This is a genomic window from Kluyvera chengduensis, assembly GCF_044197065.1.
In the GTDB taxonomy this organism is placed as follows: Bacteria; Pseudomonadota; Gammaproteobacteria; order Enterobacterales; family Enterobacteriaceae; genus Kluyvera; species Kluyvera ascorbata_C.
Map to the genome: position 1 here is coordinate 800,971 of NZ_JBIQOI010000001.1, position 230,686 is coordinate 1,031,656.

Sequence of the window (230,686 nt, forward strand, 5' to 3'; positions counted from 1 at the left end):
CACCAGACGCTGTGACTGGCTATCAACGTAGACGCGAAGCCCATCACCCAGCGCGATACCATATTGTTCAGCCTGGCTGCGGGTGATATCGAGGCTCAGTTCGACTTCCATCGCGTGCGCCTGCTCCTCTACCATCAGGGTGCGATTGTGCAGTTCACTGACCGGCCAGACATGAAGCTCGCCGCGTAATGATTCCAGCTCTTTCACCGGGTTCATGCGCAGCCGTTGTTCCGCGTCGAGCGTCACTTCCCGGGGCAGGGTAAGCATGCCCGCCCAGCCGTCGGCCTGTTCTGGCATCGGCGACTCCCACATTGATAGCCAACCGATCACCACGCGGCGACCATCCGGGGTGGTAAATGACTGGGGAGCGTAAAAATCATGCCCGTGATCCATCTCCTGGAAGGGGTGGGTAATGTGGAATTGGTGGTCATCTTGCCATTCGCCGACCATATAGCCGCTCTGGAATAGGTTACGGTAGTTGTATCCGTCGGCGGCAATGCCCTGCGGCGAGAACATAAAGACCAGCTTATCGTCCAGCGGGAAGAGATCCGGACACTCCCACATGTAGCCCATGCCCTCGTTGGCTTGGGCGAGCGTGCTGGCAAACTGCCAGTGCTGTAGATCCTGTGAACGATAGAGTTGTACTTCGCCCACATCATCGACCCGAGCACCCACCACCATGTACCAGCGCTCTCCCTCTTGCCAGACTTTCGGATCGCGAAAATGGTGAACCCCCTGCGGGGTATCCAGAACCATGCCCTGGCGTTCGAAGTGAACCCCGTCGGTGCTGGTGGCCAGACACTGCACCTGATACAGGTTTTCCTCTTTCGCTTCGCCGTCAAATTTGTGCCCGGTGTAGAGAAGGGCCAGCTTATTGCCGTCAACCACCGCTGAACCTGAAAAACAGCCGTCTTTATCTGCTGGCCCTTCTGGTGCCAGTGCTATTGGTAAATGCTCCCAGTTGACCATATCGCGGCTGCGCGCATGGCCCCAATGCATTGGCCCCCAGACCGGTTGCCATGGATAGTGCTGATAGAACGCATGGTAATAACCATCGAACCAGCACAGGCCGTTGGGATCGTTCATCCAGCCCGCAGGAGGGGCGAGGTGATAGCGTGGATACCAGCGCGGGTTTACACGGTCTTTTTGCTGGCTTAAGGCCTCGTTGGCTTTGGAAAGTAGTGACGTCATTTGCTTGTCCCTGTAAGTAAGTTGGTAAAAAGATAACGTTAACATTCTCAGTTTTCTCGCAGAATTGATGGTAATATCGATGTTAATCACAAAAGTTAACGTTAACATTTTGCGGGTGTTATCGAGATCGCATTTTCAGGGCCCGGCAAGGTGAACGCCGTCAAAGGAGAGGGTATGGCATCTTTAAAGGATGTGGCGCAACGGGCAAACGTCTCGTTAATGACCGTATCGAGAGCGATTAACGAGCCGGAACGGTTGCGGCCAGAAACCTATAAAAAGGTGATGGAAGCGGTCGATGCGCTGGGGTACGTCTCCGATCTCTCGGCTAAAAAAATTCGTGGTGCGAAAACTACGGCTAACACTATTGGGGTGCTGGCGCTGGATACCATGACCACGCCATTTTCCGTGGAGATCACGCTCTCTATCGAAGAGACCGCGCGGGCGCACGGCTGGAATAGCTTTGTGGTCAATATGTTCAGCAATGACCAGCCGGAGAAAATGGTCGATCTGCTGCTGGCGCATCGCCCGGACGGCATTATCTACACCGCGATGGGGCTGCGTCAGGTCCCGGTGCCGGAAAAGCTGCATAAGTATCGCTGCGTGCTGGCGAACTGCGAGAGCATCAGCGGCCCATTTCCCACCTATATTCCCGATGACGAACAAGGGCAATATCTCGGTGTGAAAGCGCTGTTAGCCGCAGGCTATCGTCGGTTGCTGTGCATCCACCTGCCAAAAGGCATTGTGGCGACCGATCGCCGTCGGGCGGGAATGGAGAGAGCCTGCCGTGAAGCGGGCGTCGACCCTGATGCCATGTTCCACCACTATCTTCCGCCGGGCGAGCGCCACCATATTGATGCGGCGGAGATTGCCGGGCATTACCTGAGCGGCGCGCGTCCGATGTTTGATGCGGTGGTGTGCGGTAACGACCGCGTGGCTTTTGTTATCTATCAGGTGTTGCTGGGGCGAGGGCTGCGCATTCCGCAGGATGTCGCCGTGCTGGGCTATGACAATATGGTCGGCACCGGCGAACTGTTTTTGCCGCCGCTATCAACGGTACAGCTTCCGCACTATGAAATCGGTCGTCTTAGCGCGCTGCATCTTATCCAGGAGCTCGATCACCGCGATACCGTGCGGGTAGACAGCCCCTGGCTTGCCCGTGAATCAATATAATTAATTAGCGGTTGAGCGCACGGCTTATTTCTTCTCGCTCTCCGGCATCGTTAATCAGCCGAAAGCTGATGCTATTTTCCATCTCAGGTGACGCTTGCGGCAGCGCTTTTAACCCAAAGCGCTGAGTGGCGAAGGGGGGGAGCATCAGGTCAAGCTCGGCGGTGGCCTGGTAGCGGTGGCCGCGAAAGCTGACACTGATGTCGTTATAGGAGAGAAAATAGCCGCTCGGATTACGACAGACTAAGGCGAGTGTCGCGTTATCTTCTACCGTACACGAGACGGATTTACCTGCCGCAGTAACGTTATTGCTTAAGCTTTTAGGGCGGTAAATCAGCTTTAGCTGCGTCTTCATTGACATCAACAGATACTGTTGCTGGGTAAGCCCCGTTTTGACCGCCGGTACCTCGTAGAGGTTTATCCAGAACAAACTTTCCCTGTCGGCCGCTAACTTTTTACCGTCATAAATGATTTTCACCGATTTCACTTCGTCTGCCCGGAGATTAAATATCGGGGGGATAAGGACAAATGGTGCATCGGGACTTTGGGTGAAATTATTAATGTCGCCGGTATCGACCCACACCTGCACAAAAACAGGGTAGGCGTTAATGTTCATGATGTTGATGCCCTGCGTGTCTTCACCTTCATGAAAGATGACCCGCGTTTTGTCGACCAACATCCCCGCATGCGCGTTGAACGTCAGCACCGCGAAAAATAGCGTAGCGAGTTTACGCATCATTGCACTCTCACCCAGACGTACGCTTTAGCGCTGACTTTGCCTGCGGTGACCGTCTGTCCCGGTATTTTTTGCAACGTTGCGGTCAGCACCGACTGGTAGTTGGTATATCCGGAGGCCGAGCTGCCGCTCGCGGATGCGCCGTTGAGCACGGAATACCAGCCCACATCGTTACCGCTCGGGCAACCGGTAGAGGTACAGGCTCCCCAGCCGAGGAAATTCATCGCCGTACCGGTTGCGGCGTTGCTTAACGCGATGCCGACGCCGGTGGCGATAGTAGCATCGGTGCCATAGCCATCGGATAAGAGATAGCTGACGCCGCCTGAGCTATTCACCAGTCCCAGCTTTTGCGCGGCCAAATAGCTTTCATACGGCACCTGTAGCCCTAACGCCGTGCCTCCTGATGAGACGCCGGACACGGCGGTGTTATCGCACTCAATGGAGACGGTAAAGTTGGACTGCGATGTTCCTCCGCCCTCCAGCGATTGGATGCTGATGGTGGGTAACAGCACTAATGGCGTGACGTTACGCGCCACGCAGGTCGCCGTGTGGGTTAAGGTCGAGATGGGGGACGTGCCCATGCCCATCGCTATCCAGCGTCCAGTGCCCCAGGTTGAAAAGTTATACGCTGAATCCGAACCGATGGTATCGGTGGCGATGCCGGGCCCTTTGAAGGTGACGTAACCATTCGGTTGAGTACAAGAATAGCTTGAGGTTCCCGTGGCCGACGCCATTCCCGAATAGGGGTTGCTGGAGCTGGTCGCGCCGCAATAACGGCTCGCACCGTTACCAGGAAGCCCGCTGATACGTATCAGGTCGGCGCGAATGGCGCTGAAATCCTTCACCCGGATCTGTATTTTGTTGCCGACAGTGGCGTAGCTGGTAATCGGGTATTGCTGCCAATTGCGCGTGAAGGGCATACCGGAATTGAGGTGCGTGAGCTTAATGCCGACATAGGGGAAATAGGTCGCATAATAGTCTGAATTCCCGTCATCGGCACCCAGGTCGTAGAAGCCGCCAACGCGGTCGTCACCGTTAGTGGCAAACACTTCATAGATGCTGCCCACATCGCTGGCGTCGCATTCGTATAAAACAAGATCGCCTGCGCCGCTGCTGCTGTAGCGTGAAGCGGTGGTGATGCTGAATACGGTGCTGCCGAGCGGCGTGCCCGTTGGCTGGAGATAGGCGCTGGTGATATTGACATTACCAAGGCCAATCCCCACGCCACAGCTATCGCAACCGGCATCGATCGATGATTTGCGGGTACAGGTGGCCTGTGCGGTTGCGGCAGATAACAGCAGGAGGGCTGCGCTCCATAATAATGTGCGTAACGTGGAATAGTGTATCACCGGCATTCTCCAGGCGTTTTAATGATGGTGTCGTGGCTCTGCTCATCAGTAATGTGATAATGCAAGCGGCAGGATTGCCGATTCCCCCACTGAATAGTCAGGGTGTCTTCCAGCTTGTCATTGCGAACCCAGGCCTGATTGTTCTGCCCAACCGTGCCAACGGGGCGACCATCGTTGTCATAAATGCTGGCGCCAATTGGCAGGCTGCCGCGATAGCGAATAGTAATGAGCATCGGATAGCCGTGGATGACGCTAAATTTGACCCGAACCATCGCGCCAGCCAGGGGGGCAATGCGCTGACTGCTCGATGTCAGTTCGGCATTTTTGTTTATCCCGGACGAGTCGAGGACGACATTGTTATATTGATAGGGTGCGATGGAAGGACTCAGAGCAAAGCCGAATCTGTCGATAGCCACGTTTTGACTTCCGGCAACCGTCGCACCCTGAGCGCCTTTAGCCTCCACCAATGCGAAGGTTTCGCCCAGATAAGGACCCGCGGTGACGCCATCTTTATGAATCACCACCGCGCCCTGAAGGCCTGCGGAACCCTGAGAGTAGTTTTTGCCATGCGAGAGGGTGCCCTGCAGGGACCCTACTGCCGTAGAAGTTTGCAGGGTGCCGCCGACGGAATGCGTGTTGTCGTAGTCGCGCGCGTAGGTGACGCCATAGCTTAACGGGCGTTCGCTGTCCGTAACGCCGGATAGCGTGGACTGCAAGGTTGAGCCGATGCCGTTTTGCTGTGTATAGGTTGAGCTGAGCGTCGTCTGTCGATTCTGGCCAAAGGGAATGGAAATCGAGACCGAGCTGAGGGTCTGCTGATTGGCGGAATAATAGTTATTGATATAGTTGTCGTAGCCAATTCCTCCATCAATGGTTGAGCGATAAACCTCGCTGTAGCGGGTTCGCGCAATCGACGCATTGATCGACATGCCGTTGGCAAACTGCTTGCTGTAGCCAAACTGGTATTGCTTGTCCGGGCTTCGACCGTCGCGGTAGGCCTGCGTTGAGCCGGAAAGCCAGACGCTGCCAAGAGCATCCATATCCTGAGTGACGGAGACCTCAAAGCGGGAAGACTGGTTTAAGGTTGTCGAGGTCCAGTTCTGCTTATTCTCTTCCCATGCCTGGCGTAAGCCAAAAACGTCTGAAAGATCGCGGTAGCCCGCCGTTGAGTAGCGGTAGCCGGCGATGGCGATGGTGGTATTGGTGGGTTCAATACGTTTGCTATAGCTGGCATGGAACATCCAGCCGGTTTGTGAACCGCTGGGTAAATCGGCCTGGGAGAACGTGGTGTCCAGGCCGAATGCGCCTAGCTCGGAAGAGTGCACTGCGCCCATGACGGCGGAGAAGTAGCCCTGTGCCAGGCGGCTGCCAAGGTTGGTGGTGATGTTATTACTCACGCCATATTGCAGCGTGAATTCGGTGAAGGGGTCCTTGTCCCCCACATAGCGGGAACGACCCGCGATGGCGGCGTATTTGAACATTCCTTGTCTGACGGATTCGGGACCCGCGGCGTAGGGCACGGTAAAGGTGCTGACGCTGCCATCGGCTTCGGTAACCGTAACGGCGAGATCCCCGGAATAGGAGACAGGGTACAGGTCGCTAATCTCAAAACTGCCGGGAGGAACGGTGGTTTCGTAGATAACGGCTTTGCCCTGGCTCACGGTAACGCGGGCGTTGCTCCTGGCAACGCCGCGTACGACAGGGGCATAGCCCTGCTGGGACTGAGGCAGCATTCGATCGTCAGAGGCGAGCGAAACGCCGCGAAAGGCCATACCGGAGAAGAAATTACCGGCGGTATAGCTATCGCCCACCGTCAGGCTGCTTCTGATGGGCAAAATAGGGCGCTGGAGATAGGCGCGGTTGCTTGACCATAGGGTTTTCCCCGGAGAGCTATGTGACCAGGAACCTTGCTGACGTAACTGCCATTGCCCAAAGTTTATCGCGTTATTTAAGCCAACCCAGGTCGATTGATAATCACCGCTAGCGCCGCCGCTAAATCGCGAGTAGTACTGATTCACGCTGTAATTCGACAGAAACATGGTTTCCCCGGCATTCAGATCGTCCGGCGGAACATATCCTCGAGGGGTTTTGATAAGCTCGGTTTGAGGAATAATAATATTAACCAGCATTTTGGTCATGTCGGTATCGACGGATGACTGGGCAACCACCGCGGATAAAAAATAGCAACCGTCTGGTTTTACGGCGGCTTTATCTTTTAGCGGCAGTTGCGCGATAAGTGCAGGCGAGAAGCATGGCTGTGTACTGTCTTTCGTGACGCGAAAATCGACATTCTCATGGGATAAAAATACGCCATTAAGCTGTATATCAACCGAATAGACGCCAGGTTTGATTTTATCATCAGAGATATAGTTGATGATATCATCAACCGGTAAACCACTCCCTTTTAATAGTGTTGTGTCAAAAACATAGTCGCTATCGCTATCATGTTTATCCGTGCTGCCCGAACTAGCATATACGGATAACGATAACGGGGTAACGAACAGTGTTAACACTATTATCCTTAACATTATTACCACATTTCCCGGTTATCGTGCTTTCAGCGCTTTTTCTTGCAATACGCCATAGTCATTGAGGTAACCAATGCGAATTTCTTTTGCATTCTGTACGGCATCACAGTTGGCCCCGAGTTGGACCGTTGACTCAGGTGCCAGCATGGTCATGGGGATCGTGCTCTTTGTCGCGCCTGACTGCATAGAGACACGAATACTATTGAGATAATAGGGTGACTGATTGCTGACCTCGAGATGGCAACCGCGGCTATTTTTCTCAATGTTATAATGAACGAAATCGAGCATCTGCTCGTAGGCAATGGGTAAATCAGAGGGGCGTAAAAATACCTTCACCGTACTATTAACGATAAGCACCAGCTTATTTTTGTCCTGCTGGTCTGCGGGCATCGAAGGGACTTGGGTGAAGTGAAGATAGGATACCTGCTCCTTGGTTATCTTCTGCCCCGCTTCAGGGTTAAGTAGGCTAATTACCTGATCCTGCTTCGGCTGAATTTTGAAAATAGCAGGCGACACCGCGAGCCTATTTTGCTGGCTGTCAGCTTCTTTGCCATCAGGCGTAACGGATAACCAGACCTGAACGATATAGGGGAAATTATCGTTGTTGGTAAATTTAACGGTCTTCTGCGCCTGGCTGGCATCCAGAATAACCCGATTACCTTCCATTACCACGCTGGCGCTGGCCGGTAAGCTGGCGAGATACAGTAATGGCAGAATACAGACTGTTTTTTTTAACATGGGGAATCCTGGCAGGCACATATTGCTATGCGCCTGACGGTTTAATTATAGGCAATGGAGTACTGTGCTGAGGCGATGACGGTTCCGGGCGTCACGCCTGCCGTTTCTGCGTAGTAACGTGCGGTCAGGTCTTGTGACGCGGTTGCTGAGCTAGCGGTTTTATTAAATGAGGTCGTTTTTACCGTTGAACCATTTACAAAGGTTAACGCCGTAGAGCCGTCGCTATCCAGGATCTGAATAGAAACATTGGTTGCGGTCCCTCCCACGTTGCCAAGGTTGCTATTTGTGGTGATGCTATTTCCAGCCAATACGGTGGAAATCGTTGCCGCGTCGGTGGTGTTACATCCGGTGACATTCACGGTAAATTTTGTATCGCCCGCGGTGGCTTTTGCCGTGTTAAGGGAGCCTGTTGATACCGTTGGCAGTAACACAATCGGTGCCGTCGAGTTGCCATTAATATTGACGGTACAGGTTTGCGCGTTCACTTCACCTTTAAATTGCACGGTATTTGCCGATGCCGCGAATGCGGAGGACGACATCATGGCAAGAGAGATGAAAAAGAGTTGAGCTTTCATTAAGCATCCTTGTTTTGATGATGAATCATTGTGTGTGGAAAGCGTGCAAAACCGCCCACCGTGTTTAATTCAGGTCGAAGTTAGTGTGAGGGTTATTATTTTATAGTAGGGTGGCGAGTGAATGGTTGGCACGCCAATCAGGAACGTAAAAAGTATTCTTGGTTGGGGGGTATCCCACTCGCCAATTCAGTTCTGATGATTAGACATGTATTTACCCTCACCTAACACAAACCACGAGATTTATCTTAAGGCTAATCTTATCTAACTTTAATTGTTTTCATTTTTTTTACATGATTTCAGATTTGTCCCGCTAAATTTTGATGTGAATAGGCGTTTTGGGAAAAATCCTAAAACATATGAATGGACCTATAAAGTTTGTTATTTTTTCTATGTTGCTCATAATGATTGCAAGTTAATTATTTGAATACAAAGGCTTAAGTGTGTTGCGTTGTTGTTTTATTGCACATTTTACGTGTCAAGATATTGAGTCGGATGGGGAAAAGTCGTAGTGATAAGATCGTAGGCATCATTATGTCGCGTAATACTTCTTAAGTGGGTGAGTAGGACAACTGTTGTGGTATCGCGTCACGAATGCCACGGTGGTTTAAGTATTGTTTTATTCAGTGAGTGCAGTATAAATTAATATAAATTTTTTTTTAGTAGTTTAAAAAATGAGGAAAGATAGATGTTAGCGTATTAAGATTACCGATGGTGTTTATCTGTTCCTGGAGGTTTTGCATTCTAAGTCTGTATTCAAACATGAGTTTTAAAAGCATATTTAAACATATGACCACTTAAAAACATGATAGCCAGAAAAGAGGCTGTCTCGTTGAATTTGATGCCATAGTATAAATTCTTAAACCTCGTTTTGTGTATGACAACGTCGAATCAAGGTGATTTTCAGACAAATGAGGCAAGGATGTTTGATAAAGACATAGATAGTGTCCACTGTAGACATGTTGATTATATTTTATCACCCTGCGGTATGGCTACCCATGGTCTTCTCGCGATGCTGCATGACAATAATGATGTGGCTGTTTTAGATGTTGAAAGTGAGGAAAGTATCGATAATGTGCAAGTACTTCAGAACGAAAGAATGGTTGTCTATGTCCCTAATGAACCCTATTGGATGCTTTCAACGCTTAGGTCATTAATTTCGATATTAAACCGGTCGGGACATATCTTTTGGGTGCTCATTATCAGCAAGCTGCCGGCTTCATGGCTGTGGAATGTGATTAAATCCCAGGTGGCAAAAACTAAAATTGATAATGCAGTGATCTATATTGCGCCATCCGATCTGCCCTGTGATAAATTATCTGAGCTTTTATTACCTGAGAGGAATGTTTGTCCATATTTAAAAAATGTGGTAGTAGCAGAGAATTTCTATTTAGGGAAGCATGATGATCTGCATGGAAATGATAGGAAAGATGGGCTATCAAAAAAAGAAATGCAGGTCATGGCAGGCCTGTTTCAGGGAGTTAATATTGCCGAACAGGCTGACTATCTAGGTGTGAGCAAAAAAACGCTATATAATCAGCGTCTGTCTGGGATAAAGAAAGTATCAGGAGTGATCCCCTATTTATTTTCTAATGTCCAGCAAAAGGCAGATATGGCTAACGGAGATATCACTATGCTAAGTCGTCTTTCTTCATTTGAGAGGGAGTTCGCACATGCTTTATACAGTAATGAGCTGTTTGTTGTCTTCCAGCCGGTGACGCAAGGTCCAAAAAATCTTGAAGGTTTTGAAATTCTGATTAGATGGTATAACAAAGGTCATGTCTTAACACCGAATGAGTTTTTACCTAAGCTGCATTCTACTTATGTGTGGATTATCCTGACGGCTTTTCTTATCCAGAAAACGGTCAGCTATATTAATTTTTATCAAGGCAAGTACTTCTTCTCAATAAATATTGAGTCCAGTACGATCGAAAATGATGGCCTGGTCAGGATGCTGGAAACAGCCAAAAAACAGCTGAATTCTGCAGACTGGGCGAAAAAATTTGTTCTGGAGATTAATGAACGTAACGATCTTAGCCAAAATGAACAATCGCTAGACAACCTTGCCTATCTGCAAAAGTTGGGTTTTAGCATCGTCCTCGATGATTGTTTTTCACGCAATAGCGTGAATTTCCCGGTACGAAAGTTCCAGTTCGATGGCTACAAGCTGGATATGAATGTGGTGGATGCCCTGAGTCGGGATGGTGAAGCGTTAGCGCTGGTCAAAAGCCTCTCTTATTACTGCAAGCTGACGAATCGCTATTGTATTGCCGAAGGCGTAGACAGGCCGGAGAAAATGGCTATTTTACAAGAGTCTGGCATTTCGTACTATCAGGGTAACTATATATCGGAGCCTATTACCGGCGACGAGTTGCCGCAGTTTATCAGCGAATTTGCTATTTGAAGAAAGGGCGTTGTTATCAGAATCTAACTAAATGGTGATTTTGTTGCGAGCTAACACCAGAGACTTCACCGGGGTCGTGTAGAATGCGAACCACCAGTTTAGTGTGTTACCAGATAATCACAATAGGCTGGTGGTAGCATATGCCCGATAACCTCTCACTCATCACACCTTAAGTCCTGGCAATGGTCGCGCGCCGAGTGATAGATACGCTTCGCTACTCTGAATCACGGCACTTTTTATATTGGCTGTATATCGGTCCACATAAAGTTTGAGAGGCGTTCGGCAATCAGCCATTTTCCATCCTGGAAAACATAACGGTCGTGATAGCGCACTCCGCTGGTTTGCTTGATGCGTTGCCCATTCATTTCTTTGATTAATGTCACCTGACAATAGGCAATACCGTTAGCTGTATTTTCATTAATGGAGACGGTTTGCTGACCGTTGATATGGTAAACCACCGAGAATTGAGACAGATAACCGCTGAACGCCTCAAGAATTTGCTGCTGCCCGTTTAAATCAAAAACTTCCTTACCATCCATTACCACGTTAATGTGCGCATCTGCAGTAAACAGAGGAATTTGTGCTGCAACATCTTTCTCATCCGCGAGGTTTGAAAATGTATCAACCAGTTCCCGAAGTGCCAGACGTTGGGCTATTTCAATGTTAGTCATTGCGTATACCTTAATCAGCATTGTGTTTAACTACGGTTAGTTTAATTGTTTTAAAACTCGTGCCGGATTACCGCCGACAACGACATTGGAAGCATTATCCAGCCATCATTATCTCCAGTATATGGACAGTTTTTGCTTTCAGAATTCCAGATTCAGTGATAATGAAAATGTCTTGAGGCGGGGAATGGTATCTGTTAGGAATGGCGGCGGGGGAGCAGAGGCGATAATCGCTGACGCGTAATGAAAAAAATCCACGCCATGGCGTGGATTTTATCGGCTCTTATCATCTGTATAAGATTTAGCGAAACCTCATGAGAGGATAAAGCTTATTTAGACGTTGAACAGGAAGTTCATCACATCGCCATCTTTAACGATGTAATCTTTCCCTTCAGCACGCATCTTGCCGGCTTCTTTCGCACCTTGCTCACCTTTGTAGGTGATGAAGTCTTCAAACGCGATGGTCTGTGCGCGGATAAAGCCTTTTTCGAAATCGGTGTGGATTTTACCCGCAGCCTGCGGTGCAGTTGCGCCAACAGGGATGGTCCATGCACGGACTTCTTTCACGCCAGCGGTGAAGTAGGTCTGCAGGTTCAGCAGTTCATAACCGGCGCGGATAACGCGGTTCAGACCTGGCTCTTCGAGACCCATTTCAGCCATGAATTCTTCACGGTCGGCATCGTCAAGTTCAGCGATGTCGGCTTCAACGGCGGCACATACGGCGACCACAACAGAACCTTCAGCCGCTGCAATTTCGCGCACTTTATCGAGGTACGGGTTATTTTCAAAACCGTCTTCGTTGACGTTGGCGATATACATGGTTGGCTTCAGGGTCAGGAAGCTCAGGTATTTGATGGCCGCTTTGTCTTCTTCGGTCAGCGTTTTCAGCGCGCGCAGCATGCCCGCGTTTTCCAGCTGTGGCAGACATTTTTCCAGCGCGGCCTGTTCAGCTTTGGCGTCTTTGTCGCCGCCTTTGGCTTTTTTCTGCACGCGGTGCAGGGCACGTTCACAGGTGTCGAGGTCAGACAGCGCCAGTTCGGTGTTGATAACGTCGATGTCGTCAGCCGGGTCCACTTTGTTGTTCACGTGGATAATGTTGTCGTTCTCGAAGCAGCGAACAACGTGACCGATAGCTTCGGTTTCACGGATGTTGGTCAGGAACTGGTTACCCAGACCTTCACCTTTGGAAGCCCCTTTAACCAGGCCCGCGATATCAACGAATTCCATGGTGGTTGGTAGGATGCGCTGAGGTTTAACGATTTCCGCCAGCTGGTCCAGACGCGGATCGGGCATCGGAACAACGCCTGTGTTCGGCTCGATAGTACAGAACGGGAAGTTTGCCGCTTCAATACCCGCTTTGGTGAGCGCGTTGAACAGGGTGGATTTGCCTACGTTTGGCAAACCAACGATACCGCATTTGAATCCCATGTTTAAATCACCTTAATCTTTTGATATTCAACCTGTTGTCGAAAACAGATTGTAGAAAAGTAAATAACTCCGCCTATTATACACGTCATACAGGAAAAAAACCGTACTTCATCCTGATGCGGTGGCGGCACCTGAAGACTTTTTCGTACTGCTGAAGATTTATTGCGCTTTGAAGGCGTGCAGGCGATTCGTCGCTTTTGTCAGCCCGTCTTTCAGCCAGATCTCGGTACAGCGCGCCGCTTCGTCTACGGCATCGTCAATCAGCTTCTGTTCAGCAGACTGAGGCTTGCCTAATACAAAGCCAACAACTTTGCTTTTATCGCCCGGATGACCAATTCCGATGCGTAAGCGGTGAAAATTAGGGTTATTACCCAATTTGCTGATGATGTCCTTCAGGCCATTGTGGCCACCGTGGCCGCCACCGAGCTTGAACTTTGCCACGCCGGGAGGGAGATCCAACTCGTCGTGAGCCACCAGAATTTCATCTGGATTAATACGATAGAAGGTCGCCAGCGCCGCAACGGCTTTGCCGCTGAGGTTCATAAAGGTGGTTGGCACCAGCAGACGAACATCTTCTCCCGCCATATTAATGCGCGAGGTGTAGCCAAAAAACTTACTTTCTTCACGCAGCGGCGCGCGAAAACGCTCTGCCAGCAAATCGACGTACCAGGCACCCGCGTTATGACGCGTTCCCGCGTACTCTGCGCCAGGGTTTGCCAGGCCGACAATCAGTTTAATCGTCACGTTGTTATTCCTGAGTGGGCAATCTTTCCGGCGGCTAGTTTACGTCGAGAGGGCGCGCTTGACAAAAATATGCGCCCAGAGCGGTAAAACTTGAATAATTCACTGCCGGAATAATATTGATTGAAAAGTATTTCAGTCACTTAAATGTAAAGTTTTGTTGATGAGATGTTCTTATTTGTGATCGCTAGCGCACTTATCCACAGCGGTGTTGTCTATACTTTACACACTAGGAATAGGGATATATCCCTAAACCCAAAGCCAATCTACGGAGGTGACATTATGAAACGCAAAAACGCTTCGTTACTCGGTAATGTGCTCATGGGGTTAGGTCTGGTCGTTATGATCGGCGGTGTTGGTTATTCTATTTTAAACCAGATGCCACAACTTAACCTACCTCAGTTTTTTGCGCATGGTGCGATTCTAAGCATCTTCGTGGGCGCAGTGCTTTGGCTGGCTGGGGCGCGTGTCGGTGGGCACGAGCAGGTGAGCGATAGATATTGGTGGGTGCGTCACTATGATAAACGCTGCCGCCGCAACTCTCATCGTCACAGCTAAAATACAAAATGGCTCCCGCAGGAGCCATGGATGACGCTTTCAAAGTCCTGGCCAAAAGCCGGGACTTTGTGCTTGCCGGACGGTCGAATTTATTCGAACAGTCGATGGTGCAACGCTTTGACCGCGCTGTCGGCCGCATCGCCTGGCAGCAGGAAGCAAAGGTTGTTATGAGACGCACCGTGACAAATCATCCGCACCGCATGTTCTTCCAGACGGGAGAAGACATCGTTACAAACGCCCAGCTCTTTCGTTAGCTGATTACCCACCAGCGTCACCAGCGCCAGCCCGGTTTCCACTTCAACACGACAGTGGGAGGCGAGGGCGGTAAATAATGCCGTGGTCAGCGTATGATCTTCGCCGGAGGTGGCGTTTGAAGAGTCCAGCGCCAGCGCAATGGTGGATTCTGATGTGGTTACCAGATCCGTTGCGACGTTGTGCTCAGCCAGCAGCGTGAAAATCTGCGCTAAGAAACGGTTAGATGGTTGCTCGTCCAGACGGTGAAGGCGCAGCAGCGTCTGCTTGCGGCGTACCGCCACCGCACGGTAGCGCGGCGGGTTGTCCGTTGTGCAGCAAACTAACGTACCCCCAGCGGCGGTATCTTTACTGGATCCCACAAACACCGGAATGTTCTTACGCATCGCTGGCAGCAGCGTCGCCGGGTGCAGCACTTTCGCGCCGTAGCCTGCCATATCGCTCGCTTCAGAGAACGAAATGCTGTCGATGCGTTTCGCATTTGGCGCGATACGAGGATCGGTGGTGTAGATGCCAGCAACATCGGTCCAGATATCAACGCGGCCTGCGTGCAGCGCTTCACCTAGCAGGGAGGCCGTATAGTCGCTGCCGCCACGACCAAGCGTGGTGGTACGACCGTTAGCATCACGGCCGATAAAACCCTGGGTAATCATGATTTCTTGTTCAATACGCGGGCGCAGGTGCGTTTCAGCAAGCTCAGCCACGGCGCTAACCTGAGGTTCAGCACAGCCGTGATTGGAGTCGGTGCGAATCACGCTGCGCGCGTCAAACCAACTGCTTTCTACGCCGCGCTCACGCATAACTTCCGTGAACAGCAGGCTGGACATCAATTCGCCATGACTTACCAGCTCATCGCTCAGCGCCGCCGACGGAGAAACCGTCGCCGTTTGCGCCAGGCGGCTAATATTGTCGAGGAGATTATCGATCTCTTTGCTGATAACGGTAGGCTGCTTCAGACGGGAAATAATGTTGTACTGAATCGTCCGGAGGGTATCCAGTTTGTCCAATTGCTGATGACTTTCCAGACCTTCAGAAAGCTCAACCAGTAAGTTGGTGACACCTGCGGAGGCAGACAGAACGACTAAACGAACATTTTGATCGGCAAGCACAATGCTGGCACTGCGGTTCATCGCATCAAAATCAGCAACGCTGGTGCCGCCAAACTTGGCAACGATGAATTGTGGGTAAATGCGGGTCATAACACTCTCATATCAGGGCGCCATATGGTGATGGCTAGAAAATTTTCATTCTCGGCATAAGGGAAGGTTCCTTCTCCTTACGAAATGTCCGCCCGCGAACATTTCTGGATGACAACCCAGGAGTAATCCTGTTGTCGATAACGTGTTCTGCCCGTCACACGCTACCGGGTGCTGCGCATTAGTCTATATTTACTGGGGTGTAAATAAGCGCGCCATAGTAAGTGATTTATCCCTATGGATCGACTTTTTTATTTATATCTCAGTAAATAAATGAAAAATCCCGTTTTATTCAAAATCCTCAACGGTATTAACGGTAAAGACACGTAAAAAAATAATAAATCCTTAACAATCGGGTGGCTATCATTACATCATCAGCTTTGTATTTATCTGAAGCTTTTAAAAATAAATGGTAACAATTTGGTGTTGGTGTGTTGTGGTTTTTCGTTGTTACCTTTTGATTTTAAAGTAAAAAATTGAAACCTGAAACCGCGAAAAATAAATGATTGAGTCCTTCGCTAAAACAACATATATTAGCCGCGATTTTTTACAGGTAATCCTTATAACCATTTATTCAATCAGGCGTTAATCTACACCTGGTTGTAGGAGTGATATGATGACGGATAAAGTCCGTATTGATACTTTACGTGCTAATTCATTACCACAGAGCAATGATACCTTTTTAGCAAGACAAGCTGAGTTTGAATCTAACGTCAGAAGCTATCCACGTAAGCTGCCATTAGCTATTGCGAAGGCACAGGGCGTCTGGATCACTGACGTTGAAAATAATCAATACCTTGACTGTCTGGCGGGTGCCGGCACCCTGGCACTTGGTCATAATCATCCTGATGTACTTCAAAGCATTCAAAGTGTTATCACGAGTGGCTTACCGTTACATACGCTTGATCTCACGACCCCATTAAAAGATGAATTTTCATCTTATTTACTCTCCCTGTTACCAGGTGAGGGTAAAGAGTATTGCCTGCAGTTTACCGGCCCATCTGGCGCGGATGCTGTAGAAGCGGCTATCAAACTGGCGAAAAAAGCGACCGGTCGTTCTGGTGTAATCAGCTTCTCCGGCGGTTACCACGGTATGACTCACGGCGCGCTGTCCGTGACCGGTAACCTGTCACCGAAAGAAGCCGTTAGCAACATGATGCCGGAAGTGCAGTTCATGCCATATCCGCACGAGTACCGCTGCCCGCTGGGTATCGGTGGCGAAGCGGGCGTGAAAGCGCTGACCTACTACTTCGAAAACCTGATTAACGACGTTGAAAGCGGCGTGCGTAAACCTGCGGCGGTGATCCTTGAAGCCGTTCAGGGTGAAGGCGGCGTTAACCCGGCTCCGGTCGAGTGGCTGCAACGCATCCGTAAAGTGACTCAGGAACACGGCATCATGCTGATCCTCGACGAGGTTCAGGCTGGCTTCGCGCGTACTGGTAAGCTGTTCGCCTTCGAACACGCCGGTATCGAGCCAGATATCATCGTGATGTCCAAAGCCGTTGGCGGCGGTCTGCCACTGGCTGTTCTGGGCATTAAAAAGCAGTTTGACGCATGGGCACCAGGCCACCACACCGGTACCTTCCGCGGCAACCAGCTGGCCATGGCGACCGGCCTGACCACGCTGAAGATCCTCAAAGACGACAAGATTGCCGATAAAGTTGCCGCCCAGGGCGAGTGGCTGAAAGGCAAACTGGCTGAGCTGCAGAAACGCTACCCGGTTATCGGTCACGTTCGCGGTCTGGGTCTGATGATCGGTCTGGAAATCGTTAAGCCTAACGAAGCGCCGGATCACATGGGCTGCTTCCCGGCTGACGGCGAGCTGTCTGCGCTGCTGCAGAAGAAATGCTTCCAGGCGGGTCTGATCCTGGAACGCGGTGGTCGTAACGGTTGCGTACTGCGCCTGCTGCCATCCCTGCTGATCACTAACGATGAGCTGGAAATTTTCCTCGATAAATTTGAAAACGCCCTGAATGCCGCTGGCGTGAAGCCGGTTTAAACGGAGTAGGATCGAATGTCTGACGTAAACCCGATTCTGTCCGGCTCGGCGCAGAGTATTGCTGCCTATCAGGACGCTATCGAGCAGAGTACTAAAGCAGTCGTTGAATGGTTAAAACAGCCTGAGATGTACCAGGGCAAAACCGTTGAACAGCTGCGTGAACGTATCAACCTGAACTTTACGTCTCAAGGCCTGGGCAACCAGGCCGCCATTGAGCGTGCGGTTGAATACTTTCTGAAAGACAGTCTGTCCGTTCACCATGCCCAGTGTGTGGCGCACCTGCACTGCCCAAGCCTGGTGATTAGCCAGGCGGCGGAAGTGCTGATCAACGCCACCAACCAGAGCATGGACTCCTGGGATCAGAGCCCGTCCGCGACCATTATTGAGATCAAACTGATCGAATGGCTGCGCGACCAGGTTGGCTTCCCGGCAGGCGATGCAGGCGTGTTCACCAGCGGCGGTACTCAGAGCAATCTGATGGGCCTGATGCTGGCGCGTGATGCGTTTTATGCGCGTCAGGGGCACTCTGTACAGCAAGACGGTATTACCGGCGACCTGCGAAAGATGAAAGTGTTCTGTTCTGAGAACGCGCACTTCTCCGTGCAGAAAAACATGGCGCTGATGGGCCATGGCTATCAGTCCGTCATGCTGGTGAAAACCGACGCCTTCTCTCGCATGGACATCAATGACCTGAAAGAGAAGCTGGCGCAGGCGAAAGCCAACGGCGAACAGGTGATGGCGATTGTTGCCACGGCAGGTACCACCGATGCGGGCGCAATCGACCCGTTAACGGAAATTACCGCGCTGGCAGCGGCAGAGCAGATCTGGGTTCACGTCGATGCGGCGTGGGGCGGGGCGTTACTGCTGTCTGAGAAGTATCGTCATTTCCTTAATGGGCTTGAGCAGGCTGACTCCGTCACCCTGGACTTCCATAAGCAGTTCTTCCAGACCATTAGCTGCGGGGCGTTCCTGCTGAAAGATGCGCGTCATTATGAACTGATGCGTTATCAGGCGGCGTACCTGAACTCTGATTTCGATGAAGAGCACGGCGTGCCGAACCTGGTATCTAAGTCTCTGCAGACCACGCGTCGTTTCGATGCGCTGAAGCTGTGGATGGGCCTCGAAGCGCTGGGCAAAAAGCAGTATGCCGAAATCATTGATAACGGCGTAACGCTGGCGCAGCAGGTTGCTGAGTTTGTGGCTTCCGAGCCGCACCTGGAGCTGGTCATGCAGCCTCAGTTGGCAAGCGTGCTGTTCCGTTTCCGTCCGGAAAATAACGACAGCGCGTTTGTGGCTCTGCTGAACCAACGTATTGGTGACGTTCTGCTGGCTTCCGGTAGCGCGAACGTGGGTGTGACTGAAGCCGATGGCGTAACCTGCCTGAAGCTGACGCTGCTGAACCCAACGGTATGCCTGGAGGACGTTAAAGTCCTGCTGGCGAGCGTGAAAGACACCGCTGAGAAGCTGCTGAACGCGTAAGTAATCTCGTTGCGATAAAAATGGCTCCCACGGGAGCCATTTTTTTTGCTTGTCATCTGTAACGGATAGCCCGGCCAAGCGAAGCGCCGCCGGGGAGGCTACGGTGCTATTCTCGGCGGCGCTTCGCTTGGCCGGGCTACGGTTAGAGGATGTCGGCTAGCGCGGCATCTTTGTTAGGGAAGAACGTCAGGCGTCCTGGGATTGGCTGAATACCGGCGCGCGCCATGGTGCGCAGCGGCTGGAACTCCAGGTTGGAGACGCGCAGTTCGCAGCCTTCAGGCAGTTTCTTCACGAAACGCTGGAAGGCATCCAGACCACCGGCATCCAGCACCGGTACGGCATCCCACTTCAGCACCACGATACGTTTGCCTTCAATACGCGTTTCAAGGTCGCTGAACAGACCTTCGGCGGCGGCAAAGAACAGCGGACCAATCACGCGCAGCACCAGTACATCGTCCGGCACGGTCACGTTCACGGCGGAAAGACGGGTCATGCGTGCAATGCGGCGCATAAACAGCAGAGAGGCTAGCACGATGCCGACGCTGATGGCGATAACCATATCAAACAGCACGGTCAGCGACATGCAGATGAGCATTACGATGATGTCGTCTTTCGGCGCTTTGCGCAGCAGGTAAACCACTTTGTGCGCCTCGCTCATGTTCCATGCCACCATCAGCAGCAGAGCGGCCATGGCAGAAAGCGGCAGCCAGGAGAGTACCGGGGCCAGAATCAGCAGCGCCAGAATCACCAGAATCGCGTGGATCACCGCCGATACCGGAGAGGTGGCGCCAGCACGAACGTTTGCCGCCGAGCGCGCGATCGCTGCGGTGGCGGTAATGCCGCCAAAGAACGGTGCCACGATGTTGCCGAGGCCCTGACCGACCAGCTCGCTGTTCGCTTTATGTTTGGTACCGGTCATGCCGTCGAGCACCACCGCGCACAGCAGGGATTCAATCGCTCCCAGCATCGCCATGGAAAACGCCGCCGGCAAGAGGGCGTGAATGGAGGCCCAGCTCAAGGTGAAGGTTGACCCCGGCATATCCCACGGCAGCACAAACTGCGGTAGCAGCTGCGGGATACCGTTGCCCTGTGAGCCATCCGCCAGGATGTAATGGAACTGGGAGCCGATGGTCGCGACGTGACCGCCGAGCAGGTTCACAATCAGCATCACCACGCAGCCAGCAATCAGCGCGGGCAGGTGGCCCGGCAGACGCAGGCCGAGACGCGGCCAGAGGATTAGGGTGCCGAGGGTGACGACACCAATGGCCGCATCGCCGACGTTGATGGTCGGCAGCGCCATCACCAGCGCACCCACCTTCTGTAAATAGTGTTCCGGAACGTGCGTCATCTGCAGACCGAGGAAGTCTTTAATCTGCATGGTCCCGATGGTAATACCAATCCCCGAGGTGAAGCCAAGCGTGACCGACAGTGGAATATATTCGATCAGGCGACCAAAGCGGGCCAGGCCAAAGAGGATCAGGAATATACCGGACATCAGGGTCGCCACCAGCAGGCCCGCCAGGCCAAACTGCTGCGAAACAGGGTAGAGAATAACCACGAAGGCCGCCGTCGGCCCGGAGACGCTGAAGCGTGAGCCGCCGGTCAGGGCGATAACAATCCCCGCGACGGCGGAGGTGTAAAGGCCGTACTGCGGAGCCACACCGCTGCCAATCGCCAGCGCCATCGCCAGTGGAATCGCGATGATCCCGACGGTGATCCCGGCAATCAGGTCGCGCATAAACCGCGCGGAGGTGTATTTCTCTTTCCAGCAGGCGTCAATCAGCGCGCGGAAAGGCATAACGTGAGGGGAGAGTAATTTATTCACAGTCGTGTTTCATCCATGAGCGCATCATCTACCATATGAATGATAGTTGAAGTTGGCATAAATCATACAAATTAACTACACAGACAAAAAAACCCGCCGCAGCGGGTTTTTTAACCAGATTCGATTAATGCTCGAACATGGCAGAGATGGATTCTTCGTTGCTGATACGACGAATCGCTTCGGCCAGCATCCCGGACAGAGTCAGGGTACGAACATTTGGCAGTGCTTTGATCTCATCACTTAACGGGATGGTATCGCAGACGACCACTTCATCGATAACGGAGTTACGCAGGTTGTTCACCGCATTGCCGGAGAAGATCGGGTGGGTTGCGTAGGCGAATACGCGTTTAGCACCACGTTCTTTCAGCGCTTCAGCAGCTTTGCACAGCGTGCCACCGGTATCGATCATGTCATCAACCAGTACGCAGTCACGACCGGCAACGTCACCGATGATGTGCATAACCTGGGAAACGTTCGCGCGAGGACGACGTTTGTCGATGATAGCCATGTCGGTATCGTTGAGCAGTTTAGCAATAGCACGAGCGCGGACTACGCCGCCAATGTCTGGAGAAACCACGATTGGGTTATCCAGGTTCAGCTGCAGCATATCTTCGAGCAGGATTGGGCTACCAAATACGTTATCAACCGGAACATCGAAGAAGCCCTGGATCTGTTCAGCGTGCAGGTCTACGGTCAGTACGCGGTCAACGCCAACGCTTGACAGGAAGTCAGCAACAACTTTAGCGGTGATAGGTACACGAGCAGAACGAACGCGACGGTCCTGGCGAGCATAACCGAAGTAAGGGATAACGGCGGTGATACGGCCTGCGGAAGCACGGCGCAGGGCATCTACCATAACGACTAATTCCATCAGGTTGTCGTTAGTCGGGGCACAAGTGGACTGGATGATGAAAATATCACCACCGCGTACGTTTTCGTTAATTTGTACGCTGACTTCGCCGTCGCTAAAGCGACCTACAGCGGCGTCGCCGAGAGAAGTGTACAGGCGGTTGGCAATACGTTGTGCTAGTTCCGGGGTGGCGTTACCAGCAAAAAGCTTCATATCAGGCACGAGAAGAACCTCAGGCATGCGTCCAGTGGTGGATGAAACGAGCCAAAAACTGTGCGGGCCAGGCGCGGTTTCATCCAGGCGGTGTATTAAAGAGCGCGATGCAACGTCTGGAACAGGGTGACGTTGTCACCAGAGCTCAGTTTGCCCGGCTTGGTTACTCATCACTATTCCTCTTTCGTCAGCATGACTGACGGAAAACGAATGATTCAGAGCAGAGCTTGCTTCAATGGTGAAAGGTTTACGCCTTTCGCCACAAAGCCTTGCATCCATTCCGGGGCTTGCTCAAGCACCTGGCGGGCAGCGAGTTCCGTGTCGAATTCAGCAAAGACACAGGCTCCTGTTCCAGTCAGGCGCGACGGCGCGTATTCTAACAGCCAGGAAAGCACATCATCAACCTCGCGAAAACGTTTTCTTGCGATAACCTCGCAATCATTGCCGAATTCACAATTTAATAACGTTTCTATTGACCTGATCGGGGTGTTTCGTGGCAGCTCCGGATCGCGGAATATCACCGGGGTCGGAATACTGACGCCGGGGTGGGCCACCAGATACCATTTTTCCGCGACTTCTACCGGCGTTAGCACCTCGCCAACGCCTTCAGCGAAGGCCGCATGACCGCGAACGAACACCGGCACATCGGCACCAAGCGTCAAGCCAATGGTCGCCAACTCATCTTCCGAGAGCCCGCATTGCCATAAATGGTTAAGCGCAACCAGCACGGTAGCCGCGTTAGATGAACCACCACCCAGACCGCCACCCATTGGCAGGCGTTTATCAATGCTGATGTCCGCGCCGCTACCTTCCGGCAGACGCTGGGTATCGGCGGCAGTTTTCATCAACAGGCGCGCGGCGCGAATAATCAGGTTCTCTTCATTCGGCACACCGTCCACGGGGGTGAGCAACCGCAGTTGCCCATCCTGACGCGGCTCAATGGTCAATGTGTCGCCGTAATCGAGAAACTGAAACAGCGTCTGCAACGTGTGATAACCATCCGCACGCTGCCCGGTGATGTATAAGAACAGGTTCAGCTTTGCCGGAGAGGGCCAACAGGTCATCATTTAACGATCCAGTTGTCCATTTTCAGCTTGATGCGCTGTGAACCTTCGGTCAGTTCCATGTTAGACGGCAGGGCCGGTTTAGTTTTGCTGTCATAGCCGCCATACACCACTTTCCAGGTTTTTCCGTTCTGGGTGTAGTTAAGCTCGCTCAGGCGGTACTGGTCATCGAGCTTATAGTCGGTAGCGTCGCCCGGCAGGCCGAGGATCCACTGGCGCAGGCTGTTGAGCGGAATGGGCATCCCGGTGAGTTTACCAATCATCTCTTCGCCGTCGGCGGCGGTATAGTGCTGGCCCTTATTATCGGTGAGCTGTGCGGAACCCGGCTTGCCAATCAGTTCAAGCTCAGTGCTGCCAAGTGGGTTGGTCAACAGCAGACGATAGTTGTCCTGGCCGGTTTGCTGCCAGAAGAAGCGAGCATAAACCTTTTGCTGGTCGGACAGATACGCAAACGCGCCGCGGGTCTGATACTGGCTTAATTGACGGACCTCTTGCTGGTGCTGCTTCCACTCAGGGGCGGTTGGGCTTTTGCCCGGGCCCGTTGGCGCAGTGGTGGTACAGGCGGTAAGGACCAGGGCTGCCAGCGGCAGCAGGCGAATCAGGCGGAAATCAGACATGACAATCCTTGAAGTGCGTTGCAGTGATAACGCTTAATGCTAGCGTTGCCTGCGGGCAGCGTCTACGCTCAAGTTGTCTTAAATCATAAAATTAACCAAGCTCGCCTATTACTCCAAAAGGGGGGCGTCCCTTTTATTGATCTCGCGCATCCTGTATGATGCGCTCAGACTAACCCTATCAACGCTGGTACTACTCCCGCACAATGACCCTTTTAGCTCTTGGCATCAATCATAAAACAGCCCCGGTCGCGCTGCGAGAACGTGTAACGTTTTCGCCAGATACGCTTGACCAGGCGCTGGAGAGCCTGCTGGCTCAGCCAATGGTGCAAGGAGGCGTGGTACTGTCGACCTGTAACCGCACCGAGCTCTACCTCAGCGTAGAAGAGCAGGATAATCAGCATGACGCGATCATCCGCTGGCTATGCGATTACCACGGCCTAAACGAAGAAGAACTGCGCCAGAGCCTTTATTGGCACCAGGATAACGACGCCGTCAGCCATCTGATGCGCGTTGCCAGCGGGCTGGACTCGCTGGTGCTGGGCGAGCCGCAAATCTTAGGGCAGGTTAAAAAAGCGTTTGCTGATTCCAGCCGCGGACACCTGCACGTCAGCGAGCTGGAACGCATGTTCCAGAAATCCTTCTCTGTTGCCAAGCGCGTGCGCACGGAAACGGATATCGGCGCCAGCGCGGTGTCGGTGGCGTTTGCGGCCTGTACCCTGGCGCGACAGATCTTCGAATCGCTCTCGTCGGTAACGGTGCTGTTGGTCGGTGCGGGTGAAACCATTGAGCTGGTGGCGCGCCATCTGCGTGAGCATCACGTGAAAAAAATGGTGATTGCTAACCGTACCCGCGAACGCGCACAGGTGCTGGCCGATGAGGTCGGCGCTGAAGTGATCGCGCTGAGCGACGTCGATGAACGCCTGAAAGAAGCCGACATCATTATCAGTTCTACCGCCAGCCCGCTGCCGATTATCGGTAAAGGGATGGTGGAGCGCGCGCTGAAAGCGCGTCGTAACCAGCCAATGCTGCTGGTGGATATTGCCGTACCACGCGACGTCGAGCCGGAGGTGGGGAAACTCGCCAACGCCTATCTCTACAGCGTGGATGACCTGCAAAACATCATTCAGAATAACCTTGCGCAGCGTAAAGCCGCCGCGGTACAGGCTGAAACCATCGTTGAGCAGGAAACCAGTGAGTTTATGGCCTGGCTACGCGCGCAAAGCGCCAGCGAAATCATCCGTGATTATCGCTCCCAGGCCGAAACGGCGCGTGAAGAACTCACCGCTAAAGCGATCGCTGCGCTCGAGCAGGGCGGCGACCCGCAGGTCATCATGCAGGATCTGGCGCGTAAGTTAACCAACCGCCTGATCCACGCGCCAACCAAATCTCTTCAGCAGGCCGCCCGTGACGGGGATGACGAACGCCTGCATATTCTGCGCAACAGCCTCGGGCTGGAGTAGCACAACTCTATTTATAACAAGGTGCATTTACGCCAATGAAGCCTTCTATTGTTGCTAAACTGGAAGCTCTCTACGAGCGCCATGAAGAAGTTCAGGCGCTGCTCGGAGACGCAGCAACTATTGCCGATCAGGACCGTTTCCGCGCGCTGTCCCGCGAATACGCACAGCTGGGCGACGTGGCTCGCTGTTATACCGACTGGCGTCAGGTTCAGGACGATATTGAAACCGCCCAGATGATGCTCGACGACCCGGAAATGCGCGAAATGGCGCAGGAAGAGTTGCAGGAAGCCAAAGCCAAAGAAGAAGAACTGGAGCAACAGCTTCAGGTACTCCTGCTGCCTCGCGATCCGGACGACGAACGCAATGCTTTCCTTGAAGTGCGCGCCGGTACCGGCGGTGATGAAGCGGCGCTGTTTGCCGGCGACCTGTTCCGCATGTACAGCCGCTACGCCGAATCGCGCCGCTGGCGCGTCGAGATCATGAGCGCCAACGAAGGTGAGCATGGTGGCTACAAAGAAGTGATCGCTAAAATCAGCGGCGAAGGCGTTTATGGTCGTCTGAAGTTTGAGTCCGGCGGCCATCGCGTGCAGCGCGTTCCGGCCACCGAATCTCAGGGGCGTATTCACACCTCCGCCTGTACCGTGGCCGTGTTGCCAGAGGTACCGGAAGCGGAATTACCGGATATCAACCCGGCGGACCTGCGTATCGATACCTTCCGCTCCTCGGGCGCGGGCGGTCAGCACGTTAACACCACCGACTCCGCTATCCGTATTACCCACTTGCCAACCGGCATCGTGGTGGAGTGTCAGGACGAACGTTCCCAGCATAAAAACAAAGCTAAAGCGATGTCGGTGCTGGGTTCGCGTATTCGCGCGGCGGAAATCGCCCGTCGTCAGCAGGCGGAAGCCTCCGAGCGCCGTAACCTGCTGGGCAGCGGTGACCGCAGCGACCGTAACCGTACCTATAACTTCCCGCAGGGCCGCGTGACCGACCACCGTATTAACCTGACGCTTTACCGCCTGGATGAAACCATGGAAGGTAAGCTGGATATGCTGATTGAGCCTATCGTGCAGGAATACCAGGCCGACCAGCTGGCGGCGCTTTCCGAGCAGGAATGATGACCTGGCGACAATGGCTGCAGCAGGCCATCGCTGCGCTGCAGGGCGGTGAGAGTCCTCGTCGCGATGCGGAGATCCTGCTGGGGCACGTGACGGGAAAAGCGCGCACCACTATTCTGGCGTTTGACGAAACCGAACTGACTGCGCCACAGGCTGAAACGCTGGCGCAGCTGCTGGCCCGTCGCGTGAACGGCGAACCGGTGGCCCATCTCGTGGGCACACGCGAATTTTGGTCGTTGCCGCTGTTTGTCTCTCCCGCTACGCTTATCCCGCGCCCGGATACCGAATGTCTGGTTGAACAGGCGTTGGCGCGTTTACCGTCCACGCCGTGCCGTATTCTTGACCTTGGCACCGGCACCGGTGCAGTGGCGCTGGCGCTGGCGAGCGAGCGTCCTGATTGTTCGCTCACCGCCGTGGACTATGTTGCCGATGCCGTCGCGCTGGCGCAGCGTAATGCCGATAATCTCGGTATCACTAACGTCATTATCCTGCAAAGCGACTGGTTCAGCGCGCTGGGTGAGCAGCGTTTTGCGATGATTGTCAGCAACCCGCCGTATATCGACGAGCAGGACGAGCATCTCGCGCAGGGGGACGTACGTTTTGAGCCGAAAACCGCCCTGGTGGCGGGGGATAACGGTCTGGCTGACCTGGCGCACATCATCACCCAGGGCCGGGAATGGCTCGAGCCCGGCGGCGTTATGCTGCTGGAGCACGGCTGGAAGCAGGGTGACGCGGTGCGCGAGCTGTTTCAGTCCGCGGGCTATCTTGATGCTGAAACCTGCCGCGACTACGGTGATAATGACCGCCTGACGCTGGCGAAGTGGCCGGGTAATGGGGAGGCACACGGATGAATCTGTTTCTATGGGTACTCTATTTGCACATTGGGGCGGCTATCGTCTCGGTGAGCTTTTTCGCACTGCGCTTTTGGTGGAAACACCATAATAGCGCGCTGTTTGATGCACGTTGGGTGCGCGTGTTGCCGCATGGCGTCGATAGCCTTCTCCTGCTCAGCGGCGTGGCGCTGATGGTGATGACCCGCTATTTCCCTTTCACCGAAGAAGGGACGTGGCTGACGGAGAAGCTGTTTGGCGTTATCATCTACATCGTTTTAGGGTTTGTTGCGTTGGGCCGTCGTCGGCCGCGCAGTCAGCAGAGCCGGTTTGTTGCCTTTCTGCTGGCGTTGGTGGTGTTGTGCATCATCGTTAAACTCGCCATCACTAAAGTTCCGCTGTTAGGGTAGGGTATGAAGTCACTGGCTGATTTTGAATTTAATAAAGCGCCGCTATGCGACGGCATGATCCTGATTTCCGAATTCATTCGTGATGATTTTCCATCGCAAGTGGTGCGCGAACAGCTCGAATGCCTGGTGGCGCTCGCGCGTGAAGAGATCAGCCCATTCTGGCCGTTACCGCGCCAGATGGAGCGTCTGATTGAACTCTTCTATCATGAGTGGAATTTCAGCGATTCCTCCGGAAAATATCGCCTGTCCGACGCACTGTGGTTGGATCAGGTGTTGAAGAATCGTCGCGGTAGCGCGGTGACGCTGGGCGCAATCATGCTGTGGATCGCCGGCAATCTTGATATTCCGGTGGTGCCCGTTATCTTCCCAACGCAATTACTGCTGCGCGCCGATGTCGATGATGCCGAGATGTGGCTGATTAACCCGTTTAACGGCGACACGCTTGACGAGCACACGCTGGAAGTGTGGCTGAAAGGCAATATTGGCCCGATGGCCGAGCTGTTTAATGAAGACCTTGATGAAGCAGACAACGCCGAGGTTGTGCGTAAACTGCTGGATACGCTGAAATCGGCGCTGATGGAAGAGCGGCAGATGGAGCTTGCGCTGGGCGCCAGCCAGACGCTGCTGCAGTTTAATCCGGAAGACCCGTACGAAATTCGCGACCGTGGGCTAATCTATGCACAGCTTGAATGTGAACATATCGCGCTGAATGATTTGAATTATTTCGTTGAGCAATGTCCGGAAGACCCGATTAGCGAAATGATCCGCGCGCAGATTAATACCATCTCACATAAACAAATTACGCTTCACTAATTAGCGACAAACGCGGTTATAATCGCGGAAAATTCCCTAACAAGGCGATCTTATGAAAGAAAAAGTGGTTAGCATTGGTGATATCAAAGTAGCAAACGACCTGCCGTTTGTTCTCTTCGGCGGCATGAACGTGCTGGAGTCTCGTGACCTGGCGATGCGTATCTGCGAACACTACGTGACCGTGACCCAGAAACTGGGCATCCCTTACGTATTTAAAGCCTCTTTTGATAAAGCCAACCGTTCATCCATTCACTCTTACCGTGGTCCTGGCCTGGAAGAAGGGATGAAGATTTTCCAGGAGCTGAAGCAGACCTTCGGTGTGAAAATCATCACCGACGTTCACGAGGCAAGCCAGGCGCAGCCGGTTGCTGACGTGGTTGACGTTATCCAGCTGCCAGCGTTCCTCGCGCGTCAGACTGACCTGGTTGAAGCGATGGCGAAAACCGGCGCGGTTATTAACGTGAAAAAACCACAGTTCGTGAGCCCTGGCCAGATGGGTAATATCGTCGATAAATTTATCGAAGGCGGTAACGACAAGATTATCCTGTGCGACCGTGGTGCTAACTTCGGTTATGACAACCTGGTTGTGGATATGCTGGGCTTTGGTGTGATGAAAAAAGCGTCCAACAATTCTCCGGTTATCTTTGACGTAACCCACTCTCTGCAGTGCCGCGACCCGTTTGGCGCAGCAAGCGGCGGCCGTCGTGCTCAGGTTACCGAGCTGGCGCGTGCGGGTATGGCGGTGGGTATCGCTGGCCTGTTCATTGAAGCGCATCCGGATCCGGAAAACGCACGCTGCGACGGTCCGTCCGCGCTGCCGCTGGATAAGCTGGAACCCTTCCTGAAGCAAATGAAAGCTATCGATGATCTGGTAAAAAGCTTCGACGAGCTGGATACCAGCAAATAAGTTTTGCTGATGAATAAAAAAAGCCGACCCTGGGGTCGGCTTTTTTATTGCGGTTGCCGGATGGCGACACGATGTGTCTTATCCGGCCTACAAACGGCGGGTAGCCCGGCCAAGCGAAGCACCGCCGGGAGCAGCACTCAGGCAAAAATCGTCATCAAATACGCCGCAAACAGCGCCAGATGCGCCGCACCGTTCAGCACGTTGGTTCGCCCAGTCGAGAATGAAATGTGGCACAGCACCAGGGAGGCAACCATCACAATCATCTCCGGCATGCCAAGACCAAACATCAAATCGTTCCCGGTCAGATAGGCAATCAGCGTCACCACCGGTACGGTCAGTGAGATGGTCGCCAGCACCGAACCAAAGAACAGATTCATTGCGCGCTGTACCTGATTGTTCAGCACCGCCTTCAGTGCCCCCAGACCTTCCGGCGAGAGGATAAGCAGCGCCACCAGGAAGCCGGTAAAGGCGACCGGTGCGTTCATGCTGGTCAGCAGCGTCTCCAGCGGGTTGGCGTTCATTTTGGTGACCGCGATAACCGCCACCAGATGCACAATCAACCATACCGCATGCCACAGGCTGCTGTGCGCCGATGGTTTACCGTGGTGCGGGTCATCATCGTCGCTGTCGTCTTCATGCTCGTAGACAAACAGGCTCTGGTGCGTTTTGGTCTGAATAAGTAAAAATACGCCGTACATCGCGGCAGAAATTAAGGCAACCAGCAGCGACTGACCAATCGTAAAATTGGCACCCGGCAGCGAGGTCGGGAATACCAGCACAATAATGGCGAGCGGGAACAGGGCAATTAAATACTGCTTGATGCCAAACAGGTTCATATATTGCGTGGCAAATTTACGTCCGCCGAGCAATAACGAGAAGCCGACTAAGCCGCCGGTCACAATCATGATGATGGAATAGAGCGTATCGCGCATCAGCGTTGGCGCGGCATCGCCGGTTGCCATAAGCGCTGAAATCAGGCTCACTTCAAGGATAACAACGGAAAGACTTAAAATCAGAGAACCGTACGGCTCACCCAAACGGTGCGCAAGCACGTCCGCGTGACGAACAACGCTAAAGGCGCTGCTCAGAATACCGACTAACGCCAACGCATTGATAGCAATAACCACTGGCAATGACTGACTGCTTCCCCAGAAGAACAGAATTGCCAGCGCCACCACCGGGAAAATAAGCGACGTCTCCTTATGGCGAGTTTTCACCGCCTCTTGTGCGTGGGTCATGTTTGTCTCCATATCTGCAGGTATTTATAATTATAGAAAAAATCAGCAGCATAAATTAACAAATTTTTCCGCCAGGAATGTAATCTTTTACTAAAATTTACCCATAACGCCATTTTTTCTCATAGATGGCTATAATATAAAGTACTGACTAAATATTTTTTAAATAACAGTATATTAATACGCTGATTTTCCTATTTTACCAATCGGTAGAACCCGCTTGAACAGAGGGGCGTAATGGGAGACAAATTGCATCCTGAACCATAAAGCTGGATAATATTTCATCAAAGACAGCTCCGGAGGTCGCCATCCGTTCCCGTAAGAACGCATGTGAAGCAGGGAAGAGAAGTGGCGGTGGAGGTTTAAAGTGTTAACGCGTGATTTCTTAATGAAGGCGGATTGTACAACGGCGTTTGGCGCCATTGAGGAATCTCTGCTTTGGTCTGCTGAACAGCGCGCGGCGTCGCTGGCGGCGACGTTGGCCTGTCGGCCCGATAACGGACCGGTATGGATTTTTGGCTACGGCTCCCTGATGTGGAACCCGGCGCTGAATTTTAGCGAGTCGGTAACCGGTACGCTGGTGGGCTGGCATCGGGCTTTCTGTCTGCGTTTGACGGCGGGACGCGGTAGCGCCTGTCAGCCTGGTCGTATGCTGGCGCTGAAAGAGGGCGGTCGCACTACGGGTGTGGCCTACCGCCTGCCGGATGACGAAATTGAAAACGAGCTGTCGCTGCTGTGGAAGCGCGAGATGATCACCGGCTGCTATCTGCCGACCTGGTGCAAACTGGCGCTAGACGATGGGCGGACGGTCAACGCGCTGGTGTTTATTATGGACCCGCGTCATCCGCTGTATGAGTCTGATACCAGCGTACAGTTGATTGCCCCGCTGATTGCCCGCGCCAGCGGCCCATTAGGTACCAATGCGCAGTATCTCTTCTCGCTGGAGCAGGAGCTACAAAAGCTGGGGATGCCGGACGATGGCCTGAATGAGCTGATTAACAACGTGCGGCATCTGGTGGCTGGGAAATAAGTCAATAAAAACCCCGGAAGTGCGTGCTTCCGGGGCTGGGTAGGCCGGATGTCGCTTCGCTTGTCCGGCCTACATGTCTCTATCAGGCGGCAACGTAGCTGATGGAGTGCTCAAGAGACTGACTGTGGCTATCGATAAGCACATTCCACGTCCCACTGTAAGGCACGGTCAGATACGCTTTCTCTTCGTTCTGCACGCTTAAAATATCCGAACCGCAGCTACTGGTGTTTTTCTGCGTGCTCATCAAATGAATATGGCAACGCTCTGAACAACGCACCACGACTGTATCCCCACCAAATAACGTCAAACTTGCCTTTACCATCGCCAAAATACCCCGCTGCAAATGAGTCTACGCACTCCCTACGCGTTAATCCTGCCTGTGATGTTGTTCACAAATCACTCATCGCATAACACCAAACCCTGACTGCACCGATGCTGATTTTGATCAAAAAATGCCGTAACACTTCAACAAAAATGACAATATCCCTGAATGCATTCAGCTATCGTGACAAAGCGGTGAGGAACGTCACAAAGGTGAAATAATATCCTTTAAATGGTCATGGTTTTAGCGGGCTGCGCTGATTGGGGCATTGGCGACGTCAAATCAGAAGGTCAGCACTTTGTCGGCGGCGAGCGTCCACTGAGCCAGTTCGACCAGCGTACCAATCTCAACGCCGTCAATCAGCGGCAGGGCGGTGATGCCGCGCCCGTCGGTGCAGGTCTTACACAATTTCACGGGAATACCCTGAGCGGTGAGGATTTCCAGCATCTGCTGGATGTTGTAGCCCTCGGCGGGTTTCTGTCCACGCAGACCTGCCGTCACGGCGTCAGACATCAGAAAAAGCTGTAGCTGCAGGTCGTCCTGCTGCTCGCGCAGGGCAATGGCTAAACGCAGGCTATTGAACAGCGACTCGCTGCCGTAGGCAGCCCCGTTGGCGATAATGACGATACGTTGCATCTGAACTCCTTTAAGGCATGGTTATTGCTAGACATCAGGATGGTAAGTAAAACCTCTAACGGGAGGGCGCATGATAAACCGTGAAGATGATACACCCGGCGCTATCGAGTGGTTTCGTTACGCGCGCCAGGTGCAGAAAGCACAGCTCCAGCAGCTGGCGCAGCAGGGGCAACTGGTCAGCCAGTTAAGCCACGTGGTGCACATGTTACAGTGTGAACGCGGAGCGTCCAACATCTGGTTATGTACGCAGGGGCGATTATACGCCGCCGAGCGTCGCGCCAGCGCGGCGCTGGTGGATGAACAAATTCGCCAACTGCTGGCTCATCTCCAGCCGCAGCATTTACCTTCAGCCAGCGGGCTATGCCAGCGCATCGCCCGCGCGGTCTGGTCGCTGGAGCAACTGCCTTCGTTGAGAGAGAGCGTTACCGGCCAGCAGGTCTCTGCCGAAACGGCCACCAGCCAGTTCAATCGCACGATCCGCCATTTGCTGAATATCATCCCACAGCTTAACGACAGTATTGATGACCCGACGCTCGCGGGGCGGCTGGTGGCGCTGTACAGCTTTATGCAGGGTAAAGAGCTGGTGGGACAGGAGCGCGCGCTGGGGGCGCAGGGGTTTGCCCTGGGCTGCTTTAGCAGCGAGCTGCGCCAGCGATTGGTGGATCGTATCGACGGTCAACAGCCCTGCTTTGACAGCTTTTTATCGTTGGCGACCAGCCCGCTCAAGATGCTGTTTTATACCGAATGTCAGGCGAGCATCGCCATTGAACAACTGCGGCGCATTGCCTGCACTCGCCAGCCACCGGCGGACGATGGTGCCAGCGCACTGCGCTGGTTCCAGCTACAGACTCAACGTCTGGAGCAGATGCGCGGGCTCGAAGAAGCCTTGATTAACGAACTGATGACGGCGGTGGATGACCTGCTGCTGGATGATGAAGAGCGACAGGCACTGGAACCGGCGGGTGACGATCCGGCCAGCGATAACCTGCTGCTGCATCTCGACCGTCAGCTCCTGCCGCTGGTACGCCAGCAGGCGCGAGAGCTGGAGCAGCTCTCCAGCCAGTTAGCCTCGCTCAAGGATACGCTGGAGGAGCGCCGACTGATTGATAAAGCCAAAAGTGTGCTGATGACCCATCGTCATATGAATGAAGAACAGGCATGGCATTGTCTGCGCAAAATGGCGATGGATAAGAATCAGCGCATGGTGGAAATTGCCCGGGCGCTGCTGGCGGTAAAGGCGCTGTGGCAGAACGAACCAGCATCGCCGTTGCACAATGAACGGGCATGAATGCCTTTCTCCGGTGCAAAAACCGCGATCGAGCGCACGTTTTCCCCCGATTTGGGACTGTAAAAGCTGGCATCTGAATTGCATTAGTTAAGTCAGAAAGTAAATAGTCGGTGGCGGGCCAATGGCGGCCTGTACACCACGAGGATAAAGGCGTCCTGCAATGCGTAAGCATTGCTGGGCGCTTTTTTTTTGCATTCGGGAGCGAGCATGGGCGAAACGGTTTCACTATCACGGCGACGTTTGTTGCAGGCGGGTGCAGTACTCGGCGGCGCAATGCTGCTGCCTGGCATGAGTCAGGCGGTCTGGGCGGCGGGCTCCGATAAGCCGGAGCTACAGACGGTTAAGGTGGGCTTTATTCCACTGACCGACTGCGCGCCGCTGGCGATTGCCTCACTGAAAGGGTTCGATAAAAAGTACGGCATTACGCTGGTACCGAGCAAAGAAGCAAGTTGGGCGGCGGTACGCGACAAGTTGGTTAACGGCGAGCTTGACGCGGCGCATGTGCTTTACGGCCTGCTGTACGGGCTGGAGCTGGGCGTAGCGGCGAAACCACAGCCGATGGCTAACCTGATGACCCTCAACCGTAACGGCCAGGGGATCACGCTGTCGAGCGATCTGCAGGAAAAGGGCGTCACCAACCTCGCTGCCCTGAAAACGCTGGTCGGCCAAAGCGCGCCGGGCACCTATACCTTCGCCCACACCTTCCCGACCGGCACTCATGCCATGTGGCTCTATTACTGGCTGGCGAGCGGCGGAATCAACCCGTTTGACGATGTGCGCACGGTAGTGGTGCCGCCGCCGCAGATGGTGATGAACATGCGCATCGGCAATATGGTGGGCTTCTGCGTCGGCGAGCCGTGGAATGCCCGCGCCATTAACGACCGCATCGGCTTTACCGCTGCTACTAGTCAGGACATCTGGCCGGAGCATCCGGAAAAAGTGCTCGGCGCGCGCCGTGACTGGGTGGAGCAAAACCCAAATACCGCGCGTGCGCTGGTCGCCGCGCTGATGGATGCCGCCCGCTGGATTGACGCCTCTGACGATAACAAACGCGAAACCGCGCAGATCCTCTCCCACCGCGGTTGGCTCAACACCAAAGAACAGTACCTCACCGGGCGGATGCTCGGTGCTTATGACAACGGCATCGGTCGCCGCTGGCAGGATGCGCACCCGATGCGCTTCTTCGAGCAGGGTGAGGTGAGCTATCCGTGGCTTTCCGATGGCATGTGGTTCTTAACCCAGTTCCGCCGCTGGGGTCTGCTGAAAAGTGACCCGGACTATCTGGCGGTCGCCCAGCGTATTAACCGCATTGATGTCTGGAAAGAGGCGGCGCAGGCGGTCGGCGGTATTGCCGTCCCAACGCAAACCCTGCGCAGCAGTAAGTTAATCGACGGCTCTGTCTGGAACGGGTCTGACCCCGCTGGATACGCCCGCAGTTTCGCCATTCAACGTATAGGGGCATGAGATGAATACCAAAACTAAACCCATCGACGCACCAACTCCGGCGGGAGAAGTCATTGCCATGCCGCCAGTGCAGGTTCGTCGCAGACCGCCTGCGCTGCGCCGCCATCTTCGTGAACTTGCAGAACGTACGATTCCGGCGGTGCTGGGGCTAGGCCTGCTGGTGCTGCTTTGGCAACTGGCGGCGGTGAACAGCAAAGGTTTTCCGACGCCGCTCAGTACCCTGGACTCGGCGATAACCCTCTTTTCTGACCCGTTCTACAACAACGGCCCTAACGACGTTGGCGTGGGCTGGAACGTGCTGGCCTCTTTACAGCGCGTGGCGGTGGGCTTTGGTCTGGCGGCGCTGGCGGGCATTCCACTGGGCTTCTTGATTGGCCGCTTTACCTTTGCCTCGCGCATGTTTACGCCGCTGATTGCGCTGCTGCGTCCGGTCAGCCCGTTGGCCTGGCTGCCGATTGGCCTGCTGCTGTTCCAGAAAGCGGAACCGGCGTCGAGCTGGACGATTTTCATCTGCTCTATCTGGCCGATGGTAATTAACACCGCCGAAGGGGTGCGCCGCATTCCACAGGACTACCTCAACGTGGCGCGGGTGCTGAACCTTTCGGAGTGGACGGTGATGCGCAAAATCCTCTTCCCGGCGGTGCTGCCGTCGGTACTCACCGGGGTGCGGCTGTCTATTGGTATCGCCTGGCTGGTCATTGTGGCGGCAGAGATGCTCACTGGCGGGCTGGGTATCGGTTTTTGGATCTGGAACGAATGGAACAACCTCAACGTCGAAAACATCCTTATCGCCATCGTCATTATCGGCGTGGTCGGGCTGCTGCTGGAGCAGGGGCTGATGCTGATTGCGCGTCGTTTTAGCTGGCAAGAAAAATAGGAGTACATCATGAAACCATTAATTCAGGTCCAGGCCGTGAGCCAGCGTTTTCATACCGCCAGCGGTGAGTTTCTGGCCTTACAGAACGTCTCTTTTGATATTCACGAAGGGGAGACCGTCAGCCTGATTGGTCACTCGGGCTGCGGTAAGTCGACGCTGCTCAACCTGATTGCCGGCATTACCTTGCCGACCGAAGGCGGGCTGCTGTGCGATAACCGCGAAATTGCCGGGCCGGGACCGGAGCGGGCGGTGGTGTTCCAGAACCACTCGCTGCTGCCGTGGCTCACCTGCTTTGACAACGTGGCGCTGGCGGTGGACCAGGTGTTTCGCCACACCATGAATAAAGCGGAGCGCCGGGAGTGGATTGCGCACAACCTCGAGCGTGTGCAGATGGGCCATGCCATGCAAAAACGCCCGGGTGAAATCTCCGGCGGCATGAAGCAGCGGGTAGGCATTGCCCGAGCGCTGGCAATGAAACCCAAGGTGCTGCTGATGGATGAACCTTTTGGCGCGCTGGATGCGTTGACCCGCGCCCATCTTCAGGACTCGGTGATGCAAATCCAGCAATCGCTGAACACCACCATCGTGCTGATTACCCACGACGTTGACGAAGCGGTGCTGCTCTCTGACCGGGTGATGATGATGACCAACGGCCCGGCAGCCACGGTGGGTGAAGTGCTGGAAGTTAACCTGCCGCGTCCGCGTAACCGCGTGCAGCTGGCGGATGACGGTCGTTATCACCACCTGCGTCAGCAGATCCTCCACTTCCTTTACGAAAAACAGCCGAAAGCGGCGTAAGGGGTTTCTATGCGGCGACTGGTGATGATTGGTAACGGGATGGCGGCGACCCGGCTGGCGGAAATGCTGGTCACGAGCGCGCCGGGTGCGTTTGCCATCACCCTTATCGGTGATGAGCCGCATCCGGCCTATAGCCGCATTCAGCTCTCTCCAGTACTGGGCGGAGAAAAGGATTTTAACCAGACGCTGCTGCAACCGGCGCAGTGGTACCACGACCATCAGATCACGCTGTGCCTTGGTGAAACGGTGCTGGCGGTTGATGTACAGGCGCGCCGGGTGACCACCACCCAGCGCGAGCTGGAGTGGGATGAACTGGTGTTTACCTGCGGTTCGCGGCCCTTCCTGCCGCCGCTGCCGGGCATCGACCTGCCGCACGTTTTTGCCTTCCGCACCCTCGCCGACGTGGAGGCGATTCTGGCGACACCGGGCGATGCGGTGGTGATTGGCGGCGGAGTGCTGGGTGTAGAAGCCGCCGCCGCGCTGCGCTTAAGAGGTGACAATGTCACTTTAGTGCATCGCAGCGAACGACTGATGGAACAGCAGTTAGACGAGATGGCGGGTGAACTGTTGGCCCAGCGATTAGCGGAACGTGGCATCGGCTGTGAACTGGCCGCGGGTATCGCGCAGATTACGCCCGACGCGGTGGTGCTAAACAACGGGTGTGCCATTCCGGCAACCCGTGTGGTGATGGCAACTGGCGTTCGCCCCAACATTGCGCTGGCGCAGCGGGCTGGTATTCCTTGCCAGCGCGGGATCGTCGTCAACCGCCAGCTCGAGACGGGCATTCCCGGCGTCAGCGCCATTGGGGAATGCTGTGAGATTGACGGACAAACTTTCGGCCTGGTGGCGCCCTGCATGCAGCAGGCGGACGTGCTGGCAGCAAGGCTTTGCGGCAGCCCGCGCGCCGATTTCCACTGGCAGGACCGCGGTACCCGTCTGAAGGTAACGGGAATTGACTTGTTCAGCGCCGGGCGGGTTCAGGCCATCGACGGAGATAGCCAGTGGTCCTCCTATGACCCACTGACCGGGCACTATCGGCGGCTGCTGGTGGCAAACGATCAGCTGGCCGGCGTATTGCTGCTTGGCGACTGCACCAGCGCCGCCGCCTTTACCGATTTATTGCATACCGTCCAGCCTGCGCAGGCGAGCTGGATATTCGACCCCTTTACCACGCAGCCATCGGCTGCAGGAACGCAAACCATGACAAAACCAACATTAGCGGTCGTCGGGCACGGGATGGTCGGCCACCATTTTCTTGAGCAGTGTGTCAGCCACCAATTGCATGAACAGTATCAGATTGTGGTGCTGGGCGAAGAGCGTTACGCCGCCTACGACCGGGTGCATTTATCCGAGTATTTTGCCGGCCGCAGCGCCGAATCACTTTCGATGGTGGCGGGGGATTTCTTTGCTGATAACGGCATTGAGCTGCGCTTGTCGCAGCCGGTAGCGGAAATTGACCGCGAAGCCCGGATTATCCGCGACGCTGAGGGACATGAGCTGCACTGGGATAAGCTGGTACTCGCCACTGGCTCATACCCGTTCGTGCCGCCAATCCCCGGCAACACGCTGCCCGGCTGCTTTGTCTACCGTACGCTGGACGATCTCGATGCGATTGCCGCCTGTGCCAAAACGGCGAGCCGTGGCGTAGTGATTGGCGGCGGCCTGCTGGGACTAGAGGCGGCAAACGCGCTGCGCCAGCTGGGTCTGGAGACCCACGTGGTAGAGTTCGCGCCGAATCTGATGGCCGTGCAACTGGATAACGGCGGTGCCGCCATGCTGCGGGAGAAAATTACTGAGCTTGGCGTAAGCGTACACACCAGTAAAGCCACCACGGAAATTCGCCAGACGGAAGAAGGGCTCACGCTGCAGTTTGCCGACGGTGAATGTCTGACTACTGATATGGTGGTGTTCTCGGCGGGTATTCGCCCGCAGGACGCACTGGCGCGCAACAGCGGCATCCGCCTGGGTGAGCGCGGCGGCATCGCGATTGATAACCAGTGTCGCACTTCCGATAGCGATATCTTTGCCATTGGTGAATGCGCGCTGTGGGATAACAAAATCTATGGTCTGGTGGCCCCTGGCTATCAGATGGCGCGGGTGGCCGCCGGAGCGCTGGCGGGGGAAGCGAGCGAATTTACCGGGGCGGATATGAGCACCAAGCTCAAGCTACTCGGCGTTGATGTTGCCTCGTTTGGCGATGCCCATGGGCGCACGCCGGGCAGCCAGAGCTATCAGTGGATCCACGGCCCGGAGCAAATCTATAAGAAGATTGTGGTCAGCGCCGACGGCAAAACGCTGCTCGGCGGCGTGCTGGTTGGGGACGCTAGCGACTACGCTACGCTGCTGCAAATGATGCTCAACGATATAGCGCTGCCGTCGCGCCCGGAATCCCTGATTTTACCGGCGCTAGAAGGCAGCGCGCCGAAAGCGCTTGGCGTGGCGGCACTGCCGGACAGCGCGCAAATCTGCTCCTGTCACAACGTCAGCAAAGGCGACATCTGCCAGGCGGTGAGCAACGGTGCTACCGAGATGGGGGCAATAAAAAGCTGCACCAAAGCGGCGAGCGGCTGTGGCGGCTGTAGCGCGCTGGTCAAACAGGTAATGGAATATCAGCTGGCGCAGCAGGGCGTGGAGGTGAAAAAAGATATCTGCGAACACTTCCCGTACTCGCGCCAGGAAATTTATCACCTGGTGCGGGTCAACCGCATTCACACCTTTGAGCAGTTGATTGCCCGCTACGGTCACGGCGACGGCTGCGAAATTTGCAAACCGCTGGTGGGCTCGGTGCTGGCGTCCTGCTGGAATGAATACCTGCTCAAACCGGCGCATCTGCCGTTGCAGGACACTAACGACCGTTATTTCGCCAATATCCAGAAAGACGGTACTTACTCCGTCGTACCACGAATGCCGGCTGGTGAGGTGACGCCGGACGGGCTGATTGCCATCGGGCAGATAGCCAAACGCTACGCGCTATATAGCAAAATAACCGGCGGCCAACGTATCGACCTGTTTGGCGCGCGCCTGGAGCAACTTCCCGCTATCTGGCACGAGCTGGTGGAGGCCGGGTTTGAGACCGGCCACGCCTACGGCAAGTCGCTGCGCACGGTGAAATCCTGCGTAGGTTCGACATGGTGTCGCTACGGGGTGCAGGATTCTACCGGGCTGGCGGTGACGCTGGAGCATCGCTACAAAGGGCTGCGCGCGCCGCATAAAATCAAAATGGCGGTCTCCGGCTGTACCCGCGAGTGCGCCGAGGCGCAGGGCAAAGATGTAGGGGTGATTGCCACCGACAAGGGCTGGAACCTCTATTTATGCGGCAACGGCGGCATGAAACCACGCCATGCGGATCTGTTTGCCAGCGACCTTGATGACGCGACGCTGCTGCGCACCATCGACCGATTCCTGATGTTTTACATCCGCACCGCTGACCGACTGCAACGTACCAGCACCTGGATGGATAACCTGGAGGGCGGGCTGGAATATCTACGCCGCGTGATCCTCGACGATTCGCTGGGCATTGGCGAAGAGCTGGAGCAGGAGATGGCCCGCGTTATCGACAGCTATCAGTGCGAATGGCAAACCACCCTGAACGACCCGCAGCGGCTGATGCAGTTCCGCTCATTCGTCAACAGCGATACGCCAGACGAAGCGGTGCAGCGTGAAACCGTGCGCGGCCAGCCGCAGCTTGTTCCGGTCACAACGCTGCCGGGGCAGGCGGGTCATCCTAAGCCGTGGCAGGCAGTTTGCTTACTGGAGGATATTCCCGCGCAGGCCGGGATTGGCGCTCGCCTGGGTGAAATGCAGATAGCGCTGTTCCGCCTCAACGGCCACGTTTACGCGCTGGATAATCTGGAGCCCGGCAGTCAGGCCAACGTGCTGTCGCGGGGGCTGCTGGGGGATGCCAGCGGTGAGCCTATCGTTATCTCACCGCTTTATAAGCAGCGCATTCGTCTGCGTGACGGTCGCCATTCCGAGAGCGGTGAGCCGGTGGTACGCGCCTGGCCGGTGAAAATTGAAGGAGGCACCGTGTGGGTCAGCAACCAGGAGCTGGTGATGCGCGCGGAGGCCTCATGACAGAAACCCGAACAACCTGTCCCTACTGCGGCGTTGGCTGCGGGGTGGTGGCAAGCGTAGTTGACGGTGCGGTGAGCGTGCGGGGCGATGAGGCCCATCCGGCAAACTTTGGTCGCCTGTGCGTGAAGGGCTCTGCGCTCGGCGAAACCACCGGTCTGGAGGGGCGTTTGTTGCAACCCTTGGTGGACGGCCATGATGTCAGTTGGGAGCAGGCGCTGGATGTGGCCGGTGAGCGGCTAAAGGCGATTATCGCCGAGCACGGCCCGCAGGCAGTGGCGTTTTATGCCTCCGGCCAGCTATTGACCGAGGACTATTACGCTGCCAATAAGCTGATGAAAGGCTTTATCGGCGCGGCGAATATTGATACCAACTCGCGGCTGTGCATGTCGTCGGCGGTCACCGGCTATAAGCGCGCGTGGGGCGCCGACGTGGTGCCGTGCCGCTATGAGGACGTAGAGCGCAGCGATCTGGTGGTGCTGGTGGGCTCCAACGCGGCGTGGGCGCACCCGGTGCTCTATCAGCGACTGGTGCAGGCGAAGCAGCAAAACCCGCAGATGAAGGTGGTGGTTATTGATCCCCGGCGCACGGCGACCTGCGATATTGCCGACCGTCATCTGGCCATTGCGCCCGGCACCGATGCCGGGCTGTTTGTCGGGCTGCTGCACGCCATCGCCGAGCGCGGCGCAAACGTGGACGATTTTGCCGATGCGCCCGCCGCGCTGGAGGCGGCACAATGCTGGAACCTTGAGCGGGTGGCGGCGTTTTGCGGGCTGCCGTTAGCGGAGGTTGCCGCATTTTATCAGGACTTTATTGCCGCCCCCAGGGCCATCACGCTCTACACCATGGGCATTAACCAATCCTCCAGCGGCAGCGATAAATGCAATGCCATCATTAACGTCCACCTTGCCAGCGGTAAGTTTGGTCGTGAAGGTTGTGGTCCGTTTTCGCTGACCGGGCAGCCAAATGCCATGGGCGGCCGCGAAGTGGGCGGGTTGGCAACCATGCTGGCAGCGCATATGAATTTTGAACCGGACGACCTCGCCCGGGTGGCGCGTTTCTGGGGCACCGAGCGGCTGGCACAAACGCCGGGGCTGATGGCGGTGGATATTTTCGCTGCCATCGGGCGCGGTGAGGTGAAAGCGGTGTGGATCATGGGCACCAATCCGGCGGTTTCACTGCCGGACAGCCACGCGGTAAGCCAGGCGCTGAAGCGGTGCGAATTGGTGATCGTCTCTGAGATTTCGGCGCAGACCGAAACTTCGCGCTATGCGCACATTCGTTTCCCGGCGCTGGGCTGGGGGGAGAAAAACGGCACCGTGACCAATTCAGAGCGGCGGATCTCACGCCAGCGGGCGTTTTTGCCCGCCCCCGGCGAGGCCCGCGCGGACTGGTGGATTATTGCCCGTGTCGCCCAGCGTCTGGGCTTTGGTGAGGCGTTTGCCTGGCAGCATCCACACGAGGTCTTTAGTGAACATGCCGCGCTCTCCGGCTATGAAAATGAAGGTCAGCGGGCGTTTGATATCAGCGGGCTTGCCGAATTAAGCCGCGACGCGTGGGATGCTCTTGCACCCGTGCGTTGGCCGGTTAGCGGACAGGTCCAGACGTTGGATCTTAAGCATGGCTGGCGTGCCGACGCTCGTGTACGCATGGTTCCCGTCTCTCCACGCGGGATGCAGGCCCAGACTCAGGCGCTTTACCCACTCATTCTTAACAGCGGGCGTATCCGCGACCAGTGGCACACCATGACGCGCACCGGTAGCGTGCCAAAACTGATGCAGCATATTTCCCAACCTATTGTTGAAGTGGCTCCGCAGGATGCCCAGCATTTCGGTCTACAGCACGGCGGCCTCTCACGGATAAGCTCGTTGCACGGCGTGATGGTGGCCAAAGTCGTGGTAACCGATAGCCAGCGTCGCGGTTCGCTGTTTACGCCGATGCACTGGAACGACTGCTTTGCCCGCCAGGGGAAAGTCAACGGTCTGGTGGCACCAGTGGTGGACCCGCACTCCGGGCAGCCGGAAAGCAAACAGACGGCGGTACGTATCGCCCCCTGGCAACCGGTATGGCAGGGCGAACTTTATTCCCGTGATGAAGTCCCGTTAGCGGGGCATGTGACCTGGTGGCGTAAAGCCGCAACCGGGCTGCACCATCTCACGCTTTGCAGTGACCGTCATATTGAGCAGGATATTCTGGCCTGGTGTCAGCAGCACGGCTGGCAGATACAGGTGGCGAACGCCGGGGATATCTGGCATTTGCTGGCGTGGCAGGGCGACCAGTTGATGCTGGGGTTCTGGAGTAGCCATAGGCTGCCAGAAGTGGACGATTCGCTGGTGTGTCGGGCATTTAGTGAGTCGCCGCAGACGCTTACGGGCCGTCATGCGCTGCTGAGCGGCCAGGATCTGGCGCGGCCGGCGGTAGGGAAAATTGTTTGCAGCTGTTTCAGCGTTGGCGAAAAAACCATCCTTGACGCGATTGAAAAACAGGGCTGCCGCACGGCGGGCGAGCTGGGTGAACGGCTGAAATGCGGCACCAACTGCGGCTCCTGCGTGCCAGAGCTCAAAGCATTGCTGGCAAGTACGACGATAAAAGTGACGGTTTTATCACCTTCAGGCTATTCCTGAAATGAGGGGCAAAGGCTGAACCCTCTCCATAAAGGGGTTAAACTGATTAGCCTGGGGCTGGTTTTTTCCAGTCTGCTTTGAAGCTGGCTATGGGGTTGCGGTTTTGTCTTTGCGTTTTTACTCGTCATTTTTGGTGTTACTGGTACTGACTGGCGGCAGCGCGCGTGCGCGAACGTCGTTTGTCGAAGAGGCAGAACATCCCTTCGATAACTCGGCTGATAGCCTGCCCGATCTCGCTATCACCCCGGAAAATCACGACGCAGAGAAGCATTTTGCCGAGATGGTCAAAGCCTTTGGCGAAGCCAGCATGACCGATAACGGGTTGGATACCGGCGAGCAGGCGCGCGTGTTTGCGCTGACGCAATTGCAGGATAAGGTCAACGGCCAGATGAACCAGCAGTTAGAAAGCTGGTTATCTCCCTGGGGAAATACCAATATTCAACTGCTGGTGGACAGCCAGGGCAAGATGACCGGCAGCCATGGCGGTTGGTTTGTGCCGCTGCAGGATAATACGCATTATCTCACCTGGAGCCAGTTTGGCCTGACACAGCAGGACGATGGGCTGGTGGGGAATCTGGGGTTGGGGCAACGCTGGGTCGCCGGACAGTGGCTGCTGGGCTACAACACCTTTTATGACAGCCTGCTGGATGCCAATCTTGATCGCGGCGGTCTGGGCGCGGAAGCCTGGGGCGAGAACCTGCGCTTTTCTGCCAACTACTATTATCCACTGCACGATTGGCAGAACACGGGCACGACACTGCAACAGCGTATGGCGCGCGGTTACGATCTCACGGCGCAGGCCTGGATACCCGCTTATAACCATATCAACACCAGCTTGAGCGTCGAGCAATACTTTGGCGACAGCGTAGACCTGTTCCGCAGCGGCACCGGCTACCGTAACCCGGTCGCGGTCTCCCTTGGCCTTAACTATACCCCGGTGCCGTTATTCACCTTCAGTGCCCAGCACAAGCAGGGAGAGAGTGGGGTAAACCAGAACAATCTCGGCATGAAGGTGAACTATCGTTTTGGCGTACCGCTGAAGAAGCAGCTTGCTGCCGACGAAGTGGCGCAAACCCGTACGCTGCGTGGCAGCCGCTACGATGCGCCGGAACGCAACAATTTACCGGTGATGGAATTCCGTCAGCGTAAAAGCCTGAGCGTCTATCTGGCAACGCCGCCGTGGGATCTCACCAGCTATGAAACGGTGGCGCTGAAAATTCAGCTCCGCAATGAGTATGGGATCAAATCCATAAGCTGGCAGGGCGATACCGAAGCGTTAAGCCTGACGCCGCCAGCCGCGGGCAACAACACCGATGGCTGGAGCATTATCATGCCGGCCTGGGATCCAACGCAGGGTGCCAGCAATACCTGGCATCTGTCGGTGGTGGTGGAAGATAACAAGGGGCAGCGCGTCACCTCGAATGAGATAACGCTGAAGCTGACTGAACCTGTCGTCAGCTTTGCCCCGCAGGGCAATAGCTGGTTGGACATGGCGCCATAGCGGCAACGGTCAGAAAATACGTTCCTGGTGCACCCACACGGCGGCTTCGACGCGGGATTTTAGCTTCATTTTCTTCAGCATGTGCTTCACGTGAACCTTCACGGTGCTTTCCGTGATGTCCAGACGGCGGGCAATCATCTTGTTTGGCAGGCCCTGAGCGATGAGCTTAAGAATATCGCGCTCGCGCGGAGTCAACTGGTTGATGTCGCGGTCGGAGGTCGCGCGGTTGGCGCGCAGGCTGGCGGCCAATACCGGCGTTAAGGCTTCGCTCAATACCATTTCACCGGCGGCGGCCTGTTGCAGGGCTTTCAGCAGATCTTCCGGTTCCATATCTTTCAGCAGATAGCCATCAGCGCCGCGTTTGAGCGCGGTGACCACGTCTTCTTCATGGTTGGAGACGCTGAACACCACAACACGGCCAGACAGTGATTTCTCACGCAGCTTGTCGAGGGTTTCCAGACCGTTCATGCCGGGCATGTTGAGATCGAGCAGAATCAGATCGGGATCGAGGGTTTCTGCCAGTTCAATTCCTTGTTCACCATTGCTGGCTTCGCCTACAACCTGAATATCTGATGCCATACTGACCAGCTGTTTCACGCCGGTACGCAGCATAGGATGATCGTCAATTAACAGGATAGTAGCCCGTTCCTGATTACTCATGAGTATCTCCTTGGGGAGTAGAAAGCGATTGTTCGGGGACAAACGTAACCACGACTTCGGTGCCGCCGCTTTCACGACGACGAACCTGGCAATCGCCACGCAGGCTTTGTGCGCGGTCACGCATAATAATAAGGCCATAATGGTTGCTGCGTTCAGCATGCAGCGGGACGCCGCAGCCGTTGTCGGCCACCACCAGTTTGACCTGGTTGTTTTGTTGGGTAACGCTGACTTTCACTTCTGTTGCCTGTGAGTGCTTAAGCGCATTGCTTAAGGCCTCGCGGGCAATTTGCAGCAGGTGAATCGCCTGGTGCGACGGCACGTAGCGCGGCGGTAGCTGATAGTCGAGCTGCACCGGGAAGCCGAAATGGCTGCTGTATTCCTGGCAACTGTCCTCCAGCGCTGGGCGCAGGCCGGACTCGGTCAGCTTCAGGCGGAAGGTGGTCAGCAGTTCACGCAGTTGCGCCCACGAGGTGTTCAGTTCATTACGCACCTGGCTTAGCAGCTCTCGGCTTTCCTCAGACGACTGCTCTTTTTGCATCATCTGCAAACAGCTGACCTGCATCTTCATACAGGAGAGCGACTGGGCGATGGAGTCGTGAAGCTCGCGGGCAATCGTTGAGCGCTCTTCCATCACGATAAGCTGCTGCTGACGTTCAAGCTGTTTATCCAGCGCCAGCGTTGAGGTGATTTGCTCGAGTAAAGTATCAACCAACTGCTGCTGATCGTGGCTCAGCTCGCGGCCGTGCGGCAATGTCGCCAGCAGGATGCCGTACTGGTTGCGCGGGTCGGTCAGCCGCCATTTCAGCGTGATGCCGTCGTGCGCTGCGGTATCGACGTCACGCGGGCAGAGATAACAGCCCCGGTCGTCGCACTCCCAGCCGGAGTGACAGCTGAATTCCTGATGGTTATCTTCGTCTTCGGTATCGTAAACCCGGACTTCAATTTCCCGCAGCGGGGTCAGTTCCTGAAGGCCGTTCAGCACCGGAGAGATGCGTTCGCATAGCGGCACGCTGGAATGCAGGCGTCGGTTAGCCTGCCACAGGAAAGAGAGAATCGCATTTTTCTGTTCGAGCCCGGCGGTTTTCTCCTGGACCCGACGCTCCAGCGAGGCGTAGCTCTCCGCGAGTTCGGCGGACATATTGTTCAGCGCCATGCCGAGAGTAGCCATTTCGTTGCGGCCGCTGATTTGCGTGCGATGGGTAAAATCGCGATGGCTGATGGCTTCGGCCATGCGCAGGAGCTGTCGCCACGGGTGCAGCAGCCGGGTGCGCAGCCAGAAGACGGTAAAGATAAGTAATACCGCCATGAAAAAGGCCAGCAGCCGGTGCATCCACACCACATGGGAGATGCGCTGTTCGGTAGTGTGATCGAAGACGGTGACCAGCTGGTCTATGCGATTTACAAAACCGGCAAGATCGCTGGCGACTTCGTCCGGATTTTTCGCCTGACTAATATCCGGTGCCAGATGGTTCAGCCAGTATTGCTGGAGTTCGTGAAGCTGCTTCACCTGGCCATCGCGTTCGGCGGCCAGCTGTAATTCCGGGCTGAAGACCGTTTTTTGCATCTCTTCAAACAGTGGCTTGTCGTTCTTATCCACCGGAATAGCGGCCAGCAGGCGATAGCTCTGCATGCGCAGCGAACCGGCCTGGTTAATGGCGTGCGCGCTGCCCTGCACGCCGTTCACCAGGCGTGCGGAAATCATCATACTTGCCACGCCGATAAGGGTAGACAGCAGTACGATGAGGGCCAGTTGATTCACCAGCGTGAGTGGTGTAAAAAAACGTCTGAACATGGTGCGATAAGGCTCCTGACGGAAACTCTCCGGCGAGTGGCGTTATTTTCGACTATCGCCTGGAGTATACCCATACCCCTAAAGAGTTACTCCTTTATTTCCATAATAGTTGAGATGGCGGGGGTAGAGGGGTATGAGCGTAACAGCCACGTGAAAAAGCAGGTTTTTTTAACCATAAAAGCCTACCCATAAAGGGTGATGATTTATTTTTAAGCAATATAATGCCGACTTTTCCTTTGATTTATATCAACTTACCGCGCGGTGTAAACCCTAATGTGGCAGGGGTTGATATTAATAATCAGAGGTGTCTATGAGTCACTCCACTGCCCCGGAAAGGGCAACCGGCGCTGTCATTACCGACTGGCGTCCGGAAGATCCGGCATTCTGGCAGGAACGCGGTCATCGCGTCGCTAGCCGGAACCTGTGGATTTCAGTTCCATGCTTGCTGCTCGCATTCTGCGTCTGGATGCTGTTCAGTGCGGTTGCGGTCAATTTACCAAAAGTGGGCTTCCAGTTTACAACCGATCAGCTGTTCATGCTGACCGCGTTACCTTCCGTTTCCGGCGCACTGTTGCGCGTACCGTATTCCTTTATGGTACCGCTGGTGGGTGGTCGTCGCTGGACCGCGTTCAGCACCGGGATCCTTATCATTCCTTGCGTATGGCTGGGCTTTGCCGTTCAGGACACCTCCACGCCGTTTAGCACCTTCATCATTATCTCTCTGCTGTGCGGCTTCGCGGGTGCAAACTTTGCGTCCAGCATGGCGAACATTAGTTTCTTCTTCCCGAAAGCGAAGCAGGGCGGTGCGCTAGGCCTTAACGGCGGCCTCGGCAATATGGGCGTGAGCGTGATGCAGCTGGTGGCTCCACTGGCGGTTTCTCTCTCTATCTTTGCGGTATTTGGTAGCCATGGCGTGACGCAGCCTGACGGCAGCGAGCTGTTCCTGGCGAACGCGGCGTGGATCTGGGTACCTTTCCTGGCCATCTTCACCATCGCGGCCTGGTTCGGCATGAACGAGCTGGCCACGTCTAAGGCGTCGCTTAAAGAGCAGTTGCCGGTGTTGAAACGTGGTCACCTGTGGATCATGAGCCTGCTGTATCTGGCGACCTTCGGTTCGTTTATCGGCTTCTCCGCCGGTTTTGCGATGCTGTCAAAAACCCAGTTCCCGGAAATTCAGATCCTGCATTATGCCTTCTTCGGTCCGTTTATCGGCGCCCTGGCGCGCTCTGCCGGTGGGGCGATTTCCGACCGTCTGGGCGGGACTCGCGTGACGCTGATTAACTTCATCCTGATGGCGGTGTTCAGTGCGCTGTTGTTCATGACTCTGCCAACCAACGGCATGGGCGGTAACTTCGTTGCTTTCTATGTGGTCTTCCTGGCGCTGTTCCTGACGGCTGGGCTGGGCAGCGGTTCCACCTTCCAGATGATTTCCGTTATCTTCCGTAAGCTGACGATGGATCGCGTGAAAGCCGAAGGCGGTACTGACGAGAAAGCGATGCGTGAAGCGGCCACCGATACGGCGGCAGCACTGGGCTTTATCTCAGCGATTGGCGCAATCGGCGGTTTCTTTATCCCGAAAGCGTTCGGTACTTCCCTGGATTTAACCGGCTCACCGGCTGGCGCGATGAAAGTGTTCCTCGTGTTCTATATCGTCTGCGTTGTGGTGACCTGGGCGGTATACGGTCGTAAAGCGAAAAAATAACGGGTTTCGTTATTTCTGAATAAAGGCGCGAGGTTTCGCGCCTTTATTTTTTTCTCTTCTTAGTTACAACATACTATTGGCGTTTTTCACTGCTCTGGCACCGAGCCCGTCCTGGATTAGGTCTCGCAAGAAAGGCTCTACCCCTTAATACCGATAGGGCTTATTTTTACATCTTGAAATATGTGCTTTTCGTGAAAAAACCTTAATTTACAGTGTGTTAAAAAATAAGAATATATACCACCTTGGTGGTATGTGCCATTTCTACGGCATTTGTTAAGCAAAGCCACCTTGATCGTTATCAATTCCCTTCACCTTTCAGCGCGTTAACTTCGCTGCAAATTCAGCAATGTCGATTTATCAGAGAGCCGACAGGCTCCAAACAGGAGAGACCCGATGAGTAAATTCCTGGACCGGTTTCGCTACTTTAAACAGAAGGGCGAAACATTTGCCGATGGGCACGGACAGATTCTAGATACCAACCGGGATTGGGAAGATGGATACCGCCAGCGCTGGCAGCATGATAAGGTTGTGCGTTCCACGCACGGCGTAAACTGCACCGGTTCCTGTAGCTGGAAAATTTATGTCAAAAACGGTCTGGTTACCTGGGAAACCCAGCAGACTGACTATCCGCGCACCCGTCCGGATCTGCCTAACCATGAACCTCGCGGCTGCCCGCGTGGGGCGAGCTATTCCTGGTACCTGTATAGCGCCAACCGTCTGAAATATCCGCTGATGCGTAAACGCCTGATGAAAATGTGGCGTGAAGCGAAAAAACTGCACAGCGATCCGGTTGATGCCTGGGCATCCATTATTGAAGATGCCGACAAAGCAAAAAGCTTCAAACAAGCACGTGGCCGCGGCGGCTTCGTTCGCTCCTCCTGGCAGGAAGTGAACGAGCTGATTGCCGCGTCCAACGTTTACACCGTGAAAACTTACGGTCCAGACCGCGTGGCTGGCTTCTCGCCAATTCCAGCGATGTCGATGGTCTCCTACGCCTCCGGCGCACGTTACCTTTCCTTGATTGGCGGTACCTGCCTGAGCTTCTACGACTGGTACTGTGACCTGCCACCTGCTTCTCCGCAGACCTGGGGTGAGCAGACTGACGTGCCGGAATCTGCCGACTGGTATAACTCCAGCTACATCCTTGCCTGGGGTTCCAACGTTCCGCAGACCCGTACGCCAGATGCGCACTTCTTTACTGAAGTTCGTTATAAAGGTACCAAAACCGTCGCTATCACCCCGGACTATGCCGAAATCGCTAAACTCTGCGATCTGTGGCTGGCACCGAAACAGGGTACCGATGCGGCAATGGCGCTGGCAATGGGTCACGTGATGCTGCGTGAATTCCACCTCGACAAACCAAGCCAGTACTTCACCGACTACGTGCGTCGCTACACCGACTTCCCGATGCTGGTGATGCTGGAAGAGCGCGAAGGTTATTACGCGGCGGGCCGTATGCTGCGTGCTGCTGACCTGGTTGACGCTTTGGGTCAGGAAAATAACCCAGAGTGGAAAACCGTTGCTATCAATACCGATGGCGAGATGGTGGCACCGAATGGTTCTATCGGTTTCCGTTGGGGCGAAAAAGGTAAATGGAACCTTGAGCAACGTGACGGCAAATCCGGTGATGAAACTGAACTGCAACTGAGCCTGCTGGGTAGCCACGATGAAATTGCTCAGGTGGGCTTCCCGTACTTTGGCGGCGAAGGCACCGAGCACTTCACCAGCGTCGAGCTGGAAAATATTCTGCTGCACAAACTGCCGGTGAAACGTCTGCAGCTGGCCGATGGCACTACCGCGCTGGTAACCACCGTTTATGACCTGAACATGGCTAACTACGGCCTGGATCGCGGTCTGAACGATGAAAACTGTGCAACCAGCTACGATGATATCAAGGCGTATACGCCTGCGTGGGCTGAGAAAATTACCGGTGTTCCACGTGCGCAGATTATTCGTATCGCTCGTGAGTTTGCCGATAACGCCGATAAAACGCACGGTCGTTCGATGATCATCGTCGGTGCCGGTCTGAACCACTGGTATCACCTCGATATGAACTATCGTGGTCTTATCAACATGCTGGTGTTCTGCGGTTGTATTGGTCAGAGCGGCGGCGGTTGGGCCCACTATGTTGGCCAGGAAAAACTGCGTCCGCAGACCGGCTGGCAGCCACTGGCGTTTGGCCTTGACTGGCAGCGTCCAGCACGTCATATGAACAGTACTTCCTACTTCTATAACCACTCCAGCCAATGGCGTTATGAGTCGGTTACCGCGCAGGAACTGCTGTCGCCGATGGCGGATAAATCTCGCTACACCGGCCATCTGCTGGACTTCAATGTCCGTGCAGAACGTATGGGCTGGCTGCCGTCTGCACCGCAGTTAGGCACAAACCCACTGCGTATTGTCGACGATGCGAAGAAAGCCGGGATGGATCCGGTTGATTACACCGTTAAAGCGCTGAAAGAAGGCACCATTCGTTTTGCGGCTGAACAACCAGAAAACGGTAAAAACCACCCACGTAACCTGTTCATCTGGCGTTCTAACCTGCTGGGCTCTTCCGGTAAAGGTCATGAGTACATGCTGAAATACCTGCTGGGTACCGAACACGGTATTCAGGGGATGGATCTGGGCAAGCAGGGCGGTCTGAAGCCTGAAGAAGTGGAATGGCAGGATAACGGTCTCGACGGTAAGTTGGATCTGGTGGTGACGCTGGACTTCCGTCTGTCGAGCACCTGTCTGTATTCCGATATCGTGCTGCCAACGGCAACCTGGTATGAAAAAGACGACATGAATACCTCGGATATGCATCCGTTTATTCATCCGCTGTCTGCTGCTGTCGACCCGGCATGGGAATCGAAAAGCGACTGGGAAATCTACAAAGGCATAGCGAAGAAATTCTCTGAAGTCTGCGTGGGTCACCTCGGTCAGGAAACGGATATTGTTACGCTGCCAATCCAGCATGACTCTGCGGCCGAACTGGCACAGCCGTTAGACGTGAAGGACTGGAAAAAAGGCGAATGTGACCTGATCCCAGGTAAAACCGCGCCGCACATTATCCCGGTTCAACGTGATTATCCGGCCACCTACGAGCGCTTTACCTCCATCGGACCATTGATGGAAAAAATCGGTAACGGCGGTAAAGGGATTGCCTGGAACACCCAGAGCGAAATGGATCTGCTGCGTAAGCTCAACTACACCAAAGCAGAAGGCCCGGCGAAAGGCCAGCCGATGCTGGATACCGCGATTGATGCCGCAGAGATGATCCTCACCCTGGCGCCGGAAACCAACGGTCAGGTGGCGGTGAAAGCTTGGGCAGCGCTCAGCGAGTTTACCGGTCGTGACCACACGCATCTGGCGCTCAATAAAGAAGACGAGAAAATTCGCTTCCGTGATATTCAGGCGCAGCCGCGCAAGATTATCTCCAGCCCAACCTGGTCCGGTCTGGAAGACGAACACGTCTCTTACAACGCTGGCTATACCAACGTTCACGAGCTGATTCCATGGCGTACGCTGTCTGGTCGTCAGTCCTTGTATCAGGACCACCAGTGGATGCGTGACTTCGGTGAAAGCCTGCTGGTTTACCGCCCACCTATCGACACCCGTTCGGTGAAAGAGGTGATGGGCAAGAAATCAAACGGCAACCCAGAGAAGGCGCTGAACTTCCTGACTCCGCACCAGAAGTGGGGTATTCACTCAACCTACAGCGATAACCTGCTGATGCTGACCTTAGGTCGCGGCGGTCCGGTGGTGTGGATGAGCGAAGAAGATGCCAAAGAGATCGGTATCGAAGATAACGACTGGATTGAAGTCTTCAACAACAACGGCGCGCTGACCGCACGTGCAGTCGTGAGCCAGCGTGTACCGGCTGGGATGACCATGATGTACCACGCGCAGGAACGTATTGTTAACCTGCCGGGTTCAGAAATTACCGGTCAACGCGGTGGTATCCATAACTCAGTGACCCGCATCACGCCAAAACCGACGCATATGATCGGCGGCTATGCGCACCTGGCTTACAGCTTTAACTACTACGGTACCGTGGGTTCGAACCGTGATGAGTTTGTGGTGGTACGTAAGATGAAGAACATTGACTGGTTGGACGGCGAAGGCAATGACCAGGTACAGGAGAGCGTAAAATGAAAATTCGTTCACAAGTCGGCATGGTGCTGAATCTCGATAAATGCATCGGCTGTCATACCTGTTCAGTGACCTGTAAAAACGTCTGGACCAGCCGCGAAGGGACCGAGTACGCATGGTTCAACAACGTTGAAACCAAGCCGGGCACCGGTTTCCCGACCGACTGGGAAGACCAGGAGAAGTATAAAGGCGGTTGGATCCGTAAAATCAACGGCAAGCTGGTACCGCGCATGGGTAACAAAGCGCTGCTGCTGGGTAAAATCTTCGCCAACCCGCATCTGCCGGGGCTGGATGATTACTACGAGCCGTTCGATTTTGACTATCAGACGCTGCACAACGCGCCGGCTGATAGCAAGGCGCAGCCGATTGCACGTCCACGCTCGCTGATTACCGGCAAGCGCATGGACAAAATCACCAAGGGTCCGAACTGGGAAGACGACCTCGGTGGTGAGTTCGAGAAGCTGTCGAAAGACAAGAACTTCGAGAACATGCAGAAGGCAATGTACGGCCAGTTCGAAAATACCTTCATGATGTACCTGCCGCGCCTGTGCGAGCACTGCCTTAACCCGGCATGTGTCGCGACCTGCCCGAGCGGTGCGATTTACAAGCGTGAAGAAGACGGCATCGTACTGATCGATCAGGATAAATGCCGCGGCTGGCGTATGTGCATCACCGGTTGCCCATACAAAAAAATCTACTTCAACTGGAAGAGCGGCAAGTCTGAAAAATGCATCTTCTGCTATCCGCGTATTGAAGCGGGTCAGCCGACCGTGTGTTCAGAAACTTGCGTAGGCCGTATTCGTTACCTCGGCGTGCTGCTGTATGACGCGGATGCGATTGAAACCGCAGCAAGCACCGAGAACGAGAAGGACCTGTATCAACGTCAGCTGGACGTGTTCCTCGATCCGAACGATCCGAAAGTGATCGAGCAGGCGCAGAAAGACGGTATCCCGCTGAGCGTGATTGATGCCGCACAGAAATCGCCGGTTTATAAAATGGCGATGGACTGGAAACTGGCGCTGCCGCTGCACCCGGAATACCGCACGCTGCCGATGGTCTGGTACGTGCCGCCGCTGTCACCAATTCAGTCCGCCGCCGATGCGGGCGAACTGGGTAGTAACGGTATTCTGCCGGACGTCGAAAGTCTGCGCATCCCGGTTCAGTACCTGGCGAATCTGCTGACCGCAGGTGACACCCAGCCGGTGCTGCTGGCGCTGAAACGTATGCTGGCGATGCGCCACTTCAAACGTACGGAAACGGTTGATGGCGTTATCGATACCCGTGCGCTGGAAGAGGTGGGTCTGACCGAAGCGCAGGCTCAGGAAATGTATCGTTATCTGGCGATTGCTAACTACGAAGATCGTTTCGTAGTGCCAAGCAGCCATCGCGAACAGGCTCGTGATGCGTTCCCAGAGAAAAGTGGTTGTGGCTTTAGCTTCGGCGACGGCTGCCACGGTTCTGATACCAAGTTTAATCTGTTCAACAGCCGCCGTATTGATTCTGTGGATGTGAGCAGCAAAACGGAGCCACACGCATGATTGAACTCGTGGTGATTTCACGTCTCCTTGAGTACCCGGATGCTGCCTTATGGCAGCATCAAGGCGAACTCTTTGACGTTCTGTCTGAATCAGAAAAACTGGAAAAAGCGGATGCCCAGACTCTGGGCGTCTTCCTGCGCGATTTAACCGCGCAGGATCTGCTGGATGCTCAGGCTGCTTATAGCGAACTGTTTGACCGTGGCCGCGCGACGTCGCTGCTGTTGTTTGAACACGTTCACGGCGAGTCTCGTGACCGTGGTCAGGCGATGGTCGATCTGCTGAACCAGTATGAGCAGCACGGTCTGGAGCTGGACAGCCGCGAGCTGCCGGATCACCTGCCGCTGTACCTGGAATATCTGGCGCAGCTGCCAGAGAGCGAAGCGATTGGCGGCTTGCAGGACATCGCACCGATTCTGGCGCTGCTCTGCGCGCGTTTGCAGCAGCGTGAGAGCCGTTATGCGGTGCTGTTTGAGCAGTTGCTGAAGCTCGCAAACAGCGCGGTAGATGAAACGAAAGTGGCGGAAAAAATTGCGGACGAAGCCCGCGATGATACGCCTCAGGCGCTGGATGCGGTGTGGGAAGAAGAGCAGGTGAAATTCTTTGCCGACCAGGGCTGTGGTGACTCGGAAATTACTCATCACCAGCGTCGTTTTGCTGGAGCCGTGGCACCGCAATATCTGAATATCTCTAACGGAGGACAGCAATAATGCACTTCCTGAATATGTTCTTCTTCGACATTTATCCGTACATTGCGGGTTCTGTCTTCCTGATTGGTAGCTGGCTACGTTACGACTACGGTCAGTACACCTGGCGTGCTGCTTCCAGCCAGATGCTGGATCGCAAAGGGATGAACCTGGCGTCTAACCTGTTCCACCTCGGGATTCTGGGCGTGTTCGCCGGTCACTTCCTGGGTATGCTGACCCCGCACTGGATGTATGAAGCGTGGCTGCCGCTGGAAGTAAAACAGAAGATGGCGATGTTTGGCGGTGGCGCGGCTGGCTTGATGTGTCTGGTCGGCGGTGTGCTGTTACTTAAACGACGTCTGTTCAGCGCGCGCGTGCGTGCCACGACGACCGGTGCTGATATTCTGGTGCTGTCCGTTCTGGTTATCCAGTGTGCGCTGGGGCTGCTGACGATTCCGTTCTCTGCGCAGCATATGGACGGTAGCGAGATGATGAAACTGGTGGGTTGGGCGCAGTCCGTGGTGACCTTCCACGGTGGCGCTTCCGCACACCTGGACGGCGTGGCGTTTATCTACCGTATGCACCTGGTGCTGGGGATGACGTTGTTCCTGTTGTTCCCATTCTCGCGCCTGGTACACATCTGGAGCGTGCCGGTCGAGTACCTGACCCGCAAGTACCAGATTGTTCGTGCGCGCCATTAATACGGTGCTGTGACGTGCTAAACCCCGCTTCGGCGGGTTTTTTTGTTTGTGCGGCCTGTTCCCGGCCAAGCGCAGCGCCGCCGGGATATATATGGCAGAAAGGCAAGATAGCGCTCGAGGAATAACAGAAATAACTAAGAGAAATTTGAATATTTAATCGAAGGAGGTACTACCGAGAGAAGATGGTGGTGGGGGAAGGATTACTCGGCTGCGCCTCGCCCTTCGGGTCGTTGCCTGCGGCAACGCTTTCTCGCTGGCGCTCGAATCGAACCTTAGTCGAAGCTTCTTATCCTTCCCTGTTTGGGCAGGATATAGATTTTTAGCGTTTTAATTTAGTGGGGTGCTTTCAAGAAATGATGGTGGTGGGGGAAGGATTCGAACCTTCGAAGTCGATGACGGCAGATTTACAGTCTGCTCCCTTTGGCCGCTCGGGAACCCCACCACTGGGGCAATGCTTGGTTTTACTGGCCTGCTTCCTTCTCGGGAAGCGGGGCGCATCATATCAAATGACGCGCCGCTGTAAAGCATTCGTTTACCAAAAATGAACTGTTTGCGTACTTTTCATCCGTAACGGATTAAAGCTAATCAATTCATTTCTCAAGTGATTAAAGAATGATCGTCCGGTTACCGTAAACGAAGACGCGCTGCGCTAATACCTGATAAAGCGCGCGGCTCAGTACGTTTTTCTCTACGTCCCGACCGGCACGCATCATATCTTCTGCAGTGTAGGTATGATCGACGTGAATCACGTCCTGCATGATGATTGGACCTTCGTCCAGATTGTCGTTTACGTAGTGCGCCGTCGCACCCACAATCTTCACACCACGTTCATAGGCCTGATGGTAAGGACGCGCCCCGATAAACGCTGGCAGGAACGAATGGTGGATGTTGATAATCTTGTTCGGGAAGCGAGAGACGAACTCAGGCGTCAGCACACGCATATATTTTGCCAGCACCACGTAGTCCGGCTCGTGTGCTGCAATGGCATCGGCCATTAATTTATCGTGCTCTTCACGCGCTAGCCCTTCGTGGCTAACCAGTTGGAAAGGAATACCAAAACGCTCAACCAGGGTACGCAGCGTTTCATGGTTGCCGATAACGGCAGCAATTTCGACGTCCAGGCCGCCGTAGTTGGCTTTCATCAACAGATCGCCAAGGCAGTGAGCTTCTTTCGTTACCAGAATCACGATACGGCGACGGCCTGCAGGGTTTAATTCGCGAACAGAACCTTCCGGCAGCGCGCTGTCTAAGTCTGCGAGCAGGGTAGAGTCGTTAAAGATCCCTTCCAGTTCGGTACGCATAAAGAAGCGTCCGGTGCGGTGATCGACGAACTCATTGTTTTGCACGATGTTTAATTCGTGCTTGTAGCAGATGTTGGTGATGCGCGCGATAAGCCCTTTTTGGTCAGGGCAGATGGTGCGAAGAACTTTACGTTGTATGGAATGCATTGCCGGGTAAATCCTGTTGATGATGTTTGCGAAGCTGTTATTGGGTTTATTGCCCACAGCATTTTTTAAATTTTTTGCCAGAGCCGCACGGGCAGGGATCGTTTCTGCCAATGACCGGTCGTGTGCCATCAATATAGTACCACTGGCCGTTTTCTTTTAAGAATCGTGAACGCTCAATGATGGCACCATTCTTGTTATTTTCATGAAAACGGGCAATGAAGCTGACAAAACCTTCTTCAGGTGTACGGCCCGCTTCGGTTGCAAATACGGTAAGCCCAAGCCATTCGGTTTTGGAAAACCCGTTCTGAATATCGTCGCGGAACGCCGCCGCCTGACACGAAGGGTGCCAGGTTTTTACCAGATAGTCGGCATCCCGTTTAACGAAGGCGCTGTAACGTGAGCGCATCAGCAACGCTGGCTCGGGAGCGCATTCGCTACCGGACAGATAACGCTGACAACATAAGCTATACTCGAGAGCGCTACCGCAAGGGCAAAGTTCAGACAAAGACAACTCCTGAATCGATAATTAACGGCGAATTGACGCCTGATAGCACTATGTTAACCGAGCGCTGGCAATGATGCCACGCTATCAGTAAGAGGATGTTCATCGGTCGCAATGAGAAAACTTAAAATTGGCCTGGCATTAGGCTCGGGAGCTGCGCGGGGCTGGTCACATATTGGCGTCATTAAAGCGCTACAGGAAATGGGTATCGAGATTGATATCGTTGCAGGATGCTCAATCGGCTCGTTGGTGGGGGCGGCGTATGCCAGCAACCGTCTGCCTGAACTAGAAAAATGGGTCTGCTCATTCAGCTACTGGGACGTGCTTCGCCTCATGGATCTTTCGTGGCGGCGGGGTGGGCTACTGCGTGGGGAACGCGTCTTTAACCACTACCGACAGATTATGCCTAACGAGGTGATTGAACAATGCGAGCGACGCTTTGCTGCCGTTGCCACCAACCTTAGTACCGGGCGCGAACTTTGGTTTACAGAAGGCGATCTCCATATGGCGGTACGTGCGTCATGCAGCATCCCTGGGCTGATGGCGCCGGTGTTGCACAATGGCTATTGGCTTGTCGATGGTGCGGTGGTCAACCCGGTACCGGTATCGCTCACACGTGCGCTGGGTGCTGATATTGTGATTGCGGTTGATTTGCAGCATGACGCACATCTTATGCAGCAGGATCTTCTGTCTGTCAATATTCAGCCTGATACCGAGATGAATGAATCACCAGATGAGCTATCATGGCATGAGCGCCTTCGCGCCCGGTTAGGGCGAGTTGCTGCTCGTCGGTCGGTTGTTGCACCGACGGCGATGGAGATCATGACAACCTCAATACAAGTCCTGGAAAACAGGCTGAAGCGAAACCGTATGGCCGGTGACCCGCCAGATATTATATTGCAGCCGTTTTGCCCCCAGATTTCAACTCTGGATTTCCATCGAGCCTCATCTGCGATAGCCGCGGGTCAACAAGCGGTTGAAAAAAAGACAGATGAGCTTTTGCCTCTAGTACAGAGTTCAACTTAAGGCATTTTTTTCGACTACTTCAGCAAATTCTGAAAGGCGATTATCACAATAGCATGCCACTATTTACTTATCGTCGGGCAGGGGAGACATCATGACGCAGCCGTTGGCGGGAAAACAGATTTTGATAGTCGAAGACGAACCCGTTTTCCGCTCACTTATGGATTCATGGCTTTCGTCATTGGGCGCGAATACGCTGTTGGCGCAAGATGGCGTCGACGCCTTAGCGCAAATGGCTAATCAGAAGCCCGATCTGATGATTTGCGACCTTGCCATGCCGCGCATGAATGGCCTCCAGTTGGTCGAGCACGTTCGTAATGCGGGAGAGCAGATACCTATTCTGATTATCTCCGCCACCGAGAATATGGCTGATATCGCCAAGGCATTACGCCTTGGGGTACAGGATGTCTTATTAAAACCGGTGAAGGATCTTAATCGCTTGCGGGAGACCGTGCTCGCCTGCCTCTATCCCAATATGTTTAATTCACGGGTTGAGGAAGAAGAGCGTCTGTTTGAGGATTGGGATGCCCTGGTTAACAATCCTGCCGCCGCCGCTAAACTCTTGCAGGAGTTACAGCCGCCGGTACAGCAAAATATTTCACACTGCCGTATAAATTATCGCCAATTAATGGCGGTGGATGCCCCTGGACTGGTTCTGGATATTGCACCGTTGTCAGAACAGGACCTGGCGTTTTATTGTCTTGATGTTACCCGGGCCGGCGATAATGGCGTTTTGGCCGCACTATTACTTCGCGTGCTTTTTAATGGCTTGTTACAGGAACAGCTTTCACATCAGGGGCAACGCCTACCTGAATTGGGGAGTTTGTTAAAACAGGTCAATCAGCTTTTACGTCAGGCAAATCTTCCTGGGCAGTTCCCTCTATTGGTTGGCTATTACCATAGCGGATTAAAAAATCTGATCCTTGTGTCGGCTGGTTTGAATGGAACGTTAAATACCGGCGAGCATCAAATACAAATAAGCAATGGTGTCCCGTTAGGGACGTTAGGAACGGCTTATCTCAATCAAATAAGTCAACGTTGCACCTCATGGCAGTGCCAGATTTGGGGTTCAGGTGGCCGTTTGCGCTTAATGTTGTCTGCGGAATGAGCAAACGCATTTTTTTACAGGGATAGCTTTAACAGCTTATCTGCCATAGTGATACTATCTGCCAAATTGATGTGGATATACTCGTCATGTTTCAGCGTGCTGGTGCGTTAGCCAGTCTCAATAACTTTCGTTACAGCGAATAATCTGTACGTGAGTTTATGAGTGGCGTTCCCTCCTGTAGCTCTACGTCTTCGAGTATTTATCTTAATTCGAGGTCAACGCATCCTTTTCGGACCAGCCTCATGTGGCTGTGATGATATACTTAATGCGTTATTAATTAACGAGCAAGTTCAAAGTTTGAACAGTTCAGGAGATTTGAATGGCTGCCCTAAATTCGAAAGTAAGAAAGGCTGTTATCCCGGTGGCGGGATTAGGTACAAGGATGCTGCCGGCTACCAAAGCAATTCCTAAAGAAATGCTGCCTTTGGTGGATAAGCCTTTAATTCAGTATGTTGTGAACGAGTGTATTGCAGCTGGTATCACTGAAATTGTACTGGTGACCCATTCTTCTAAGAATTCCATTGAGAACCACTTTGACACCAGCTTTGAGCTTGAAGCCATGCTGGAGAAGCGCGTAAAACGTCAGCTTCTTGAAGAAGTGCAGTCTATCTGCCCTCCGCATGTGACCATCATGCAGGTCCGTCAAGGGCTGGCAAAAGGTCTTGGACACGCGGTACTGTGCGCGCATCCGGTGGTAGGGGATGAACCTGTTGCCGTGATCCTGCCGGACGTGATTCTTGATGAATACGAGTCTGACTTAAGCCGTGAAAACCTTGCTGACATGATTGCCCGTTTCGATGAAACGGGCGCAAGCCAGATCATGGTCGAACCGGTTGCTGACGTGACGGCATACGGTGTCGTTGACTGTAAAGGGGCTACCCTGAACCCTGGCGACAGCGTGCCGATGGTTGGTGTTGTCGAGAAGCCGAAAGCGGACGTTGCGCCTTCTAACCTCGCTGTTGTGGGTCGCTATGTGCTGAGTTCTGAAATCTGGGCCCTGCTTGCCAAAACCCCTCCGGGCGCTGGCGACGAAATTCAGTTAACCGACGCCATTGATATGCTGATCGAGAAAGAAACGGTTGAAGCGTATCACATGAAAGGCAAAAGCCACGATTGCGGGAATAAACTCGGTTATATGCAGGCATTTGTCGAATACGGTATTCGTCACAATACGCTGGGTGAAGATTTTAAAACCTGGCTGCAAGAGACGCTGGGCGTCGCGAAGTAATTTAACGAATGTCGCTAAAGCCGGGGAGACCCGGCTTTTTTATTTCTAAATAACACAAATGGATAAAAAATGAGCGCCAATGTGCCTGCTGGTTATCAGTTGTCACATTTTTCAGATATAAAAAATCCCGCCGAAGCGGGACTTTTTACGAAGCAGATGGATTAACCTTACAGCAGGAAATCATCCAGGGTTTTACCCTGCTCATCCATTGCTTTTTTGATGACTGCTGGAGTACGACCCTGGCCAGTCCAGGTTTTGGTTTCGCCGTTCTCGTCAACATAGCTATATTTAGCAGGACGCGCAGCGCGTTTAGCTTTAGTGCCAACTTTAGCAGCAGCCATGCTATTCAGCAGTTCGTTCGGATCAATTCCGTCTGCAATCAGCATTTCACGATATTGTTGCAGTTTACGAGTGCGTTCTTCGATCTCAGCGGCTGCTGCGTTTTCTTCTTCACGGCGCTCATTAACAACAACTTCTAATTTTTCCAGCATTTCTTCAAGCGTTTCAAGGGTGCATTCTCTTGCCTGCGCACGAAGAGTACGGATGTTGTTCAAAATTTTAAGTGCTTCGCTCATTGTAGTAATCTCAAACTTATATTGTGGGGTGGTTTGTTGAGGTAATAATAGAGCGATAAATTCAGTTGTGCAATAGGGAAGAATGTAAGGAATTCAAAATAACGTGTTATTTGGTGCGATATTTAATATGTATAAGTTAAATTGCTGATGAGCAGCGACATCTTCACGCGGCTTATTGCTAGGGGGGAATCGCGATAACACGCGGGGTGTAGGTGTGTTTTTACACGTAAATATACTCCGTATGGATAAATATCAACCTTATGTATTAGCCTGCATGCATCAGTGCAACGCACGACTTTATAAGATGATGAATGGCGCTATCCTTCCGTTCCTACGACCACTCTGCGCTTTCCGCCGCTGATTTCCTCATGGATATTCATCTATTTGACTGATAGTGAGTGGTGATAAATTGTATACTTTCGGTGAGTAAGTTCATTGCCGCGTAGTGACAATAACCGTGTGATGCTAAAGGGTGTACTGGTTTATGCCCATAGTTATGGCGATGTTATTTTGCTGATGGTTACGTTTAATTTACAGATAACAATGGTGAGCACTTCGCTACACAAATTGTGGTCGATCACATTTTCAGTGATGGACTCATTAATCTTTTCAACTATTAACCCCGCTAGCTATTTCTTTACTGTTCGGTAGAAGTGCGGCAGTTGGGTAGGCGTCTGAAAAACACTAAATAATTGAGTCTAATGATGATGTTACCGATGCATGTCACATAATTATGCAAGACGTTCGTTGAGGGTTTGTTTAATATTGGACGCAGCGTTGTGTCCAGCTGTACGATGCGTGCTTTTCTTGATATGTACGTATGCATAGCAGTGGGATGACACAGGAAGCTTGGGGGTAAATATGTTAGACTGCGCCCCGTTTAAAAAACGTATCGATTAGGACGCCTCAGCCAATGGCACAACTTTATTTCTACTACTCAGCAATGAATGCGGGGAAGTCGACGGCGCTTTTACAGTCGTCATACAATTACCAGGAACGGGGTATGCGCACCGTTGTTTATACCGCTGAAATAGACGACCGCTTTGGCGCTGGCAAAGTCAGCTCACGAATTGGTCTCTCTTCACCCGCAAAGCTTTTTAATCAGGCAAGTAACCTGTTCGATGAAATAAGCGCAGAGAACGCACGTGAGCCGGTTAATTGCGTGCTAGTGGATGAATGCCAGTTCTTGACGCGTGAGCAGGTCTACGCGCTGTCTGACGTGGTAGATAACCTGGATATTCCCGTATTATGCTACGGACTGAGAACCGATTTCCGTGGCGAGCTGTTCGGGGGGAGCCAGTATCTACTTGCGCTCTCCGATAAGCTGGTGGAGCTAAAAACGATTTGCTTCTGCGGCCGTAAGGCCAGCATGGTACTGCGCCTCGATCAGGAGGGCAGGCCATATAACGAAGGCGAGCAGGTGGTGATTGGCGGTAACGAGCGATACGTGTCCGTGTGTCGTAAACACTACAAAGAAGCGCTGGAAGAAGGCTCTCTGGCCGTCATTCAGGATAAGCATCGTAGGACCTGTCGTTCTTGTTAATCCTCTCCTGATGCGTTTGCTGCCGTTTTAGCGACGGTGAGTGAACGCAGAGTCTATTTATTTCGGCTTGTCAGGCATAAAAAAGCCCCATCATTGATGGGGCTTTTTTTCATGCTATTCAGCAACAAATCGGCGAGTTATTTCTTCGCTTTTTTCTCTGCTTTAGCTGGCGCTGCTTCTTTCTTCTCTTCAACTGAGCCTTCTACGAATTCACGACCGTAGAAAGTATCCAGCAGGATCTGTTTCAGTTCAGCAATCAGCGGATAGCGTGGGTTAGCACCGGTACACTGGTCATCAAACGCATCTTCAGACAGTTTGTCGACGTGTGCCAGGAAGTCAGCTTCCTGTACGCCAGCTTCACGGATAGATTTAGGAATACCCAGTTCAGCTTTGATCTCTTCCAGCCAACCCAGCAGTTTTTCGATTTTCGCTGCGGTACGGTCGCCCGGTGCAGACAGACCCAGATGGTCAGCGATTTCAGCGTAACGACGACGCGCTTGTGGGCGGTCATACTGGCTGAAAGCAGTCTGTTTAGTTGGGTTATCGTTCGCGTTATAACGAATAACGTTGCTGATCAGCAGGGCGTTCGCCAGACCGTGAGGAATGTGGAACTGAGAGCCCAGTTTGTGCGCCATGGAGTGACATACGCCCAGGAAGGCGTTCGCAAATGCGATACCCGCGATGGTTGCTGCACTGTGTACGCGCTCACGAGCTACCGGGTTCTTAGAACCTTCATGGTAGGACGCTGGCAGGTTTTCTTTCAGCAGTTTCAGAGCCTGCAGAGCCTGACCGTCGGAGAACTCAGAAGCCAGTACGGAAACGTAAGCTTCCAGGGCGTGAGTGACGGCATCCAGACCACCGAAAGCACACAGGGACTTCGGCATATCCATGACCAGGTTAGCATCAACAATCGCCATGTCAGGAGTCAGCGCATAGTCAGCCAGTGGGTATTTCTGGCCAGTTGCATCGTCGGTCACAACCGCAAACGGAGTCACTTCAGAACCGGTACCGGAAGTGGTGGTGATCGCAACCATTTTTGCTTTCACGCCCATTTTCGGGAACTTGTAGATACGTTTACGGATATCCATAAAGCGCAGCGCCAGTTCTTCGAAGTGAGTCTCTGGGTGTTCGTACATGACCCACATGATTTTCGCCGCGTCCATCGGGGAACCGCCGCCCAGCGCGATGATCACGTCTGGTTTGAAGGAGTTCGCCAGCTCTGCACCTTTACGAACAATGGTCAGAGTCGGGTCAGCTTCAACTTCGAAGAACACGTCAGTTTCAACGCCAGCGGCTTTCAGTACAGAAGTGATCTGGTCAGCATAGCCGTTGTTGAACAAGAAACGGTCGGTGACGATCAGCGCGCGTTTGTGGCCATCAGTAATCAGCTCATCTAACGCGATTGGCAGCGAGCCACGACGGAAGTAGATAGATTTCGGAAGTTTGTGCCACAACATGTTTTCAGCTCGCTTAGCAACGGTTTTCTTGTTGATCAGGTGCTTAGGACCAACGTTTTCAGAGATGGAGTTACCACCCCATGAACCACAACCCAGAGTCAGGGAAGGTGCGAGTTTGAAGTTGTAGAGGTCACCGATACCACCCTGAGAAGCAGGGGTGTTGATCAGGATACGTGCGGTTTTCATCATCTGACCGAAGTGAGCAACGCGTTCTGGCTGGTTGTCCTGGTCGGTGTACAGGCAAGAGGTATGACCGATACCGCCCATCGCAACCAGTTTTTCAGCTTTTTCAACGGCATCGTTGAAATCTTTTGCACGATACATCGCCAGGGTTGGAGACAGTTTTTCGTGTGCAAACGGCTCGCTTTCGTCAACAACTTTCACTTCACCAATCAGGATCTTAGTGGTTGTTGGAACGGTGAAGCCTGCCAGTTCAGCAATTTTGTATGCTGGCTGACCAACGATAGCGGCGTTCAGCGCGCCATTTTTCAGGATAATATCCTGAACGGCTTTCAGTTCTTTGCCTTGCAGCATGTAACCGCCGTGGCTTGCGAAACGTTCGCGAACGGCGTCATATACGGAGTCAACAACAACAACGGACTGTTCAGAAGCACAGATTACGCCGTTATCGAAGGTTTTAGACATCAGAACGGATGCAACAGCACGTTTGATATCAGCGGTTTCGTCGATAACAACAGGGGTGTTACCTGCGCCAACGCCGATTGCTGGTTTACCGGAGCTGTATGCTGCTTTAACCATGCCTGGACCACCGGTCGCGAGGATCAGGTTGATATCCGGGTGATGCATCAGTGCGTTAGACAGTTCTACAGACGGTTGGTCAATCCAGCCAATCAGATCTTTTGGTGCGCCAGCAGCGATAGCAGCTTGCAGAACGATGTCTGCTGCTTTGTTGGTTGCATCTTTCGCACGTGGGTGTGGAGAGAAGATGATGGCGTTACGTGTCTTCAGGCTGATCAGCGATTTGAAGATAGCGGTAGACGTTGGGTTAGTGGTTGGTACGATACCGCAAATGATGCCGATTGGTTCAGCGATGGTGATGGTACCGAAAGTGTCGTCTTCAGACAGAACACCACAGGTTTTTTCATCTTTATAGGCGTTGTAGATATATTCAGACGCGAAGTGGTTTTTGATCACTTTGTCTTCGACAATACCCATGCCAGATTCGGCAACGGCCATTTTTGCGAGAGGGATTCGAGCATCTGCAGCAGCCAGAGCGGCAGCGCGGAAGATTTTGTCAACTTGCTCTTGAGTGAAACTGGCATATTCACGCTGGGCTTTTTTTACGCGCTCGACGAGTGCGTTAAGTTCAGCGACATTAGTAACAGCCATAATGCTCTCCTGATAATGTTAAACTTTTTTAGTGAATCATCTGCTCGACAAGTCAGTATAGACAAATCACCTGCAGCTGGCGAAAAAGTTAAGAAAACAAGGTGTTATCCACAACTGATTCACTGATTTACTAAAAGAGCTTTAATTTAGCCAAGGAGCTCACCGGCCAGGATACGTCGTTTTTTATCAGAACGACTCCCTTTCGGTGTAAGCAGATTACTCACTTCTGAGTACGATTTGCATGATCTAAATCAAGTTTAAGCCAAGCTGACACCTTTCAGCATGGCCCTTTTAGCAAATTATTAAAGCTGTTAATCAATCGTGAGTAGAGGTGGGTTTAACATTAGCATATTTTATACAAGTGCGTAACACTCTGTTTTGTCCCTTGTTTTATGGATAATTCAGATGAACCTAAGGCCTAAAAAGGGTATTGTCAGCGAAATTTATGGTTCGCTGTTCGTCAACTACTAACTTTGAATGATGCTCTGGGGTTAACGTGATTCAAACGCTGTTTGATTTTCCTATCTTCTTTAAATTCTTTATTGGCCTGTTTGCGCTGGTCAACCCAGTAGGGTTGATTCCCGTGTTCATCAGTCTGACAAGTAATCAGACGGCGATGGTACGCAATAAGACCAACATGACGGCGAGTCTCTCCGTTGCCATCATCCTGTTAACTTCGCTTTTCCTCGGCGACCTTATTCTGCAACTGTTTGGGATCTCCATCGATTCATTCCGTATTGCCGGTGGGATTCTGGTTGTCAGCATCGCGATGTCGATGATCAGCGGCAAACTGGGGGAGGATAAGCAAAATAAGCAGGAGAAAACGGAGACCTCGGTACGAGAAAGCCTGGGCGTTGTGCCGCTTGCGCTACCGTTGATGGCAGGTCCTGGGGCGATCAGCTCAACCATCGTGTGGGGAACGCGCTATCATTCCCTTCCTTATTTGTTAGGCTTCTCGCTTTCGATTGCGCTGTTTGCTTATTGTTGTTGGGGCATTTTCCGCATTTCACCCTGGCTGGTGCGTATGCTGGGGCAGACGGGTATCAACGTTGTGACGCGTATCATGGGGCTGCTACTGATGGCTCTGGGCATTGAGTTTATTGTGACGGGTATCAAATCTATCTTCCCGGGTCTGGTCGGTTAATTATTCTACGGCGGTAGTGACGTGTTAGTCGTGATTACCGCCGTGACTATCGGAAAAACATATTCTTCAACTTTTGTTACATGGCATACATAACTAATTTGAATATTATGGGAAAATATTAAATATCAATAGCCTATAGCTCTATCTCCTTGCGCTCATCTCGAACCATCATGTTATTTCTCTCACACCATACTCTGGCGCTTGCTGTTAGATAATTGAAATGATATTAGTAATTTCAGTTTCAATGCAGAGTTATGTGCTAAAAAATAAGCAACTGTTAATTTTTTGTACAAAAAACACGCATGTGTCCAGTGCACGCAGTCACAGGACTGCTTTTTTTAGCTATCTATTTGAAAAATATTGAGTTCAGATGGCTTGATTTTGCGAATACGCTAACGACCATCGTGCAGAATGTTGAACAAAAGAGAATTGGTTAACAAATTTGCAAATTATATTGGCGGCAGTGGTAGGCATTTGGTACTTTCCGGCCAGGGTAATTCGCAAGATAAAGTTTTGTAAACGATAACTGTTTCTAGTTGTAAATAGTTATGAACGGAATAAGAAAGTCTTCCCGACAGGGGGGAGGCTTTTAATGAATCGACGTCAGGTTGCCAATAAGAGCAACCGTAATAAAAAAGTCGGTGATAGCAGCAGTAAACGACCCGGCAGACGCAAAAAACTCCTGCGCTGTACGGGAACCCGAAAGGGGACTAAACAGGCTGGCGTGAGTCAGTAATAATAATGAACGGAGTATCAACACAATGTCCATCATCACAAAAAAAAGCCTGGTTGCGGCAGGCATTCTATCCGCACTGATCGCGGGAAATGCTATGGCTGCAGATGTTCCTGCAGGCGTGCAGTTGGCAAGCAAGCAAACGCTGGTACGTAACAGTGGCGCAGAACCGCAGTCCCTCGACCCGAATAAAATTGAAGGGGTGCCTGAGGCGAATATTAGTCGCGACCTGTTCGAAGGGTTGCTGAATACCTCTCCTAAAGACGGCCATCCAATTCCGGGCGTTGCAGAAAGCTGGGATAATAAAGACTTTAAAGTCTGGACATTCCACCTGCGTAAAGACGCTAAATGGTCTAACGGCCAACCGGTTACCGCACAAGATTTCGTTTATAGCTGGCAGCGCCTGGTGGATCCGCAAACCGCGTCCCCTTATGCGAGCTATCCGCAGTACGGTCATATCGTGAATGTTGATGACATCATCGACGGCAAAAAAGCGCCGAGCGAGCTGGGCGTGAAAGCGCTGGATGACCACACGCTGGAAGTTACCCTGAGTGAGCCAGTGCCTTACTTCTATAAATTGCTGGTTAACCCAGCGATGTCTCCGGTCTACAAGCCAGCAATTGAAAAATTCGGCGAAAAATGGACCCAGCCTGGTAATATCGTAACCAACGGTGCATATACCCTGAAAGATTGGGTTGTTAACGAACGTATCGTGATGGCACGTAACCCGCAGTACTGGGACAACGCCAAAACCGTTGTTGACGAGGTGACCTGGCTGCCAACGTCTTCTGAAGTGACCTACGTGAACCGCTACCGTAGTGGCGAGCTGGATATGACCTATAACCAGCTGCCAATTGAACTGTTCCAGAAGCTGAAAAAAGAGATCCCGAACGAAGTTCACGTCGATCCGTATCTGTGTACTTATTACTACGAAATTAACAACCAGAAAGCACCGTTTACCGACGCACGTGTTCGTACTGCGCTGAAGCTGGGTCTGGATCGCGATATTATCGCCAACAAAGTGAAAGGCCAGGGCGACCTGCCTGCGTATGGCTACACCCCGCCGTATACCGATGGCGCGAAGCTGACCGAACCAGAATGGTTCAAGTGGTCACAGGAAAAACGTAACGAAGAAGGTAAGAAACTGCTGGCTGAAGCAGGCTATACCGCTGACAAGCCGCTGACCTTCAACCTGCTGTACAACACCTCCGATCTGCACAAGAAACTGGCTATTGCAGCGGCTTCTCTGTGGCGTAAAAACCTCGGTGTCGAAGTGAAGCTGGTAAACCAGGAATGGAAAACCTTCCTTGATACTCGTCACCAGGGTACCTACGACGTTGCGCGTGCGGGCTGGTGTGCGGACTATAACGAACCAACTTCCTTCCTGAACACTATGCTGTCCGGCAGCTCCATGAACACGGCGCACTATAAGAGCGAAGCATTTGATAAGATCATGGCTGAGTCCGTGAAGGCGTCTAATGAAGAGCAGCGTACCGCCGCGTATGCGAAAGCTGAACAACAGCTGGATAAAGATACCGCTATCGTACCGGTCTATTACTATGTGAACGCCCGTCTGGTGAAACCATGGGTTGGCGGCTACACCGGTAAAGACCCGATGGATAACGTTTATACTAAAGATCTCTACGTTATCAAGCATTAATGGCAATACGTGGGGCGAGTGCTGGCTCGCCCCATCGTGTCTTATTTGAGAGCAGTGCAAAGGCACATGCCAGAAGGTACGGGCAATGTTAAAATTTATATTACGTCGCTGTCTGGAAGCGATTCCGACGCTATTTATTCTTATTACTATTTCCTTCTTTATGATGCGTCTCGCCCCGGGAAGTCCGTTTACGGGTGAACGTACGCTGCCGCCAGAAGTGATGGCGAATATCGAAGCGAAATACCATTTAAACGATCCAATTCTGGTTCAGTACGGCAATTACCTGAAGCAGCTCGCTCACGGTGATTTCGGTCCTTCCTTTAAATATAAAGATTATACGGTTAACGATCTGGTAGCGGTGAGCTTCCCGGTATCGGCGAAGTTGGGCGCCGCGGCGTTCCTGCTGGCCGTTATATTCGGTGTCACTGCCGGGGTTATTGCGGCCTTAAAACAGAACACCAAATGGGATTACGCGGTAATGGGGGTGGCAATGACCGGGGTGGTCATACCGAGCTTCGTTGTCGCGCCGCTGCTGGTGATGATATTTGCGATCACGCTGCATTGGCTACCCGGCGGTGGCTGGAACGGCGGGGCGCTTCAATACATGATCCTGCCGATGGTGGCGCTCTCTCTGGCTTATATTGCCAGCATTGCGCGTATTACCCGCGGCTCGATGATTGAAGTTTTACACTCCAACTTCATCCGTACCGCACGGGCGAAAGGGTTACCGATGCGCCGAATTATTTTCCGCCACGCGTTAAAACCTGCGCTGCTGCCGGTGCTTTCTTATATGGGGCCCGCCTTCGTCGGTATCATTACCGGTTCGATGGTCATTGAGACAATCTACGGCTTGCCGGGGATTGGACAGCTGTTCGTTAACGGGGCGCTTAACCGCGATTACTCCCTGGTGCTGAGCCTGACCATTCTGGTTGGCGCACTGACGATCCTGTTTAACGCGGTAGTAGACGTGCTCTACGCCGTGATTGACCCGAAAATCCGTTACTAAGGCTGGAGTTCGCCATGATGTTAAGTAAAAAAAGCAGCGAGGCGCTGGAAAACTTCAGTGAAAAGCTGGAAGTCGAAGGGCGTAGCTTGTGGCAGGATGCGCGCCGACGCTTCATGCATAACCGCGCCGCGGTAGCCAGCCTGGTTGTGTTGGTTCTTATTGCACTGTTCGTGACGCTGGCCCCGATGTTGTCGCAGTTCTCCTACTTCGACACTGACTGGGGCATGATGTCTAACGCGCCGGATATGGCCTCCGGGCACTACTTTGGTACCGACTCATCCGGGCGTGACCTTCTGGTGCGTGTGGCCATCGGTGGACGTATTTCCTTAATGGTTGGGATTGCCGCCGCGCTGGTGGCGGTGATTGTGGGCACGCTGTATGGCTCACTGTCCGGCTATCTGGGGGGTAAAGTTGACTCAGTGATGATGCGTCTGCTGGAAATCCTCAACTCCTTCCCGTTCATGTTCTTCGTGATACTGCTGGTCACCTTCTTTGGGCAAAACATCCTGCTTATCTTCGTGGCTATCGGGATGGTGTCCTGGCTGGATATGGCGCGTATCGTACGTGGTCAGACCCTGAGTCTGAAGCGTAAAGAGTTTATTGAAGCGGCGCAGGTGGGTGGTGTTTCTACGGTAAGCATCGTGGTTCGCCATATCGTGCCAAACGTACTGGGCGTGGTGGTGGTATACGCCTCACTGCTGGTACCGAGCATGATTCTGTTTGAATCCTTCCTGAGCTTCCTCGGCCTGGGTACCCAGGAGCCGCTGAGTAGCTGGGGCGCACTGTTAAGCGACGGGGCAAACTCAATGGAGGTTTCACCGTGGCTGCTGCTGTTCCCGGCTGGATTCCTGGTTGTGACCCTGTTCTGTTTTAACTTTATCGGCGATGGCCTGCGTGATGCCCTCGACCCGAAAGACCGTTAAGGAGAGTTGCCATGAGCACAATTGAAACGGCAACGGCATCTGAGCGGTTGCTTAATGTAAAAGATTTACGCGTTACTTTTAAAACGCCGGACGGTGACGTGACGGCCGTGAACGACCTCAACTTTAGCCTGCGTGCGGGCGAAACGCTGGGGATCGTTGGTGAGTCCGGTTCCGGTAAGTCGCAGACCGCGTTTGCGCTGATGGGGCTGTTGGCCAGCAACGGGCGTATTGGGGGATCGGCGCTGTTTAACGGTAAAGAGATCCTTAACCTGCCAGAGCATCAGTTGAATAAGCTGCGTGCCGAGCAGATCTCCATGATTTTCCAGGACCCAATGACCTCGTTGAACCCGTATATGCGTGTCGATGAGCAGCTTATGGAAGTCCTGATGCTGCATAAAGGCATGGGCAAGGCTGAAGCGTTTGAAGAGTCGGTCAGAATGCTCGATGCGGTCAAAATGCCGGAAGCGCGTAAGCGCATGAAGATGTACCCGCACGAATTCTCTGGCGGGATGCGTCAGCGCGTGATGATCGCTATGGCGCTACTGTGTCGGCCAAAACTGCTGATTGCCGATGAGCCAACTACCGCGCTGGACGTGACCGTTCAGGCGCAAATTATGACCCTGTTGAATGAGCTGAAGCGCGAGTTCAATACGGCGATTATCATGATCACCCACGATTTGGGCGTTGTTGCTGGGATCTGCGATAAGGTGCTGGTGATGTATGCCGGGCGAACCATGGAGTACGGTAAAGCGCGCGATGTGTTCTATCATCCTGCACATCCTTATTCTATTGGTCTTCTGAATGCCGTTCCACGTCTTGACGCCGAGGGTGAATCGCTGTTAACCATCCCTGGTAACCCACCGAACTTACTGCGTTTGCCAACCGGTTGCCCATTCCAGCCTCGCTGTCCTCATGCGATGGAGGCATGCAATAGCGCGCCACCGCTGGAAGAGTTTGCGCCAGGCCGTTTGCGTGCCTGCTTTAGAAACGTGGGGGAACTGGTATGAGCGCCGTAACTGATGAAAGAAAAGTCCTGCTCGAAATTGCAGACTTAAAGGTTCACTTCGAGATTAAAGACGGGAAACAGTGGTTCTGGCAGCCGCCAAAAACGCTGAAAGCGGTTGATGGCGTCACCCTGCGTTTGTATGAAGGCGAGACGCTGGGCGTAGTGGGGGAATCAGGTTGCGGTAAGTCGACGTTTGCTCGTGCCATTATTGGGCTGGTGAAGGCGACAGAAGGCAAAGTGGCCTGGCTTGGCAAAGATCTTCTGGGGATGAAGCCGGATGAGTGGCGCGCCGTGCGTAGCGATATCCAGATGATTTTCCAGGACCCGCTGGCCTCGCTGAACCCGCGTATGACCATCGGCGAGATCATCGCCGAGCCGCTGCGCACGTATTATCCGAAGATGCCGCGTCAGGAAGTGCGCGACAAAGTGAAAACCATGATGATGAAGGTTGGGCTGTTGCCAAACCTTGTCAACCGCTATCCGCATGAATTTTCCGGCGGCCAGTGCCAGCGTATCGGTATCGCCCGAGCGTTGATTCTGGAACCTAAGCTGATTATCTGTGATGAACCGGTATCGGCGCTGGACGTTTCTATTCAGGCGCAGGTGGTGAATCTACTTCAGCAGCTACAGCGTGAAATGGGGCTGTCGCTTATCTTCATCGCCCACGATCTGGCGGTGGTAAAGCATATCTCCGACCGTGTACTGGTGATGTATCTGGGCCATGCAGTGGAACTGGGGACCTATGATGAGGTGTACAACAATCCGCTTCATCCGTACACCAAGGCATTAATGTCGGCTGTACCGGTTCCAGACCCGGATATGGAGAAGAATAAAACCATCCAGCTACTGGAAGGGGAGCTACCTTCACCGATTAACCCGCCATCAGGCTGCGTATTCCGTACGCGTTGCCCGCTGGCAGGGCCGGAGTGCGCGAAAACGCGTCCACTTTTGGAAGGAAGTTTCCGCCACGCGGTTTCCTGTCTCAAGGTTGACCCGTTATAATCGTCTGGGCTGGCAAGTTGCCAGCCCTTTTTATTTTGACGAGGAGATAACGTGGTGGCTATTAGCGCTTTGCGCCATCGTCTTTATCATTTCTTATTCGATCAACGTACGCGTACCGGCCGACGGTTTGAAGCCTTGTGCGGGCTGTTTGCGTTATTAAGCGTTGTCGTTATTTTTATCGAATCTGGGATTGGCACAACTTATCATCTAACGTTTGACGAATGGCACGCTTTCGTCATGTTCGAGGTCGGGTTTACCCTGATGTTTACCCTGGAGTATTGCCTGCGCGTATTTTGCTGGCCGAAACCCGCAAAATATGTTTTCAGCTTCTGGGGATTTATCGATCTTGCCACCATTTTACCGCTGTACGTCATTTTATTATGGCCGCAGATAGGTGTGGAATACCTGTTCGCCTGGCGTGCTATGCGCGTGATCCGTGTATTACGTATTCTTAAACTACTGCGCCTGATGCCCGCGTTAAATAGCCTGTGGAGTGCAATCGTTAATTCCAGGCATCAGCTTATTCTGTTCTACGCCTTCATAGGCATTGTCATGGTTGTCGCGGGTGCGCTGATGTACGGGATAGAAGGGCCAGTCAATGGCTTTACCACGCTGAGCACCTCCGTGTACTGGGCGATTGTTACGGTGACGACGGTGGGCTATGGCGATATTACGCCTCATACCGCGCCAGGAAGAACGGTGGCGTCGATTCTTATCTTAATCGGCTACTCTGTCATTGCTATTCCGACCGGGATTATCACCGCGCAGATGACCGCTGAATTTCAAAAACGCCGGCAGGAACGCGTGTGCCCGCACTGTAAACAGCGCGATCATGATCCGAAAGCACGCTATTGCAATGGATGTGGGACAGCGCTTCCCCACGATCTTGGGGCATAAAAAAAGGCAGCTTTACGCTGCCTTTAATCCATCTCGGACTTATTCACGCCACAGAATATGGCAGAGCTTGTGATCCTTTTCGCGGCAAAGCAGAATGCGCGCAAAAACATCATTCAGTTCGCCGCCATCGGTTTCTGCCAGACCAATGACCACTTCGGCGAAGAAATCTGGGTTGAGGTCGTAATCAACGTGTTCATGCCAGTCTTCAGATGGGTCGAACAGCTCAGCGCCGCCGCGTTCTTCAAACTGCAGGTTGAACAGAATTACATCGGCGGGGTCGAGATTATCGACGGCCAGCTCGAGGAAAATGTCGTAAGCCTGCTCGAGCGTTTCGTCTTCAGTAAGACGATTATTTAAATCCATATCCATGATGGCTACCTGTTGAGTTCTATTGGGCACGTTTTACAGCAACGGGCTAAAGAAGTAAAACAGACGTTCGGCAATGCGGTGCCAGAAAGGACGTTTTACCCATAACCGCGCGTCCAGTAGGCGGGAACGGGAAATATAGTCGTCCTGAACCGAGGCTAAATCGGCGCCGAATCCAGCATCATCAATCACCAGCGTAATTTCGAAATTGAGCCACAGGCTGCGCATATCGAGGTTCACGGTACCGACCAGGCTTAGCTCACCGTCAACCAGTACGCTCTTGGTGTGCAGCAGACCGCCTTCGAATTGGTAAATCTTCACGCCTGCGGCCAGCAGTTCGGTAAAGAAGGCGCGGCTTGCCCAGCCGACCAGGACCGAATCGTTCTTACGCGGCAGGATGATGCTAACATCAACGCCGCGCTGGGCGGCGGTGCAGATGGCGTGCAGCAAATCTTCGCTCGGAACGAAATAAGGGGTAGTCATGATCAGATACTCACGTGCGGAGTAGGCCGCCGTCAGTAACGCCTGGTGAATCAAGTCTTCCGGGAAACCCGGCCCCGAGGCAATGGTCTGAATGGTGTGCCCGCTGGCCTCTTCAAACGGCATAATGTTGAGGTCTGGAGCCGGCGGTAAAATGCGCTTGCCGGTTTCTATCTCCCAGTCGCAGGAGTAGACAATACCCATACCGGTGGCGATAGGCCCTTCCATACGCGCCATCAGATCAATCCATTGCCCAACGCCAGAATCCTGTTTAAAGAAGCGTGGGTCGACCATGTTCATACTGCCGGTGTAGGCAATATAGTTATCAATCATGATCATTTTGCGATGCTGACGTAAGTCCATGCGGCGGAGGAAAACACGCATCAGGTTTACTTTGAGGGCTTCCACCACTTCGATGCCAGCATTGCGCATCATCGCTGCCCACGGGCTGCGGAAAAACGCCACGCTCCCGGCGGAGTCAAGCATCAGACGGCAGTGCACGCCGCGTCGCGCAGCGGCCATCAATGATTCGGCGACTTGATCGGCCATACCACCGGGCTGCCAGATATAGAAGACCATCTCGATATTATGCCGTGCGAGCTGAATATCGCGGATGATGGCCTGCATGACATCATCGGATTCCGTTAACAGCTGTAGCTGATTCCCCTTAAGGCCAGCAATGCCCTGGCGGCGTTCGCACAGTTTGAACAGCGAAGAGGCGACCTGGCTGTTGTCTTCAGCAAAAATATGCTTGCAGGCTTTGAGATCGTTAAGCCATTTTGCTGTTGATGGCCACATCGCACGGGCGCGTTCGGCGCGGCGTTTGCCGAGATGAAGCTCTCCTAAAGAGAGGTAGGCGATGATCCCAACCAGCGGCAGGATATAGATAACCAGCAGCCAGGCCATCGCGGAAGGCACGGCGCGGCGCTTCATTAAAATGCGCAGCGTTACCCCGGCTATCAACAACCAATACCCCAGAATCGCCATCCAACTCACTACGGTGTAGACGGTTGTCATATTTCGAAAATCCTTTTGAATGCCAGTTGTTAAGAGTTTACGCATCCGAAGGCATCTGGCAAATAAAAACACCATGAGAAAGCGCTAGTCAGCTTTTAGCAAGGGGCTATAATGGTCCGTCTTTTTTTGAAAGAGCGTTAGAAATGAAGCGTAGTAGACCGGAAGTGGGGCGCTGGCGGATGCTGAGACAAGCTAGCCGTCGCAAGTCGCGTTGGCTGGAAGCTCAGTCTCGCCGCAACATGCGTATCCACTCCATCAGAAAGTGCCTGGTCGGTCGGCAGCGCAATTGCCTGCTGTTCGCCATCTACGATCTCTGATGATATAAAAAAGGGCACCGTCAGGGTGCCCTCAGTTTTTTAGCAAGCTCCAGCCCGCTTTTATCAAAATACTTTCTTATAAGGCTTTACTGAAACCTGCTGGTAAACGCCTGCGGCAACGTAGGGGTCATCCTGCGCCCATGCTTGAGCGGCTTCCAGTGATTCGAATTCAGCAATAACCGTTGAACCGCTAAAACCGGCAGCGCCTGGATCGTTGCTATCAACGGCTGGCATTGGGCCCGCGGTCAGCAGACGGCCTTCATCATGCAGAAGCTGCAGGCGGGCCAGATGAGCAGGGCGAACGGAAAGTCGTTTTTCAAGAGAGTCGGCGATATCCTGGGCGTAGATGACGTAAAGCACGGGCGGAACTCCTGTTTAAATAATTTGCGGATTACGTTAAGGGAAAGCGCTAGCGACTGCAATGCAAAGTTTTGTCGGTGTGAAAAGTTGTGTTTGGGCGAGGATTTTTTGGGCAGGAAGGGCAAAAAGTTGATCGAAGATAAGATGCCTTATTGAATATGATTGTCATTTGCATTTAAAATCAGGGTCTCATTTTTCAACTGTAACGATTATGACTGCAATGACCCTTGATTTACCTCGCCGCTTTCCGTGGCCGACGTTACTCTCTGTTGGCATTCACGGTGCCGTCGTGGCCGGTCTGCTTTATACCTCGGTACATCAGGTTATTGAACTGCCCGCACCCGCTCAGCCGATTACCATCACGATGGTGGCTCCCGCTGATTTAGAGCCCCCACAGGCAGTGGTTCAGCCGCAGCCTGTCGTTGAGCCTGAACCTGAGCCGGAACCGGAACCTATTCCTGAGGTGCCGCAGGCCCCGGTCGTTATTCATAAACCGAAACCTAAGCCAAAACCTAAACCGAAGCCGGTGAAAAAAGTTGAGCAGCCAAAACCGGAAATCAAGCCGGTTGAACAGCGCCCGCTCTCCACGGTGAATAATGATGCGCCGCCAGCGCGTTCCGTGGCAAATAACCTGCCAGGCGCAAGTGCCCCGTCTGTCAATGCACCAACTGGCCCACGTGCGCTTAATCGCCCGCAGCCAGGTTACCCGACACGCGCACAGGCTTTGCGTATTGAAGGTAAAGTTCGGGTGAAATTTGACGTTACCGCTGACGGGCGCGTCGAAAATGTGGAAATTCTTTCCGCTCAGCCGTCAAATATGTTTGAACGCGATGTAAAAACGGCCATGCGCAAATGGCGCTATGAAGCCGGTAAACCGGGCACTGGGCTCATTATGAATATTGAGTTCCGCCTGAAAGGCGTGCAGATGAACTAAAAAAAGCCCCGCAAGGGGCTTTTTTTTATGCAGCGAGAACGTTGTCTAACGCTTTCTGCGCAGTGACAAAGTGCTGACCGCCGAAAAGAATGGCGCGGTTTATTAAGGTATAAAGCTGATAAACCGGTTGACGGTCAAGGAAGTCTGCCGGAAGTGGCGACACGGACTGATAGCCGTCGTAAATTTGCGGCGGTTGATCCGGGTGCAGCGGTAACATGGCCAGGTCGCACTCCCGGTCGCCCCAGTAACAGGCTGGGTCAAAGATATAGGGGCCATTTGGTCCCAGCGCACAGTTGTTTGACCACAGATCGCCATGCAATAAAGAAGGCTGTGGCTGGTGGCTGCTCAGGCGCTGCTGGATGTGGTCAACAATGGCATCAATATCTCCGAACTCCATGCCTTTTTCTGCCGCAAGCTCAAGTTGCCAGCCAATACGCTGTTCGGCGAAAAAGTTGGACCAGCGCCGTTGCCAGGCATTGGGCTGTGGGGTGGTAGACAGATCGTTGTCGAAGTCGAGGCCAAACTGCGGCTGATCGCTCCATTCGTGCAAACGGGCAAGCTGCTGGCCCAGTAAGAATGCATTATGCGCATCCAACGGACGAGGTGGCAGGTACTCCATCACCAGAAAGCTGTAATCGCGGTCTGAACCGACGACAAATACCTCAGGGACGGACACGGTTTTACTGCGGGAGAGCAGTTCGAGTTGATCGGCTTCCGCGGTAAAGATGGGCAATAACTCTCGTTCATCGCATTTAACGAAAAAATCGCGACCCGCATAGCGCATATGCCATGCGGCATGGATCTCACCGCCGGGCAGTTCAGTACGCTGATCGATTTCGCCACTTCCAAGTTGCTCGCCTAACAGACTACTGATCGCTTGCCACATGATGTCTCTCCCCATGTTTTCTGCCATATCATAAGGTTAGCGCATAAATACCAGGTAAAAATACGAGCTATACCGCACAACGGGTAAAAAGCGTGTAGAAAGCAGGGACAAGGTCGTATGCCTTCTGCGACAGATGCATGGCGGCTCACCCGTGGCTGTCGTGCGTTAAACCCTCGCGATGCACACCATTGTTAACAATGGAGTTTGGTTAGCATAGTTGATTACCGTGATTTCGCGACTCGTAGCGTGCGCTACGAGTCCGATTCTTGAGCATTTAGTGCTGTTGCAGGTAGGCGTAAATCTTATGCGTATTTTCTTGCGAACACAGGCGCGTGCCCTGGTTAATCGTCGCTGCACTGCCAGCAGCAACACCAAAGCGAACCATTTCTTCGAGGGACGCGTTTTCAGCAAGCTTGAGGGTCATGGCGCCAACCATACTGTCGCCCGCACCAACGGTGCTCTGACTTTTGATGGGTGGCGGCACAACTTGAACGCAGCTTTGCTCGTCAATAGCCAGCGCCCCTTGCGCGCCTAGAGATACCACCACGCGCCGGGCCTTACCGCTGCGGACGATTTCCAGCGCGGCATTGCGCACATCATCAGGTTGTACAAGTTCACGTTGGACCAACGCGCTGAGCTCTTTCTGATTCGGTTTAACCAGCTCAATCTGGCCTATCGCCAGTGCAGCGGTCAGGGCATCACCGGAGCTGTCGATAACACAACGTAGGCCATGATGTTGGGCGGCTTGAATGAGTGTAGTGAACTGTTCTAGGGAAACGCCTGGTGGCAGACTGCCGCTGATGACGAGTAGCGAGCCTGGCGCAATCTGCAGGACCTTTTCCTGTAATTTCATCAGTTCGTCACCGTTGAGCGTGGCTCCGGGCATCACAAAACGATATTGCTCACCGTTAGCCGCAACGTGAACGTGGAGATTCTGGCGGGTCCACTCGTGTGCCTCGATGCTTTCAACCGGTACTTTTTCGGCCTGGAGTAGGGCGACAAGGTGTTCCCCTGTTGCGCCACCGGCGGGGAAAATAGCGGTCGCGCTGCCGCCCAGGAAGGTGATTGCGCGCGCAACGTTAATTCCACCGCCACCAGGCTCGAAAACAGGGGCACTACAACGGAGTTTCCCTTCCGGATAAATTTGTGGTGTTTGTGTGGCGCTGTCGAGTGAAGGGGCGAGCGTCAGCGTGTAGATCTTGACCATAGCGATAACCTCCCTTTTTAAGCCAATAAATGGCTTAGAACACAATTGCGTTTAAGTCTGGCACCGTATAGAGAATAAAGAAAGAATCAACGGACTGATTTTTATAGAAAAGTGTAAAGAAGCCGCGGCATTTTATTATAAATTAAAATGTGCTTTAAGAGGTCTCTTATTCAAAAAATGAAAGAAGAATAGATTGCTATGTTATACGTGCCTTTTTATAATTTGTTGCCTTTCTATGGACCACCCCGTCGTTGATCCTCGCGAAAGTTCCCGGGACGGAATTGTCTCCTATTTTGTTGTACGGACCATTAATAAATGAAGCTTTTGAAGACAGTACCGGCAGCGGTTGTGCTGCTGGGGGGCGTGTTTGCGTCTGCGTATGCAACCGCTAGTGATACCGTTTTTACTGTCATGGATGACCCGAGCACCGCCAAGAAACCTTTTGAAGGCAACGTCAATGCGGGCTATCTCTCGCAGGCTGGTAATACTAAAAGTACATCAGCGACCGCTGACTCCACGCTCACCTGGTATGGTGAATCGACGGCCTGGTCCCTCTGGGGTAACGCCAGCAACACGTCAGCAAACGATGAACGCTCTTCAGAGAAATACTCTGTAGGTGGTCGTAGTCGTTACAATATGACTCATGAAGATTACCTGTTTGGTCAAGCTAGCTGGCTGACCGACCGCTATAATGGTTACCATGAGCGCGACGTGTTCACGGCGGGTTATGGTCGTCAGTTTCTGAATGGGCCTATCCACAGCTTCCGTTTTGAATTCGGTCCTGGCGTTCGTTATGACGAATATACGGATGGCAATTCAGAAACTCAGCCGCTGGGTTATGCTTCCGCAACCTACGCGTGGCAGATGACTCAAACCGCGAAATTCACTCAGGGCGTGTCCGTGCTCGGTGCGGATGATACGACCGTCAACTCAGAAACCGCGCTGAATGTCGCTATCAACGAACACTTTGGTTTGAAAGTGGCTTACAACGTGAGCTGGAACTCTGAACCACCAGCAACGGCGCCGAATCATACCGATCGCCGTACGTCGCTGACGCTTGGTTATACGATGTAATAATTTACAGGCTGGAGAATGTCCAGCCTGTATTTTCAATTTATCGTTTTGTGTTATTATTTAAAGCAACCGCTGTTTTATTTTATTAAAAATACAAGTTCTTCATAATATCTCCACAATCGACCTTTCTGACATATATATTCAATAAATTTGACACGAATAGCTAAATATTTTGACTAGGCAAAAGTGTGATCTGGATCTAGACTATGTTCAAGGGCGGAATGATGCCTTAGTGTTCTAAAGTCTTAATCAAGTCAGAGAATAAACATTATGAAAAATATCAAAATCGCATCCGCAGCTATTCTGCTGTCAGCACTCTCTTTCGGCGTATTTGCCGCCGAACCAGTAACTCAACCTGCCAGTTCTACGAACACCACTACTGCACAGCACATTGGTATCTCTAGCGCGCACGACGTTGAAGCGGGCTCTAACATGGCGCCAGGCTCTCAGTCTACCGGCCAGTCAATGGATGATGCGTTTAATGTACACACCCTGGTTGCTGGTGGTTGGTCCTAATATTTCTGTGCTGTAATAATCTGATTTTTGTTCAATTATTTATAACGGCAGAGAAAACCGGGTAGAGTGGTACCGGTTTTTCTTGCTGCGATTTATTTCTAATTAAAATTCAGTTTTTGTATTATGTATGTAAATCTGAATCGGATTTAGTCGCACATATTGTCAATAAATCTGTGTTAACAGCATTTTTTGTATATATTCTAATGCGCTAGCCTGAATGTTAAAAATGGCTTGAAAGCTCCACGTAATTAGCTTTTACACTTCCCACATTATCCCCAAATCATCGCCGCCCATCTAAGCAGTAGCATTGCGCCACAGATAGCGATCAGTACCAACACCATTTTCCAATGTTTTTTTGCGAATCGATGAGTGGGCATATTCTGTCCTTTTTTCTTTAAGATTTAACGTAGTGTATCAGAATTGTTGGTAAAGGTAGCAGTGTGTACCCCACAGGGTAATTGCGGCTTTTATCATGTCCTGATGATGTGTAAACTAACCCACGGTGTTATCAGCAGGCGGATGTAGGCGGAGCAGGGTACACAATGTATATGCACTCCTCATTTTTTGCAGAGTGAAGCAGAAATCAATCCATAACCTGTTGATAAATTTAATCATATAGTTTTGTATGTGCTCTTTCGTGTGGGGCACCACTGCAAATAAGGACATTAAATGCCTGTAATTACTCTTCCTGATGGCAGCCAACGCCATTACGACCACGCCGTTAGCCCAATGGATGTTGCTCTGGACATCGGTCCTGGCCTGGCAAAAGCCACCATCGCTGGGCGCGTGAACGGTGAACTGGTTGATGCTTCAGATCTGATTGAAAACGATGCCACGCTGTCTCTTATCACCGCAAAAGATGAAGACGGTCTGGAAATCATTCGTCACTCGTGTGCACACCTGCTTGGTCATGCGATCAAACAGCTGTGGCCAAACACCAAAATGGCGATCGGCCCGGTAATTGACAACGGTTTCTATTATGACGTTGATCTTGACCATACGCTGACCCAGGAAGACATCGACGCGCTCGAAAAACGCATGCACGAGCTCGCCGAGAAAAACTACGATGTCATCAAGAAGAAAGTGAGCTGGCATGAAGCTCGTGAAACTTTCGTCAAACGTGGTGAAACTTATAAAGTTTCCATCCTGGATGAAAACATCGCGCATGATGACAAGCCTGGCTTGTATCATCACGAAGAATACGTCGACATGTGCCGTGGTCCGCACGTGCCGAATATGCGCTTCTGTCACTACTTCAAGCTGATGAAAACCGCTGGTGCTTACTGGCGCGGCGACAGCAACAACAAGATGCTGCAGCGTATCTATGGTACTGCATGGACGGACAAAAAGGCCCTCAATGCCTACCTGCAGCGTCTGGAAGAAGCGTCAAAACGCGATCACCGTAAAATCGGTAAGCAGCTCGACCTGTATCATATGCAGGAAGAAGCGCCGGGTATGGTGTTCTGGCATAATGACGGCTGGACTATCTTCCGTGAACTGGAAACTTTTGTACGCTCCAAGCTGAAAGAGTACCAGTATCAGGAAGTGAAAGGCCCGTTCATGATGGACCGTGTGCTGTGGGAAAAAACCGGCCACTGGGACAACTACAAAGATGCGATGTTCACCACCTCTTCTGAGAACCGTGAATACTGCATCAAGCCAATGAACTGCCCGGGGCACGTTCAGATCTTCAACCAGGGTCTGAAATCATACCGTGACCTGCCGCTGCGTATGGCGGAGTTCGGTAGCTGCCACCGTAATGAACCGTCAGGCGCACTGCATGGCTTAATGCGTGTACGCGGCTTCACTCAGGATGACGCCCATATCTTCTGTACGGAAGAGCAGGTGCGTGATGAAGTGAACGCATGCATTCGTTTAGTCTATGATATGTACAGCACTTTCGGTTTCGAAAAAATCGTGGTCAAACTTTCAACGCGTCCGGAAAAACGTATCGGTAGCGATGAAATGTGGGACCGTGCTGAAGCGGATCTGGCGGTTGCGCTGGAAGAAAACAACATCCCGTTTGAGTATCAACTGGGTGAAGGCGCATTCTACGGTCCGAAAATTGAATTTACCCTGTATGACTGCCTCGATCGTGCATGGCAGTGCGGTACTGTACAGCTGGACTTCTCACTGCCGTCTCGTCTGAGCGCCTCTTATGTTGGCGAAAACAACGAACGTCAGGTACCGGTGATGATTCACCGCGCAATTCTGGGGTCTTTGGAGCGCTTCATTGGCATCCTGACCGAAGAGTTTGCTGGTTTCTTCCCAACATGGCTTGCCCCTGTGCAGGTTGTGGTGATGAATATCACTGATTCTCAGTCTGAATACGTTAACGAATTGACCCGTAAACTACAAAATGCAGGCATTCGTGTAAAAGCGGACTTGAGAAATGAGAAGATTGGCTTTAAAATCCGCGAGCACACTTTACGTCGTGTCCCTTATATGTTGGTCTGCGGTGACAAAGAGGTGGAAGCTGGCAAAGTTGCCGTTCGCACCCGCCGTGGTAAAGACCTGGGCAGCCTGGACGTAAGTGAAGTGATTGAGAAGCTGCAACAAGAGATTCGCAGCCGCAGTCTTCAACAACTGGAGGAATAAGGTATTAAAGGCGGAAAACGAGTTCAAACGGCACGTCCGAATCGTATCAATGGCGAGATTCGCGCCCTGGAAGTTCGCTTGACAGGTCTGGAAGGCGAAGCTTTGGGTATTGTGAGTCTGAGAGAAGCTATCGAAAAGGCTGAAGAGGCCGGAGTAGATTTAGTTGAAATCAGCCCTAACGCCGAACCGCCAGTTTGTCGTATTATGGACTACGGCAAGTTCCTTTATGAAAAAAGTAAGTCTTCTAAGGAACAGAAGAAGAAACAAAAAGTTATCCAGGTTAAGGAAATTAAATTCCGTCCTGGGACCGATGATGGCGATTACCAGGTAAAACTCCGCAGCCTGGTTCGCTTTCTCGAAGATGGCGATAAGGCTAAGATCACACTGCGTTTCCGCGGTCGTGAAATGGCCCACCAGCAGATCGGTATGGAAGTGCTTACGCGCGTCCGTGACGACCTGAGTGAACTGGCAGTAGTCGAATCCTTCCCTACGAAGATCGAAGGCCGCCAGATGATCATGGTGCTCGCTCCTAAGAAGAAACAGTAAGGCCTTCAAGTAGCGGTGTTGGTGAAGTCTTAGGGCTTCACCGATACTGTTCGCCTACGTTTCGTTTATTAACAATGCGAAGTGGAAGTTATTAAGATGCCTAAAATTAAGACCGTACGCGGTGCTGCTAAGCGCTTCAAAAAAACCGGTGGTGGTGGATTTAAGCGTAAGCACGCAAACCTGCGTCATATTCTGACCAAAAAATCTACTAAACGTAAACGTCACCTGCGTCCAAAAGGCCTCGTGTCTAAAGGCGATCTGGGTCTGGTTATCGCGTGCCTGCCGTACGCATAAGCCGTTAACGTTTAATTTTTTTACTAAGAATATAGATACAGGAGAGCTCATATGGCTCGCGTAAAACGTGGTGTAATTGCTCGTGCACGTCACAAAAAAATTCTGAAACAAGCTAAAGGCTACTACGGTGCGCGTTCTCGCGTATACCGCGTTGCCTTCCAGGCTGTTATCAAAGCTGGTCAGTACGCTTACCGTGACCGTCGTCAACGTAAACGTCAGTTCCGTCAGCTGTGGATTGCACGTATCAATGCAGCAGCACGTCAGAACGGTATTTCTTACAGCAAATTCATCAACGGCCTGAAAAAAGCCTCTGTTGAAATCGACCGTAAGATCCTGGCTGACATCGCAGTATTCGACAAAGTAGCGTTCACCGCTCTGGTCGAAAAAGCGAAAGCAGCACTGGCATAAGCCAGTTGGAAGAGGGAGCTAGTCTCCCTCTTTTCATTTTAACCGTATCAATGCATTGACATTTATCAGCGTAGACCTTTCAATAAAGACTCTACGGTTATTACCACACAAGGTAACGCAAGCATGAATGCTGCTATTTTCCGCTTCTTCTTTTACTTTAGCACCTGAACTCAGGAGGCTTGCGCGTGAAAGAAGAAACGAAAAATCAGCGCCAATAAGCCTCCGGATGGAGGCTTTTTTTGTATCTGAATTCGAGATTAAGTCCACCAAACCGGTGTCTGCACCGACATAATGAGGAAAACCATGTCACATCTCGCAGAGCTGGTTGCCAGTGCCAAGGCAGCCATTAACCAGGCTTCAGATGTTGCCGCGTTAGACAATGTCCGCGTCGAATATCTGGGTAAGAAAGGGCACCTGACCCTTCAGATGACCACACTGCGTGAACTGCCGCCAGAAGAGCGTCCAGCAGCGGGTGCCGTCATCAACGAAGCAAAAGAGCAGGTGCAACAGGCACTGAACGCGCGTAAAGCCGACCTGGAAAACGCCGTGCTGAATGCCCGTCTGGCCGCAGAAACCATCGATATCTCCCTGCCGGGCCGTCGCATTGAAAACGGTGGTCTACACCCGGTGACCCGCACTATCGACCGTATTGAAAGTTTCTTCGGTGAGCTCGGCTTTACCGTTGCGACGGGTCCGGAAATCGAAGATGACTACCATAACTTCGATGCGCTGAATATCCCTGCGCACCACCCAGCACGCGCTGACCACGACACTTTCTGGTTTGATGCGACCCGCCTGCTGCGCACGCAGACTTCCGGCGTCCAGATCCGCACCATGAAAGATCAGGAACCGCCAATCCGTATCATCGCGCCGGGCCGCGTATATCGTAACGACTACGATCAGACGCACACCCCAATGTTCCATCAGATGGAAGGCCTGATTGTTGATAAGAACATCAGCTTCACCAATCTGAAGGGCACGATTCACGACTTCCTGCGTAACTTCTTTGAGGAAGATTTGCAGATTCGTTTCCGTCCATCCTACTTCCCGTTCACCGAACCTTCCGCAGAAGTGGATGTGATGGGTAAAAACGGCAAATGGCTGGAAGTTCTGGGCTGCGGGATGGTGCACCCGAACGTACTGCGCAACGTTGGTATCGATCCGGAAGTATACTCCGGCTTTGCGTTCGGTATGGGCATGGAGCGTCTGACCATGCTGCGTTACGGTGTCACCGACTTGCGTGCATTCTTCGAAAACGATCTGCGTTTCCTCAAACAGTTTAAATAAGGGCAGGATAAAATAATGAAATTCAGTGAACTGTGGTTACGCGAATGGGTGAATCCGGCCATTGATAGCGAAGCGCTATCGGGCCAAATCACGATGGCAGGCCTGGAAGTGGACGGCGTTGAAGCCGTTGCCGGTAGCTTCAACGGCGTGGTTGTTGGTGAAGTGGTTGAGTGCGGCCAGCACCCGAACGCAGATAAACTGCGCGTGACGAAAGTGAATGTAGGCGGCGAACGTCTGCTGGACATCGTCTGCGGTGCGCCAAACTGCCGTCAGGGCCTGAAGGTTGCCGTGGCGACTATCGGTGCCGTACTGCCAGGTGACTTCAAGATTAAAGCCGCTAAGCTGCGCGGTGAACCGTCTGAAGGGATGCTGTGCTCGTTCTCCGAGCTGGGTATTTCCGACGACCATAGCGGTATTATCGAACTGCCGGCCGACGCGCCGCTGGGTACCAATATCCGTGAATACCTGAAGCTTGATGACAATACCATTGAAATCAGCGTGACCCCGAACCGCGCCGACTGCTTAGGCATTATCGGCGTTGCGCGCGACGTTGCCGTGCTGAACAAGCTGCCGCTGAACGAACCGGAAATCAAAGCCGTTGCCGCGACCATTGGCGATGTTCTGCCAATTCAGGTTGACGCTGCCGAGGCGTGCCCACGTTACCTCGGCCGCGTGGTCAAAGGTATCAACGTTAAAGCGCCAACCCCGCTGTGGATGAAAGAGAAACTGCGTCGTTGCGGTATTCGTTCCATCGATGCAGTCGTGGATATCACCAACTACGTCCTGCTCGAACTGGGCCAGCCAATGCATGCGTTCGATAAAGATCGCATCGAAGGTGGCATCGTTGTGCGGATGGCGAAAGAGGGTGAAACGCTGGTGCTGCTGGACGGTACCGAAGCTAAACTGAAAGCCGACACGCTGGTCATCGCCGACCACAACAAAGCGCTGGCAATGGCCGGTATCTTTGGTGGTGAGCACTCTGGCGTGAACGATGAAACGCAAAACGTGCTGCTCGAGTCCGCATTCTTCAGCCCGCTGTCTATTACCGGCCGCGCGCGCCGTCATGGCCTGCACACCGATGCATCCCACCGTTATGAGCGTGGCGTTGACCCGGTACTGCAGTACAAAGCGATTGAACGTGCTACCGGCCTGCTTCTCGACATCTGCGGCGGTGAAGCGGGTCCAATCATCGATGTGACTAGCGAAGCCACGCTGCCGAAGCGTGCAACCATCACGCTGCGCCGCAGCAAGCTGGATCGCCTGATTGGTCATCATATTGCTGATGAGCTGGTGACTGACATCCTGACCCGTCTGGGCTGCGAAGTGACCGTGGGCAACGACGAATGGCAGGCCGTGGCACCTACCTGGCGTTTCGACATGGAAATTGAAGAAGATCTGGTCGAAGAAGTGGCGCGCGTTTACGGTTATAACAGCATCCCTAACGAGCCGGTACAGGCTGGTCTGGTGATGGGTAGCCATAAAGAAGCCAACCTGTCGCTGAAGCGTGTGAAAACGATGCTTAACGACAAAGGCTATCAGGAAGTGATCACCTATAGCTTCGTTGACCCGAAAGTTCAGCAACTGGTTCACCCGGGTGAAGAAGCGCTGATTCTGCCAAGCCCAATCTCCAGCGAAATGTCGGCGATGCGTCTGTCCCTGTGGACCGGTTTGCTATCTACCGTGGTCTACAACCAGAACCGTCAACAGAACCGCGTACGTATTTTTGAAACCGGTCTGCGCTTTGTACCGGACACTCAGGCTCCGCTGGGTATCCGTCAGGACGTGATGTTGGCTGGCGTTATCTGTGGCAACCGCTACGATGAACATTGGAACCTGGCAAAAGAGACCGTTGATTTCTATGATTTGAAAGGCGATCTGGAGTCCGTTCTCGATCTGACCGGTAAATTATCTGAAATTCAGTTCAAAGCAGAAGCGAACCCTGCGCTGCATCCGGGCCAGTCTGCGGCGATTTATCTGAAAGGTGAACGCGTTGGTTTCATTGGTGTTATTCACCCGGAACTGGAACGTAAGCTGGATCTGAACGGCCGTACTCTGGTGTTCGAACTGGAGTGGAACAAGCTCGCAGACCGCGTGGTTCCTCAGGCTCGTGACGTTTCGCGCTTCCCGGCGAACCGCCGTGACATCGCGGTTGTGGTTGCTGAAAACGTGCCCGCAGCAGATATTTTAAACGAATGTAAGAAAGTTGGCGTAAATCAGGTAGTTGGCGTAAACTTATTTGACGTGTACCGTGGTAAGGGTGTTGCGGAAGGCTATAAAAGCCTTGCTATCAGCCTAATCCTACAAGATACCAGCCGTACACTCGAAGAAGAGGAGATTGCCGCTACCGTCGCCAAATGTGTAGAGGCATTAAAAGAGCGATTCCAGGCATCATTGAGGGATTGAACCTATGGCGCTTACAAAAGCTGAAATGTCAGAATATCTGTTTGATAAGCTTGGGCTTAGCAAGCGGGATGCCAAAGAACTGGTTGAGCTGTTTTTCGAAGAGATCCGTCGCGCTCTTGAAAACGGTGAGCAGGTAAAACTCTCCGGTTTTGGTAACTTTGATTTGCGTGACAAAAACCAACGCCCGGGACGTAACCCTAAAACGGGTGAAGATATTCCCATTACAGCCCGGCGTGTGGTGACCTTCAGACCAGGACAGAAGTTAAAAAGCCGGGTCGAAAACGCAACACCCAAAGAAGAGTAATCTGAACTAACTAAAAAGGCCGCGCATGCGGCCTTTTTCTTTTCCTGGTGGCGTAACCACCGTAAAATCTAACGCTTTCCACAGGCTTACGGATAACTATGCTGGTCTATGCATCCCAACAGCAGCGGCTTCACCACCGCTGGCTCATCACGTTGTCGTTCATTCTCCTGCTGATGTTGGTTATTGGCCTGTGTGCGGGCGACCAATGGATTGCGCCAGGGGAATGGTTTACGGCAAAAGGGCAGCTCTTTATCTGGCAAATCCGCTTACCGCGCACGCTGGCCGTTATGCTGGTTGGGGCGGCGTTAGCGTTATCTGGCACCGTTATGCAGGCACTGTTCGAGAATCCCCTTGCCGAGCCGGGGCTACTTGGCGTCTCAAACGGCGCGGGTGTGGGACTCATTGCCGCAATTATGCTCGGGCAGGGGGTGTTACCTGCCTGGGGGCCGGGCCTAGCGGCCATTGTGGGGGCGTTGACGATAACCGCCATTCTGATGCGTTTCGCTCGTCGTCATCTATCAACCAGCCGTTTACTGCTGGCCGGGGTGGCGTTGGGGATTATCTGTAGTGCCTTGATGACCTGGGCCGTCTACTTTTCTACCTCGTTCGACCTGCGTCAGTTGATGTACTGGATGATGGGAGGCTTTGGCGGCGTAGACTGGCAGCAGCTTTGGCTGATGGGGGCGCTGGTGCCGGTGATGGCCTGGCTATGTCTGCAATCGCAGCCGCTAAACCTGCTGGCGCTGGGTGAAACGTCGGCCCGGCAGCTCGGTGTGCCCATTTCGTTGTGGCGTAAACTGCTGGTGATGGCAACCGGCTGGCTGGTTGGGGTAAGCGTCGCGCTGGCGGGGGCTATCGGTTTTATCGGCCTGGTGGTGCCGCATATGCTACGTCTGTGCGGCCTGACCGATCATCGCGTTCTGCTACCTGCCAGCGCGCTCGCAGGGGCCAGCACGCTGTTATTTGCGGATATTGTGGCGCGTCTTGCATTATCGGCAGCGGAGTTGCCCATCGGTGTGGTCACCGCCACATTAGGCGCCCCGGTATTTATCTGGCTATTACTGAAGTCGGGAAAATACTAAGAGGAAAGGGCCGCAGCACAGCAGCAGCTTGATCAAAAAGCCTTGGTGTCGCAGCTGCGTCTCTGGCTATTATGAAAGGCCGGGCGATAAGACCCCACACACGCTGAAAAGAGGATGCTATGCAAACCAATGTTCTGAACACCCCCGTCACCACCATCGATGGCGAAAAAACCACGCTGGAAGGCTATAAAGGCAAAGTACTGCTGATCGTTAACGTGGCATCAAAATGTGGCCTGACGCCACAGTACGAGCAACTGGAAGCGCTTCAGGAGTCTTTACAGGGCGAGGGCTTTACCGTACTGGGCTTCCCATGCAATCAGTTCCTGGGCCAGGAGCCGGGCAGCGAAGAAGAGATCAAAACCTTCTGCAGCACGACTTACGGCGTCACCTTCCCGCTGTTTAGCAAAGTCGAGGTGAACGGTGAGCAACGTCATCCGTTGTATAGCCTGCTGACGCGCGCAGCGCCAGATGCCATTGCACCAGAAGGCAGCGGTTTCTACGAGCGTATGGCGAGCAAAGGCCGTGCGCCTGCGCATCCGGGCGATATCCTGTGGAACTTTGAGAAGTTCTTAATTGGTCGTGACGGTGAAGTGATTAACCGTTTTTCTCCTGATATGACCCCTGACGACCCAATCTTGACTGCCGCCATCAAGCAGGCCATCGCTCAGGTATGATGCCATTGATGCAGCTTCAGAATGTCGGTGAAGGCGTTCGACTCCAGAGCATTAACGCCGTTGTAGAACGTGGCGACATGGTGCATCTGGTGGGGCCAAACGGTGCCGGGAAAAGCACGCTACTGACGAGAATGGCCGGACTCAGCCGCGGGAAGGGGGATGTCGCGTTCAACGGTCAATCGTTGGATACCTGGCCTGCCGCGCAGTTGGCACGACATCGAGCCTATCTTTCACAGCACCAATCACCGCCGTTCGCGATGCCGGTCTGGCAATTTCTGATGCTGCATCAATCCCAAACTCAGGATACCACGGTGTCCGTCCACGTGGCGGAGGCACTTGGGCTGAGTAATAAACTTGCACGAAACGTCAGCCAGCTTTCCGGCGGCGAGTGGCAGCGCGTCCGGCTGGCCGCCGTTATTTTACAGATTCACCCCGCGGTTAATCCGAACGGACAGCTTTTGCTGTTGGATGAACCGATGAACAGCCTTGATGTTGCTCAACAGGCTGCGCTGGATAAACTGCTTCTGGAGCTCTGTGCTGCTGGAGTTGCCGTGGTAATGAGCAGTCACGATCTTAACTACACCTTACGTCATGCGGGCCGCACCTGGTTACTGTGTGAAGGTCGGATGATAGCCAGCGGTGGTACCGAATCCGTATTGCAACCAGATCATTTAGCGGCAGCTTATAATATGACCTTCCGGAAACTGGAAATAGCCGGTCACCAAATGCTCATTTATGACAATGACGGCGAAAATTAATCCATACTCTTGTTGCCACTATCGGCATTGCTTGCTAGTCGATAGTGAATCGATATAATTTATGAGTGAATAAAAAAAACAGAGGATGCGCTGGATATGCGTTTCTGGACTCTTTTTCTTGTGGCATTCATTTTAGCAGGGTGTAGCAGCCACCGGGCGCCGCCACCAAATCCGCGACTTTCGGATTCCATCGCCGTGATTGCCGGCCTTAATGACCAGCTACAGAATTGGCATGGTACGCCTTATCGCTATGGCGGCATGACTCGCCGCGGCGTTGATTGCTCGGCGTTTGTGCTGATGACTTTCCGCGACAAGTTTGAAATGCAGTTGCCAAGGGAGACACGGCAACAGGCGAAAATTGGCACTGAGATAGATAAAGACGAATTGCTGCCAGGCGATTTAGTCTTTTTCAAAACCGGAGCGGGAGAGAGCGGGCTACATGTCGGTATCTACGATACGGATAACCAGTTTATTCACGCGTCAACCAGCCAGGGCGTGACGCGTTCCTCACTGGATAACGTATACTGGCGAAAGAATTTCTGGCAAGCCAGACGAATTTAATCAAAAAGAAAAGGAGGCGAAATGCCTCCTTTTCTTTTAATTGGCGGTGAAAGTTTAAATAAATAGCCTGCTATATTCTGATTTTTGTTAGGCGAGATCATAGAACTTAAGGTTGATTGTGTTATTCCGTGACTTTCGATTACAATCATTACGATCCAGTGACGGACCGATGAAATAAAAAGGAACCGATGAAAGGAATAGGCACAGCATCCATTACCGTAGGTTTTTTGCTTTGTGACGTCAGGAACCCGGACATGACTTTTAGTGAAGGGCAGTCGCAATGATTGTATCGCTGGATAATACATATAGTTCTCAGTTGTATTTTCTTCCCGCCCGAAATAGTGACGGGCATCTTGTTGGCTTAAAAGTGGTGTGCCAGTTTAGCGGTCTTAATAACCACGTTCGCATTCCAACTAGCCTGGTCTTACCCCGCCTTACTCAACAACAAGAAATAACCTTGTTCCAGGAGAAACTGGCGCTGTTGACCACCTGCCAGCTGTTTTTTATGCAGCATAATCTGACCGCCTGGATAATGATCCCGCCTGGCGTGGTTGATGCATTACTCAATGATGAAGTACTCGCTGCCAGCGTGCAGCGCTTGCCTTTTTTGGAGCTTGCCGTCAGTGAACAGTTTCCTGGGTTGAATGATATCGATGAGAATCACCCGCTCTGCAAGCTTAGCCATAATTTCCCGCTCGCACTAAGCGATTTTGGTGCGGGTAATGCCTCTACCAAAGCGGTTTTCGCCGGGCTATTTAAACGTATTGTGCTGGATAAAAGCTTTGTGCAGCGCCAGCTCAAATCACTCTCGTTTGAGCCTTTTATGCGCGCTATTGTGAGTCAGATACAGCCGTACTGTCAGGGCATCATGATATCGGGGATTGATAACGAAACTATTCGTCAGCGCGTCATACCTTATGGTTTTAACGGTATGCTTGGTAGTTTATGGCCAGTGGTGCCAGAATCATCTTTAATAACATTAGTGCAACAATAACCCTGCGGTTCCTCGGGTGTTTTACGTACCGTAACCCAATACACTACGGACAGGAGGAATCATGAACCTGTCATTTAACACTCGCTGGCGCGATGAGCTGCCGGGATTTTACACGTCGCTACAGCCTACGCCGCTGAGCAATGCTCGCGTTGTCTGGCATAACGCACCGCTAGCGCAGGAATTAGCTATTCCTGAAGCATTATTTTCCCCATCAAAAGGGGCAGGTGTGTGGGGCGGCGAAACGCTACTACCGGGAATGTCACCGTTGGCGCAGGTCTACAGCGGCCATCAGTTTGGCGCCTGGGCCGGTCAGCTTGGTGACGGACGCGGTATTCTGCTGGGTGAACAGCAGTTGGAAAATGCCAAAACGCTCGACTGGCACCTGAAAGGCGCGGGCCTGACGCCCTATTCGAGAATGGGGGACGGTCGCGCGGTTCTGCGTTCCACGATACGCGAAAGCCTGGCCTCTGAGGCGATGCACTATTTGGGGATCGCCGGCACGCGCGCGTTGGCTATCGTTTCTAGCGATACGCCGGTCTACCGAGAGACGGTGGAGTCTGGTGCCATGTTAATGCGCGTTGCCGAGAGCCATATTCGCTTCGGTCACTTTGAACATTTCTATTATCGCCGCGAGATGGAGAAGGTTCGTCAGCTTGCGGATTACGCTATTCGTCATCATTGGCCCCACCTGCAGGATGAACCCGACCGCTACGGTTTGTGGTTCCAGGATATGGTATCCCGCACGGCAATAATGATTGCTCGCTGGCAAACGGTAGGGTTTGCCCACGGCGTGATGAACACCGATAACATGTCGATCCTGGGTCTGACGATGGATTACGGTCCGTTCGGTTTTCTGGATGATTATCAGCCGGAATACATTTGCAATCATACGGATACCCAGGGACGTTATCGTTTCGATAATCAGCCAGCGGTAGGACTGTGGAATTTGCAGTGCCTGGCGCAGTCGCTGTCGACGCTGATTGATGTGGATACGCTCAACGCGGCGCTGGAGGGATATCAGCACACGTTATTCCGGGAATATGGCCAGCGAATGCGCCAGAAGCTAGGATTGTTTAGCGAGGAGGGCGGGGATAACGATCTGCTCAACGGCCTGTATGCGCTGATGGAGCGTGAGGGCAGCGACTACACGCGCACCTTCCGCCTGCTGAGCGATACTGAACAGCAGAGCGCAGCATCGCCGTTGCGCGATGAGTTTATCGACAGAGCGGCATTTGATGACTGGTTCACACGCTATCGCTCCCGTTTGCAGCAGGAGCACATTGATGATGCCCAGCGGCAGCAGGCGATGAAGCACGCCAATCCCGCTCTGGTTCTGCGTAACTGGCTGGCACAGCGTGCGATTGAACAGGCTGAAAAGGGCGACTATCAGGAACTGCAGCATCTTCATGAAGCGCTTCGTGACCCGTGGCGAGACCGTGATGATGATTACAGCCGCCGTCCGCCTGATTGGGGTAAACGGCTGGAGGTGAGCTGTTCAAGCTAGCCGCTATGCTGCGTTGTCGCTGGCAGCGCAGCTATTTAGTCAGAATAAGTTTTCCTGCCTGAGTCTGACGGAGCAAATACTGCTGTTCACCGTGTTCAATAATGACTCGACCTTCCTGACCTAACAGCGTACTGCTGTCGATCCGTCGATCGGTGGGGAGAGGACGAGGAGAGTTATCCTTTTGCGGTTCCACTGCTGCGCACGTATCCATTAGCGACATATTTCATAATGAAAATCAATGTAACAATGATAACCATTATCAGTAATAGCCATGTTAACCGCAAGCGTTATTTATCATTTTGTATGACAAGGTTTTATTGCCCGCTGCGTAGCAGCGGGCAGAGCGTACTACAGGCGGGTCGCGACGGCTGCCGCCAGTTTTTCCAGCAGCAGTTCGGTATCTTCCCAGCTCAGGCAAGGATCGGTGATTGACTGACCGTAGGTTAACGGCTGGTCGGCAACGATTTTCTGAGTGCCTTCGCGCAGGAAGCTTTCTGCCATAATCCCGGCAATCGCTGAAGAGCCGTTGCGGATCTGCTGACAGATGTCGTCGCAAACTTCCAACTGACGGCGGTGCTGTTTCTGACAGTTACCGTGGCTGAAATCAACCACCAGATGTTCCGGCAGGTCGAACTCGTGCAGCGTATCACAGGCTGCTGCAATATCATCCGCGTGGTAGTTCGGCTTTTTGCCGCCGCGCATGATGATATGACCGTACGGGTTGCCGCTGGTCTGGTAAATGGTCATCTGGCCATTTTTGTCCGGAGACAGGAACATATGGCTGGCGCGGGCGGCGCGAATCGCATCCACGGCAATTCGCGTATTGCCGTCGGTACCGTTTTTAAAGCCGACCGGGCAGGAGAGCGCAGAGGCCATCTCGCGGTGAATTTGGCTTTCCGTGGTACGTGCTCCGATAGCGCCCCAGCTAATGAGATCGGCGATAAACTGTCCGGTCACCATATCGAGAAATTCGGTCGCTGTCGGTACGCCAAGGGTGTTCACCTGCAGCAGTAGCTTACGGGCCTGCTCAATGCCGTGATTCACGCGGTAGCTGCCGTTGAGATCCGGATCGGAGATCAAGCCTTTCCAGCCCACCACGGTGCGCGGCTTTTCAAAATAGGTGCGCATCACGATTTCGAGTTCGCCCTGATGCTTTTCGCGCAACTGCTGTAAACGGCGCGCGTAATCCATTGCGGCATCAAGGTCGTGAATAGAACAAGGGCCGACGATTGCCAGCAGGCGACGGTCTTCACCGTTAAGAATTTTTTCAATGCGGCGACGTGAAGCGGTAACGTGCGCCGCGACGTCTGGTGATACAGGGTGGCGCTGAGCAAGTTCAGCAGGCGTAATCAGGCTCTCAATGCGAGCGGTACGCAGTTCATCGGTCTTATTCATGGATATCTCAGAAATTTGTTGCTTCGCCAGTCAATATGCTGGGAAGTGATGCACATCACGATAAACCAATCCCCGCTAAATTCAAGGGTGACGCGTAATGTGCGCTCAATCACACTGCTATGATAAACAAATTTGATGCATTGTACTAGTGTATTAGTACATTCTGCGGCTCAGCCCCATGATGTCCATGATTTTAGTAGCAATTTCTTCTACGGAGTAATTAGTACTGTTCAGCCACGGGATCTGGTGCCTGCGGTACAGTGCCTCAACTTCCGCGACTTCCATTCGGCACTGGCGCATTGAGGCGTAGCGACTGTTCTCCCGACGCTCTTCGCGGATGGCTGCAAGGCGTTCCGGGTTAATCGTCAGCCCAAACAGCTTGTGCTGAAGCGGCTTCAATGACGTGGGCAGGACGAGGTTATCCATATCATCGGCAATAAACGGGTAGTTGGCGGCACGAATACCAAACTGCATCGCCAGGTAAAGGCTCGTCGGGGTTTTTCCACAGCGCGATACGCCAAGCAGGATGACCTGCGCTTGGTCGAGGTTGCGCAGTGAGATACCGTCGTCGTGCGCCAGCGTGTAATCAATGGCGGCAATACGGGCGTCGTACTTGGTCAGGTTACCCGGCGTTAAGCCGTGGGTGCGGTGGGCAATAGGGGTCGGGTCAAGCTTAAGTTCTTCCTGCAAGGGGGCCACCAACGCCTGAACGATGTCCTGACAAAACCCTTCACATTGCAGAATAATGTCGCGAATTTCGGGAATAACGATGGAATAGAAGACCAGCGGGCGAATTCCGGTTTGCTGATAGATAGCGTCAATTTGCTCCTTCACCGCCCTGGCACGGCTTTCACTTTCGATAAACGGCAGTGTGATACTGTTTATCGCCACCGGGAACTGCGACATCACCGCGTGGCCGAGGACTTCTGCCGTAATGGCGGTACCGTCAGAAATATAAAATACCTGCCTGTCGACTGCGTTATCCATATTGCTTGACTCCCATTAATTGCCTGAAAGGGTAAATTAAATTTAAACACAACCCTGTGCCATTTGTCTTAAATTTAAAAAATGAAACGGTATTTTTATTTTTAATGAAATGGTCGTTTCAATTTCCAAAAGATGCCAATAGACCGCCGGTTGTTGTGCCTTTTTAGTTGAATCAGTAGGTTATGAATAACCGGGAATCAATCCGAAAAAGTAAAAAAATAATTTGCTTACACGATTCACCGTTTTTTTCAGCCGTTTAAATATGCGAGGATAATTTAAGTAGTCAGTCGTTACTTATCACTGCTTCTTTAATCAAAAAAGGATTGTCTCGATGTCCAACAATGGCTCGTCACCGCTGGTGCTTTGGTACAACCAACTCGGCATGAATGATGTAGACAGAGTTGGAGGCAAAAATGCCTCCTTGGGTGAAATGATTACGAATCTGTCCGGAATGGGGGTTTCTGTCCCTAACGGATTTGCCACCACTGCCGATGCGTTTAATCAGTTTCTCGACCAGAGCGGTGTGAACCAGCAGATCTATCAACTGTTGGATAACACTGATATTGACGACGTTACCGCCCTGGCGAAAGCCGGCGCGCAGATCCGCCAGTGGATCATCGACACACCTTTCCAGAGCGAACTGGAACAGGCTATCCACGAAGCCTACAACCAACTGGCAGCCGATAACGCCAACGCCTCTTTCGCCGTGCGCTCCTCAGCCACCGCGGAAGATATGCCGGATGCGTCCTTCGCCGGTCAGCAAGAAACTTTCCTCAACGTCCAGGGCTATGAAGCGGTGCTGGTGGCGGTGAAGCATGTCTTTGCCTCGCTGTTTAACGACCGTGCCATCTCCTACCGTGTTCACCAGGGTTACGACCACCGCGGCGTCGCGCTCTCAGCGGGCGTCCAACTGATGGTGCGTTCCGACCTCGCGTCTTCTGGTGTGATGTTCTCTATCGATACTGAATCCGGCTTCGACCAGGTGGTGTTTATCACTTCCGCGTGGGGCTTGGGCGAAATGGTCGTACAGGGCGCGGTCAACCCGGATGAGTTCTACGTGCACAAGCCAACGCTTGCCGCAGGCCGCCCGGCGATTGTACGCCGTACGATGGGATCGAAAAAGATCCGTATGGTCTACGCGCCAACGCAAGAACATGGCAAACAGGTGCGCATTGAAGATGTGCCGCAGCAGCAAGGCGACATCTTCTCGTTGACCAACGATGAAGTGCAGGAACTGGCGAAGCAGGCCGTGCAGATCGAAAAACACTACGGTCGTCCCATGGACATTGAGTGGGCGAAAGACGGTCACACCGGCAAACTGTTTATCGTGCAGGCGCGCCCGGAAACCGTGCGTTCGCGCGGACAGGTGATGGAGCGCTACACGCTGCACTCTCAGGGGCGCATTGTCTCTGAAGGCCGCGCTATAGGCCACCGCATTGGTGCGGGCCCGGTGAAGGTGATTCATGACATCAGTGAAATGAACCGTATCCAGCCAGGCGATGTGCTGGTCACCGACATGACCGACCCGGATTGGGAACCGATCATGAAAAAAGCGGCGGCGATTGTCACCAACCGTGGCGGCCGAACCTGCCACGCGGCGATCATCGCGCGTGAACTGGGTATTCCTGCGGTAGTAGGCTGTGGTGATGCCACCGAGCGCATGAAGGATGATGAGAAAGTCACCGTCTCCTGCGCCGAAGGCGACACTGGCTACGTCTACGCCGACCTGCTGGACTTCAGCGTGAAAAGTTCCAGCGTCGATACCATGCCGGATCTGCCGCTGAAGATCATGATGAATGTCGGCAACCCTGACCGCGCGTTTGACTTTGCCTGTCTGCCGAACGAGGGCGTCGGTCTTGCGCGCCTGGAGTTCATCATCAACCGTATGATTGGCGTGCACCCACGTGCGCTGCTGGAGTTTGATGATCAGGAGCCTAAGCTGCAAAACGAAATCCGCGAGATGATGAAAGGCTTCGACTCGCCGAAAGAGTTTTACGTTGGCCGTCTGACCGAAGGGATTGCAACGCTGGGCGCAGCGTTCTACCCGAAACGCGTCATTGTCCGTCTCTCTGACTTCAAATCGAACGAATACGCCAACCTGGTGGGCGGCGAGCGTTACGAGCCGGAAGAAGAGAACCCAATGCTGGGCTTCCGCGGCGCCGGTCGCTACGTTTCCGATAGCTTCCGCGATTGTTTCGCGCTGGAGTGTGATGCGGTGAAGCGCGTGCGTAACGACATGGGGCTGACTAACGTTGAGATCATGGTGCCGTTCGTGCGTACCGTGGAGCAGGCGAAAGCGGTGGTGGACGAACTGGCGCGCCAGGGGCTGAAACGCGGTGAGAACGGGCTCAAAATCATCATGATGTGCGAGATCCCGTCTAACGCCTTGCTGGCGGATCAGTTCCTTGAGCACTTTGACGGTTTCTCTATTGGTTCAAACGACATGACGCAGCTGGCACTGGGTCTTGACCGTGACTCTGGCGTGGTTTCTGCGCTGTTCGACGAACGCAACGACGCGGTGAAAGCGCTGCTGTCGATGGCGATTCGCGCCGCGAAGAAGCAGGGTAAATACGTGGGCATTTGCGGTCAGGGTCCTTCTGACCACGAAGACTTTGCCGCCTGGCTAATGGAAGAGGGGATCGACAGCCTGTCGCTGAACCCGGACACCGTCGTCCAGACCTGGCTGAGCCTGGCTGAACTGAAAAAATAACGCCATTGCGCAGCGAAATCCCGGGCATCGACCCGGGATTTTTTTGTCCATAGGGTTGCGGAGGATCACACTCCGGAAAGAAAACCAAAAATCATAAATCTGCTGGCAATTTCTACAATTGTCCGCCACGCATCACTTCTGAATACTGATTCGCTAATGTAAATACCGTGTGCTTACCCATCATCATTAGCCAATGATTTCGGGTACTTATCAGCGACTCAGGAGACCGGCTATGACCCCGATTTATAAAGACCCTCAGCGCCCGATTCAGGAACGCGTAACAGACTTACTCGCGCGTATGACCCCCGAAGAAAAATATGCCCAGATGCACGCCTGGTGGCTGGTGCTCTCGGAAGACGGCAATCATCGCGAAAGAACGGATATGAGCGATGAGTTTGCGGGCGTAAGCGAGCAAACGTCGCTGCGTGAACGCTTAAAACTCGGCGTCGGGCAGATTACCCGTCCGCTGGGAACCCATATTGTGGATGCGAAGACCGGCGTCCGAGCGGCAAACCGCCTGCAAAAAATGATGATGGAAGAGACGCGCCTCGGTATTCCTGCACTGTTCCACGAAGAGTGCCTGGTCGGGCTTTTATGCAAAGATGCCACGCTGTTCCCGTCATCGCTAAACTATGGCTCAACCTGGGATGCGGAACTGGTCAAACGCGCCGCTCAGCAAATTGGTGAAGAAGCCCGTTCTACCGGTTGTAAGCAGGGGTTAGCGCCCGTGCTTGATGTTTCCCGCGATGTCCGTTGGGGACGCACGGAAGAGACCTTTGGTGAAGACCCATGGCTGGTGGGGGTAATGGCCTGCGCTTACGTTGAGGGGCTGCAGGGTGAAAAGCGAGACGTGCTGGCGACGCTGAAACACTATGTGGGTCACTCGTTCAGCGAGGGGGCGCGCAACCATGCGCCGGTTCATCTGGGCTTCCGTGAATTGAACGACACGTTCCTGCTGCCGTTTGAAATGGCGGTGAAGCAGGCTAACGCAGGGTCGGTCATGCCCGCGTATCATGACATTGATAATCAACCGGGCCATAGCGACAGCTTCCTGCTGACCACGGTGCTGCGTGAACAATGGGGCTTTGACGGCATTGTCGTCGCCGACTACGGCGGCGTGAGTCTGCTGCATCAGCATCACGGTGTGGCCGCAGATGCCGCAGAGTCAGCGGCGCTCGCCTTTAATGCCGGGTTGGATGTGGAATTGCCGAAAGATGATTGCGCCCGCCATCTGGCGGAAGCAGTCGCTCGCGGACTTATTACGCCGGAAAAAATTGACGAGATTGTGGCGCGTACGCTCACCGAGAAATTCCGCCTTGGCCTGTTTGAACATCCGTATACCGACGAAAACGCGATTTCGCTGCAATCCGAGGCCACTCGCCAGGCGGCGCGTGAAGTGGCTACCCGCTCGATGACGCTGCTGGAAAATCGTGATGCCTTACCGCTTACCGGTAAGCCGCGCGTGGCCGTGGTGGGCCCGACGGCGGACGATCCGCTGGCGCTGCTGAGCGGCTACAGCTTCCCAGTGCATCTGATCATCAGCGATATGATGGAAAAAACCTCACAGGTCACCACGCCGCTGGTAGCGCTGCGCCATTATCTGGGCGATGACCACGTTCGTTATGCCAAAGGTTGCCATATCATCGAACAGCGGATGGCCGGTGCGCCGGTGTTCCCTGGGGATAGTTCGGGCAAACCGATACAGGCTTCGCCGGTCTCTCACGACCTGAGTCTGATTCCAGAAGCCGTACGCGCGGCGCAAGACAGTGAAGTTGTCATCGCCTGTGTCGGCGACCTCGCCGGATTATTCCAAAGCGGCACGGTAGGGGAAGGTTCGGATACCGACAGCCTTAACCTACCGGGCGTACAGCAACAGCTTTTGCAGGCACTGGTGGATACCGGTAAGCCAGTCATCGTGGTGATGACCGGTGGGCGTCCTTACAACCTTCAAGGGTTAGAGTCGAAGGTAGCCGCGTTGATGCTAGCCTGGGCTCCAGGTCAGGAAGGTGGCTGGGCCATTGCTGATGTGTTGACCGGACGCGCCGAACCACAGGGCCGTCTGGTGGTCAGCGTGCCAAAAAGCGCAGGGGCGATGCCGTTTTACTATAACCATAAGCTCAAAAGCGGCGGTACGCCGTTCGCGTTCCACTTTGGGGCACTTTATCCGTTCGGTTACGGAAAAGGTTGGGGGGAGTTTAGTTTCGGCACTCCGCAACTCCAGCAAAGCCAGGTGGCCATTGACGGAGAGATTACGCTGAGTGTAACGGTGAAAAACAACGGTGAACGCAGCGGGAGTGAGGTCGTTCAGCTCTACGTGCGCGACAAAGTGGCATCGATGGTTCGTCCGCTTCAGGAGCTCAAGGCCTTCCAGCGTGTGACGTTATCGCCGAATGAGCAGGTAACGCTGACTTTTACCGTCCCCGTCGATATGCTCAACTTTACCCGCTACGATGGCCAACGCATCGTCGAGCCCGGCGAGTTCGAACTACAGATAGGGATGTCTTGTGCGCAGATTCATGGGCGAGCATCGGTACAGGTTACCGGTGAGACCCGCGTGCTACCGTCTGACTGGCGGATGATGAGCCGCTGCGAAGTGCGCTAAGCCCTTGCCATCCCGGACGTGGCTCGGTGAGTCGGTTCCGGGATGTGCCCGTACGGCAGGCAAAAAAAAAGCCCAACGTGGGAGTTGGGCAAAGACTACACACAGCAATTCGTTGTTTCACTCAGGGGATAGATAAATCAAGGGGTTGATCTATTACCTTAGGACTCATACTAGGCCATGCGGCGTTTTTGCGTCGATCAGATTCGTCTCAATAGTTAAAGAAATGTGAATAATTTCCGTAGCATGTCGCAGAAAGCGAGGGAAACGCGTTGGGCAAATTGGGTGAAAGGTGAATTTTGCTTAAGTAACGGCGGAGTCACCCTGCGTTGATTGGTTAGGGGATTGGTAGGCCGGATAAGCGAAGCGCCATCCGGCAATGTGTGCGGAGTTTGCCGGATGGCGCTTCGCTTGTCCGGCCTACAACGTAATATTGACTTAACTAACCAACGTGACTATCTGGCTTACTGTTTCGGATAGTTATTCTGCTCAAGCTCGGCCAGCTCTTCCAGCACCTGGTCCGGATCTCGTGACGGTGGCGGAACTTCATGCAGCCAGGCATCAAACAGACGCCAGGAGACGGCGAGCAGCACCGGGCCGATGAACAGGCCAATCATGCCGAATGCGACCAGCCCGCCAATCACGCCAGAGAGAATCAGAATCATTGGCAGGTCTGCGCCCATGCGAATCAACATTGGGCGAATCACGTTATCCATCGTCCCGACTACGCAGCTCCACACCAGCAGTACCGTGCCCCAGGTGGTATCACCCGTCCAGTAAAGCCAGATAATGCACGGCACCAACACGATCAAAGGCCCGAGCTGTACCAGACAGGAGAAGATCATCACTACGGTCAGCAGCGTGGCGTAGGGTACGCCAGAGATGCCGAGACCGATGCCGCCCAGTACTGCTTGCGTCAGCGCGGTGACCACTACGCCCAACGCCACGGCGCGAATCGCCTGACCGGCAAGCAGCACCGCCGCATCGCCGCGTTTTGCCGCAAGCCGGGTGGCAAAATAGCGCATACCGAACGCCACTTTCTCACCTTGCCAATACAGCAGGGCGCTAAACAGCAGCATCAGGGCGCTGTGCATCAGGAAACGCCCAACGTGCGCGGCCTGGCCAACAAACCAGGTGGTGGTGGTGCCAATGTATGGGCGCACTTTGGTCATCAGCGCACTGCCGCCCATGTCCAGCAGGCTATGCCAGCCGCTGTAGAGCTTCGCGCCAACGAAGGGAATGCTGTTCAGCCAGGCGAGATCGGGAGGCGTGAGCGTCCCGGTTGTGATGGCGTGCACCAGCGGTGTTGTACCGTCCACCAGGCTATTGACCAGGAGTGCGATAGGGATAACGAACAGTAAAAAGAGCAGTAGCGTCATGACCAGCACCGCCAGCGAGCGGCGACCGAAAAGCTTGCGCTGGAACCAGAGCAGAACCGGCCAGGTGGCAATAACGATGGTGGATGCCCAGGCGAAGCCCAGAATAAACGGCTGAACAATCCATAAACAGGCGATGATCATCAGTGCCAGAAACAGCACAGATAGCAGTATTTGTGGAATATCACGAGGCCGAGGAACCGTGTTCATAAATGAGTTTTACCTTCAGTTGCTTGTCAGCGTGTTGACGCAGCGTAAATCCGTTCATTGATAATAATATCAACAAATTCCCGGCGCTGATTCTGCGACAAAATCTACCGGGCGTATAAGAAAAAAATGTGATAAAAGAATAACTGCACGACGCAAACGATTAATTACTCTCTACACATCATCTTTGCCGTTTGGCTGTTCACGTAAACGGGCAAAATTTTGTGCGTACAACACAACATTCAGAAAGGGTCACAAGTAATGATCCCACAGATTTCCCAGGCACCGGGCGTAGTTCAGTTGGTGTTGAATTATTTGCAAGCACTGGAGCAACAAGGCTTTACCGGCGACACCGCCACTCGTTATGCCGACAGGCTGACGATGGCGACCGATAACAGTATCTATCAGCTTCTTCCCGATGCGGTGATCTTTCCGCGATCCACCGCGGATGTCGCGCTTCTGGCCCGCTTAGCGGCAGAAGAGCGCTTCCAGTCCCTGATTTTCACCCCGCGCGGCGGCGGTACTGGCACCAACGGTCAGTCGCTGAATCAGGGCATCATTATCGACATGTCCCGCTACATGAACCGCATCATTGAGATCAACCCGGAAGAGGGTTGGGTGCGTGTTGAAGCGGGGGTCATTAAAGATCAACTTAACCAGTATTTAAAACCTTACGGTTATTTCTTCGCCCCGGAACTGTCGACCAGTAACCGCGCGACGTTGGGCGGGATGATTAACACCGATGCCTCCGGGCAAGGTTCGCTGGTGTATGGCAAAACGTCTGACCATGTGCTGGGCGTTCGCGCCGTGCTTCTGGGCGGCGACATTCTTGATACGCAGCCAGTTCCCGTTGCGCTGGCCGAAACGCTGGCAAAAGAGCAGTCGGCGGCAGGGCGCATCTACCAAACCGTTTATGAACGCTGTCGGGAAAACCGTCAGCTGATTATCGATAAATTCCCGAAACTGAACCGATTCCTGACGGGCTACGACCTGCGCCACGTCTTTAATGACGAAATGACCGAGTTTGATTTAACCCGTGTGTTGACGGGCTCTGAAGGGACGCTGGCCTTTATTACCGAAGCGCGGCTGGATATTACGCCGCTGCCGAAGGTACGCCGTCTGGTTAATATCAAATACGACTCCTTTGATTCAGCGCTGCGTAACGCGCCGTTTATGGTTGAAGCGCGCGCGCTGTCGGTAGAAACCGTCGACTCTAAGGTCCTTAATCTGGCTCGAGAAGACATTGTCTGGCACTCGGTTAGCGAATTGATTACCGATGTTCCGGATAAAGAGATGCTGGGGCTCAATATCGTTGAGTTTGCCGGCGATGACGATGTGTTGATTGAAGGTCAGGTTAGCGCCCTTTGCCAGCGACTGGACGAATTAATCGCCCAACATGAAGGCGGCGTCATCGGCTGGCAGCGCTGTAACGAGCTGGAGGGTATCGAGCGTATTTACGCGATGCGTAAAAAAGCGGTCGGGCTGCTCGGCAACGCAAAAGGGGCGGCTAAGCCAATCCCATTTGCCGAAGATACCTGTGTGCCACCGGAGCATCTGGCGGACTATATCGTTGAATTCCGTGCGCTGCTGGATAGCCACGGTTTGAGTTACGGCATGTTTGGTCACGTTGACGCGGGCGTATTACACGTGCGCCCAGCGCTCGACATGTGCGACCCGCAGCAAGAGATCTTAATGAAGCAGATCTCTGATGATGTGGTGGCGCTGACCGCCAAATACGGCGGCCTGTTATGGGGAGAGCACGGCAAAGGTTTTCGTGCGGAATACAGCCCGGCGTTCTTCGGCGAACAGCTTTATGCCGAACTGCGCAAAGTGAAAGCGGCGTTTGACCCGCATAACCGTCTTAACCCTGGGAAAATTTGCCCACCGGAAGGCGTAGACGCGCCGATGATGAAGGTTGATGCGGTAAAACGCGGCACCTACGATCGTCAGATTCCCGTCACCGTCCGTTCATCCTGGCGTGGCGCGATGGAGTGTAACGGTAACGGGTTGTGCTTTAACTTCGACGCCAAAAGCCCGATGTGCCCGTCGATGAAAATCACCAACAACCGTATGCATTCACCAAAAGGTCGTGCGACGCTGGTGCGTGAATGGCTGCGCCTGCTGGCGGATCGCGGCGTTGATCCACTTCTGCTGGAAAGAGAATTGCCGGAAAAACGTGCGAGTCTGCGTTCGATGATCGAACGGACGCGCAATAGCTGGCATGCGCGTAAAGGTGAGTACGACTTCTCGCACGAAGTGAAAGAGGCGATGTCTGGCTGCCTGGCCTGTAAAGCCTGCTCGACGCAGTGCCCGATTAAAATCGACGTACCAGAATTCCGCTCCCGCTTCCTGCAACTTTATCACACCCGCTATCTGCGTCCTGTACGCGATCATCTGGTGGCAACGGTCGAAAGCTATGCGCCGCTGATGGCGCGCGCGCCGAAAACGTTCAACTTCTTTATGAGTCAGCCGCTGGTCCGTAAGCTTTCTGAAAAGCATATTGGCATGGTTGATTTACCGCTGCTTTCTGTGCCCTCGTTGCAAAAACAGATGGTGACGCACCGCTCGGCAAACATGACGCTGGAGCAGTTAGAAGCGCTGTCGCCAGAGCAAAAAGCGCTGACCGTGCTGGTGGTGCAGGATCCTTTCACCAGTTACTACGACGCACAGGTGGTGACGGACTTTGTCCGCCTGGTTGATAAGCTTGGCTTCCAGCCGGTGCTGCTGCCGTTTTCACCAAACGGCAAAGCGCAGCATATTAAAGGCTTTGTGAGCCGCTTTACGAAGACGGCACAAAAAACCGCTGACTATCTTAACCGTGTGGCCGAACTGGGCATGCCGATGGTGGGTGTCGACCCGGCGCTGGTGCTCTGTTATCGCGATGAATATAAGCAGGTACTTGGCGATAAACGTGGTGATTTCAACGTGATGCTGGTACACGAATGGTTGCCGCAGATCCTGGAACATAAAGCGCATACGCTGTCTTCTGGCGAACCCTGGTATCTGTTTGGTCACTGTACGGAGGTCACGGCACTGCCGACGGCGCCGAAGCAGTGGGCTGCCATTTTTGCCCAGTTCGGCGCGAAGCTCGAAAACGTTAGCGTGGGCTGCTGCGGCATGGCCGGAACCTATGGGCATGAAGTGAAAAACCACGCTAATTCACTGGGTATCTACGAGCTTTCATGGCATCAGGCGATGGCAACGTTGCCCCGTAACCGCTGTCTAGCGACAGGGTACTCGTGTCGCAGCCAGGTGAAGCGCGTAGAAGGAAGCGGCGTACGCCATCCATTACAGGCATTACTGGAGATGATGGGATGATCTGGAAAAGACAAACCACGCTGGAAGCCCTGAATGCGATGGGCGAAGGTAATATGGTTGGGCTACTGGATATCCAGTTTGACCATATCGACGGCGATTCATTGGCGGCGACAATGCCGGTGGATCATCGCACGCACCAACCGTTTGGACTGCTTCACGGTGGGGCATCGGTGGTGCTGGCGGAGACGTTGGGCTCGGTTGCGGGCTATCTGTGTACCGAAGGGGAAGATCGAGTGGTAGGGCTTGAAGTCAACGCTAACCATATTCGTTCCGCACGCAGCGGTCGCGTGCGTGGCGTGTGCAAAGCGCTCCACGCAGGTCGTCGTCATCAGGTCTGGCAGATTGAAATTTTCGACGAGCAGGGGCGTTTATGCTGCTCGTCGAGGTTAACCACAGCCGTCGTCTAAAGCCTTTGCACGGCGTTTAGGCGCCGTGCCTATCCCACATTTTCCGCATTACTGCAACAACGCATCCGGCGCAATATTCATATTCTTCAGAACCGGCCCCATGATATTGCCAAAGATGGGCGCCGCCACCGAACCACCAAAGTGGGTGCCTGCGGTTGGGTTGTTCACGACCACGACCAGCGCAACCTCAGGATGACTAACCGGGGCAACTCCGGCGGTATAGTTCACGTATCCGCCATCGTATTTACCACTGTCACCCAGCTTTTCCGCCGTACCGGTTTTGGTCGCCAGACGGTATCCTGGCACTGCGGCTCTCACGCCGCTGCCGCCGGGAAGCACATCACTTTCCATCATATGGACGACGGTTTTTACGATTCTCGGGTCGGCTACCTGTTGGCCCATTACCGGCGGTGTCACCTTAGTAATGGAAAGCGGACGGTAGATACCGTAAGAACCCATGGTGGCATATTCGCGGGCAATCTGCAGTGGTGTGACGCGTAGCCCATAGCCGAATGAGAAGGTGGCGCGTTCAATATCCGCCCACTGTTGGCGGTGGAGTGGGAAATAACCCACGCTCTCTCCGCTCAGCCCCAGATCGGTCGGTTTCCCAAGGCCAAACGCCTGGTAGGTATCAACCAGCGCCTGGGCAGGCATTGCCAGCGCGATGTGGGACACGCCGATATCGCTCGATTTCTGTAGGATGCCGGTCGGGGTCAATTGCGGCCAGTGGCCAACGTCACGAATAATGTGACCGTTCACGCTATACGGTGTGGTATTGAGTAGCGTATTTGGCTGAATGATATTCCTCTCTAGCCCTTCAATAATGACCAATGGCTTAACCGTCGAGCCGGGCTCAAAGCTGTCGTTGATGGCAACGTCGCGCATTTGCGTTTGGGTCGCGTTATCAAAGTTGTTGGGGTTGTAAGAAGGGTAAGAGGCCATGGCGAGGATTTCGCCGGTATCAATCTTAACCAGCACGGCGGCGCCGGAATCGGCTTTGTTCAGCAGCACGCCATCGCGCAACTTACTGTACAGGGTGTACTGATCGAATTTATCAATACTCAGCTGCACGGTCGGCGCTTGCTTCGGCGCATCGTAATTTAATACGCTGATAATGTCGCCATTGGCGTCCTTGCGGTAAATTTCCTTACCCGGTTCGCCTTGCAGAATATTGTCATAACCCTTTTCGACGCCGTTCAGCCCCGTATTATCCGCGCCCACGATGCCAATTAACGGCGCGGACGCTTCACCCATCGGGTAGAAACGACTGTCATCATAGATTTCGCTGATACCTTTTATATGAAGGCCAGCCACATCTTTAGCGATACCGAGCTCAACTTTACGCCCGAGAAAAAGAAAGTGACGGTGTGAGTTCTGATAAATCTTGCTCGCAATTTGATCAGGGGTGGTATTTAGCGCAGACGCAAGGTACTGCCATTTAGGGTCGCGGAAATTAGGGCTGGCTTCGACAATTTTTACCGGGTCCGCCACCACATCGCGCGAAGGAACGCTCATTGCCAGGGCTTCGCCGTTGCGATCCACTAGCGTGCCGCGGTTTGTTGGCAGCACGATGGTGCGTAACGAACGCTGATCGGCCTCGCGTGTCAGCATGGGGTGGTTGAGGAATTGCAGATCTGCCACACGCACCAGTAAAACAGCAAGGCAAAATAGAATACCCAAGCAGAGTATTATGTAACGAGATGTAATAAATGAGTCTTTATTTTGCTTTTCTGTTGATTTGTTTTTCATTTGTAACATTAAACCACATGATTTTTATTTTTATTAATAAAATGCCGATGGCCGAAGCATAAATCATGACCACAGTTATACGATGCAAATATCCATTTTTCAGGCGAGCTGGACAATCAGTTTACAGGTAATGTCATTGATAACAAACCATTAAGTTAACAGATTATTTCAAAGCTAAAGCGGTATTATTCGGCGCGAGTTGAGGCATGTTAGCGGTGATATTATGAAGGATGGCGACAGAAAAACCGCTCGTAGCTGATTTTGTCACCACCTCTTGTAGGGGTATTTTATTGTGTGGCTATGCCGTTATCGGAATTATCCGGACTTAATTGGCTTATGGGCGGTTCGGCCACGGCACGGTCTTAGGACGGGGGGCCAGTAGACAAAGCGGCTGCACTTTCCTGCCCGTAGTCTTCCAGTCAAGGGGAGGCGACCTCCACGCACCAATTGAGAGGCGATGTGAAGCGCTTAAAAACAGTCTTTGTTCTCCTTATCAGCTGCAATATTTAATACTGGATAAATCAGGCGGAGACAATATCGATTCCCTATCGCTATGATACGGCCTCAATCTAAATTGGGTTATTTTTTGTTTAATAAAGCACTCGCTCTTTTGCTGAAAAGACGCGTCGGCATGATTCCTGTTTTTTAGTCAAAAAATTGCCCACACGTTCTATTCCAGGGGAATGCAGTGAATAAAAAAATAATTATCATTTCGGGATTGCTCTTTACGACGTGCAGTCATGCGAGCGCGCTTTATTTTTATGAAATTGGTACCGAAGATACCGCATTAGCGGGTGCAGGGCAGGCGGCACGTGCTCAGGATGCCTCAACGCTATTGACCAACCCCGCGGGCATGACGCGTTTACCGGATCATATGGTTACGGGTGGATTACAAGCAATGGGGGGAAATATCCCCTATACCCTGGATAATGAATCCGCCGGGCGGCAGAGCCCCGGCAATATCATGACGCTATTTCCGAACACCAGTATGTTTTACACCCAACATCTGAGCGATACAGTTTCTGCCGGAATAGGGTTGTACGGTAACTACGGGCTGGGCATCGATTTCGGCCAGTGGGCCGGAGACCGTCTCATTAAAAAAAGTACGATGGTGGCGATGACGCTCAGCCCCGGGATTGCCTGGAAATTAAGCGATAAGGTTTCTCTCGGCGCTGGGCTCGGATTGAACTACGGCGTGCTTTCGCTCACCCGCCATGTCGACGGCAATGACGAGAAACAAAGCGACCATGACTGGGCGACGAATTACCGCCTGGGACTGTTGATGGATTTAACCGAGCAAACGCGAGCAGGGGTGAACTGGACTAGCAAGACCGACTATCAGTTTAATATCGACGGTAAGGCGCGTTTCCCTGCGTTGCCAAACGTTGAGTATGACCTGCCGATTGCCGCACAGATTCGTGCGCCGCAGCAGATAATGGTGAGTCTCGTCCATGATATTGATAAACAGTGGTCCGTGATGGGGGATCTTGGCTGGCAAGACTGGAGCCAGTTTGGGAGCCCGCAAATGACCGTTAGTGGGCATTCAAGCGATCGAAACAACCGCCTGAAGGATACCTGGCATACTGCATTAGGGGTTCAGTACCGGCCGGATGAACAGTGGCGGGTCAATGCCGGTGTAGCATTTGACAGTACGCCTTACCAATCACAAAGCGATATCGCGTTGTCTTTACCCACCGGTGATGAATGGCGGTTTGCAACCGGCGCACAATATCAGATTACGCCCGCGAGCAATATTGGGGTGGCGGTGGAATATCTGCATATGCAGTCTTCGCAGGTAAAATCAGCGGCATTTTCTGGAGAATATACCCACCCATGGCTTTGGTTTGCGAGCGTCAATTATAGCTATCAGTTTTAAAGTGAATAAAGCGGCTTATCACACTGTGGCGGTGGTATCGCGCGATTGGGCGTTCCGGTTTATCCAGAAATAAATAAATTATAGATTACCAGCACTCGTGAAAAAAACTATTGTAGCGCCACTTCTTAGATAACTCACTGACTAATAGCAATTCTATAATAGGAACATTATGAAAAAGGCGCTTATTACACTCATTATCGCAAATGCACTCACTGCCTCTACAGCTTTCGCATCCGCGGATGCAGGAACCTGGTATACCGGCGGTAAATTTGGCTGGTCGCACTATTTTGATACCAGCACCAGCCAGCAAACCAACGCCGATGGAAATCAGTTCGGTGATGTCGGTAAGAATAGCGACAATGTTGGCGGCGGCGTGTTCACCGGCTACCAGATTAACCCGTGGCTGGCCGTTGAAGGTGGCTATGATTATTTAGGCAATATGCAGTTTAATGGCCGAAATGGCGCATCAGGTTCTCAGATGAAGAGCCAGGGACTGCAACTGTCATTGAAAGCCAGCTATGGTCTGACGGATAGCTGGGACCTGTATGGCCGCGCAGGGGCGATGGGTTACCGCGCCGAATCTGATATCAAAGGCCACAACCGCTTCGATACCGGTGTGCGCCCTGTTGTCGCCGTGGGTACGGAATATGCCTTTAACAAGAACTGGGCTGGTCGACTGGAATACCAGTGGGTGAGCAATGTCGGCAACGAAAACCAGATTGGCGTATCAAGCGATGTCAGTTCGGTAACGGCGGGCCTGTCATATCGCTTTGGCCAGCATGATGATAACGCGGTTGTTGCGACGCCAGCCGTTGCTGCCGCTGCTGCACCGCAGCCACAGCGTTTTAACTTAAAATCTGATGTGATGTTTGGCTATGATTCCGCAACATTAACCCCAGAAGGCAAAGCGGCTATCGCGCAGCTGTACCAAAATCCAGGCCTGCAGCCAGCGAAAGATAAAGCGACGGTTGTCATTGGCTATAGCGATCGCACCGGCGCCGCAGGCTATAACCAGCAACTCTCCGCCGCGCGTGCTCAGGCCGTTGCCGATGAGTTAGTGACGTTAGGTATGCCAGCCGCCAATATTACCGCTGAGGGCCGTGGCGCCAGTGATTCCGTGACCGGGAGCCGCTGCGACGGACAATCTGGTCAGCAGCTGATTAACTGCCTGGCTCCCGATCGCCATGTGGTGGTTGAGATAACGGATCAGCACTAATTTAATATCAAAAAAGCCCTTCTTATCTTCGGATAAGAAGGGCTTTTTTTTAATCACAGAGTAGTGAATTTAATGAACTACTGAGTTTTTGCAATCCAGCGATATTGAGCTCTTTTAGATAGAAGTCGTTAACTGACTGGATCTTTTCTAATTTTGATAAAGATTTGTACACCACATGCGTTTGGCTTTCAGGGTCAAATATTGTTTCTACGTCAATATTGTTAAGAAACTCTTTCTTTAAGTAACAATGCAATTGCTTAACGGTGTATTTGTTTCGGTGATAAATGTAAAAGATATTGCTTTGATTCTGTGGGGGGCTTGATGTTTTTTGTTTAGAGATTGATATCTGCAACGTATCAATTTTTATCAGTATTTTTTGCGACGCTGATTCACATGGAGTTAGCGTCCCCGATAGTATGAGTGTATGAAGGGTTCTCATTACTTTTCCTCTGTAGGTATGAAACCTTAATTAATACCATGGCTTTTGCAAGATAGGGGGGTGATTTTTATTTATAAATAAATGTCCCGTGTATTTGAGGATAATCCAAAATTAAATGATGTTACGCTTAACGCTTCAAATACCGCGTGGTACGATTTTTAATCAATTTTATCTGTGCTCGATAATAACAGCGATAGTGAATAATCATGTTTATAGAATCGTTAGTTTCAAAAATCAAAACTAGACTGTGGGGTTACTTTCTCCCTCTGTTGACAGCCAAAAGTGCTAATGATGGTGAGACCTACAACTACTACGCTGTCTATTTTTCTGACGTAAAACAGGAGAAATATCAGCTGGTGAACCTGATTGGCAAAAGCGTGGTACTCGAAAAATGGAGCGCAGAGAAACAGACCTATGTTGCAAAGCTGAACGTGTCGATTAATGAGCTTGAGAAAATGAATGTTGAAATCATTCATTGGAAAAAATTCGGGCCACTTAGATTTGACTCTATCTTGTTTTTTGCCGCTAATTACGTCACGCGCATTGCCTATGTGAAGAATTTCTTAACGCGGGCTAAAAATAAGCTATTTTCCCAGATCTCGCATGACAGAGAGATGACCGGTCTTGACCGTATCATGTTGTTGAATGTACTGGTGAACGAGTATGTTCACCAATCACCAGGGAAAACGCATGCGGGCATGGCATGCAATGAGGTGGTTGATTTACTGTATGGCACGCTTTGGTATCACCATATCAAGAATGAAGATTTTAGGCGTAAGATTTTCCTGTTGTTGCAATCATTGGTTATCACCGGGGATGTCAAACTTGAAGAGGGTAAGTACTTTATTCAAGGCCAGGCGATTGCCACGATTATCGCCTGGGAGTCAGAGGAGAGAAGAGACAAACAGCAGTTGAGGATCCAGAAAAATATTAATCGCTTAATGCTGATTATCACGGCATCAACGCTGATGATTACGTTGGCTATTTTAGCGCAGGCAGGCATTGTTAACCTGCATAATCTGTGGCTGCATCTGACGCAAATGAAGCCCATTCGTATCCTGTTTAAACTCATATAATGGCAGGTGGATACATTCTGTTAAGTGCCGGTGAATGATACCTGATTTCGTCCGGCTTGTTTGGCCTTATAGAGTTCTTTGTCGGCATCTTCAGCGAGCTTATCCAATGAATACCCAGTGACCCATTCGGCCACACCAAAACTCGCGCTAAGCCAGGACGATAATTGGGAACCTTTATGTGGAATTCTGGCATCATGGATATTCTTGCGAATGCGTTCGGCGATCATGACCGCTTCCTGAATATGGTTGCAGCGACTGAGTACGATAAACTCTTCACCGCCAAAGCGAAACGCGGTATCGGTTGATTTTCTCAGCGACTGAGATAAACATTGTGATGCCTTCACCAGACATTCATCACCCGCTATATGCCCATACAGATCGTTATACTGTTTGAAAAAGTCAATATCCATGATGATCATAAATAGCTTTTCATCAGGCTTTCTGAGTAACTGAATGTTGTGTTCAAAATGCGTGCTCAGGCTACCTTTGTTCAGCAAACCGGTGAGGGAATCACGATGCGCCATTCGTGTCAGTTTTTTAATCAATACGTTTTTGGCGTATTCGCTGTTTTGTGTTCGGATATACCATTCCAATAGGATATATCGAGCGCTTATCACCACCGCAAGAATAATTAGGGAACCAGAAATCTGTAAGGGATTGAATTTATCAAGTGACATGATTTCACTCATTATCATGGATATGACAATGGGTGCGCAAAAAAGAAGCAGTATTCTGCCTGAAATATAGAATGATATTGTTGCTGGAAGCAGAATGGTGATGAGCAAAGCCAGTGAAGTAGTTGGTGTATTGTCATTCTGAATCATAAAATAGAACATTCCTGCCCACAGCAAGCCTAAAACAAAAACTAAAAGCGATAGGCTTAAGGGTTGATATTTTTTCTTTACATGCTGTCGTAAATAAAAGCTGAGCAGTGAGAGTCCGATGATTATCAAACAAAGTTTGGTGATGATATCTTTGTTAAGGCCGGTTGATGCCTGTAAAAAAAGACTCGATAGCATCCAAAGGCAAAAAACCACATTGAGGCTAAGAAACCAGATGTAACCCCATGAATGAACAATATCTAAAATTTTCTTACTATCGCTCATTACCTTCATTATCGACGGCTCATGTTTGTTAATGTCAGTGTAAGTTTACTACCTGAATATAGACGATTTTAGTGCGTAATGCTAACGATGGACGATGATGTTAGTTTAATAATAAATATTGAAAGGGTTTATTGTCGCAGAGGTTTGCTTCATCATTTATTTCACTCAGGGATTTACCTCGTGCTTGAAAGAATATAGCGGAACATTGTTCTGGAAAAGCCACCTCGCGGGCACTTCTTGAATTCGTTTAGGACTGGTCTAAGCTCAAATGAGCGCATGAAGCAAGGCTTTGCGCTCAATAATAAGAATATATTTTCTGGGTGATGGTGATGATCAGATTACTGGCTGAACAGTGTGTGTGGCCATTGAAGTGGTTAATTCTGCTGCTGCCTTTATTTTGTTGGCAGGCACAAGCTGACAGCCTGTTTGATCCCGAAGATGGCATGCTGGATATGAGCCGCTATCTGCAGGATAACCAATATGGTTTTTTGCCTATTCCCATGGTGATTACTGAACCTGCCGTTGGCTATGGCGGTGGGTTGTTTGGGCTTTTTTTGCATGGGAAAGGTCAACGTGAAGATGGCCGCTTTATCCCCCCGCCCATCAGCGCTTTTGGCGGCGGCGGCACCCAAAACGGCACCTGGTTTGTTGGCGGCGGGCATCGCCATACCTGGCAAGATGATCATATTCGATATCTTGTCGCTGGCGGTTATGCCGATATCAATCTGGATATTTACACCGGTGATGTCATAGGATTTGGCCACAACAAGGCGATCAATACCGAAACGAAAGGTTACGGCGGCATGCAAAAACTGCTTTTTCGTCTTGGAGATACGCCGGTATTTGTCGGTGCCTCGCAGTTCTGGGCCAGAATGGACATCTCCGCCAAAAACAATCCCGTTATTGATAGCGTCTGGAAGCGAGTGCTCGGTGAGAGCAGCACCTCCTCGGGTTTTGGCATCGTCGCAGAATATGACACCACCGATAACCTCTTTTGGCCTGGACGCGGCGTGTCTCTTTCTGGTGAATACCAGTTTTATGGCAGCGCCTTAGGCGGCGATTACCAATACGATTTGCTGACGCTGGACGGCAAGGTATTCCTGCCGCTCAATCCTACCTGGACGCTGGCGCTCGCCGGGAATTATCAAAGCCTTTCACACCAGGATAAACATTTACCGCCGATGGCGCGGCCCTATATCGCGTTAAGGGGGATCTCCCGTTATCGCTATCAGGGAAACCATGTTGGCACAGTACAAACGCAGTTGGCCTGGCAGGCGACGCCGCGCTGGATTATTCAGGGCTTTATCGGTGCCGGGAGCGCTGCTGATACGTCATCGGACTTATTTCACACCGCCGAGGTAGCCTGGGGCGCCGGATTCCGCTACCTGATAGCGCGCGAATATGGGTTGCATACAGGGATTGACGTCGCTTTTAGCGACAACGAACAGGCGGTTTATTTCAACGTCGGCTCAGGATTGTAGGCGGGCCGCTGGACAGATGGGGCACTCAATAATGAGATGGAAGAATAGCGTTGTGCCATTGCTGTTGATATCAGGTGTTGCAACGGCTGCCGACGGTGATGAACGTACGTTTCCTATCTGGGGTGACGAGGCCAGAGCGCGGGGCTATTCCATCCCATTGCCCTTTGGCGTGAATGTTAACTATATGAATATGCGGCAGAACATTGATGTCGACAGCATCAGTTTTTCGGGGCTGGCGCTGGGAAATCATCCCATTCCAACGGATATGTTTAATATCGATGCCGGGCACACGCGGGAAAAGAGTAAGTCAGAAACGGTACGCCTCGATATGTGGGTTTTCCCTTTTCTGAATGTGTATGGTCTAGTGGGACATTCCCGCGGGTCGTCGGTTTCAAACGTATCGGTAGATGCGGACCCAACGAGGTATACCGGCGTTGACCGTCTGATCGCCGGGGCTGTACATCGGCTTTATCAAAGCGGTGAGCTTCAGAATATTGATTTCAAACTGGATTTTAAAGGCATGACCTGGGGAACAGGGTTTACGCTCGCCGGAGGCTATGAAAACTGGTTTGCGCTGGTGGACACCAACTATACCCGTACGGACTTTGACATTCTTGATGGCAAAATCTCGGCATTAACCGTTTCTCCGCGCGTCGGGTACCGCTTTAATCTTCAGGGCCCGGCGGGCCCATCACACCTGAGCGTCTGGTTGGGAAGCATGTATCAGGATGTACAACAGGAGTTTAAAGGGAACCTTGCAGACCTGAGCATGCCGGCGTCGCTTCAGCCGTTGATTGATGCGGTCAACCAGAATGGTGAAGGGCGCTTTGATGTTAAACAGCGTCTGACGTCACCCTGGAATATGTTGATAGGCACCCAGTACGAAATTACGCCTCATTTTAATCTCCTGACGGAAATTGGTTTTAACGAGCGTAATAGCTTCTTTATTGCTGGCGAATACCGCTTCTGATGAACATCAGGCCATTCGTTCTGACGGGGTTAATGGCGCTGAGCCTTCAGGCTGAAGCCATTCCTCTCGATCAGAAATCCGTTGACGATCTCCTGGCAAAACTGGGCGCGGACAATCAATACGACCCGGCGAAAGGAATCAACTGGAGCGTACTGCCAGGCCCTTTTTATACCCCAGAATTAAAGCTCGGGTTGGGGATGGCCGTCGCTGGGATCTACCGGGTTGATAAGGCCGATAGCAAGACACAAAACTCGTCGCTGTCGTTCACCGGATTCGTGAGTTCGAGCGGTGCGTTAGGCATTGGCCTCAATAATTACACTTTTTTCTCAGACGATCGTTGGCGACTTTTTATTGATGGCTCAATAGCCAAAGTGCCGACCAGCTTTTGGGGGATTGGTTACGATGCAGCTCAGGGCGGTGAGCAGAGCTATACCAATAATTCTGTCCGCGTGCATCCGGTGATACTGCGAGAGGTGGCGGACAATCTCTATATTGGCGCGGGCTGGGATTTTTCATCTATGCAGGCGAGCATAGAGAACGCACACCCGGGAGATGTTTTCTCAACGTGGCATGCAGAGTCGTCACCGCTTTCATCCGGGGCCTCCGTGGCAGTGAATTATGATTCCCGTGATGTGGTGACCCGTCCGGAACATGGGCAATTTTTTAAAGCGGAATTTACCGTATTTGACCCCTCTCTGGGCTCGGATACGCACTTCACGGCTGCAGAACTTCAGTACGATTATTACCATCTCCTCAATGAAAAAACCGTATTAGCCTTCGATCTCTGGGGGCGCTTTACACGCGGCGAGGTGCCATGGGACATGCTTTCGATGGCGGGGGATGACCGACGATTACGGGGCTACTACCAGGGACGATATCGTGACAAAGATGTGGTGAGCGGCCAGATTGAATATCGTCGCAAACTCAACTGGCGACACGGTTATGTGCTGTGGCTGGGGGCCGGGGCATTAGGCAATGATACCGGTGATTTAAGCCACCATCCTTTGCTGCCAACGGCTGGTGTAGGGTATCGATTTGAGGTGAAACCAGCGATGAATATCAGGCTCGACCTTGGTTTTGGTCGAGAGAGCGCAGGGTTCTATTTTCAGGTGGCAGAGGCATTTTGAATGGGCAAATGGCTAGTGTGGCTGCTTTTTGTCGTGGCAAGCGTTCAGGCAAATGGCGGTTTATTATCGCTGAAGCGCGCCGATAACGTTTCACCCGTAGCGGAGCATCTTAACGCCCCGGAGTCGCTTCGCCCGTGCTGTGCCTTCGGGCACGATCTTCATGTCCGTGCGGTTGGCGTGCCGATTCCTTTCTACCAGATTGGTAATGTGCTGACTCTGGATACACTGGGCAGCCATCAGTACAACGATAATGCCTTTGGAGCGGTTAAAAACCTCGTTGGGCTAAGCAAAGAAGAGAACGGGCTTATCTATACTCATCGCGGTGGTTTTATTGATATCGCGCACGTTCGTGATACCGCGGATAATACATTTTTCCTTTTCTCTCAAGTCTATCCTAGGTTAGGCCAACGCTGGCGCTATTTCTACAGCGATGAGTTGGGAGTCCGGCGCGTACAGCTCAATGCGTTTACCCCTCCAGTGGACAGGCGCTCGCGCTACACCATTGCCGCCTGGCTCGCCGGGCATCTGGCCTTTGAATTAGCGCAGTGGCACGAAATCGCGCAGTGGTACGGATTTCAGTCCGTGCCCGGCTTTTCCGAAGAAATCTCGGCCTTTTCGCCCGAAGACCTCTATTCCAATCTTCTTGGTGCCCGCATTGCGATGGCACTGATTCTGGAAGGTAAAGCCGAATCAATCGATGACTATAATGCCGCCATGACTTCAGCGCTGAGAGAGGCGCTGCTGAGCCTGGATGTCGCAACACGTACCGAAACTGAAAACAAATTTCGTGAGCTGGATGGGGACTGGTGGAACAGTAAAAGAAGGGTGCCTGATAAATTTCTGGTCTTAAAGCGAAACTATGACCTGAGTTTCAACCGCCTGCCTACGCCGGTTGCCAATGAGCGTGCCAAACCTTTTATGCTAACGTTTCCTGCCGTTGTCGAAGGGTATCAACTTTCACATTTAGGGATGTTACAGATTTATCCGGGACAGGATATGCAAGCGCTTCCGCCGCCCAAAGCGTTCTACAACCCACAGCAGTTCCAAAAGCTGGCTGATAAAGCAGAACGTTCGGATAAGCATTTACTTGAGAGGATACAGAAATAAATAAGGCCACTTGCGTGGCCTTATGCTGTCATTTTTCACACGGTTCCAGCGCAATACGCAAACGCATTAGTTGAAACCAAGACGGATCAAATCCAGCGGGCAATACACGCCATCGCAACCCTCAATTTCAACGCAGTCAGTACGGCGCATTTGCTCAGCCGTTTTACCTTCACCGTGAATTGACCGGATAACGCCCGTCGCGCCATTGTTTGCAATCATGACGCGGCTGCCGATAGTGATAGCGTTACGGTTACGATCGTAGGTTTTCATCGTCTCCTCCTTTCACATTCAAGACGGGATATATTTGCGGTGTGAATTAATACCGCTATCGAACACGTCATGTTTTGAGCTTTGTCAAAAGAGAGGTTTATCCGATGGAGGAAAAAATTTGATTATCAAAGAGGGGGATTACGATTTTCGGGAACCGATAAACCAGATGAGGAATCCTGCGGCGGCACCGGCACAGGCGATGCTGAGGTAGAGCAGGGCGTGTTCGAGAAAATAGCGCTGTAGGGTCATCCGCCCAGTCCAGACATCCTCAGATGAATCACCGACGGCAAAGTCGATGAAGACCAGCACAAAGATAAACATGAGCGCATAAGTCATCATCATGTAGCAAAGCGAGAAAAAATTGAATGAGGAATGGCTGCGCACAAGAGGAACCCAGGTTTGGTTTGAGTGGGTAAGATAGCTTATTGTGAAACAGATGCCTAGATGTGAAATGCGAGGGTAGTACAGCCGGATGAGGATAGACGCCCCTTTGCACGATGACGTTCCCTCAACCGTGAGATTTGCTGTTTGCTATCAGCGTTTACCCAAACGTTGGATAAACCGCGCGTTCGTCTAATTTGATGCAATGCTTAAGACGTTCTTCTCCGCGATAGATATAACCGAATGAGTCTGTTGAAACGCGATGAAGAAGCGTGTCGCCATTTGCGAAGGGAATGATTTCGACGTCACCTACGCGCTTATGGCCCGCGCCAGTTTCAAAATGTCCTTCCCATGCTTCCTGTGTGTGTTCATAGACGTGAAGAATAACCTCGACGAGCCCGCGTCCCTGGCAGTTCAACTTAAGAATGGTTGACGAGAAATTGAGAGCGTAGGCCTGAAAAGAGAAAAGGAACAAAAAAATCGCTAACTTCATAACATTCACTTTATTTATCGAAAAACGGGGAGCAAGGGATTGTTACGTTTTTTGAGAAGGGCAATCTTGCTGTCGATCAATGAGAGGCGTATCAACGACTATTTGCTGTGTAATTAAGGTGTTAGTTATATCTCATTGGTCAGAATCTGTTCGGCAACCCTATTTTTTTTGCACAGAATGCCATCAGTGCGAAAGAGAATTATCACAAACGAAATATTTAGATTGGTTAATTTTTCAGGCATCCATGTCCAGGATAATTATCACGAACTGTTGATTTGATTGTGTGTTCAAAAAAAGAACAGGAAACGCTTTAACGAATGGAAGAAGTGGAGGTGACCAGATGATGAATTGAAAAATATTGATGAGAATGGGCTGGTGAATAAGTATTCGAGATCAATAAACCAACATATTGCCTATGTCAGCAAAATTGACCTACATCAATTTTGCTGACAAAATTTGAATGCGTCATATTTAATTCTAAGCCTTTCATATGATACCTCATAAGTGGTATTGCCTGGTGCGAAATGGATTTACTCTCTCAAAATTTTTACTTTATCAAGTTTTATGTCTTTAATATGGTTAATTTGTAGTGATTTGTATTGATTGTTTTCCGTTTGAAAATGTAATTGTAACTCTTATTGTGCCTCGGTAATCTTGAAAACGACCATATAACAAACGGGGTAGCGGTGGATAATAATATAAAGCTTCTTGGTTATAGAATTGATAATAGACTTTATTATTCAGTGGAGAACAAAACCTTAGTCTCTTTGGATGGCAGTGAGAAAGGTATACCACTCAGAACAACCAAAGCGCGCTTGCTTGAATATTTATTATTGAAATCAGGTAGTGAGATAATTACCGATCAGGAATTGCTAATAAATATCTGGGATAAATATGGGTTGAGTTCTTCGAGTCAACGTCTATGGTTAGTTATGAGAGAATTGAAAGCCATCCTGAGCGGGTTCAATGTGTCAGACGATCTTTTTACTCGCGTAGAAAACAATGGCTACCTTGTTGATGTTGCATTTGTTCGTGAAGTTGTCGAATTTACGAGGAAAATGAAACTCGGATAAATTTAGATTGTGACAGGAAAATATTGCGAATATTTAGAGCATATTAATGGAGGGTAATAAAATAAATCCAGAGTTCAAAAGAACACAAAACAATCCAATAGTCGTCTACACGAATAACTATTGGCTTTACCAGGGGATAAAAAGTTCTCTTAAAGATTTTGATGTATTCCACCATACCGATGAACGTATCAATTTTAATCAACAGAAAATGATATTTGTAGACGGTAATATTCTTCTGGAAGGAACAGGTGAAAACGTCATCTCTTTTATATATTCGAATTGCATTGACCGGATAGTATGGCTGACGGGTCACGATACGGGAATGGTATACCCTCTTTGGGCTGCTGGAGACCGTGTCATCAATATTAATGAGAATAGAGACTGCTTCTCACCGGTTTTGCATGCAGCGGCGACGGAGGTGTCGATGGAAGGTGTCGCATACTACGCACGGCTTTCACCTACTGAAGCCCTTATCCTTAACTATCTTGCTAAGGGTTTCTCCATTACCCAGATCGCTTTTATGACGGACAGATCAACAAAAACGGTTTATCAGCACCGAGCGGTAATACTGAGGAAGTTAGGCTATAAAAACGCGGCTTTCATGCAATCTATATTTATGAAGTTCGGCAAGCTGATGTGGACTAACAGGAGACCACGCTTGGCAGATATTTCTACAGCATCGTGGGCAACTGCACCGGAAAAGGTCGCGGGAAACACGGAAATTAGTTCGTCGCTTTCCTGGAGCTGAACGATAGTTACATTGAGGTGGATTAATGGTAGGCGTCATAAGCCGATGATGGCAGCGATATAAACCTGCCGACTCACCGCAACCAAATGGGATTTTTACATGTCGGAACATTTCCCGTTAGGGGACTCTCTGTTGAGAGTTTAAACAGCATAGGTTTCGGTAAAACTCGAACGGCAAAGAAGATAGGGACGGCAGCAGGTCGGGCGGTTCCACACAGAGGTTATGCCCAGGTGATAGTTATACTCGCTCTTGTTGCAAGGGAAACGAGAAACCAATATAACCTTATAGCTAGACCGAAAGATAAAATTGCCTGGACTTATTTCTGATGTTACTACCAGATGAGCAAGAGTTTTTACAGTATGTCACCGATAACGATAGCGAGCGCAAGCGCCCTGCCCAGAAAGACTGGACTTTTAAGGAACATTTTTACTTTGTTCCCGGAAGATCTGGAAGACATGCTCATTGATCTATTTACACGATATGGTATTGAGCACGACAACTTTATCTTAGACAATTATATTGAACCAGAGATATATTGGTGGCAGTGGAAGCTCAGGCGGAAATGGTGCAACCGTGAATTAACGCTGAAGCCGCTGACACTTGGTATGATTATTGAGTCGGCGAAAGCCGGGCACTGGTTGTATGGCTAAGGGCGATAGCCCCATTATGTTTAATGCCTGTGCAATTTTTCGTTCATCCTACGCATCTGCAAAGTGATATTTCCGACACCGCGATCCTATGCGATTCTTTCATAGCTATGTTCGACGGTTTCCATGTGTTTTTCGTTAGGATTATCACCTGGGACGATAGATGAGGAAGTGATTAACCGTAAAGAATCTTACCTTTTCATTGACATAAAATATAAGTGTTTATCACTCTTATCTACCTGAATATTCATTTTAAGCATTTTGGAAATATTTTTTTTTGATAAATTCCCTTAGGTAGGATAAACGCGGCGTCGACCATTTTATATTTCTGCATATTAACAAGATAAATATCGGTACGGGTCAAAAAAACTCTATGCTTAGACATTTTAATTCAAGGCCGATGACAGGTCTCTTGAATGTCATCATTCCCCGTTCCATTCCCGGATTGCGGGGCATTTTATTCACTCCAGATTGCCTTCGTGCGGTTTTTTTAAGTATTTCATGCCCGTTCAAACCGCATGAGGAATGCGGTGACGCAGTGGGTTATGGTTGCGCAAGCATGTGGACCTCGGGTCGTATTCACGGTGTGTTGCTGGTATGAATTGCTGTCGCCAGGTCGCAATTGGCGGCGATCGCCCACCTTCCTCATAATCACTACTCTGATAATTCTACGATTGATTGTGAGGTGGAGGTTGCTGGAATTTGGCACCCGTTCACGGCATCGCCGACTGACGTTACAGAGTGGGGACCGCAGATTTATGCTGCCGCGGTTGCTGGAGAATTGGGGGGATGTCAAGGTGTACGTAGCGCCGGAATAGGGCAACAAAAAAGCACCCATCCGGGTGCTTAGCCTATAAATCCGCGTACTCCAGGATCTCTTCACCCATTAGAACGCAGTCAGTGTCACCGGGAGAGGTGTAATAGATCAGGTGCATCCTGTATTTTCCTTTGTAGATATACCCCCATGTTTCCAGAACGTCGAAATGCTGCTTTGCGTTGGCGGGATTTTTTATCTTTGCCAGCGGGGTAACATTGTCGTCAATTTCTATCCGGTCATCGTTGTCGCTATAGAATGAGAGCAGCTTCTTTGCATCTTTCAGCGCATTGGCTTTGCAGGTGAGCGCCGATATTTGCGGGGCTGCGTAGCTGGTGGCCGAAACCAGAAATGACAGGAGCGCCAAGATTTTTAACAGCTTCATTCAGTTTATCCCCAAAGCGTGTTTAGCCTTTCGGAGAGCTTCTTTTCTATCCGCCAGACCGTTATATCCACCATTTATCAGGTGAGTAACTTTGTTAATATCGTCTTGATCTGCAGCCGTGTTCACGTGGCGCATACTCCAGTAATAGCAGGCTGATTTAACTGCCACATAGGGGTTATTTGCTACGTTTTCCGGATGCGTGATGTAATCCTTTTTAAAAGCCTTTCCGAACTCGACATAGTTGGTTCGCCCGGTGAGGTCTAGCAGCCCACGACCTATGTACTTCGGCCCATCACCTTTTTGAGTGTTTCCCAGATTCTTTCCGACCTTTGTTCCAGCGTCATATTCCAGCCCGCCGTGTCTGGGGATTTCTGTCATTGCTGAGAAATTCGCGGTCTCAACGCAGGCCTGCGCCAGAAAATGAGCGATGCGCAATTTAGTACTGATATCGTAAACGGTGAACCAGTGGTTAAAGTGCGGGGCAAGCGCGTGCATGTTACGGTGCTGGGAGTTCAGGAGGCTTTTCCTATGGATGTAGTGCCGGGCAACACTCCATAGTATTTCGGGGGTCACATCAATCATGACGCCGTCGCTCTGTCGTTCCACGAGTCGGTAAACTGGACGTTACCGTCGCAATATTTCCAGGTGATTTTTTCATAACGCAGGCAGACGTGTTCGACGTGGTTAATTTTTTCGTCATTCACCATCGATGGAGAAACCGATACAACCTTAACGCCCTCCAGAAGCATGTTGAAGTATTCCGCTTCTTGGCCAGCATCGTTGATTCGATACCAGCGTATTTCGGCGGATTGCAGGCGCTGTCCGGTTGCTACAGCCTTGTACAGATAGGGACTGGACGAATCAAACTCCTTTTCGAATGTCAGCGGGCCGTGAATGCGCGTTCCTGTTAGCTTGCCCGTGTTGTCGTCCGTGGGGATTCGTAAGGAGTGACCGAAGCCGGTAATCTCAATACTGCCCTCTCGATCCCTCACATCCACCGAGCCTTTGATATCCGCGCCGCCGTCGTCTTTCAGCCAGAGGTAAGCCGGTATTGCCATTTTTATTTCCCCTTGAACATGTTTTTAATGAGGAAGAAATTAAGCCGTAATCATAGATTCTCTAAGTTAAAATGGTTCCTTTTTAGGACGCTAGACAGGAACTGTGATCGAAATGTACCAGGAAGGCTTCGTTTGTTTTTGCATCATTTTTTGGGGCGTTTTGGCGTTGGGGGCGCATTTGGGGGCGTTATAAAGTCCCTTATTGTCCATAGGGCACTTTTCCTAACCTACTGATTATTCTCTAAGTGCCTGATTCACAGAACCTCTCAAAACCGATTAAATAAATAGGCATTGGCTATGCATCTTTAGCACATCTCGCCAAACCGCCTATCATTACCGACAAACCTATTATTTTTCAAAGCATTGTAAAAATAAATCTATCTCATTCGGCGCTTGTCGTAGGGTCTATGCTTATAAAAGGCATTAATAAAGGGAAAACGGTGAATACCCCCACGCGGCGCGGGTTGAAGTGATAATCATTATCACTAACATAGCGTTATCCCTTTGTAGCTCCACTGATGAGGTAGACCTATGGATTTGCATTCTGGAACTTTTGATCCGAACGACGTCAGCTGGCGTGGCATTACGCTGACACCATCTGCGGCGGCGCATATTCGTGAGCTGGTAAAGCAACAGCCCGGTATCCAGGGCGTGCGGCTCGGGGTGAAACAGACCGGCTGTGCGGGTTTTGGCTATGTGCTGGACGCGGTCAACGAGCCGGATAAAGACGATCTGCTGTTCGAAGCCGACGGCGCGAAGCTGTGGGTGCCTTTAAGCGCGATGCCGTTTATTGACGGCACGGAAGTGGATTACGTGCGGGAAGGTCTGAACCAGCTGTTTAAATATCATAACCCGAAGGCGCAGAACGAATGTGGCTGCGGCGAAAGCTTCGGGGTATAGGCGGTATATAATGACGCGCAATACTGATGCAAGTGACGATGTCCAGACCTGGGCCGGCGGCCCGCTGAACTATAAAGAAGGGTTTTTTACCCAACTACAGACCGACGAACTGGCAAAAGGCATCAACGAAGAGGTGGTGAGAGCCATCTCGGCCCGACGCAATGAACCCGAGTGGATGCTCGAATTTCGCCTGAAGGCGTACCACGCCTGGACTCAGATGGAAGAGCCGCACTGGCTGAAAGCCCACTATCAATCGCTGGACTATCAGGACTACAGCTATTACTCCGCGCCGTCCTGCGGCAACTGCGATGATACCTGTGCCTCCGAGCCCGGTGCGAAGCAACAGCCAGGCGCTGGCAGCTTTTTGACGGATGAAGTTGAAGCTGCCTTTAACCAGCTCGGCGTCCCGGTGCGTGAGGGTAGAGAAGTGGCGGTAGACGCTATCTTCGACTCGGTGTCCGTGGCGACAACCTATCGGGAAAAACTGGCTGAACAGGGGATTATTTTTAGCTCCTTAGGTGAAGCGATTCACGATCATCCTGACCTGGTTCAACGCTATCTGGGCACCGTGGTGCCGGAAAACGATAACTTTTTTGCCGCCCTCAATGCGGCAGTGGCTTCGGACGGCACCTTTATCTACATCCCGAAAGGGGTGCGTTGCCCGATGGAGCTTTCTACCTATTTCCGCATCAACGCTGAAAAAACGGGTCAGTTTGAACGCACGATCCTGATTGCCGATGAAGGCAGCTACGTCAGCTATATCGAAGGCTGTTCGGCACCGGTACGCGACAGCTACCAGCTACACGCGGCGGTCGTTGAAGTGATCATCCATAAAGATGCAGAGGTGAAATACTCCACCGTGCAAAACTGGTTCCCCGGCGACAACAACAGCGGCGGGATCCTTAACTTCGTGACCAAGCGCGCGCTGTGCGAAGGGGAAAACAGCAAGATGTCGTGGACGCAGTCGGAAACCGGCTCAGCGATCACCTGGAAATACCCAAGCTGCATTCTGCGCGGCGATAACTCGGTTGGTGAGTTCTTCTCGGTGGCGCTGACCAGCGGCCATCAGCAGGCCGATACCGGCACCAAAATGATCCACATTGGTAAGAACACCCGTTCGACGATTATCTCGAAGGGGATCTCTGCTGGGCATAGCCAGAACAGCTATCGCGGGTTAGTGAAAATCATGCCGACGGCGACCAATGCGCGTAACTATACCCAGTGCGACTCCATGCTGATTGGGCCCGACTGCGGCGCGCATACCTTCCCGTATGTAGAGTGTCGCAACAACAGCGCGCAGCTGGAGCATGAAGCCACAACCTCACGTATCGGTGAAGATCAGCTGTTCTACTGCTTGCAGCGCGGAATTAGCGAAGATGACGCTATCTCAATGATTGTGAACGGCTTCTGTAAAGATGTTTTCTCGGAGCTGCCGCTGGAATTCGCCGTGGAAGCGCAAAAATTACTGGCAATCAGCCTTGAGCACAGCGTCGGTTAAGGATTAAGGGAAACGGTATGTTGAATATCAAAGAATTAGCGGTCTCGGTTGACGATAAAGCGATTTTGCGCGGCGTTAACCTGAATGTGCGTCCGGGTGAGGTGCACGCCATTATGGGGCCGAACGGTTCGGGGAAAAGTACGCTCTCCGCGACGCTTGCTGGCCGTGAAGATTATACCGTCACCGGTGGTTCAGTGACCTTTAAAGGCAATGACCTGCTGGCGCTGTCGCCGGAAGAACGCGCGGGAGAGGGAATTTTCATGGCCTTCCAGTACCCGGTTGAGATCCCAGGAGTCAGCAATCAGTTCTTCTTGCAAACCGCGCTGAACTCGGTGCGCGCGCATCGTGGGCAAGAGCCGCTCGATCGTTTTGACTTTCAGGATCTGATGGAAGAGAAAATCGATCTGTTGAAGATGCCTGCGGATCTCCTGACCCGTTCGGTCAACGTCGGTTTCTCCGGCGGGGAGAAGAAGCGTAACGATATTCTACAGATGGCGGTGCTTGAGCCGGAACTCTGCATTCTCGATGAAACGGATTCCGGGCTGGATATCGATGCCCTTAAAATCGTCGCCGACGGCGTGAACTCGCTGCGCGACGGCAAGCGGGCGTTTATCATCGTTACCCACTACCAGCGCATTCTGGATTACATCAAGCCCGACGTGGTGCACGTGCTTTATCAAGGGCGCATTGTGAAATCCGGCGACTTCCGTCTGGTGAAACAACTGGAGGAGCAGGGCTATGGCTGGCTTAGCGAACAACAGTAGCGCGCTGCAGCAGTGGCATGCGCTGTTCCAGTCGCGGGGCGGCAACGTGTCGCCTCAGGCGCAGCAGCACCTTCAGCAAGTACAAAAGCTGGGGTTGCCGACGCGTAAAGATGAAGACTGGAAATACACCTCGCTGGATAAATTGCTCGCCAGCACTTTCGTCGCGCCAGCACTGCCGGCGCTGACCGCAGAAGAGCGTGATGCACACGCGGTGGCGCTGGATGCTTACCGTCTGGTGTTTGTTGATGGGCAGTTCGACGCCCGTCTGAGCGACGATGTATCGGCAAGCGGGTTTGAGGTAACGGTTGATAATCAGCGCCAGTCGCTGCCGGAAGCGGTTCACGGAGAAGTCTTTCTCCACCTGACTGAAGGGCTGGCGACCAGCGTGACTCATATTCAGGTGGCGCGTAACCAACATCCGGCAAAACCGCTGCTGCTGCTACATATCACCCGTGGACTTGATTCGGATGAGATGAACACCGCGCACTATCGCCACCACCTGCGGCTGGCGGAAGGGGCGCAGGCAACGGTGATTGAACAGTATGTCAGTCTGAATGCGGCGCGCCATTTTACCGGCGCAAGGTTGACCGCAGAGGTGGCGGACAACGCGCACTTTCAGCATCTTAAGCTGAACGTTGAAAATGCTCTGAGCTACCACTTCGCCCATAACGATCTTCGCTTGGGGCGCGACGCCTCGGCCTTCAGCCACAGCTTCCTGCTGGGGGCGGCGGTCACGCGTCACCACACCAGCACGCAGTTGAATGGCGAAAACAGCACCCTGCGGGTTAACAGCCTGTCGATGCCGGTGGGTAACGAGGTGTGCGATACCCGCACCTGGCTTGAGCATAATCAGGGCTACTGCAATAGCCGTCAGTTGCATAAAACTATCGTGAACGATAAGGGCCGGGCGGTGTTTAACGGTGTCATTACCGTGGCGCCGCACGCGATTAAAACTGACGGCCAGATGACCAACAACAACCTGCTGCTTGGCCGTCTGGCGGAAGTGGATACCAAACCGCAGCTGGAAATCTACGCCGATGACGTGAAGTGCAGCCACGGCGCGACCGTAGGCCGTATCGACGATGAACAGCTCTTTTACTTACGCTCACGCGGGGTCGCGTTAGAGGAAGCGAAAAAAATCATCCTCTATGCGTTTGCCGCTGGGCTGACCGATGCCATCGTCCTTGAGCCGCTTAAGCAGTATGCGCTGGCGCGGATCGGGCTGCGTCTGGCAGGAGGTAAACAATGACTTTTTCCGTACAACAGGTTCGCGGTGATTTTCCGGTGCTGGCGCGTGAGGTTCATGGTCAGCCGCTGGTGTATCTCGACTCGGCTGCCAGCGCACAAAAACCAGAGCAGGTGATCCACGCCGAAGCGACTTTTTATCGCCACGGCTATGCCGCTGTACACCGTGGGATCCACACGCTAAGTGCCGAAGCCACGCAGCGTATGGAAGACGTGCGTCAGAAAGTGGCGCACTTTCTTCATGCCGCTAGTGCCGAAGAGATTGTCTTTGTCCGCGGCACCACCGAAGCGATTAACCTGGTGGCGAATAGCTGGGGAAACAGCAACGTTAAGGCGGGGGACAATATCGTGATCACCGCCATGGAGCATCACGCCAATATCGTGCCCTGGCAGATGCTCTGTGCGCGCACCGGCGCGGAGCTGCGGGTTATCCCGCTCACGCCTGACGGCACGCTGCAGCTAGATGCCGTAGAGGCGCTGTTTGACGAACGTACCCGACTGCTGGCGGTGACGCAGGTTTCTAACGTACTGGGAACCGAGAATCCGCTCGCTGCGTTGATGACTCTGGCTCAAGACCATGGCGCGAAGGTGCTGGTGGACGGCGCGCAGGCGGTGATGCATCTGCCGGTCGATGTACAGACGCTGGACTGCGATTTTTATGCCTTCTCCGGTCATAAGCTTTATGGCCCGACCGGGATTGGCGCACTGTACGTCAAAGCGGAAATTCTTCAGGAGATGCCGCCGTGGGAAGGGGGCGGCTCAATGATAGACACCGTCAGCCTGACCGAAGGCACCACCTGGAACAAAGCTCCCTGGCGCTTCGAAGCGGGTACGCCGAACACTGGCGGCATTATTGGGCTGGGCGCGGCGCTGGATTACGTCAACGGTTTGGGGCTGACGGCGATTGACGAATATGAGCAGACGTTGATGCGTTACGCACTGGATGCGCTGGCCACCGTGCCTGACCTGCATCTTTACGGCCCCGCTGAGCGTCGGGGGGTGATAGCCTTTAACCTCGGCAAGCATCATGCTTATGACGTGGGCAGTTTTCTCGACAACTACGGCATCGCCGTGCGTACCGGCCACCACTGTGCGATGCCGCTGATGGCGTTTTATCAGGTTCCCGCGATGTGCCGGGCCTCGCTGGCGATGTACAACACCGTAGAAGAGGTCGACAGACTGGTCGCAGGATTACAGCGCATCAGGCGTTTACTGGGTTAACAGGGAGCAACAATGGCGGCTTTACCGGATAAAGACAAACTGCTGCGCAACTTCCAGCGCTGCGCGAATTGGGAAGAAAAGTACCTCTATATCATTGAACTGGGCCAGCGCCTAGCGCCGCTCAGCGCTGAGCAACACAGCCCAGAGCATATCATTCAGGGCTGTCAGAGCCAGGTGTGGATAGTCATGGGGCGTGATGAACAGGGGAGAATAACGCTACAGGGCGATAGCGATGCCGCTATCGTTAAAGGCTTGATTGCCGTGGTGTTTATCCTCTACGATGGAATGACCGCCGCCGACGTTCAGGCCTTCGATGTTCGCCCCTGGTTTGAACAGCTGGCGCTGGCGCAGCACCTGACTCCCTCACGCTCCCAGGGGCTGGAAGCGATGATTCGGGCAATTCGTACGCAAGCAGCAAGTTTTAGCTAATATCAAATAGACAGCTTTCATTCTGTTACGAAAGGCGGGCCAGAGCCCGCCACGCTGGTGGTTCAGCTTTCTGGCACGTTGTCAGTGAATATGAATAAGGAATCCAGATATGAAGCGCGCGTCCCTCTTAGCACTCAGCATTTTAGGAGCCCTTAGCGCCATTTCCAGCGCCTGGGCCGTTGACTACCCGTTACCCCCTGCCAACAGTCGTTTAATCGGCCAGAACCAAACCTACACCGTTCAGGACGGTGATAAGAACTTACAGGCTATCGCCCGACGCTTTGACACGGCGGCGATGCTGATCCTCGAAGCCAACAACACCATTGCTCCGGTGCCAAGACCCGGTACCGTTGTGACCATCCCGTCGCAAATGCTGCTACCGGATGTGCCGCGTGAAGGCATCGTGGTGAACCTCGCTGAACTGCGGCTTTATTACTTCCCGCCGGGCGAGCAGCAGGTGCAGGTTTATCCCATTGGTATAGGTCTTCAGGGGCTGGAAACGCCGGAAATGACCACACGGGTAGGGCAAAAGATCCCGAATCCAACCTGGACGCCAACGGCGGGCATCCGCGCGCGTTCGCTGGAGCGGGGTATCACGCTGCCGGCAGTGGTTCCCGCCGGGCCGGGTAACCCGCTGGGGCTCTTTGCGCTGCGTCTGGCGTACGGCAACGGTGAATATCTCATTCACGGTACTAACGCGCCGGACAGCGTCGGGCTGCGCGTCAGCTCGGGATGCATTCGTATGAACGCGCCAGACATCAAAGCGCTGTTCGCCCAGGTGCGCAGCGGAACGCCGGTCAGGGTCATCAACGAACCGGTGAAGTATGCCGTCGAGCCGGATGGCTCTCGCTATCTGGAAGTGCATCGTCCGCTGTCGCAGAACGAAGCACAGGATACGCAAACCATGAAGATGACGTTATCCCCTGGCTTTAAGCAGTTCGTCCAGCAGGCGAGCGTGAGCGAAGATCTCGTGAAGAAAACGCTGTCGCGTCGTGCCGGTTATCCAGTGATCATTTCTACGGGGAAAGGTACGCCTTCTGCCGCTGAGCCAGTGCTGTCGGTGCAAAACAGTGCGCGGAGCGAAACGGTTGGCGCAGAAACATCATCAGGAAAGGTGACGCAGTAGAGCGGGGCAAATCGCAGGCAAAAAAATGGCGCACAATGTGCGCCATTTTTATTACCAGAACTCTTACTTACGGTAAGAGTGAGCCTGGTTGTCCAGACGCTGGTTAGCACGAGCTGCGTCGTCTTTAGCAGCCTGAACGTCGGAACGCATTGCGTTCACGTCGTTGCTCAGCTGGTCAACTTTAGCGTTCAGAGTCTGAACGTCAGAAGACAGCTGATCGATTTTAGCATTGCTGGAGCAACCTGCCAGCAGAGTAGAACCCAGGATTACCGCGCCCAGTACCAGTTTAGTACGATTCATTATAAATACCCTCTAGATTGAGTTAATCTCCATGTAGCGTTACAAGTATTACACAAACTTTTTTATATTGAGAATATTTTTTTATGCGTTTTCCCTTATTTTTGATCGTTCGCTCAAAGAAGCATCGACTTTGGGATTTTGGAGCGAAAAAGTGTGTGAAAACAGGGAACTTCCATCGGATTCATCTTAGATAATCCGAGTTTAAATAGTGACAGCCTATTTGATTTTTTATTGAGCTCAGTTATCTGAGTGTATAAAAAAAGCGCCCAGAGGGCGCTTTTTTAAGCAAACTATAATAAGTATGTAGATTATTACAGTACGTGCACGGATGCAGTGTTGGTGGTTCCGCTTGGAACCAGCGCGCCAGAAACCATGACAACAACATCACCTTTCTGAGCCAGACCGCTTTCAACAGCGACTTCTTTACCCAGACGGTAGAAATCATCAGTAGAGCTGATTTCTTTGACAACCTGAGCGATAACGCCTTTGCTCAGCACCAGCTGACGCGCGGTCGTTTCGTTGGTGGTCAGCGCCAGAATGGTGGCATCCGGGAAGTACTTACGGATAGCACGTGCAGATTTACCGCCCTGGGTAGCAACCACGATCAGCGGCGCGTCCAGTTTCTCAGCAGTTTCAACGGCGCCACGGCACACTGCTTCAGTGATGCGCAGTTTACGGCTGTCGTTGTTGAAGTCCAGACGGCTGGTCATCACGCGGTCGGTACGTTCACAAATGGTTGCCATGATGGTCACAGCTTCCAGTGGGTACTTACCTTTAGCGGATTCGCCGGACAGCATGACTGCATCGGTACCGTCGAGGATGGCGTTCGCTACGTCGCCTGCTTCTGCGCGGGTAGGGCGTGGGTTTTTGATCATGGAATCCAGCATCTGGGTCGCAGTGATAACGACTTTACGTGCACGGATACATTTTTCGATGATCATTTTCTGCGCGAAGATAACTTCTTCTACAGGGATCTCAACGCCCATGTCGCCACGAGCAACCATGATGCCGTCAGACGCTTCGAGGATTTCGTCGAAGTTGTTCAGGCCTTCCTGGTTTTCGATTTTGGAGATGATCTGGATGTTTTCGCCGCCGTGCGCCTTCAGGTGCTCGCGGATTTCAACAACGTCAGAACGTTTACGAATAAAGGAAGCCGCAACGAAGTCAACGCCTTGTTCACAACCAAAGATCAGGTCTTGTTTGTCTTTCTCAGCCAGTGCTGGCAGAGCGATAGAAACGCCTGGCAGGTTAACGCCTTTGTTTTCGCCCAGGTCACCGTTGTTCAGCACTTTACAGATAACCTTGTTACCTTCGATAGCGGTCACTTCCATACCGATCAGACCATCGTCTACCAGTACGGTGTTGCCCACGGTCAGGTCAGTGGTGAAGCCTTCGTAGGTTACTGCAACGATTTCGCTGTTGCCGATAACGGATTTGTCGGTGGTGAAAGTGAAGGTCTGGCCAGCTTTCAGGGAAACGTCGTTACCGCCTTCCAGCTTGATAGTACGGATTTCTGGGCCTTTGGTATCCAGCAGGATAGCGGCTTTCTTACCGGTTTTGCTCAGCACGTTGCGCAGGTTCTTGATGCGCTGACCGTGTTCAGCATAGTCGCCGTGAGAGAAGTTCAGACGCATTACGTTCATGCCAGCGTCAAGCATTTTGCCTAACATCTCTTCAGATTCGGTTTTCGGTCCGATGGTACAAACAATTTTGGTCTTTTTCATGACAGTCTTAGTCTTTAAGTTGAGATTGAGAAGGATTGGGAATTTGAATTCTCGCTCCATGCGCGCACGGCCATGGAGTTAAACCTGTATTACGAAAGTTGCGATGCCACGCCATAAGGATAGGTGACATAAAAAAAGCGTGCAGAGGAAAGTGTGCTAGAGGTTCAGCATAGTTAAATAGGCGATGTTTTAATCGTTTATTAATGCAGTCCAATGAGCTGAAACCATTCAAGAAAGAAACGCCGCAGATTATACGATGTAATGTTGCAAAAAGAAAATAAAAACGCCGTTTCAAAATCAAAACAGGCTAATTAACAAAATAAAAACGAATTATTTGTGAAAACGTAACAGCAAAGATGCGCAACAAATCCGCCAGAGCCGTTGTTCGCGGCGTCGTTGATTTGCTTTCTCCGGTAATAGAATCAATAATAATTTGATTATTAATGGAAATTAGCGAGCGTAAATGATGGGAAATCAGGCAAAAGACGACGTTTTATACCAGGAGATGTGCCGTGTGGTGGGCAAAGTGGTGCTGGAAATGCGCGATTTGGGCCAGGAGCCAAAACATATCGTGATTGCTGGCGTCGTCCGTACCGCGCTGGCTAATACCAAAATTCAGCGCTCCGAGCTGACGCGCGAAGCGATGCAAAAAGTGGTGACTGCGCTCTCAGGGCAGTGATAACGCCTTGAAATAGATATTATCAGGCGATGACGAAGCGCAGGATTGCTTTTACTGCCAGCTCGCTGTGGTGGGTAATGAGCGCTTCATCATCAATGTCCGGAAGCGGACCATCCAGATAAAGGCTATTGAAGCTATAAAAGTTGGAAACCTGATAAAAGCTGAAGCTACTAATGAGGCGGTGGACGTCACGGGCTTCAATTTCAGGCTGGAAAATTCCCTGCGTCTGACCGCGATGAAGAATGTGCTCAAGCAGCGAAAGGGCACTTTTGTTGAGTCGTTTCAGGTCGCCTGATGCCAGCAGCCATTTCCCGCGCTGCATGTTCTCCATACAAATAATCCGCATAAAATCCGCATGCTCGGCGTGGTAACGCACGCTCCACTTCACCAGTTGCACCAGCGCTTCTACCGGCGGTTGATTCTCCAGTCCTAACTGCTGCTCGGTTTCACGGATCCGCGAATAGACATATTGAAGAACCGCCTGGTACAGCTGCTCTTTGGTTTTAAAGTAGTAAACCACCATACGCTTGGTGGTCTGCGCTTCCCCGGCAATCTGTTCCATTCTGGCCCCCGCCAGCCCATGTTCAGCAAACACGGTAATTGCAGCGGTGAAGATGCGGTTCTTGAGCGACTGGGCTTCATCTTGAGCAATGGCGGACATAACAACTCCTGTTAACGTTTCCAAGGGCACAAAAAATACACACAATGATCACAATTTAGCAACCAAATCTGGCGTCGACGAACCAAATGATTCATATTCATCCCACCGTTACCGCATAAGCCTGGTGAAACTATGTTGCGTTCTATTGCTACCGTGTCTATTTCTGGAACCCTGCCTGAAAAACTGAGCGCAATCGCGGCGGCAGGCTATCAGGGCGTTGAGATCTTCGAAAATGATTTGCTCTATTATACCGGTACGCCTGCGGATGTCCGTAGCATGGCCGACGATCTGGGGCTTAAAATCACTTTATTTCAGCCGTTTCGAGATTTTGAAGGCGGCACTCGCGCACAGTTTGCAACAAACCTCGAACGCGCTAAACGCAAGTTTGCGCTGATGCATGAACTGGGCTGTGACACGTTATTGCTGTGCAGTAACGTTCAGGCGGATTGCTCCGCTGATGTCGAACTCCAGATAGCCGATCTGCGCGCATTAGCGACGCTTGCCGAGCAGGAAAATATCCGCATTGGCTATGAAGCGTTGGCCTGGGGTACACACGTCAACCGCTGGTATCAGGCGTGGGAGAGGGTGAAGGCGGTGGATAGCCCGGCGCTCGGTATTGTGCTCGATAGCTTCCATATTCTGTCGCTCGGAGACTCTCTCAGTCGCCTGCATGAAGTGCCGGTAGACAAAATTACTTTCCTGCAACTGGCCGATGCGCCGCTGATGAAAATGGACGTCCTCGAATGGAGCCGCCATTTTCGCTGCTTCCCAGGCCAGGGGGAACTACCGCTGGTGGAGTTTACGCGCGAACTTACGCGTGTGGGCTATCGCGGACCGTGGTCACTGGAGATCTTTAACGACGGTTTCCGCGCCTCGCCGAACGGCGCAACGGCCAAAGATGGCTATCGTTCTCTGCTGTGGCTGGAAGAACAGACGCGCAACGCGCTAGGTGATACCGACGCTGACTTGTTCCAGACCGCCAATCTACCGACCTATCAAGGCACCGAGTTTATTGAATTTGCCGCAAGCCCCGCAGAAGCCAAGAAACTGAGCGCCATGCTCAGCGGCATGGGCTTTAGGCTTGCGGGTGTGCACCGCTCGAAACAGGTGGCGCTGTGGAGCAACGGTGGCGCGAGAATCATCATCAATTATCAACCGCATAGCTGGGCGGATCATTTCTACCAGCGTCACGGCGTGTCGCTGTGCGCGATGGCGCTGCGGGTGAGCGCAAGCGCACCGATTGTGGCGCGGGCAAAAGCTTATGGCTACGCGACCTGGCAAGGTGAGGTGGGGCCAAATGAGAGTGCCATTCCTGCGGTATGCGCGCCGGATGGCAGCCTTATTTATCTGGTTGAAGGGCATCAGGATATCTATAGCCAGGACTTTAATCTGACCGGGGACGCGACCCAGGGCGCATTGCTGGGTATTGACCATCTGGCATTAGGGATGGAAGCCGACAGCCGTGATAACTGGGTGATGTTCTGCCGGGCGGTATTAGGCTTTACCCTTGAACATGAACAGACCATGCCAGACCCCTACGGTCTGGTGCGCAGCCTGGCGGTACAAAGCCCGCAGGGTAATATTCGCCTCGCGCTGAATATCTCGCAAAGCCGGGCCACGCAGATTGCCCGCTCCGTTGCGTGTTACCAGGGCGCAGGGCTCCAGCATGCCGCGTTTGCCTGCCATGACCTACCGGGACTACTGGATAAACAACCGCTGGCGGACTCGCTCTCCTTGCCTGTTCCGGCAAACTACTATGACGATCTGCTGGCGCGTTTTGGCGGCCCGGAACAGGTTGCCCTGATGCAGCGTCAGCAAATACTTTACGACCGTGATACCGCGGGCGGCGAGTTTTTACATCGCTATACCTGGCCCTTCAGCGAAGGACGCTTCTTCTTTGAATTAACCGAAAGACGCAACGGCTATGCGCAGTATGGCGCGGTCAATGCCGCCGTCCGCCTCTCGGCTATGCAGTACCGCTAGCGCATCGGGTTGAACCACCTGGTACGCTAGTGTTGCACCACAGACCATAAAAATAACATTCATCTGCACTCGACAACGACAGGTAAACACTATGAATTCACTTGGCCATAATCGCGTGGCTACCGCTGAGGCGGTTAACGCGGTCCCCCGTACCCGGCGGCGCATCGGCATTCTGGCGCTGCTGGCCGTCGGGACAATGATTAACTATCTCGACCGCACCGTGCTCGGCATTGCCGCACCGCAGTTGACCCAGGAGCTGGGTATCGGCGCGGCGGTGATGGGAATCGTCTTCTCCGCCTTCGCCTGGACCTACGCGCTGGCGCAAATTCCCGGCGGTATGTTCCTCGACCGTTTTGGCAATAAGCTGACCTATTTTCTGGCGCTGGGCTTCTGGTCGCTGTTTACCCTGTTCCACGGGTTTGCCGTGGGCCTCAAGTCGTTGTTGTTGTGCCGCTTTGGTCTTGGGATCAGCGAAGCGCCGTGCTTCCCGGTCAATAGCCGCGTGGTGAGTGCCTGGTTCCCACAACACGAGCGCGCTAAAGCGACGGCGGTTTATACCGTCGGGGAATATCTCGGGCTGGCCTGTTTTGCGCCGTTGCTGTTCTGGATTATGGATGGCTTCGGCTGGCGTACGCTGTTTATCACCGTGGGCGTAGTGGGGATTCTGTTTGCGCTGGTGTGGTGGCGTCATTACCGCGAACCGCATGAGGACGCGCGTCTGAGTGATCAGGAGCGTGAGTATATTACTGCGGGCGGCGGTATGACGACCGGTGCCGAACAGCGCAAAGTCTTTAGCTGGCCGCTGGTGCGTCAACTGTTGCGCAAACGCCAGATCGTGGGGGCCAGCATCGGCCAGTTTGCGGGTAACACCGTGCTGGTTTTCTTCCTTACCTGGTTCCCGACCTATCTGGCGACCGAACGCCACATGCCGTGGATTAAGGTGGGCTTCTTCGCCATCATGCCGTTCCTGGCCGCCGCTGGCGGTGTCATGTTTGGCGGCTGGGTATCTGACAAGCTGCTCAAAGCGACCGGAAGCGCCAACCTGGGGCGTAAGCTGCCGATTATTGCAGGCCTGTTGATGGCAAGCTGCATTATCAGCGCCAACTGGCTGACCAGCGATACGGCGGTCATCATGGTGATGTCCTTCGCCTTCTTTGGCCAGGGAATGGTGGGGCTTGGATGGACTTTGATCTCCGATATGGCGCCAAAAGGGCTGGGCGGTCTGACCGGTGGCTTGTTCAACTTCTGCGCAAATCTGGCGGGGATCCTCACGCCGCTGGTGATTGGTTTTATTGTCGCTGCATTCGGTAGCTTCTTCTACGCGCTGATTTACATCGGCGGAGCGGCGCTTCTCGGGGTCGTCGCCTATCTGTTTATCCTCGGTGACGTGAAGCGTATCGAGCTGGATCTACCCGAGCAGGAGGGCTCTCATGCAAATTAGTGGGCATACGCGGTTAATTGCTCATCTGGGGTACCCGACCGAAAGCTTTAAAGCGCCGATGATCTACAACCCCTGGTTTGAGAACCAGGGCGTCGATGTCAAAGTGGTGCCAATGGGCGTGAAGCCAGAAGACTATGCGGCGCTCATCCCAACGCTCTTTTCACTGACCAATATCGCCGGCTCGCTGGTGACAATGCCGCATAAGGTGGCTACCTGCGCGCTGGTCGACCGCATGAGTCCCACCGCGGAGATTGCGGGCGCGTGCAACGCCATTCGCCGTGAAGCCGATGGCACGCTGACCGGCGATATGTTCGATGGCGATGGTTTTGTTCGCGGTATTCAACGTAAAGGCTTTCGCACGACGCGCGCGCGCGCGCTGGTGATGGGCTGTGGCGGTGTGGGGTCGGCCATTGCCGCCTCACTTGCAGCAGCGGGCGTCAGTGCTCTGACGCTTTATGATACACGTGAAAGCACGGCCAATGCCCTGGCGCATCGCCTTCAGGCGCATTATCCGCAGCTTAAGCTGACGGTGATGTCCTGCGATCCACAGGGACACGATTTGGTGGTGAATGCCACGCCGCTTGGCATGTCTCCCGGCGATCCACTACCGATGGATATGGACCGAATTACCCCCGGTACTTTTGTCGGCGAGGTGGTCATGAAGCAGGAGTATACGCCGTTCTTGCAGGCCGCTATGGCACGGGGTTGTCCGGTACAGCGCGGCACCGATATGCTGTTTGAAATGATCCCCGCCTATCTGGATTTCTTCCATTTGCCGGTGGCCACGCCGGAGCAGCTGCAGGCGCTTGCACAAATTCGTTACTAAAGCGCTAGTCAGTAGCGTAATAGCCCGGGTAACATAACGGTTATGTTACCCGGACTTTTACGTATCTTATATGAACTCCTCGCTCACGCTGCTGGCGGCAGGCAGCCTTCGCCGCGCCTTTATTCCTCTCAAGTCACAGTTTATGGCCAAAACCGGAATTCCGGTTGAGATCGTTTTTGGCCCGGCAGGGCTACTGCGCGAGCGCATAGAGAAGGGCGAGTCGTGCTCGCTATTTGCTTCCGCTAATTACCACCATCCTAAAGTGCTGTGCGATGCAGGATTAGCGCATGGCCTGCGAATTTTCGCGCGTAACCGCTTAATTCTGACGGTCAGAAACTCCCCGCAAACGGCGGGTAAAACCTGGCTTGAGCTGTTAAGCGACAGGACGCTGCGCCTTGGTACATCAACGCCGCTGTGCGATCCTTCTGGCGACTATACCTGGCAGCTGTTTGAACAACTTGAAGCCGGTTTTCCCGGCCTTGGCGAATCTCTCAAGGGGCGTGCGAGGCAACTTGTTGGCGGACGCGATTCGCTGACGGTGCCAGCGGGCGAAATGGCAAGCAGCTGGCTTATTCGTGAAGGGATGGCGGACCTGTTTATCGGCTACGCCCATTACGCCACGGCGATGGATAAGCAGAAAGAGGTGCGCAGCGTGGTCATCCCGGAACCGTGGAATATTCGCTGTGACTATTACATGGCGATGCTGGAAGAAAGTCCCGCCGTGCAGCAGTTCTACCAGTTTATCCTCGCAGACGAGGGGCAGCGCTGCCTGCGCGAGGCGGGCTTTATGTTGGCTAGCGACGAAGGCTAAACAGCGGGGTGACGACTGCCGCAGGATAATCTTCCAGCTTTAGCTTACGTACCGTGACGCCATAAGCGCGCTGAAGGTTGGCTTCTGAAACCACCTCTGCGGTAGGGCCCGCCAGCCATTGGCTTTCAGGCAACAGCAGAAGCGTATGGCTGGCGACCTGCAGCGCATGAGTCGGGTCGTGTGTAGTGAACATCACCGTACGTGACTGGACGCGCGCCAGGTCGCTGATAAGTTGCAGCACCGTCTGCTGGTTGCCCAGATCCAGCGCTGAGCAGGGCTCGTCTAATAAAATATTCTGACTGGCGCTGACCAACGCGCGAGCAATCATCACCAGTTGCTGCTGACCACCGGACAGGTTGCTGAACAGCGCATCGGCAAACGACGTGATATTCAGCAGCGCCAGCGCCGCCATCACCTGTTGTTCATCTTCCTCCTGCGGTTGCGCGAAGAGGGCGATATGCCGGGCGCGGCCCATCAACACCACTTCGCGTACTCGCCAGGCAAAAGCAGGGCGAAAGGACTGAGGTACAATCCCAACGCCACCCGTGACGGTGATATCGCCCGCGAGCGTTGGCAACACGCCGGTGATGGTATCCAGCAGCGTACTTTTCCCACGGCCGTTAGCGCCTAAAATGGCCCAGATATCACCCGGCTCACAATGCAGACTGAGCGGCGCAAACAGCGGCGCTTTATGCCCATATTCCAACCGGGAAAGCGAAAGCGTTGGGGTCATTTGAGCAGTCCTTTTCGGCTGGCACGTACCAGCATCACGGTAAAGAGCGGTGCGCCGACCAGGGCGGTGATGATCCCAATCGGAATCTCGGCGGCGGTGAGGGTGCGCGCCAGATCGTCCACCAGAATCATAAAGCTTGCCCCCATCCAGAATGCACAGGGCAGCAGACGGCGATGATCGGCACCCGACAACATTCTCGCCAGATGTGGAATGACTAAACCCACCCAGGCAATGCTGCCGCTCACTGCGACCTGAGCGGCAACCAGTAGCGCACAGCACAACAGTACGCCGCGACGAAGCGCAGTAACACGCACGCCAAGCGCACGAGCGTCTTTATCATCAAGCGACAGCAGGTTAATGCGCCAGCGCAGCTTGTAGAGCACCAGCGCCGCTATGGTGACGGGAATGACAAGCAGCAGCACTTTGCTCCAGTTGGCGGTGGCAAAACTGCCAAGCAGCCAGAAAACGATGTTTGGCAGCACCTCTTCGGTATCGGCCATGTATTGCATCAAGCTGACCAGCGCCGCGAAGAAACCGCTGAGAATAATCCCGGCGAGGATAAGCACCAGTGTGCTTTCTCTCCCCTGAAGGGCGGCCAGCAGATAGACCAGCGTTAACGCGAGGAGACCGAAGAAGAAGGTGGAGCCCATCATCATCGGCATGCTGAAACCCAGCAGAATCGCCAGCGTGCCGCCAAAGGCGGAACCGGAAGTGACGCCGATAATGTGCGGGTCGACCAGAGGATTTTGGAACACACCCTGTAAGGTCGCGCCGCACAGGCCGAGCACACCGCCGGCCAACAGAGCCATCAGTATGCGCGGCAGGCGGACGGACCAGACAATCTGATGCGCAATATCGGCGTCATGATGCGGATGCGCAAGCTGATTAAACACATCGCCAATCGACAGACCATACTGCCCAAAGCAGAGGGAAACGACGGCAACCACCAGGGTAAGCAACATCAGCCCACCCTGTACCGTTTTAGGATGACTACTGATGTGCATTGGCCTGCCAATGAGTGCGGTAGAAACGCTGATAGTAATCCTGTGCCTGTGCGTCGACATCAACGTTTTTATAGCGCTCCGGATAGAGTTTTTTCGCCATCCACAGCTCGCCAATCGCCAGCGCTTCCGGCATCGGGTAGCCCCATGCTTTAGCGTACTCTGGCATCAGCCAGACGCGATGGTTTTTGACGGCATCAATACCTTGCCACTGTGGGTCAGCGGTAATTTGTTTCACCACTTCCGGGTAGCGGTCTTGAACGAAGATAACCTGCGGGTTCCACTGCAGCACTTGCTCCAGTGATACCTGGCGTGCGCCTTTTACCGTTGCTGCGGCAACGTTCATCGCCCCCGCATGTTCCATCATCAGACCGGTATATTTACCCGAACCGTAGGTGTTCAGGTCCGGGTTTGCCATGTAGACGCGGACTTTTTCCTTCTGTGGAATGGCGGCTACCGGGGCGTTAAATTTCGCGCGAGCGTTAAAGGTGTAGTCGATAAGTTTGCTGGCATCGGCTTGACGATTAACCACTTCACCAATCAGGCGGATACCCTGTTTCAACCCTTCGTTATAGGCGTGTTCTTCGTCCGCCATCGTCGGGTTCATCTTGTTCTTTTCACCGGCGGCATCTTCACGCAGCGACACTGCTACCACCGGAATACCGGCATTGGTGATCTGCTGGATCATCGCTTCCGGTGCATAGTTCGCAACAAAGACCACCTGCGGATGCAGCGCGAGCAAACTTTCGATGTTGACCTGCGTCAGGTCGCCCGGCATCGGCAGCTTTTCAATTCCGGGCATAAAGCGTGCAAATTCAGGGCCCAACTGCTTTTTCCAACTGCTGAGTACGCCGACGATATCGTCAGCGGCATTTAACTGGACCAGCAGGTTCAGCGTCTGGTGCTGTAAAACCACGACGCGGTTCACGCTATCCGGAAGGGTAACCTGACGACCCAGTTGATCGGTAATGGTACGGTCGGCCATCGCCGGGTTTACGGCCATTAGGCTCGCGCAAGCCAGCGTCAGCCCAAGCAGGAAGCGTTGTAATGTAGACATGAGTCACTCATTATGGAGGAGGGGATAAACGATGTGTATTTGATTATATAACGTATAAAAATGCAAACCGTCTGAGAAAATTACCCCTAAATATCTGCGGACAACGCTGAACGTAACAAGACGTTAACGAAAAGGGCCACCAGTCTTTACTCTGGTGGCCCGGTTCGGGCGCATATTGCCATTGCGGCGACACATGACGCCCACTTCAGGTTAGATATTGCAGAAGTGGCAGACTAACGCGACCACAATAGGCCCGATAATCGATGTCACAACCGCAATAACTAACGCTTCCCTGAACGTCATATAACCGCCTGTGTTGCAATGGCAACCGTACGCGGCTATCCTTGAATTGCTTAGGGTCAAGTTAGCCCCCGTTATGTTGCCAGGTTTACCAAGCAACGTGCGGGGGTTTTCTCTTTCCTGCAGCCGATGCCGCCGGGGATAAAGCCCCCGCAACATTGCGCCTCTCCCGAAATTCGGGATTACCGCAATCCTATAGCAGCCCGCACGGGGTCGCAATCCAGGAGTACTGTTTGCCTATCCAGTTATTGTGTTTTAGGAATTCTGCTCGCAATCGCTCTAATCGGTGAGTAACACTTCGCCATAAATCCTTCATCCTCTGTCCTTTCTTTTTTGTTTAACTGTCAATTCCTTACCTGGTGAGGCGCGCCTATGCATCGTCGTCATTTTCTGTTGGGTTTTGCCGCTACGCTGTTTTCGGCGCGATATGGTTCTACGCTTGCCTACGCCACGTCATATCAGCAGCAGACGATCCCGCTGTGGCCCGTTATACCGCCAGGCGGAGGTGGCCCTGTCGGGAAAATGCACGTGAGTGCGAAAGGGGCGCAAAGCCAGATAGCGATACCGACGCTCACCGTACTAACGCCACCATCGCCTAACGGCCATGGCGTGCTGATTGCGCCAGGAGGCGGGTATCAGCGCATTGAGATGGCGATGGAAGGTTGGCCCGCCGCTCTGTGGCTGGTTAATCGAGGCTATACCGCGTACCTGTTGAGCTATCGGTTGCCCGGTGAAGGCTGGAATGATGGTAATCTGGTGGCGCTGCAGGATGCGCAGCGGGCACTGCGGATTGTTGCACAGCGCGAAAGGCGGGTGAGCGCGCTGGGATTTTCAGCCGGAGGGCATCTGCTTGGCATGGCGGCGACGCGGCCAGACTATCAAAGCTATCCCGCGGTAGATGCACTGGATAAGCATCCTGCGACCATGAGCGGCGCGGCGTTCATTTACCCCATCATCACGCTTGAGCAACCGTACACCCATACCGCGACGCATAAAATTCTGCTCGGAAGAGAGGCTTCACAGGCGGCCAACGCTGCGTGGTCCGTTCAGCGCTATGTCACGCCAGAAACACCGCCGATATTCCTGGTACAGGCTGAAAACGATCCGGTGTCTGACCCGCAAAATACGCTAATTATGCAGGCGGCCTGCCTACGAGAACAGGTGCCGGTCACGATGTACCGCTATCCAACCGGTGGACACGGTTTTGCGATGGGGAAACCGGGAACCGCCACCGTTGAATGGCCTGGGCACTATGCATCCTGGCTACGTTCCCTGAGGTAAAGGTGTTCGTAGACGATGTATTCTTCCGGCATCCGTTCTTCAATCTGCTGCGTTACGCGCAGTAGCGCGCCAGCTTTTTGCATTTATGGCATAAAAAGCACAGTCATATAGGGAAAACCGTTCCTATACTGTCGGTCACATTCATCATGATGATACAGGCAGGACGTTATGACCCGTTACACTACGTTTTCCCTTGGTTCTCAATTTGTTAATCGCCTCGGCTACGGGGCGATGCAGCTGGCAGGTCCAGGGGTATTTGGTCCACCGAAAGACCGACATGCCGCCATCTCCGTGTTACGCGAAGCGCTGGCGCTCGGTGTCAACCATATCGACACCAGCGACTTCTACGGCCCACACGTGACGAACCAGATTATTCGTGAAGCGCTGCATCCCTATGCCGACGATCTGGTGATTGTGACCAAAATTGGCGCGCGTCGTGATGATACAGGCGCCTGGCTTCCGGCATTCTCCGCTGAGGAATTAAAGCAGGCGGTACACGATAACCTGCGTAATCTCGGGCTAGATGCGCTGGATGTGGTGAATATGCGCGTGATGATTGGCGACGGCCATGGGCCGAGCGAAGGCTCTATTGAAGCCAGTATCAGCGTGCTCGCCGAGCTGCAACAACAAGGCCTTATCAAGCATATTGGGGTGAGTAACGTCACGGCAACGCAGGTGGCCGAAGCGCGCATAATCGCCAATATTGTCTGCGTGCAAAATGAGTACAACATCGCGCACCGCCGTGATGATGAACTGATTGATACGCTGGCGCGTGACGGTATTGCCTATGTACCGTTCTTCCCGCTCGGCGGCTTTTCGCCGCTGCAATCCTCCGCGCTGAACAAGGTCGCTCGTTCGCTGAGCGCAACGCCGATGCAGGTGGCGCTGGCCTGGCTGCTGCACCGTTCGCCAAATATTCTGCTGATCCCCGGTACGTCGTCAGTGACGCATCTGCAGGAAAATATGGCGGCGGGGCAGTTGACCTTACCTGAGGACGCACTGGCGACGCTCGACGGCATCGCGGCTCGCGCATAACGGGAGGCTTGATGAGCGACAAACGTTCCGCCCAATGCCACTGCGGCGCGGTGGCCTTTACCGTGGTACTTAGCGATGGCCTGAATACGGCTCGGCGCTGCAACTGCTCTTACTGCCGCATGCGCGGTGCGGTCGCGGTTTCTGCGCCGTTGTTGGGGATCGAGATTCTGCGCGGTCAGGAAAAATTAACGGAGTATCGCTTTAATACCGGCGAGGCCGTTCATTTTTTCTGTTCGGTGTGCGGGATTTATACCTTCCATCAGCGGCGCTCGAACCCCCAGCAGTACGGGATTAACGTCGCCTGTCTGGAAGGCGTTTCGCCGTTTGATTTTGCCTGCGTGGAAGTTCATGACGGTATCCACCATCCAAAAGACGGCGGTGGTGGCATAGCGGGCTACCTGCGCTACGACAAAAAGTAGCCCGGACGAGGCGGTACGCCGACTCCGGGGGCCTGGAGCCGGTCCCGGCGGCGCTGCGCTTGGCCGGGCTACAAAAAACAAAACCCTGCTGATGAGCAGGGTTTTTGTATTGACTGTGAAGCGATTAGGCGACCAGGCTGTCGATCGCGGCTTTCGCATCAGAGGTCGCTTTGGTAGCCACTTCTGGGCCGTAAGCGATACCTTCCGCGAAGACCACGTTCACGTCGGTGATCCCGATGAAGCCCAGGAACACGTTCAGGTATGGGGTGATAAGGTCGGTTGGGCTATCTTTGTGGATGCCGCCGCGGCTGCTCAGTACGATAGCGCGTTTACCGGTGACCAGACCTTCTGGACCTTTTTCGGTGTAACGGAAGGTCACGCCAGCACGGGCAATCAGGTCGAAGTAGTTTTTCAGCTGCGTTGGGATGTTGAAGTTATACATCGGCGCGGCGATAACAATCACGTCGTGGGCTTGCAGCTCGGCAATCAGTTCGTCAGAGAGCTTCAGCGCTTCCTGCTGACGCGGGGTCAGTGGGGAATCGCTTGGGCGCAGCGCGCCGACCAGTTCGCCATCCAGCACCGGGATTGGATTGGCAGCCAGGTCGCGGACGGTGATTTCGTCAGCGGAGTGCTTTTCACGCCACTGCTCAACAAAATAGTCGGACAGCTGACCTGATTGAGAGTAGCCTGCCAGGATGCTGGATTTCAGAACTAATACTTTGCTCATAGGTAATTCCTTATATTTGATTGACGGGCGATGCCCTGTTGCTTGCTGACACTTTATTCACAATCCTGCCACAGAGATAGCGCAATATATCGAATTCTATATTCAGTTTTTTTGAACAAGGCTCGAAATGCGCAAGTGTGGTATGCTATGACGATTCTTTATGAGAGCTTTTCCCGGCAGTGCGCTGCCCAATAAGACTATGACAGAACAACAAAAAATCACCTTTGCGATGCTCAGTCAGCGCCTTGACGCGCTGACGCTGCGGGATAAACAGCGCTTTGCCCGCCGATTACACGGCGTTAAAAAGGTTAAAAATCCTGAAGCACAACAGGCCATTTACCAGGAGATGGCGCAGGAAATTGAACAGGCAGCCGGTAAGGTTGTGCTGCGCGAAGCGGCGCGTCCGGTGATTGAGTACCCGGAAAACCTACCGGTTAGCCAGAAGAAACAAGACATCCTCAACGCCGTGCGCGACCACCAGGTGGTGATTGTCGCGGGCGAGACCGGCTCGGGTAAAACCACCCAGTTGCCGAAAATCTGCATGGAGCTAGGGCGCGGGATCAAAGGGCTGATTGGCCATACCCAGCCGCGTCGTCTGGCGGCGCGCACCGTCGCCAACCGTATTGCGGAAGAGCTGAAAACTGAGCCGGGCGGCTGCATTGGCTACAAGGTTCGCTTTAGCGATCACGTCAGCGACAACACCATGGTCAAACTGATGACCGACGGTATCCTGCTGGCGGAAATCCAGCAGGACCGCCTGCTGATGCAGTACGACACCATCATTATCGATGAAGCGCACGAACGCAGCCTTAACATCGACTTCCTGCTCGGTTACTTGAAAGAGCTGCTGCCGCGTCGCCCGGATCTCAAGGTGATCATCACCTCAGCGACCATCGACCCTGAACGCTTCTCGCGCCACTTTAATAACGCGCCGATTATCGAAGTTTCTGGTCGTACCTATCCGGTAGACGTTCGCTATCGTCCGATCGTTGAAGACGCGGATGACACCGAGCGCGACCAGCTACAGGCGATTTTCGACGCCGTAGATGAACTGGGGCAGGAAGGGCCGGGCGACATCTTAATCTTTATGAGCGGCGAGCGCGAAATCCGCGATACCGCCGATGCGCTGAGCAAACGCGACCTGCGCCATACCGAGATCCTGCCGCTCTACGCCCGTTTATCAAACAGCGAGCAGAACCGCGTCTTCCAGTCGCACAGCGGACGACGCATCGTGCTGGCGACCAACGTGGCGGAAACCTCGCTGACGGTACCGGGTATCAAGTACGTAATTGACCCAGGTACGGCGCGTATCAGCCGCTATAGCTATCGCACCAAGGTGCAGCGTCTGCCGATTGAGCCGGTTTCTCAGGCTTCCGCAAACCAGCGTAAAGGCCGCTGTGGTCGTGTGTCGGAAGGTATCTGCATTCGCCTGTACTCCGAAGATGACTTCCTGTCGCGCCCGGAGTTTACCGACCCGGAAATTCTGCGTACCAACCTGGCCTCCGTCATTCTGCAAATGACCGCGCTGGGCCTTGGCGATATCGCCGCGTTCCCGTTTGTCGAAGCGCCGGATAAACGCAATATTCAGGACGGTGTGCGCCTGCTTGAAGAGCTAGGCGCTATCACCACCGATGAACAGGCCACCGCCTACAAGCTGACGCCGCAGGGCCGCCAGCTCAGCCAGTTGCCGGTCGACCCGCGTCTGGCGCGTATGGTGCTGGAAGCGCAGAAACACGGCTGCGTGCGTGAAGCGATGATCATCACCTCGGCGCTCTCCATCCAGGACCCGCGTGAACGTCCAATGGACAAACAGCAGGCGTCCGATGAAAAACATCGCCGCTTCCACGACAAAGAGTCAGATTTTATGGCCTTTGTGAACCTGTGGAACTACCTCGGCGAGCAGCAAAAAGCATTGTCGTCGAACCAGTTCCGCCGCCAGTGCAAGCTCGATTTCCTCAATTACCTGCGCGTGCGCGAATGGCAGGATATCTACACCCAGCTGCGCCAGGTGGTGAAAGAGTTGGGTATTCCGGTAAACAGCGAACCGGCGGAGTATCGCGAAATTCATATTTCGCTGCTGACCGGTCTGCTGTCACACATCGGTATGAAAGATACCGACAAGCAGGAGTTTACCGGCGCGCGTAACGCCCGCTTCTCCATCTTCCCAGGCTCGGGGCTGTTCAAAAAGCCGCCAAAATGGACGATGGTCGCCGAACTGGTCGAAACCAGCCGCCTGTGGGGGCGCATTGCCGCGCGCATCGACCCGGAATGGGTGGAGCCGGTGGCGCAGCATCTGATCAAACGTTCCTACAGTGAACCGCACTGGGAACGCGCGCAGGGCGCGGTGATGGCAACCGAGAAAGTGACCGTCTACGGCCTGCCGATTGTGGCCGCGCGTAAGGTTAACTACAGCCAGATTGACCCGGCGCTGTGCCGTGAGCTGTTTATCCGCCACGCGCTGGTGGAGGGCGACTGGCAGACTCGTCACGCCTTCTTCCGCGACAACCTGAAGCTGCGCACTGAAATTGAAGAGCTGGAAAACAAATCACGTCGCCGCGACATCCTGGTGGATGACGAGACGATGTTTGAGTTCTATGACCAGCGCATCAGCCACGAAGTTATCTCCGCGCGCCACTTTGATAAGTGGTGGAAGCAGGCCAGCCGTGAAACGCCAGATCTGCTCAATTTCGAAAAGAGCATGCTGATAAAAGAAGGGGCGGAGCAGGTCAGCAAGCTGGACTACCCGAACTTCTGGCATCAGGGCAACCTGAAGCTGCGTCTCACCTACCAGTTCGAACCGGGGGCCGATGCCGATGGCGTGACGGTGCACATTCCGCTGCCGTTGTTAAACCAGGTGGAAGAGGGCGGTTTTGAGTGGCAGATCCCGGGTCTGCGCCGTGAGCTGATTATCGCGCTGATTAAATCGCTGCCGAAACCGGTGCGCCGTAACTTTGTGCCTGCGCCGAACTACGCCGAGGCCTTCTTAGGCCGCGCGACGCCGCTGGAGATGCCGCTGCTTGACTCGCTGGAGCGCGAACTGCGTCGAATGACCGGCGTCACCGTTGACCGTGAGGCCTGGCAGTGGGATCAGGTGCCCGATCACCTGAAAATCAGCTTCCGCGTGGTGGACGATAAAAACAAAAAACTCCAGGAAGGGCGTTCGCTTCAGGCGTTGAAAGATACGCTGAAGGGCAAAGTGCAGGAGACGCTGTCGTCAGTTGCCGACGACGGTATCGAGCAGAATGGCCTGCATATCTGGAGCTTTGGCGACCTGCCGGACCGCTACGAGCAGAAGCGCGGCAACTATAAGGTGAAAGCCTGGCCGGCGCTGGTGGACGAGCGTGACAGCGTGGCTATCAAGCTGTTTGATAACCAACTGGAACAGCAGCAGGCAATGTGGCGCGGTCTGCGTCGTCTATTACTGCTGAACATCCCGTCGCCAATTAAGTATCTGCACGAAAAGCTGCCGAACAAGGCGAAGCTGGGGCTCTACTTTAACCCGTACGGCAAGGTGCTTGACCTGATTGACGACTGCATCTCCTGCGGCGTGGACAAGCTGATTGACGAGGCGGGCGGGCCGGTGTGGAGCGAGGCGGGTTTCGCTGCGCTGCACGAAAAGGTGCGCGCCAATCTCAATGAGACGGTGGTGGAGATTGCCAAACAGGTTGAGCAAATTCTGACGGCGGTATTTAACATCAATAAACGGCTGAAAGGGCGCGTGGACATGAGCATGGCGCTGGGGCTGTCGGACATTAAGGCACAGATGAACGGTCTGGTGTACCGCGGCTTCGTTACCGGCAACGGTTTCCGTCGCTTGGGCGATACGCTGCGTTATTTGCAGGCGATTGAAAAACGTCTGGAGAAAATGGCCGTCGACCCGCACCGCGACCGCGCGCAGATGCTGAAAGTGGAAAGCGTCCAGCAGGCGTGGCAGCAGTGGTTGAACAAGCTGCCGCCGACACGTCGTGAAGATGATGATGTGAAGGAGATCCGCTGGATGATTGAAGAGCTGCGCGTCAGCTTCTTTGCTCAGCAGTTGGGTACGCCGTATCCGATTTCGGATAAACGTATCCTGCAGGCGATGGAACAGATCGCCGCCTGATCCCGGCGGCGCTGCGCTTGGCCGGGCTACAAAAAAACATGTAGCCCGGGCGAGGCGTACGCCGACCCCGGGTCTTCACCTCGGGCTACGCGTTCACCCACGCCAGCGTAAACCCATCCCACCCCTTAATCCCGACCGTTTGCAGCGCCGTGACCGTCAGACGCGGGTCGTTATGCATCATCTCAATAAACCGACGAACGCCCTGTACGCGAGCGTCGGTGCTGTTGGGGTTGGTGACTTCACCGTCGCGCACCACGTTATCGCCAATAATCAACGTCCCTGGGCGAGAATACTTCAGCGCCCATTGCAGGTAATAAGGGTTATTCGGCTTATCGGCATCAATAAAAATCACGTCAAACGGCGCGGCATCCTCAAGCGTCGCCAGCGAATCCAGCGCTGGGCCTTCGCGCAGCGTCACCACCTCATCAAGCCCGGCGAGGGTGAGGTTCTCCCGCGCCACGCGGGCGTGCAGCGGGTCGGCTTCGAGGGTGATTAAACGCCCGCCCGGCGGCAGTTCGCGGGCCATCCAGATGGTGCTGTATGCGCCCAGCGTACCTATCTCCAGAATCGACTTCGCGCCCACCATGCGGATAAACAGCGCCAGTAACTGCCCCTGATTAGCTGCCACGTCGTGCGCGGGCAGACCGGCACGATGGTTGTTTTCCAGCACCTGAGACAGCACGGCATCGTCGGGAATCAGGTTCTCTATCAAATAATTATCAACGTCTGACCACTGTTTTTGCATTGTGACACCCCTTAGTATTTGTCAGCCTGACAGCGAAGACCAGCCACCTCCGAGCGAGCGGTAAAGATCGATTTGCGCCAGCAGCAGATTGTTTTTCACCTGCACCACGCTTATCTGCGTTGAGAACAGGGTACGCTGCGCGTCCAGCACATCAAGATAGGAAGAGTAACCATTGTTGTATCGGTTCTGCGCAATGCGCAGCGTCTCTTGCGCCACCGCTTCTTGCCCCTGAAGTTCAGTGAGCTGCTCGCCGTAGCGGGTGATGGCATCGAGACTATCGTTGACCTCTTTAAACGCGCCGCGCACCGTTTTTTCATAGCTGTACAGCGCCTGGTTGCGCTGGGCCATCGACACATCCACCTGCGCATTCAGGGCCTGACGGTTGAGCAATGGCGCCAGAATGCTGCCGCCTAGGCTCCACAGCCGCAGCGGGTTATCGAGCAGGTCTGGCAGGGTGCGGTCTTGTAAACTGCCGGTAGCCGTCAGGTTTATCGACGGCAGCAGCTGTGCCTTTGAGGACGCCAGCGTGGCATCGGCGGCAATCAGCTGACGCTGAGCCTGGGCAATATCGGGACGGCGATTGAGCAGCGTCGAGGGCAGCTGCGACGGTAGCGAAAGCGGAGTGAGTTTATCAAACGCATTACGTTGAACGTCGCCGGGATTATTGCCAAGCAGCACGCTCAGCGCGTTCTCCTGCTGGGCTATCTGATGGCGCAGCAGCGGCACCTGAGCGCGGGTTGCGCGCAGTTCAGAATCAGCCTGCATCAGCTCAAGGCGGGAGGTATAGCCCGTTTCAAACTGTCTTTTTGCCAGGTTAAACGCCACTTCGCGGGATTTCAGCGTCTGCTCGGTGACCTGTAGCTGTTCATCGAGCGACAGCAGGGTGATATAGCCGACGGATACCGATGTGGCGACTGTTAAATCCGCGGCGGCGGCCGCTGCTTTTTGTGCTTCCAGGCTGGCTTCAGCAGCCTCGGCGGCGCTGCGATTGGCCCCCCAGAGGTCAACATCGTAACTCGCGGTTAATCCGCCTTTATAGACCGTGCTGTGAATGGGCAAGCCCGTTGCAGCAGACTGGGCGCGTGCGCGGGTACCGGTCAGCCCGGCGTCAAGGGTTGGGAACAGACTGCTGTCGGCGGCGTAGGCGCGCGCCTGGTATTCGTTTACCCGCTCGCGAGCGATCAGCACGTCGCTGTTGTAGCGCAGCGCCTGGTCAACGTACTGATTCAGCGCGCTGTCGTGAAAGTTACGCCACCAGACGCCCTCGACCGGGCTCGCCGGGCCAATATCGGCGCGCCAGGCTGCAGGAATGGTCAATGTGGGCTCGGCGCGCTGCACGTCGGCGGACTGACAGCCAACCAGCGCAAAGGCCAGCGCAAGGGCGACGGGGCGGATCATGGCTTCGCCTCCGCGCGGGTATCTATTGTGACCTGTACCGACATTCCTGGGCGCAGACGCTGCAGGTTTTTCTGTCCTTCATCAACGGCAATACGTACCGGAATACGCTGGGCGATTTTAACAAAGTTGCCGGTAGCGTTATCCGGTGATATCGCGCTGAACTCCACGCCGGTGGCCGGTGAAATGCTCTGTACGGTGCCGCTGAATTTCTCGCTGTTTAGCGCATCGACGGTAAAGGTTGCCGGTTGGCCAATGCGCACCGTTGCAAGCTGGGTCTCTTTCAGGTTGGCGATAACCCAATGCTGCGGCGGCACCAGCGGCGTCAGGTGCGTACCGGCGGTGACATAGGCGCCAAGCCGTACGGCGATTTGCCCAAGCTGGCCGTCGGTGGGGGCGATAATGCGCGTGTTTTGCAGATCGATTTCCGCCAGCTCCAGCGCGGCTTTTGCGTTCGCCACGTCGGCTTCCAGCGAATCCCGGTTAACGATGGTGGTTTGCAGATCCTGCTTTGACATCTCCAGCGTGGCTTTCGCCTGCTCGATATCTGCGGTGCCCTGGGCGGCGCTGGCACGCGCCGAGTCACGCTCGCGAATCGACAGCGAACCGTCGGCGGTCAGATCTTGTACGCGCTTTAAATCCGCCTGCGATTTCAGATTCTGCGCGCGGGCGTTTTGCAGCGCCGCTTCATTACGCGCAATCACTGCTTCGGCGCTTTTACGCTGCTGAAGGTTATTGCGCAGCGCCGCTTCCTTCATCGCCAGCTGCGCCTGTGCCTGATGCACACGCTGCTTATAGATACGGTCATCAATCTGGAACAGCACCTGGCCCTTTTTGACCTGGTTAAAGTCCTGCACGTTTACCCCGGTCACGTAGCCGTTGACCTGCGGGCTGATAAAGGTGGTCAGGCCGCGCACGTAGGCGTTATCGGTAAACTGACTGTGGCGGGTAAACGGCGGTAGCTGCCAGGCGTACAGGACAACCAGTACGCCGACGAGGCCGATCGCCGCGGCGGTAAAAATGGATACCACGCGGATATTGTTTCGGGTATTGGCCTGTTGTTGGGCCGCATCCTGCTGACTCATAACGATTCCAGATCTCTCTTGTTGTTATTTGCTGCCCGTCGCACGTTTCAGCGCGATATGGGCGGTAATACGCAGTCTTAATAAACGCCAGAACACCCACAGCAGCGTGGCGGCAGAAATAGCCGCCGTCAGCAGGTAAGTGTCATTGTAGGCGAGAATATTGGCCTCCAGCGTGGAGAGGTTTTGCAGCACGGTGCTGGCCTGAACATTCAGCAGCGCGCTGTCGCCTAGCTGGCTCTGATACTGCTGGGCATAAAGCTGTAGCCGCTCGTTAATCAACGGATTGAGGGTGGTTATCTGGTCGGCAAGCTGGCTCGAGTGAAACTTCTCTCGCCAGGTCTGAAAGGTGCCGAGGATAGCCGAACCGAGCAGGCCGCCAACGTTCTGGCTCATGCCAAACAGCACCGAGAAGCTCACCAGATTTCGCTGGTCGGCAATGACGCCGCCGATACCGGCAAGCATGGCGGGCGCGAGGAAAAAGGCGCTGCCGAAGCCGAGCAAGAACTGGCTGAACATCAGTTGGTCAGGGCGCGTCAGGCTGGTGGACTGGCTGTCCAGCAGTGAGGCTATCATGATGAGCGTCAGCGCAGTGGCGATAGGCCAGTAGAGGCGGCTTGGGTTGAGCGTCAGGCAACTGGCGATAATCCCGCAGGTAATCCCGGCAAAAATTGACCAGGCCAGCGTTGTCATCTGCTCGTTTTGCAGCCCCACGTACTGAAGCCAGCCGATAACGCCGGTGTTCTGCTCCGCCAGTACGATACGGATAAGCACCATAATCAGCCCCAGACGCAGGATACTGCCGCTGGAGAGCCATCGGATGTTCAACAGCGGATTGGTACGGTTCTGCTCAAAGATAATGGCGCTGACGATCAGCACAATCGCGGCGGCGAGCGACCAGCCTATCCAGGGGGCTTCAAACCACCAGTCCAGACGTCCTAGCGACAGCACCGCGCATATCAACGCCATACCGGGGGCCAGTAAAATAAAGGTGATAAAATCTTTCTTCTCGAACACCTTTTTACGGTCGCTTGGCGGTAGCTTAAGGGCGATAACGCAGGCAAGCGACACCAGCGCCAGGCCTAATTCGAAGAAATAGAGCCCACGCCATTCGTCAATTTGCAGCAGTTCGGTAGAGAACAGGCGCGCGATGGGAATCGCCAGCGACGAGCCGGTTATCCCGATGGTCAGCGCTTTCAGGCGATGCTTCGCCGGCCAGGCCTGCACCTGATAATAGATCCCAAGCGAGCTCAGTGCCGCCGCCACCATCCCGTGGGCGGCACGTACCATCAGCGCTGAGCTGAGGTCGTTGACGAACAGGTGAAAGAAGGTGACCAGCACGTAGAGCACCAGAAAGCCTTCGGTAAACGCCCGCAGACCAAACTGCTGGCGAAATTTCACCAGCAGCAGGTTAATGGAAACGTTGGTCATGACGTACACCGCAGGCAGCCAGGCGATTTCCGTCGACCAGGCGGCAAATGAACCCTGCAGGTTTTGCAAATTCGCCGTGACGACCGCGTTGCCGAGCGCCCCGGTGAGGCAGACCAGCAGGCCGACGATGCCGTAGGCGACACGCTTTGGCGCACTGTGAATCGGCGTTGATGGGGAGCCGAGGATCGCCGGTTTTTCGTGAGGCGCCCAGTCGTGCGGGGCGTAGGGGTCGCGGCGCGGTGGAGCCATTATTTTTTCTCCACTTCGCGCAGCAGCCGGGTGAGTACGCGCTGGGTAATCTCTTGTTCTTCTGGGGTAATCACCGTCAGAATCTCTTCACGTAGCTCATCCGCCACGGTTTTCACCTGGTGATAAAGCTCAAGGCCTTTTGGCGTCGCGACCAGCAGCCGTTTACGTTTATCACGCTCGGTGAGCACTCGCTCGACCAGTCCGGCCTCTACCAGTTTGTTAATCAGCGGCACCACGGTGGCGCTTTCTACCCCCAACTCCTGAGCCAGTTCAGCTTGCGATAGCGGCTGTTCGTTGCGCGCAATGCTGGCCACGGCGACCCACGTGGCCTGGCTCATACCAAGATCTTTCAGCCGACGGTTTATCGCCAGCCGCCAGTGGTGGGCGGTGAGATAGAGGAGATGCGAAAAATTAAGCTGACGGTTATCCATAGGCGATGTGTTCACAATCATTAGAGCTCTAATGATTTTACGTTCGCCGAAAACCATAATTCAAGTGAATGTGAAAAATAAATGTTACAGAAGGGTGATTATTTGTTTGCTATGGGATGGGTTGTAGTTGTAGGCCGGATAAGGCGAAGCCGCCATCCGGCACTGTGCTCAATGCAGCCCGATGGCGCTTCGCTTATCGGGCCTACGGGTTAAATCTGGCTGGTCTGCGCGTTTACCGAGGTCGCGTGATTTTTCCGACGGCTGGCAAAGAAAATCGCCGTCAAAGAAATTGCCACCGTGGCCGCCAGATACCAGGCCACCGGTACCCAATCGCCGTTGTATTTCGCCAGCAGACCGGTCGCAATCAGCGGTGCGGTACCGCCCGCCAGCGCAGCGCCAATCTGATAACCCAGCGTGATGCCGGTATAGCGCACGTTGGCGCTGAAGATTTCTGAGCACAGGGTACCCAGCACCGCGGTGATAGGCGACCACAGAATGCCGAAGGTAATAACCGTCGCCACGGTGATGCCCCAGGTGGTGCCGGTATTCAGCAGCAGGAACCACGGCACGATAAACAGACCCAGCAGTACGACGCTGATGGCGTACATCCGCTGACGACCGATTTTATCGGAGAGCAGGCCCATCAACGGGATCATCACCGTTGACACCAGCGCGCCAAGCGTGACGGCTTCCAGCACCTGTGATTTCTGATAGGTCAGGGTCGTGGTGGCGTAGCTCACAACGAAAGTGGAGAAGATGTAGAACGGTGCGGTTTCCACCACCTTCAGGCCAGCGGCGATAATGACTTCACGCCAGTGATGGGTCAGGGTTTCGCGCAGCGGCGCTTTAGCCACTTTGCCGGAGGATTTCACCTTCTTGAACTCCGGCGTTTCATCGATATCTTTACGGATCCACAGGCCAACCAGCACCAGCGCCGCGCTCATCAGGAACGGGATGCGCCAGCCCCAGGAGAGGAACTGTTCTTCGCTGAACAGGGTCATCAGCGAGACGATAAAGGTGGCCATCAGCATGCCAATTGTTACGCCCGCCTGCGGGATACTGCCAAAGAAGCCTTTACGCTTTTCCGGCGCGTATTCATAGGCCAGCAGCAGCGCGCCGCCCCATTCACCGCCGATGCCAATCCCCTGAATAATACGCATCAGAATGAGTAGAATGGGCGCCCAGATACCAATCATGTCATAGGTCGGCAGCAGGCCAATCATCACGGTTGCACTCCCCATCAGTGACAGGGTTAACACCAGCGTCTTTTTACGACCGATACGGTCGCCAATGTGGGCAAAAATCACGCCGCCAATCGGGCGAATAAAGAAGGTGAGCGAGAAGGAAAGGTAGGAGAGAATCAGGCCGATGACCGGGTCAACCATCGGGAAAAAAATCTTATTAAACACCAGTGCGGCGGCTGTCCCGTATAAAAAATAGTCAAACCATTCAATGGAACTGCCGGTCAGGCTAGCAATCAGGACCCTCTTATTCTTTTTCAGGATCGTGGTGCTACTTTCTTGTATTGTCATGAAGAATAACTCCCGCCACATTGGGTTAAAATCAGGTGTCACCTTTTTTGTTTGAATGGTGCAACCTGGATTGTGAAAAAGGTTGTGTGTTTGTTAAGCAACTTAGATATGAGCGTTATCTTTGGCAAGCGTGGTAATGAAATTTGTGAGTAAAAACGAGCGGCATTTTAGTTTTATTTCACTAATAATGCTTATTATGGCGGAATTAAAATCTGGTTAATACTATAAAAATAGTGTTTTATTCAGGTGCAACCGTGCTGTTTTTAGATGTTTCTGGTTATTTCATTGTTGTTACAAAATAGTGTGGTTAACGTGAAGCTATGCCGCCAAATTTGCACGACTGAGGAGAGTAGAGAAGACCATGAACCTGTCATATTTACCGCAGGAAACGCTAATGGCGGCCAACTTACTGGGTCGCTGGCTGGCGCAAAATGATTTTGCCGCCTCGCCGAAGGCTGAGGAAACGCAGTGGGTGGTGATGGCGGGAAATGCGGTGATGCCCACCATCGATGCCGCTTGCCGGTTGGTCAGCGAAAACGGCGGCTCGATGTTAATTAGCGGCGGTATTGGGCATTCGACCAACTTCCTCTATGAAGCGATGGCCCAGCACCCGCGCTATAAAAGCATCGAAACGAATGGGGAGGCGGAGGCGACGCTGCTGGCGGAAATTGCGCATCGCTTCTGGCAGATCCCGCGAGAGCGCATCGTGGTGGAAGACCAGTCGACGAACTGCGGTGAGAACGCCGGGTTTACCCGGCGGGTGATGGAAACGCGCGGTATCAACGCTGCCAGCGTGACGGTGGTGCAGGACCCGACCATGCAGCGCCGCACCATGGCAACCTTTGCCCGCGTCTGGCAAGGGGTGGAAAACGCACCGCAATGGTTAAGCTATCCGGGCTACGTGCCGGAACTGGTCAACACGGAAGAAGGCGTTAGCTATCGCCAGGCAGAAGCGGGGCTATGGCCGGTGGCGCGCTATTTGTCGCTGCTGCTCGGGGAAGTTCCACGCCTTCGTGATGATGCGCAGGGTTATGGTCCACGCGGTAAAGATTTTATTGCTCACGTCGATATTCCTGCTGAAGTGGAGGCCGCCTGGGGGCAACTTAGCGCTGACCCTCAACTTCAACAGGTATTAGCCAGTCGTACGCTGGGATAATAGCTACCCGACCGACGGAACGGTCGGATTAACGAAAACTCCACTGCACGGTAATGACAAAAATCGACGGTAAAATAATGCCGCTTTCGATGCCGAAATAGTCGGTGAAGTTGTATTGCAACCCATGATAGATGTAAGGCGAGAAGCCCACGCCAGTGATTTTTTTCGCCGTATGATAGGTGCCGGAATCCCCGCAGTGGCTGAAGGCATCAAAAAAGAATTCGCCCGTATAGGCGTAAACCCCTTTAAACGTCCAGCCTTCGGTAGAGCCACTGCCTTTCATCCAGTCCCGGCGTACGCCTATCGAAAAACAACGGTCATCGAAGCTGTTTTTCATCGTCCCGACCAGCAGGCTATATTTCGAATCCTCAGAAAATTTACGTTCGACGGAGAAGTAGTTGTTGTCGAACTCTTCAGTATATTGCCCATGGTTACCCGTCAGGTGGTAAACAAATGAACCGGTATTAACGGAGTAGAGATTAATCTCATCAGCAAAGCTGAAAGTGGCCGGCAGCAGGGCCGACGTAAATGCCAGTACGGCTGGGATTTTATGCATGATTGAACTCGGTAAAACCGAAACAAGAAGACAATATATTCAATGATAGTGCTTATGCGATAAACCGTAGTTCAATCGGCACTGGGGATGAAAAAAAATTAGCGAACTATCTTTTCGTGTTGCTTCACAGAAACGGACATGACCAGTTGGAAAAGTTGCCAAAGTGTATATGTATTTAACAATATTTTTACTTGTTAACTACCTAACGCAGACAGGAGCAGGACATGACGTCACCCGTGCAACATCCGATGTATATTGATGGTCAGTTCGTCAGCTGGCAGGGCGATAGCTGGATTGATGTGATAAACCCGTCGACCGAAGAGTGCCTTTCCCGAATTCCTGATGGTGACGCCGAGCATGCGAAGCGGGCGATTGATGCCGCTGAGCGTGCACAGCCAGCATGGGAAGCGTTGCCTGCTATCGAACGCGCCGGATGGTTGCGTAAAATTGCCGCCGGTATCCGCGCGCGCGCGGCAGAAATCAGCCAGATGATTGTGGCCGAGGGAGGCAAAATTCAACAGCTGGCGGAAGTCGAAGTGGGATTCACCGCGGACTACATCGAATACATGGCGGAGTGGGCGCGCCGTTATGAAGGGGAAATCCTGCAAAGCGACCGTCCAGGGGAGAACATCTTTGTCTTTAAACGCGCGCTGGGCGTCACCACCGGTATTCTGCCGTGGAACTTCCCGTTCTTCCTGATTGCACGCAAGCTCGCGCCTGCGCTTATCACCGGTAACACCATCGTGATTAAGCCGAGTGAATTTACGCCGAATAACGCCATCGCTTTTGCTGAAATCGTCCACGAGATTGGCTTGCCTAAAGGCGTCTTCAACCTGGTGCTGGGACGCGGTGAAACCGTTGGTCAGGAACTGGCGGGCAACCCGAAAGTGGCCATGGTCAGCATGACCGGCAGCGTCGGGGCAGGCGAGAAAATTATGGCCGCCGCAGCGAAAAATATCACCAAAGTTTGCCTTGAACTCGGCGGTAAAGCACCGGCGATTGTGCTGGACGACGCAGACCTGGAGCTGGCGGTGAAAGCGATTGTTGACTCCCGCGTCATCAACACCGGGCAGGTCTGTAACTGCGCTGAGCGCGTTTACGTGCAGAAAGGCATTTACGACCGCTTCGTCAATAAATTGGGCGAAGCGATGAAGGCGGTGGCATTTGGCGACCCGGCAAAACGCAACGATATTGCCATGGGACCGCTGATTAATGCTGCCGCGCTGGAGCGCGTGGAGCAAAAAGTCGCGAAAGCCATTTCCCAGGGGGCGCGAGTGGTACTTGGTGGCAAAGCTGTCGAGGGCGCGGGCTATTTCTATCCGCCGACGCTGCTGCTGGACGTTCGTCAGGAGATGAGCATCATGCACGAAGAGACCTTTGGTCCGGTGCTGCCGGTGGTGATGTTCGATACGTTGGATGAGGCATTGCAGATGGCCAACGACAGCGACTACGGCCTGACGTCGTCGGTTTATACCCGGGATCTCAACCAGGCGATGAAGGCCGTGCGCGGTCTGAAGTTTGGTGAAACCTACATTAACCGCGAAAACTTTGAAGCGATGCAGGGGTTCCATGCGGGTTGGCGTAAGTCCGGTATCGGCGGCGCGGACGGTAAGCATGGGCTGAATGAGTATCTGCAAACGCAGATGGTCTATTTGCAAACTCAGGGTTAAACGCTCATCCCGGCGTCGCTCGGCCAACCGACGGGTTTTGTGGGCCTGATAAGCGCAGCGCCATCAGGCCATTCGGCGCAGATTGCCGGATGGCGGCGTTGCCTTATCCGGCCTACAACTGAAAGTAGCCCGGTCGAGCAACGTGACGCCGGGAACTCACCGTTCTGCCGTCTTTTTCTCATGCTCCAGCAACCAGCGCTTACGGGCCACACCGCCGCCGTAGCCGGTCATGCTGCCGTCTTTGCCAATCACCCGATGGCAGGGGATGACGATAGCAATGCGGTTGGCACCGTTAGCGGCTGCCACGGCGCGAGCGGCAGTGGGTTTATTGAGCGTTTCCGCCAGCGCCTGATAATGGGTGCTTTCCCCGCAGGGTATCTCTGCCAACGCCTGCCAGACACGGCGCTGGAATTCACTGCCCGGCGTATCCAGCGCCAGCGTAAACCTCACACGCTTACCGGCGAAATACTCGGCGATCTCTTTTTCTGCCTGGCGGATATGGTCGTTTTGACCGGCAATAATGCGGGCGTTCAGCAGGCGCTGGAGATCGCTCAATTCGGTCTCAAGCATTCGGCGGTCAACAAATTCCAACAGACAGACCCCGCGCTCGCTGGCGCAAACGAACATCGGCCCAATCGGCGTGGTAAAGCGGTGAATGAGTAGCGTCTGCTGTGCCGTCGTAGGCGAATGGCCGGTGAGCTTTTTGTAGGTGTAGCCGAAGCCGCTCAGCGACTCGTAGCCGCTATCAAAGGCCACATCCGTGGCGCTACGGCCGCTTTTGAGTTCCTGCAACGCAACGTTAACCCGCTGCATACGCTGGAAAGCCTGAAAGGTAATGCCGTGATGCTGTAAGAACCAGCGGCGAACGCGCTCCGGGCTGATGTGGCTATCACGAAGCTGGGTATCGCTGATGCGCGCTTTAGGTGTCTGACGAACCAGCGCCAGCGCCTGTTCAATATAATCAGGCGCGCTACAGGCGTTTTCCGTTGGTCGACAAACTTTGCAGGGGCGATAGCCTGCGTCCAGCGCCGACTTAACATCACGGTAAAACTCGACGTTTTCACGTTTAGGCTTGCGCGCCCGACAAACCGCGATGCAGAACACGCCGGTAGTTTTCACCCCGACATAAAAGACGCCGGTATACTCCGAGACACGTGCCAGCAGCGCCTGGTACCAGGTATCGCATTGGGCGCTATCGGTGACTTTCATCGTCAAAGACTCCTGCAAAGGACTGCTGATGGCGAAGCGATAACAGTAGACGGTTTAGCTGGGTTTGTAATGCACTATGTACGGCATTGCCCATGGAAATTCGCCGCACGCCCAGTTCTGCCAGCGCGGCGAAATCAGCCAGCCGGGGTACGGCCATCACGTTCAGCGGCAGCGCGGTTTGCTGGACTAACGCCGCAATATCGTCAGGGCGGTGAACACAGGGAACAAACAGACCATCCGCACCGTGGTTGGCATATAATGATGCGCGTGACAGTGTCACGCTTAATGCATCTGGTATGCCGAGCAAAAAGGGGTCTGTTCTCACGTTCAGAAACAGCGAAACGCGGTGCGCTGTTAATCTCTCCCGAATGGCGCGTAGGCGCTCGGCAAAAAGTTTAGCATCCAGGAGTTCACGGCGGCCGTCGCGGACGTGGCTGTCTTCCAGATTGATTCCCGCTACGCCAAGCGCGGACAGTTGCAGCACATTATTCACGATACCGTCCACGGATACGGCATAGCCAGATTCAATATCCACGCTCAGCGGCAGCATCGTGGCGGTGCGGATGCGGCCCACAATATAGTGCAGCTCGGCAAATGACATCTCTTCACCATCGGGATATCCCAACATTTCGGCAATGGCGGAGCTGGAGGTGCCCAGCGCCTGATAACCGGCACGTTGTGCGGCGAGGGCGCTCGGGACGTCCCAGACATTCGCAATGAGCAGCGGAGCGCTTTGATGGTGCAGTTGGGTAAAGTTCATGAGGTTCTCCGGTTGTGTGTGCAAGCGGAGTGTGTCGCAGAGGGCAAAAGGGCAGCAACCGAAAATCAGACGACCATTTTTTGCGTGGAAACGGCGGGGGCGTGGTGCCGCCCGCCGATGCGTTTACATTTTGGCGAATTTTTCCAGCACGCGAATCAACTGGGTCACAAAGCCATATTCGTTATCGTACCAGGAGACCGTTTTGACGAGCTGCAGACCGCCCGCTTCGGTCACTTCGGTTTGGGTCGCGTCGAAAACGGAGCCGAAATGGGTGCCGATAATATCGGAAGAGACAATCTCCTCCTCGGTATAGCCAAACGATTCATTGTTGTGCGCGGCGTTCTTCATCACCTGGTTCACTTCATCGGCGGTGACTTTCTTACCGAGGATAGAGACCAGTTCGGTCACTGACCCTGTTTTCGTTGGCACGCGCTGCGCATGGCCCTTCAGCTTGCCGCTTAGTGCGGGGATCACCAGGCCAATCGCTTTTGCCGCCCCGGTGGTGTGCGGGATGATGTTCTCCGCCGCGGCGCGAGACGCGCGCAGGTCTTTGCCTCGTGGCCCATCAACCAGCGACTGCGTGCCGGTATAGGCATGGATAGTGGTCATGGTCCCCACCTCAATGCCGAATGCGTCGTGGAGGGCTTTGGCCATTGGCGCCAGACAGTTGGTGGTGCAGGACGCCACGGAGATAATTTTATCGCTGGCGTTTAGCGTATCGTCGTTGACGTTAAAAACCAGGGTTTTCATATCGCCAGCAGGCGCGGAGACCAGCACTTTTTTTGCCCCGGCATCAATATGCGCCTGCGATTTCTCCGTCGAGGTATAGAAGCCGGTACATTCGACAATCAGCTCTGCGCCCTGGGCGGTCCACGGAATATTTTGCGCCTCTTTTTCTGCGTAAACGGTAATGGTTTTACCATTCACAATCAGCGCGTTATCGTTGTAATCAACGCTCCACGGGAACGGGCCGTAGTTGGAGTCATGCTTCAATAAGTAGGCCAGAACTTTGGGGGAGGTCAGATCGTTAATCGCGACCACTTCATGACTGCTGGATACTTCCAGTAAACGGCGCAGAACCAGACGACCAATGCGCCCAAACCCGTTAATGCCAATTTTACTCATGGTGCTCTCCTATCAGTGATGGGAACCCGCCCAATACGCGTACGTCAGATTGATTCAATTAATAAGTGTGGATTATGTATTTCACCTGTCCAGGCTTAGTTCAGCATGCCGGGAAGAGCAACGTTGTCGCGAAAATTTAATTTGTATCGATTTGAAAAAGTTAATGAAATTTTAATGAATCGCGGCTATTTTGCTTTTTTATGTTACTTCTCAGAGTATTTTGGCGATGAACGATAAATATTCCCGCTTACAAATTGCCATCCACTGGCTGGTATTTCTGCTGGTGGTGGTAGCCTACGCGGCGATGGAACTGCGCGGATTTTTCCCCCGCAGCGACCGCCCAGTCATTAACATGATCCACGTGTCTTGTGGGATCAGCGTGCTGGTGCTGATGGTGGCGCGTCTTCTCATTCGCCTGAAGCGCCCGGCGCCGCCTATTGTGCCGAAGCCAAAGCCGATGATGACCGGGATGGCGCATCTGGGGCACCTGGCTATCTATCTGCTGTTTATTGCGCTACCGCTGATTGGGCTGGTAATGATGTATAACCGCGGTAATCCGTGGCTGGCGTTTGGCCTCACCATGCCGCATGCCGCAGAGGGGAATTTTGACCTTGTGGATACGCTGAAACACTATCACGTGTTCCTCGCGAACCTCGGCTACTGGCTGATTGGCCTGCACGCGCTTGCCGCGCTGGCGCACCACTACCTCTGGAAGGACAACACGCTGCTGCGCATGATGCCGCGTAAGCGTTAACCTGCTTTCAACTCCCTGTTCTCTGCGCTACCATAAGTCATATATTTGGCTTATGAATGGAGAGAACAGGGTGTTCGCAGATTTTGGTGTGCTTAATTACTGGACCTATTTGCTCGGGGCCATTTTTATTATTCTGGTGCCGGGGCCGAATACCTTCTTCGTGCTAAAGACCGGCGTGTCACACGGTATCCGCAAAGGATACATGGCGGCGCTTGCGGTCTTTATTGGCGATGCCGTGTTGATGTCTCTCTCGTTCGCAGGCGTTGCCACGCTGATTAAAACCACGCCGGTACTGTTCAATATTGTGCGCTACCTTGGGGCCATTTATCTGCTCTATCTCGGCGGCAAGATGCTCTACAGCACCCTTAAGCGTAAAAATGCCGAACATGATGAAGCCGCGGAGCCGGGCCACGCCATCTTCAAGCGTGCGTTAACGTTGAGCCTGACCAACCCGAAAGCGATTCTGTTCTACGTCTCATTCTTCGTGCAGTTTATTGATGTCCACGCGAAAACCCCTGGTCTGGCGTTCTTTATTCTGGCGCTGACGCTGGAAATCGTGAGCTTTACCTATCTGAGCTTCCTTATCGTCTCCGGCTCGCTGGTGACGCGCTATGTGAAAACGCGTAAAAAACTGGCAAAAATCGGCAACAGCCTGATTGGCCTGGTGTTTGTCGGCTTTGCGGCCCGCCTGGCGACCCTCCAGTCTTGATAGCATGATTGACCCGATAGCCACTATCGGGTCTCCCCGTTATTTCCCTTTCAGAATAGTATGACGGCATAAGTCGACCACGCCTTTATCTTTATAAAATCCTAAATTTGCCTATCTTGAGGATTATCTCTGTCTGGATATATTTTCCTGGTGCTATGGTGATTTTTTATGGATAGGGGACTTATAAGATGAAGAAGGGATTTCTTATCTCCATGGTTTTATTTTCGCTGTGCGCCAGAATGGCTTTTGCTGAGACAGCGTTGCCTGCTCCGGTGGGGCTGACATGGCACACCTCCGCAGTAGATTTAGTTCGAAAGTATTCAGCCGAAAAGCTTAGGGTTAATAAAAAAGACAGCACCACGCTGTATTATATTAAGCGAGCGCCTAAGAAATTAAATGATTTTGATAGTATTTACGGCGTGGTGCATAACCAACATGGTCTGGTGAAAATTATTTTATCTAAGGATTTTATCCGGGATGCCTACGGCGATGAGGGAATAAAAAATTATCTTAAGTATAAGACCATCCTAAGTAAAAAATATGGTAGAGCGGAGTCCTACGAATATACCGGTAAGATGACGTATACCGGAAAAGATGAGTTTTACCAATGTCTGGCCTATCAGGGCTGCGGTGGCTATGCCTCGTTTTATCATGGCGTGTCAATCGAGTTAGTGGGCTATTCGCGCGGATACGGGACATTAAAAATTACGTATGTCGCTGACAGTATGGACAGCATTGTTTCAGAGCAGCAGCAGGTTAATGATGAACAAGCAAAACATGCTCTCTAGATAACCCTGACGGCATAGGCCTGTACCACGGTCATCGTCATAAACGTCTAAACTTAGACCTCTGGGGGAGTAAACCCGCGTGGGGGGGTCTATGCTCTTGAGCAAAGTTAAAATTTAGAACATTTATTTTACATCAGCACAATGAACTTGATAGTATACCCCCCTATACTATCGGAGGGGCTATGCCGCATTCACTCGAAGACAAAAAACGGGCGTTAAGCCGGGTACGTCGTATCAAAGGGCAGGTTGAAGCCCTGGAGCGCGCGCTGGAGTCGGGTGACTCCTGCCTGACCATCCTGCAGCAGATTGCCTCTATTCGCGGGGCCTCTAACGGCCTGATGGGTGAAATGGTTGAGATGCACCTTAAAGATGAACTGGTGAGCGGTGAAACCACGCCGGATCAGCGCGCGGTGCGCATGGCTGAGGTAGGTCTCCTGCTTCGCTCCTATTTAAAATAATCCCCTAATGGAAAAGACAGTTATGAAATCACGTGCTGCAGTTGCGTTTGGCCCAGGTCAGCCGCTGAAAATTGTTGAAATTGACGTGGCGCCGCCGAAAAAGGGCGAAGTGCTGGTCAAAATCACCCATACCGGCGTTTGCCATACCGATGCTTTTACGCTGTCGGGCGATGACCCGGAAGGCGTATTCCCGGCGGTGCTTGGCCATGAAGGCGGCGGCGTGGTGGTTGAAGTCGGCGAAGGCGTTACCAGCCTCAAGCCTGGCGACCATGTGATCCCACTTTATACCGCCGAATGCGGCGAGTGTAAGTTCTGTAAATCAGGCAAAACTAACCTCTGTCAGGCCGTGCGCGCCACGCAGGGTAAAGGTCTGATGCCGGACGGCACCACCCGTTTTTCCTATAACGGGGAACCTATCTATCACTACATGGGCACCAGTACCTTCAGTGAGTACACCGTCTGTGCAGAAATTTCACTGGCGAAAGTTAACCCACAGGCGCCGCTGGACAAAGTCTGTCTGCTGGGCTGCGGTGTCACCACCGGGATTGGCGCGGTGCATAACACGGCGAAAGTGAAAGAAGGCGACACCGTGGCGGTCTTCGGGCTCGGCGGCATTGGTTTAGCGGTTATTCAGGGCGCGGTGCAGGCGAAAGCCGGACGCATTCTGGCCGTGGATACCAACCCGGATAAATTCACGTTAGCGCGTGAAATGGGTGCCACCGACTTTATCAACCCGAAAGACTACGATAAACCGGTTCAGGATGTGATCGTTGAACTGACCGACGGCGGCGTGGACTTCAGCTTTGAATGTATTGGCAACGTTAACGTCATGCGTTCGGCGCTGGAATGCTGCCATAAAGGCTGGGGCGAAAGCATCATCATCGGCGTGGCCGGTGCGGGTCAGGAAATTAAAACCCGTCCGTTCCAGTTGGTGACAGGCCGCGTATGGCGTGGTTCGGCGTTCGGCGGCGTGAAGGGCCGTACCCAACTGCCGGGGATGGTAGAAGAGGCGATGGCGGGCACAATCCAGCTCGACCCGTTTATTACCCACCGTCTGCCGTTAGACCAGATCAACGAAGCATTCGATCTGATGCACGAAGGGAAATCTATCCGTACCGTAATTCATTTCGGCGATAAATAATCCTCCCTCAACCAGCGGGATCCTCCCGCTGGTTTTCTGAAGTGTGACCCACCTTACGTTTCGCATCTTTCCTGATAAGAAATCAGCGTCTATGGCCGATGACTCTATTACTTACCTCAAGTACAAGAGAGTTACTCATGGAAAAAAAATCCGCGCAGCCGAATCGCTCGCAAAAGGTCAGCTTTCTGCATCATATCCGCCTGGTGCCGTTCTTCGGTTTTGTGCTGGGCGGCATTCTGGTGCTGTTTGCCTTGAGTTCAGGGCTGGCAGGCTATTTTATGTGGAAAGCCGATAACGACCAGCGTGATGTGACGCAGGAGCTGCAGGTTCGCGTTGGGCTTTCTGACAGCGCCAACTACCTGCGTGAAGCCCGTATTATGATGATTCATGCCGGGGCGGACAGCCGTATCGCCGAAATGGAGAGCATGAAGAAAAACCTGGCGGCGGCTGAAAGCAGAATTAAACACTCTCAGGACGGGTTCAAACTCTACACCAATCGCAGCGTGAAAACGGCGGCCGATGAAGCGCTGGATGCTGAAATGAATCAGCGTTATAGCGCCTATTTAGACGGCATGGCACCGATGCTGAAATATGCCAAAAATGGCATGTTCGAAGCCATCATCAACTATGAAAGCGAGCAGGCGCGCGCCCTCGACGACGCCTATAACGACGTGCGCCTGAAGGTGATTGATATTCGTACCGCGCGGGCTAACCAGCTTGCGACGTTAGCGCATGACCGTACCCGCCTCGGCGTGATGTTTATGGTCGGTGCCTTTATCCTTGCCGTCGTGATGACCATCATCACCTTTACGACCCTGCGTAGCGTGGTGATCCTGCCGTTGCAGCGAGCGGGCGCGCGTATTGCCCAGATTGCCAGCGGTAATCTCACCATGGCAGATGAACCAGTCGGACGTAGCGAAATTGGCCAGCTCAACGGCAACCTGCAAAAAATGCAGCATGCGCTGGTGCAAACCGTGGGGACTGTGCGTCAGGGCGCAGAAGAGATTTATCGCGGAACCAGCGAAATCTCCGTGGGTAATACCGATCTCTCCTCACGTACCGAACAGCAAGCAGCGGCCATTGAACAGACGGCGGCTAGCATGGAACAGCTCGCAGCGACGGTAAAACAGAACGCCGAGAACGCTCACCATGCCAGTAAGCTGGCGGAAGATGCTTCCGGCAAAGCCACTCGCGGCGGTCAACTGGTCTCGGGCGTGGTATCAACGATGGGCAGCATCTCGACCAGTTCGAAGAAAATCTCGGAAATCACTTCGGTGATTAACAGCATTGCGTTCCAGACTAACATTCTGGCGCTGAACGCCGCGGTCGAAGCGGCGCGTGCGGGCGAGCAGGGGCGCGGGTTTGCGGTGGTGGCCAGCGAAGTTCGCACGCTGGCAAGCCGTAGCGCCCAGGCGGCAAAAGAGATTGAAGGGCTTATCAGCGAATCGGTGACGTTGATTGAACGCGGATCTGATGAAGTGGTGCGCGCGGGGACCACGATGACCGATATTGTTGATGCGGTGAAACGCGTGACCGACATCATGCTGGAGATTGCGGCGGCTTCTGATGAGCAGAACCGTGGTATTCAACAGGTGAGCCAGGCGGTGACCGAGATGGATAACGTCACTCAGCAGAACGCCTCGCTGGTGGAGGAAGCTTCTGCGGCGGCGGCTTCACTGGAAGAGCAGGCGGCGCGCTTAACCGAAGCGGTTGGCACTTTCCGCTTACAGGCCAGTGAACGTGTTGAAGCGGTTAAAACCGCGGCAAAATCGACGTTTAACCCAGCTCGCCCGGCGGCGGCCACCGCAGGCGCGGATAACTGGGAAACGTTTTAAGCGAGTGCCTTGCCGGATGGCGGCGTAAACGCCTTATCCGGCCTACCAAAAAAAACCTCGCCACCGTAAAGGTGACGAGGCTGCGTAGGCCTGATAAGCGCAGCGCCATCAGGCACAATACGCGCACGATAGTTAGACTATCAGTGGCTATCCGGCAGCGCGTAGGCAATGATGTAGTCACCGCGATCCGGCGACTGGCGTGCACCACCCGCGTTAATCACGATGTACTGTTTGCCGGTTTTCGGTGACACATAGGTCATTGGGCCAGACTGGCTGCCGACCGGCAGACGGTCTTTCCAGATCTCTTTCCCGGTTGCGGTATCAAACGCGCGCAGATAGAAATCCTGGGTACCGGCGAAGAACAACAGGCCAGATTGAGTCGAGAGCGACGCGCCGAGCGTAGGCATCCCGATAGGAATCGGCATATGCATGCGAATGCCCAGCGGCCCAGTATCTTCAACCGTACCAACCGGTACCTGCCAGACGATTTTCCCAGACTTCAGATCCACCGCAGACATGGTGCCAAACGGTGGTTTCTGGCACGGAATACCCAGCGGAGACAGGAAACGCTCGCGCATTGCGCCATACGGCGTACCGTCCATCGGAACAATACCCATCTCAATGCCGCTGGCATTCTTCGCAACATTGGCGCGCGGCACCATGTAGTTCGCCAGACCCAAACGCATATCGTTAACGAACATCAGGCTGTTGTTCGGGTCAACGGATACGCTGCCCCAGTTCATCCCACCCAGTGAGCCAGGATACTGCAGGGAGCGGTCTTCGCCCGGTGGGGTGAAGATGCCCTGATGACGCATCTCTTTAAACTGAATGCGGCACAGCAGCAGGTCAATCGGCGTAGCGCCCCACATATCGGACTCTTTCAACTGCTCGTTGCCGATCATCGGCATGCCGACGGAGTAAGGCTGAGTAGGAGAATAGCGTTCGCCAGGAACGTTACCCGCCGGAACCGGACGTTCTTCGACTTTGGCTACCGGCTCGCCGGTTTCACGGTTGAGCATAAAGATCATGCCCTGTTTACTGGTTTGGACCAGCACCGGCGTTGTGCCGCCTTTACCATCTGGCAGGTCGTACAGCAGCGGCTGAGATGGCAGGTCGAAGTCCCACAGGTCGTGGTGGGTGGTTTGATAGTGCCAGCGTACTTTACCGGTGGTGGCGTCTACCGCCACGATAGAGGAGCTGTATTTATCGTCGAGCGCGGTACGCTCACCGGCCCAGAAATCTGGGGTGGCGTTACCGGTTGGCAGATAAACCAGGTTCAGCTTCGCGTCATAAGACATGGCGGACCAGACGTTCGGCGTTCCGCGCGTGTAGGTCATGCCCTCTGGTGGCAAGCCGGTCAGGTTCGGGTTGCCCGGATCCCATGCCCAGGCAAGTTTGCCGGTGTGGACATCATAGGCACGAACCACGCCCGGTGGTTCTCCGGTAGAGAAGTTATCGGCAACGCGACCACCGACCACCACCACGTTACCCGCCACTAATGGCGTAGAGGTCTGCTGGTAGTAGCCCGGTTTGATGTCGCCCATACCGACGCTGAGATCAACCACACCGTGGTTGCCAAAGTCGTCGCACACTTTGCCGTTATCGGCGTTGATGGCAATCAGACGGGCATCCGTAGTCGGCAGGAATAGACGACGCGGGCAGGCGGCGGGTTGCGTCGCCGTGGCTGGCGTGGTCAGTGCCTGAGTGTCCTCAAAATAACCGAGACCACGGCAGCGCTGCCAGTTTGGTGCGGTAGCTTTTGAATCGTAACGCCATTTCTCTTTACCGGAATCGACATCCAGCGCCAGCACTTTACTGTACGGCGTGCAGACGAACAGCGTGTCGCCAACCTGCAACGGGGTATTCTGATCTTCGGCACCTGAACCGTTGCTCTGTGGAATATCACCCGTATGAGCAACCCATGCGATCTGCAGCTTATCGATATTCTGCTTGTTGATCTGGTCTAACGCGGCAAAACGGTCGCCGTGAGTGGTGTTACCCCAATGCTCCCAGTTTTTCTGCGCTTCGCCTGGCGCTACCGGTTTAACCGGTACCGATTCCGTCGCGGAGACCAGCGTCTGCGGCTTGAACATACCGCCAACGCTCACCAGCAGGATAACGGCGATAATCCCGGCGAGGCTAAATGCCGGGCCTTTTTTCGCAGGCTGCGCGTGGGACATAAACGGCCATACCAGCGCACAAAGAAACGCCAGTACGCCAAAGGTAAACAGGCGCGAGAAGAGTGGCCAGAAATCCCAGCCCGCATCGCTGATAGACCAGACGATCGCCACAATAAACGCCAACGCGTACAGTACAATCCCGCCGCGACGCTGACGGGCGATCAGAATGGCGCTGACCACCATTACAATCCCCATCAGCGTAAAGAACCAGGTGCCACCGACGCTGGCGAGCTTAGCCCCCAGCGCGCCGATAGCCAGGCCGACGATCAACATCAGCGTGATAAGAAGCCACTGCAGGACCCGTGGGAATCCTCGTGGCACGTTGCCAGTTGCCATACCGTTCTCCTTAAAAACAGCAAAATGCGCACAGTTGAACCATGTGGTGTGTTTTGTGCTGTGCTTTTGTTTTGAATGAAATGTTAACGTGCTTCTAAATGAGGTATTTAGTTTGTATATGCAATCACGCATGAACCATTTGGTTAAATTATGGATATGATAGATCTGTTAAATTGCATTGCGCAATTGTTAATAAATAATTTCGCATTAATTGCGTAGAGCAAAAGTAAAATAGCGCGGAAAAGCGAAGGTACTTAGCCCGCCAGGCGACGGGCCGGTGTGAATTTTCAGGAAGGCATTGACTTGCGGACTGCGCTTAATAGCGTCTGTGCACCAGAAGAAAGCGGGGTATCCACCCGGGTCAGGATACCAATGGGCTCCCCCTGGCCCTGGGTCGCAATCGGCAGGGCGGTCAGCACGCCTCGGCGCAAATCGTCCTTCACCGCGCCGGAAGGAACGAACCAGATATAGTTGAAGTCAACCGTCAACTGGCGAGAGAGCGACGCGGAAAGCGTCTCGATGCAGCCAGCAGGCATTTTACAGCCCTGGCTTTGTAGCAGCGTTTCCGCATTCTGGCGGGGAACGGTACCTTTCGGTGAAACCACCACCGGCCATTCCAGCACGCGGCTCAGGGTGATGTTTTCGTGCAGCAGCGGGTGGTCGGGGCGGACAACCAGCTTCAACGATTCCAGGAATAACAGCTCATAGTTCAACCCGGTCATCAGTTCCGGATCGGACATGCGGCCAATGCCCAGATCGATATCGCCGGACTTTAGCGCCGCCAGCAGCATCGTATTGTTCATAGTGGCGACCTGAAGCGTCACGTCTTTTTGCTGCTGGTGAAATTGACCAATAACGGCGGGGAGCACGCCGAGCGCGGCGGTGGGGAGGGCACCGATGCGCACCACATCATTATTAACACCTTCTTTACGTATCAGCGCCTGGCCGGCGGTATTCAGCGCATCAAGCACCTTCACGGCGTGGGTTAAAAATTGTTCACCCACGAGGGTGAGCTGCGCCCCCAGACGGCCGCGTTCAAAGAGCCGTGTACCGGTGAGCTGTTCAAGTTCATTGAGCGTCTTGGAGAGCGCTGGCTGGCTTAGATTAAGGGTTTCAGCCGCTCGCCCCAAAGTTCCTTGCTGGGCGACGGCTACGAATGTGTGCAGATGGCGCAGGCGAATGCGCTGACTAAAGAGTGCGTTTTTTTCCATAAGCGATGTTAAAAACAGAGCGGCATGAGTGACAAGTAATGTTGTTTAAATTTGATAACTTGCTAGCAAATTATTATTAACATTTGTGCGGTTTAACAGACAAGTGATTTGTTGAAAATGGAGAAATTCTCGGCGTCGCAACGCGACGCCGGGTCAAAACGCACCAACCTTACAGATCAAAAAACACCGTTTCGTTCTCGCCCTGCAAATAAATATCGAACCGATATACCGTCTCGTTGCCGCGCGTCTCTTTATGCGCAATCAGCGTCTTGCGGCGCACTTCCCACTCAATCAGATTCAGCACCGGGTCTTTGCTGTTTGCATCCTGCTCGTCCGGGAAGTACATCCGCGTATTCAGGCCGATGTTGATCCCGCGCGCCACGATCCACAGATTGACATGCGGTGCCATCATGCGCCCATCACGGCCGACCGCTTGTCCTGGCTTAACGGTATCAAAACGCCAGACGCCGCTGTCGAAGTTCGAGCAGGCGCGGCCCCAGCCGCGAAAATCGTCATCCAGCGCTTTTTCGTGCTGCTGGTCTGCGACATGGTTATAACGCCCGGCGGCGTTGGCTTGCCATATTTCAATCAGCACATCGCGCACCGGCGTGCCGGAGCCATCGAACACGCGTCCCTCGATGGCAATATGCTCTCCGGGCGTGTGGCTGTTGGTGAGGGTTGAACCAAAGTTCTTCTCAAAAATATGGAAGCCAGCGGCATCCGGCGCCAGACCAATGTGCACATAAGGGCCGGCGGTTTGTGACGCCGTTTCCGGTAAATAGTCTTTCATCGAGCAGCCCCCTGAGTACGGTTTTCAAACAGCGTGGCGCGCTGGCCGCGCAGCACCAGATCAAAACGATAGGCCAGGCAGTCGAGCGGCACGGCGGCATGGGTATCCAGTTCGGCAATAAGCGTACGAACGGCATCATCGTTATTGATAGTTTTGACGATAGGGCACTGCTTGATAAGCGGGTCACCCTCAAAGTACATCTGGGTGATCAGGCGTTGGGCGAACGCTTCACCAAAAATGGAGAAGTGAATATGCGAAGGACGCCAGTCGCTCACCTGGTTGCGCCACGGGTACGGGCCGGGCTTAATGGTGCGGAAGAAGTAATAGCCATTTTCATCGGTAAGCACGCGTCCGCAGCCGCCGAAGTTAGGGTCAATCGGGGCCAGATACTGATCCTTCTTATGGCGGTAGCGTCCGCCGGCGTTGGCCTGCCACACTTCAACCAGCGTATTTTTCAGCGGGCGACCGAAACCATCGCGCACGTAGCCGTGAACGATGATGCGCTCGCCAATCGGTAAACCGTCTTTGGCATAGTTGAGGATCAGGTCGTTATCCAGTGGGCCAAGGTCCTGCTGGGAAAAGACCGGACCAGTGATTTCTGACAGCGAATTTTGCAGCGAGATAAGGGCATTGCGCGGCGAGCGCAGCACGCTGGTTTTATAGCCCGGCGCGTGGGCTGGGGGATGATTGTTGTAATCCCGGTGAATCACTTCTTGCGGTGACCATTTTGTGCTCATAGGTGGCTCCGTGTAGGGTATTTTATTATTGCCACAGACAGTGTGTGTAAATATATTGTTAATTTAAAGTGAATTTAAGGTGCATTTTTAATAACCCAAGGTTATGTAACCAGATCCCTTCACTCAATAAGTTCAGTCAGTTGCCGCGATCACAGTTTGTAAATTCTTACCGCGTAGCGTCATGGCCTTTCCTACACTGCAAATATATTCACAGGAGGCAAGGCATCATGGCGCACACCCTTTCGGCGGATGATATTCGTGAGGAATTTTCACAAGCAATGTCGGCAATGTATCAGCAAGAAGTTCCGCAATATGGAACGCTGCTGGCATTAGTGGCTGACGTAAACCTGGCCGTGCTGGAAAATAATACGCGTCTGTATGAACAGCTGGCCAATGCGGATGAACTTGCGCGCCTCAACGTTGAACGTCACGGCGCGATCCGGGTGGGGACGGCAGAAGAGCTTTCCACGCTGTGCCGGATGTTCGCCATAATGGGCATGGAACCGGTGGGCTACTACGATCTGTCGGTGGCGAACGTACCGGTACACTCGACGGCGTTTCGTCCGGTGGACGACGCGGCGCTGCAGCGTAATCCATTTCGTATTTTTACCTCTTTATTACGTCTTGAGCTTATCGACGACCCGAATCTGCGCCAGAAAGCGGCGAAGATCCTCGCCGAGCGGGATATCTTTACGCCGCGCTGTCGGGCGCTGATGAATCTGCATGATGATCAGGGCGGGTTCACCGCGCCGCAGGCGCAGGAATTTGTGAAAGAAGCGCTGGAAACGTTCCGCTGGCATCGGCATACCACCGTTGACCAGCAGACCTATCAGGCGCTCAACCAGCAGCATCGCTTGATTGCCGATGTGGTCTGTTTCCCAGGCTGCCACATTAACCATCTCACCCCACGCACGCTGGATATTGACCGCGTTCAAGAGCTGATGTCCGATTACGGCATTGAGCCGAAGGCGGTGATTGAAGGGCCGCCGCGCCGGGCGGTGCCGCTGTTATTACGTCAGACCAGCTTTAAAGCGTTGGAAGAGCCGGTGCAGTTTGCCGGGGAATCGGACGGTACGCACACGGCGCGCTTTGGCGAAATTGAACAGCGTGGGGTGGCGTTAACGCCTAAGGGCCGCGCGCTGTATGACACACTGCTTAGCGAGGCGGGGGTAGGTAAAGATAACCTGACGCATCAGCAGCATTTGCAAGAGGTGTTCAAAGCGTTCCCGGACAGCGAGTTTTTACTGCGTCAGCAGGGGCTTGCCTGGTTCCGCTATCGCCTGACGCCGACCGGTGATGCCCACCGCCAGGCAATTCATCCGGGCGATGACCCACAGCCGTTTATCGAACGCGGCTGGATTATCGCCCAACCCATCACCTATGAAGATTTTCTGCCGGTGAGCGCCGCCGGGATTTTCCAGTCGAATCTGGGCGGCGACGGGCAAACGCGCACGCAGGGGAATGCCAGCCGCGATGCCTTTGAAGCGGCGCTAGGCCGACAGGTACTGGACGAATTCAGTCTGTATGAGGAGGCGTCGCTACGCAGCAAACGGCGTTGCGGTCTGCTCTGAAACGGGTACTCTGCACAGGAGTGAAGAGAAAAAGGATGAGAATCAATGCAGAATGCCGCAATTCGGGTGGAAACCAGACAAGGGACGTTAACGGGCGTAGATGAGGGCGATACCCATCTGTGGTGCGGTATTCCCTACGCGGCACCGCCGATGGGGCCGCTGCGTTGGCGAGCGCCGCAGCCGGTAACGCCCTGGCAGGGCGAACGTCAGGCGAATACCTTTTCTGCCGCCAGTTGGCAAAGTGCAGAGTATTGCCAGGAACTGGGCGGCGGCGACCCCGGTCGCTTTTCCGAAGATTGCCTCTATCTAAACGTTTGGTCTCCTGCTAAACGTCAGGGGCCGCTGCCGGTAATGGTCTGGCTACACGGAGGAGGTTTTACTATTGGCGCAGGCGCGCTGCCGCCTTATGACGGTAAAGCGCTGGCCCGACGTGATGTGATTGTGGTTACGATCAACTATCGTTTGGGTCATCTCGGCTTCTTTGCCCACCCCGCGCTTGAGGGGGATGACGGCGAACGGCGCTATAATTTTGGTCTGATGGACCAGGTCGCGGCGCTACGTTGGGTACAGGAAAACATTGAAGCCTTTGGCGGTGACCGTGACAACGTCACGTTATTCGGTGAGTCGGCCGGTGCGCGCAGCGTGCTGTCGCTGATGACATCGCCGAAAGCCGTGGGGCTGTTTCACAAAGCAATCATTCAAAGCGGTTATACCTTGCCCGACCAACCGCGCGATGCTGCGCTGGCGCGCGGTGAGCGTCTGGCTGAATATTTCAATCTGCCGAATGCGTCAGCACAAGATCTGCGTGATATTCCCGCCGAGGCCTTCTGGCCGCTGACCGCACCCCACAATATTGGCCCGGCCCCCATCGTCGGCGACGCCGTGCTGCCGCAGCCGATGCTCGACGTTTTCTTCGCCGGTAAACAGCACGTCATGCCGGTGCTGGTGGGTTCCAACAGCGATGAAGCCAGCGTGATGGCGGTATTTGGCGTGGACCTGGCGGGCGAAATCCAAAAGCTTCGCCGTGAACGTCGTCTGGGACTGGGGCTTATCAAACTGCTTTATCCGGGCGTGAAAGGAGATGAAGAGCTGGGCCGTCAGGTTTGCCGGGATATGGCGTTTACCACGCTGGGTTATGTGGTGATGCAGGCGCAGCAGCGCGTTAATCAGCCCTGCTGGCGCTACTGGTTTGATTACGTCGCTGAAGCCGAGCACGACACCTACTATCACGGCGCGTGGCACGGTAATGAAGTGCCCTATGTCTTCGATACGCTGGGACAAATCATGCCCTCGCGCGAGTACGTCACGCCGCGCGATCTCCAGGTGGCGTCTCAGGTGGCGGACTACTGGGTCAGCTTCGCCCGTGATGCCAGCGCGCGCCATACCGTATTGACGGGGCCGGTACGCTGGCCCGCCTGCGTGCGCGGTCGTGACCGTCTTTTGCGCATTGGTTTACGCAAGCACGCCGGGTTCCGCGTGGAAAATCGCTTTATGCGTGCGCGGCTGGCGTTGTTCAAACGCGTCATGAAGCATCATGTGAGTCTGGATTGACAGATTTTGTTGCGCTAGCAATTGGATTATCAATCAATTTTGTCTAGAGTGGGCGGCAGTAACGCCGTTTTTATTTTGCAGCATTCCGACTTTAAAAGGACGCTTTGCCAGGCATGAACCGCAGACACTTTCTTAAATCTTCTATGGCTGTTGCCGCCGTGTGCGGGACTTCCGGTTTCGCATCGCTATTCTCCCAGGCCGCGATGGCAGAGGACTCCGGCATTGCCGACGGCCAGACGCGTCGCTTTGATTTCGGCGTACTGCAATCTATGGCGCACGATCTCTCCCGCCAGCCGTGGAGCGGCGCACCGCGCCCGCTGCCGGATACCCTGGCTAACCTGACGCCGCAGGCCTACAACAGCATTCAGTACGATGCTGAACATTCGTTGTGGAACAACGTCAAAGAACGCCAGCTGGACGTACAGTTTTTCCACGTCGGAATGGGCTTTCGCCGCCGCGTGCGGATGTTCTCGCTCGACCCATCAAGCCACCAGGCGCGTGAAATTCACTTCCGTCCGGAGCTGTTCCAGTACAACGATGCCGGTGTCGACACCAAACAGCTGGAAGGGCAGACCGACCTCGGTTTCGCCGGTTTCCGCGTGTTTAAAGCGCCCGAGCTGGCGCGTCGCGATATCGTGGCGTTCCTCGGCGCGAGCTACTTCCGTGCGGTAGACAGTACCTATCAGTACGGCCTATCCGCGCGCGGTCTGGCGATTGATACCTACACTGACTCGCTGGAAGAGTTCCCGGACTTCACCTCCTTCTGGTTCGAAACCGCGAAGCCGGGCGACACCTCCTTTACCGTTTACGCGCTGATGGATAGCGCTAGCGTCACCGGGGCGTACAAGTTTGTGGTGCACTGCGAGAAAGCGCAGGTGATCATGGATGTGGAAAACCATATCTATGCGCGGAAAGACATCAAGCAGCTCGGCATTGCGCCGATGACCAGTATGTTCAGTTGCGGCAACAACGAGCGCCGCGTCTGCGACACCATCCACCCACAAATCCACGACTCCGATCGTCTGGCGATGTGGCTTGGCAACGGTGAATGGATATGTCGTCCGCTGAACAACCCGCAGAAGCTACAGTTCAACGCCTATCAGGACAAAAACCCGAAAGGCTTCGGACTGCTGCAGCTCGACCGCGATTTCACCCACTATCAAGACGTTATGGGCTGGTACAACAAACGTCCAAGCCTGTGGGTCGAGCCGCGTAATCAGTGGGGGAAAGGGGCCGTCAGCCTGATGGAGATCCCAACCACCGGTGAAACGCTCGATAACATCGTCTGCTTCTGGCAGCCGGAAAAACCGATGAAGGCGGGCGATACGCTGAACTTCAGCTACCGCTTATACTGGAGCGCAATGCCGCCAGTACGTTCCCCACTGGCGCGCGTGCTGGCTACCCGCACCGGCATGGGCAGCTTCCCGGAAGGCTGGGCACCGGGTGAGCATTACCCGGATAAATGGTCCCGTCGCTTCGCTATCGATTTTGTTGGCGGTGACCTGAAAGCCGCTGCACCGAAAGGGATCGAACCGGTTATTACGCTCTCCAGCGGCGAAGCGAAGCAGATTGAGATCCTCTACGTTGAACCGTTCGACGGCTATCGCATTCTCTTCGACTGGTATCCAACCTCTGATTCCACCGACCCGGTGGATATGCGCCTGTTCCTGCGCTGCCGCGGAGACGCCATCAGCGAAACCTGGCTGTATCAGTACTTCCCGCCAGCGCCGGATAAACGTCAGTATGTTGATGACCGCGTCATGAAATAACCTCGCTGTCGTCATGTAGGCCGGATAAGGCAATGCCGCCATCCGGCACTCTGCGCCGTTATGCCTGATGGCGCTGCGCTTATCAGGCCTACGATCACTTACTGAGAATTGAGAATGACCGCCACCGAAATCATCACCGTTAATGACACCGTCACCCTTCAAGCCGTCAATGAAAGCCACGTTACCGGTCTTTTTGAACTCGTGATGCGTAATAAAGCCTGGCTCCAGCAAACGCTGAACTGGCCGCAGTACGTCAATAGTGAACAGGATTCTCGCCAGAACGTGCAGGGCAATATGATGCTGCACCAGCGCGGTATCGCCAAAATGTTCCTGATTTTTGTCGATAACACAATGGCTGGCGTCCTGTCGTTTAACCAGATTGAACCCTCGAATAAAACCGGCTATATCGGCTACTGGCTAGACGAAGACGCACAGGGAAAAGGGATTTTGTCGGCGTCACTACAGGCGTTTATTCGCTATTATGCCGAACGCGGCGAGATTCGCCGCTTCGTCATTAAGTGCCGAGTCGATAACCTGCGTAGTAACCACGTCGCGCTGCGCAACGGGTTTGCGTTGGAAGGGTGCTTGCGCCAGGCCGAGTTTCTCAACGGCGTTTATTACGACCAGAACATTTATGCGCTGATTGTTGACGACGCGGCGCTATAGCGCGCCAAACAGCGGGGTGCGGGTAATATGCTGCGCCCCGGTCATTGTTTTACGCCCGCGCAGATGAATCGCTTCTCCTGGCAGGGCTTCTACCACCACGCTATCGGTGATATCAATGTGATACTCGATCAGCACATCGCCAACCACCCTCGCATCCCCCTGAATAAGCACGTGATCGTCGAGTAAAATCGGCCCGCCCTGTAAGCGCGCGTTGCCGCCAACCAGTACGTGATGCTTCAGCACGCAATTACCTTCGACTACCGCATGTTCCGCCACCTGCGAGCTGTAGCGTATCGTCGGGATCTCATCTTCGCCGCGACCGGCGATAATGCGCGCATTGCCGTACACTTTGGCGCAGTCGCACACCCAAATGTTGTTCTCTTCGTTGCCATCCAGACGCGCGCTGTCGAAGATTTCTGCACGATGCTCAACGAAGGCATGAATCAGCATGGCTTTACCGAAAATTTGCGCCTGATGCACCACCCGGCAGTGGCGAAGCTGCGCGGCGTCGTAGATTTGCAGCAGTTGTTCGCTGTCGGCGGTTAACCCTCTGGCCCCAACAATTTGCGACTGCTCAGCAATATAGGCATAGCCGAATAGATGGCAGTGGCCGTGAACCTGGGAGTCATGTACGGCGGCATCGCCGCTAATTCGAGCGAAATGGCTGATGCGGCTGGCTTGTACCCATGCGTTGCCGCCAACCTCAGCCTGGTGGCTGATTTCGCAGGGTTGCGTAATTCTGGCGTTTTCAGTCACCCTGGCCCCGGCATACACCAGGCTATTTTGATCGTAGATCCAGCATTCGCCATCGTGGCTGAGTGACAGCTCGTTTTCTACCCAGCCTCCGAGGCTGCCGGCGCTGACATCGGCAAAATCCTGCAGGGCAATAATCTGGCGCACCACCACGCTTTCTCTGGCACCGGGCTCGCCAATTTGCACGCTGCGCGTTTCATCGCTGAGACGATATTTTTTCATGATGGCCTCACGGGTATGCGGATAAAGTAACTGTAGCAAACCATTGTGACGGTAACCACGCACGGGCAATTGCCCCATCGGGGAAACGACTGGGCATTCCGACCATCATCGTCAGTTTGTCTATACTTCTTTTTCGCGCTAGCGTGCCATTAAAGAATCATTTAAAATGCAACTTAATAGAATTTGATTAATTAAACAAAATGCATAATAACGAGAATGAAGCACGGGTCCTTAATCTGCCCGTAGGTTACTTTGGCATGGTACTGGGCACCATTGGCATGGGCTTCGCGTGGCGTTATGCCAGCACGATTATGCCGGTGAGTCATTCAATTGGCGATGCGCTGGTGGTGCTCGCCATCATGATGTGGGGCTTGTTGACGCTGGCCTTTCTGACGCGGGCGGTGCGCTTTCCGTACAGCGTCTGGCAGGAGATGCATCATCCCATTGCCAGCAGCTTTGTCAGTCTGTTTCCGGCTACCACCATGCTGGTGGCGATTGGCGTTACGCCGTGGGCAAGACCGCTGGCGCTGGCGCTGTTTTGTCTCGGGGTGGCGTTGCAGCTCGGTTACGCCGCCTGGCAAACGGCTGGGCTGTGGCGAGGGGAGCATCCTGCGGATGCGACAACGCCGGGGCTTTATCTGCCTACCGTCGCGAACAATTTTATTAGCGCAATGGCCTGCGGCGCGCTGGGTTTTAACGATGCCGGGCTGGTGTTTCTTGGTGCTGGGGTTATCTCGTGGATTACCCTCGAACCCGCTATCGTCCAGCGTTTACGCAGCGGCGGGGTACTTTCCGTACCGTTGCGTACCTCGCTCGGTATTCAGTTGGCTCCGGCGCTGGTAGCCTGTAATGCGTGGCTGAGCATCAACGGCGGTCAGGCAGATGTCTTCGCCAAAATGCTGTTCGGGTACGGGCTTTTACAGCTGCTGTTTATGCTGCGCCTGATGCCCTGGTATCTGCGCCAGGCGTTTAACGCTTCGTTCTGGAGCTTTTCGTTCGGTATTTCCGCACTGGCCTCCACCGGGCTGCATCTTGGGCACGCCAGCGGTTCTGGATTTTTCCATAACCTGGCGCTGCCGCTGTTTATATTCACCAATATCGTGATCGGTCTGCTGCTGATTAAAACGCTGCTGTTGCTGCTTCAGGGTAAACTTTTGACCCGCGTTGCGCGGTCAACACTGATGAAACCGAAGGATGAACAATGACAACTCGTGATGAAAACTACTTCACCGAAAAATATGGCCTGACCCGCACCCATTCCGATGTGCTGCACGCGGCATCGTTGATTAAACCGGGTAAAACATTAGATCTTGGCTGCGGCAACGGGCGTAACAGCCTCTATCTGGCAGCGAACGGCTATGACGTCACGGCGTGGGATAAGAACCCGATGAGCATCCAGAACCTGCTTTCGATTCGGGAGTCTGAAGGGCTGGAAAACTTACAGGCGGCGGTGAAGGACCTGAACACGCTGACCTTTGACGGCGAGTACGATTTTATTCTGTCGACGGTGGTGATGATGTTCCTTGAGGCGAGCACCATTCCGCGCCTGATCCCGAATATGCAGCGCTGCACCAAACCTGGCGGCTACAATCTGATCGTTGCCGCGATGGATACCGATGATTTCCCTTGCACGGTCGGTTTCCCGTTTGCGTTTAAAGCTGGCGAGCTGAAAAATTATTATGAAGGGTGGGAATTGCTGAAATATAACGAGGATGTCGGCGAACTTCATCGTACCGATGAAAACGGCAATCGCATTAAATTACGCTTCGCTACGATGCTGGCTCGCAAGAAATCATAATTAATATTTATATAACGGGCGCAAGCCCGTTATGCCGTGAATCATTTTTGTGAATAATGAGAACCCCCTCTATTTTTGCCGCGACAAACGCCTGATTCATTTGCTATAACTTACTGGCATTTGTGCATTTATCAGGGATTATTCTCATGCGTACTCAAGCGTTTTTCAAAGTGGCGGCCCTTGTGGGCGTTCTGGCATTAGCGGGCTGTGCGTCAAAGACCACGACTCCTCAGCAATACTCAGGATTTTTAAAAGACTATTCTGGCCTGAAGGAAGCAACAACGGCGTCAGGAAAAACGGAACTGCGTTGGATCTCTCCGGACTACAAACCGGCTAACTACGCAAACGTCGTCTACAACCCGGTAACTTACTATCCGGTACCGAAGCCGACGACACAGGTTGGGCAAAAAGCGCTAACCGATATTCTGAACTACACCAACACCGAACTGAAAAAAGCCATCAGCGAGCGTAAGCCGCTGGCAACGACCGCTGGCCCGCATAGCCTTATCTTCCGCGGTGCGATTACTGCCGTTGACTCCAGCAAAGAAGGCCTGCAGTTCTACGAAGTGATCCCAATCGCGATGGTGGTTGCGGGTACCGAAGCGGCAACCGGCCACCGTACCATGAACACCAACCTCTACTTTGAAGGCGAACTGATTGATGCGGCGACCAACAAGCCGGTCATTAAAGTGGTGCGCAAAGGGGAAGGTAAAGACCTGTCTAACTCCAACGCTCAGCTGACGCTGGATACGTTGAAACAGGTGATTGATGATATGGCGGTTGATGCCGTTAAATTCGATCCATCGCAAAAGTAATTTTACTTTGGCGTGATGAATAATAGAGGGCGACACTCAGGTGCCGCCCTTATTTTATTTATTCAGATTTTTGATTCTTTTAAAAGCGCGGCAATCGCCGCATCTTGCTCTGCATAATTTCCCTCACCGAAGAAGGTATATCGTAACTGACCACGCGCGTCGAAAAGATAGTGCGCAGGCCAGTATTGATTCCCAAAAGCGCTCCAGATTTGGTAATTATTGTCGGTGACGACCGGGTAGGTGATGTGCCATTTTTTTACCGCCTCCTGCACTGCGCTGAAGTTTTTCTCATGCGGATATTCCGGCGTATGTACCCCAATGACCTCCAGCCCCTGTGGCCGATACTTTTCCGCCCACTCATGCACGTGCGGCAGCGTGTGCTGGCAGTTAATACAGTCGAAGGTCCAGAAATCTATCAGCACCACTTTGCCCTTGAGCGATTCGCTGGAGAGAGGAGCGCTGTTGATCCAACCAGTACCCCCGTTAAGAGATGGCAGGGCGCTATCAGCGACCGGCTGGAGCTTGACCGGGGTGACCGGGAGCCAGTTCGCCAGATGCTGTTCAAGCTGCGCCGAGAGCCCCGTTGCCCCTTGCAGTACGCTGGTGGTGCCGGAGGCAATCAGTACCACCGACGCCAGCATCGTCATCCCGGCTAGCTGTTTCAGACGTTCGACCACCGCTGTCCTGTTGCGTAACCAATGCAGCACGCGCTGCCCGCCAAGCCAAAGCAACCCCAGCATGGCGGCACAGCCGCTCCCGTAGGCGGCGAGGAGCACGCCGCTGGAGACGCTGTTACCCTGAACAACACCGAGGCTCAGGATAGCGCCCAACACCGGGCCTGCACATGGCGCCCATAAAAGCCCGGTAGCAACGCCCGCCAGCAATGCCGCCATCACGCCACCACGATTCAGACTATGGTCGTTCACCTGGTTGCCTAACCGCACCACCGGAGCCATCAGGTGCTGAGCGATGCGTGGGGAGATAAGCGACAGCGCCACCGCACCGAGAAAAACGAGCGCCAGCCAACGGCCCGCCTGCGCCACCTGTACCACCCAGGCGCTGGCAACCGTCACCAACAGCGACAGCGCGGTGAACATGACGACCATTCCGGCGAGCATCGCCGCGAGATGCCGTTTTTGGCCTTTTACGCTGGCAAATAAAAAAGGAATAACCGGCAGCGTACAAGGGCTTAATAGAGTCAACATCCCGCCGAGAAACGCGATAATCATAGCCATCTGACACCTCATATCAATTAAGCCTGTCGAGCAGGCGATGAGGTGATTTAATCGCATTGATGTCGTGGGAATGTGTCGGCAACTTGCCGTTTTGTTAGCTTAATTGTCGGTAGCTGCGTCAGATACATCAGAATACAAAGGCAGCAGCAACTTCGCGGAAAGACCACCTTGCGGGCGATTACTCAGGGTGAGTTTCCCCTGTAAACGCACCGCCAGCTGAGAAGCGATAGCGAGCCCGAGCCCAGTGCCGCCTGTATGGCGGTTGCGCGATGACTCGAGCCGATAAAACGGCTGTAGCACGGCGTCCAGTTCATGGTCTGGGATACCCGGCCCGTTGTCCTCAATATCAATGGAGAGCCAACGGTCGTCGACCTGCCGTAGCGTTAATTGCGCAGATTCACCGTACTTCAGCGCATTATCGACGAGATTCGTCACCACGCGGCGTAGCGCCTGGGGGAAAGTGGTGAGCGGCATCGGCATGCCCGGAGCGCGGTATGTCACCGGGTGTCCGGTATCGGTATAGTCGCACACCAGGGTATCGAGAAACGCGTTAAGGTCGAGGCGCTGGCCTGGCTCCTGAACGCTTTCGGTGCTGCGCGCGTAAGCAATGCCTTCGCGCACCAGGCGCGTCATGGCATCCAGATCCTGTATTAGTTTGTCCTGCAACGCCGCTTCCTGCGCCATTTCCACTCTTAATTTCATGCGCGTAATCGGGGTTTGCAGGTCGTGAGAAATCGCAGCAAGAATGTGCGCGCGCTCTTTAAGGTAGTGCTGGATACGCGCCTGCATGGCGTTAAAGGCTCGTGCCGTTTGTTGAACCTCTAAAGGGCCATGTTCATTCATCGGTTGCGGGCTATTAGTCGCGGGCTCGAGGGTTTCCACCGCGCGGGTAAACTGCCGCAGTGGACGAACAACCTGGCGTACGGCAAGCCAGGCGAAAATTAGCAGCAGCAGGGGTTGCGCAACCAGTACGATAGGCAGCCAGCGGGCAAGCGCCGGAAGCTGCGGATAGATATCAATCGTTAACGGGCTGCCATCGCTAAGGCGAAGGTGTGCTTGAATATGCTCACGCGGGCCGGGGAGATGACTCACCGTCAGGGCGTATTTATTCCCTAGCGCATTGTGCAAAGTCTCGATAATGCTGCGCGTTCTCCAGCCGGTGGGTACCGGACCTGGCTCACCCGCGGTGGTCAGATACTGATAGTTGCCGCGTGCCAGGCGGGGAAGCCAGGCTTGACGTTCGCTTGTCGGCAGGCGGTCGAGGATGGCGACGCTGGTGGCAACATCGTTCTCGAGGGTATTGAGCATCACGCTGCGCGCGCTGCTCATGCGCTCGTACAGCAGCAGCGATAGCGTCAGGCTGTTGGCCAGCAACAGGCCGCCAAGCACGATGAACACCAGCCGATAAAGCAGAGATTTCGGCCATAGCCTCATTCGTGGCGTTCCCGAATTTCCACCGGCATCGCTAGCACATAGCCTTCACTGCGCACGGTTTTGATATACGCCGGTTCGCGTGCGTCATCGTTCAGCCGCTGGCGCAGGCGGCTGACCAGAAGATCGATTGAGCGCTCAAACAGCTCTGCGTCACGCCCCTGGGTCAGGCTGAGCAACTGGTCACGGCTTAACACGCGTTGGGGATGATCGACAAATACGCGTAGCAGACGGTATTCCGCACCGCTAAGCGCCACCACCAGTCCGCCGTTGTCTATCAGATGCCGAGCGGTGGTATCGAGCTGCCAATCGCCGAAGGCAATCAGACGCCCGGTTTCGGTAATCTGTAAATTGGGAGGCAGGGCGCGATAGCGGCGAAGAATCGCTTTAATGCGCGCCAGCAATTCGCGGGCGACGAACGGCTTCACCAGATAATCGTCCGCGCCCATCTCCAGCCCCAGAATGCGGTCTGCATCATCACCGCGGGCGGTGAGCATCAGCACCGGCACGTTCTGGCGATCGTTGCGTAGCTGGCGGCACAGCGTCAGCCCATCATCGCCGGGCATCATGATATCCAGTACCACCAGATCTACCTGATTGCCAGCCATATAGGCGCGCATCGCCTTGCCGTTGCTGGCCCCTGTAGCCCGGTAACCTGATTTTTGCAAATAGTCGACGACCAGTTCACGGATGTCGTGGTCGTCGTCCACGACCAGGATATTGTCGATATGTTCCATGCATTCTCCACAAAGGGCTAAGGGACCGCGGTCAATTTACAGCTTATCGGCATCAATGACCGCTGTCGTGAATTCAGTCGGATCTTCTTGCGGCGGATTATGGCCGACATGGGCACCAAAAGTACGATGCTCATACTTGCCGGTAAAGTGCGACGCATACGTTTTTGGGTCCGGATGCGGCGCGCCGTTGTTACCGCCTTCAATGGTGATGGTCGGCACGGTAATAGGCGGCAGTGTCGCCAGCTTCTGCTCATATTTATCGTATTTCGCTTCGCCCTTTTCCAGCCCCTGACGCCAGCGATAGTTATTGATCGTTATTGCCACGTGGTCCGGGTTATCCAGCGATTTGGCGCTGGTATTGAAGGTCTCATCGCTGAACTTCCAGTCCGGCGAGGCCTGCTGCCAGATAAGTCTGGCGAAGTCGTGGGTGTTTTTCGTGTAGCCCGCCTGGCCGCGCGGTGTGGCGAAATAGAACTGATACCACCACTGGAGCTCTGCCTTCGGCGGCAGCGGCTGTTCGCCGATTTTCTGGCTGCTGATGAGATAGCCGCTCACGGAAACCAGCGATTTCACGCGTTCCGGCCACAGTGCTGCAACAATATCAGCGGTGCGTGCGCCCCAGTCGTATCCGGCGAAATCCGCCTGCTTAATGTTTAGCGCGTCCATCAGCGCCACAATATCGGCCGCCATCGCGGAAGGCTGGCCGTTACGCGGGGTGCTGGCTGAGAGGAATCGAGTGGTGCCGTAGCCGCGAAGATGGGGAACAATCACGCGAAAGCCTTTGCTGGCGAGCGCCGGGGCAACTTCAGCGTAGCTGTTGATGTCGTAAGGCCAGCCGTGGAGCAAAATGACCGGCTGCCCGTCGCGGGGGCCAATATCGACGTAGCCGACGTCGAGCACGCCAGCATGAATCTGGTGCACCGTTTTAAAATCGTTAGCGTAGTCGGTTGCGGCAAATGCAGGTAATGCGGATGCCATTAGCAAAGCAGCAAGACACAGACGAAAGCGGGATACGGAAGAGGCTGAAGCGTTCATGAATTTCTCCTGGACAGAGGCGTGAGATCATCAAATCAAAAACGATAGCGAACGAAGTATAGGCGGCTATCGCGACCTGATAATAAAAACAATCGCAAGTGTCGAGGATGTGTGGGAATTCGTGAATTTTGCCAGCCACTGTATCCGTGAAGGGGCCGGATACAGTGTGATACAAACAAACTGCTGGGCGACATGCGATATTGTAGCCCGGCCGAGCAAAGCAACGCCGGGATTACGCCCGACTTAAAAACGGTACTCGCCACATCTCTGGTTTGGCAAACATCACCAGATTCCCCAGCAGAATCAGTACCAGTCCGAGCACGGCGTTCGCGTGCCACTGATAGCCTTCGTACATCGTCGACAGCGTCAGCGCGACCAGCGGGAACAGCAACGTACTGTAGGCGGCATTGCTGGCGCCAATGCGCCCGACCAGCGTGAAATAGACGCCAAACGCAATCACCGAACCGAAAATCGCCAGATAGAACAGCGCGCCCATGTAGCTGACCGTCCACTGCGGGGTGAAATCATCGCCGCGCAGCAGGGCGATAACACCGATGATGAGGGTGCCATACAGCATCGCCCAGGTATTGGTGGTGAGCGTTTCCAGCCCACGTCGCTGGTGGCGCAGGCTCAGCATGTTCCCCAGCGAGAAACCGTAGGTGCCGAGCGCGCTGAGTAAAATTCCGGCCAGCAGCGTGCTGCTCATGCCGACCGCCTGTAGATCTTCCCAGAAGAGGGTGATGATGCCGCACAGCCCTAGCAGAGCAGCCAGATAAAAGCGCTTTGGTGGCGTCTGGCGGAAGAAGATAAAACTATTGATGGCGTTAAACAGCACCGCCATGGAGAAAATCACCGACTCCAGCCCGGTATTTATCCACTTTGCTGCTGTGTAGAAGCACAGAAAGTTGAAACCGAACACACAGCAGCCTTGCAGAATACAGAACAGATGATCGCGTAGCGCCAGTGGGCGCAGACGACGCAGGCACAGCAGAATAGTCATCATGGTGATGCTGGCAATCGCAAAGCGCCAGAAAATCGAAACCGCCTCAGGCACAGGGCCCTGCTGTAAAAAGATGGCAATCCAGGTGGTTCCCCAGATAACAACGACCAGGGCATAGAGCAGCGCGTTCATAGTTCCTCGCATCAATAACAATAAAAAACAAGTGTGACGCGGTACGCATTCCGGCGCTTGCAGAAGGCTGCGGGTGACTTGCATATTCTTGCGGTTTTTTTGCAAGCGGGCCGCGCAGAACGCTAGATTCTGCGACCGACAGCCCCTAGACTGGCACTATCGATAATCGTGATAGATATGTTAATGGCCTACGCAACGTTTGAGAGATTACAGAGTCAGAACGCACAGCTGCGGGAAACCGTTGCGCTTAACTCTGGCATCCAACTGGCGGCCTGGTATAACAAATGCGATAACCTGACGGTTAAGAGCGATCATCACACGCTTAGCCTGTACGTAGCAGATGGCTACGAGAGCTACCAGAAAACGCCCCACGGCTGGAAAAATGGCGGGGGGCCTGACCGTTTTTGCCTGATGCCGAAAGACACGGAATCAACGTGGGATATTCGCGGCGATCTGTCATTCGTGCATCTCTATTGCACCGATGAGCATTTGCGTAAGGTGGGGGAACAGGTGTGGGATCGCAGCCCGGCGGCCTTAACCCTCGACGAACATATTTTTGGCAATGACCCGAAGATAACGCTGCTCTACCGTCAGTTTCTGCTGGGCTATGACTGGCAGCAACCTGCAAACCAGCTTGCTTTGAGCAGCGCCAGCACCTTGCTGCTGACGCACCTCATCCAGCATCACGCCAACGTACAGTGGCGGTTGCCGACGGTGACCGGCGGGCTGGCTCCGGTGGTTCTGCGTAACACGCTCGACTATATCGATGCCCATCTCAGTGCACCACTGACCCTTGCCGACCTCGCCGCGCAGGCGACCCTAAGCGAATACCATTTTGCGCGCATGTTCCGCCAGAGCGTAGGCCTGGCACCGCATCAGTATGTGATGCAGCGCCGGATGGACCGCGCGCTGCAGATGGTGCGCTACACCACGCAATCCCTGACGGAGATTGCCCTGTGCTGCGGGTTTAGCTCCGCCAGCCATTTCAGCAATCGCTTTAAAGCGGTAAATGGCGTGACGCCGTCACAACTACGCGCGGGGCTTGCGGGATAACAGCGCGAAGCTAACGCCGCCAATCACCAATCCCCAGAATGCCGACCCCACGCCCGCGAGCGTTATCCCGCTGGCAGTGACCAGGAAGGTGACCATGGCCGCATCGCGTTCCCTGTCGTTATTCAAAGCCTGGAACAGGCTTCCTCCCAGCGTACCGAGCAGCGCCAGCCCTGCCAGCATCTGGACCCACACCGTCGGTAGCGCTGACATTAGCGTGGTGATAGAGCCGCCAAAAACCCCGGCCATCAGATAGAAAACGCCCGCGGCGGCCGCCGCTTGCCAACGCTTAAGCGGATCGGGATGAGCATCAGGGCTCTGACATATAGCGGCGGTAATGGCGGCGATGCACACGGAGTAGACCCCGAATGGTGCCAGCAAAAGGCCAAATGCGCCGCTGACCACAATCAGCGGTGAAACCGGTACGTGATAGCCAGAGGCCTGAAGCGTGGCGAGCCCAGGCGCATTTTGTGATGCCATGGTCACGAGGAAAAAGGGAATACCGATGCTCAACAGTTGGGTCAGGGAGAAGTGCGGAGCAATAAACTGCGGGGCGACCACGGCCAGGCTTAAGGAGTCGGTGACAACGTCACCTTTTAGGGCTGCCATCACGATACCTACCGCCAGCGCCGCAACTACCGCGTAGCGCGGCGCAAGGGCTTTAAACAGTAGCCAACCCACCAGCATGCTGCCGCACAGCGCCAGTTGTCCCTGCAACGTGGCAAATGCCTGCAGACCGAAGCGCAGCAAAATACCTGCCAGCATGGCCGCCGCCAGCGAGTGTGGAATCAGCTTCATCAGCCGGGCAAACCAACCGGTCAGGCCGCAGATAACAATCAGTGCGTTGGCGAAGATGAAAATTCCGACCGCGTCGTTGAGCGTTGCCCCTTGTAAACCGCCCACCAAAAGCGCCGCACCCGGCGTTGACCAGGCGGTTAAAATCGGCACTTTTCGCCACAGGGTCAGCGCCAGCGTACTGACGCCCATCGCCAGGCCGAGTGCGGTCATCCAGCCTGAAATTTGCATTGCGGTCGCGCCAGCGGCGGCAGCGGCTTGCCAGATGATCGCCGCAGAACTGGCATAGCCGACCAGCACGGCAACAAAACCGGCCAGCACGGTGGGGAAAGGGATTCGCATAAAAGCCTCTTGTGCGCTATAACATCCAATTAATGTACCATTGTGCGTTATAGCGCACAATGGCCGGTTATGATTAGCTAAAACGGCGCTGGCGGCGTGGGGTATACTTCGTCGATGGAAGAAAATGGAGGTGGAATGAATATTGCGCAACACCTGGCAGCGACGCTGAAATCCTTACGTCAACGGCGTGGCTGGAGCCTGTCTAAGCTCGCAGAAGAGACGGGGGTCTCTAAGGCGATGCTGGGGCAAATCGAACGTAACGAATCCAGCCCAACGGTGGCGACGCTGTGGAAGATTGCTACTGGCCTGAACGTACCGTTTTCGGTGTTTATCACGCCAGAGGTCCCGGGCGCAGAGCAGTCGTTCGACCCGCAGCAGCAGGCGATGGTTGTTACGCCAGTATTTCCCTGGGACCCGGTGCTTTTCTTTGACCACTTCTCGATTACCCTTGCGCCGGGCGCGCTAAGTGAATCGACCCCGCACGAAAAAGGGGTGATTGAACATGTGGTGGTGATTAGCGGTCAGCTTGATATGTGTATAGAGGGGGAATGGCGGACGCTGTACGCCGGAGAAGGGCTGCGGTTTGCGGGGGATCTCGCGCATGCTTACCGTAACAGCGGCGAGCAGGTCGCGCATTTCCACTCTATTATTCACTATCCTAAAGAAAACGCCGCAGGCAGGCCTGCGGCAAATCATGACAATGAACCATAACGTGGCCGTTACGAGGAAAGTCCGGAATACGGAAATAACTCTAACTGACTGATGTCGAAAGCAGAAATGCCCATTTCGGCAATAGGTTATCGAAATTTTGCTAACCGCGGCGCACAAGCGCTGGAAACTGTTTTCGTCCGCTGCGGCTTCTGGCTACAATAGCCGCCATTTTGTGACCCGACTGGATAACCTCGACCCTATGCGCCAGCAGAATGCCCTTCTTGAACTCCTTAGCCCGGCTCGCGATACCGCTATTGCTCGCGAAGCGATTCTTCATGGCGCCGATGCCGTGTATATCGGCGGACCCGGCTTTGGCGCGCGCCACAATGCCAGCAACAGCCTGCAGGATATCGCTGCGCTGGTGCCGTTTGCCCATCGCTACGGCGCTAAAATCTTTATTACGCTCAACACCATTCTGCATGATGACGAGCTGGAACCCGCGCAGAAGCTGATTACCAGCCTGTACGACGCGGGCGTGGATGCGCTGATCGTGCAGGATATGGGCATTATGCAGCTCGACCTGCCACCCATTGAACTGCACGCCAGCACCCAGTGTGATATTCGCACCGTTGAGAAAGCCAAATTCCTGTCGGACGTTGGGTTCAGCCAGATAGTGCTGGCGCGCGAGCTTAATTTGCAGCAGATCAAAGCCATCCACGACGTGACCGACGCGACTATCGAGTTCTTTATCCACGGCGCGCTGTGCGTGGCCTATTCCGGGCAGTGCAACATTTCGCACGCTCAGACCGGACGTAGCGCCAACCGCGGCGACTGTTCACAGGCTTGTCGTCTGCCGTATACCCTGAAAGACGATCAGGGCCGAGTGGTGGCGTTTGAAAAACACCTGCTGTCGATGAAAGATAACGATCAGACCGCCAACCTCGGCGCGTTGATTGACGCGGGCGTGCGCTCCTTCAAGATTGAAGGGCGCTACAAAGATATGAGCTACGTGAAGAACATCACCGCGCACTATCGCCAGATGCTCGATACGATCATTGAAGAACGCGGGGATTTAGGTCGTGCCTCTGCCGGGCACACTGAACATTTCTTTGTTCCGTCCACGGACAAAACTTTCCATCGCGGCAGTACCGACTATTTCGTTAATCAGCGTCAGATGAATATCGGCGCGTTTGACTCCCCGAAATTCGTCGGCCTGCCGGTAGGCGAAGTGCTGAAGGTCAACAAAGACACCCTTGATGTAGAAGTCAGTGAACCCTTGGCCAATGGCGATGGGCTCAACGTATTGATTAAGCGTGAAGTCGTAGGCTTCCGCGCCAACACGGTAGAGAAAATCGGCGAAAACCGCTACCGCGTGTGGCCGAACGAGATGCCAGCCGACCTGCATAAAGTCCGTCCGCATCAGGTGCTGAACCGCAACCTCGACCACAACTGGCAGCAGGCGCTGCTGAAAACCTCCAGCGAGCGTCGTATTGCGGTGGATATCGAGCTTTCCGGCTGGCAGGAACAGCTGGTGCTGACCATCACCAGCGAAGATGGCGTCAGCGTCACGAATACCTTAGACGGCGAATTTGCGGCTGCCAACAATGCCGATAAAGCGCTGAGCCAGCTGCAGGACGGGATTGCGAAACTGGGGCAAACAATCTATTACCCGCGCGGCGTTGAGGTGATGTTGCCGGAAGCGCTGTTTGTACCGAACAGTACGCTGAACCAGCTGCGTCGTGAAACCGTGGAGATGCTCGATGAAGCGCGTCTGGCGGCCTACGTGCGCGGCAGCCGCAAAGCGGTGGCGAACCCGGCGCCGGTCTATCCGGAAAGTCATCTGAATTTCCTTGCCAACGTATACAACCATAAAGCGCGTGAGTTTTATCATCGCTACGGCGTGCAGTTGATTGACGCGGCCTACGAAGCGCACGAAGAGAAGGGCGATGTGCCGGTGATGATTACCAAACACTGCCTGCGCTTTGCGTTCAACCTGTGCCCGAAACAGGCGAAAGGCTCCATCAAGAGCTGGAAGGCCACGCCGATGCAGTTGATTAACGGTGATGAAGTGCTGACGTTGAATTTTGACTGCCGCCCGTGCGAAATGCACGTGATTGGCAAAATCAAAAATCACATTCTGAAGATGCCGCTGCCGGGGAGCGTCGTGGCGTCGATGAGTCCGGATGATTTGTTGAAAACGCTGCCGCGGCGTAAATAGCGCCACTTTGTAGGCCTGATAAGCGTAGCGCCATCAGGCGGTTCTGCGCAGGTTGCCGGATGGTGGCGTTGCCTTATCCGGCCTACAACTTATGTAGTCCGGCCGATCAACGCGATGCCGGGGAAGCAACAATGCCAAATAAAAGGCCGGAATCTCCGGCCTTTCTTACTTAGTTATGCTGCCCGTCTTTTGGTGGCAGTTTGTTGTCGCCGTCGTGTTTTGGCGGCTGGCCTTTGCCATCATGCTGCGGGCCTTTGTTGTCATGTGGCGGTTGGCCTTTGCCATCGTGCTGTGAGCCTTTTTCGTCGCGCGGGGGCTGACCTTTGCCGTCATGCTGCTGACCTTTGCCATCGTGCTGAGGGCCTTTGTTGTCATGCGGCGGCTGACCATTATGCTGCTGTTCTACAGGTGGTTTTTTTGGTGGCTCCTGATGATCAGCTGCGAAAGCGGTTGAACACAGACCCATTGCCAGGATTGCAGACAGTGCAATAATTTTCTTCATCATGTACTCCATACATTGCTTTTGTGTATGGGGGGTAGTTGACCAATTAAAAATGGAGGAAATGTGAAGGCCCGTCCAATTAAGAATAGTCCGGGCACTTAAAGCTTAAAGTCACGATCCTCTTGTTATATCAGGATTTAAATCCCGCAGCGGTCATCAGTACACGAAATAAACTGCCCACCACAGCAAGCGTCAGAACGCTGCCACCCCAAAGCGCCACCAGCCAGAAAATGCGTGAAACCCAGCGATTTTTCATCAATGATAGCCCTCATTTTGCGGGACCTTTCCACGAAACACGTAGTAGCTCCAGAAGGTGTACACCAGAATGACGGGAATGATAAATAGGGCGCCAATCAGCATAAATTCCTGACTCTGTACCGGTGCGGCGGCCTGCCACAGGGTGATAGACGGCGGAATGATAGCCGGCCAGATGCTGATGCCAAGCCCGCTAAAACCAAGGAAAACCAGGATAAGCGTCAGAATGAAAGGCTGAGCATGACTCTCTGCCCGCGCCAGATGCCGCCATAGCAGTGCGCTGGCAATAAGGACCAGCGCCGGTACCGGCAGCAGATAGTAGAGGTTCGGTAGGCTGAACCAGCGTTGGGCGATAGCGGTATGCTGAAGCGGTGTCCAGAGGCTGATAATGGCAATAACCGCCAGCAATGCCAGTAACAGACCACGCGCGTTCCGCTTCATGCTGTGTTGCAACGTAGCTTCACTTTTCATCACAAGCCAGGTCGCGCCAAGCAGCGCATACGCGATGGTGAGCCCCACGCCGCAGAAGAGCGTAAACGGCGTCAGCCAATCGAAAGCGCCGCCGCTATAAGCGCGCCCCGTTACCTCAAAACCGTTTATCACGGCGCCGACGACAACGCCCTGGCAGAACGTCGCCAGAATAGACCCGCCCATAAAAGCGTTATCCCAGAACGGACGGTGTGACGGCGTGGCATTGAAGCGAAACTCGAAGGCAACGCCACGAAAAATCAGGCCGACGAGCATCAGCGAAAGCGGGATGGTCAATGCGTCAATGATGACGGCATAGGCCAGTGGAAACGCGCCGAAAAGCCCCGCGCCGCCAAGCACCAGCCAGGTTTCGTTGCCGTCCCAGACCGGTGCCACGCTGTTAACCATCAGGTCACGCTCCTGCGCATTGCGGGTAAAGGGAAAGAGGATCCCGATGCCCAAATCAAAGCCGTCCATAACGATGTACATCAGAGTGGCAAAAACAATAATCACGAACCAGATAATGGACAGGTCGATGTTCATGCTTGTTCCTCCTGGGATGAGTGGGTGTCCATGGCGGCGGAAAGCGGGCGCGCAGGCGTTCCCTGAGGGGGATGGTCAAACGGCTGCGGGCCTTTGCGGATAAGGCGTACCATATAGCTGTAACCCACGCCAAACACCGAGCTGTACACCACAAAGAAGGTTAACAGGCTGATACTCATATGCAGGTTGCCGTGCGCTGATACAGCATCTGCTGTGCGTTGCAGGCCGTAGACCACCCATGGCTGACGACCTACCTCGGTGGTGACCCAACCGGCGAGGATGGCAATCAGGCCGGAAGGGCCCATCAGCAGCGCGAACCACAGGAACGGACGTGAGGTGTACAGGGTCTGTCGCTTACGTAACCACAGCGCCACGACGCCGAGCAACAGCATCAGCATTCCGAGCCCCGCCATAATGCGAAACGACCAGAAGACGATGGTTGAGTTAGGGCGATCTTCCTTCGCGAACTCCTTCAGTGCGGGTACCTGCTTATCGAGGCTATGCGTGAGGATCAGGCTCCCCAGCATTGGAATTTCCAGCCCGTAGCGGGTGCGTTCCTGTTCCATATCCGGCCAGCCAAACAGCAGCAGCGGGGTTGGCTCGCCCGGCGGGTTCTCCCAGTGGCCTTCAATAGCGGCAATTTTTGCCGGCTGGTGTTTCAGTGTATTGAGTCCATGCATGTCGCCCACCATGGCCTGAATAGGCGCAACAATCAGCGTCATCCACAGGGCCATGGAAAACATCGTGCGCACAGCAGGCGTCTGATTGCCGCGCAGCAGGTGCCAGGCCGCCGATGCCCCAACAAACAGCGCGCTGCTCAGGAACGCGGCAATGGACATATGCAGGAGTCGGTAAGGGAAAGAAGGATTAAACACCACGGCAAACCAGTCTACGGGCACGACCTGGCCATTAACGATTTCATATCCTTGCGGTGTCTGCATCCAGCTGTTGGAAGCGAGGATCCAGAAGGTTGAGATAATCGTGCCCAGCGCCACCATGCAGGTAGCGAAAAAGTGCAACCCCGGCCCAACGCGGTTCCAGCCGAACAGCATGACGCCGAGAAAACCGGCTTCAAGGAAAAAGGCGGTTAATACTTCATAGGTCAGCAGCGGGCCGGTTATGCTGCCCGCGAACTGGGAAAAACCACTCCAGTTCGTCCCGAACTGATAGGCCATGACCAGCCCGGAAACAACCCCCATACCGAAATTTACGGCGAAGATCTTAGACCAGAACTGGTACAGCGATCGCCAGACTGGGTTACGGGTTTTCAGCCATAGCCCTTCAAGCACAGCCAGATAACTGGCCAGGCCGATGGTGATGGCAGGGAAAATAATGTGAAACGAAACGGTAAAGGCAAACTGAATTCGCGCGAGGTGAAACGCATCAAGACCGAACATGCAAACTCCGTGGAGAAGAAGACTCGGCGTGATTTTAGGGCGTGATGGCGCAGGGGGGCAGAGACAGTATGTGGGTATTAAATGATAACAGTTTTAACATTCTGGTCATTTTTCGACGGCTGTTATCGCTGTCTCTGCCGGGTAACTACCCGCGGGTGAATCGTGCGGCGAGCTTTTTGGTCCGCGGATAAAGACAGACCAGCGCGCTGCCGAGTGCCACGATAAACAACAGCGGATTAACCAGTTCTAACGTTTCACTGTGTAATTCCTGAGAGGCGATGATCGAGGAGAAGCACAGCGCAGCGGAGTAACCCAGCAATTCAATACTTGTCATTTTCATGTAATAAGAGGTCGCGTCGTTTTCAGCAAGCCGCATATCATGGCGACCTGACATTTTTTTGCCATATCTACGTGGCGTGCGCTGATGTATTTCACACCACATGGGCAGATTTGATGTTGTAGATCAATCATTAGCGGCGTTGAACCCAAACGCAGCTGGGCGACAGAATCAACTTCAACCCATATCAGTTACATAAAAATGCATATTTCGTAACGCTGATATAATATAGACGCAATGTCAGATTCACCGGGAACCTTCATGAAAAAGTACCAGCGCCTCGCCGAGCAGATGACGGAGCAGATAGCCCTTGGGGTGTGGCTTCCTGGCGACAAACTGCCGTCGCTGCGTGAACAGGTAGTTAACAGCGGTATGAGTTTTATGACCGTCAGCCATGCGTATCAGCTGCTGGAAAGTCAGGGGCGTATCGTTGCGCGCCCGCAGTCTGGCTACTACGTTGCGCCGCGTGCCGCTACACCACGCGCGGTAGCGCCACCGGCGCAGGTGATGCCGGATAACGCCGTCGACATCAATACCTATATTTTTGAGGTGTTGCAGGCCAGTCGTAATGCCTCGGTATTGCCGTTCGCGTCGGCTTTTCCTGACCCGAAACTGTTTCCACTGCCTCAGCTAAACCGCTCGCTGGCGCAGGTCAGCAAAACCGCGACCGCGATGAGCGTGATTGAAAATCTGCCGCCGGGTAACGACGAACTGCGTCATGCGATTGCACGGCGCTATGCCCTACAGGGCATGACTGTTTCGCCGGATGAAATTGTGATAACCGCCGGTGCGCTGGAGGCGCTCAATCTGAGTCTGCAAGCCGTCACCGAACCCGGTGATTGGGTGATCGTCGAGAACCCCTGTTTTTACGGCGCGCTTCAGGCGCTGGAACGACTGCGGCTTAAGGCGCTGTCGGTGGCCACCGACGTGAAAGAGGGCATCGACCTTGATGCGCTGGTGCAGGCGCTGCAAACTTATCCGGTAAAGGCTTGCTGGCTGATGACCAACAGCCAGAACCCGCTGGGTTTCACCTTAACGCCGGAGAAAAAGGCGCGTCTGGTTGAGATCCTGAGTGAACATAACGTCACGCTGATTGAAGATGATGTGTACAGCGAGCTCTATTTTGGCCGCGACAAACCGCTGCCTGCCAAAGCGTGGGATAAAAGCGATATGACGCTACACTGTAGCTCTTTCTCAAAATGCCTGGTGCCGGGTTTTCGCATTGGCTGGGTGGCGGCGGGCAAACATGCGCGGCGAATCCAGCATCTTCAGTTGATGAGCACGCTGTCGACCAGTTCGCCAATGCAGCTGGCGCTGGTGGATTATCTGGCGACCAAAAGATACGACGCGCATCTGCGGCGTCTGCGCCGCCAGCTTGCCGAGCGTAAGCAGCAGGCCTGGCAGGCCCTGATGCGCGCGCTGCCGCCGGAAGTGCATATTCATCATAACGACAGCGGCTATTTTCTGTGGCTGGAACTTCCCGCCGGGCTGGATGCCGGGGCGCTCAGCGCAAAAGCGCTGGAGCACCATATCAGCATCGCGCCGGGCAAAATGTTCTCAACGAGCGATAACTGGGCGTCATTCTTCCGTTTTAATACCGCCTGGGGCTGGGGAGAAAGAGAAGAGCGCGCGGTAGAAACGCTGGGCCATCTTATTCGCGAAATGCTGAACTAACCTCGTCCTGATAAAGACCGGCCATAGGAAATATGCATAGCTCTCCTGGCCGGTAACTCCTTGTCTATAATCCATATTATCAATGACCTTCCGCCATTTTTGCGGAATGCGCCCTTGGTCACAACCTGTGCAAATTTATATCGGCTGCACAGGTGTGCTGCATTGTGATGTCTATTTTTATTAAGGGAGATATTTTTAACGGCACGGCTGCCGCTCAAATTCATTGTGACAGGAGTAAAATCTTTATGAGCAAGAAATTTGCCCGCAGCAGCCTGTGTGCGCTGGTGATGACCGTCGCCACCGCGAATGCCGCCGAACCCCCAACGTCGCTTGGTAAAGCAGAAGGACGGCTGGATATTATCGCCTGGCCGGGGTATATCGAGCGGGGCCAAACGGATAAACAATATGATTGGGTCACCCAGTTTGAAAAAGAGACCGGCTGTCAGGTTAACGTCAAAACGGCGGCAACTTCTGACGAAATGGTCAGCCTGATGGCGAAAGGCGGTTATGATCTGGTGACCGCCTCCGGTGATGCCTCGCTGCGTTTAATTATGGGTAAACGCGTGCAGCCGATTAACACGGCGCTGATTGAAAACTGGAAATCCCTCGACCCTCGGCTGGAAAAAGGCGCCTGGTTTAACGTTGACGGTAAAGTCTACGGCACGCCGTATCAGTGGGGGCCAAACCTGCTGATGTACAACACCAAAACCTTCCCGACGCCGCCAGACTCCTGGAACGTCGTCTTCGTGAAACAAAATCTGCCGGATGGCAAAACCAACCAGGGGCGCGTGCAGGCCTACGATGGCCCCATCTACATCGCCGATGCGGCGCTGTTTGTCAAAGCCACGCAGCCGCAGCTCGGTATCAGCGACCCGTACCAGCTTACCGAAGCGCAATATCAGGCAGTGCTGAAGGTGCTGCGTGACCAGCATGAGTTAATCCACCGCTACTGGCACGATACCACCGTGCAGATGAGCGACTTTAAAAACGAAGGCGTGGTGGCCTCCAGCGCCTGGCCGTATCAGGCTAACGGCCTCAAAGGCGAAGGTCAGCCAATTGCTACCGTATTCCCGAAAGAAGGGGTAACCGGCTGGGCGGATACCACCATGCTGCACGCGGAAGCTAAACATCCGGTCTGTGCCTATAAGTGGATGAACTGGTCGTTAACGCCAAAAGTACAGGGTGATGTCGCGGCCTGGTTTGGCTCGCTGCCGGTAGTCGCCGAAGGCTGTAAGGCCAGCCCGCTGCTGGGGGATAAAGGTTGTGAAACCAACGGCTACAGCTTCTTCGACAAAATTGCCTTCTGGAAAACGCCGATCGCTGAGGGTGGCAAATACGTGCCTTATAGCCGCTGGACGCAGGACTATATCGCCATTATGGGCGGCCGCTAATTCTCCAGGAGTCCCATATGACGTATGCAGTAGAATTTCATGACGTCTCTCGGCTTTATGGCGACGTGCGGGCGGTGGATGGTGTCAGCATCGCCATTCATGATGGGGAGTTCTTTTCTATGCTGGGGCCGTCTGGCTCCGGCAAAACCACCTGTCTGCGGCTGATTGCTGGGTTTGAGCAGCTTTCTGGCGGCGCTATCTCTATTTTTGGCAGGCACGCCAGCGAACAGCCGCCCTGGGAGCGGGACGTCAACACCGTTTTCCAGGACTACGCGCTGTTTCCGCACATGTCGGTGCTCGACAACGTTGCCTACGGTCTGATGGTGAAGGGCGTTGGCAAAAAAGATCGTCAGGCAAAAGCGGCGCAGGCGCTGGAAAAGGTCGCGTTGGGCTTTGTGGCAGGGCGCAAACCGTCGCAGCTTTCCGGCGGGCAGCGTCAACGCGTGGCGATTGCCCGGGCGCTGGTGAACGAGCCGCGCGTGCTGCTGCTGGATGAACCGCTGGGCGCGCTGGATCTGAAGCTTCGTGAGCAGATGCAGTTTGAGCTGAAAAAACTCCAGCAGGATCTCGGCATCACGTTTATCTTTGTCACCCACGATCAGGGCGAAGCGCTGTCAATGTCTGACCGGGTGGCGGTGTTCAATAACGGTCAAATTGAACAGGTGGATACACCGCGCGCCTTGTACCTGCGGCCACGAACGCCGTTTGTCGCAAGTTTTGTCGGGACCTCTAACGTTTTCGACCCGGCAGTGGCGCAAAAGCTCTGCGGGATGGCGGGAAGCTGGGCGCTGCGGCCTGAACATATTCGTCTGAATGAAAGCGGAGAAGTTCAGGTGCAGGGGCGCGTGCAGGCCGTTCAGTATCAGGGGGCGGCAACACGCTATGAACTGCTGCTGGAAAGCGGCGAGAAGTTACTGGTCAGCCAGGCCAATTTCTCCGCAGGACTCAATGCCGATGGCCCGACCGTAGGTCACCAGGTGCAGGCTTCCTGGTCGCGGGATGCGATGGTGGCGCTGGATGGAGGGAGGTAGATGGAGATGAGTATGACGCCGGTTCCTCCCGTTCATCGCCAGGGGCGCTTATCGAGCCTGTTCTGGCGCAGGCCAACCCTCGGGCTGTTTTTGCTGCTGCTCGGCCCGCTGATGTGGTTTGGGATCGTCTACTTTGGTTCGTTGTTGACCCTGCTCTGGCAGGGATTTTACACCTTCGACGATTTCACCATGTCCGTCACGCCTACGCTGACGCTGGCAAATCTCTATGCGCTGTTTAACCCGGCTAACTACGACATCATCGTGCGAACGCTGGTGATGGCGCTTGCGGTCACCGTCGCCAGCGCATTGCTTGCCTTTCCGATGGCGTGGTACATGGCCCGTTACACCCGCGGAAAGCAAAAAGCCTTTTTCTACGTGGCGGTGATGTTGCCGATGTGGGCGAGCTATATCGTCAAAGCCTACGCCTGGACGCTGCTATTGGCGAAGGATGGGGTGGCACAGTGGTTTCTTAACCATCTTGGGCTGGAAGCGCTGCTGGCAGCGGTGCTGACAATACCGGGCGTGGGTGGTAATACGCTCTCGACTTCCGGGCTGGGCCGCTTCCTGGTGTTCGTCTATATCTGGCTGCCGTTTATGATTCTGCCGGTGCAGGCGGCGCTGGAGCGGATACCTGGCTCGCTGCTGCAGGCTTCCGCTGATCTCGGCGCACGTCCGCGCCAGACCTTCCGTCACGTGGTACTGCCGATGGCCATTCCCGGCATTGCCGCGGGTTCGATTTTCACCTTCTCGCTGACCCTCGGCGACTTTATTGTGCCGCAGCTAGTGGGGCCGCCGGGCTATTTTATCGGCAACATGGTCTATTCCCAGCAGGGTGCAATTGGCAACATGCCGATGGCAGCCGCTTTTACGCTGGTGCCGATTGTCCTTATTGCCCTCTATCTGGCGTTCGTGAAGCGCCTGGGAGCGTTCGATGCACTCTGAAAGGGCACCGCTGTTCCTCAAAATTGCCGCCTGGGGTGGCGTTATCTTCCTGCATTTTCCGCTGGCGATTATCGCCATTTACGCGTTTAACACCGAAGACGCGGCATTCAGCTTTCCGCCGAAAGGCCTGACGCTGCACTGGTTCAGCGAGGCAGCCTCTCGGGGGGATATCTTTGATGCGGTGACACTGTCACTTAAAATTGCCTCGCTGTCGACGGCCATCGCGCTGGTACTTGGCACGCTTGCTGCAGCGGCGCTATGGCGACGTGATTTCTTTGGCAAAAGCGCGGTGTCACTGTTGCTGCTGTTGCCCATCGCGCTGCCGGGCATTGTGACCGGGCTGGCGCTGTTGACGGCGTTTAAGGCCGTTAATCTTGAGCCGGGCCTGCTGACCATTGTTATCGGTCATGCGACGTTCTGCGTGGTGGTGGTGTTTAACAACGTCATTGCCCGTTTTCGCCGTACGTCGTGGAGCCTTGTGGAAGCGTCGATGGATTTAGGGGCCGACGGCTGGCAAACCTTCCGCCACGTCGTGCTGCCGAATTTAGGCTCGGCGCTGCTGGCGGGCGGCATGTTAGCGTTTGCGCTGTCGTTTGATGAAATTATCGTCACCACCTTTACCGCCGGACACGAGCGAACGCTGCCGCTGTGGTTGCTCAACCAACTGGGGCGTCCTCGCGATGTGCCGGTGACCAACGTGGTGGCACTGATGGTCATGCTGTTGACGATGATACCGATTTTAGGGGCGTGGTGGCTGACTCGCGAAGACGATTCTGCCGCCAGCGGTGGTACGACATTTAAATAAAACAGGATCATACTATGCAACATAAGTTACTGATTAATGGTGAACTGGTCGCAGGTGAAGGGGAGTCCCAACCGGTCTACAACCCTGCGACGGGTGAGATCCTGCTGAACATCGCGGAAGCGTCCGCCGCACAGGTCGACGCCGCCGTTACGGCTGCCGACCGGGCATTTGTGCAGTGGGGGCAAACCACGCCGAAGCATCGTGCGGAATGCCTGCTCAAGCTAGCTGATGTGATTGAAGAACACGCGGCGACTTTTGCCCGGCTGGAGTCGCTCAACTGTGGTAAGCCGCTGCACTGCGTCACCAATGATGAAATCCCGGCGGTAGTGGACGTGTTCCGCTTCTTCGCCGGTGCCGCCCGCTGTCTGAATGGGCTGGCGGCGGGGGAATATCTGGAAGGCCACACCTCGATGATTCGACGCGACCCGGTGGGCGTGGTCGCGTCCATTGCGCCCTGGAACTATCCGCTCATGATGGCGGCCTGGAAGCTGGCGCCTGCGCTTGCCGCAGGGAACTGTGTGGTGATTAAGCCCTCAGAAATTACACCGCTTACCGCCTTAACGCTGGCTGAGCTGGCGAAAGATATCTTCCCTGCGGGCGTACTGAACGTGCTGTTTGGTCGGGGTCAAACGGTTGGCGACCCGCTGACGGGTCATGCCAAAGTCCGTATGGTGTCGTTAACCGGCTCGATTGCGACCGGGGAACATATTATTGCCCATACTGCGCCATCGATTAAACGTACCCATATGGAGCTTGGCGGTAAAGCACCGGTGATTGTCTTTGACGATGCTGATATTGACGCCGTGGTAGAAGGGGTAAGAACCTTTGGTTTCTACAATGCAGGGCAGGACTGTACCGCAGCATGTCGAATTTATGTGCAGAAGGGCATCTATGAAAGGCTGGTGGAGAAATTAGGTGCGGCCGTTGCGAGCCTGAAATCCGGCGATCCTGAAGATGAGGCGACCGAGCTGGGGCCGTTGAGCTCCCAGGCGCATCTTAACCGCGTGAGCGAGGCGGTTGCCCGAGCCAAAGCGCAGCCGCATATCAAGGTCGTCACCGGCGGAGAGAAAGCCGCGCGGGCAGGCTATTACTTCCAGCCGACATTGCTGGCGGGGGCAAGGCAGGAAGATGATATTGTCCAGCGCGAGGTTTTTGGCCCTGTCGTCAGCGTGACCGTATTCGACAATGAAGAGCAGGTCCTTGGCTGGGCGAATGACTCCCAGTATGGATTAGCGTCATCCGTCTGGACGCAGGACGTTGGACGGGCGCATCGTCTGAGCGCGCGGTTACAGTACGGCTGCACCTGGGTTAATACCCACTTTATGTTGGTCAGCGAAATGCCGCACGGCGGACAAAAACTTTCCGGTTACGGCAAGGATATGTCGATCTATGGCCTTGAGGATTACACCGTGGTTCGCCACGTGATGATAAAACATTGAGTGAGTGGTCAAGGGATGTCATACCGCGTTATGGTGTTACATCCCTTATTACCTGCCATCGGTTTGGCTCAGGAGGATGTGTGAATCAGGATTTCCAGGATATCAAAAATGAGTTTGATAAATTGGGGCCAGAGGCTGGTGAAAGCGTCGCGCAGCAAATGTATGAGGCGCTGGCAACAAGGTTGGCCCCTTTTTTCTTTAACCAGGAAAGTATTAATAAAAGAAGGTTAATCATCAAACTTGAAGAGGGAGAAAAGGAGGTCGGCACTCAGACTCGATACGATTGGCTGGAGGCCTTTAATCGGTTGAAACCAGAGGGTCGCTAACGCGGCCTTTTTCTTATTCCGTGTCCATATGCTACCCCCTTCTCGGTAGGCGTGACGCTTGCCGCTACCCCTCCCTGATTTTGACATACCCCATGCAACGTGCGAGGATCCGCGCCGTTGTAGAACCAGGTATAGTCAGAAAAATGAAGAAAAGTATCGTTTGTAGTGCTGCAGTGCTTGCTGCGGTGATGGGGATTGGGACCTATTATTCGGTTGGCCGTATTGCGGCCTGTGAAGGACAAAACCGAGTCAGTGCGGCCTGCCTTGCGCAGTCCTGGGATGCGGAAAAGGTGAACGTCATACCGCAATATGATCCCAACCACTACGTCAGTGACCCGACGGCGGACAGCATCTTTGTTGCCAGCGTGCCAAAACGCTAACCGGTCGGTGTGTCACAGAATTAAAACCCAGCGCGGCGTAATGTAGTGCTGGGTTTTCTCTTTTTAGCAGTCAATTCGGCTGGAGCCGAATTCCTGGATCGAAAAACATTTCAGCGATAAGTGGCGAAAAACTTGATGTACGTCAAAAAACGTAGCATATTGCGCCGCTTTAACGATCAATGACAAGGATTCAATTGGTGACGCTATATCAGCATATGCTCATCTTTTACGCCGTTATGGCGCTTATCTGTGCCGGTATTACCTGGTTTCTGACCCGCGAGACGACGTCTATTCGCCTGATTGCCACCGTGCTGATTGGCGCAACGTGGCCGTTTAGTTTCCCCGTTGCGCTGATGCTGTCACTGTTCTGACGGTTATTTGCTTAAATCACTCAGCAGGATGGCAATACTTTTACCGCCTTCGGTCTGCTCAAGGGCAATTTTAACGATAATGGTCAGCGGGACGGAGAGCAGCATGCCAACCGGGCCAAGCAGCCAGCCCCAGAAGATCAACGACAAAAAGACCACCAGGGTGGATAGACCCAGGCCGCGTCCCATGATGCGGGGTTCCAGAATGTTGCCAAACACAAGGTTAATGACCAGATACCCCGCAAGGACGATAAGCGCGTCGTAAAAGCCGGTAAACACCAGCACCTGAAGGATAGGGGGAATGGCCGCCAGCACCGAACCAATGTTCGGAATGTAGTTGAGCGCAAAGGCCAGCAGCCCCCAGATAAAGGCAAAACGCACCCCCAGTAGTTCCAGCATTCCCCACACAACCAGCCCCGTCACTACGCTGATGGCCGTTTTCAGTACCAGATAATGCGTCACGCTATCCAGCGCACGCTGAATCGCCGCCATACCTTCATTGGGTTTTGCCATGATTTGTTGCAGCTTGGCAGGTAGCTGAGGGACTTCCAGCAGCATAAACACCACCGTCAGCAGCAGTAAAAAGATAGAGGACATGGCGTTCGAAAGCTGGCTCAGAAAACGAGAAACCAACGTCATGGCGGCATTAGGGTCAATGTATTTAATCAGCTCGTCCGGGCTGACGCTGATACCAAAGCGCTGAAACCATGGCTCAAGATTATAAATTGGCACCGCCAGTGAGGAGCGGTATTGTGGCAGCGTGCGCGTTAGCTCATTGAGTGAGGTACCCAGCGTAGCAAGCAGCAGAACGGCGGCAAGAATAATCACGCCAATCAACAACGAAATGCCCAATACCCGCGGTACTCGCCAGCGCACCATCAGTTGAACGATCGGGTTGAGGATCACGGCGATAAACAGCGCCAGGACGAACGGGACGATGATGTCGGCGGCAAAGCGAATGCCGGTAAGAATGATGACCAGCATGCCCAGCATGATGACTATCTTTAATCCATTAAGCGTGATGATCGGCCTGGACATGTTGCGCTAACTCCTGCGAATATCTATGCAGAATATGATAGTTGCGAATCTACTGATAATAAATGCATTTATATCAAATAACATCGGTAAAGATTTGCAAACATTTTGAGATACTTAGACATTTGTGTTAGAAATTAACTGTGTTTAACTACTGAGGACAATTTTAATCCGCAATGATGAGAAGCAATACCGCGGATAATTGTAATTTTATGGACAATATGTTCAGGATGTTCAGCCTTACCAAACCTTCTGTATTACCTTCCTATTCTGCCTTCTGTGGTGAGCAGCACTGGCGCAACGCGCTTTAGTACCCTTCTTCGTTTGAGCTAAATTTTAATCATTTTATTTCAGTTTGCGCCTCGCCGCGAGCTGCACGGATTATATTCTCATGCAGGAGAAGGACCATGTTTTACTGGATTTTATTAGCCCTGGCCATTGTTGCTGAAATTACTGGTACGCTTTCTATGAAATGGGCGAGCGTATCTGACGGAAACACTGGCTTTATTTTGATGCTTGTGATGATCGCCTTGTCATATATTTTTCTTTCGTTTGCGGTTAAAAAAATCGCCCTGGGTGTGGCCTATGCGCTGTGGGAAGGCATTGGCATTGTATTGATTACCCTGTTTAGCGTAATGCTGTTTGACGAAAGCCTGACGGTGATGAAAGCGGCGGGTCTGGCAACGTTGATTGCCGGTATCGTACTGATTAAGTCCGGTACCCGTAAGGCTCCCACAGTAAACAAGTCTCTACATAAAGAGGTGAATCATGCATAAATTTGAAATGATTCACGGCATATGGCTGGCAGGCTCCATTGTTCTGGAAATTGTCGCTAATATTTTCCTGAAGTTTTCTGACGGCTTCCGCCGCAAAGGGTACGGCATTCTTTCCCTTGTCGCGGTATTGGCTGCGTTCAGCGCCCTGTCGCAGGCGGTGAAGGGGATTGATCTCTCCGTCGCCTACGCCATCTGGGGTGGTTTCGGCGTCGCCGCGACGCTGGCGGCAGGGTGGATCCTCTTCGGCCAGCGTCTGAACAACAAAGGCTGGGTTGGTTTAGGTCTGCTGTTGGTCGGTATGGTGATGATAAAGCTCGCCTGATGTGATCGCTGCCTGAGAAATCGGGCAGCGAAATCCTTCGTCTGTATTACGCTTGTAACAAGGGGTTAGCGTATTTGATGCGAGGGTGAACCATGTTCGATCCGTCACGCTGGCGTAATATAGCCACAGCCAGAACGCTTTTTGTGATCATCTTTTTTGCAGGCATCGGCCTGATTTTTTCTATTATTTCGCTTCTCTACCTCTCGCAAAGCCTGATTACCAGCAAAACCAACGATATCGATGCCCGTCGCTCGGCGCTTTCCGTCGATGGCGCTATCCAGACGTCGATTAACCGCGTGCTCTCATTAGTGATTGATAACGCCATCTGGGACGATGCCGTTCGCGAAGTGTATGCACCGAAGCTTGATACCAACTGGCTTTACAACACCTGGGGCGCTGGTTTCAAAATCAACAATCTTTATGACGGTACCTTTGTGCTGGACGAGAACTATCGCGTCCTGTGGGGATCGTTTCGTAGCTCGTCGTTCAGCGAGCACGACCTTTTGTTTTTTGGCAGCGGGTTAAAGGCGCTGATCGAGCAAAATCAGGACGCCCTGCGGCGGGGGCAAAATAACGTTGCCGGAATAACCCAGACGCGTGAAGGGGTTGCCTTTATTGGCATTGGCCTGATCCGTCCCATGGTGGGTCGTCTGAAGGTGTATGATGCCACCCGCCGTTATCTGGTCATCACCCGACATATCAACCCGACGCTGTTAAATACCCTCGGTAACACCTTCCAGATTGAAAATCTGACGCTCACCGCTTCGCCGCAAAACAAGTACAACATACCGCTGCGTACCTCCAGCGGCGAAGTGGTCGGCTGGCTTAACTGGCAGCTACGCCAGCCCGGCGTCGAGGCGGCGCAGGCGGCTTCGCCGGAGATTCGAGAAATAGTGCTGCTGGCAACGGGGCTGATTCTGCTGTTTATCCTGGTGAGCAGCCTGGGATTGTGGAAGCTGGCTCGCGGTGAGCGCCAGGCCCGTGAAATCGCGCTGACCGACTGGCTAAGCCATTTGCCAAACCGCCGGGCGTTGATTGAGCAGCTTGAGCAGATTAGTCGCCGGGGCGACCGGGATATCAAGACGGTGGTCTTTATCGATCTTGATGGTTTTAAAGATGTTAACGACATTTATGGTCATGATATCGGCGATATTCTAATTATACGCATTGCCGATATGCTACAAACGCTTGTCCCTCATGGCGGTATGCTGGCGCGAATGGGCGGCGACGAATTTGCGATGACCGTGGGCGGCGTACATTCTGAAGCCAGCGCTTCGGCATTTGCTGGTAGCGTGCTGGATTACCTCAGCACGCCCATTCGTATCGGCGAACGGACGCTGCATATCAGCGCTAGCCTCGGCATTGCCAGCGGTACGTTACAGGAAAAAACCAGTTCTGAGCTGTTCCGCCAGGCTGATATCGCCATGTATCACTCCAAGATAACCGGGAAAGGGCGGATCACGCATTATGACGCGGAGCTTAGTAGCGCTCGCGAATACCAGCTTTCTCTGGAGAACGATATACGCCACGGGCTGGAGCACGATGAATTCGAAGTCTGGTATCAACCCATTGTCTGCGCCCGCTCGCAGGCGATGGTGGGCGTGGAAGCGCTGGTACGCTGGCCGCGACGTCCAAAGGGCGAACTGATGCCCGATGCCTTTATTGCGATTGCCGAAACCAGTGGGCTTATCTATTCCCTTGGCCAGTTTGTACTGGCTCGTGCCTGCCGCGACCTATTGAATCATAATGATTTAAAGCTGTCGGTGAATATTTCTCCCGCGCAATTCCGCGACCCGGAGTTTGAGAACAAAGTGTCCAGCGTACTGAAATCCTCCGGCTTCCCGCCATCGCGTCTCCAGCTTGAGGTGACGGAAACCTATGTGCTGGAAAAACCCGAGCGGGCAAGGGCGGCTATTTCTGCGCTCAAGGCGCTGGGTACCGCCGTGGCGCTGGATGACTTTGGTACGGGTTATTCCAGTATTGGCTACCTGCGACGCTTCAACTTCGACACGATTAAAATCGACAAATCATTGGCGGGGCTGGTGGATGATGACGATCAGGCGGCGGCGCTGGTGGGGGGAACCATTCGAATTGCCAGCGCGTTGGGGATGACGGTGATTGCGGAAGGCGTGGAGACCGAAAAACAGATGAAACTGCTACGGCTTGCCGGTTGCGACCAGCTTCAGGGATTCTACTTCAGCGAACCGATGCCGCTCTCATCGCTGCTGGCGTTGCGTCACCAGCAGCGTCTGAGTTAGTTTCCGGCAGCTAACGCCTCAAGCTTATCGCGAAACCCCGTCACCGAGATGGCGCGGTTATCGGCACGCTGGCGATCTTTTGCCGCCGGAGCGGAGCTTTGCACGGCAATAACCTGCCAACCGGCGTCCGTTTTCAGCAGTAGCGGAGAACCGCTATCGCCCGGCAGCGTGTCGCACTGATGGGAAAGTACCGAGGTTTGCGCCCATCCCGTGACCGTACAATCCTCATGGCTGTACAGTGAATCCAGATGGTCAAGCGGATAGCCTGACTGCGTCACTTTTCGTCCCGTTGCTTTCAGCGCGGCGGTGAGGTCATCTTTATTTCCGGCAAATACCGGTAGCGGCGTGATGCCTGAAGGTGGGTTACGCAGCACAATAATGCCAAAATCCCACGGTGCTGCAGAAGCCGGAACAATCCAGCCGTCGCCATCCGCCTTAAGGCGTTTTCCTAAAGAGGGGTCAACGCGGCCTACAATATCGTGAATCTCATAGCGCCATGTGCCTTTCTGCGACACAAAGCGCAGCGCCACGGCTTTATCCAGCTTGCCGCGCGGTGGTTCAAGCAGACAATGCCCGGCGGTGAGCGCCAGGTGAGGGGAAATTAGCGTCGCGGTACACAGATTGCCGCTGGCGGTTTCCAGTTGACCAATGGCGTCCCACGGTGCCTCAGCAGGATGGGTGACCAGGGTACGATCGTCATGACCGAAGAACAGCGTTTTAATATCTTTTGCGCTGATGCCAATATCATCGTCATCAGCGTGGGAAATTAAGGGCAGGACGGATAACGTTCCCAGTAAACAACACACAAAGGCTGTACGCATATCACTCTCTGATGGGGCAATTATGATTATAAAAAATAAACCCAATGAGACTACTATAGACGGGAGAAGCAAAAAGTGGGAGTAAAATCAGCGAACTACGCTCAGTAAAAGAAAAACTGGGTTGCGATCAGCGCGCAGACGATAAGTAATGCCAGGATGAGCTCGAAACGATAGCGCCGCAACATGATTGCTCTCCGGGGAAAAAATCGGCGCTAAATAAGCGCCGATACGGTAATTGATTAACTCAGATGACCACCGGGATTCAGCATTGCTGCTTTCCTCTCGGGGCCATCTGTATCGGCGTATCGCTACGCGGATACGTTATCAAGAATGATTATGCAGCTGGCTGAGCGGCTGGTTTAGCAGCAGCGTGCTTAGCCGTTTTGTGGTGCTTTTTAGCCGCCTGGGCTTTCTGCGCTACAGCTGGTTTAGCAGCGGCTTTTTTGTGTTTTTTAGCAGCCTGAGCTTTCTGAGCTGCAGCGGGTTTGGTTGCTGCTTTGTGGTGCTTTTTAGCAGCCTGAGCTTTCTGCGCTACAGCTGGTTTAGCAGCGGCTTTTTTGTGTTTCTTAGCGGCCTGAGCTTTCTGCTCGGCAGCTGGTTTAGCCGCTTCTTTCTTGTGTTTTTTGTGGTGGGTGGCTTTAGCCGGAGCCGCATGAGTTGCGGTTGCAGATGCAGCAGGAGCCGGAGTTGCCGTTGCGTCAGCAGCAAAAGCAGCGGAAGACAGACCCATAGCAGCGGCAACAACCAGAGCTAATACTTTTTTCATTCTGATACCCTCGAATTGGTTTTTTCATTCAACCCCACTGCGGGGCCGTTGAAATAACTATATCGATGAGCGAGTCGGCTTTCCGTGAGTGATTGGTTTCGGCGTGTAACGTAATGTACGAGATTTGTTGTACATACGTAACGGGGCGGATTTTGACCGCCCCTCAAGAGGTTAGCTGGTACAGGTAGTCTGTTTTGCGCGCTGAGAAAGATATACTCGCAGAATAAGCACAAAGGCCCAGGCGACAACAATAGCGGCAATCAGGTAGATGCTACCTAAGCCCTGGTACCCGGCAATCCAGCCAGCAATAGGGCCGGTAAGGCCCAGCGCCAGATCCAGAAAGGCTGAATAGGTGCCCAGCGCGGTACCCTGGTTTTGTTCTTCCACCTGTTTGACCGCCTCAACCCCCAGCGCCGGGAAGACCAGGGAGAAGCCAGACCCGGTCAGAAATGCGCCAACGCCTGCCACCCACGCGTTCGGGGCAAACCAGATAATCAGCAGCCCCAGGCACTCGACCACATAACAGATAAGCGAGACGCGGATCCCGCCAAAGCGGGTGATGGTATTGCCCAGTACCAGGCGAATACAGATAAAGCCAATGCTAAATAGCGACAGCGTGAACGCCGCGCCCGCCCAGCCGTGGGAGGAGAAGTAGAGGGTGATGAAGGTCGCAATTACCCCAAAACCGACCGTCCCCAGCCCCAGGCCCAGACCGTATGGCCAGATTTTGCGCGCCACCACGTGGAAAGGGGCTCTGACCCCGGCGCTGACGCTGACATCGGCGCGGGTGCGAGCAAACAGCAGGCCAATGACCGCAATAATCACAATCAGCGCCGCAAAACCGCTAATGCCGAACCAGCCGTTTAACACGACCCCCAGCGGCGCGCCCGCCGCCATCGCCACATAGGTGGCCACGCCGTTCCACGAGATAACCCGCGAGGTGTGAATCGCGCCGACGGTTTTAATCCCCCACAGCGTAGATCCGGTTGAGGTGAAGCTCTCACCCACGCCGAGGAAGATGCGCCCAACCAACAGTAGCGCCACCGCCAGTATCGGGCTGGCATGCGCAGCCGCCGCACCAAGGGTAAACAGACCGCTCATCAGGCAGCAGATAATCCCCAGACTGACGACTTTTTTAGGTCCCCAGATATCGGTGTAGCGCCCGGCATGCGGCCGACTAAGCAGGGTAGAAATATACTGCAGGCTGATTACCGCCCCGGCAACCAGCGTACTGTAGCCGAGATCGTAATGAATAAAGCCCGGCAAGACCGCGAGCGGTAAGCCAATGGATAGGTAGCAGATACAGGTGAAGACAACGATCGAGATAATGCGTAGGTTGAGTTGGGTATTGCTGGCACGGGTCGTCATAGCGCTACATTGGTAAGACAAAAGTGAGGCCATTATAGGAATTGCCAGCTAGTATGGCGAGATGGAAAGGCATTTTATGTCAATAGTATAAGTATTAGTTATCAGTGTTGTAGGCCGGATAAGGCGAAGCCGCCATCCGGCAATGTGCGGCAACATGCCGGATGGCGTTTGGTATTAATGCAGACGCTTATGCAGGGTGACGCCAACCAGCAGCGCGCAAACCAGCAGCAGTGCGATAAACCCACCAACGCCGTTCCAGCCGTACTTGTGCCAGAACACGCCGCCGAGCGTCCCGGCGATGCTGGAACCGAGGTAATAGCTGAACAGATACAGTGACGATGCCTGTCCTCTGGCGCGGCGCGCGCGCGGGCCAATCCAGCTGCTGGCAACCGAGTGGGCAGCGAAGAACCCGGCGGAGAAGAGCAACATACCGGGGAAAATCACCCACAGCGGAGAAAAGAGCGTGAGCAGCAGGCCAACCAGCATCACCCCGGTAAAGAAGATCATCACCGGGCCGCGACCGTAGCGCGTGGTCATCATTCCCGCTTTTGGCGAACTCCAGGTGCCGGTCAGATAGGCGACAGAGAGCAAGCCCACCACCGCCTGGTTGAGCGACCACGGTGACAGCATCAGGCGATAGCCGATGTAGTTAAACAGGGTGACAAACGCGCCCATCAACAGAAAACCTTCCACAAATAGCAGAGGCAGACCGCGGTCGCGCCAATGCAGATGCAGGTTTATCAGTAGCGTTTTCGGTTTTAATGAGCTTGGACGGAAGTGGCGAGACTCCGGCAAAATGCGCCAGAACATAATGGCCGAGGCTAACGCAAAGGCACTAATCACCGCCAGGGCTACGCGCCAGCCGAAGAAGTCGGTAAAGACCCCGGTCAGCAGACGTCCGCTCATCCCGCCTATTGAGTTACCGCTGATATACAGCCCCATTGAAAAAGCGACAAAGCTCGGATGAATTTCCTCGCTGAGATAAGTCATGCCGACCGCCGCCACGCCGCTAAGCGACAGGCCTATCAGCGCGCGCATAATCAAAATGCCGTGCCAACTGGTCATCATCGTCGAGAGCAAAGAGCAGCAGGATGCCAGCAGCAGCGCCGTCACCATCACTTTTTTACGCCCGATGGCATCGGACAGCGGGCCGGTAAACAGCAGACCAATCGCCAGCATGGCCGTCGAGATAGAAAGTGAAATGCTGCTGCCTGCTGGGGAAATCCCGAACTCATGCGATAGCACTGGCAAAATGGGCTGTACGCAGTACAGCAGGGCGAAGGTTGCCAGGCCCGCGGAGAAGAGCGCGAGCGTTACCCGAATAAAGGCGGGGGTACCGCGGCGTATAAAAGCATTTGTCTGAAGAGGGGTATCAACGCGGACATCGATGGCAGGCGTGTCGTCTGCGGTGGTTGTGCGGCTCACGGGAAATCCTTGAATAAAACAATGGGTAATATCGACTCAGGTCACATAATCAGAGTAGGAAATTGTAAATATTCTGTCTAATATATTAATAATCTCAATTGATATCTTTAAAATATGAATATTGAACTGCGCCACTTACGCTACTTTATTGCCGTTGCAGAAGAGCTGCATTTTGGGCGCGCGGCGGCGCGGCTTAATATTTCCCAGCCGCCGCTAAGCCAGCAGATTCAGATCCTTGAACAGCAGGTGGGGGCGCGACTGTTTGCTCGCACCAATCGCAGCGTCAGCCTGACGGAGGCGGGGCGGCAGTTTCTCGCCGATAGTCGGCAGATCTTGTTGCAGGTCAGCGAAGCCGCCGCGCGGGCCAGCCGCCTGCATAACGGTGAAACCGGTGAGTTACATATTGGCTTTACCTCCTCCGCGCCGTTTATTAAAGCGGTCTCCGACACGCTCTCCACCTTTCGCCAGCGCTACCCGGACGTGCACATCCAGACGCGGGAAACCAACACCCGCGAGCAGATCTCACCGCTTACCGAAGGGGCCCTTGAGTTAGGATTGATGCGCAATACGCAGTTACCCGACACCCTCGACTGGCAGGTTATCCTGCGTGAACCGCTGCTGGCGATGATCCACCGCGACCATCCGCTCGCCGATAAGCCGGAAGTTAGCCTGGTGGAATTGGGCAAAGAGCCGTTCGTCTTCTTTGACCCTCATGTTGGTACCGGGCTTTATGACGATATTCTTGGCCTGATGCGCCGTTACGATGCGGTGCCTACGATTACGCAGGAAGTTGGGGAGGCGATGACGATTATTGGCCTGGTGGCCTCCGGTTTGGGGGTATCGATTTTGCCCGCGTCATTTCGGCGTGTTCAGCTCTATGAAATGCGCTGGGTGCCGATTGTTGAAGAAGATGCAGTCTCGGAAATGTGGCTGGTGTGGTCAAAGCACCATGAACTTAGCCAGGCGGCAGAGCGCTTCAGACAACAGCTATTAAACGCGGCAAAGGTGAGCGTTTCGCTGCCAAATGTGTGAAAAATTGTGCAGTAAATCACAAGGCTAAGTAAAAATTTGACGCAGGGCGTTCAAGTACTTCACCATAGCCCAAAGTGTTTATTTCGAAGCGCGAAAATAAGGGAGTTTTACGGTGGTAGCGGACAGTCAGCCAGGGCATATCGATCAAATTAAGCAGACCAATGCAGGGGCGGTGTATCGCCTTATTGATCAGCTCGGCCCGGTTTCGCGTATCGACCTTTCCCGACTTGCGCAACTGGCTCCGGCCAGTATCACCAAAATTGTTCGTGAACTGCTGGAAGCCCATCTCGTTCAGGAAACGGAGATTCAGGAAGCGGGTAGCCGTGGTCGTCCAGCCGTTGGGCTTATGGTAGAAACGGAAGCCTGGCACTATCTGTCCGTGCGCATCAGCCGGGGCGTTATCCATCTGGCGCTGCGCGATCTTAGCAGTAAGCTGGTAGTGGAAGAGCAGCTTGATCTGGCGCTGGAAGATGAGTTGCCGTTCCTGAACCGCGTCGTGTCCCATATTGACCAATTCTTTATTCGCCACCAGAACCTGCTGGAACGTCTGACCGCGATTGCCATCACCCTACCGGGAATTATCGATACCGAGAACGGTATTATCCATCGTATGCCGTTTTATGATGTCACCGATGTCCCGCTGGGCGGAACGCTCGAGGCGCATACCGGCGTGCCGGTGTATATCCAGCATGACATCAGCGCCTGGACCATGGCCGAGGCGCTGTTTGGCGCATCGCGCGGCGCGCGTGATGTCATTCAGGTGGTTATCGACCATAACGTTGGCGCAGGCGTTATCACCGATGGTCGTTTGCTGCACGCGGGCAGCAGTAGCCTGGTGGAAATTGGCCATACCCAGGTCGACCCGTACGGTAAGCGCTGCTATTGCGGTAACCACGGGTGCCTGGAGACCATCGCCAGCGTGGAAAGTGTGATGGAGCTGACTCAGGTTCGCATGCAGCAATCGATGAGTTCGATGTTGCACCAGAAGCCGCTCAGCGTGGAGTGGCTGTGTCAGGCTGCGATGCAGGGCGATTTACTGGCAAAGGATATCATTAGCAGTATCGGTACCAACGTCGGGCGAATCCTCGCCATTATGGTTAACCTCTTCAATCCGCAGAAAATTTTGATTGGCTCGCCGTTTAATCAGGCCGCTGACATCCTCTTCCCAGCGATTGGCGATTGCATTCGCCAGCAGTCGTTGCCAGCCTACAGTAAACATATTGCCGTAGAGCAAACCCAGTTCTCTAACCGCGGCACGATGGCGGGGGCGGCGCTGGTAAAAGACGCGCTGTATAATGGAACATTGCTGATCAGACTGTTACAGGGTTAACAATTTTTAGCAGTTTTGCAAAAAATTGCGCTATCTCAATCTGACCCATTCGCACATCACGTAAACTTTCACTCCGTTGAATTATTCATTGCTATGATATTTTCATGGCGCAGGAGTGGGGTTAGTTTGTGATGCTTAATCGTTTCTTTATTACTGGTACTGATACTTCTGTCGGCAAGACGGTGGTTTCTCGTGCGCTTTTGCAGGCGCTCGCCGCCAGCGGGAAACGGGTGGCAGGATACAAACCAGTTGCCAAAGGCAGCAAGGAAACCGCAGAGGGGCTGCGCAATAAAGATGCGCTGATTCTGCAGGCCGTTTCATCGCTGGACTTACCCTATGATGCTATCAACCCGATTGCGCTGAGCGAAGAAGAGAGCAGCGTTGCCCACAGTTGCCCCATCAACTACACCTTACTGTCTGACGGCCTGGCCAATCTGAGCCAGCAGGTCGATAACGTGGTGGTTGAGGGTACCGGTGGCTGGCGCAGCCTGATGAACGATCTGCGCCCGCTCTCCGAGTGGGTGGTGCAGGAACAGTTGCCGGTGCTGATGGTGGTCGGAATTCAGGAAGGCTGCATTAACCATGCGCTGCTGACCGCTCAGGCCATCGCCAACGACGGCCTGCCGCTGATTGGCTGGGTGGCGAATCGTATCAACCCGGGCCTGGCGCACTATGCGGAAATTATCGATGTGCTCAGCAAAAAGCTGCCGGCGCCGCTGATTGGCGAACTGCCATATTTGCCGCGCCCGGAACAGCGTGAACTGAGTCAATACGTTGACTTAGCGATGCTCCGCAACGTGCTGACGGTAGATAGAATCCTGGCGTAAGGTTCTCGACAGTACCGACGCCAGCACGCAGGCAATCAGTAAACCGGGCAGCAGCGTATACTGCCCGGTCATTTCACAAATCATCAACGTTGACATAATTGGCGCATGCGTCGTTGCTGCCAGTAACGTTGCCATTCCCGTCACGCCAAGCAGTATCGCCATCGCCTCGTTCCCCGGGAACACCAGCGTCCACGTATTAGCGAACAGAATGCCGACCGCCAGGCCAATAAACAGCGTTGGAGTAAACACGCCGCCCGGCGCGCCAGAGCCGCTGCTGGCGAGAATAGCGAGCAGCTTGCACAGGAAAATCCCGGCAATAATGGCAAAACTCGGTGGGCTTAACAGGAACCCTTGCACCACGCTGTAGCCATTGCCCCACACCGCTGGCGTTAATAGCGAAAGCAAACCAACGATGAATCCCCCCAGCGCAAGCTGCCAGGGTGGGGAAAGCTTGAGCCGCAGGAAACCACGATGGCTCATGTCCATCAGCCAGATAAGCAGCGGCCCGCCTAAGCCGCAGACCAGCCCGGTGGCGAGCATCAAGCCGTAATGCGCCGCGTCGAGCACCGGCAAATCGCCTGTAGGGTAGAGCAACTCCGCACCGCCGTTCATCAACTGCGTACTGAGCAGCGCGACCACCGCGGCGATCACCACCGGGCCGAGCGAGGCCAGCATTAGCGTGCCAAAAAGTATTTCGGCGATGAACAGGCTACCTGCCAGTGGGGCATGATAGGCGCTTGCCATCCCCGCTGCCGCACCACAGGCAATCCAAAGCTTCCATTCATCCTTTGGCGTAAAGCGCTGGGCAAAGAAAGAGGCGGCAAGAGCGGCTAACAGGATCATCGCGCCTTCGCGACCAATGGCGCTGCCGCTGACGACCACTAATAACGATGCGGTGGATTTGATAAGGCTTGAGCTGGTATCAAACTTGCCTTCATCGCTTTCCAGCGCCTCCATATAGTCTGTCGGCGCATGGGGACGTTGTCGCGTATGGCGTTGCCAGGCCCACAATAACGTCCCGGCGGCGAGCCCGCCAAGCGCCGGGGTGATAAGTCGCCGCCACCAGACGAGGCCGCCTGCTGCGTTGACCAGACTGCCGCTGTCATTACTGAGAAATAACCACTCCCCCAGATACATGGCGTGGCGAAAGAGCGCCACCGCCAGCGCCGCGAGGACGCCAACAACGGTAGCTATAAGCAGGCGACGGAACATCGCCTTGATATCGGGGTAGTGGTGAAGTCGCTGCATCGTGGCCTGAAGGCTTAACGATAAAGTTTTTTGTCAGCGACGGGGATCAGCAGCGCGCTCTGCCATTGTGCCAACGTCTGCTGTGCAAGCTGTCCCAGTGCGATGAAGAAAGGATGGTTCGCTTTTTCAATAAATTCGGCAAGGAATCGAGGGGCCCATGGCAGCAGATGCCATGCCAGTAGCTGATCGCAGGCCTCTTCGCGGCCATTTTCAACCAGCCAGGCGGCGAGCATCAGTAAGGTGCCAAAGTGATCTTCGGGCTCGTTTTGCTGCACATCAAACGCAATCTGGTTTTCACGCATCCATTGGCGCAGCGCCAGCGTGGAGTCGCCGAACAGAACGTTCTCGCGGTCTAACCAAACGGAGCCCCACGGCGGCGACGGTAGCGCATCAGGGCCGATAAACAGACGTTGCCAAGCCTCTGCCAGGGATTCTTCAACGGGTGCGGTAAATCCAGCGGAGAGGGTATCGGCGTGCAGAACAGCGTACGGCCACTGCGTCACCCACTCACCGTCGGTAAAGGCAGTCACCAGCGGTTCGGCAAGCGTGCTGTTCGGCGCAAAATAGAACAAAGCACCCAGTACACGGGCGGAGAACGCTAAAGCGTTGTTGTGCTGAACGTCATTCATTACTGCATTTCCTTAAAAGGGTGCGGGATTGCTCCCGCACCGGTGAATTACCCGGCAATTGCCATGCCGACGGTCATATGTAGACCATAGAACAGTCCGCGACCGATAAGTTCGCCTGCTAGCATCAGTACCAGACCAAGCGCCAGACCCGCAGCCCGCGGCGGAACGCGACGCAGTAACGGGCAGAGCCAGCAGCCTAAACCCGCCGCTAGCAGTGCGAAGCGCGACACCTGCAAGGTGCCCCAGTCCGGCAGCAGCGCGTTTGCCTGCTGAACTGAACTGTGAATAAATCCCAGATCAGCGGTTTGCATTACGACGACGGCTAAGCTGAGCAAATAGCCCAGCACGCTGACCGAGGCAAAGAATTTACCGTTGAACGGCACCTTTGACATTTTAAGCAGCAGGGCTGCAAACAGTGGCCCGGTGAGCAGTACGGTCAGGAAGAACGACGCCGTGGTGTAACCATTATACCAGGTTGGCACGGTATCTATCTGATAAACACGTGTCATTGCCCAGACAAATACCAGGCCGAGCACCATGCTGACCAGCAGCCACAGACGCCCAAGCGCGGCGGGCATTTTACCCATCACCGACAGTAACCACCAGAATCCTCCTACGGCGAAGAAAACGGAACCGCTGGCTATCTCGTTACTGAGCGCAGAACTTCCCACGCGGTTTAGCGAGTTGAACGCGCGTAACGGTGAGCCGAGGTGCAGCACAGAGGCGAAAAAAGCAATGCCCATGACAACCCACAGGAAAAACATGTTCAATACAATGCGACGTTGATCGGCAGGTTCATGACGCGCCGCCAGCCAGCCTAAGCCGGTGACGATGGTAGCTCCCGCAACGCACTGCCCCAGCACCGTAAACAGCACCAGCGGCCATTCATGCCATCCACTTCCCATCTTACACCTCCTTCGGATTGGCCAGATAGCCAGTGGTATCGCCGCACGGACGTGCATTGGCGTTAGGTTTAATCACAATGCTTGGCTTAGTGAAGTGTGTAGAAGGCAGCGGAGCAACCGCCGCCAGCGTACCGTGCTTCTGACGCAGCTCTTCGATAGGGCCGAAATCCAACGCGCGCAACGGGCAGGATTCCACGCAAATCGGTTTCTTGCCTTCTGCCACGCGCTCATGACAGCCATCGCATTTGGTCATGTGACCTTTGGCTTCGTTGTACTGCGGCGCGCCGTACGGGCAGGCCATGTGACAGTAGCGGCAGCCGATGCAGACATCTTCGTTGACGACCACAAAGCCATCTTCACGTTTGTGCATCGCGCCGCTCGGGCACACTTTGGTACAGGCCGGGTCTTCGCAGTGGTTACAGGCGATGGACAGGTAATAGGCAAAGACGTTCTGGTTCCAGACGCCGTTATCTTCCTGCCAGTCGCCGCCCGCGTATTCGTAAATACGACGGAAGCTGACGTCCGGAGTTAAGTCTTTGTAATCTTTACACGCCAGCTCGCAGGTTTTACAACCGGTGCAACGCGCGGAGTCGATGAAAAATCCGTATTGGGTACTCATTGGCTAGTCCTTATACCTTCTCGATCTCAACCAGGTTAGTGTGCTGCGGGTTGCCTTTCGCCAGGGGAGAAGGGCGATGCGTCGTCAGCGTATTGATACAGGAACCGTGATCGATCCGGTCACCGTTCATCTCGGCATTGTGCCAAGCGCCTTGACCCATTGCGGATACTCCCGGCATGATGCGCGGCGTAACTTTTGCTGGAATACGCAGTTCACCGCGGTTGTTAAACACGCGCACCATGTCGCCGTTTTGGATCCCACGTTTCTGCGCATCCAGCGGGTTTAACCATACTTCCTGGCGGCAGGCGGCTTTCAGCACATCAACGTTGCCGTAGCTGGAGTGAGTTCGCGCTTTGAAGTGGAAGCCGAACAGCTGTAGCGGGAAAGTACCGCGCAACGGATCGTCCCAGCCTTCGAAGGTCGAGGCGTAAACCGGCAGCGGGCTGATGGTTTCGTCTTTCTCAAGCTGCCATTTCGCGGCAATGTCGGCCAGACGGCTGGAGTAGATTTCGATTTTTCCTGACGGCGTTTTTAACGGATTAGCCTCCGGGTCTTTGCGGAAGCTCTGGTAGGCGACAAAGTGGCCGTTCGGATCTTTACGCTTGTAGATGCCCATCTTTTTGAGTTCATCATAGGTCGGCAAATCCGCATCTTTGGCGCGCATTTTGGCGTAGAGGTACTGCAACCACTGCTCCTGCGAACGTCCTTCGGTGAATTTCTGATATACGTCGCTGCCGAGACGTTTTGCCACTTCGCTTAATATCCAGTAGATAGGTTTGCGTTCAAATTTTGGCGCGGTGGCTGGTTGAATAAAGATCAGATAGCCCATGTTCCCGGCGTAATCGTTCGGGATAATGTCTTCCTGTTCCACGGTCATTAAATCGGGCAGCAGGATATCGGCGTATTTCGCCGAGGCGGTCATGAAGTTCTCAATCACCACGATCATTTCGCATTTACTGTCGTCCTGCAAAATCTCGTGGGTTTTATTGATATCCGAGTGCTGGTTAATAATGGTGTTGCCCGCATAGTTCCAGAAGAACTTGATGGGCACATCCAGTTTATCTTTGCCACGTACGCCGTCGCGGGTGGCGGTCATTTCGGCGCCGTGGTCGATGGCATCGGTCCAGGTAAAGCAGGAAATCGCCGTTTTGACCGGGTTTTCCAGCACGGGGAAACGCTCGATGGTGATGGTGTACGTCGATTCACGCGCGCCACTGTTACCGCCGTTAATGCCGACGTTACCGGTCAGAATAGGCAGCATGGCAATTGCACGGGCAGAAAGCTCACCGTTCGCCTGGCGCTGCGGCCCCCAGCCCTGACAAATATAGGCCGGTTTAGCGCTGCCAATTTCACGGGCCAACTTGATGATTCTGTCCGCCGGAATGCCGGTAATATGCGATGCCCACTGCGGCGTTTTCGCCACGCCGTCATCGCCCTGACCGAGAATATAGGCTTTATAATGACCGTTGGCCGGCGCGCCTTCTGGCAGGGTTTTCTCGTCGTAACCGACGCAGTATTTATCGAGGAACGGCTGGTCGACCAGATTCTCGTCAATCAACACCCAGGCAATACCGGCAACCAGCGCGGCATCGGTACCAGGACGGATCGGAATCCACTCATCTTCACGACCAGCGGCGGTATCGGTATAGCGCGGATCGATAACGATCATGCGCGCATTTGAGCGTTCGCGAGCTTGTTCAAGATAATAGGTTATGCCGCCGCCGCTCATGCGGGTTTCTGCCGGGTTGTTGCCGAACATCACCACCAGTTTGCTGTTTTCGATATCGGAGGTGCTGTTGCCGTCGTTGGTGCCGTAGGTATACGGCATGGCGCAGGCAATCTGGGCGGTACTGTAGGTGCCGTATTGGTTTAGCGAGCCGCCATAGCAGTTCATCAGACGCATTACGGCGGAACCGGATGGCGAGGAGCGAGTGATGTTGCCGCCGACGATACCGGAAGAGTAGTTAATGTAGACGGATTCGTTGCCGTAATCCTTCACCACGCGTTTGAGGTTGCTGGCGATAGTGTCCAGTGCCTCATCCCAGCTAATGCGCTCGAATTTGCCTTCGCCACGTTTGCCTACGCGTTTCATAGGATAGTTCAGGCGGTCAGGATGGTTGATTCGACGGCGAATTGAGCGTCCTCGCAGACAGGCGCGTACCTGGTGATCGCCATAAACGTCATGGCCGGTATTGTCGGTTTCTACCCAGTACACTTCATTGTCTTTGACATGCAGACGCAACGCGCAGCGGCTACCGCAGTTGACGGAGCATGCCCCCCAAACCACCTTATCTTCCGGCTGATTAGCCTGCTGTACCGCGGCGGCCGTGGCGCGCAAAGAGAAGGGGAGCGAGAGGCTGCCTGCCGCGAAGGCTAATGAGCCGATAGCCGATGATTTTATTAGGGTGCGTCGACTTAGCCCCCCAGGCTTTTCCTGATTTGACATCACTCACTCCATTATTTTTGTTTAATGATTTCAACGAGAAATTAAAAACCTGCTAATAATGGGGAGAGGATACCTGGTTAGTGGTATACAAGTATTAACCCTGGTCAAAATACACGGTTGCACTAATGAGGTATTTGCATGGTGGCGTTTGCCAGTTGCAGGGGGCGTGTGCATAATTGTTTTACAACATAAAAACAGTTTTATTACGGTTGACCGTTTTCGTTAATCGAATTTCTTACCGCTAATCCGCTACTTATGGAAGTCACCTATGCAGGATATCGTTTCTTCTGTTATTCCGATGCCCGCGATTGAGACGGTCACGGTTCCCTACAAAGGGTTAAATTTTTTACGCCCCGAAATTTTGCTCGACTTCATCAGCGTGACGGAGGGAAAAGTCCTCGCCGTGACGCCAGTGGCCGTGCTGTATTCCACGATAGGGGTGTTGCAATCCGCGGCGTTGCGCAAGATCCCTGTACTGGTTTCCGGGCGCGTGGTCTATCCCGTCAGTTCACAGGCGCTGCCCTGTTTGCATTCAAAATTGACCATTAACACCACGTCGCAAAAGCTGCGTTTTCAGGGTGACCTGGATGCGTTATCCGATGATCAAACGTTACGCGATGGCGTACTGGTTGGCATTGCACTGGAGTTTGTTGTCGAGAGGAAAGACTAGAAAGCACCGCCTCCTGCTGGAGGCGGTAGCGTATTACTGGGTGTTATCGGTGCGGGTGTAGAGAATTTTAAAGGTGTCGTTAGCGCAGTGGCCGACGACCTGAGCCCCAGCTTTATCGGCCTGATCGTTGGGCACGATATCAAGGGTAAAGGCGCTTTCGGCTACGCCGTTCTGGATGATTTTCTGCTGAATGTCGCTCCTGACACGCTCACAGGAGTCAGGTACGGCGGCAAGCGCAGGCATTGCGCCAGCGAGCAGTAGTGCCAGTAACCAACGTGATGATTGCATGATAGGCTCCTTTTATGAGATTCGCAGGGAAGTATAGCATTGACAGTGTAAGTGACTGTCTTTGACGATAACTTTCTGATTTGTCTTAGACTTCCTTTTGTCAGCCAATGAAAAGGCACTTAGTTCTTAAGTGCCGCAACGATCGCGCCTTCCATTTTCTCCGGGGTGGTGAAGGGAGCAAATCGCTTGAGCGGCTTGCCATCGCGGCCTACCAAAAACTTGGTGAAGTTCCACTTGATACGCCCACCCAGGATTCCGGGTAATTGGTCCTTCAGATAACGAAACACAGGGTGCGCGGCGGCGCCGTTGACCTCAACTTTTTCAAATATCGGAAAGCTGACGCCGTAATTGATGTGACAGGTTTGCGCGATGTCATCAGCACCACCGGGTTCCTGTTTGCCAAACTGGTTGCAGGGAAAACCCAGTATCACCAGGCCCTGGGATGCGTATTTTTTGTAGAGCGCTTCAAGACCTGCGTACTGCGGCGTGAAACCACACTGGCTGGCGGTATTGACGACCAGAACCAGTTTGCCAGCATAGTCGGACATTGAGATGAGTTCGCCGCGAAGGCTGGTAGCCTCAAGATGATGAAAAGTGGTCATGTCGGAATACTCTGTTTACCGTTTTTGATTTCCGCTGCGATATACGGCTGAGGCTTGCTAAAAAGATACCCTTGAGCGAAATCGCAGCCGAGTGCCTGAAGGCTTTCTAGCTGTTCCTGCGTTTCGACACCTTCTGCAATCGCTTTCATGTTGAGGGACTTCGCCACGCCGGTAATGAGTTTGATGATATTCAGTGCGTCCTCTTGCGTTGCGAGCGAATGCACAAAGGATTTGTCTATTTTGATTTTATCAAAGGCCAGCTTGCTCAACCGAGAAAGGGAAGAATAGCCGGTACCGAAATCATCGATAGAGATCTTCACGCCAAGCGCTCTGAGTTTGTTAAGCGCATTCATCGGCGTATTGCTCTCGGTAAAAAGAGAGGATTCTGTCACTTCCAGTTCAAGGCGGTCGGCCGGAAGCCCCGTCTCTTTTAATATCGACAGTACAATTCCGGCAAAGCCTTTCGTGCTCAGTTGGACAGGAGAGACGTTGACGGAAATTTTGGCCGGAACAGCCCAGGAAGCGGCTTCCCGACAGGCCATTTCCAGCACCGATTTTCCCATCTCGTTAATCATGCCTGTTTTTTCCGCAACAGGGATAAAGCTATCCGGCGACAGCAGGCCTTTTACAGGATGAATCCAGCGGATCAACGCTTCATAGCTGTAAATTTCGCGGCTGAACGAATCGACGATCGGCTGATAATAGACCACGAACTCTTTATTCATTAATGCCATGGCCATATCATGCTCAAGCTTTCTGCTTTCCTGCAGCTTGTCTAGCATTCGCTGGCGGAAAACTTTTATTTTCCCTGGACCTTCATTTTTGGCTTCATAAAGCGCCAGGTCGGCATATTTATAGAGATAGTCGGAGCGGCGTTCAGTTTCCGAAATGACGATACCAATGCAGGTGGTGATATTGATAATCGTGTTATAAATCGTGTAGGGCTGGTTGAGCGACTCGCCTATTTTTTGCGCTTGTGAAACGGCGCTACTCTCAGTCAGATCGATTGAAAGAAACGCAAATTCATCGCCACCCAGGCGATAGAGCGTATCCGAAGGCATATTCAGCGAGATCAAACGTTGGGATATCTGGCGTAATAGCATATCGCCCGCATCATGACCATAGGTATCATTGACCTCTTTGAATCGGTCTAAATCAAACAGCATTACCACGACGGTAGTGTTGTTTTGTTTTGCTGCTTCGATAGTTTTATTGAGATTCCACCAAAAAAATTGACGGTTGTTCATCTCGGTCAAAGGGTCATGGAAAACATCGTATTCCAGTTTTGCATTCTGGGTTTGCAGTTTTTCTTTAGATCTCTGGAGCTCTTCAGCCAGGCTTTTAACCTGTAGGTGCGCCTTCAGAATATTTCTGTTCTGGAAGAAGATCATCATACCCAGTATGGCACTCAGTATTATCAGTAATACAGCGGCTGCCGAATAAATATAGTAAAGGGTTTGAATTTTGAGGTTGGCTTCATTAACTGAGTTAACGTCTTTGTCTAATGCGCCGGATGAGAGACGGCTGAGAGGCACATCAAGCGTATGCATTACCTTAAGATATGACTTAAGTTCCGAACGGTCCATTTTTTCGAGATGAACATCGAGATCACCCAGCGTTTTTTCAAGCCTTAAAGCCAGTTCATGATGGGCTTTGCTGCTGTTTATATATTGGCCTAAATCGCCTTCTTTCATTAAATCACTCTGGCTGAGCATAATGTCGAGACGCAGACGTACGCCATCAATCGCCATGGTATCGTCGATCGTGTAAAGACCGAGCCATGATTCTAACCGGTAATATTCCGATACCAACTGTGCAGCAGACCATGAGTTGGCGTAGTGGGTCAGTTTCTGTAGCTCTTGTTGTCTTTCATGCACAAGGAAAGACACATACCCTGTTGATATGAAGAGAGAAAAAATAATGCCAGCCAGTATTCTGTTCATTATGTTGGTCTGAACTCCTACTCAATACTCATTCTGCTGACTTGCCAGGCCGATCTAGAATAAAAAACCTGATTATTCAGTTCAGGAACACTGTCATAGGGGTAAACAATAAATAGAGGGCCTTTATCACGGACGCGCATATATTCTCCGTTGATTTTTAAGGCAAGGATGACATTGTATTTTTTGAAGTCGCTAAGCGGGATAACGGTAGTGTAGTCATTGAGCGCAGTGACCTTTACCACTGAGCCTTTCGCACCGACGTAATCCATCAGTTTTTGCAGGGATATGCCTGTAAAAGTCGTACGCCCATTATACCAGGGGGAGGAGGTCTGAAAACTAATCATGCCCAATTTCTCGAGGCTGGCGGTGTCAAAAACGGCTTTTCCGTCAGCATTGGTATTTGCAATATTACCGGTCAGGGTTAAAAGCACTTTCCCCTCAGGCTTGGGAAGCGTTCCGGCCCAGACCTGGGTGGAGATCACAACGCTCAATAACATAGCAATTAACCGCATTTTAACCTTACCTATCGACTGGATGTTAAAGAATTATAATTTAGTTAACATACTATTTATATAAGCTAACCGCTATTATTGATGTAACAAACGGCTCACGATAATTAATTTATTAAAATCAATGGGATAACCAAACTCAATGGTTTGGCTTTTGATTAAACAAGGTCAGTGAAATTATTTAAAGTGCGTTATTTTTTAGTGGAGTGTATGAAAAACAAACCAGGGGTCAGCGTGGGGTAAATAAAGGCATACGAACAAGAAGGTCTATTGGTTTGTACTGCTGCAGCAAAACGTTGATTATTAGGTGGGTGATATTACCGGTTCAATCGACCA

The 230,686-nt window shown here is 53.7% G+C and carries 207 protein-coding genes, 1 tRNA gene, 2 other RNA genes, 2 pseudogenes and 1 other annotated feature (1 of these 213 cut by a window edge); of the genes and pseudogenes, 118 read left to right on the forward strand and 94 right to left on the reverse strand.

The window, feature by feature from the left end:
- Positions 1–1,191, reverse strand: partial view of a glycoside hydrolase family 32 protein gene (locus ACH1XZ_RS03720; protein ID WP_395594372.1) — the 5' portion only. The gene continues 246 nt to the left of window position 1, outside the view; the window shows 1,191 of its 1,437 coding nt (coding positions 1–1,191); its start codon is at positions 1,189–1,191; its stop codon lies beyond the left edge, outside the window.
- A 174-nt stretch (positions 1,192–1,365) separates the two neighbouring features.
- On the opposite strand from ACH1XZ_RS03720, the gene ACH1XZ_RS03725 reads away from it, so the two are divergent.
- Positions 1,366–2,361: a LacI family DNA-binding transcriptional regulator gene (locus ACH1XZ_RS03725; RefSeq protein ID WP_395594373.1), complete on the forward strand. Its 996-nt coding sequence runs from the start codon at positions 1,366–1,368 to the stop codon at positions 2,359–2,361.
- Between the two features lie 4 nt (positions 2,362–2,365).
- On the opposite strand, the gene ACH1XZ_RS03730 is transcribed toward ACH1XZ_RS03725, so the two are convergent.
- The 5 genes from ACH1XZ_RS03730 to ACH1XZ_RS03750 are packed head-to-tail and all read right to left on the reverse strand — an operon-like array spanning position 2,366 to position 8,284.
- Positions 2,366–3,097, reverse strand: coding sequence for a fimbrial biogenesis chaperone (locus tag ACH1XZ_RS03730; RefSeq protein WP_395594374.1), 732 nt, complete (start codon positions 3,095–3,097; stop codon positions 2,366–2,368).
- Complete coding sequence (locus tag ACH1XZ_RS03735) at positions 3,094–4,443, reverse strand: fimbrial protein (RefSeq protein WP_395594375.1); 1,350 nt, start codon at positions 4,441–4,443, stop codon at positions 3,094–3,096. The genes ACH1XZ_RS03730 and ACH1XZ_RS03735 overlap by 4 nt, the downstream gene beginning before the upstream one ends.
- On the reverse strand, positions 4,440–6,956 hold the full coding sequence (locus ACH1XZ_RS03740) for a fimbria/pilus outer membrane usher protein (RefSeq protein WP_395594376.1): 2,517 nt from the start codon (positions 6,954–6,956) through the stop codon (positions 4,440–4,442). The genes ACH1XZ_RS03735 and ACH1XZ_RS03740 overlap by 4 nt, the downstream gene beginning before the upstream one ends.
- A 33-nt stretch (positions 6,957–6,989) precedes the next feature.
- On the reverse strand, positions 6,990–7,709 hold the full coding sequence (locus ACH1XZ_RS03745; RefSeq protein WP_395594377.1) for a fimbrial biogenesis chaperone: 720 nt from the start codon (positions 7,707–7,709) through the stop codon (positions 6,990–6,992).
- A gap of 41 nt (positions 7,710–7,750) precedes the next feature.
- Positions 7,751–8,284 carry a fimbrial protein gene (locus tag ACH1XZ_RS03750; protein WP_395594378.1) on the reverse strand — a complete coding sequence of 178 codons (534 nt, stop codon included), beginning with the start codon at positions 8,282–8,284 and terminating at the stop codon, positions 7,751–7,753.
- 919 nt (positions 8,285–9,203) lie between these two features.
- On the opposite strand from ACH1XZ_RS03750, the gene ACH1XZ_RS03755 reads away from it, so the two are divergent.
- Positions 9,204–10,685, forward strand: coding sequence for an EAL domain-containing protein (locus tag ACH1XZ_RS03755; protein ID WP_395594379.1), 1,482 nt, complete (start codon positions 9,204–9,206; stop codon positions 10,683–10,685).
- A 236-nt stretch (positions 10,686–10,921) separates the two neighbouring features.
- Here ACH1XZ_RS03755 and ACH1XZ_RS03760 read toward each other — a convergent pair whose 3' ends face one another.
- The 3 genes from ACH1XZ_RS03760 to pth form a co-directional block, all read right to left on the reverse strand.
- A complete protein-coding gene (locus ACH1XZ_RS03760) occupies positions 10,922–11,356 on the reverse strand; it encodes a nuclear transport factor 2 family protein (protein WP_395594380.1) in 435 nt (144 codons plus the stop codon).
- A 330-nt stretch (positions 11,357–11,686) separates the two neighbouring features.
- Positions 11,687–12,781 carry a redox-regulated ATPase YchF gene (gene ychF, locus ACH1XZ_RS03765; RefSeq protein WP_035891582.1) on the reverse strand — a complete coding sequence of 365 codons (1,095 nt, stop codon included), beginning with the start codon at positions 12,779–12,781 and terminating at the stop codon, positions 11,687–11,689.
- A gap of 159 nt (positions 12,782–12,940) precedes the next feature.
- Positions 12,941–13,525: an aminoacyl-tRNA hydrolase gene (gene pth, locus ACH1XZ_RS03770; protein WP_035891580.1), complete on the reverse strand. Its 585-nt coding sequence runs from the start codon at positions 13,523–13,525 to the stop codon at positions 12,941–12,943.
- A 279-nt stretch (positions 13,526–13,804) separates the two neighbouring features.
- On the opposite strand from pth, the gene ychH reads away from it, so the two are divergent.
- Positions 13,805–14,080 (forward strand): stress-induced protein YchH, encoded by a 276-nt coding sequence (gene ychH, locus ACH1XZ_RS03775; protein WP_035891578.1) that lies wholly within the window; start codon positions 13,805–13,807, stop codon positions 14,078–14,080.
- Positions 14,081–14,169: 89 nt separating this feature from the next.
- Here the strand turns inward: ychH and lysC are convergent, their stop codons facing one another.
- On the reverse strand, positions 14,170–15,531 hold the full coding sequence (gene lysC / locus ACH1XZ_RS03780; protein ID WP_395594381.1) for a lysine-sensitive aspartokinase 3: 1,362 nt from the start codon (positions 15,529–15,531) through the stop codon (positions 14,170–14,172).
- 610 nt (positions 15,532–16,141) lie between these two features.
- Between lysC and ACH1XZ_RS03785 the strand changes: the two genes are divergently transcribed.
- Positions 16,142–17,527 carry a diaminobutyrate--2-oxoglutarate transaminase gene (locus ACH1XZ_RS03785; protein ID WP_072011324.1) on the forward strand — a complete coding sequence of 462 codons (1,386 nt, stop codon included), beginning with the start codon at positions 16,142–16,144 and terminating at the stop codon, positions 17,525–17,527.
- Between the two features lie 15 nt (positions 17,528–17,542).
- Complete coding sequence (locus ACH1XZ_RS03790) at positions 17,543–19,006, forward strand: pyridoxal phosphate-dependent decarboxylase family protein (RefSeq protein ID WP_395594382.1); 1,464 nt, start codon at positions 17,543–17,545, stop codon at positions 19,004–19,006.
- 142 nt (positions 19,007–19,148) lie between these two features.
- Here the strand turns inward: ACH1XZ_RS03790 and dauA are convergent, their stop codons facing one another.
- The 4 genes from dauA to lolB form a co-directional block, all read right to left on the reverse strand.
- Entirely contained in the window at positions 19,149–20,831 is a 1,683-nt protein-coding gene (gene dauA, locus ACH1XZ_RS03795; protein WP_395594383.1) for a C4-dicarboxylic acid transporter DauA, read from the reverse strand.
- 124 nt (positions 20,832–20,955) lie between these two features.
- Positions 20,956–21,903 (reverse strand): ribose-phosphate diphosphokinase, encoded by a 948-nt coding sequence (gene prs, locus ACH1XZ_RS03800; RefSeq protein ID WP_003856663.1) that lies wholly within the window; start codon positions 21,901–21,903, stop codon positions 20,956–20,958.
- Positions 21,904–22,109: 206 nt separating this feature from the next.
- Positions 22,110–22,958: a 4-(cytidine 5'-diphospho)-2-C-methyl-D-erythritol kinase gene (ispE, locus tag ACH1XZ_RS03805; protein ID WP_395594697.1), complete on the reverse strand. Its 849-nt coding sequence runs from the start codon at positions 22,956–22,958 to the stop codon at positions 22,110–22,112.
- Entirely contained in the window at positions 22,958–23,581 is a 624-nt protein-coding gene (gene lolB / locus ACH1XZ_RS03810; RefSeq protein ID WP_035891565.1) for a lipoprotein insertase outer membrane protein LolB, read from the reverse strand. Before lolB ends, ispE begins: the two co-directional genes overlap by 1 nt.
- 197 nt (positions 23,582–23,778) lie before the next feature.
- Here lolB and hemA point away from each other — a divergent pair, with 197 nt between their 5' ends.
- The 6 genes from hemA to kdsA are packed head-to-tail and all read left to right on the forward strand — an operon-like array spanning position 23,779 to position 29,113.
- Positions 23,779–25,035 (forward strand): glutamyl-tRNA reductase, encoded by a 1,257-nt coding sequence (gene hemA / locus ACH1XZ_RS03815; protein ID WP_395594384.1) that lies wholly within the window; start codon positions 23,779–23,781, stop codon positions 25,033–25,035.
- A 35-nt stretch (positions 25,036–25,070) separates the two neighbouring features.
- Entirely contained in the window at positions 25,071–26,153 is a 1,083-nt protein-coding gene (prfA, locus tag ACH1XZ_RS03820) for a peptide chain release factor 1 (protein WP_035891560.1), read from the forward strand.
- Positions 26,153–27,004, forward strand: a complete 852-nt coding sequence (gene prmC / locus ACH1XZ_RS03825; RefSeq protein WP_395594385.1) for a peptide chain release factor N(5)-glutamine methyltransferase — start codon at positions 26,153–26,155, stop codon at positions 27,002–27,004. The genes prfA and prmC overlap by 1 nt, the downstream gene beginning before the upstream one ends.
- On the forward strand, positions 27,001–27,393 hold the full coding sequence (gene sirB2, locus ACH1XZ_RS03830; protein WP_395594386.1) for an invasion regulator SirB2: 393 nt from the start codon (positions 27,001–27,003) through the stop codon (positions 27,391–27,393). Before prmC ends, sirB2 begins: the two co-directional genes overlap by 4 nt.
- A 3-nt stretch (positions 27,394–27,396) precedes the next feature.
- A complete protein-coding gene (gene sirB1, locus ACH1XZ_RS03835; protein ID WP_395594387.1) occupies positions 27,397–28,206 on the forward strand; it encodes an invasion regulator SirB1 in 810 nt (269 codons plus the stop codon).
- Positions 28,207–28,258: 52 nt separating this feature from the next.
- Entirely contained in the window at positions 28,259–29,113 is an 855-nt protein-coding gene (kdsA, locus tag ACH1XZ_RS03840; RefSeq protein ID WP_395594388.1) for a 3-deoxy-8-phosphooctulonate synthase, read from the forward strand.
- A gap of 137 nt (positions 29,114–29,250) precedes the next feature.
- Here kdsA and chaA read toward each other — a convergent pair whose 3' ends face one another.
- Positions 29,251–30,351 carry a sodium-potassium/proton antiporter ChaA gene (gene chaA / locus ACH1XZ_RS03845; RefSeq protein ID WP_395594389.1) on the reverse strand — a complete coding sequence of 367 codons (1,101 nt, stop codon included), beginning with the start codon at positions 30,349–30,351 and terminating at the stop codon, positions 29,251–29,253.
- Positions 30,352–30,715: 364 nt separating this feature from the next.
- On the opposite strand from chaA, the gene ACH1XZ_RS03850 reads away from it, so the two are divergent.
- On the forward strand, positions 30,716–31,378 hold the full coding sequence (locus ACH1XZ_RS03850; RefSeq protein WP_395594390.1) for a gamma-glutamylcyclotransferase: 663 nt from the start codon (positions 30,716–30,718) through the stop codon (positions 31,376–31,378).
- Between the two features lie 82 nt (positions 31,379–31,460).
- Here the strand turns inward: ACH1XZ_RS03850 and ACH1XZ_RS03855 are convergent, their stop codons facing one another.
- Both ACH1XZ_RS03855 and ACH1XZ_RS03860 read right to left on the reverse strand, forming a co-directional pair.
- Complete coding sequence (locus tag ACH1XZ_RS03855; RefSeq protein WP_123652480.1) at positions 31,461–31,706, reverse strand: DUF1883 domain-containing protein; 246 nt, start codon at positions 31,704–31,706, stop codon at positions 31,461–31,463.
- A 276-nt stretch (positions 31,707–31,982) separates the two neighbouring features.
- Complete coding sequence (locus ACH1XZ_RS03860) at positions 31,983–32,336, reverse strand: DsrE/DsrF/TusD sulfur relay family protein (protein WP_395594391.1); 354 nt, start codon at positions 32,334–32,336, stop codon at positions 31,983–31,985.
- Positions 32,337–32,406: 70 nt separating this feature from the next.
- Here ACH1XZ_RS03860 and nasR point away from each other — a divergent pair, with 70 nt between their 5' ends.
- The 7 genes from nasR to ACH1XZ_RS03895 all read left to right on the forward strand — a co-directional run bounded on the left by nasR (position 32,407) and on the right by ACH1XZ_RS03895 (position 44,959).
- The gene (gene nasR / locus ACH1XZ_RS03865; protein ID WP_395594392.1) at positions 32,407–33,624 is read left to right on the forward strand and encodes a nitrate regulatory protein NasR; all 1,218 of its coding nucleotides are present in this window, start codon (positions 32,407–32,409) and stop codon (positions 33,622–33,624) included.
- Between the two features lie 207 nt (positions 33,625–33,831).
- Positions 33,832–35,088, forward strand: a complete 1,257-nt coding sequence (locus ACH1XZ_RS03870) for a CmpA/NrtA family ABC transporter substrate-binding protein (protein ID WP_395594393.1) — start codon at positions 33,832–33,834, stop codon at positions 35,086–35,088.
- A gap of 1 nt (position 35,089) precedes the next feature.
- Positions 35,090–35,965: a nitrate ABC transporter permease gene (gene ntrB, locus ACH1XZ_RS03875; RefSeq protein ID WP_270501888.1), complete on the forward strand. Its 876-nt coding sequence runs from the start codon at positions 35,090–35,092 to the stop codon at positions 35,963–35,965.
- Between the two features lie 9 nt (positions 35,966–35,974).
- Positions 35,975–36,763, forward strand: coding sequence for an ABC transporter ATP-binding protein (locus ACH1XZ_RS03880; protein ID WP_395594394.1), 789 nt, complete (start codon positions 35,975–35,977; stop codon positions 36,761–36,763).
- Positions 36,764–36,772: 9 nt separating this feature from the next.
- Positions 36,773–40,837: a nitrite reductase large subunit NirB gene (gene nirB / locus ACH1XZ_RS03885; RefSeq protein ID WP_395594395.1), complete on the forward strand. Its 4,065-nt coding sequence runs from the start codon at positions 36,773–36,775 to the stop codon at positions 40,835–40,837.
- Complete coding sequence (locus ACH1XZ_RS03890) at positions 40,834–43,458, forward strand: molybdopterin-dependent oxidoreductase (RefSeq protein WP_395594396.1); 2,625 nt, start codon at positions 40,834–40,836, stop codon at positions 43,456–43,458. The genes nirB and ACH1XZ_RS03890 overlap by 4 nt, the downstream gene beginning before the upstream one ends.
- 103 nt (positions 43,459–43,561) lie before the next feature.
- The gene (locus tag ACH1XZ_RS03895) at positions 43,562–44,959 is read left to right on the forward strand and encodes a YchO/YchP family invasin (RefSeq protein ID WP_395594397.1); all 1,398 of its coding nucleotides are present in this window, start codon (positions 43,562–43,564) and stop codon (positions 44,957–44,959) included.
- Positions 44,960–44,968: 9 nt separating this feature from the next.
- Here ACH1XZ_RS03895 and narL read toward each other — a convergent pair whose 3' ends face one another.
- The gene (gene narL, locus ACH1XZ_RS03900) at positions 44,969–45,619 is read right to left on the reverse strand and encodes a two-component system response regulator NarL (RefSeq protein WP_035895589.1); all 651 of its coding nucleotides are present in this window, start codon (positions 45,617–45,619) and stop codon (positions 44,969–44,971) included.
- The gene (gene narX / locus ACH1XZ_RS03905; protein WP_395594398.1) at positions 45,612–47,411 is read right to left on the reverse strand and encodes a nitrate/nitrite two-component system sensor histidine kinase NarX; all 1,800 of its coding nucleotides are present in this window, start codon (positions 47,409–47,411) and stop codon (positions 45,612–45,614) included. The genes narL and narX overlap by 8 nt, the downstream gene beginning before the upstream one ends.
- 310 nt (positions 47,412–47,721) lie before the next feature.
- Between narX and ACH1XZ_RS03910 the strand changes: the two genes are divergently transcribed.
- From ACH1XZ_RS03910 to narI, 5 genes are all read left to right on the forward strand, one after another.
- A complete protein-coding gene (locus ACH1XZ_RS03910) occupies positions 47,722–49,113 on the forward strand; it encodes a NarK family nitrate/nitrite MFS transporter (protein WP_395594399.1) in 1,392 nt (463 codons plus the stop codon).
- A gap of 393 nt (positions 49,114–49,506) precedes the next feature.
- Positions 49,507–53,250 (forward strand): nitrate reductase subunit alpha, encoded by a 3,744-nt coding sequence (locus tag ACH1XZ_RS03915; protein ID WP_395594400.1) that lies wholly within the window; start codon positions 49,507–49,509, stop codon positions 53,248–53,250.
- Positions 53,247–54,785: a nitrate reductase subunit beta gene (gene narH, locus ACH1XZ_RS03920; RefSeq protein WP_395594401.1), complete on the forward strand. Its 1,539-nt coding sequence runs from the start codon at positions 53,247–53,249 to the stop codon at positions 54,783–54,785. Before ACH1XZ_RS03915 ends, narH begins: the two co-directional genes overlap by 4 nt.
- Entirely contained in the window at positions 54,782–55,492 is a 711-nt protein-coding gene (gene narJ, locus ACH1XZ_RS03925; RefSeq protein ID WP_395594402.1) for a nitrate reductase molybdenum cofactor assembly chaperone, read from the forward strand. Before narH ends, narJ begins: the two co-directional genes overlap by 4 nt.
- Complete coding sequence (narI, locus tag ACH1XZ_RS03930; RefSeq protein WP_395594403.1) at positions 55,492–56,169, forward strand: respiratory nitrate reductase subunit gamma; 678 nt, start codon at positions 55,492–55,494, stop codon at positions 56,167–56,169. The genes narJ and narI overlap by 1 nt, the downstream gene beginning before the upstream one ends.
- Before the next feature lie 183 nt (positions 56,170–56,352).
- Here the strand turns inward: narI and ACH1XZ_RS03935 are convergent.
- From ACH1XZ_RS03935 to ACH1XZ_RS03950, 4 genes are all read right to left on the reverse strand, one after another.
- A non-coding RNA gene (locus ACH1XZ_RS03935) (RtT sRNA) lies at positions 56,353–56,480 on the reverse strand.
- A gap of 46 nt (positions 56,481–56,526) precedes the next feature.
- Positions 56,527–56,611 (reverse strand) — tRNA-Tyr (locus ACH1XZ_RS03940).
- Positions 56,612–56,774: 163 nt separating this feature from the next.
- Positions 56,775–57,617, reverse strand: coding sequence for a formyltetrahydrofolate deformylase (purU, locus tag ACH1XZ_RS03945; RefSeq protein WP_395594404.1), 843 nt, complete (start codon positions 57,615–57,617; stop codon positions 56,775–56,777).
- A 46-nt stretch (positions 57,618–57,663) separates the two neighbouring features.
- The gene (locus tag ACH1XZ_RS03950; RefSeq protein ID WP_395594405.1) at positions 57,664–58,122 is read right to left on the reverse strand and encodes a YchJ family protein; all 459 of its coding nucleotides are present in this window, start codon (positions 58,120–58,122) and stop codon (positions 57,664–57,666) included.
- A 111-nt stretch (positions 58,123–58,233) separates the two neighbouring features.
- Between ACH1XZ_RS03950 and rssA the strand changes: the two genes are divergently transcribed.
- The 3 genes from rssA to galU all read left to right on the forward strand — a co-directional run bounded on the left by rssA (position 58,234) and on the right by galU (position 61,478).
- Entirely contained in the window at positions 58,234–59,145 is a 912-nt protein-coding gene (gene rssA / locus ACH1XZ_RS03955) for a patatin-like phospholipase RssA (protein ID WP_395594406.1), read from the forward strand.
- Between the two features lie 91 nt (positions 59,146–59,236).
- Positions 59,237–60,250 (forward strand): two-component system response regulator RssB, encoded by a 1,014-nt coding sequence (rssB, locus tag ACH1XZ_RS03960; RefSeq protein ID WP_395594407.1) that lies wholly within the window; start codon positions 59,237–59,239, stop codon positions 60,248–60,250.
- A gap of 319 nt (positions 60,251–60,569) precedes the next feature.
- Positions 60,570–61,478, forward strand: coding sequence for a UTP--glucose-1-phosphate uridylyltransferase GalU (galU, locus tag ACH1XZ_RS03965; RefSeq protein WP_035896043.1), 909 nt, complete (start codon positions 60,570–60,572; stop codon positions 61,476–61,478).
- A gap of 167 nt (positions 61,479–61,645) precedes the next feature.
- On the opposite strand, the gene hns is transcribed toward galU, so the two are convergent.
- Positions 61,646–62,053 (reverse strand): histone-like nucleoid-structuring protein H-NS, encoded by a 408-nt coding sequence (gene hns, locus ACH1XZ_RS03970; RefSeq protein ID WP_035896045.1) that lies wholly within the window; start codon positions 62,051–62,053, stop codon positions 61,646–61,648.
- A 913-nt stretch (positions 62,054–62,966) separates the two neighbouring features.
- Between hns and tdk the strand changes: the two genes are divergently transcribed.
- Positions 62,967–63,596 carry a thymidine kinase gene (tdk, locus tag ACH1XZ_RS03975; RefSeq protein ID WP_395594408.1) on the forward strand — a complete coding sequence of 210 codons (630 nt, stop codon included), beginning with the start codon at positions 62,967–62,969 and terminating at the stop codon, positions 63,594–63,596.
- Positions 63,597–63,733: 137 nt separating this feature from the next.
- Here tdk and adhE read toward each other — a convergent pair whose 3' ends face one another.
- Positions 63,734–66,403 carry a bifunctional acetaldehyde-CoA/alcohol dehydrogenase gene (gene adhE / locus ACH1XZ_RS03980; RefSeq protein WP_395594409.1) on the reverse strand — a complete coding sequence of 890 codons (2,670 nt, stop codon included), beginning with the start codon at positions 66,401–66,403 and terminating at the stop codon, positions 63,734–63,736.
- Positions 66,404–66,899: 496 nt separating this feature from the next.
- Here adhE and ACH1XZ_RS03985 point away from each other — a divergent pair, with 496 nt between their 5' ends.
- From ACH1XZ_RS03985 to ACH1XZ_RS04015, 7 genes are all read left to right on the forward strand, one after another.
- Positions 66,900–67,547 (forward strand): YchE family NAAT transporter, encoded by a 648-nt coding sequence (locus ACH1XZ_RS03985; RefSeq protein ID WP_395594410.1) that lies wholly within the window; start codon positions 66,900–66,902, stop codon positions 67,545–67,547.
- Positions 67,548–68,308: 761 nt separating this feature from the next.
- Positions 68,309–69,940, forward strand: coding sequence for an oligopeptide ABC transporter substrate-binding protein OppA (gene oppA, locus ACH1XZ_RS03990; RefSeq protein ID WP_395594411.1), 1,632 nt, complete (start codon positions 68,309–68,311; stop codon positions 69,938–69,940).
- A gap of 85 nt (positions 69,941–70,025) precedes the next feature.
- Positions 70,026–70,946, forward strand: a complete 921-nt coding sequence (gene oppB / locus ACH1XZ_RS03995) for an oligopeptide ABC transporter permease OppB (RefSeq protein WP_395594412.1) — start codon at positions 70,026–70,028, stop codon at positions 70,944–70,946.
- A 14-nt stretch (positions 70,947–70,960) separates the two neighbouring features.
- A complete protein-coding gene (gene oppC / locus ACH1XZ_RS04000; RefSeq protein WP_123652460.1) occupies positions 70,961–71,869 on the forward strand; it encodes an oligopeptide ABC transporter permease OppC in 909 nt (302 codons plus the stop codon).
- 11 nt (positions 71,870–71,880) lie between these two features.
- Positions 71,881–72,876 (forward strand): ABC transporter ATP-binding protein, encoded by a 996-nt coding sequence (oppD, locus tag ACH1XZ_RS04005; protein WP_202217817.1) that lies wholly within the window; start codon positions 71,881–71,883, stop codon positions 72,874–72,876.
- Positions 72,873–73,877 carry a murein tripeptide/oligopeptide ABC transporter ATP-binding protein OppF gene (gene oppF, locus ACH1XZ_RS04010; protein WP_035896062.1) on the forward strand — a complete coding sequence of 335 codons (1,005 nt, stop codon included), beginning with the start codon at positions 72,873–72,875 and terminating at the stop codon, positions 73,875–73,877. The genes oppD and oppF overlap by 4 nt, the downstream gene beginning before the upstream one ends.
- Before the next feature lie 54 nt (positions 73,878–73,931).
- Positions 73,932–74,774: an ion transporter gene (locus ACH1XZ_RS04015; protein WP_395594413.1), complete on the forward strand. Its 843-nt coding sequence runs from the start codon at positions 73,932–73,934 to the stop codon at positions 74,772–74,774.
- Positions 74,775–74,813: 39 nt separating this feature from the next.
- Here ACH1XZ_RS04015 and ACH1XZ_RS04020 read toward each other — a convergent pair whose 3' ends face one another.
- Positions 74,814–75,143: an HI1450 family dsDNA-mimic protein gene (locus ACH1XZ_RS04020; RefSeq protein WP_395594414.1), complete on the reverse strand. Its 330-nt coding sequence runs from the start codon at positions 75,141–75,143 to the stop codon at positions 74,814–74,816.
- A gap of 33 nt (positions 75,144–75,176) precedes the next feature.
- The gene (gene cls / locus ACH1XZ_RS04025) at positions 75,177–76,637 is read right to left on the reverse strand and encodes a cardiolipin synthase (protein WP_185669960.1); all 1,461 of its coding nucleotides are present in this window, start codon (positions 76,635–76,637) and stop codon (positions 75,177–75,179) included.
- Positions 76,638–76,780: 143 nt separating this feature from the next.
- Here cls and ACH1XZ_RS04030 point away from each other — a divergent pair, with 143 nt between their 5' ends.
- Positions 76,781–76,954 carry a YciY family protein gene (locus tag ACH1XZ_RS04030; RefSeq protein WP_123652457.1) on the forward strand — a complete coding sequence of 58 codons (174 nt, stop codon included), beginning with the start codon at positions 76,781–76,783 and terminating at the stop codon, positions 76,952–76,954.
- A 63-nt stretch (positions 76,955–77,017) separates the two neighbouring features.
- Here the strand turns inward: ACH1XZ_RS04030 and ACH1XZ_RS04035 are convergent, their stop codons facing one another.
- Positions 77,018–77,314, reverse strand: coding sequence for a YciI family protein (locus tag ACH1XZ_RS04035; protein ID WP_035896284.1), 297 nt, complete (start codon positions 77,312–77,314; stop codon positions 77,018–77,020).
- A gap of 220 nt (positions 77,315–77,534) precedes the next feature.
- Between ACH1XZ_RS04035 and tonB the strand changes: the two genes are divergently transcribed.
- Positions 77,535–78,248, forward strand: a complete 714-nt coding sequence (gene tonB, locus ACH1XZ_RS04040; protein WP_395594698.1) for a TonB system transport protein TonB — start codon at positions 77,535–77,537, stop codon at positions 78,246–78,248.
- Positions 78,249–78,273: 25 nt separating this feature from the next.
- Here the strand turns inward: tonB and ACH1XZ_RS04045 are convergent, their stop codons facing one another.
- Complete coding sequence (locus tag ACH1XZ_RS04045) at positions 78,274–79,134, reverse strand: fructosamine kinase family protein (protein ID WP_395594415.1); 861 nt, start codon at positions 79,132–79,134, stop codon at positions 78,274–78,276.
- Between the two features lie 274 nt (positions 79,135–79,408).
- Positions 79,409–80,341, reverse strand: coding sequence for a 6-phosphofructokinase II (gene pfkB / locus ACH1XZ_RS04050; RefSeq protein WP_395594416.1), 933 nt, complete (start codon positions 80,339–80,341; stop codon positions 79,409–79,411).
- A 315-nt stretch (positions 80,342–80,656) separates the two neighbouring features.
- Between pfkB and ACH1XZ_RS04055 the strand changes: the two genes are divergently transcribed.
- Complete coding sequence (locus tag ACH1XZ_RS04055) at positions 80,657–81,415, forward strand: DUF481 domain-containing protein (RefSeq protein ID WP_395594417.1); 759 nt, start codon at positions 80,657–80,659, stop codon at positions 81,413–81,415.
- 270 nt (positions 81,416–81,685) lie between these two features.
- Positions 81,686–81,931, forward strand: coding sequence for a YdgH/BhsA/McbA family protein (locus tag ACH1XZ_RS04060; protein ID WP_395594418.1), 246 nt, complete (start codon positions 81,686–81,688; stop codon positions 81,929–81,931).
- Between the two features lie 269 nt (positions 81,932–82,200).
- Here ACH1XZ_RS04060 and yniD read toward each other — a convergent pair whose 3' ends face one another.
- A complete protein-coding gene (yniD, locus tag ACH1XZ_RS04065) occupies positions 82,201–82,308 on the reverse strand; it encodes a small membrane protein YniD (protein WP_100249959.1) in 108 nt (35 codons plus the stop codon).
- A gap of 292 nt (positions 82,309–82,600) precedes the next feature.
- Here yniD and thrS point away from each other — a divergent pair, with 292 nt between their 5' ends.
- The 14 genes from thrS to selO all read left to right on the forward strand — a co-directional run bounded on the left by thrS (position 82,601) and on the right by selO (position 95,344).
- Entirely contained in the window at positions 82,601–84,529 is a 1,929-nt protein-coding gene (gene thrS, locus ACH1XZ_RS04070; RefSeq protein ID WP_395594419.1) for a threonine--tRNA ligase, read from the forward strand.
- Between the two features lie 3 nt (positions 84,530–84,532).
- The gene (gene infC, locus ACH1XZ_RS04075) at positions 84,533–85,075 is read left to right on the forward strand and encodes a translation initiation factor IF-3 (RefSeq protein WP_071828920.1); all 543 of its coding nucleotides are present in this window, start codon (positions 84,533–84,535) and stop codon (positions 85,073–85,075) included.
- Positions 85,076–85,171: 96 nt separating this feature from the next.
- Positions 85,172–85,369 carry a 50S ribosomal protein L35 gene (rpmI, locus tag ACH1XZ_RS04080; RefSeq protein WP_003030583.1) on the forward strand — a complete coding sequence of 66 codons (198 nt, stop codon included), beginning with the start codon at positions 85,172–85,174 and terminating at the stop codon, positions 85,367–85,369.
- A gap of 51 nt (positions 85,370–85,420) precedes the next feature.
- Entirely contained in the window at positions 85,421–85,777 is a 357-nt protein-coding gene (rplT, locus tag ACH1XZ_RS04085; RefSeq protein ID WP_000124850.1) for a 50S ribosomal protein L20, read from the forward strand.
- 118 nt (positions 85,778–85,895) lie between these two features.
- Positions 85,896–86,020 (forward strand) — a sequence feature (Phe leader region).
- The gene (pheM, locus tag ACH1XZ_RS04090; RefSeq protein WP_001386830.1) at positions 85,901–85,945 is read left to right on the forward strand and encodes a pheST operon leader peptide PheM; all 45 of its coding nucleotides are present in this window, start codon (positions 85,901–85,903) and stop codon (positions 85,943–85,945) included. Its footprint overlaps the feature before it by 45 nt.
- A gap of 60 nt (positions 86,021–86,080) precedes the next feature.
- Entirely contained in the window at positions 86,081–87,064 is a 984-nt protein-coding gene (gene pheS / locus ACH1XZ_RS04095; protein ID WP_035896277.1) for a phenylalanine--tRNA ligase subunit alpha, read from the forward strand.
- Between the two features lie 15 nt (positions 87,065–87,079).
- The gene (gene pheT / locus ACH1XZ_RS04100) at positions 87,080–89,467 is read left to right on the forward strand and encodes a phenylalanine--tRNA ligase subunit beta (RefSeq protein WP_395594420.1); all 2,388 of its coding nucleotides are present in this window, start codon (positions 87,080–87,082) and stop codon (positions 89,465–89,467) included.
- A 4-nt stretch (positions 89,468–89,471) separates the two neighbouring features.
- Positions 89,472–89,771: an integration host factor subunit alpha gene (ihfA, locus tag ACH1XZ_RS04105; protein ID WP_003030571.1), complete on the forward strand. Its 300-nt coding sequence runs from the start codon at positions 89,472–89,474 to the stop codon at positions 89,769–89,771.
- 98 nt (positions 89,772–89,869) lie between these two features.
- Complete coding sequence (gene btuC / locus ACH1XZ_RS04110) at positions 89,870–90,853, forward strand: vitamin B12 ABC transporter permease BtuC (RefSeq protein ID WP_395594421.1); 984 nt, start codon at positions 89,870–89,872, stop codon at positions 90,851–90,853.
- Positions 90,854–90,972: 119 nt separating this feature from the next.
- Positions 90,973–91,527, forward strand: coding sequence for a glutathione peroxidase (locus ACH1XZ_RS04115; RefSeq protein WP_395594422.1), 555 nt, complete (start codon positions 90,973–90,975; stop codon positions 91,525–91,527).
- A complete protein-coding gene (gene btuD, locus ACH1XZ_RS04120) occupies positions 91,524–92,285 on the forward strand; it encodes a vitamin B12 ABC transporter ATP-binding protein BtuD (RefSeq protein ID WP_395594423.1) in 762 nt (253 codons plus the stop codon). The genes ACH1XZ_RS04115 and btuD overlap by 4 nt, the downstream gene beginning before the upstream one ends.
- A gap of 96 nt (positions 92,286–92,381) precedes the next feature.
- A complete protein-coding gene (locus ACH1XZ_RS04125) occupies positions 92,382–92,846 on the forward strand; it encodes an NlpC/P60 family protein (protein WP_035896272.1) in 465 nt (154 codons plus the stop codon).
- 280 nt (positions 92,847–93,126) lie between these two features.
- Positions 93,127–93,840 carry an EAL domain-containing protein gene (locus ACH1XZ_RS04130; RefSeq protein WP_395594424.1) on the forward strand — a complete coding sequence of 238 codons (714 nt, stop codon included), beginning with the start codon at positions 93,127–93,129 and terminating at the stop codon, positions 93,838–93,840.
- 61 nt (positions 93,841–93,901) lie between these two features.
- A complete protein-coding gene (selO, locus tag ACH1XZ_RS04135) occupies positions 93,902–95,344 on the forward strand; it encodes a protein adenylyltransferase SelO (RefSeq protein ID WP_395594425.1) in 1,443 nt (480 codons plus the stop codon).
- A gap of 31 nt (positions 95,345–95,375) precedes the next feature.
- On the opposite strand, the gene hemP is transcribed toward selO, so the two are convergent.
- The 3 genes from hemP to ppsR all read right to left on the reverse strand — a co-directional run bounded on the left by hemP (position 95,376) and on the right by ppsR (position 97,726).
- Complete coding sequence (gene hemP, locus ACH1XZ_RS04140) at positions 95,376–95,555, reverse strand: hemin uptake protein HemP (RefSeq protein WP_395594426.1); 180 nt, start codon at positions 95,553–95,555, stop codon at positions 95,376–95,378.
- A gap of 137 nt (positions 95,556–95,692) precedes the next feature.
- The gene (gene aroH / locus ACH1XZ_RS04145; protein WP_035896134.1) at positions 95,693–96,739 is read right to left on the reverse strand and encodes a 3-deoxy-7-phosphoheptulonate synthase AroH; all 1,047 of its coding nucleotides are present in this window, start codon (positions 96,737–96,739) and stop codon (positions 95,693–95,695) included.
- 153 nt (positions 96,740–96,892) lie between these two features.
- On the reverse strand, positions 96,893–97,726 hold the full coding sequence (gene ppsR, locus ACH1XZ_RS04150; RefSeq protein ID WP_395594427.1) for a posphoenolpyruvate synthetase regulatory kinase/phosphorylase PpsR: 834 nt from the start codon (positions 97,724–97,726) through the stop codon (positions 96,893–96,895).
- Positions 97,727–98,057: 331 nt separating this feature from the next.
- Here ppsR and ppsA point away from each other — a divergent pair, with 331 nt between their 5' ends.
- Together ppsA and ACH1XZ_RS04160 are read left to right on the forward strand one after the other, a co-directional pair.
- Positions 98,058–100,436 (forward strand): phosphoenolpyruvate synthase, encoded by a 2,379-nt coding sequence (gene ppsA, locus ACH1XZ_RS04155; protein ID WP_185668636.1) that lies wholly within the window; start codon positions 98,058–98,060, stop codon positions 100,434–100,436.
- A gap of 232 nt (positions 100,437–100,668) precedes the next feature.
- Positions 100,669–103,038 (forward strand): glycoside hydrolase family 3 N-terminal domain-containing protein, encoded by a 2,370-nt coding sequence (locus ACH1XZ_RS04160; RefSeq protein WP_395594428.1) that lies wholly within the window; start codon positions 100,669–100,671, stop codon positions 103,036–103,038.
- Positions 103,039–103,098: 60 nt separating this feature from the next.
- Here ACH1XZ_RS04160 and rprA read toward each other — a convergent pair.
- Positions 103,099–103,198: antisense sRNA RprA (gene rprA / locus ACH1XZ_RS04165), an RNA gene on the reverse strand.
- A gap of 301 nt (positions 103,199–103,499) precedes the next feature.
- Positions 103,500–104,621, reverse strand: a complete 1,122-nt coding sequence (gene ydiK, locus ACH1XZ_RS04170) for an AI-2E family transporter YdiK (protein ID WP_395594429.1) — start codon at positions 104,619–104,621, stop codon at positions 103,500–103,502.
- A gap of 258 nt (positions 104,622–104,879) precedes the next feature.
- Between ydiK and ydiJ the strand changes: the two genes are divergently transcribed.
- Positions 104,880–107,936: a D-2-hydroxyglutarate dehydrogenase YdiJ gene (ydiJ, locus tag ACH1XZ_RS04175; protein WP_395594430.1), complete on the forward strand. Its 3,057-nt coding sequence runs from the start codon at positions 104,880–104,882 to the stop codon at positions 107,934–107,936.
- Positions 107,933–108,343, forward strand: coding sequence for a 1,4-dihydroxy-2-naphthoyl-CoA hydrolase (gene menI / locus ACH1XZ_RS04180; RefSeq protein WP_395594431.1), 411 nt, complete (start codon positions 107,933–107,935; stop codon positions 108,341–108,343). Before ydiJ ends, menI begins: the two co-directional genes overlap by 4 nt.
- A gap of 48 nt (positions 108,344–108,391) precedes the next feature.
- Here menI and ACH1XZ_RS04185 read toward each other — a convergent pair whose 3' ends face one another.
- Positions 108,392–110,092 (reverse strand): penicillin-binding transpeptidase domain-containing protein, encoded by a 1,701-nt coding sequence (locus tag ACH1XZ_RS04185; protein ID WP_395594432.1) that lies wholly within the window; start codon positions 110,090–110,092, stop codon positions 108,392–108,394.
- Between the two features lie 688 nt (positions 110,093–110,780).
- Here ACH1XZ_RS04185 and ACH1XZ_RS04190 point away from each other — a divergent pair.
- From ACH1XZ_RS04190 to ACH1XZ_RS04200, 3 genes are all read left to right on the forward strand, one after another.
- Positions 110,781–111,968, forward strand: coding sequence for an OmpP1/FadL family transporter (locus tag ACH1XZ_RS04190; RefSeq protein ID WP_395594433.1), 1,188 nt, complete (start codon positions 110,781–110,783; stop codon positions 111,966–111,968).
- A 169-nt stretch (positions 111,969–112,137) separates the two neighbouring features.
- Positions 112,138–113,184: a porin OmpA gene (gene ompA, locus ACH1XZ_RS04195; RefSeq protein WP_395594434.1), complete on the forward strand. Its 1,047-nt coding sequence runs from the start codon at positions 112,138–112,140 to the stop codon at positions 113,182–113,184.
- A gap of 645 nt (positions 113,185–113,829) precedes the next feature.
- Positions 113,830–114,699 (forward strand): hypothetical protein, encoded by an 870-nt coding sequence (locus tag ACH1XZ_RS04200; protein ID WP_395594435.1) that lies wholly within the window; start codon positions 113,830–113,832, stop codon positions 114,697–114,699.
- Positions 114,700–114,719: 20 nt separating this feature from the next.
- Here the strand turns inward: ACH1XZ_RS04200 and ACH1XZ_RS04205 are convergent, their stop codons facing one another.
- On the reverse strand, positions 114,720–115,805 hold the full coding sequence (locus ACH1XZ_RS04205; protein WP_395594436.1) for a GGDEF domain-containing protein: 1,086 nt from the start codon (positions 115,803–115,805) through the stop codon (positions 114,720–114,722).
- A gap of 329 nt (positions 115,806–116,134) precedes the next feature.
- Between ACH1XZ_RS04205 and ACH1XZ_RS04210 the strand changes: the two genes are divergently transcribed.
- The 4 genes from ACH1XZ_RS04210 to ACH1XZ_RS04225 are packed head-to-tail and all read left to right on the forward strand — an operon-like array spanning position 116,135 to position 120,490.
- Entirely contained in the window at positions 116,135–117,286 is a 1,152-nt protein-coding gene (locus ACH1XZ_RS04210; protein ID WP_395594437.1) for a BamA/TamA family outer membrane protein, read from the forward strand.
- A gap of 31 nt (positions 117,287–117,317) precedes the next feature.
- Positions 117,318–118,256, forward strand: a complete 939-nt coding sequence (locus ACH1XZ_RS04215) for a hypothetical protein (protein ID WP_395594438.1) — start codon at positions 117,318–117,320, stop codon at positions 118,254–118,256.
- On the forward strand, positions 118,256–119,383 hold the full coding sequence (locus ACH1XZ_RS04220; protein ID WP_395594439.1) for a BamA/TamA family outer membrane protein: 1,128 nt from the start codon (positions 118,256–118,258) through the stop codon (positions 119,381–119,383). Before ACH1XZ_RS04215 ends, ACH1XZ_RS04220 begins: the two co-directional genes overlap by 1 nt.
- Positions 119,384–120,490: a DUF4056 domain-containing protein gene (locus ACH1XZ_RS04225; protein ID WP_395594440.1), complete on the forward strand. Its 1,107-nt coding sequence runs from the start codon at positions 119,384–119,386 to the stop codon at positions 120,488–120,490.
- 66 nt (positions 120,491–120,556) lie between these two features.
- Here the strand turns inward: ACH1XZ_RS04225 and ydfZ are convergent, their stop codons facing one another.
- The 3 genes from ydfZ to ACH1XZ_RS04240 form a co-directional block, all read right to left on the reverse strand.
- Positions 120,557–120,760, reverse strand: a complete 204-nt coding sequence (ydfZ, locus tag ACH1XZ_RS04230) for a putative selenium delivery protein YdfZ (protein ID WP_035896147.1) — start codon at positions 120,758–120,760, stop codon at positions 120,557–120,559.
- Between the two features lie 138 nt (positions 120,761–120,898).
- Positions 120,899–121,102, reverse strand: a complete 204-nt coding sequence (locus tag ACH1XZ_RS04235) for a hypothetical protein (protein ID WP_395594441.1) — start codon at positions 121,100–121,102, stop codon at positions 120,899–120,901.
- Between the two features lie 199 nt (positions 121,103–121,301).
- Complete coding sequence (locus ACH1XZ_RS04240) at positions 121,302–121,634, reverse strand: hypothetical protein (protein WP_395594442.1); 333 nt, start codon at positions 121,632–121,634, stop codon at positions 121,302–121,304.
- 686 nt (positions 121,635–122,320) lie between these two features.
- Here ACH1XZ_RS04240 and ACH1XZ_RS04245 point away from each other — a divergent pair.
- The 4 genes and pseudogenes from ACH1XZ_RS04245 to ACH1XZ_RS04260 all read left to right on the forward strand — a co-directional run bounded on the left by ACH1XZ_RS04245 (position 122,321) and on the right by ACH1XZ_RS04260 (position 124,105).
- Positions 122,321–122,707, forward strand: coding sequence for a hypothetical protein (locus ACH1XZ_RS04245; protein WP_395594443.1), 387 nt, complete (start codon positions 122,321–122,323; stop codon positions 122,705–122,707).
- 46 nt (positions 122,708–122,753) lie between these two features.
- Positions 122,754–123,455 carry a helix-turn-helix domain-containing protein gene (locus tag ACH1XZ_RS04250; protein ID WP_395594444.1) on the forward strand — a complete coding sequence of 234 codons (702 nt, stop codon included), beginning with the start codon at positions 122,754–122,756 and terminating at the stop codon, positions 123,453–123,455.
- Positions 123,456–123,604: 149 nt separating this feature from the next.
- A pseudogene (locus ACH1XZ_RS04255) lies at positions 123,605–123,781 on the forward strand (STM2901 family protein); the annotation flags it as partial.
- 33 nt (positions 123,782–123,814) lie between these two features.
- Positions 123,815–124,105 carry a DUF1493 family protein gene (locus ACH1XZ_RS04260; protein WP_395594445.1) on the forward strand — a complete coding sequence of 97 codons (291 nt, stop codon included), beginning with the start codon at positions 123,815–123,817 and terminating at the stop codon, positions 124,103–124,105.
- A gap of 848 nt (positions 124,106–124,953) precedes the next feature.
- Here ACH1XZ_RS04260 and ACH1XZ_RS04265 read toward each other — a convergent pair.
- From ACH1XZ_RS04265 to ACH1XZ_RS04275, 3 genes are read right to left on the reverse strand one after another with little or no spacing between them, the layout of a single operon-like run.
- On the reverse strand, positions 124,954–125,301 hold the full coding sequence (locus tag ACH1XZ_RS04265; RefSeq protein WP_395594446.1) for a hypothetical protein: 348 nt from the start codon (positions 125,299–125,301) through the stop codon (positions 124,954–124,956).
- Positions 125,302–125,883: a glycoside hydrolase family 19 protein gene (locus ACH1XZ_RS04270; RefSeq protein WP_395594447.1), complete on the reverse strand. Its 582-nt coding sequence runs from the start codon at positions 125,881–125,883 to the stop codon at positions 125,302–125,304. It lies immediately after the preceding gene.
- Positions 125,880–126,359: an Hcp family type VI secretion system effector gene (locus ACH1XZ_RS04275; protein WP_395594448.1), complete on the reverse strand. Its 480-nt coding sequence runs from the start codon at positions 126,357–126,359 to the stop codon at positions 125,880–125,882. Before ACH1XZ_RS04275 ends, ACH1XZ_RS04270 begins: the two co-directional genes overlap by 4 nt.
- A 531-nt stretch (positions 126,360–126,890) precedes the next feature.
- On the opposite strand from ACH1XZ_RS04275, the gene sufA reads away from it, so the two are divergent.
- The 7 genes from sufA to ldtE all read left to right on the forward strand — a co-directional run bounded on the left by sufA (position 126,891) and on the right by ldtE (position 133,542).
- Entirely contained in the window at positions 126,891–127,259 is a 369-nt protein-coding gene (sufA, locus tag ACH1XZ_RS04280) for a Fe-S cluster assembly scaffold SufA (RefSeq protein WP_035897146.1), read from the forward strand.
- Positions 127,260–127,269: 10 nt separating this feature from the next.
- Entirely contained in the window at positions 127,270–128,757 is a 1,488-nt protein-coding gene (gene sufB, locus ACH1XZ_RS04285) for a Fe-S cluster assembly protein SufB (protein WP_395594449.1), read from the forward strand.
- 17 nt (positions 128,758–128,774) lie between these two features.
- A complete protein-coding gene (sufC, locus tag ACH1XZ_RS04290) occupies positions 128,775–129,521 on the forward strand; it encodes a Fe-S cluster assembly ATPase SufC (RefSeq protein WP_035897141.1) in 747 nt (248 codons plus the stop codon).
- Positions 129,496–130,770 carry a Fe-S cluster assembly protein SufD gene (sufD, locus tag ACH1XZ_RS04295; protein ID WP_395594450.1) on the forward strand — a complete coding sequence of 425 codons (1,275 nt, stop codon included), beginning with the start codon at positions 129,496–129,498 and terminating at the stop codon, positions 130,768–130,770. The genes sufC and sufD overlap by 26 nt, the downstream gene beginning before the upstream one ends.
- Positions 130,767–131,987, forward strand: coding sequence for a cysteine desulfurase SufS (gene sufS / locus ACH1XZ_RS04300; RefSeq protein ID WP_395594451.1), 1,221 nt, complete (start codon positions 130,767–130,769; stop codon positions 131,985–131,987). Before sufD ends, sufS begins: the two co-directional genes overlap by 4 nt.
- A 12-nt stretch (positions 131,988–131,999) precedes the next feature.
- Positions 132,000–132,416, forward strand: coding sequence for a cysteine desulfuration protein SufE (gene sufE, locus ACH1XZ_RS04305; RefSeq protein ID WP_123652118.1), 417 nt, complete (start codon positions 132,000–132,002; stop codon positions 132,414–132,416).
- Between the two features lie 109 nt (positions 132,417–132,525).
- A complete protein-coding gene (ldtE, locus tag ACH1XZ_RS04310; RefSeq protein WP_395594452.1) occupies positions 132,526–133,542 on the forward strand; it encodes a L,D-transpeptidase LdtE in 1,017 nt (338 codons plus the stop codon).
- A 63-nt stretch (positions 133,543–133,605) separates the two neighbouring features.
- Here ldtE and ACH1XZ_RS04315 read toward each other — a convergent pair whose 3' ends face one another.
- The 3 genes from ACH1XZ_RS04315 to ynhH all read right to left on the reverse strand — a co-directional run bounded on the left by ACH1XZ_RS04315 (position 133,606) and on the right by ynhH (position 135,867).
- Entirely contained in the window at positions 133,606–133,842 is a 237-nt protein-coding gene (locus ACH1XZ_RS04315; protein ID WP_002908860.1) for a major outer membrane lipoprotein, read from the reverse strand.
- A gap of 311 nt (positions 133,843–134,153) precedes the next feature.
- On the reverse strand, positions 134,154–135,566 hold the full coding sequence (pykF, locus tag ACH1XZ_RS04320) for a pyruvate kinase PykF (protein ID WP_395594453.1): 1,413 nt from the start codon (positions 135,564–135,566) through the stop codon (positions 134,154–134,156).
- A 7-nt stretch (positions 135,567–135,573) separates the two neighbouring features.
- Positions 135,574–135,867 (reverse strand): protein YnhH, encoded by a 294-nt coding sequence (ynhH, locus tag ACH1XZ_RS23340; RefSeq protein ID WP_459253850.1) that lies wholly within the window; start codon positions 135,865–135,867, stop codon positions 135,574–135,576.
- A gap of 165 nt (positions 135,868–136,032) precedes the next feature.
- On the opposite strand from ynhH, the gene fumD reads away from it, so the two are divergent.
- Complete coding sequence (gene fumD, locus ACH1XZ_RS04325; protein ID WP_395594699.1) at positions 136,033–136,245, forward strand: fumarate hydratase FumD; 213 nt, start codon at positions 136,033–136,035, stop codon at positions 136,243–136,245.
- 22 nt (positions 136,246–136,267) lie between these two features.
- Here the strand turns inward: fumD and ACH1XZ_RS04330 are convergent, their stop codons facing one another.
- Positions 136,268–136,906, reverse strand: a complete 639-nt coding sequence (locus ACH1XZ_RS04330) for a TetR family transcriptional regulator (protein ID WP_395594454.1) — start codon at positions 136,904–136,906, stop codon at positions 136,268–136,270.
- 132 nt (positions 136,907–137,038) lie between these two features.
- Between ACH1XZ_RS04330 and ACH1XZ_RS04335 the strand changes: the two genes are divergently transcribed.
- The 4 genes from ACH1XZ_RS04335 (at position 137,039) to ACH1XZ_RS04350 (ending at position 141,967) form a co-directional block, all read left to right on the forward strand.
- The gene (locus ACH1XZ_RS04335) at positions 137,039–138,889 is read left to right on the forward strand and encodes a bifunctional sugar phosphate isomerase/epimerase/4-hydroxyphenylpyruvate dioxygenase family protein (protein ID WP_395594455.1); all 1,851 of its coding nucleotides are present in this window, start codon (positions 137,039–137,041) and stop codon (positions 138,887–138,889) included.
- 91 nt (positions 138,890–138,980) lie between these two features.
- The gene (locus ACH1XZ_RS04340; RefSeq protein WP_395594456.1) at positions 138,981–140,330 is read left to right on the forward strand and encodes an MFS transporter; all 1,350 of its coding nucleotides are present in this window, start codon (positions 138,981–138,983) and stop codon (positions 140,328–140,330) included.
- The gene (locus ACH1XZ_RS04345; RefSeq protein WP_395594457.1) at positions 140,320–141,156 is read left to right on the forward strand and encodes a shikimate dehydrogenase family protein; all 837 of its coding nucleotides are present in this window, start codon (positions 140,320–140,322) and stop codon (positions 141,154–141,156) included. Before ACH1XZ_RS04340 ends, ACH1XZ_RS04345 begins: the two co-directional genes overlap by 11 nt.
- A 70-nt stretch (positions 141,157–141,226) precedes the next feature.
- Positions 141,227–141,967, forward strand: coding sequence for a substrate-binding domain-containing protein (locus ACH1XZ_RS04350; protein ID WP_395594458.1), 741 nt, complete (start codon positions 141,227–141,229; stop codon positions 141,965–141,967).
- Here ACH1XZ_RS04350 and ACH1XZ_RS04355 read toward each other — a convergent pair.
- Genes ACH1XZ_RS04355 through ACH1XZ_RS04365 form a run of 3 tightly spaced genes read right to left on the reverse strand, consistent with a single transcriptional unit; the run spans position 141,951 to position 144,758 of the window.
- Positions 141,951–142,700 carry an ABC transporter ATP-binding protein gene (locus ACH1XZ_RS04355; protein ID WP_395594459.1) on the reverse strand — a complete coding sequence of 250 codons (750 nt, stop codon included), beginning with the start codon at positions 142,698–142,700 and terminating at the stop codon, positions 141,951–141,953. The two genes, ACH1XZ_RS04350 and ACH1XZ_RS04355, sit on opposite strands and share 17 nt — an antisense overlap.
- Entirely contained in the window at positions 142,697–143,704 is a 1,008-nt protein-coding gene (locus ACH1XZ_RS04360; RefSeq protein WP_395594460.1) for a FecCD family ABC transporter permease, read from the reverse strand. Before ACH1XZ_RS04360 ends, ACH1XZ_RS04355 begins: the two co-directional genes overlap by 4 nt.
- Complete coding sequence (locus ACH1XZ_RS04365; RefSeq protein ID WP_395594461.1) at positions 143,691–144,758, reverse strand: ABC transporter substrate-binding protein; 1,068 nt, start codon at positions 144,756–144,758, stop codon at positions 143,691–143,693. The genes ACH1XZ_RS04360 and ACH1XZ_RS04365 overlap by 14 nt, the downstream gene beginning before the upstream one ends.
- Before the next feature lie 672 nt (positions 144,759–145,430).
- Here ACH1XZ_RS04365 and ACH1XZ_RS04370 point away from each other — a divergent pair.
- From ACH1XZ_RS04370 to ACH1XZ_RS04380, 3 genes are all read left to right on the forward strand, one after another.
- On the forward strand, positions 145,431–146,339 hold the full coding sequence (locus ACH1XZ_RS04370; RefSeq protein WP_395594462.1) for an alpha/beta hydrolase: 909 nt from the start codon (positions 145,431–145,433) through the stop codon (positions 146,337–146,339).
- Between the two features lie 168 nt (positions 146,340–146,507).
- Positions 146,508–147,374, forward strand: a complete 867-nt coding sequence (locus ACH1XZ_RS04375) for an aldo/keto reductase family oxidoreductase (protein ID WP_395594463.1) — start codon at positions 146,508–146,510, stop codon at positions 147,372–147,374.
- Positions 147,375–147,382: 8 nt separating this feature from the next.
- Positions 147,383–147,793, forward strand: coding sequence for a GFA family protein (locus ACH1XZ_RS04380; protein ID WP_395594464.1), 411 nt, complete (start codon positions 147,383–147,385; stop codon positions 147,791–147,793).
- A gap of 124 nt (positions 147,794–147,917) precedes the next feature.
- Here ACH1XZ_RS04380 and azoR read toward each other — a convergent pair whose 3' ends face one another.
- Positions 147,918–148,520 carry an FMN-dependent NADH-azoreductase gene (gene azoR / locus ACH1XZ_RS04385; RefSeq protein WP_035893172.1) on the reverse strand — a complete coding sequence of 201 codons (603 nt, stop codon included), beginning with the start codon at positions 148,518–148,520 and terminating at the stop codon, positions 147,918–147,920.
- A gap of 199 nt (positions 148,521–148,719) precedes the next feature.
- Between azoR and hrpA the strand changes: the two genes are divergently transcribed.
- Positions 148,720–152,622, forward strand: coding sequence for an ATP-dependent RNA helicase HrpA (hrpA, locus tag ACH1XZ_RS04390; RefSeq protein ID WP_395594465.1), 3,903 nt, complete (start codon positions 148,720–148,722; stop codon positions 152,620–152,622).
- A gap of 85 nt (positions 152,623–152,707) precedes the next feature.
- On the opposite strand, the gene ACH1XZ_RS04395 is transcribed toward hrpA, so the two are convergent.
- The 6 genes from ACH1XZ_RS04395 to ACH1XZ_RS04420 all read right to left on the reverse strand — a co-directional run bounded on the left by ACH1XZ_RS04395 (position 152,708) and on the right by ACH1XZ_RS04420 (position 159,487).
- Positions 152,708–153,367 (reverse strand): O-methyltransferase, encoded by a 660-nt coding sequence (locus ACH1XZ_RS04395; protein WP_395594466.1) that lies wholly within the window; start codon positions 153,365–153,367, stop codon positions 152,708–152,710.
- 21 nt (positions 153,368–153,388) lie between these two features.
- Positions 153,389–154,765, reverse strand: coding sequence for an efflux transporter outer membrane subunit (locus ACH1XZ_RS04400; protein WP_395594467.1), 1,377 nt, complete (start codon positions 154,763–154,765; stop codon positions 153,389–153,391).
- Positions 154,762–155,847, reverse strand: a complete 1,086-nt coding sequence (locus tag ACH1XZ_RS04405) for an HlyD family secretion protein (RefSeq protein ID WP_395594468.1) — start codon at positions 155,845–155,847, stop codon at positions 154,762–154,764. Before ACH1XZ_RS04405 ends, ACH1XZ_RS04400 begins: the two co-directional genes overlap by 4 nt.
- A 24-nt stretch (positions 155,848–155,871) precedes the next feature.
- Complete coding sequence (locus ACH1XZ_RS04410; protein WP_395594469.1) at positions 155,872–157,524, reverse strand: MFS transporter; 1,653 nt, start codon at positions 157,522–157,524, stop codon at positions 155,872–155,874.
- Positions 157,524–157,955 (reverse strand): MarR family winged helix-turn-helix transcriptional regulator, encoded by a 432-nt coding sequence (locus tag ACH1XZ_RS04415; RefSeq protein WP_395594700.1) that lies wholly within the window; start codon positions 157,953–157,955, stop codon positions 157,524–157,526. The genes ACH1XZ_RS04410 and ACH1XZ_RS04415 overlap by 1 nt, the downstream gene beginning before the upstream one ends.
- Before the next feature lie 209 nt (positions 157,956–158,164).
- Entirely contained in the window at positions 158,165–159,487 is a 1,323-nt protein-coding gene (locus ACH1XZ_RS04420) for an MFS transporter (protein ID WP_395594470.1), read from the reverse strand.
- A 361-nt stretch (positions 159,488–159,848) separates the two neighbouring features.
- On the opposite strand from ACH1XZ_RS04420, the gene ACH1XZ_RS04425 reads away from it, so the two are divergent.
- The gene (locus ACH1XZ_RS04425) at positions 159,849–160,643 is read left to right on the forward strand and encodes a YdcF family protein (protein WP_395594471.1); all 795 of its coding nucleotides are present in this window, start codon (positions 159,849–159,851) and stop codon (positions 160,641–160,643) included.
- 28 nt (positions 160,644–160,671) lie between these two features.
- Here ACH1XZ_RS04425 and ACH1XZ_RS04430 read toward each other — a convergent pair whose 3' ends face one another.
- Positions 160,672–161,199: a hypothetical protein gene (locus ACH1XZ_RS04430; RefSeq protein WP_395594472.1), complete on the reverse strand. Its 528-nt coding sequence runs from the start codon at positions 161,197–161,199 to the stop codon at positions 160,672–160,674.
- Positions 161,200–161,423: 224 nt separating this feature from the next.
- On the opposite strand from ACH1XZ_RS04430, the gene aldA reads away from it, so the two are divergent.
- On the forward strand, positions 161,424–162,869 hold the full coding sequence (gene aldA / locus ACH1XZ_RS04435; protein ID WP_395594473.1) for an aldehyde dehydrogenase: 1,446 nt from the start codon (positions 161,424–161,426) through the stop codon (positions 162,867–162,869).
- 156 nt (positions 162,870–163,025) lie between these two features.
- On the opposite strand, the gene ACH1XZ_RS04440 is transcribed toward aldA, so the two are convergent.
- The 3 genes from ACH1XZ_RS04440 to gap all read right to left on the reverse strand — a co-directional run bounded on the left by ACH1XZ_RS04440 (position 163,026) and on the right by gap (position 165,963).
- The gene (locus ACH1XZ_RS04440) at positions 163,026–164,078 is read right to left on the reverse strand and encodes a bifunctional transcriptional activator/DNA repair enzyme AdaA (protein WP_395594474.1); all 1,053 of its coding nucleotides are present in this window, start codon (positions 164,076–164,078) and stop codon (positions 163,026–163,028) included.
- On the reverse strand, positions 164,062–164,838 hold the full coding sequence (locus ACH1XZ_RS04445) for an isocitrate lyase/PEP mutase family protein (RefSeq protein ID WP_395594475.1): 777 nt from the start codon (positions 164,836–164,838) through the stop codon (positions 164,062–164,064). Before ACH1XZ_RS04445 ends, ACH1XZ_RS04440 begins: the two co-directional genes overlap by 17 nt.
- Before the next feature lie 123 nt (positions 164,839–164,961).
- Positions 164,962–165,963, reverse strand: a complete 1,002-nt coding sequence (gene gap / locus ACH1XZ_RS04450; RefSeq protein ID WP_395594476.1) for a type I glyceraldehyde-3-phosphate dehydrogenase — start codon at positions 165,961–165,963, stop codon at positions 164,962–164,964.
- 226 nt (positions 165,964–166,189) lie between these two features.
- Here gap and cybB point away from each other — a divergent pair, with 226 nt between their 5' ends.
- The 6 genes from cybB (at position 166,190) to ACH1XZ_RS04480 (ending at position 171,648) form a co-directional block, all read left to right on the forward strand.
- On the forward strand, positions 166,190–166,717 hold the full coding sequence (gene cybB, locus ACH1XZ_RS04455; RefSeq protein ID WP_395594477.1) for a cytochrome b561: 528 nt from the start codon (positions 166,190–166,192) through the stop codon (positions 166,715–166,717).
- Positions 166,718–166,787: 70 nt separating this feature from the next.
- On the forward strand, positions 166,788–167,426 hold the full coding sequence (leuE, locus tag ACH1XZ_RS04460) for a leucine efflux protein LeuE (protein ID WP_395594478.1): 639 nt from the start codon (positions 166,788–166,790) through the stop codon (positions 167,424–167,426).
- Positions 167,427–167,614: 188 nt separating this feature from the next.
- Positions 167,615–168,214 (forward strand): hypothetical protein, encoded by a 600-nt coding sequence (locus ACH1XZ_RS04465; protein ID WP_395594479.1) that lies wholly within the window; start codon positions 167,615–167,617, stop codon positions 168,212–168,214.
- Between the two features lie 182 nt (positions 168,215–168,396).
- Entirely contained in the window at positions 168,397–168,672 is a 276-nt protein-coding gene (locus ACH1XZ_RS04470; protein ID WP_035893201.1) for a metal/formaldehyde-sensitive transcriptional repressor, read from the forward strand.
- A gap of 22 nt (positions 168,673–168,694) precedes the next feature.
- Positions 168,695–169,813: an S-(hydroxymethyl)glutathione dehydrogenase/class III alcohol dehydrogenase gene (locus tag ACH1XZ_RS04475; RefSeq protein WP_395594480.1), complete on the forward strand. Its 1,119-nt coding sequence runs from the start codon at positions 168,695–168,697 to the stop codon at positions 169,811–169,813.
- A gap of 137 nt (positions 169,814–169,950) precedes the next feature.
- Positions 169,951–171,648, forward strand: coding sequence for a methyl-accepting chemotaxis protein (locus ACH1XZ_RS04480; protein ID WP_395594481.1), 1,698 nt, complete (start codon positions 169,951–169,953; stop codon positions 171,646–171,648).
- Here ACH1XZ_RS04480 and ACH1XZ_RS04485 read toward each other — a convergent pair.
- The 5 genes and pseudogenes from ACH1XZ_RS04485 to pcaH form a co-directional block, all read right to left on the reverse strand.
- Positions 171,645–171,767: pseudogene (locus ACH1XZ_RS04485) on the reverse strand (hypothetical protein); the annotation flags it as partial. The gene ACH1XZ_RS04480 and the pseudogene ACH1XZ_RS04485 overlap by 4 nt on opposite strands.
- Before the next feature lie 21 nt (positions 171,768–171,788).
- Positions 171,789–174,164, reverse strand: a complete 2,376-nt coding sequence (locus ACH1XZ_RS04490) for a glucose/quinate/shikimate family membrane-bound PQQ-dependent dehydrogenase (protein WP_395594482.1) — start codon at positions 174,162–174,164, stop codon at positions 171,789–171,791.
- 287 nt (positions 174,165–174,451) lie between these two features.
- Complete coding sequence (locus ACH1XZ_RS04495; protein WP_035893208.1) at positions 174,452–175,375, reverse strand: LysR substrate-binding domain-containing protein; 924 nt, start codon at positions 175,373–175,375, stop codon at positions 174,452–174,454.
- Positions 175,376–175,544: 169 nt separating this feature from the next.
- Positions 175,545–176,165 (reverse strand): protocatechuate 3,4-dioxygenase subunit alpha, encoded by a 621-nt coding sequence (pcaG, locus tag ACH1XZ_RS04500; RefSeq protein ID WP_395594483.1) that lies wholly within the window; start codon positions 176,163–176,165, stop codon positions 175,545–175,547.
- Entirely contained in the window at positions 176,162–176,902 is a 741-nt protein-coding gene (pcaH, locus tag ACH1XZ_RS04505) for a protocatechuate 3,4-dioxygenase subunit beta (protein ID WP_035893211.1), read from the reverse strand. The genes pcaG and pcaH overlap by 4 nt, the downstream gene beginning before the upstream one ends.
- A 227-nt stretch (positions 176,903–177,129) precedes the next feature.
- Here pcaH and hglS point away from each other — a divergent pair, with 227 nt between their 5' ends.
- The 4 genes from hglS (at position 177,130) to rimL (ending at position 182,459) form a co-directional block, all read left to right on the forward strand.
- A complete protein-coding gene (gene hglS, locus ACH1XZ_RS04510; RefSeq protein WP_395594484.1) occupies positions 177,130–178,473 on the forward strand; it encodes a 2-oxoadipate dioxygenase/decarboxylase HglS in 1,344 nt (447 codons plus the stop codon).
- 45 nt (positions 178,474–178,518) lie between these two features.
- Entirely contained in the window at positions 178,519–180,024 is a 1,506-nt protein-coding gene (locus ACH1XZ_RS04515) for a carboxylesterase/lipase family protein (RefSeq protein WP_395594485.1), read from the forward strand.
- 113 nt (positions 180,025–180,137) lie between these two features.
- Positions 180,138–181,793, forward strand: coding sequence for a glucan biosynthesis protein D (locus tag ACH1XZ_RS04520; protein WP_395594486.1), 1,656 nt, complete (start codon positions 180,138–180,140; stop codon positions 181,791–181,793).
- Positions 181,794–181,907: 114 nt separating this feature from the next.
- Positions 181,908–182,459: a 50S ribosomal protein L7/L12-serine acetyltransferase gene (rimL, locus tag ACH1XZ_RS04525; RefSeq protein WP_395594487.1), complete on the forward strand. Its 552-nt coding sequence runs from the start codon at positions 181,908–181,910 to the stop codon at positions 182,457–182,459.
- Here the strand turns inward: rimL and ydcK are convergent.
- Entirely contained in the window at positions 182,454–183,434 is a 981-nt protein-coding gene (gene ydcK / locus ACH1XZ_RS04530; RefSeq protein WP_395594488.1) for a YdcK family protein, read from the reverse strand. The two genes, rimL and ydcK, sit on opposite strands and share 6 nt — an antisense overlap.
- Before the next feature lie 200 nt (positions 183,435–183,634).
- On the opposite strand from ydcK, the gene tehA reads away from it, so the two are divergent.
- From tehA to ACH1XZ_RS04545, 3 genes are all read left to right on the forward strand, one after another.
- On the forward strand, positions 183,635–184,639 hold the full coding sequence (tehA, locus tag ACH1XZ_RS04535; protein WP_395594489.1) for a dicarboxylate transporter/tellurite-resistance protein TehA: 1,005 nt from the start codon (positions 183,635–183,637) through the stop codon (positions 184,637–184,639).
- Positions 184,636–185,232, forward strand: coding sequence for a tellurite resistance methyltransferase TehB (tehB, locus tag ACH1XZ_RS04540; RefSeq protein ID WP_395594490.1), 597 nt, complete (start codon positions 184,636–184,638; stop codon positions 185,230–185,232). The genes tehA and tehB overlap by 4 nt, the downstream gene beginning before the upstream one ends.
- 146 nt (positions 185,233–185,378) lie before the next feature.
- Positions 185,379–186,047 (forward strand): DUF3313 domain-containing protein, encoded by a 669-nt coding sequence (locus ACH1XZ_RS04545; RefSeq protein ID WP_395594491.1) that lies wholly within the window; start codon positions 185,379–185,381, stop codon positions 186,045–186,047.
- A 62-nt stretch (positions 186,048–186,109) separates the two neighbouring features.
- On the opposite strand, the gene ACH1XZ_RS04550 is transcribed toward ACH1XZ_RS04545, so the two are convergent.
- From ACH1XZ_RS04550 to ACH1XZ_RS04570, 5 genes are all read right to left on the reverse strand, one after another.
- Positions 186,110–187,282 carry a cytochrome c biogenesis protein DipZ gene (locus ACH1XZ_RS04550; protein ID WP_395594492.1) on the reverse strand — a complete coding sequence of 391 codons (1,173 nt, stop codon included), beginning with the start codon at positions 187,280–187,282 and terminating at the stop codon, positions 186,110–186,112.
- Positions 187,283–187,381: 99 nt separating this feature from the next.
- Positions 187,382–188,716: an ATP-binding protein gene (locus tag ACH1XZ_RS04555; protein WP_395594493.1), complete on the reverse strand. Its 1,335-nt coding sequence runs from the start codon at positions 188,714–188,716 to the stop codon at positions 187,382–187,384.
- Positions 188,713–189,450 carry a response regulator gene (locus tag ACH1XZ_RS04560; protein ID WP_395594494.1) on the reverse strand — a complete coding sequence of 246 codons (738 nt, stop codon included), beginning with the start codon at positions 189,448–189,450 and terminating at the stop codon, positions 188,713–188,715. The genes ACH1XZ_RS04555 and ACH1XZ_RS04560 overlap by 4 nt, the downstream gene beginning before the upstream one ends.
- A gap of 36 nt (positions 189,451–189,486) precedes the next feature.
- Positions 189,487–190,428 (reverse strand): alpha/beta fold hydrolase, encoded by a 942-nt coding sequence (locus tag ACH1XZ_RS04565; RefSeq protein WP_395594701.1) that lies wholly within the window; start codon positions 190,426–190,428, stop codon positions 189,487–189,489.
- Between the two features lie 289 nt (positions 190,429–190,717).
- Positions 190,718–191,617 carry a DMT family transporter gene (locus ACH1XZ_RS04570; RefSeq protein WP_395594495.1) on the reverse strand — a complete coding sequence of 300 codons (900 nt, stop codon included), beginning with the start codon at positions 191,615–191,617 and terminating at the stop codon, positions 190,718–190,720.
- 183 nt (positions 191,618–191,800) lie between these two features.
- On the opposite strand from ACH1XZ_RS04570, the gene ACH1XZ_RS04575 reads away from it, so the two are divergent.
- Positions 191,801–192,670, forward strand: a complete 870-nt coding sequence (locus ACH1XZ_RS04575) for a helix-turn-helix domain-containing protein (protein ID WP_395594496.1) — start codon at positions 191,801–191,803, stop codon at positions 192,668–192,670.
- Here ACH1XZ_RS04575 and ACH1XZ_RS04580 read toward each other — a convergent pair.
- Positions 192,647–193,804 (reverse strand): benzoate/H(+) symporter BenE family transporter, encoded by a 1,158-nt coding sequence (locus ACH1XZ_RS04580; RefSeq protein ID WP_395594497.1) that lies wholly within the window; start codon positions 193,802–193,804, stop codon positions 192,647–192,649. The two genes, ACH1XZ_RS04575 and ACH1XZ_RS04580, sit on opposite strands and share 24 nt — an antisense overlap.
- A 135-nt stretch (positions 193,805–193,939) precedes the next feature.
- Here ACH1XZ_RS04580 and ACH1XZ_RS04585 point away from each other — a divergent pair, with 135 nt between their 5' ends.
- The gene (locus ACH1XZ_RS04585) at positions 193,940–194,515 is read left to right on the forward strand and encodes a helix-turn-helix domain-containing protein (protein WP_395594498.1); all 576 of its coding nucleotides are present in this window, start codon (positions 193,940–193,942) and stop codon (positions 194,513–194,515) included.
- A 199-nt stretch (positions 194,516–194,714) separates the two neighbouring features.
- Positions 194,715–196,673 carry a peptidase U32 family protein gene (locus tag ACH1XZ_RS04590; RefSeq protein WP_395594702.1) on the forward strand — a complete coding sequence of 653 codons (1,959 nt, stop codon included), beginning with the start codon at positions 194,715–194,717 and terminating at the stop codon, positions 196,671–196,673.
- 169 nt (positions 196,674–196,842) lie between these two features.
- On the opposite strand, the gene ACH1XZ_RS04595 is transcribed toward ACH1XZ_RS04590, so the two are convergent.
- From ACH1XZ_RS04595 to ACH1XZ_RS04615, 5 genes are all read right to left on the reverse strand, one after another.
- Complete coding sequence (locus ACH1XZ_RS04595) at positions 196,843–197,178, reverse strand: hypothetical protein (RefSeq protein ID WP_395594499.1); 336 nt, start codon at positions 197,176–197,178, stop codon at positions 196,843–196,845.
- A 127-nt stretch (positions 197,179–197,305) separates the two neighbouring features.
- Positions 197,306–197,431 carry a DUF2474 domain-containing protein gene (locus tag ACH1XZ_RS04600; protein WP_395594500.1) on the reverse strand — a complete coding sequence of 42 codons (126 nt, stop codon included), beginning with the start codon at positions 197,429–197,431 and terminating at the stop codon, positions 197,306–197,308.
- Positions 197,431–198,441, reverse strand: a complete 1,011-nt coding sequence (gene cydB / locus ACH1XZ_RS04605; protein WP_395594501.1) for a cytochrome d ubiquinol oxidase subunit II — start codon at positions 198,439–198,441, stop codon at positions 197,431–197,433. The genes ACH1XZ_RS04600 and cydB overlap by 1 nt, the downstream gene beginning before the upstream one ends.
- The gene (locus ACH1XZ_RS04610) at positions 198,438–199,838 is read right to left on the reverse strand and encodes a cytochrome ubiquinol oxidase subunit I (RefSeq protein ID WP_395594502.1); all 1,401 of its coding nucleotides are present in this window, start codon (positions 199,836–199,838) and stop codon (positions 198,438–198,440) included. Before ACH1XZ_RS04610 ends, cydB begins: the two co-directional genes overlap by 4 nt.
- 145 nt (positions 199,839–199,983) lie before the next feature.
- The gene (locus tag ACH1XZ_RS04615) at positions 199,984–200,232 is read right to left on the reverse strand and encodes a hypothetical protein (RefSeq protein ID WP_395594503.1); all 249 of its coding nucleotides are present in this window, start codon (positions 200,230–200,232) and stop codon (positions 199,984–199,986) included.
- A gap of 204 nt (positions 200,233–200,436) precedes the next feature.
- On the opposite strand from ACH1XZ_RS04615, the gene ACH1XZ_RS04620 reads away from it, so the two are divergent.
- The 9 genes from ACH1XZ_RS04620 to ACH1XZ_RS04660 all read left to right on the forward strand — a co-directional run bounded on the left by ACH1XZ_RS04620 (position 200,437) and on the right by ACH1XZ_RS04660 (position 208,534).
- On the forward strand, positions 200,437–201,849 hold the full coding sequence (locus ACH1XZ_RS04620) for an aminotransferase-like domain-containing protein (protein WP_395594504.1): 1,413 nt from the start codon (positions 200,437–200,439) through the stop codon (positions 201,847–201,849).
- A gap of 245 nt (positions 201,850–202,094) precedes the next feature.
- Complete coding sequence (gene ydcS, locus ACH1XZ_RS04625) at positions 202,095–203,240, forward strand: putative ABC transporter substrate-binding protein YdcS (protein WP_395594505.1); 1,146 nt, start codon at positions 202,095–202,097, stop codon at positions 203,238–203,240.
- A 17-nt stretch (positions 203,241–203,257) separates the two neighbouring features.
- Positions 203,258–204,271: an ABC transporter ATP-binding protein gene (locus ACH1XZ_RS04630; protein ID WP_395594506.1), complete on the forward strand. Its 1,014-nt coding sequence runs from the start codon at positions 203,258–203,260 to the stop codon at positions 204,269–204,271.
- Between the two features lie 12 nt (positions 204,272–204,283).
- The gene (locus ACH1XZ_RS04635) at positions 204,284–205,213 is read left to right on the forward strand and encodes an ABC transporter permease (RefSeq protein ID WP_395594507.1); all 930 of its coding nucleotides are present in this window, start codon (positions 204,284–204,286) and stop codon (positions 205,211–205,213) included.
- Positions 205,203–206,018: an ABC transporter permease gene (locus tag ACH1XZ_RS04640; protein WP_035896627.1), complete on the forward strand. Its 816-nt coding sequence runs from the start codon at positions 205,203–205,205 to the stop codon at positions 206,016–206,018. The genes ACH1XZ_RS04635 and ACH1XZ_RS04640 overlap by 11 nt, the downstream gene beginning before the upstream one ends.
- Positions 206,019–206,032: 14 nt before the next feature.
- Positions 206,033–207,457, forward strand: a complete 1,425-nt coding sequence (gene patD / locus ACH1XZ_RS04645) for an aminobutyraldehyde dehydrogenase (RefSeq protein WP_395594508.1) — start codon at positions 206,033–206,035, stop codon at positions 207,455–207,457.
- 80 nt (positions 207,458–207,537) lie between these two features.
- A complete protein-coding gene (locus tag ACH1XZ_RS04650) occupies positions 207,538–207,783 on the forward strand; it encodes a hypothetical protein (protein WP_395594509.1) in 246 nt (81 codons plus the stop codon).
- Positions 207,784–207,926: 143 nt separating this feature from the next.
- A complete protein-coding gene (locus ACH1XZ_RS04655; RefSeq protein WP_395594510.1) occupies positions 207,927–208,163 on the forward strand; it encodes a hypothetical protein in 237 nt (78 codons plus the stop codon).
- Between the two features lie 197 nt (positions 208,164–208,360).
- Positions 208,361–208,534, forward strand: a complete 174-nt coding sequence (locus ACH1XZ_RS04660) for a GhoT/OrtT family toxin (RefSeq protein WP_072011442.1) — start codon at positions 208,361–208,363, stop codon at positions 208,532–208,534.
- Between the two features lie 3 nt (positions 208,535–208,537).
- Here the strand turns inward: ACH1XZ_RS04660 and ACH1XZ_RS04665 are convergent, their stop codons facing one another.
- Complete coding sequence (locus ACH1XZ_RS04665; RefSeq protein WP_395594511.1) at positions 208,538–209,569, reverse strand: AI-2E family transporter; 1,032 nt, start codon at positions 209,567–209,569, stop codon at positions 208,538–208,540.
- A 404-nt stretch (positions 209,570–209,973) separates the two neighbouring features.
- On the opposite strand from ACH1XZ_RS04665, the gene mdtJ reads away from it, so the two are divergent.
- The 3 genes from mdtJ (at position 209,974) to ACH1XZ_RS04680 (ending at position 212,922) form a co-directional block, all read left to right on the forward strand.
- Positions 209,974–210,342 (forward strand): multidrug/spermidine efflux SMR transporter subunit MdtJ, encoded by a 369-nt coding sequence (gene mdtJ, locus ACH1XZ_RS04670; protein WP_395594512.1) that lies wholly within the window; start codon positions 209,974–209,976, stop codon positions 210,340–210,342.
- Positions 210,335–210,664 carry a multidrug/spermidine efflux SMR transporter subunit MdtI gene (gene mdtI, locus ACH1XZ_RS04675; RefSeq protein ID WP_395594513.1) on the forward strand — a complete coding sequence of 110 codons (330 nt, stop codon included), beginning with the start codon at positions 210,335–210,337 and terminating at the stop codon, positions 210,662–210,664. Before mdtJ ends, mdtI begins: the two co-directional genes overlap by 8 nt.
- 92 nt (positions 210,665–210,756) lie before the next feature.
- A complete protein-coding gene (locus ACH1XZ_RS04680) occupies positions 210,757–212,922 on the forward strand; it encodes a putative bifunctional diguanylate cyclase/phosphodiesterase (protein ID WP_395594514.1) in 2,166 nt (721 codons plus the stop codon).
- On the opposite strand, the gene ACH1XZ_RS04685 is transcribed toward ACH1XZ_RS04680, so the two are convergent.
- From ACH1XZ_RS04685 to ACH1XZ_RS04700, 5 genes are all read right to left on the reverse strand, one after another.
- The gene (locus tag ACH1XZ_RS04685) at positions 212,919–213,743 is read right to left on the reverse strand and encodes a trypsin-like serine peptidase (RefSeq protein ID WP_395594515.1); all 825 of its coding nucleotides are present in this window, start codon (positions 213,741–213,743) and stop codon (positions 212,919–212,921) included. The genes ACH1XZ_RS04680 and ACH1XZ_RS04685 overlap by 4 nt on opposite strands.
- A gap of 101 nt (positions 213,744–213,844) precedes the next feature.
- Positions 213,845–213,928, reverse strand: coding sequence for a small membrane protein YdgU (gene ydgU / locus ACH1XZ_RS23345; protein ID WP_455648420.1), 84 nt, complete (start codon positions 213,926–213,928; stop codon positions 213,845–213,847).
- 149 nt (positions 213,929–214,077) lie between these two features.
- Complete coding sequence (asr, locus tag ACH1XZ_RS04690; protein ID WP_395594516.1) at positions 214,078–214,509, reverse strand: acid resistance repetitive basic protein Asr; 432 nt, start codon at positions 214,507–214,509, stop codon at positions 214,078–214,080.
- A 171-nt stretch (positions 214,510–214,680) separates the two neighbouring features.
- Entirely contained in the window at positions 214,681–215,877 is a 1,197-nt protein-coding gene (locus ACH1XZ_RS04695; protein WP_395594517.1) for an MFS transporter, read from the reverse strand.
- 174 nt (positions 215,878–216,051) lie between these two features.
- Entirely contained in the window at positions 216,052–217,302 is a 1,251-nt protein-coding gene (locus ACH1XZ_RS04700) for an MFS transporter (protein WP_395594518.1), read from the reverse strand.
- A 114-nt stretch (positions 217,303–217,416) separates the two neighbouring features.
- Here ACH1XZ_RS04700 and ACH1XZ_RS04705 point away from each other — a divergent pair, with 114 nt between their 5' ends.
- The 3 genes from ACH1XZ_RS04705 (at position 217,417) to bioD (ending at position 220,491) form a co-directional block, all read left to right on the forward strand.
- Positions 217,417–218,334 carry a LysR family transcriptional regulator gene (locus tag ACH1XZ_RS04705; protein ID WP_395594519.1) on the forward strand — a complete coding sequence of 306 codons (918 nt, stop codon included), beginning with the start codon at positions 217,417–217,419 and terminating at the stop codon, positions 218,332–218,334.
- Between the two features lie 112 nt (positions 218,335–218,446).
- Positions 218,447–219,664 carry a sugar metabolism global transcriptional regulator Mlc gene (mlc, locus tag ACH1XZ_RS04710; RefSeq protein ID WP_395594520.1) on the forward strand — a complete coding sequence of 406 codons (1,218 nt, stop codon included), beginning with the start codon at positions 218,447–218,449 and terminating at the stop codon, positions 219,662–219,664.
- 131 nt (positions 219,665–219,795) lie between these two features.
- Positions 219,796–220,491, forward strand: a complete 696-nt coding sequence (gene bioD, locus ACH1XZ_RS04715) for a dethiobiotin synthase (RefSeq protein WP_315406554.1) — start codon at positions 219,796–219,798, stop codon at positions 220,489–220,491.
- Here bioD and clcB read toward each other — a convergent pair.
- The 5 genes from clcB to ynfE are packed head-to-tail and all read right to left on the reverse strand — an operon-like array spanning position 220,444 to position 226,338.
- On the reverse strand, positions 220,444–221,739 hold the full coding sequence (clcB, locus tag ACH1XZ_RS04720) for a voltage-gated ClC-type chloride channel ClcB (RefSeq protein WP_395594521.1): 1,296 nt from the start codon (positions 221,737–221,739) through the stop codon (positions 220,444–220,446). The two genes, bioD and clcB, sit on opposite strands and share 48 nt — an antisense overlap.
- 14 nt (positions 221,740–221,753) lie before the next feature.
- Positions 221,754–222,368 carry a Tat proofreading chaperone DmsD gene (dmsD, locus tag ACH1XZ_RS04725; RefSeq protein WP_395594522.1) on the reverse strand — a complete coding sequence of 205 codons (615 nt, stop codon included), beginning with the start codon at positions 222,366–222,368 and terminating at the stop codon, positions 221,754–221,756.
- A 47-nt stretch (positions 222,369–222,415) separates the two neighbouring features.
- A complete protein-coding gene (locus ACH1XZ_RS04730; protein ID WP_395594523.1) occupies positions 222,416–223,273 on the reverse strand; it encodes a dimethyl sulfoxide reductase anchor subunit family protein in 858 nt (285 codons plus the stop codon).
- 1 nt (position 223,274) lies between these two features.
- Entirely contained in the window at positions 223,275–223,892 is a 618-nt protein-coding gene (locus tag ACH1XZ_RS04735) for a DMSO/selenate family reductase complex B subunit (protein ID WP_395594524.1), read from the reverse strand.
- 10 nt (positions 223,893–223,902) lie between these two features.
- Positions 223,903–226,338, reverse strand: a complete 2,436-nt coding sequence (gene ynfE / locus ACH1XZ_RS04740) for a selenate/tellurate reductase subunit YnfE (RefSeq protein ID WP_395594525.1) — start codon at positions 226,336–226,338, stop codon at positions 223,903–223,905.
- A 268-nt stretch (positions 226,339–226,606) separates the two neighbouring features.
- Here ynfE and ACH1XZ_RS04745 point away from each other — a divergent pair, with 268 nt between their 5' ends.
- Positions 226,607–227,008 carry a dTDP-glucose pyrophosphorylase gene (locus ACH1XZ_RS04745; protein ID WP_395594526.1) on the forward strand — a complete coding sequence of 134 codons (402 nt, stop codon included), beginning with the start codon at positions 226,607–226,609 and terminating at the stop codon, positions 227,006–227,008.
- 33 nt (positions 227,009–227,041) lie between these two features.
- Here ACH1XZ_RS04745 and ACH1XZ_RS04750 read toward each other — a convergent pair whose 3' ends face one another.
- The 4 genes from ACH1XZ_RS04750 to ACH1XZ_RS04765 form a co-directional block, all read right to left on the reverse strand.
- On the reverse strand, positions 227,042–227,296 hold the full coding sequence (locus tag ACH1XZ_RS04750) for a DUF1161 domain-containing protein (RefSeq protein WP_395594527.1): 255 nt from the start codon (positions 227,294–227,296) through the stop codon (positions 227,042–227,044).
- A 119-nt stretch (positions 227,297–227,415) separates the two neighbouring features.
- The gene (locus tag ACH1XZ_RS04755) at positions 227,416–227,898 is read right to left on the reverse strand and encodes a glutathione peroxidase (protein ID WP_395594528.1); all 483 of its coding nucleotides are present in this window, start codon (positions 227,896–227,898) and stop codon (positions 227,416–227,418) included.
- A complete protein-coding gene (locus ACH1XZ_RS04760; RefSeq protein WP_395594529.1) occupies positions 227,895–229,841 on the reverse strand; it encodes a putative bifunctional diguanylate cyclase/phosphodiesterase in 1,947 nt (648 codons plus the stop codon). Before ACH1XZ_RS04760 ends, ACH1XZ_RS04755 begins: the two co-directional genes overlap by 4 nt.
- Positions 229,842–229,858: 17 nt before the next feature.
- Positions 229,859–230,353 carry a putative pterin-binding protein gene (locus tag ACH1XZ_RS04765; protein WP_395594530.1) on the reverse strand — a complete coding sequence of 165 codons (495 nt, stop codon included), beginning with the start codon at positions 230,351–230,353 and terminating at the stop codon, positions 229,859–229,861.
- Positions 230,354–230,686: the final 333 nt, after the last annotated feature.

Bases quoted from the DNA above. Each gene is read 5' to 3' on its own strand.
- ACH1XZ_RS04595 (WP_395594499.1), bottom strand. From the start codon at position 197,178: ATGATGAAGAAAATTATTGCACTGTCTGCAATCCTGGCAATGGGTCTG.
- ACH1XZ_RS04750 (WP_395594527.1), bottom strand. From the start codon at position 227,296: ATGCAATCATCACGTTGGTTACTGGCACTACTGCTCGCTGGCGCAATG.
- ihfA (WP_003030571.1), top strand. From the start codon at position 89,472: ATGGCGCTTACAAAAGCTGAAATGTCAGAATATCTGTTTGATAAGCTT.
- ACH1XZ_RS04445 (WP_395594475.1), bottom strand. From the start codon at position 164,838: ATGAACTTTACCCAACTGCACCATCAAAGCGCTCCGCTGCTCATTGCG.
- ychH (WP_035891578.1), top strand. From the start codon at position 13,805: ATGAAACGCAAAAACGCTTCGTTACTCGGTAATGTGCTCATGGGGTTA.
- ACH1XZ_RS04695 (WP_395594517.1), bottom strand. From the start codon at position 215,877: ATGACGACCCGTGCCAGCAATACCCAACTCAACCTACGCATTATCTCG.
- ACH1XZ_RS04550 (WP_395594492.1), bottom strand. From the start codon at position 187,282: ATGGCTATGATTATCGCGTTTCTCGGCGGGATGTTGACTCTATTAAGC.
- ACH1XZ_RS04250 (WP_395594444.1), top strand. From the start codon at position 122,754: ATGGAGGGTAATAAAATAAATCCAGAGTTCAAAAGAACACAAAACAAT.
- ACH1XZ_RS03915 (WP_395594400.1), top strand. From the start codon at position 49,507: ATGAGTAAATTCCTGGACCGGTTTCGCTACTTTAAACAGAAGGGCGAA.
- ACH1XZ_RS04315 (WP_002908860.1), bottom strand. From the start codon at position 133,842: ATGAATCGTACTAAACTGGTACTGGGCGCGGTAATCCTGGGTTCTACT.
- ACH1XZ_RS04030 (WP_123652457.1), top strand. From the start codon at position 76,781: ATGAAGCGTAGTAGACCGGAAGTGGGGCGCTGGCGGATGCTGAGACAA.
- mdtI (WP_395594513.1), top strand. From the start codon at position 210,335: ATGCATAAATTTGAAATGATTCACGGCATATGGCTGGCAGGCTCCATT.
- ACH1XZ_RS04200 (WP_395594435.1), top strand. From the start codon at position 113,830: ATGTTTATAGAATCGTTAGTTTCAAAAATCAAAACTAGACTGTGGGGT.
- sufB (WP_395594449.1), top strand. From the start codon at position 127,270: ATGACGCGCAATACTGATGCAAGTGACGATGTCCAGACCTGGGCCGGC.
- ACH1XZ_RS04570 (WP_395594495.1), bottom strand. From the start codon at position 191,617: ATGAACGCGCTGCTCTATGCCCTGGTCGTTGTTATCTGGGGAACCACC.
- sufC (WP_035897141.1), top strand. From the start codon at position 128,775: ATGTTGAATATCAAAGAATTAGCGGTCTCGGTTGACGATAAAGCGATT.
- azoR (WP_035893172.1), bottom strand. From the start codon at position 148,520: ATGAGCAAAGTATTAGTTCTGAAATCCAGCATCCTGGCAGGCTACTCT.
- tehB (WP_395594490.1), top strand. From the start codon at position 184,636: ATGACAACTCGTGATGAAAACTACTTCACCGAAAAATATGGCCTGACC.
- ACH1XZ_RS04185 (WP_395594432.1), bottom strand. From the start codon at position 110,092: ATGAAAAACAAATCAACAGAAAAGCAAAATAAAGACTCATTTATTACA.
- ACH1XZ_RS04355 (WP_395594459.1), bottom strand. From the start codon at position 142,700: ATGACCCCAACGCTTTCGCTTTCCCGGTTGGAATATGGGCATAAAGCG.
- nirB (WP_395594395.1), top strand. From the start codon at position 36,773: ATGCGGCGACTGGTGATGATTGGTAACGGGATGGCGGCGACCCGGCTG.
- ACH1XZ_RS04585 (WP_395594498.1), top strand. From the start codon at position 193,940: ATGAATATTGCGCAACACCTGGCAGCGACGCTGAAATCCTTACGTCAA.
- ACH1XZ_RS04335 (WP_395594455.1), top strand. From the start codon at position 137,039: ATGTTGCGTTCTATTGCTACCGTGTCTATTTCTGGAACCCTGCCTGAA.
- ACH1XZ_RS04430 (WP_395594472.1), bottom strand. From the start codon at position 161,199: ATGCATAAAATCCCAGCCGTACTGGCATTTACGTCGGCCCTGCTGCCG.
- sufE (WP_123652118.1), top strand. From the start codon at position 132,000: ATGGCGGCTTTACCGGATAAAGACAAACTGCTGCGCAACTTCCAGCGC.
- ychF (WP_035891582.1), bottom strand. From the start codon at position 12,781: ATGGGATTCAAATGCGGTATCGTTGGTTTGCCAAACGTAGGCAAATCC.
- prmC (WP_395594385.1), top strand. From the start codon at position 26,153: ATGACCTGGCGACAATGGCTGCAGCAGGCCATCGCTGCGCTGCAGGGC.
- narJ (WP_395594402.1), top strand. From the start codon at position 54,782: ATGATTGAACTCGTGGTGATTTCACGTCTCCTTGAGTACCCGGATGCT.
- ACH1XZ_RS04495 (WP_035893208.1), bottom strand. From the start codon at position 175,375: ATGGAAAAAAACGCACTCTTTAGTCAGCGCATTCGCCTGCGCCATCTG.
- sirB2 (WP_395594386.1), top strand. From the start codon at position 27,001: ATGAATCTGTTTCTATGGGTACTCTATTTGCACATTGGGGCGGCTATC.
- ACH1XZ_RS04555 (WP_395594493.1), bottom strand. From the start codon at position 188,716: ATGAGGCTATGGCCGAAATCTCTGCTTTATCGGCTGGTGTTCATCGTG.
- ACH1XZ_RS04060 (WP_395594418.1), top strand. From the start codon at position 81,686: ATGAAAAATATCAAAATCGCATCCGCAGCTATTCTGCTGTCAGCACTC.
- ACH1XZ_RS04470 (WP_035893201.1), top strand. From the start codon at position 168,397: ATGCCGCATTCACTCGAAGACAAAAAACGGGCGTTAAGCCGGGTACGT.
- ACH1XZ_RS04410 (WP_395594469.1), bottom strand. From the start codon at position 157,524: ATGGCTCCACCGCGCCGCGACCCCTACGCCCCGCACGACTGGGCGCCT.
- ACH1XZ_RS04600 (WP_395594500.1), bottom strand. From the start codon at position 197,431: ATGAAAAATCGCTGGGTTTCACGCATTTTCTGGCTGGTGGCGCTTTGG.
- ACH1XZ_RS04225 (WP_395594440.1), top strand. From the start codon at position 119,384: ATGGGCAAATGGCTAGTGTGGCTGCTTTTTGTCGTGGCAAGCGTTCAG.
- ACH1XZ_RS04620 (WP_395594504.1), top strand. From the start codon at position 200,437: ATGAAAAAGTACCAGCGCCTCGCCGAGCAGATGACGGAGCAGATAGCC.
- ppsR (WP_395594427.1), bottom strand. From the start codon at position 97,726: ATGGATAACGCAGTCGACAGGCAGGTATTTTATATTTCTGACGGTACC.
- ydiK (WP_395594429.1), bottom strand. From the start codon at position 104,621: ATGAACACGGTTCCTCGGCCTCGTGATATTCCACAAATACTGCTATCT.
- pykF (WP_395594453.1), bottom strand. From the start codon at position 135,566: ATGAAAAAGACCAAAATTGTTTGTACCATCGGACCGAAAACCGAATCT.
- ACH1XZ_RS04515 (WP_395594485.1), top strand. From the start codon at position 178,519: ATGCAGAATGCCGCAATTCGGGTGGAAACCAGACAAGGGACGTTAACG.
- hns (WP_035896045.1), bottom strand. From the start codon at position 62,053: ATGAGCGAAGCACTTAAAATTTTGAACAACATCCGTACTCTTCGTGCG.
- aldA (WP_395594473.1), top strand. From the start codon at position 161,424: ATGACGTCACCCGTGCAACATCCGATGTATATTGATGGTCAGTTCGTC.
- galU (WP_035896043.1), top strand. From the start codon at position 60,570: ATGGCTGCCCTAAATTCGAAAGTAAGAAAGGCTGTTATCCCGGTGGCG.
- narI (WP_395594403.1), top strand. From the start codon at position 55,492: ATGCACTTCCTGAATATGTTCTTCTTCGACATTTATCCGTACATTGCG.
- ACH1XZ_RS04630 (WP_395594506.1), top strand. From the start codon at position 203,258: ATGACGTATGCAGTAGAATTTCATGACGTCTCTCGGCTTTATGGCGAC.
- sirB1 (WP_395594387.1), top strand. From the start codon at position 27,397: ATGAAGTCACTGGCTGATTTTGAATTTAATAAAGCGCCGCTATGCGAC.
- dmsD (WP_395594522.1), bottom strand. From the start codon at position 222,368: ATGAATGACGTTCAGCACAACAACGCTTTAGCGTTCTCCGCCCGTGTA.
- ACH1XZ_RS04545 (WP_395594491.1), top strand. From the start codon at position 185,379: ATGCGTACTCAAGCGTTTTTCAAAGTGGCGGCCCTTGTGGGCGTTCTG.
- ACH1XZ_RS04520 (WP_395594486.1), top strand. From the start codon at position 180,138: ATGAACCGCAGACACTTTCTTAAATCTTCTATGGCTGTTGCCGCCGTG.
- purU (WP_395594404.1), bottom strand. From the start codon at position 57,617: ATGCATTCCATACAACGTAAAGTTCTTCGCACCATCTGCCCTGACCAA.
- hrpA (WP_395594465.1), top strand. From the start codon at position 148,720: ATGACAGAACAACAAAAAATCACCTTTGCGATGCTCAGTCAGCGCCTT.
- bioD (WP_315406554.1), top strand. From the start codon at position 219,796: ATGCTTAATCGTTTCTTTATTACTGGTACTGATACTTCTGTCGGCAAG.
- ACH1XZ_RS04615 (WP_395594503.1), bottom strand. From the start codon at position 200,232: ATGTCAGGTCGCCATGATATGCGGCTTGCTGAAAACGACGCGACCTCT.
- ACH1XZ_RS03750 (WP_395594378.1), bottom strand. From the start codon at position 8,284: ATGAAAGCTCAACTCTTTTTCATCTCTCTTGCCATGATGTCGTCCTCC.
- narH (WP_395594401.1), top strand. From the start codon at position 53,247: ATGAAAATTCGTTCACAAGTCGGCATGGTGCTGAATCTCGATAAATGC.
- btuC (WP_395594421.1), top strand. From the start codon at position 89,870: ATGCTGGTCTATGCATCCCAACAGCAGCGGCTTCACCACCGCTGGCTC.
- ACH1XZ_RS04490 (WP_395594482.1), bottom strand. From the start codon at position 174,164: ATGGCAACTGGCAACGTGCCACGAGGATTCCCACGGGTCCTGCAGTGG.
- ACH1XZ_RS04465 (WP_395594479.1), top strand. From the start codon at position 167,615: ATGAAGAAGGGATTTCTTATCTCCATGGTTTTATTTTCGCTGTGCGCC.
- ACH1XZ_RS03910 (WP_395594399.1), top strand. From the start codon at position 47,722: ATGAGTCACTCCACTGCCCCGGAAAGGGCAACCGGCGCTGTCATTACC.
- prfA (WP_035891560.1), top strand. From the start codon at position 25,071: ATGAAGCCTTCTATTGTTGCTAAACTGGAAGCTCTCTACGAGCGCCAT.
- ACH1XZ_RS04240 (WP_395594442.1), bottom strand. From the start codon at position 121,634: ATGAAGTTAGCGATTTTTTTGTTCCTTTTCTCTTTTCAGGCCTACGCT.
- ydiJ (WP_395594430.1), top strand. From the start codon at position 104,880: ATGATCCCACAGATTTCCCAGGCACCGGGCGTAGTTCAGTTGGTGTTG.
- rpmI (WP_003030583.1), top strand. From the start codon at position 85,172: ATGCCTAAAATTAAGACCGTACGCGGTGCTGCTAAGCGCTTCAAAAAA.
- ACH1XZ_RS04270 (WP_395594447.1), bottom strand. From the start codon at position 125,883: ATGATTGATGTGACCCCCGAAATACTATGGAGTGTTGCCCGGCACTAC.
- ACH1XZ_RS04360 (WP_395594460.1), bottom strand. From the start codon at position 143,704: ATGCACATCAGTAGTCATCCTAAAACGGTACAGGGTGGGCTGATGTTG.
- ACH1XZ_RS04260 (WP_395594445.1), top strand. From the start codon at position 123,815: ATGTCACCGATAACGATAGCGAGCGCAAGCGCCCTGCCCAGAAAGACT.
- ACH1XZ_RS04745 (WP_395594526.1), top strand. From the start codon at position 226,607: ATGCAGGATATCGTTTCTTCTGTTATTCCGATGCCCGCGATTGAGACG.
- aroH (WP_035896134.1), bottom strand. From the start codon at position 96,739: ATGAATAAGACCGATGAACTGCGTACCGCTCGCATTGAGAGCCTGATT.
- ompA (WP_395594434.1), top strand. From the start codon at position 112,138: ATGAAAAAGGCGCTTATTACACTCATTATCGCAAATGCACTCACTGCC.
- ACH1XZ_RS04370 (WP_395594462.1), top strand. From the start codon at position 145,431: ATGCATCGTCGTCATTTTCTGTTGGGTTTTGCCGCTACGCTGTTTTCG.
- narX (WP_395594398.1), bottom strand. From the start codon at position 47,411: ATGTTCAGACGTTTTTTTACACCACTCACGCTGGTGAATCAACTGGCC.
- ACH1XZ_RS04215 (WP_395594438.1), top strand. From the start codon at position 117,318: ATGAGATGGAAGAATAGCGTTGTGCCATTGCTGTTGATATCAGGTGTT.
- tehA (WP_395594489.1), top strand. From the start codon at position 183,635: ATGCATAATAACGAGAATGAAGCACGGGTCCTTAATCTGCCCGTAGGT.
- pheT (WP_395594420.1), top strand. From the start codon at position 87,080: ATGAAATTCAGTGAACTGTGGTTACGCGAATGGGTGAATCCGGCCATT.
- ispE (WP_395594697.1), bottom strand. From the start codon at position 22,958: ATGACCTGTTGGCCCTCTCCGGCAAAGCTGAACCTGTTCTTATACATC.
- ACH1XZ_RS04575 (WP_395594496.1), top strand. From the start codon at position 191,801: ATGGCCTACGCAACGTTTGAGAGATTACAGAGTCAGAACGCACAGCTG.
- oppD (WP_202217817.1), top strand. From the start codon at position 71,881: ATGAGCACAATTGAAACGGCAACGGCATCTGAGCGGTTGCTTAATGTA.
- ACH1XZ_RS04685 (WP_395594515.1), bottom strand. From the start codon at position 213,743: ATGCGTACAGCCTTTGTGTGTTGTTTACTGGGAACGTTATCCGTCCTG.
- cls (WP_185669960.1), bottom strand. From the start codon at position 76,637: ATGACAACCGTCTACACCGTAGTGAGTTGGATGGCGATTCTGGGGTAT.
- ACH1XZ_RS04420 (WP_395594470.1), bottom strand. From the start codon at position 159,487: ATGACAATACAAGAAAGTAGCACCACGATCCTGAAAAAGAATAAGAGG.
- ACH1XZ_RS04130 (WP_395594424.1), top strand. From the start codon at position 93,127: ATGATTGTATCGCTGGATAATACATATAGTTCTCAGTTGTATTTTCTT.
- ACH1XZ_RS04755 (WP_395594528.1), bottom strand. From the start codon at position 227,898: ATGACCACTTTTCATCATCTTGAGGCTACCAGCCTTCGCGGCGAACTC.
- btuD (WP_395594423.1), top strand. From the start codon at position 91,524: ATGATGCCATTGATGCAGCTTCAGAATGTCGGTGAAGGCGTTCGACTC.
- ACH1XZ_RS03745 (WP_395594377.1), bottom strand. From the start codon at position 7,709: ATGTTAAAAAAAACAGTCTGTATTCTGCCATTACTGTATCTCGCCAGC.
- ACH1XZ_RS03880 (WP_395594394.1), top strand. From the start codon at position 35,975: ATGAAACCATTAATTCAGGTCCAGGCCGTGAGCCAGCGTTTTCATACC.
- ACH1XZ_RS04330 (WP_395594454.1), bottom strand. From the start codon at position 136,906: ATGTCCGCCATTGCTCAAGATGAAGCCCAGTCGCTCAAGAACCGCATC.
- ACH1XZ_RS04205 (WP_395594436.1), bottom strand. From the start codon at position 115,805: ATGAGCGATAGTAAGAAAATTTTAGATATTGTTCATTCATGGGGTTAC.
- ppsA (WP_185668636.1), top strand. From the start codon at position 98,058: ATGTCCAACAATGGCTCGTCACCGCTGGTGCTTTGGTACAACCAACTC.
- nasR (WP_395594392.1), top strand. From the start codon at position 32,407: ATGATAAACCGTGAAGATGATACACCCGGCGCTATCGAGTGGTTTCGT.
- ACH1XZ_RS04055 (WP_395594417.1), top strand. From the start codon at position 80,657: ATGAAGCTTTTGAAGACAGTACCGGCAGCGGTTGTGCTGCTGGGGGGC.
- ACH1XZ_RS04415 (WP_395594700.1), bottom strand. From the start codon at position 157,955: ATGGATAACCGTCAGCTTAATTTTTCGCATCTCCTCTATCTCACCGCC.
- rimL (WP_395594487.1), top strand. From the start codon at position 181,908: ATGACCGCCACCGAAATCATCACCGTTAATGACACCGTCACCCTTCAA.
- cydB (WP_395594501.1), bottom strand. From the start codon at position 198,441: ATGAACATCGACCTGTCCATTATCTGGTTCGTGATTATTGTTTTTGCC.
- gap (WP_395594476.1), bottom strand. From the start codon at position 165,963: ATGAGTAAAATTGGCATTAACGGGTTTGGGCGCATTGGTCGTCTGGTT.
- ACH1XZ_RS04640 (WP_035896627.1), top strand. From the start codon at position 205,203: ATGCACTCTGAAAGGGCACCGCTGTTCCTCAAAATTGCCGCCTGGGGT.
- sufA (WP_035897146.1), top strand. From the start codon at position 126,891: ATGGATTTGCATTCTGGAACTTTTGATCCGAACGACGTCAGCTGGCGT.
- ACH1XZ_RS04365 (WP_395594461.1), bottom strand. From the start codon at position 144,758: ATGTCTACATTACAACGCTTCCTGCTTGGGCTGACGCTGGCTTGCGCG.
- thrS (WP_395594419.1), top strand. From the start codon at position 82,601: ATGCCTGTAATTACTCTTCCTGATGGCAGCCAACGCCATTACGACCAC.
- ACH1XZ_RS04765 (WP_395594530.1), bottom strand. From the start codon at position 230,353: ATGCGGTTAATTGCTATGTTATTGAGCGTTGTGATCTCCACCCAGGTC.
- rssB (WP_395594407.1), top strand. From the start codon at position 59,237: ATGACGCAGCCGTTGGCGGGAAAACAGATTTTGATAGTCGAAGACGAA.
- ACH1XZ_RS04680 (WP_395594514.1), top strand. From the start codon at position 210,757: ATGTTCGATCCGTCACGCTGGCGTAATATAGCCACAGCCAGAACGCTT.
- clcB (WP_395594521.1), bottom strand. From the start codon at position 221,739: ATGCAGCGACTTCACCACTACCCCGATATCAAGGCGATGTTCCGTCGC.
- pcaG (WP_395594483.1), bottom strand. From the start codon at position 176,165: ATGAAAGACTATTTACCGGAAACGGCGTCACAAACCGCCGGCCCTTAT.
- pfkB (WP_395594416.1), bottom strand. From the start codon at position 80,341: ATGGTCAAGATCTACACGCTGACGCTCGCCCCTTCACTCGACAGCGCC.
- lysC (WP_395594381.1), bottom strand. From the start codon at position 15,531: ATGACCCGCATTTACCCACAATTCATCGTTGCCAAGTTTGGCGGCACC.
- oppA (WP_395594411.1), top strand. From the start codon at position 68,309: ATGTCCATCATCACAAAAAAAAGCCTGGTTGCGGCAGGCATTCTATCC.
- hemP (WP_395594426.1), bottom strand. From the start codon at position 95,555: ATGGATACGTGCGCAGCAGTGGAACCGCAAAAGGATAACTCTCCTCGT.
- sufD (WP_395594450.1), top strand. From the start codon at position 129,496: ATGGCTGGCTTAGCGAACAACAGTAGCGCGCTGCAGCAGTGGCATGCG.
- narL (WP_035895589.1), bottom strand. From the start codon at position 45,619: ATGAGTAATCAGGAACGGGCTACTATCCTGTTAATTGACGATCATCCT.
- chaA (WP_395594389.1), bottom strand. From the start codon at position 30,351: ATGACCCACGCACAAGAGGCGGTGAAAACTCGCCATAAGGAGACGTCG.
- ACH1XZ_RS03870 (WP_395594393.1), top strand. From the start codon at position 33,832: ATGGGCGAAACGGTTTCACTATCACGGCGACGTTTGTTGCAGGCGGGT.
- fumD (WP_395594699.1), top strand. From the start codon at position 136,033: ATGGGAAATCAGGCAAAAGACGACGTTTTATACCAGGAGATGTGCCGT.
- ACH1XZ_RS04635 (WP_395594507.1), top strand. From the start codon at position 204,284: ATGACGCCGGTTCCTCCCGTTCATCGCCAGGGGCGCTTATCGAGCCTG.
- ACH1XZ_RS04400 (WP_395594467.1), bottom strand. From the start codon at position 154,765: ATGATCCGCCCCGTCGCCCTTGCGCTGGCCTTTGCGCTGGTTGGCTGT.
- ACH1XZ_RS04235 (WP_395594441.1), bottom strand. From the start codon at position 121,102: ATGATGATGACTTATGCGCTCATGTTTATCTTTGTGCTGGTCTTCATC.
- ACH1XZ_RS03760 (WP_395594380.1), bottom strand. From the start codon at position 11,356: ATGACTAACATTGAAATAGCCCAACGTCTGGCACTTCGGGAACTGGTT.
- ACH1XZ_RS03730 (WP_395594374.1), bottom strand. From the start codon at position 3,097: ATGATGCGTAAACTCGCTACGCTATTTTTCGCGGTGCTGACGTTCAAC.
- rssA (WP_395594406.1), top strand. From the start codon at position 58,234: ATGAGAAAACTTAAAATTGGCCTGGCATTAGGCTCGGGAGCTGCGCGG.
- ACH1XZ_RS04425 (WP_395594471.1), top strand. From the start codon at position 159,849: ATGAACCTGTCATATTTACCGCAGGAAACGCTAATGGCGGCCAACTTA.
- ACH1XZ_RS04735 (WP_395594524.1), bottom strand. From the start codon at position 223,892: ATGAGTACCCAATACGGATTTTTCATCGACTCCGCGCGTTGCACCGGT.
- yniD (WP_100249959.1), bottom strand. From the start codon at position 82,308: ATGCCCACTCATCGATTCGCAAAAAAACATTGGAAAATGGTGTTGGTA.
- ACH1XZ_RS04580 (WP_395594497.1), bottom strand. From the start codon at position 193,804: ATGCGAATCCCTTTCCCCACCGTGCTGGCCGGTTTTGTTGCCGTGCTG.
- ACH1XZ_RS04115 (WP_395594422.1), top strand. From the start codon at position 90,973: ATGCAAACCAATGTTCTGAACACCCCCGTCACCACCATCGATGGCGAA.
- ACH1XZ_RS03755 (WP_395594379.1), top strand. From the start codon at position 9,204: ATGTTTGATAAAGACATAGATAGTGTCCACTGTAGACATGTTGATTAT.
- ACH1XZ_RS04345 (WP_395594457.1), top strand. From the start codon at position 140,320: ATGCAAATTAGTGGGCATACGCGGTTAATTGCTCATCTGGGGTACCCG.
- hemA (WP_395594384.1), top strand. From the start codon at position 23,779: ATGACCCTTTTAGCTCTTGGCATCAATCATAAAACAGCCCCGGTCGCG.
- ACH1XZ_RS04760 (WP_395594529.1), bottom strand. From the start codon at position 229,841: ATGAACAGAATACTGGCTGGCATTATTTTTTCTCTCTTCATATCAACA.
- asr (WP_395594516.1), bottom strand. From the start codon at position 214,509: ATGAAAAAAGTATTAGCTCTGGTTGTTGCCGCTGCTATGGGTCTGTCT.
- tonB (WP_395594698.1), top strand. From the start codon at position 77,535: ATGACCCTTGATTTACCTCGCCGCTTTCCGTGGCCGACGTTACTCTCT.
- ACH1XZ_RS04655 (WP_395594510.1), top strand. From the start codon at position 207,927: ATGAAGAAAAGTATCGTTTGTAGTGCTGCAGTGCTTGCTGCGGTGATG.
- ACH1XZ_RS04210 (WP_395594437.1), top strand. From the start codon at position 116,135: ATGATCAGATTACTGGCTGAACAGTGTGTGTGGCCATTGAAGTGGTTA.
- patD (WP_395594508.1), top strand. From the start codon at position 206,033: ATGCAACATAAGTTACTGATTAATGGTGAACTGGTCGCAGGTGAAGGG.
- ACH1XZ_RS04705 (WP_395594519.1), top strand. From the start codon at position 217,417: ATGAATATTGAACTGCGCCACTTACGCTACTTTATTGCCGTTGCAGAA.
- ACH1XZ_RS04020 (WP_395594414.1), bottom strand. From the start codon at position 75,143: ATGGATATGGATTTAAATAATCGTCTTACTGAAGACGAAACGCTCGAG.
- ACH1XZ_RS04275 (WP_395594448.1), bottom strand. From the start codon at position 126,359: ATGGCAATACCGGCTTACCTCTGGCTGAAAGACGACGGCGGCGCGGAT.
- ACH1XZ_RS04045 (WP_395594415.1), bottom strand. From the start codon at position 79,134: ATGTGGCAAGCGATCAGTAGTCTGTTAGGCGAGCAACTTGGAAGTGGC.
- ydcK (WP_395594488.1), bottom strand. From the start codon at position 183,434: ATGAAAAAATATCGTCTCAGCGATGAAACGCGCAGCGTGCAAATTGGC.
- ACH1XZ_RS04665 (WP_395594511.1), bottom strand. From the start codon at position 209,569: ATGTCCAGGCCGATCATCACGCTTAATGGATTAAAGATAGTCATCATG.
- ACH1XZ_RS04480 (WP_395594481.1), top strand. From the start codon at position 169,951: ATGGAAAAAAAATCCGCGCAGCCGAATCGCTCGCAAAAGGTCAGCTTT.
- ACH1XZ_RS04730 (WP_395594523.1), bottom strand. From the start codon at position 223,273: ATGGGAAGTGGATGGCATGAATGGCCGCTGGTGCTGTTTACGGTGCTG.
- ACH1XZ_RS04160 (WP_395594428.1), top strand. From the start codon at position 100,669: ATGACCCCGATTTATAAAGACCCTCAGCGCCCGATTCAGGAACGCGTA.
- ACH1XZ_RS03785 (WP_072011324.1), top strand. From the start codon at position 16,142: ATGATGACGGATAAAGTCCGTATTGATACTTTACGTGCTAATTCATTA.
- ACH1XZ_RS04220 (WP_395594439.1), top strand. From the start codon at position 118,256: ATGAACATCAGGCCATTCGTTCTGACGGGGTTAATGGCGCTGAGCCTT.
- ACH1XZ_RS04440 (WP_395594474.1), bottom strand. From the start codon at position 164,078: ATGAAAGTCACCGATAGCGCCCAATGCGATACCTGGTACCAGGCGCTG.
- kdsA (WP_395594388.1), top strand. From the start codon at position 28,259: ATGAAAGAAAAAGTGGTTAGCATTGGTGATATCAAAGTAGCAAACGAC.
- ACH1XZ_RS04375 (WP_395594463.1), top strand. From the start codon at position 146,508: ATGACCCGTTACACTACGTTTTCCCTTGGTTCTCAATTTGTTAATCGC.
- ACH1XZ_RS04405 (WP_395594468.1), bottom strand. From the start codon at position 155,847: ATGAGTCAGCAGGATGCGGCCCAACAACAGGCCAATACCCGAAACAAT.
- ydgU (WP_455648420.1), bottom strand. From the start codon at position 213,928: ATGTTGCGGCGCTATCGTTTCGAGCTCATCCTGGCATTACTTATCGTC.
- cybB (WP_395594477.1), top strand. From the start codon at position 166,190: ATGAACGATAAATATTCCCGCTTACAAATTGCCATCCACTGGCTGGTA.
- adhE (WP_395594409.1), bottom strand. From the start codon at position 66,403: ATGGCTGTTACTAATGTCGCTGAACTTAACGCACTCGTCGAGCGCGTA.
- ACH1XZ_RS03790 (WP_395594382.1), top strand. From the start codon at position 17,543: ATGTCTGACGTAAACCCGATTCTGTCCGGCTCGGCGCAGAGTATTGCT.
- ACH1XZ_RS04565 (WP_395594701.1), bottom strand. From the start codon at position 190,428: ATGGCATCCGCATTACCTGCATTTGCCGCAACCGACTACGCTAACGAT.
- ACH1XZ_RS04395 (WP_395594466.1), bottom strand. From the start codon at position 153,367: ATGCAAAAACAGTGGTCAGACGTTGATAATTATTTGATAGAGAACCTG.
- menI (WP_395594431.1), top strand. From the start codon at position 107,933: ATGATCTGGAAAAGACAAACCACGCTGGAAGCCCTGAATGCGATGGGC.
- ydcS (WP_395594505.1), top strand. From the start codon at position 202,095: ATGAGCAAGAAATTTGCCCGCAGCAGCCTGTGTGCGCTGGTGATGACC.
- ACH1XZ_RS04125 (WP_035896272.1), top strand. From the start codon at position 92,382: ATGCGTTTCTGGACTCTTTTTCTTGTGGCATTCATTTTAGCAGGGTGT.
- ynfE (WP_395594525.1), bottom strand. From the start codon at position 226,338: ATGTCAAATCAGGAAAAGCCTGGGGGGCTAAGTCGACGCACCCTAATA.
- selO (WP_395594425.1), top strand. From the start codon at position 93,902: ATGAACCTGTCATTTAACACTCGCTGGCGCGATGAGCTGCCGGGATTT.
- oppF (WP_035896062.1), top strand. From the start codon at position 72,873: ATGAGCGCCGTAACTGATGAAAGAAAAGTCCTGCTCGAAATTGCAGAC.
- ACH1XZ_RS03860 (WP_395594391.1), bottom strand. From the start codon at position 32,336: ATGCAACGTATCGTCATTATCGCCAACGGGGCTGCCTACGGCAGCGAG.
- ACH1XZ_RS04350 (WP_395594458.1), top strand. From the start codon at position 141,227: ATGAACTCCTCGCTCACGCTGCTGGCGGCAGGCAGCCTTCGCCGCGCC.
- rplT (WP_000124850.1), top strand. From the start codon at position 85,421: ATGGCTCGCGTAAAACGTGGTGTAATTGCTCGTGCACGTCACAAAAAA.
- ACH1XZ_RS04560 (WP_395594494.1), bottom strand. From the start codon at position 189,450: ATGGAACATATCGACAATATCCTGGTCGTGGACGACGACCACGACATC.
- pheS (WP_035896277.1), top strand. From the start codon at position 86,081: ATGTCACATCTCGCAGAGCTGGTTGCCAGTGCCAAGGCAGCCATTAAC.
- ACH1XZ_RS04340 (WP_395594456.1), top strand. From the start codon at position 138,981: ATGAATTCACTTGGCCATAATCGCGTGGCTACCGCTGAGGCGGTTAAC.
- mdtJ (WP_395594512.1), top strand. From the start codon at position 209,974: ATGTTTTACTGGATTTTATTAGCCCTGGCCATTGTTGCTGAAATTACT.
- pcaH (WP_035893211.1), bottom strand. From the start codon at position 176,902: ATGAGCACAAAATGGTCACCGCAAGAAGTGATTCACCGGGATTACAAC.
- tdk (WP_395594408.1), top strand. From the start codon at position 62,967: ATGGCACAACTTTATTTCTACTACTCAGCAATGAATGCGGGGAAGTCG.
- ydfZ (WP_035896147.1), bottom strand. From the start codon at position 120,760: ATGAAAACCTACGATCGTAACCGTAACGCTATCACTATCGGCAGCCGC.
- ACH1XZ_RS03725 (WP_395594373.1), top strand. From the start codon at position 1,366: ATGGCATCTTTAAAGGATGTGGCGCAACGGGCAAACGTCTCGTTAATG.
- ACH1XZ_RS04475 (WP_395594480.1), top strand. From the start codon at position 168,695: ATGAAATCACGTGCTGCAGTTGCGTTTGGCCCAGGTCAGCCGCTGAAA.
- ACH1XZ_RS04610 (WP_395594502.1), bottom strand. From the start codon at position 199,838: ATGTTCGGTCTTGATGCGTTTCACCTCGCGCGAATTCAGTTTGCCTTT.
- oppC (WP_123652460.1), top strand. From the start codon at position 70,961: ATGATGTTAAGTAAAAAAAGCAGCGAGGCGCTGGAAAACTTCAGTGAA.
- ldtE (WP_395594452.1), top strand. From the start codon at position 132,526: ATGAAGCGCGCGTCCCTCTTAGCACTCAGCATTTTAGGAGCCCTTAGC.
- ACH1XZ_RS04590 (WP_395594702.1), top strand. From the start codon at position 194,715: ATGCGCCAGCAGAATGCCCTTCTTGAACTCCTTAGCCCGGCTCGCGAT.
- sufS (WP_395594451.1), top strand. From the start codon at position 130,767: ATGACTTTTTCCGTACAACAGGTTCGCGGTGATTTTCCGGTGCTGGCG.
- ACH1XZ_RS03890 (WP_395594396.1), top strand. From the start codon at position 40,834: ATGACAGAAACCCGAACAACCTGTCCCTACTGCGGCGTTGGCTGCGGG.
- ntrB (WP_270501888.1), top strand. From the start codon at position 35,090: ATGAATACCAAAACTAAACCCATCGACGCACCAACTCCGGCGGGAGAA.
- hglS (WP_395594484.1), top strand. From the start codon at position 177,130: ATGGCGCACACCCTTTCGGCGGATGATATTCGTGAGGAATTTTCACAA.
- oppB (WP_395594412.1), top strand. From the start codon at position 70,026: ATGTTAAAATTTATATTACGTCGCTGTCTGGAAGCGATTCCGACGCTA.
- ACH1XZ_RS04265 (WP_395594446.1), bottom strand. From the start codon at position 125,301: ATGAAGCTGTTAAAAATCTTGGCGCTCCTGTCATTTCTGGTTTCGGCC.